The 230686-nt window shown below is 72.6% G+C and carries 195 protein-coding genes, 6 tRNA genes and 2 pseudogenes (1 of these 203 running past the window's edge); 86 read left to right on the plus strand and 117 right to left on the minus strand.

Annotated elements, in window-relative coordinates:
* On the minus strand, positions 1–471 hold the 5' portion of the coding sequence (locus tag AC0VX6_RS25890) for an NmrA/HSCARG family protein (RefSeq protein WP_475466541.1). 450 nt of this gene lie to the left of the window's left edge; 471 of the gene's 921 nt are visible here — the first part of the coding sequence; it begins with the start codon at positions 469–471; the stop codon falls past the left edge of the window.
* Between the two features lie 222 nt (positions 472–693).
* Here AC0VX6_RS25890 and AC0VX6_RS25895 point away from each other — a divergent pair, with 222 nt between their 5' ends.
* On the plus strand, positions 694–1035 hold the full coding sequence (locus AC0VX6_RS25895; RefSeq protein WP_174546164.1) for a MerR family transcriptional regulator: 342 nt from the start codon (positions 694–696) through the stop codon (positions 1033–1035).
* Positions 1036–1533: 498 nt separating this feature from the next.
* Here the strand turns inward: AC0VX6_RS25895 and AC0VX6_RS25900 are convergent, their stop codons facing one another.
* From AC0VX6_RS25900 to AC0VX6_RS25910, 3 genes are all read right to left on the minus strand, one after another.
* Entirely contained in the window at positions 1534–3444 is a 1911-nt protein-coding gene (locus AC0VX6_RS25900; protein WP_475466543.1) for a DUF6461 domain-containing protein, read from the minus strand.
* A 289-nt stretch (positions 3445–3733) separates the two neighbouring features.
* Positions 3734–4126, minus strand: coding sequence for a hypothetical protein (locus AC0VX6_RS25905; RefSeq protein WP_475483707.1), 393 nt, complete (start codon positions 4124–4126; stop codon positions 3734–3736).
* A 595-nt stretch (positions 4127–4721) separates the two neighbouring features.
* Positions 4722–4794, minus strand: a tRNA-Thr gene (locus AC0VX6_RS25910).
* Between the two features lie 264 nt (positions 4795–5058).
* On the opposite strand from AC0VX6_RS25910, the gene fdhA reads away from it, so the two are divergent.
* On the plus strand, positions 5059–6279 hold the full coding sequence (fdhA, locus tag AC0VX6_RS25915; protein WP_475466547.1) for a formaldehyde dehydrogenase, glutathione-independent: 1221 nt from the start codon (positions 5059–5061) through the stop codon (positions 6277–6279).
* Between the two features lie 92 nt (positions 6280–6371).
* Here fdhA and AC0VX6_RS25920 read toward each other — a convergent pair whose 3' ends face one another.
* Together AC0VX6_RS25920 and AC0VX6_RS25925 are read right to left on the minus strand one after the other, a co-directional pair.
* Positions 6372–7301, minus strand: coding sequence for an SAM-dependent methyltransferase (locus tag AC0VX6_RS25920; protein ID WP_475466549.1), 930 nt, complete (start codon positions 7299–7301; stop codon positions 6372–6374).
* A gap of 74 nt (positions 7302–7375) precedes the next feature.
* Positions 7376–8656, minus strand: coding sequence for an MFS transporter (locus AC0VX6_RS25925; RefSeq protein WP_475466551.1), 1281 nt, complete (start codon positions 8654–8656; stop codon positions 7376–7378).
* Positions 8657–8794: 138 nt separating this feature from the next.
* Between AC0VX6_RS25925 and AC0VX6_RS25930 the strand changes: the two genes are divergently transcribed.
* On the plus strand, positions 8795–9358 hold the full coding sequence (locus AC0VX6_RS25930; protein ID WP_475466553.1) for a TetR/AcrR family transcriptional regulator: 564 nt from the start codon (positions 8795–8797) through the stop codon (positions 9356–9358).
* A gap of 351 nt (positions 9359–9709) precedes the next feature.
* On the plus strand, positions 9710–11086 hold the full coding sequence (locus tag AC0VX6_RS25935; protein ID WP_274975074.1) for a YcaO-like family protein: 1377 nt from the start codon (positions 9710–9712) through the stop codon (positions 11084–11086).
* A gap of 240 nt (positions 11087–11326) precedes the next feature.
* Here AC0VX6_RS25935 and AC0VX6_RS25940 read toward each other — a convergent pair whose 3' ends face one another.
* Positions 11327–20965 (minus strand): amino acid adenylation domain-containing protein, encoded by a 9639-nt coding sequence (locus AC0VX6_RS25940; protein ID WP_475466555.1) that lies wholly within the window; start codon positions 20963–20965, stop codon positions 11327–11329.
* Between the two features lie 1151 nt (positions 20966–22116).
* Between AC0VX6_RS25940 and AC0VX6_RS25945 the strand changes: the two genes are divergently transcribed.
* Genes AC0VX6_RS25945 through AC0VX6_RS25955 form a run of 3 tightly spaced genes read left to right on the plus strand, consistent with a single transcriptional unit; the run spans position 22117 to position 31557 of the window.
* The gene (locus tag AC0VX6_RS25945) at positions 22117–23496 is read left to right on the plus strand and encodes a serine hydrolase domain-containing protein (RefSeq protein WP_475466557.1); all 1380 of its coding nucleotides are present in this window, start codon (positions 22117–22119) and stop codon (positions 23494–23496) included.
* A 37-nt stretch (positions 23497–23533) separates the two neighbouring features.
* Positions 23534–31297 carry an amino acid adenylation domain-containing protein gene (locus AC0VX6_RS25950; RefSeq protein WP_475466558.1) on the plus strand — a complete coding sequence of 2588 codons (7764 nt, stop codon included), beginning with the start codon at positions 23534–23536 and terminating at the stop codon, positions 31295–31297.
* A 50-nt stretch (positions 31298–31347) separates the two neighbouring features.
* Complete coding sequence (locus AC0VX6_RS25955; protein ID WP_013155306.1) at positions 31348–31557, plus strand: MbtH family protein; 210 nt, start codon at positions 31348–31350, stop codon at positions 31555–31557.
* A gap of 49 nt (positions 31558–31606) precedes the next feature.
* Here AC0VX6_RS25955 and AC0VX6_RS25960 read toward each other — a convergent pair whose 3' ends face one another.
* The 4 genes from AC0VX6_RS25960 to cysS all read right to left on the minus strand — a co-directional run bounded on the left by AC0VX6_RS25960 (position 31607) and on the right by cysS (position 35605).
* A complete protein-coding gene (locus tag AC0VX6_RS25960) occupies positions 31607–32629 on the minus strand; it encodes a DNA topoisomerase IB (RefSeq protein WP_475466560.1) in 1023 nt (340 codons plus the stop codon).
* Between the two features lie 52 nt (positions 32630–32681).
* Positions 32682–32975 (minus strand): DUF8129 domain-containing protein, encoded by a 294-nt coding sequence (locus AC0VX6_RS25965; protein ID WP_475466562.1) that lies wholly within the window; start codon positions 32973–32975, stop codon positions 32682–32684.
* Positions 32976–33105: 130 nt separating this feature from the next.
* Positions 33106–34068, minus strand: a complete 963-nt coding sequence (rlmB, locus tag AC0VX6_RS25970; RefSeq protein WP_274975080.1) for a 23S rRNA (guanosine(2251)-2'-O)-methyltransferase RlmB — start codon at positions 34066–34068, stop codon at positions 33106–33108.
* A gap of 133 nt (positions 34069–34201) precedes the next feature.
* On the minus strand, positions 34202–35605 hold the full coding sequence (gene cysS, locus AC0VX6_RS25975) for a cysteine--tRNA ligase (RefSeq protein ID WP_475466564.1): 1404 nt from the start codon (positions 35603–35605) through the stop codon (positions 34202–34204).
* 292 nt (positions 35606–35897) lie between these two features.
* On the opposite strand from cysS, the gene AC0VX6_RS25980 reads away from it, so the two are divergent.
* Together AC0VX6_RS25980 and AC0VX6_RS25985 are read left to right on the plus strand one after the other, a co-directional pair.
* Complete coding sequence (locus tag AC0VX6_RS25980; protein ID WP_475466566.1) at positions 35898–38045, plus strand: DUF2637 domain-containing protein; 2148 nt, start codon at positions 35898–35900, stop codon at positions 38043–38045.
* Between the two features lie 149 nt (positions 38046–38194).
* Positions 38195–38668 (plus strand): MmyB family transcriptional regulator, encoded by a 474-nt coding sequence (locus AC0VX6_RS25985; RefSeq protein WP_475466568.1) that lies wholly within the window; start codon positions 38195–38197, stop codon positions 38666–38668.
* 16 nt (positions 38669–38684) lie between these two features.
* Here AC0VX6_RS25985 and ispF read toward each other — a convergent pair whose 3' ends face one another.
* The 3 genes from ispF to phoU all read right to left on the minus strand — a co-directional run bounded on the left by ispF (position 38685) and on the right by phoU (position 40945).
* Positions 38685–39155, minus strand: coding sequence for a 2-C-methyl-D-erythritol 2,4-cyclodiphosphate synthase (ispF, locus tag AC0VX6_RS25990; protein WP_274978261.1), 471 nt, complete (start codon positions 39153–39155; stop codon positions 38685–38687).
* Positions 39156–39188: 33 nt separating this feature from the next.
* Positions 39189–39671 carry a CarD family transcriptional regulator gene (locus AC0VX6_RS25995; protein WP_013155315.1) on the minus strand — a complete coding sequence of 161 codons (483 nt, stop codon included), beginning with the start codon at positions 39669–39671 and terminating at the stop codon, positions 39189–39191.
* Between the two features lie 611 nt (positions 39672–40282).
* The gene (gene phoU, locus AC0VX6_RS26000) at positions 40283–40945 is read right to left on the minus strand and encodes a phosphate signaling complex protein PhoU (RefSeq protein ID WP_047868396.1); all 663 of its coding nucleotides are present in this window, start codon (positions 40943–40945) and stop codon (positions 40283–40285) included.
* Between the two features lie 124 nt (positions 40946–41069).
* Between phoU and AC0VX6_RS26005 the strand changes: the two genes are divergently transcribed.
* Entirely contained in the window at positions 41070–42269 is a 1200-nt protein-coding gene (locus AC0VX6_RS26005) for a sensor histidine kinase (RefSeq protein WP_248772330.1), read from the plus strand.
* Positions 42266–42961, plus strand: a complete 696-nt coding sequence (locus AC0VX6_RS26010) for a response regulator transcription factor (protein WP_013155318.1) — start codon at positions 42266–42268, stop codon at positions 42959–42961. Before AC0VX6_RS26005 ends, AC0VX6_RS26010 begins: the two co-directional genes overlap by 4 nt.
* 80 nt (positions 42962–43041) lie before the next feature.
* Here the strand turns inward: AC0VX6_RS26010 and dtd are convergent, their stop codons facing one another.
* Together dtd and AC0VX6_RS26020 are read right to left on the minus strand one after the other, a co-directional pair.
* Entirely contained in the window at positions 43042–43467 is a 426-nt protein-coding gene (dtd, locus tag AC0VX6_RS26015) for a D-aminoacyl-tRNA deacylase (RefSeq protein WP_274975084.1), read from the minus strand.
* Positions 43468–43496: 29 nt separating this feature from the next.
* Complete coding sequence (locus tag AC0VX6_RS26020) at positions 43497–45338, minus strand: DUF2207 domain-containing protein (protein WP_274975085.1); 1842 nt, start codon at positions 45336–45338, stop codon at positions 43497–43499.
* Positions 45339–45425: 87 nt separating this feature from the next.
* On the opposite strand from AC0VX6_RS26020, the gene AC0VX6_RS26025 reads away from it, so the two are divergent.
* Both AC0VX6_RS26025 and AC0VX6_RS26030 read left to right on the plus strand, forming a co-directional pair.
* Complete coding sequence (locus tag AC0VX6_RS26025) at positions 45426–46385, plus strand: neutral zinc metallopeptidase (RefSeq protein WP_475466571.1); 960 nt, start codon at positions 45426–45428, stop codon at positions 46383–46385.
* Positions 46386–46460: 75 nt separating this feature from the next.
* Positions 46461–47456, plus strand: coding sequence for a neutral zinc metallopeptidase (locus AC0VX6_RS26030; RefSeq protein ID WP_475466573.1), 996 nt, complete (start codon positions 46461–46463; stop codon positions 47454–47456).
* Between the two features lie 216 nt (positions 47457–47672).
* Here the strand turns inward: AC0VX6_RS26030 and AC0VX6_RS26035 are convergent, their stop codons facing one another.
* Complete coding sequence (locus tag AC0VX6_RS26035) at positions 47673–48632, minus strand: alpha/beta hydrolase family protein (RefSeq protein ID WP_274975087.1); 960 nt, start codon at positions 48630–48632, stop codon at positions 47673–47675.
* A 164-nt stretch (positions 48633–48796) separates the two neighbouring features.
* Here AC0VX6_RS26035 and AC0VX6_RS26040 point away from each other — a divergent pair, with 164 nt between their 5' ends.
* Together AC0VX6_RS26040 and AC0VX6_RS26045 are read left to right on the plus strand one after the other, a co-directional pair.
* A complete protein-coding gene (locus AC0VX6_RS26040; protein ID WP_274975088.1) occupies positions 48797–49390 on the plus strand; it encodes a TetR/AcrR family transcriptional regulator in 594 nt (197 codons plus the stop codon).
* A 225-nt stretch (positions 49391–49615) separates the two neighbouring features.
* Positions 49616–52099 carry a hypothetical protein gene (locus tag AC0VX6_RS26045; protein WP_475466575.1) on the plus strand — a complete coding sequence of 828 codons (2484 nt, stop codon included), beginning with the start codon at positions 49616–49618 and terminating at the stop codon, positions 52097–52099.
* A 12-nt stretch (positions 52100–52111) separates the two neighbouring features.
* Here the strand turns inward: AC0VX6_RS26045 and AC0VX6_RS26050 are convergent, their stop codons facing one another.
* From AC0VX6_RS26050 to AC0VX6_RS26065, 4 genes are all read right to left on the minus strand, one after another.
* Positions 52112–52411 (minus strand): DUF2516 family protein, encoded by a 300-nt coding sequence (locus AC0VX6_RS26050; protein ID WP_212642469.1) that lies wholly within the window; start codon positions 52409–52411, stop codon positions 52112–52114.
* Positions 52412–52577: 166 nt separating this feature from the next.
* A complete protein-coding gene (locus tag AC0VX6_RS26055) occupies positions 52578–53522 on the minus strand; it encodes a M56 family metallopeptidase (protein ID WP_274975090.1) in 945 nt (314 codons plus the stop codon).
* 5 nt (positions 53523–53527) lie between these two features.
* Entirely contained in the window at positions 53528–53890 is a 363-nt protein-coding gene (locus AC0VX6_RS26060; protein WP_013155328.1) for a BlaI/MecI/CopY family transcriptional regulator, read from the minus strand.
* Between the two features lie 597 nt (positions 53891–54487).
* Complete coding sequence (locus AC0VX6_RS26065) at positions 54488–55795, minus strand: cryptochrome/photolyase family protein (protein ID WP_475466577.1); 1308 nt, start codon at positions 55793–55795, stop codon at positions 54488–54490.
* Between the two features lie 93 nt (positions 55796–55888).
* Here AC0VX6_RS26065 and AC0VX6_RS26070 point away from each other — a divergent pair, with 93 nt between their 5' ends.
* The 5 genes from AC0VX6_RS26070 to AC0VX6_RS26090 all read left to right on the plus strand — a co-directional run bounded on the left by AC0VX6_RS26070 (position 55889) and on the right by AC0VX6_RS26090 (position 60751).
* Positions 55889–56872: a YbgA family protein gene (locus tag AC0VX6_RS26070; RefSeq protein WP_475466579.1), complete on the plus strand. Its 984-nt coding sequence runs from the start codon at positions 55889–55891 to the stop codon at positions 56870–56872.
* A 120-nt stretch (positions 56873–56992) separates the two neighbouring features.
* Entirely contained in the window at positions 56993–57979 is a 987-nt protein-coding gene (locus AC0VX6_RS26075) for an alpha/beta hydrolase (RefSeq protein ID WP_475466581.1), read from the plus strand.
* A gap of 109 nt (positions 57980–58088) precedes the next feature.
* Positions 58089–59387: a D-inositol-3-phosphate glycosyltransferase gene (gene mshA, locus AC0VX6_RS26080; RefSeq protein ID WP_274975094.1), complete on the plus strand. Its 1299-nt coding sequence runs from the start codon at positions 58089–58091 to the stop codon at positions 59385–59387.
* Positions 59378–59923 (plus strand): type III secretion system chaperone family protein, encoded by a 546-nt coding sequence (locus tag AC0VX6_RS26085; protein WP_475466582.1) that lies wholly within the window; start codon positions 59378–59380, stop codon positions 59921–59923. The genes mshA and AC0VX6_RS26085 overlap by 10 nt, the downstream gene beginning before the upstream one ends.
* A gap of 81 nt (positions 59924–60004) precedes the next feature.
* A complete protein-coding gene (locus tag AC0VX6_RS26090) occupies positions 60005–60751 on the plus strand; it encodes a phosphoglyceromutase (protein WP_475466583.1) in 747 nt (248 codons plus the stop codon).
* A gap of 305 nt (positions 60752–61056) precedes the next feature.
* On the opposite strand, the gene AC0VX6_RS26095 is transcribed toward AC0VX6_RS26090, so the two are convergent.
* On the minus strand, positions 61057–61419 hold the full coding sequence (locus AC0VX6_RS26095; protein ID WP_026338071.1) for a DsrE family protein: 363 nt from the start codon (positions 61417–61419) through the stop codon (positions 61057–61059).
* 14 nt (positions 61420–61433) lie between these two features.
* On the minus strand, positions 61434–62207 hold the full coding sequence (locus AC0VX6_RS26100; RefSeq protein ID WP_274975097.1) for a GIDE domain-containing protein: 774 nt from the start codon (positions 62205–62207) through the stop codon (positions 61434–61436).
* A 210-nt stretch (positions 62208–62417) separates the two neighbouring features.
* Between AC0VX6_RS26100 and AC0VX6_RS26105 the strand changes: the two genes are divergently transcribed.
* Both AC0VX6_RS26105 and ygfZ read left to right on the plus strand, forming a co-directional pair.
* On the plus strand, positions 62418–62954 hold the full coding sequence (locus tag AC0VX6_RS26105; RefSeq protein WP_047868415.1) for a nitrobindin family protein: 537 nt from the start codon (positions 62418–62420) through the stop codon (positions 62952–62954).
* A 334-nt stretch (positions 62955–63288) separates the two neighbouring features.
* Complete coding sequence (ygfZ, locus tag AC0VX6_RS26110; RefSeq protein ID WP_274975098.1) at positions 63289–64311, plus strand: CAF17-like 4Fe-4S cluster assembly/insertion protein YgfZ; 1023 nt, start codon at positions 63289–63291, stop codon at positions 64309–64311.
* Here ygfZ and AC0VX6_RS26115 read toward each other — a convergent pair.
* Positions 64308–65057: a DUF4352 domain-containing protein gene (locus AC0VX6_RS26115; RefSeq protein WP_475466586.1), complete on the minus strand. Its 750-nt coding sequence runs from the start codon at positions 65055–65057 to the stop codon at positions 64308–64310. The genes ygfZ and AC0VX6_RS26115 overlap by 4 nt on opposite strands.
* 247 nt (positions 65058–65304) lie before the next feature.
* Between AC0VX6_RS26115 and AC0VX6_RS26120 the strand changes: the two genes are divergently transcribed.
* Positions 65305–65712: a helix-turn-helix domain-containing protein gene (locus AC0VX6_RS26120; RefSeq protein WP_274975100.1), complete on the plus strand. Its 408-nt coding sequence runs from the start codon at positions 65305–65307 to the stop codon at positions 65710–65712.
* A gap of 52 nt (positions 65713–65764) precedes the next feature.
* On the opposite strand, the gene AC0VX6_RS26125 is transcribed toward AC0VX6_RS26120, so the two are convergent.
* The 4 genes from AC0VX6_RS26125 to AC0VX6_RS26140 form a co-directional block, all read right to left on the minus strand.
* The gene (locus AC0VX6_RS26125) at positions 65765–66685 is read right to left on the minus strand and encodes an NADP-dependent oxidoreductase (protein ID WP_475466587.1); all 921 of its coding nucleotides are present in this window, start codon (positions 66683–66685) and stop codon (positions 65765–65767) included.
* A 102-nt stretch (positions 66686–66787) separates the two neighbouring features.
* Complete coding sequence (locus tag AC0VX6_RS26130; RefSeq protein ID WP_013155343.1) at positions 66788–67498, minus strand: type 1 glutamine amidotransferase; 711 nt, start codon at positions 67496–67498, stop codon at positions 66788–66790.
* A gap of 10 nt (positions 67499–67508) precedes the next feature.
* Entirely contained in the window at positions 67509–68765 is a 1257-nt protein-coding gene (locus tag AC0VX6_RS26135) for a MurT ligase domain-containing protein (protein WP_248772350.1), read from the minus strand.
* 90 nt (positions 68766–68855) lie between these two features.
* Positions 68856–71000, minus strand: a complete 2145-nt coding sequence (locus tag AC0VX6_RS26140) for a hypothetical protein (protein WP_475466589.1) — start codon at positions 70998–71000, stop codon at positions 68856–68858.
* A 706-nt stretch (positions 71001–71706) separates the two neighbouring features.
* Here AC0VX6_RS26140 and AC0VX6_RS26145 point away from each other — a divergent pair.
* Together AC0VX6_RS26145 and AC0VX6_RS26150 are read left to right on the plus strand one after the other, a co-directional pair.
* A complete protein-coding gene (locus tag AC0VX6_RS26145) occupies positions 71707–71928 on the plus strand; it encodes a hypothetical protein (RefSeq protein ID WP_274975102.1) in 222 nt (73 codons plus the stop codon).
* Positions 71929–72072: 144 nt separating this feature from the next.
* Complete coding sequence (locus AC0VX6_RS26150; RefSeq protein WP_475466590.1) at positions 72073–72609, plus strand: hypothetical protein; 537 nt, start codon at positions 72073–72075, stop codon at positions 72607–72609.
* Positions 72610–72731: 122 nt separating this feature from the next.
* Here AC0VX6_RS26150 and AC0VX6_RS26155 read toward each other — a convergent pair whose 3' ends face one another.
* The 6 genes from AC0VX6_RS26155 to AC0VX6_RS26180 all read right to left on the minus strand — a co-directional run bounded on the left by AC0VX6_RS26155 (position 72732) and on the right by AC0VX6_RS26180 (position 77149).
* Positions 72732–73037, minus strand: a complete 306-nt coding sequence (locus AC0VX6_RS26155) for a DUF1416 domain-containing protein (protein ID WP_017563751.1) — start codon at positions 73035–73037, stop codon at positions 72732–72734.
* Positions 73034–73879, minus strand: a complete 846-nt coding sequence (locus tag AC0VX6_RS26160) for a sulfurtransferase (protein WP_274975104.1) — start codon at positions 73877–73879, stop codon at positions 73034–73036. The genes AC0VX6_RS26155 and AC0VX6_RS26160 overlap by 4 nt, the downstream gene beginning before the upstream one ends.
* Before the next feature lie 435 nt (positions 73880–74314).
* The gene (locus AC0VX6_RS26165) at positions 74315–74401 is read right to left on the minus strand and encodes a putative leader peptide (RefSeq protein WP_352983320.1); all 87 of its coding nucleotides are present in this window, start codon (positions 74399–74401) and stop codon (positions 74315–74317) included.
* 96 nt (positions 74402–74497) lie between these two features.
* Positions 74498–74836 carry a TlpA family protein disulfide reductase gene (locus AC0VX6_RS26170; RefSeq protein ID WP_475466592.1) on the minus strand — a complete coding sequence of 113 codons (339 nt, stop codon included), beginning with the start codon at positions 74834–74836 and terminating at the stop codon, positions 74498–74500.
* 216 nt (positions 74837–75052) lie between these two features.
* Entirely contained in the window at positions 75053–75751 is a 699-nt protein-coding gene (locus AC0VX6_RS26175) for an LmeA family phospholipid-binding protein (protein ID WP_475466593.1), read from the minus strand.
* Between the two features lie 252 nt (positions 75752–76003).
* On the minus strand, positions 76004–77149 hold the full coding sequence (locus AC0VX6_RS26180) for a putative quinol monooxygenase (protein WP_475466594.1): 1146 nt from the start codon (positions 77147–77149) through the stop codon (positions 76004–76006).
* Between the two features lie 248 nt (positions 77150–77397).
* Between AC0VX6_RS26180 and AC0VX6_RS26185 the strand changes: the two genes are divergently transcribed.
* Complete coding sequence (locus AC0VX6_RS26185; protein WP_274975108.1) at positions 77398–78186, plus strand: HAD family hydrolase; 789 nt, start codon at positions 77398–77400, stop codon at positions 78184–78186.
* Between the two features lie 340 nt (positions 78187–78526).
* Here the strand turns inward: AC0VX6_RS26185 and AC0VX6_RS26190 are convergent, their stop codons facing one another.
* The 7 genes from AC0VX6_RS26190 to AC0VX6_RS26220 all read right to left on the minus strand — a co-directional run bounded on the left by AC0VX6_RS26190 (position 78527) and on the right by AC0VX6_RS26220 (position 84460).
* A complete protein-coding gene (locus AC0VX6_RS26190; protein WP_274975109.1) occupies positions 78527–79465 on the minus strand; it encodes an NAD-dependent epimerase/dehydratase family protein in 939 nt (312 codons plus the stop codon).
* Positions 79466–79690: 225 nt separating this feature from the next.
* Complete coding sequence (locus AC0VX6_RS26195; protein ID WP_013155353.1) at positions 79691–79789, minus strand: 30S ribosomal protein bS22; 99 nt, start codon at positions 79787–79789, stop codon at positions 79691–79693.
* A 224-nt stretch (positions 79790–80013) separates the two neighbouring features.
* On the minus strand, positions 80014–80649 hold the full coding sequence (locus tag AC0VX6_RS26200; protein WP_248772357.1) for a histidine phosphatase family protein: 636 nt from the start codon (positions 80647–80649) through the stop codon (positions 80014–80016).
* A gap of 55 nt (positions 80650–80704) precedes the next feature.
* Complete coding sequence (gene hemL / locus AC0VX6_RS26205; protein ID WP_475466596.1) at positions 80705–82000, minus strand: glutamate-1-semialdehyde 2,1-aminomutase; 1296 nt, start codon at positions 81998–82000, stop codon at positions 80705–80707.
* A 93-nt stretch (positions 82001–82093) separates the two neighbouring features.
* The gene (locus AC0VX6_RS26210; protein WP_475466597.1) at positions 82094–82231 is read right to left on the minus strand and encodes a hypothetical protein; all 138 of its coding nucleotides are present in this window, start codon (positions 82229–82231) and stop codon (positions 82094–82096) included.
* Entirely contained in the window at positions 82228–83628 is a 1401-nt protein-coding gene (locus AC0VX6_RS26215) for an AAA family ATPase (RefSeq protein ID WP_475466599.1), read from the minus strand. Before AC0VX6_RS26215 ends, AC0VX6_RS26210 begins: the two co-directional genes overlap by 4 nt.
* Before the next feature lie 142 nt (positions 83629–83770).
* The gene (locus tag AC0VX6_RS26220; RefSeq protein WP_475466600.1) at positions 83771–84460 is read right to left on the minus strand and encodes a phosphatase PAP2 family protein; all 690 of its coding nucleotides are present in this window, start codon (positions 84458–84460) and stop codon (positions 83771–83773) included.
* Between the two features lie 287 nt (positions 84461–84747).
* Between AC0VX6_RS26220 and rraA the strand changes: the two genes are divergently transcribed.
* Entirely contained in the window at positions 84748–85236 is a 489-nt protein-coding gene (rraA, locus tag AC0VX6_RS26225; protein WP_248772360.1) for a ribonuclease E activity regulator RraA, read from the plus strand.
* A 177-nt stretch (positions 85237–85413) separates the two neighbouring features.
* Here rraA and AC0VX6_RS26230 read toward each other — a convergent pair whose 3' ends face one another.
* Complete coding sequence (locus tag AC0VX6_RS26230; protein ID WP_475466602.1) at positions 85414–86118, minus strand: hypothetical protein; 705 nt, start codon at positions 86116–86118, stop codon at positions 85414–85416.
* A 196-nt stretch (positions 86119–86314) separates the two neighbouring features.
* On the opposite strand from AC0VX6_RS26230, the gene AC0VX6_RS26235 reads away from it, so the two are divergent.
* The 3 genes from AC0VX6_RS26235 to map all read left to right on the plus strand — a co-directional run bounded on the left by AC0VX6_RS26235 (position 86315) and on the right by map (position 89442).
* Positions 86315–87772: a histidine kinase gene (locus AC0VX6_RS26235; protein ID WP_475466604.1), complete on the plus strand. Its 1458-nt coding sequence runs from the start codon at positions 86315–86317 to the stop codon at positions 87770–87772.
* On the plus strand, positions 87769–88446 hold the full coding sequence (locus AC0VX6_RS26240; RefSeq protein WP_274975117.1) for a response regulator: 678 nt from the start codon (positions 87769–87771) through the stop codon (positions 88444–88446). Before AC0VX6_RS26235 ends, AC0VX6_RS26240 begins: the two co-directional genes overlap by 4 nt.
* 225 nt (positions 88447–88671) lie before the next feature.
* Positions 88672–89442, plus strand: a complete 771-nt coding sequence (gene map / locus AC0VX6_RS26245; protein WP_274975118.1) for a type I methionyl aminopeptidase — start codon at positions 88672–88674, stop codon at positions 89440–89442.
* Positions 89443–89508: 66 nt separating this feature from the next.
* Here map and AC0VX6_RS26250 read toward each other — a convergent pair whose 3' ends face one another.
* The 8 genes from AC0VX6_RS26250 to AC0VX6_RS26285 all read right to left on the minus strand — a co-directional run bounded on the left by AC0VX6_RS26250 (position 89509) and on the right by AC0VX6_RS26285 (position 97408).
* Positions 89509–90162 (minus strand): bifunctional DNA primase/polymerase, encoded by a 654-nt coding sequence (locus AC0VX6_RS26250; protein WP_444961576.1) that lies wholly within the window; start codon positions 90160–90162, stop codon positions 89509–89511.
* 97 nt (positions 90163–90259) lie between these two features.
* A complete protein-coding gene (gene hemB, locus AC0VX6_RS26255) occupies positions 90260–91258 on the minus strand; it encodes a porphobilinogen synthase (protein WP_248772366.1) in 999 nt (332 codons plus the stop codon).
* Positions 91259–91305: 47 nt separating this feature from the next.
* Entirely contained in the window at positions 91306–92994 is a 1689-nt protein-coding gene (locus AC0VX6_RS26260; protein WP_475466607.1) for a bifunctional uroporphyrinogen-III C-methyltransferase/uroporphyrinogen-III synthase, read from the minus strand.
* Between the two features lie 99 nt (positions 92995–93093).
* On the minus strand, positions 93094–94101 hold the full coding sequence (gene hemC, locus AC0VX6_RS26265) for a hydroxymethylbilane synthase (protein ID WP_274975121.1): 1008 nt from the start codon (positions 94099–94101) through the stop codon (positions 93094–93096).
* On the minus strand, positions 94098–95603 hold the full coding sequence (locus tag AC0VX6_RS26270) for a glutamyl-tRNA reductase (RefSeq protein ID WP_274975122.1): 1506 nt from the start codon (positions 95601–95603) through the stop codon (positions 94098–94100). The genes hemC and AC0VX6_RS26270 overlap by 4 nt, the downstream gene beginning before the upstream one ends.
* Positions 95604–95741: 138 nt before the next feature.
* Complete coding sequence (locus AC0VX6_RS26275) at positions 95742–96437, minus strand: redox-sensing transcriptional repressor Rex (protein ID WP_274975123.1); 696 nt, start codon at positions 96435–96437, stop codon at positions 95742–95744.
* Positions 96438–96850: 413 nt separating this feature from the next.
* Positions 96851–97117, minus strand: a complete 267-nt coding sequence (locus tag AC0VX6_RS26280) for a glutaredoxin family protein (protein WP_274975124.1) — start codon at positions 97115–97117, stop codon at positions 96851–96853.
* 33 nt (positions 97118–97150) lie between these two features.
* Positions 97151–97408, minus strand: a complete 258-nt coding sequence (locus AC0VX6_RS26285) for a MoaD/ThiS family protein (protein WP_013155371.1) — start codon at positions 97406–97408, stop codon at positions 97151–97153.
* Between the two features lie 107 nt (positions 97409–97515).
* On the opposite strand from AC0VX6_RS26285, the gene AC0VX6_RS26290 reads away from it, so the two are divergent.
* The 9 genes from AC0VX6_RS26290 (at position 97516) to AC0VX6_RS26330 (ending at position 106025) form a co-directional block, all read left to right on the plus strand.
* Positions 97516–98283: a winged helix-turn-helix transcriptional regulator gene (locus tag AC0VX6_RS26290; RefSeq protein WP_274975125.1), complete on the plus strand. Its 768-nt coding sequence runs from the start codon at positions 97516–97518 to the stop codon at positions 98281–98283.
* A 321-nt stretch (positions 98284–98604) separates the two neighbouring features.
* Positions 98605–99651 (plus strand): hypothetical protein, encoded by a 1047-nt coding sequence (locus AC0VX6_RS26295; protein ID WP_475466610.1) that lies wholly within the window; start codon positions 98605–98607, stop codon positions 99649–99651.
* A 146-nt stretch (positions 99652–99797) separates the two neighbouring features.
* On the plus strand, positions 99798–100790 hold the full coding sequence (gene mshD, locus AC0VX6_RS26300; RefSeq protein WP_475466611.1) for a mycothiol synthase: 993 nt from the start codon (positions 99798–99800) through the stop codon (positions 100788–100790).
* 328 nt (positions 100791–101118) lie between these two features.
* Positions 101119–102081 (plus strand): phosphate ABC transporter permease subunit PstC, encoded by a 963-nt coding sequence (gene pstC / locus AC0VX6_RS26305; RefSeq protein ID WP_274975128.1) that lies wholly within the window; start codon positions 101119–101121, stop codon positions 102079–102081.
* The gene (pstA, locus tag AC0VX6_RS26310) at positions 102081–103160 is read left to right on the plus strand and encodes a phosphate ABC transporter permease PstA (RefSeq protein WP_274975129.1); all 1080 of its coding nucleotides are present in this window, start codon (positions 102081–102083) and stop codon (positions 103158–103160) included. The genes pstC and pstA overlap by 1 nt, the downstream gene beginning before the upstream one ends.
* Before the next feature lie 56 nt (positions 103161–103216).
* The gene (gene pstB / locus AC0VX6_RS26315; protein ID WP_017563780.1) at positions 103217–103996 is read left to right on the plus strand and encodes a phosphate ABC transporter ATP-binding protein PstB; all 780 of its coding nucleotides are present in this window, start codon (positions 103217–103219) and stop codon (positions 103994–103996) included.
* Between the two features lie 264 nt (positions 103997–104260).
* Positions 104261–105226: a nucleoside hydrolase gene (locus tag AC0VX6_RS26320; protein ID WP_274975130.1), complete on the plus strand. Its 966-nt coding sequence runs from the start codon at positions 104261–104263 to the stop codon at positions 105224–105226.
* Positions 105227–105348: 122 nt separating this feature from the next.
* The gene (locus AC0VX6_RS26325) at positions 105349–105699 is read left to right on the plus strand and encodes a type II toxin-antitoxin system RelE/ParE family toxin (protein ID WP_274975131.1); all 351 of its coding nucleotides are present in this window, start codon (positions 105349–105351) and stop codon (positions 105697–105699) included.
* Complete coding sequence (locus AC0VX6_RS26330) at positions 105699–106025, plus strand: helix-turn-helix domain-containing protein (RefSeq protein ID WP_274975132.1); 327 nt, start codon at positions 105699–105701, stop codon at positions 106023–106025. The genes AC0VX6_RS26325 and AC0VX6_RS26330 overlap by 1 nt, the downstream gene beginning before the upstream one ends.
* Before the next feature lie 212 nt (positions 106026–106237).
* Here AC0VX6_RS26330 and AC0VX6_RS26335 read toward each other — a convergent pair whose 3' ends face one another.
* Positions 106238–106855, minus strand: a complete 618-nt coding sequence (locus AC0VX6_RS26335; RefSeq protein WP_013155381.1) for a DUF47 domain-containing protein — start codon at positions 106853–106855, stop codon at positions 106238–106240.
* Positions 106856–107280: 425 nt separating this feature from the next.
* On the opposite strand from AC0VX6_RS26335, the gene AC0VX6_RS26340 reads away from it, so the two are divergent.
* The 3 genes from AC0VX6_RS26340 (at position 107281) to purM (ending at position 110430) form a co-directional block, all read left to right on the plus strand.
* A complete protein-coding gene (locus tag AC0VX6_RS26340) occupies positions 107281–107757 on the plus strand; it encodes a sterol carrier family protein (RefSeq protein ID WP_248772374.1) in 477 nt (158 codons plus the stop codon).
* 9 nt (positions 107758–107766) lie between these two features.
* Positions 107767–109263, plus strand: a complete 1497-nt coding sequence (gene purF / locus AC0VX6_RS26345) for an amidophosphoribosyltransferase (protein WP_274975133.1) — start codon at positions 107767–107769, stop codon at positions 109261–109263.
* 102 nt (positions 109264–109365) lie between these two features.
* Entirely contained in the window at positions 109366–110430 is a 1065-nt protein-coding gene (gene purM / locus AC0VX6_RS26350) for a phosphoribosylformylglycinamidine cyclo-ligase (RefSeq protein WP_475466612.1), read from the plus strand.
* Between the two features lie 210 nt (positions 110431–110640).
* Here purM and AC0VX6_RS26355 read toward each other — a convergent pair whose 3' ends face one another.
* A complete protein-coding gene (locus AC0VX6_RS26355; protein WP_013155385.1) occupies positions 110641–110868 on the minus strand; it encodes a DUF3073 domain-containing protein in 228 nt (75 codons plus the stop codon).
* Positions 110869–111101: 233 nt separating this feature from the next.
* Here AC0VX6_RS26355 and AC0VX6_RS26360 point away from each other — a divergent pair, with 233 nt between their 5' ends.
* The gene (locus AC0VX6_RS26360; RefSeq protein ID WP_475466614.1) at positions 111102–111953 is read left to right on the plus strand and encodes a DUF8083 family protein; all 852 of its coding nucleotides are present in this window, start codon (positions 111102–111104) and stop codon (positions 111951–111953) included.
* Between the two features lie 704 nt (positions 111954–112657).
* Positions 112658–112861 carry a developmental transcriptional regulator BldC gene (gene bldC / locus AC0VX6_RS26365; RefSeq protein WP_013155387.1) on the plus strand — a complete coding sequence of 68 codons (204 nt, stop codon included), beginning with the start codon at positions 112658–112660 and terminating at the stop codon, positions 112859–112861.
* 258 nt (positions 112862–113119) lie between these two features.
* Here bldC and AC0VX6_RS26370 read toward each other — a convergent pair whose 3' ends face one another.
* On the minus strand, positions 113120–114535 hold the full coding sequence (locus AC0VX6_RS26370; protein WP_475466616.1) for a hypothetical protein: 1416 nt from the start codon (positions 114533–114535) through the stop codon (positions 113120–113122).
* 411 nt (positions 114536–114946) lie between these two features.
* On the minus strand, positions 114947–116197 hold the full coding sequence (locus AC0VX6_RS26375; RefSeq protein ID WP_475466619.1) for an LPXTG cell wall anchor domain-containing protein: 1251 nt from the start codon (positions 116195–116197) through the stop codon (positions 114947–114949).
* 581 nt (positions 116198–116778) lie between these two features.
* Here AC0VX6_RS26375 and AC0VX6_RS26380 point away from each other — a divergent pair.
* The 4 genes from AC0VX6_RS26380 to AC0VX6_RS26395 all read left to right on the plus strand — a co-directional run bounded on the left by AC0VX6_RS26380 (position 116779) and on the right by AC0VX6_RS26395 (position 120073).
* Positions 116779–117660 carry an N-acetylmuramoyl-L-alanine amidase gene (locus AC0VX6_RS26380; RefSeq protein WP_475466621.1) on the plus strand — a complete coding sequence of 294 codons (882 nt, stop codon included), beginning with the start codon at positions 116779–116781 and terminating at the stop codon, positions 117658–117660.
* Positions 117661–117845: 185 nt separating this feature from the next.
* A complete protein-coding gene (locus AC0VX6_RS26385) occupies positions 117846–118172 on the plus strand; it encodes a hypothetical protein (protein WP_274975138.1) in 327 nt (108 codons plus the stop codon).
* A 29-nt stretch (positions 118173–118201) separates the two neighbouring features.
* Entirely contained in the window at positions 118202–118918 is a 717-nt protein-coding gene (locus tag AC0VX6_RS26390) for a DivIVA domain-containing protein (RefSeq protein WP_274975139.1), read from the plus strand.
* A 237-nt stretch (positions 118919–119155) separates the two neighbouring features.
* The gene (locus AC0VX6_RS26395; RefSeq protein ID WP_274975140.1) at positions 119156–120073 is read left to right on the plus strand and encodes a M48 family metallopeptidase; all 918 of its coding nucleotides are present in this window, start codon (positions 119156–119158) and stop codon (positions 120071–120073) included.
* 70 nt (positions 120074–120143) lie between these two features.
* Here the strand turns inward: AC0VX6_RS26395 and AC0VX6_RS26400 are convergent, their stop codons facing one another.
* The 15 genes from AC0VX6_RS26400 to AC0VX6_RS26470 form a co-directional block, all read right to left on the minus strand.
* The gene (locus AC0VX6_RS26400) at positions 120144–120404 is read right to left on the minus strand and encodes a DUF6504 family protein (protein ID WP_212642416.1); all 261 of its coding nucleotides are present in this window, start codon (positions 120402–120404) and stop codon (positions 120144–120146) included.
* An 80-nt stretch (positions 120405–120484) separates the two neighbouring features.
* On the minus strand, positions 120485–120811 hold the full coding sequence (locus AC0VX6_RS26405) for a DUF6221 family protein (RefSeq protein WP_274975141.1): 327 nt from the start codon (positions 120809–120811) through the stop codon (positions 120485–120487).
* A gap of 70 nt (positions 120812–120881) precedes the next feature.
* The gene (locus AC0VX6_RS26410; RefSeq protein WP_274975142.1) at positions 120882–121724 is read right to left on the minus strand and encodes a glutamate ABC transporter substrate-binding protein; all 843 of its coding nucleotides are present in this window, start codon (positions 121722–121724) and stop codon (positions 120882–120884) included.
* Positions 121725–121792: 68 nt separating this feature from the next.
* The gene (locus AC0VX6_RS26415) at positions 121793–123394 is read right to left on the minus strand and encodes a hypothetical protein (protein ID WP_475466624.1); all 1602 of its coding nucleotides are present in this window, start codon (positions 123392–123394) and stop codon (positions 121793–121795) included.
* A gap of 6 nt (positions 123395–123400) precedes the next feature.
* The gene (locus AC0VX6_RS26420; RefSeq protein WP_274975144.1) at positions 123401–124111 is read right to left on the minus strand and encodes an FHA domain-containing protein; all 711 of its coding nucleotides are present in this window, start codon (positions 124109–124111) and stop codon (positions 123401–123403) included.
* Between the two features lie 9 nt (positions 124112–124120).
* On the minus strand, positions 124121–125473 hold the full coding sequence (locus AC0VX6_RS26425) for a vWA domain-containing protein (RefSeq protein ID WP_274975145.1): 1353 nt from the start codon (positions 125471–125473) through the stop codon (positions 124121–124123).
* A complete protein-coding gene (locus tag AC0VX6_RS26430; protein WP_475466627.1) occupies positions 125457–126869 on the minus strand; it encodes a PP2C family protein-serine/threonine phosphatase in 1413 nt (470 codons plus the stop codon). Before AC0VX6_RS26430 ends, AC0VX6_RS26425 begins: the two co-directional genes overlap by 17 nt.
* A gap of 17 nt (positions 126870–126886) precedes the next feature.
* Positions 126887–129232, minus strand: coding sequence for a serine/threonine-protein kinase (locus AC0VX6_RS26435; RefSeq protein ID WP_274975147.1), 2346 nt, complete (start codon positions 129230–129232; stop codon positions 126887–126889).
* Positions 129229–130497, minus strand: coding sequence for a hypothetical protein (locus AC0VX6_RS26440; protein WP_475469449.1), 1269 nt, complete (start codon positions 130495–130497; stop codon positions 129229–129231). Before AC0VX6_RS26440 ends, AC0VX6_RS26435 begins: the two co-directional genes overlap by 4 nt.
* 275 nt (positions 130498–130772) lie before the next feature.
* A complete protein-coding gene (locus AC0VX6_RS26445; protein WP_274975148.1) occupies positions 130773–131312 on the minus strand; it encodes an AAA family ATPase in 540 nt (179 codons plus the stop codon).
* A gap of 167 nt (positions 131313–131479) precedes the next feature.
* Positions 131480–132649, minus strand: coding sequence for a macrolide family glycosyltransferase (locus AC0VX6_RS26450; RefSeq protein WP_475466629.1), 1170 nt, complete (start codon positions 132647–132649; stop codon positions 131480–131482).
* A 316-nt stretch (positions 132650–132965) separates the two neighbouring features.
* A complete protein-coding gene (locus AC0VX6_RS26455; protein WP_475466631.1) occupies positions 132966–133826 on the minus strand; it encodes an HdeD family acid-resistance protein in 861 nt (286 codons plus the stop codon).
* Positions 133827–134055: 229 nt separating this feature from the next.
* Positions 134056–135345, minus strand: coding sequence for a citrate synthase (locus AC0VX6_RS26460; protein ID WP_274975151.1), 1290 nt, complete (start codon positions 135343–135345; stop codon positions 134056–134058).
* Between the two features lie 803 nt (positions 135346–136148).
* On the minus strand, positions 136149–137774 hold the full coding sequence (locus AC0VX6_RS26465; protein WP_274975152.1) for a peptide chain release factor 3: 1626 nt from the start codon (positions 137772–137774) through the stop codon (positions 136149–136151).
* 104 nt (positions 137775–137878) lie between these two features.
* Positions 137879–138628 carry a TetR/AcrR family transcriptional regulator gene (locus tag AC0VX6_RS26470; RefSeq protein WP_475466633.1) on the minus strand — a complete coding sequence of 250 codons (750 nt, stop codon included), beginning with the start codon at positions 138626–138628 and terminating at the stop codon, positions 137879–137881.
* Positions 138629–138774: 146 nt separating this feature from the next.
* Between AC0VX6_RS26470 and AC0VX6_RS26475 the strand changes: the two genes are divergently transcribed.
* Positions 138775–139929: an acyl-CoA dehydrogenase family protein gene (locus tag AC0VX6_RS26475; protein WP_274975154.1), complete on the plus strand. Its 1155-nt coding sequence runs from the start codon at positions 138775–138777 to the stop codon at positions 139927–139929.
* Between the two features lie 242 nt (positions 139930–140171).
* Here AC0VX6_RS26475 and AC0VX6_RS26480 read toward each other — a convergent pair whose 3' ends face one another.
* The 4 genes from AC0VX6_RS26480 to AC0VX6_RS26495 all read right to left on the minus strand — a co-directional run bounded on the left by AC0VX6_RS26480 (position 140172) and on the right by AC0VX6_RS26495 (position 144663).
* Positions 140172–141638 (minus strand): hypothetical protein, encoded by a 1467-nt coding sequence (locus AC0VX6_RS26480; RefSeq protein WP_475466634.1) that lies wholly within the window; start codon positions 141636–141638, stop codon positions 140172–140174.
* Positions 141635–142984, minus strand: coding sequence for a KGGVGR-motif variant AAA ATPase (locus AC0VX6_RS26485; RefSeq protein WP_475466635.1), 1350 nt, complete (start codon positions 142982–142984; stop codon positions 141635–141637). The genes AC0VX6_RS26480 and AC0VX6_RS26485 overlap by 4 nt, the downstream gene beginning before the upstream one ends.
* 524 nt (positions 142985–143508) lie before the next feature.
* Complete coding sequence (locus AC0VX6_RS26490; protein ID WP_475466637.1) at positions 143509–144321, minus strand: NAD-dependent epimerase/dehydratase family protein; 813 nt, start codon at positions 144319–144321, stop codon at positions 143509–143511.
* 102 nt (positions 144322–144423) lie between these two features.
* Positions 144424–144663 carry a hypothetical protein gene (locus AC0VX6_RS26495; RefSeq protein WP_274975156.1) on the minus strand — a complete coding sequence of 80 codons (240 nt, stop codon included), beginning with the start codon at positions 144661–144663 and terminating at the stop codon, positions 144424–144426.
* Between the two features lie 183 nt (positions 144664–144846).
* Here AC0VX6_RS26495 and AC0VX6_RS26500 point away from each other — a divergent pair, with 183 nt between their 5' ends.
* The 3 genes from AC0VX6_RS26500 (at position 144847) to AC0VX6_RS26510 (ending at position 147753) form a co-directional block, all read left to right on the plus strand.
* Complete coding sequence (locus AC0VX6_RS26500; RefSeq protein ID WP_274975157.1) at positions 144847–145998, plus strand: sensor histidine kinase; 1152 nt, start codon at positions 144847–144849, stop codon at positions 145996–145998.
* Positions 145977–146675, plus strand: a complete 699-nt coding sequence (locus tag AC0VX6_RS26505; protein ID WP_274975158.1) for a response regulator transcription factor — start codon at positions 145977–145979, stop codon at positions 146673–146675. The genes AC0VX6_RS26500 and AC0VX6_RS26505 overlap by 22 nt, the downstream gene beginning before the upstream one ends.
* 142 nt (positions 146676–146817) lie before the next feature.
* The gene (locus AC0VX6_RS26510; protein WP_302475373.1) at positions 146818–147753 is read left to right on the plus strand and encodes a glutaminase; all 936 of its coding nucleotides are present in this window, start codon (positions 146818–146820) and stop codon (positions 147751–147753) included.
* A 31-nt stretch (positions 147754–147784) separates the two neighbouring features.
* Here the strand turns inward: AC0VX6_RS26510 and AC0VX6_RS26515 are convergent, their stop codons facing one another.
* The 12 genes from AC0VX6_RS26515 to AC0VX6_RS26570 all read right to left on the minus strand — a co-directional run bounded on the left by AC0VX6_RS26515 (position 147785) and on the right by AC0VX6_RS26570 (position 164864).
* Positions 147785–149488 (minus strand): serine/threonine-protein kinase, encoded by a 1704-nt coding sequence (locus tag AC0VX6_RS26515; protein WP_475466638.1) that lies wholly within the window; start codon positions 149486–149488, stop codon positions 147785–147787.
* 332 nt (positions 149489–149820) lie between these two features.
* Entirely contained in the window at positions 149821–150276 is a 456-nt protein-coding gene (locus AC0VX6_RS26520; protein ID WP_475466640.1) for a hypothetical protein, read from the minus strand.
* A gap of 71 nt (positions 150277–150347) precedes the next feature.
* Entirely contained in the window at positions 150348–151544 is a 1197-nt protein-coding gene (locus AC0VX6_RS26525; protein ID WP_475466641.1) for an RNA-guided endonuclease InsQ/TnpB family protein, read from the minus strand.
* Between the two features lie 276 nt (positions 151545–151820).
* On the minus strand, positions 151821–154115 hold the full coding sequence (locus tag AC0VX6_RS26530; RefSeq protein ID WP_475466642.1) for a heavy metal translocating P-type ATPase: 2295 nt from the start codon (positions 154113–154115) through the stop codon (positions 151821–151823).
* Positions 154116–154293: 178 nt separating this feature from the next.
* Complete coding sequence (locus AC0VX6_RS26535; protein WP_475466644.1) at positions 154294–154509, minus strand: heavy-metal-associated domain-containing protein; 216 nt, start codon at positions 154507–154509, stop codon at positions 154294–154296.
* 356 nt (positions 154510–154865) lie between these two features.
* A complete protein-coding gene (locus tag AC0VX6_RS26540; RefSeq protein WP_475466646.1) occupies positions 154866–155465 on the minus strand; it encodes a GNAT family N-acetyltransferase in 600 nt (199 codons plus the stop codon).
* Between the two features lie 254 nt (positions 155466–155719).
* Positions 155720–157213, minus strand: coding sequence for an alanine/glycine:cation symporter family protein (locus AC0VX6_RS26545; RefSeq protein WP_475466648.1), 1494 nt, complete (start codon positions 157211–157213; stop codon positions 155720–155722).
* 159 nt (positions 157214–157372) lie between these two features.
* The gene (locus AC0VX6_RS26550; RefSeq protein WP_017563820.1) at positions 157373–157660 is read right to left on the minus strand and encodes a GNAT family N-acetyltransferase; all 288 of its coding nucleotides are present in this window, start codon (positions 157658–157660) and stop codon (positions 157373–157375) included.
* 277 nt (positions 157661–157937) lie between these two features.
* On the minus strand, positions 157938–158690 hold the full coding sequence (narI, locus tag AC0VX6_RS26555; RefSeq protein ID WP_248772534.1) for a respiratory nitrate reductase subunit gamma: 753 nt from the start codon (positions 158688–158690) through the stop codon (positions 157938–157940).
* On the minus strand, positions 158687–159421 hold the full coding sequence (gene narJ / locus AC0VX6_RS26560) for a nitrate reductase molybdenum cofactor assembly chaperone (protein WP_274975165.1): 735 nt from the start codon (positions 159419–159421) through the stop codon (positions 158687–158689). Before narJ ends, narI begins: the two co-directional genes overlap by 4 nt.
* Positions 159418–161187: a nitrate reductase subunit beta gene (narH, locus tag AC0VX6_RS26565; RefSeq protein ID WP_475466650.1), complete on the minus strand. Its 1770-nt coding sequence runs from the start codon at positions 161185–161187 to the stop codon at positions 159418–159420. Before narH ends, narJ begins: the two co-directional genes overlap by 4 nt.
* Positions 161187–164864: a nitrate reductase subunit alpha gene (locus tag AC0VX6_RS26570; RefSeq protein WP_274975167.1), complete on the minus strand. Its 3678-nt coding sequence runs from the start codon at positions 164862–164864 to the stop codon at positions 161187–161189. The genes narH and AC0VX6_RS26570 overlap by 1 nt, the downstream gene beginning before the upstream one ends.
* Before the next feature lie 162 nt (positions 164865–165026).
* Between AC0VX6_RS26570 and AC0VX6_RS26575 the strand changes: the two genes are divergently transcribed.
* Complete coding sequence (locus AC0VX6_RS26575) at positions 165027–166223, plus strand: MFS transporter (RefSeq protein WP_475466652.1); 1197 nt, start codon at positions 165027–165029, stop codon at positions 166221–166223.
* A gap of 257 nt (positions 166224–166480) precedes the next feature.
* Here AC0VX6_RS26575 and AC0VX6_RS26580 read toward each other — a convergent pair whose 3' ends face one another.
* Both AC0VX6_RS26580 and AC0VX6_RS26585 read right to left on the minus strand, forming a co-directional pair.
* The gene (locus AC0VX6_RS26580; RefSeq protein WP_274975169.1) at positions 166481–167212 is read right to left on the minus strand and encodes an rRNA methyltransferase; all 732 of its coding nucleotides are present in this window, start codon (positions 167210–167212) and stop codon (positions 166481–166483) included.
* Between the two features lie 82 nt (positions 167213–167294).
* Positions 167295–167369, minus strand: a tRNA-Asp gene (locus tag AC0VX6_RS26585).
* Positions 167370–167465: 96 nt separating this feature from the next.
* Here AC0VX6_RS26585 and AC0VX6_RS26590 point away from each other — a divergent pair.
* Entirely contained in the window at positions 167466–167882 is a 417-nt protein-coding gene (locus AC0VX6_RS26590) for an RNA-binding S4 domain-containing protein (protein WP_274975170.1), read from the plus strand.
* Positions 167883–167961: 79 nt separating this feature from the next.
* Here AC0VX6_RS26590 and AC0VX6_RS26595 read toward each other — a convergent pair whose 3' ends face one another.
* The 5 genes from AC0VX6_RS26595 to AC0VX6_RS26615 form a co-directional block, all read right to left on the minus strand.
* Positions 167962–168759 carry an alpha/beta fold hydrolase gene (locus tag AC0VX6_RS26595; protein ID WP_274975171.1) on the minus strand — a complete coding sequence of 266 codons (798 nt, stop codon included), beginning with the start codon at positions 168757–168759 and terminating at the stop codon, positions 167962–167964.
* A gap of 232 nt (positions 168760–168991) precedes the next feature.
* A tRNA-Phe gene (locus AC0VX6_RS26600) sits at positions 168992–169065 on the minus strand.
* A gap of 25 nt (positions 169066–169090) precedes the next feature.
* Positions 169091–169165, minus strand: a tRNA-Asp gene (locus AC0VX6_RS26605).
* Between the two features lie 88 nt (positions 169166–169253).
* A tRNA-Glu gene (locus AC0VX6_RS26610) sits at positions 169254–169326 on the minus strand.
* Positions 169327–169422: 96 nt separating this feature from the next.
* Positions 169423–170967 (minus strand): metallophosphoesterase family protein, encoded by a 1545-nt coding sequence (locus AC0VX6_RS26615; protein ID WP_475469450.1) that lies wholly within the window; start codon positions 170965–170967, stop codon positions 169423–169425.
* Between the two features lie 97 nt (positions 170968–171064).
* Here AC0VX6_RS26615 and AC0VX6_RS26620 point away from each other — a divergent pair, with 97 nt between their 5' ends.
* Together AC0VX6_RS26620 and AC0VX6_RS26625 are read left to right on the plus strand one after the other, a co-directional pair.
* The gene (locus AC0VX6_RS26620; protein WP_013155455.1) at positions 171065–171415 is read left to right on the plus strand and encodes a metallopeptidase family protein; all 351 of its coding nucleotides are present in this window, start codon (positions 171065–171067) and stop codon (positions 171413–171415) included.
* A gap of 334 nt (positions 171416–171749) precedes the next feature.
* The gene (locus tag AC0VX6_RS26625; protein ID WP_274975172.1) at positions 171750–173054 is read left to right on the plus strand and encodes an MFS transporter; all 1305 of its coding nucleotides are present in this window, start codon (positions 171750–171752) and stop codon (positions 173052–173054) included.
* A 137-nt stretch (positions 173055–173191) separates the two neighbouring features.
* Here the strand turns inward: AC0VX6_RS26625 and AC0VX6_RS26630 are convergent, their stop codons facing one another.
* The 3 genes from AC0VX6_RS26630 to AC0VX6_RS26640 form a co-directional block, all read right to left on the minus strand.
* Positions 173192–173452: a PspC domain-containing protein gene (locus AC0VX6_RS26630; RefSeq protein ID WP_274975173.1), complete on the minus strand. Its 261-nt coding sequence runs from the start codon at positions 173450–173452 to the stop codon at positions 173192–173194.
* Between the two features lie 327 nt (positions 173453–173779).
* The gene (locus AC0VX6_RS26635; RefSeq protein ID WP_475466654.1) at positions 173780–174394 is read right to left on the minus strand and encodes a TetR/AcrR family transcriptional regulator; all 615 of its coding nucleotides are present in this window, start codon (positions 174392–174394) and stop codon (positions 173780–173782) included.
* Between the two features lie 284 nt (positions 174395–174678).
* The gene (locus AC0VX6_RS26640; RefSeq protein ID WP_274975175.1) at positions 174679–175065 is read right to left on the minus strand and encodes a PPOX class F420-dependent oxidoreductase; all 387 of its coding nucleotides are present in this window, start codon (positions 175063–175065) and stop codon (positions 174679–174681) included.
* A 277-nt stretch (positions 175066–175342) separates the two neighbouring features.
* On the opposite strand from AC0VX6_RS26640, the gene AC0VX6_RS26645 reads away from it, so the two are divergent.
* Both AC0VX6_RS26645 and AC0VX6_RS26650 read left to right on the plus strand, forming a co-directional pair.
* Positions 175343–175837, plus strand: coding sequence for a GbsR/MarR family transcriptional regulator (locus AC0VX6_RS26645; RefSeq protein WP_274975176.1), 495 nt, complete (start codon positions 175343–175345; stop codon positions 175835–175837).
* A complete protein-coding gene (locus AC0VX6_RS26650) occupies positions 175834–176706 on the plus strand; it encodes an alpha/beta fold hydrolase (RefSeq protein ID WP_475466656.1) in 873 nt (290 codons plus the stop codon). The genes AC0VX6_RS26645 and AC0VX6_RS26650 overlap by 4 nt, the downstream gene beginning before the upstream one ends.
* A 226-nt stretch (positions 176707–176932) precedes the next feature.
* Here AC0VX6_RS26650 and AC0VX6_RS26655 read toward each other — a convergent pair whose 3' ends face one another.
* From AC0VX6_RS26655 to AC0VX6_RS26665, 3 genes are all read right to left on the minus strand, one after another.
* Positions 176933–178204, minus strand: a complete 1272-nt coding sequence (locus AC0VX6_RS26655; protein ID WP_475466657.1) for a pyroglutamyl peptidase — start codon at positions 178202–178204, stop codon at positions 176933–176935.
* 283 nt (positions 178205–178487) lie between these two features.
* Entirely contained in the window at positions 178488–179054 is a 567-nt protein-coding gene (locus AC0VX6_RS26660; RefSeq protein WP_274975179.1) for an NADPH-dependent FMN reductase, read from the minus strand.
* A 154-nt stretch (positions 179055–179208) separates the two neighbouring features.
* Positions 179209–179697 carry a MarR family winged helix-turn-helix transcriptional regulator gene (locus AC0VX6_RS26665; protein WP_274975180.1) on the minus strand — a complete coding sequence of 163 codons (489 nt, stop codon included), beginning with the start codon at positions 179695–179697 and terminating at the stop codon, positions 179209–179211.
* A gap of 149 nt (positions 179698–179846) precedes the next feature.
* Between AC0VX6_RS26665 and AC0VX6_RS26670 the strand changes: the two genes are divergently transcribed.
* On the plus strand, positions 179847–180272 hold the full coding sequence (locus AC0VX6_RS26670) for a Rid family hydrolase (RefSeq protein WP_274975181.1): 426 nt from the start codon (positions 179847–179849) through the stop codon (positions 180270–180272).
* Between the two features lie 80 nt (positions 180273–180352).
* Here AC0VX6_RS26670 and AC0VX6_RS26675 read toward each other — a convergent pair whose 3' ends face one another.
* The gene (locus AC0VX6_RS26675) at positions 180353–180988 is read right to left on the minus strand and encodes a TetR/AcrR family transcriptional regulator (protein WP_274975182.1); all 636 of its coding nucleotides are present in this window, start codon (positions 180986–180988) and stop codon (positions 180353–180355) included.
* Positions 180989–181097: 109 nt separating this feature from the next.
* On the opposite strand from AC0VX6_RS26675, the gene AC0VX6_RS26680 reads away from it, so the two are divergent.
* The 7 genes and pseudogenes from AC0VX6_RS26680 (at position 181098) to AC0VX6_RS26710 (ending at position 189685) form a co-directional block, all read left to right on the plus strand.
* Positions 181098–181880, plus strand: coding sequence for an SDR family NAD(P)-dependent oxidoreductase (locus AC0VX6_RS26680; protein ID WP_475466659.1), 783 nt, complete (start codon positions 181098–181100; stop codon positions 181878–181880).
* Between the two features lie 173 nt (positions 181881–182053).
* Positions 182054–182280 (plus strand): annotated as a pseudogene (locus AC0VX6_RS26685) (site-specific integrase); the annotation flags it as partial.
* Between the two features lie 282 nt (positions 182281–182562).
* Positions 182563–182635: transfer RNA gene (locus AC0VX6_RS26690), tRNA-Lys, on the plus strand.
* Between the two features lie 524 nt (positions 182636–183159).
* Positions 183160–183825 (plus strand): ABC transporter ATP-binding protein, encoded by a 666-nt coding sequence (locus tag AC0VX6_RS26695; RefSeq protein ID WP_475466660.1) that lies wholly within the window; start codon positions 183160–183162, stop codon positions 183823–183825.
* A gap of 377 nt (positions 183826–184202) precedes the next feature.
* A complete protein-coding gene (locus tag AC0VX6_RS26700) occupies positions 184203–186290 on the plus strand; it encodes a hypothetical protein (protein WP_475466662.1) in 2088 nt (695 codons plus the stop codon).
* 688 nt (positions 186291–186978) lie between these two features.
* Positions 186979–187887 carry a polysaccharide lyase gene (locus tag AC0VX6_RS26705; RefSeq protein WP_274975249.1) on the plus strand — a complete coding sequence of 303 codons (909 nt, stop codon included), beginning with the start codon at positions 186979–186981 and terminating at the stop codon, positions 187885–187887.
* A 235-nt stretch (positions 187888–188122) separates the two neighbouring features.
* Positions 188123–189685 (plus strand): GMC family oxidoreductase, encoded by a 1563-nt coding sequence (locus AC0VX6_RS26710; protein WP_475466663.1) that lies wholly within the window; start codon positions 188123–188125, stop codon positions 189683–189685.
* A 120-nt stretch (positions 189686–189805) separates the two neighbouring features.
* Here AC0VX6_RS26710 and AC0VX6_RS26715 read toward each other — a convergent pair.
* From AC0VX6_RS26715 to AC0VX6_RS26725, 3 genes and pseudogenes are all read right to left on the minus strand, one after another.
* A pseudogene (locus tag AC0VX6_RS26715) lies at positions 189806–190093 on the minus strand (N-acetyltransferase family protein); the annotation flags it as partial.
* 32 nt (positions 190094–190125) lie between these two features.
* Positions 190126–191208: an ACR3 family arsenite efflux transporter gene (gene arsB / locus AC0VX6_RS26720; RefSeq protein ID WP_274975251.1), complete on the minus strand. Its 1083-nt coding sequence runs from the start codon at positions 191206–191208 to the stop codon at positions 190126–190128.
* Positions 191208–191492: an ArsR/SmtB family transcription factor gene (locus AC0VX6_RS26725; RefSeq protein ID WP_248774720.1), complete on the minus strand. Its 285-nt coding sequence runs from the start codon at positions 191490–191492 to the stop codon at positions 191208–191210. Before AC0VX6_RS26725 ends, arsB begins: the two co-directional genes overlap by 1 nt.
* Positions 191493–191724: 232 nt before the next feature.
* On the opposite strand from AC0VX6_RS26725, the gene AC0VX6_RS26730 reads away from it, so the two are divergent.
* Both AC0VX6_RS26730 and AC0VX6_RS26735 read left to right on the plus strand, forming a co-directional pair.
* The gene (locus tag AC0VX6_RS26730) at positions 191725–192144 is read left to right on the plus strand and encodes an arsenate reductase ArsC (RefSeq protein ID WP_274975252.1); all 420 of its coding nucleotides are present in this window, start codon (positions 191725–191727) and stop codon (positions 192142–192144) included.
* Positions 192145–192794: 650 nt separating this feature from the next.
* A complete protein-coding gene (locus AC0VX6_RS26735) occupies positions 192795–193961 on the plus strand; it encodes an undecaprenyl-diphosphate phosphatase (protein ID WP_475466664.1) in 1167 nt (388 codons plus the stop codon).
* Between the two features lie 137 nt (positions 193962–194098).
* Here AC0VX6_RS26735 and AC0VX6_RS26740 read toward each other — a convergent pair whose 3' ends face one another.
* Complete coding sequence (locus tag AC0VX6_RS26740; protein WP_274975254.1) at positions 194099–194353, minus strand: hypothetical protein; 255 nt, start codon at positions 194351–194353, stop codon at positions 194099–194101.
* Positions 194354–194868: 515 nt separating this feature from the next.
* On the opposite strand from AC0VX6_RS26740, the gene AC0VX6_RS26745 reads away from it, so the two are divergent.
* From AC0VX6_RS26745 to AC0VX6_RS26770, 6 genes are all read left to right on the plus strand, one after another.
* Positions 194869–195306, plus strand: a complete 438-nt coding sequence (locus tag AC0VX6_RS26745) for a hypothetical protein (RefSeq protein WP_475466666.1) — start codon at positions 194869–194871, stop codon at positions 195304–195306.
* Positions 195307–195811: 505 nt separating this feature from the next.
* A complete protein-coding gene (locus tag AC0VX6_RS26750; protein WP_274975256.1) occupies positions 195812–196615 on the plus strand; it encodes an ABC transporter ATP-binding protein in 804 nt (267 codons plus the stop codon).
* Positions 196616–196629: 14 nt separating this feature from the next.
* A complete protein-coding gene (locus AC0VX6_RS26755) occupies positions 196630–197475 on the plus strand; it encodes an ABC transporter permease (RefSeq protein WP_274975257.1) in 846 nt (281 codons plus the stop codon).
* A 9-nt stretch (positions 197476–197484) separates the two neighbouring features.
* Positions 197485–198594: an ABC transporter substrate-binding protein gene (locus AC0VX6_RS26760; protein WP_475466667.1), complete on the plus strand. Its 1110-nt coding sequence runs from the start codon at positions 197485–197487 to the stop codon at positions 198592–198594.
* A gap of 142 nt (positions 198595–198736) precedes the next feature.
* Positions 198737–199831: an LLM class flavin-dependent oxidoreductase gene (locus AC0VX6_RS26765; protein WP_274975259.1), complete on the plus strand. Its 1095-nt coding sequence runs from the start codon at positions 198737–198739 to the stop codon at positions 199829–199831.
* A 270-nt stretch (positions 199832–200101) separates the two neighbouring features.
* Entirely contained in the window at positions 200102–200437 is a 336-nt protein-coding gene (locus AC0VX6_RS26770; protein ID WP_475466668.1) for a DUF2795 domain-containing protein, read from the plus strand.
* Between the two features lie 65 nt (positions 200438–200502).
* On the opposite strand, the gene AC0VX6_RS26775 is transcribed toward AC0VX6_RS26770, so the two are convergent.
* Complete coding sequence (locus tag AC0VX6_RS26775) at positions 200503–200760, minus strand: type II toxin-antitoxin system RelE family toxin (RefSeq protein WP_475466669.1); 258 nt, start codon at positions 200758–200760, stop codon at positions 200503–200505.
* Entirely contained in the window at positions 200757–201023 is a 267-nt protein-coding gene (locus AC0VX6_RS26780) for a type II toxin-antitoxin system Phd/YefM family antitoxin (protein ID WP_274975261.1), read from the minus strand. The genes AC0VX6_RS26775 and AC0VX6_RS26780 overlap by 4 nt, the downstream gene beginning before the upstream one ends.
* Before the next feature lie 113 nt (positions 201024–201136).
* On the opposite strand from AC0VX6_RS26780, the gene AC0VX6_RS26785 reads away from it, so the two are divergent.
* From AC0VX6_RS26785 to nhaA, 3 genes are all read left to right on the plus strand, one after another.
* Complete coding sequence (locus AC0VX6_RS26785) at positions 201137–202633, plus strand: PucR family transcriptional regulator (protein ID WP_475466671.1); 1497 nt, start codon at positions 201137–201139, stop codon at positions 202631–202633.
* 343 nt (positions 202634–202976) lie between these two features.
* Positions 202977–204293 carry an MFS transporter gene (locus AC0VX6_RS26790; protein WP_475466672.1) on the plus strand — a complete coding sequence of 439 codons (1317 nt, stop codon included), beginning with the start codon at positions 202977–202979 and terminating at the stop codon, positions 204291–204293.
* Between the two features lie 220 nt (positions 204294–204513).
* Positions 204514–205782 carry a Na+/H+ antiporter NhaA gene (gene nhaA / locus AC0VX6_RS26795; RefSeq protein ID WP_475466674.1) on the plus strand — a complete coding sequence of 423 codons (1269 nt, stop codon included), beginning with the start codon at positions 204514–204516 and terminating at the stop codon, positions 205780–205782.
* 160 nt (positions 205783–205942) lie between these two features.
* Here nhaA and AC0VX6_RS26800 read toward each other — a convergent pair whose 3' ends face one another.
* The gene (locus AC0VX6_RS26800) at positions 205943–207493 is read right to left on the minus strand and encodes an SLC13 family permease (RefSeq protein ID WP_475466676.1); all 1551 of its coding nucleotides are present in this window, start codon (positions 207491–207493) and stop codon (positions 205943–205945) included.
* Positions 207494–207740: 247 nt separating this feature from the next.
* Between AC0VX6_RS26800 and AC0VX6_RS26805 the strand changes: the two genes are divergently transcribed.
* Positions 207741–208685 (plus strand): TAXI family TRAP transporter solute-binding subunit, encoded by a 945-nt coding sequence (locus AC0VX6_RS26805; protein WP_274975266.1) that lies wholly within the window; start codon positions 207741–207743, stop codon positions 208683–208685.
* 19 nt (positions 208686–208704) lie between these two features.
* Here AC0VX6_RS26805 and AC0VX6_RS26810 read toward each other — a convergent pair whose 3' ends face one another.
* Positions 208705–210090, minus strand: coding sequence for a sensor histidine kinase (locus AC0VX6_RS26810; protein WP_274975267.1), 1386 nt, complete (start codon positions 210088–210090; stop codon positions 208705–208707).
* Positions 210091–210094: 4 nt separating this feature from the next.
* Positions 210095–210772 (minus strand): response regulator transcription factor, encoded by a 678-nt coding sequence (locus tag AC0VX6_RS26815; RefSeq protein WP_274975268.1) that lies wholly within the window; start codon positions 210770–210772, stop codon positions 210095–210097.
* 812 nt (positions 210773–211584) lie between these two features.
* Between AC0VX6_RS26815 and AC0VX6_RS26820 the strand changes: the two genes are divergently transcribed.
* Positions 211585–211782 carry a DUF397 domain-containing protein gene (locus AC0VX6_RS26820; protein WP_274975269.1) on the plus strand — a complete coding sequence of 66 codons (198 nt, stop codon included), beginning with the start codon at positions 211585–211587 and terminating at the stop codon, positions 211780–211782.
* A 43-nt stretch (positions 211783–211825) separates the two neighbouring features.
* Here the strand turns inward: AC0VX6_RS26820 and fxsT are convergent, their stop codons facing one another.
* The 6 genes from fxsT to AC0VX6_RS26850 form a co-directional block, all read right to left on the minus strand.
* Positions 211826–216364 (minus strand): FxSxx-COOH system tetratricopeptide repeat protein, encoded by a 4539-nt coding sequence (fxsT, locus tag AC0VX6_RS26825; RefSeq protein WP_475466679.1) that lies wholly within the window; start codon positions 216362–216364, stop codon positions 211826–211828.
* Positions 216361–217539 carry an ATP-binding protein gene (locus AC0VX6_RS26830; protein ID WP_475466681.1) on the minus strand — a complete coding sequence of 393 codons (1179 nt, stop codon included), beginning with the start codon at positions 217537–217539 and terminating at the stop codon, positions 216361–216363. Before AC0VX6_RS26830 ends, fxsT begins: the two co-directional genes overlap by 4 nt.
* A gap of 41 nt (positions 217540–217580) precedes the next feature.
* Positions 217581–219173 carry a hypothetical protein gene (locus AC0VX6_RS26835; RefSeq protein WP_475466682.1) on the minus strand — a complete coding sequence of 531 codons (1593 nt, stop codon included), beginning with the start codon at positions 219171–219173 and terminating at the stop codon, positions 217581–217583.
* On the minus strand, positions 219170–220105 hold the full coding sequence (locus AC0VX6_RS26840) for a S1 family peptidase (RefSeq protein WP_274975273.1): 936 nt from the start codon (positions 220103–220105) through the stop codon (positions 219170–219172). The genes AC0VX6_RS26835 and AC0VX6_RS26840 overlap by 4 nt, the downstream gene beginning before the upstream one ends.
* Positions 220106–220346: 241 nt before the next feature.
* Positions 220347–220787 (minus strand): DoxX family protein, encoded by a 441-nt coding sequence (locus tag AC0VX6_RS26845; protein WP_274975274.1) that lies wholly within the window; start codon positions 220785–220787, stop codon positions 220347–220349.
* Between the two features lie 188 nt (positions 220788–220975).
* A complete protein-coding gene (locus tag AC0VX6_RS26850; RefSeq protein ID WP_274975275.1) occupies positions 220976–221482 on the minus strand; it encodes a MarR family winged helix-turn-helix transcriptional regulator in 507 nt (168 codons plus the stop codon).
* A 325-nt stretch (positions 221483–221807) separates the two neighbouring features.
* Between AC0VX6_RS26850 and AC0VX6_RS26855 the strand changes: the two genes are divergently transcribed.
* The 4 genes from AC0VX6_RS26855 (at position 221808) to AC0VX6_RS26870 (ending at position 224234) form a co-directional block, all read left to right on the plus strand.
* Positions 221808–222377, plus strand: a complete 570-nt coding sequence (locus AC0VX6_RS26855; RefSeq protein WP_475466685.1) for an NADAR family protein — start codon at positions 221808–221810, stop codon at positions 222375–222377.
* Positions 222378–222420: 43 nt separating this feature from the next.
* Positions 222421–222660 (plus strand): hypothetical protein, encoded by a 240-nt coding sequence (locus AC0VX6_RS26860; protein WP_274975277.1) that lies wholly within the window; start codon positions 222421–222423, stop codon positions 222658–222660.
* A gap of 339 nt (positions 222661–222999) precedes the next feature.
* Positions 223000–223242, plus strand: a complete 243-nt coding sequence (locus AC0VX6_RS26865; RefSeq protein WP_248772590.1) for a hypothetical protein — start codon at positions 223000–223002, stop codon at positions 223240–223242.
* Positions 223243–223583: 341 nt separating this feature from the next.
* Entirely contained in the window at positions 223584–224234 is a 651-nt protein-coding gene (locus tag AC0VX6_RS26870) for a TetR/AcrR family transcriptional regulator (RefSeq protein ID WP_274975278.1), read from the plus strand.
* A 94-nt stretch (positions 224235–224328) separates the two neighbouring features.
* On the opposite strand, the gene AC0VX6_RS26875 is transcribed toward AC0VX6_RS26870, so the two are convergent.
* Complete coding sequence (locus AC0VX6_RS26875; RefSeq protein ID WP_475466687.1) at positions 224329–225633, minus strand: L,D-transpeptidase; 1305 nt, start codon at positions 225631–225633, stop codon at positions 224329–224331.
* 310 nt (positions 225634–225943) lie between these two features.
* Here AC0VX6_RS26875 and AC0VX6_RS26880 point away from each other — a divergent pair, with 310 nt between their 5' ends.
* The gene (locus AC0VX6_RS26880; protein ID WP_013155521.1) at positions 225944–226267 is read left to right on the plus strand and encodes a DMT family transporter; all 324 of its coding nucleotides are present in this window, start codon (positions 225944–225946) and stop codon (positions 226265–226267) included.
* A 32-nt stretch (positions 226268–226299) separates the two neighbouring features.
* Positions 226300–226878, plus strand: coding sequence for a TetR/AcrR family transcriptional regulator (locus AC0VX6_RS26885; RefSeq protein ID WP_302475408.1), 579 nt, complete (start codon positions 226300–226302; stop codon positions 226876–226878).
* Here the strand turns inward: AC0VX6_RS26885 and AC0VX6_RS26890 are convergent.
* Entirely contained in the window at positions 226817–227728 is a 912-nt protein-coding gene (locus tag AC0VX6_RS26890) for a DUF6597 domain-containing transcriptional factor (protein WP_475466688.1), read from the minus strand. The genes AC0VX6_RS26885 and AC0VX6_RS26890 overlap by 62 nt on opposite strands.
* Before the next feature lie 121 nt (positions 227729–227849).
* On the opposite strand from AC0VX6_RS26890, the gene AC0VX6_RS26895 reads away from it, so the two are divergent.
* A complete protein-coding gene (locus tag AC0VX6_RS26895; RefSeq protein ID WP_475466689.1) occupies positions 227850–228401 on the plus strand; it encodes a TIGR03086 family metal-binding protein in 552 nt (183 codons plus the stop codon).
* Positions 228402–228970: 569 nt separating this feature from the next.
* Here the strand turns inward: AC0VX6_RS26895 and dacB are convergent.
* Positions 228971–230608, minus strand: coding sequence for a D-alanyl-D-alanine carboxypeptidase/D-alanyl-D-alanine endopeptidase (gene dacB / locus AC0VX6_RS26900; RefSeq protein ID WP_475466691.1), 1638 nt, complete (start codon positions 230606–230608; stop codon positions 228971–228973).
* Between the last annotated feature and the right edge of the window lie 78 nt (positions 230609–230686).

Here is a 230686-nt window from a genome sequence, read left to right on the forward strand (position 1 = left end):
CATGAAGGTGGACGGTCGAATGATGGTGCTGGCGATGTCCAGGTTCCGGACGTGGGCTTCGATACGGCTTTTGGTGTCGAGGTGGGCGACGCCCGTGGGTGTCGGTCCCGCGGCGACCGTCGAGCTGTAGACGAGGTGGGCGACGCCGCTCTGCTCGGCGGTGTCGGCGACCGCGGTGCCGAAGCGGATCTCGTCCTCGTCGGTCACGTCGGCGCCGGCCTGGCCCGAGTTCGGCTGGACGCTGAAAACGCCGTGGGCGTCGGCGAAGGCCGCGCGGAGCGACTCCGGATCGCCGAGGTCACCGCGGACGGTCTCGACTCCGGCGGCGGAGAGAGATCGGGCCCGCGGGCCGGAAGGATCGCGTACGACCGCGCGAACCGCCCAGCCGTCGGCCCGCAGCGCCGCGGCGACCGATCCTCCCTGCTGCCCCGTGGCGCCCAGGACGACGACGGTTCCGCGGGTGTCGGACATGCCGACCGCGCTGCGCTCTCGGTGATCTGCCGCTGTGGGCGCTGTTGTGCGCCGTGTGGACGATCCAGTGGCGGTCGGACACGGAGGAGTGCTGTTCACAGGCGTGCTCCAGGAATCACGAGGATGGATCGGACAGAGGGCTCCGACCGGTGTCCGCGCTACGCTAGAACCTGACGTCAACGTCAGGTGCAAACCGGACGTGGAATCGGTGCGGGAGGCCGGATGCGGATCGGAGAGGTCGCCGCGCAGGCGGGTGTCAGCGTCAGGGCGCTGCGCTACTACGAGCAGCAGGACCTGCTGCACTCCACCCGCGATGCGGGTGGTCGGCGCCAGTACGCGGCCGGTGCCGTCGAGCGGGTCGGGCTGATCCAGCAGCTCTACGCCGAGGGTCTGCCCAGCAGGGTCATCCGCGAGGTGCTGCCCTTCGCCGACTCCGGTGGGGCCTCCCCGGGACTGCTGAAGCTGCTCGCCGCCGAACGCGACCGCCTCGACCGGCAGATGGGGGAGTTGTGGGAGGCGCGCAACCGGCTGGACGAGTGCATCACCGCGGCGCGCAGGCCCTGATTCGCAGCCCCGCGGCCTGCCACCCGGCCCCCCAACCCCTCCGCGCGCAGGCCGGTGTGGCACAGCAGCTCCACTGCCGCATCCAGGCCGGTGGCATCCACACTCCGGTCACCGTGCATGCTCCGCTCGCCCCGCCAGCCTCACCAGCGCCGGGGTGGGTGAAGGTGGCCCTGCCCGCCAACCAAGCCGATGGGCACGAGTTGGGCGCCCACGACGCTCTACCCGGCAGTGCTGCTCTCTCACCCTGTTCTTCCCGGGAACCGGTGAAGGACGGTGCATTCCAAAGACCGGCCCGGCCGCGCACGAGGACGGCCGGAGATCACCGGGCGAGGAGACAGCACACGTGCGCCGTCAGCAGGAACAGCGGCGGTGAAGCGCCCAACCGGACATGGCTGGGAAGAGCCGTCGAATCCAGCGCTTCACCATCGGTCTGCCGACCGGACGACCAGAACGCCGAGCCCGGCCCCGGCGGCCGCGAAGGTGTCCGGCACCCGCCCGTCAGAGGCCGGGGATGATCACCCATCTCGATGCTCCGGTCACGTCCGCCACCGTCGGCCGCACACCGGCGGTACGGCACAGAAGCTCGAGACCGTCATCGAAAGCGGCGCCCAACGGATCATCCGTGCCCATCGCCGCCAGGGCCGCTTCCACCTCCGGCGCCGTCGGCTCCGCGCTGCCCTCCTCGGAGTGGTCGGCCACCTCCTCGCCGTCGCGGTACACCATGAAATACGTGTCCGCGTTGATACTGAGGTAGGTGGTCACGGCGAAGGTGCCCTGCGACAGCTCCGGACTGCCCGTCCCCAGGCGACCACTGCCCTCCACGAGCAGCGTGTGCGGACCGAGGGCGAAGGCGGCCACGCGCATGTCGCCCATACCGAGGTCCTCGACCTCGCTCTGCGTCAGCAGATCGTCCCAGGTGCCGGTGCGGACGCGGTCCGGGTCGGCGCCCAGCCGCAGCAGGGCCTCGTCAGGCGTCGTATCGTGCACAACGGTCGCGCAGTACGAGTCACAGCCGGTCAGCTCCTCCATCCAGGCCTCGAAATCCTCCGACGTGTCCGCCGAGGCGGCGCCGGGTTCGGCCACCTCCTCACCGTTACGCCAGCAGACGGTGCCGTCCGCGCGGCGCAAGAGGACCTCTCCGCTCTCCACGCGCAGTTCGTCGGCCGGACCGCCCAGCGGTGGCCGCTCGTCGCCGACGACACGCAGCATGCCGTCATCGTCCAGCAGCAGCCCCGGCCGCTCCGCCTCTCCCAGGTGCTCGTACCACAGCCATGCCCAGTCCGCTCCGAACAGGACCAGACGCCGTTCGTCCCAGTGCCCGAGCACCGTGCTGCCGTCAGCGGACGTCAGGGCGTGCTGTCGCAGCGCCTGCCCACGGCGCAGCACCGCGCCGCGCGGGGTTTCCTGGGCAGTGGCGTCACAGGAGGTGTGCGCGTTCACCGACCACACCGGCGCGCCGTCCCCGTCGAGCAGATCGACCCGGCCGTCGTCGCGGACCACCAGCCGTCGGGCGCCCGAACCGGCCGTGCCGGAACTCCACACCGGCGCGCCGTAGGGGTTGCGCACCACCAGTTCGCCCTCGGTCGTCAGCTCGGTCCATCCCCCGTCGACCCACTGCGTGCCCGTCGACCACACGGTGCGGTGTTCGGCGTGGCAGCGCAGTACCAGATCGCCGCTCCCCTGGTGGAGCAGGGTGTGCGAGCCGGACGGGGAGGTCAGCGACTGGTGGCGCAGGCGCCCGCCGAGCCCGAGCTCCGCCCCGCCGTAGGCGTAGGGCGCTCCCGCGGACACCGGCACGGCCGGGCTCTGCTCGCCCTCACTCCACAGGACGGCGCCGGCCGCGTCCGTCAGGCACAGCGTCCATGCCTTGGACTTCCTGCCCCCGACCGGCAGCAGGCGCCAGGTGAGCACGGTCCCCTCCTGCTCCAGCCAGCCGACCACGGGACCGGTCAGCGCGTAGCTCCCGCCACCGGTCTCCCTGTGCTCACTGATGCGGAGCGAGCCGTCCTGCTCGCGCGCCACGATCCGGCGCGTCCTCCCTTCGCGCACCAGGAAGCTGTCGACCGTGATGCCGGTCGCGGGAGCGGCGTCCCGCAGCGCCCGCGCCCGAACGGGGCCGGTACGCGCGTTGCCCAGGCGCACGTGCGCGCCGTTCAGCAGTTCCAGGTCGCCCGCGTCCGTGAGGACCAGGTAGCTCGCCTCGGGCACCGCGAAGCCCGACCGCCAGACCACCTCGGCACCCTCTCGCGTCTCGACCTGCACCTCACCCTCGCCACCGAGGAGCAACCACCCGGGTGCGCCCGCCCTCCAGGTGACCTCGACCCGCTCCGCGTCCGTGACCACGGCGGTGCCCATCGCGTCGTAATGCAGTACGTAACGCCCGGAAGGCGAACGGAGCTGCTCGTCCACGCGAAGACTTCTGAATTGCGACAGTTCGTGCATGGTGGCCTTTCCCCGCGCCGAGGGCCGTGATCACGGCGTCCGTGCCCGGCAGTCTGTCGGATGCCGCTGACGACAGGGCGCGCGGATTCCCCACCTCGTACACACGGCGCCTCCAAGGGACACTGCCCGGTGACCGAGGGCCCCATCGCTGACGTGCTGCGACCGGGGCGTGTGTCAGGACGGGCTCGGGTGACCAGAAGCATCACTGGCGCCAGATCCTGTAGTAACCCTCCTCGTCCCCGACACCCGCTCCTACTCAGGAAGAGTGCCCGTCGTATGACCATAGGACCGCTACGTCTGGCTTCATGCGTAGCCATAGTGTTGCCGCCGGAGCATCGTCCGGGAAGTCAACGCGGAGAAACTCACGGCTGCCCGTTCGTTCGACCCCGACGGTTCGCACGCCAACGACGTTCAGGTCGAGCAGCACAGCGCCGCCGCTCTCGGTACTCAGCCGCAACCGGACAACCTCGTATCCCGGCTCGATGTCCATCGCGATTTCATAGCCAGACCGAGTGGTCCTGAAGGTCACCGACGTGTACGGCCACAGTTCCCGCCAGCCGTACTCGTATCCGGTTGCCTTCTCGTCCTCTGCATACCGATAGATCGGCTCGTCCTCGAAGAGCCAGATCAAGTCGTCGTAGTCGGGCACCGGCTCCATAACCATGCCCAGATGATGGCATCCGGCCCTCTCGGCAGACCCCGTCACGGGACCACTCAGCCGCCAGTGCGGCCGCCGCGCCTTGCCCGGCGGAGCCGACAAGGCCACCGCCCCGGAAACGCAACCCATTGCAGTTTCGAGGTACCGCACAGCCAGCGCAGCGCGCCGGCGACGTGGCCGGTGGCAACCACGGCCGGCTCTCTGGTGTGTGTGGACGATCAATCGCGGCGGACCGCGAACCCAGCGGCTGGGGTCGGCCCACCGGCCCGTGACCGGCCACAGCTCCCCCAGGACCGCAAGCGCACCCGTCCCACGGGCTCCCCAGGCGCGTACGGGCGCGGAGCGCAGCATGTCAGCACTCTTGTCAGCGTCGGTGTCGAAGTGGACATAGATGCCTGTGGGCTGACCGCAGTTCAGCGGGTGGTCGGCGGTGAACCGGCGCAAGGCGCCGGTGTACGACACGGGGACGCCGTCGCGCCCGTCCTCGGACTGACGGAGGTCCGCGTATAGGCGGTTGCTCTCGGGGCGGCCCGGCCGCCCCGGCGACGCGGCTGACCAGGCGTCTCCCCAGGTCAGAACGTGTGAGAGCCAGCGAGGGGACTTGAACCCCTAACCTATCGCTTACAAGGCGATTGCTCTGCCAATTGAGCTACGCTGGCGGGCTGCCGCGACCGTGGTTCCGGCCGCGTCCCTGGGAAATGGTACCGGTTCAGATACCGCCCGGCCTACTCGGATACGCCGGTGCGTACGAATCACCGCCCCGGGCTCCGTTCCGCCCACTGACGGCCCCTCCCCCACGCTGACAGCGCGCCCCGATCCGGCAAAGAAGTCCGGGAGCGGTTCCGGTGTCGGATTACCGCCCGCCCCGACCGGAAACCACAGGGGAAAGTGCCCCCTCCTGGGGGCGGAGAGGTGGGAAGGACATGACCGGCAACAGGGGTGTGGTGTACAGGGGAACGGGCCGGGTCGAGGTCGAGGACGTCGACTACCCCGAGTTCGTCATCAAGGACGGCCCCGGGGTCAACCCGGCCAACGTCGGGCGCAAGGTGCCGCACGGGGCGATCCTGAAGGTCGTCGCCACCAACATCTGCGGCAGCGACCAGCACATGGTGCGGGGGCGCACCACCGCGCCGGAGGGACTGGTCCTGGGCCACGAGATCACCGGCGAGGTGGTCGAGACCGGACCCGGCGTGGAGTTCGTCAAGGTCGGCGACCTCGTCTCGGTCCCGTTCAACATCTCCTGCGGGCGCTGCCGCAACTGCAAGGCGCGGCGCACGGAGATCTGCCTGAACGTGAACCCGGACCGGCCGGGCTCGGCCTACGGCTACGTCGACATGGGCGGCTGGGTCGGCGGACAGGCCGAGTACGCGCTCGTGCCCTACGCGGACTGGAACCTCCTCGTGTTCCCCGACCGCGACCAGGCGATGGAGAAGATCCTGGACCTGACGATGCTCTCGGACATCTTCCCGACCGGCTACCACGGCTGCGTGACCGCGGGCGTGGGCGTGGGGTCGAGTGTCTACGTCGCGGGGGCCGGGCCCGTCGGGCTGGCCGCCGCCGCGTCGGCCCGGCTGCTCGGCGCGGGGGTGGTGATCGTCGCGGACATGAAGGAGGAGCGGCTGGCGCAGGCCCGCAGCTTCGGGTGCGAGACGGTGAACGTGGCCGAGGGGGACCTCGCCGGGCAGATCGAGCGGATCCTGGGCTTCCCCGAGGTGGACTGCGCGGTGGACGCGGTCGGCTTCGAGGCGCACGGGACGGGCGAGGGCGCCTCGAAGGAGGCACCCGCCAGCGTGCTCAACACCGCGATGGACGTGACCAGGGCCGGAGGGTCCATCGGGATTCCGGGCCTGTACGTGACCGGCGACCCGGGCGCGTCCGACGAGGCCGCCAAGGAGGGCTCCCTGTCGGTCCGGATCGGGTTGGGCTGGTCGAAGTCGCACGCCTTCTTCACCGGCCAGTGCCCGGTCATGAAGTACCACCGGGAGCTGATGGAGGCGATCCTCCACGACCGGGTGCGCATCGCCGAGGCGGTCAACGCCGTGGCGATCCCGCTGGAGGAGGCACCCGAGGGGTACCGGGCCTTCGACGAGGGCGCGGCCAGCAAGTACGTGCTCGACCCGAACGGCTACCTCGGCACGGGCTGAGGCACGGGGAGGTTCACGGCGCGCGGGCGACGAACCGTGCGCGGGCGGCGAGCAGGGCGGGGACGGGGCGGCCCCGGCTGCGGGCTCGCGGTTCAGGGCGCGCGGGCGGCGAGCAGGGTGAGGGCGGGTTCGGACGTGGCCACCCGCCGCACGTCCCGGTAGCCCGCGGCGGCCAGTTCGCGCGCCGCCTCCCGCGGCCCCCAGGGAGTGATCCGGCTGCGGGACATCCGCCAGCGCACCACCGCGTCGCGTATCCCGCCGTCCGGGGCGTCGCCGGGGTCGTCGCGCAGCACGGTCACGGTGAGCAGCCAGGCCCAGGGGCGCAGGGCCTCGCGCACGCGCGGCAGCGCCCGCGCGACGGCGTCGGGCGGGAGTGCCGCGAGGGGAAGCCAGGCCAGGTCGTAGGCCCCGGGCTCGGACAGTTCGGCCACGTCGAGCAGGCGCAGCTCGACCCGGTCGCGCAGCCCGCGTTCGGACAGGTGGTGCTCGGCCAGGCGCAGCGCCCGGGGCTGGACGTCGAGCCCGACCGCGCGGGAGCCGGGGACGCGCTCCAGGACGGCGGCCGCGATCGCGCCGATCCCGGTTCCCACGTCGAGGAAACGCAGACCGCCCCGGCCGAGGAGGTCACCGAACCCCGGGACACGCGCCTCCAGCAGGTTCAGGAAGTCCGCCATCCGCCGTCCTGAGGCGGCTCCCTCGGCCAGGAAGGCCGCGTCATCCTCCTCCGCGCGGTCCTGCTCGCCCAGGGCGGCGTCGGCGGCCTGGGTCAGCTGCCGCGCGACCCTGCGCGGGAAGGCGGACGGCCCGGCCGGGCCCGCGAGGACGTCGCGGTAGGCCGGGAGCAGTCGCCACCCGTCGCCGTCGGGCTCCGCGCACCCCGCGGCGGCCAGCAACCTGCCGTGTTCCCCCGACAGCGGTGTGCCCTCCGCGGCGGCGGCGAGCGCTGCGACCGCCCAGGCTCCGTTGAGCCAGGCGTCGACACGGGCGGCTGGGTCGGGGGATCCGGGCGGGGCGTCGGCCATGGCGTGAGTGTGCCATCCGCCGCTTCCGGACGCACCCCCGGGTCGTGACATGCTCGACCGTTCCGGCAACCGCCTCAGGCCCGGTCGGCCTCCGCACCGCCCCGATCGCTTCCCGCACTGCTCCCTTCGGCTTCCGCGCCGCCCTCTTCGGTTCCCGCACCGTCCCCTTCGTCCTGCACGCCCACCGCCCGGCGCGGGCGGGCCGCCGGGCTGAGGAACCCGGCGAACGCGACGAAGAGCAGGGGCACGACCAGGGCCGCGCGCAGCCCGTACGCCTCCCCCAGCAGGCCGAGCACGGGCGGCCCGACCAGGAACGCGACGTAGCCGAGCGTCGCCACCAGCGAGACCCGGGCCGCTGAGTCGGGCCCGGAGTCCCCGGCCGCCGACAGCGCCACGGGGAAGCCCAGCGAGGCGCCCAGTCCCCACAGGACCACGGCCGCCGCGGCCAAGGCCGGGCTGTCCGCACCGGCCACCAGCCCCATGCCCGCCACCCCGGCCAGCGCGCTCGCGCCGAGCACGCGGGCCCTGCCGAAGCGCGCCAGGAAGTAGCCCCCGGCGAAGCGCCCGACCGTCATCGATGCGGCGAAGACGGCGTAGACCATCGACCCCAGGGCCGGGTCGAAGCCGTGGCCGTCGACCATGATCAGCGGGAGCCAGTCGTTGGCGGTGCCCTCGGCCAGGGCCATCGCGAGCACGATGAGGCCGATCAGCACCAGGCGGGTGTCCTTCCACAGCGCGCGTCCGCCGCCCGTGCTCCCCTGCCCCGAGGCGCGCGGGAGCGCCCTGCCGGTGCCGGGGGGCAGGGAGCCGAAGAGTGTCGCCGCGACCGCCAGGGTCAGGACGCCCATCGCCGCCAGGTGCCACGCCACGGGGAACCCGACCGCGGTGAGCGCCATGCCGACGAGGGCGCCGATGACGGTTCCCAGGCTGAAGAAGCCGTGCATGCGCGGCAGCAGCGGCTCGGCCATGACCCGCTCGACGTCGGCTCCCTCGATGTTCATGGCGATCTCCCCGGCGCCCATGCCCAGCCCGAAGAGGAACAGGCCGAACGCGACGACGAGGGCGGCCGACAGGCCCGCACCCAGACCGACGACGGGCAGGCTCCCCAGCATCGCGGCGGTCCCGGCCACGACGACCGGTCGTGCGCCCAGGCGGGCGACGACCGCGCCCGACCCGAGGACGCCGATCATGGAGCCGATTGAGAGGCCGAACAGGACGAACCCCATCTCGGCGGTGGAGGCTCCCAGCGCGTCGCGGATGGCGGGGGTGCGCGTGACCCAGGACGAGATTCCCAGTCCGGGCAGGAGGAACAGGACGCACAGCGCGAGGCGCCGACGGCCCACGGCGGTTCGCATGGAGGGCTCCCAGTGGAGTGGCGGTCAGTAGTGTGTACAAATGTACACACTTGTGGGCACGGCCACCACGGGTACGGGAGGGGGCGGCCGCGTACCAGAATGGTCGTGGGCGGAGAGCCCTGAGGTCGGAAGGGGAACATGGCCGGAACCAGGCGGGTGGCCAACGACCCGCGACGCAAGGAGCGCATCCTCGCCGCGGCCCTGGAGGTGATCGCCGAGCGCGGTGTGCACAGGACCACGCACCGGGCGATCGCCGAGCGAGCCTCGGTGCCCCTGGGCTCGCTCACCTACCACTTCGACGGCCTGCCCGCGATCCTGGAGCAGGCGTTCACGCACCTGGCGCGGACCATGTCGGAGTACTACTCGCACCGGCTCGCGGCGGCGCGCGACCGCGCCGAGGCGTGCGAGGCCGTGGTCGACCTCATCTGCGGTCCCGAGTACGCCACGCCCCACCAGTTCGTCCTGCTCTTCGAGATGTACTCCTACGCCAGCCACGACGAGGCGGTCCACCGGGCCGCGCGCGCGTGGATGGCCACCAGCCGCGCCTCCCTGTCGGCGCACTTTCCACCCGAGGCGTGCCGCGCGCTGGACGCCCTGGTCGAGGGGTGGTCGATGCACCGCCACTTCGAGCGCGACGAGGGCGCACCGGACCGCGCGGTGGTCCTGGCGGCGGTGACCGCCGTCGCCGACCGGCTCTCCTGAGGGGCGCCGCGCCCGCCCCGGGCGAAACGGACGGGTGAGCGGACCCGAGGCGCCGCGCCTGTCCCGGACACACCGGGCTGGTGAGCGGACCCGGTACTCCGGTCGCTCGTTCCGCGGGTTTCGGGAGAACCGCACGAACTCACGGGAAAAGGGCGCTTTCGAGTGACAGACGTCACTTCACGGGGTAGGCAGGACGGGGGCGCGGACAACCCCGTGCGCGTCCCGTGTGTCTATCGCCGAGGAGCCGCACCATGGCCTGCGCAGGATACGAGTGGACCGCCCCGCTGGACAGCGCGGACGAGATCGCCCCGGCCGTCGAGGAACTGGACGAGGAGACCGCGGAGTAGCGCGGTGACGCGATCCGCGTGGATCCCCGCGTCCGGGGAGCGGACCTCCCCGCTCCCCGGGCCGGGTTCCGGAAGCTGGTCCGGAACCCGCGAGCGCGAACTCACCCTGGACGAGGCGGAGCGGCGGGTCCGCGCCGAGGTACGCGCCCTCGGCTGGAGCGCCCGCTACCGAACGCTCGACGACCGCGAACCGACCGCCGTCCAGTGCGGCCTGTGGGACGCCGACGGCTCCGAGGTCCCCTACGGACTCGGTGCGGGCAAGGGCCCCGGCCTTCCCGCGCGCGTCGGCGCCCAGTTCGAGGCCCTGGAACACGCGTTCACCGGCCCCACCGTCCTGGAGACGCTGCCGGTACGCCTGGTGGAAGCCGCGGAACTGGCCGAGGGGCCCTTCGCCGCCGACCGGGCGGTCCGCGACGTGGCCGCGCAGCGGGAAGCACGGGTGGCCTGCGTGCGCCACGAGGCGCTCGATGGCGGCCCGCCGTTCGACGTCCCCGTGTTCCTGTGGGCGCCGTGGTACCCGGTCCCGGGCGGGGAGGCGGCGCGGGTGCGCCGCGCCCTCGGCGACACCGCCGAGTACCGCTCGGCGATGTCCTACAGCGTCAACTCCGGCTGCGCGATCGGGGCCACCCGCGACGAGGCGCTCCTGCACGCCCTGAACGAGTGGGTGGAGCGCGACGCGTTCTCGCTGTTCCTGCTGCGCTCGGTCTACGACGGCGGCCCCATGCCCGCGTGCGTGGCCCGCGAGGCCTTGCCCGGCCGCCTGCGCGCCCACCTGGACCGCGCCCGCGACCTCGTCGGCGGCCCGGTGGTCCTGCTCGACCTGACCACCGACCTCGGCGTGCCCGTGGTCATGGCCTACGCCCCCGAACGCCGGGACGGCGCCCCGGACCACCGCTACGGGCTCGGCGCCTCCCTGTCGGGCGAACTCGCGGCGGAACGCGCCGTCACCGAGTTCGTCCAAGGCGAGCTGCTCGCCCGGGTCGTGGCCGAGCAGTCGGCGGCGACGGAGGCGTCGGGGCCGTTCGCGCGGCTGGTCGCCGACCACGACGTCGCGGCCGGGGTCGGCGCCAGGCTCGCCGGACACCCCCGTCTCCTGGCCTGCGCCATGCTGGACTTCGCCGACCGGATCGACGAGGCGCCGCCGGGCGCGGTGCCGCCCGAGACCGTGCCGCCCGGCACCGGCGTGCCCCTCCAGCGGGCCGCCGTCGTGGAACGGCTGACGGCGGCCGGGCACCGCGTCGCGGCGCACCCGCTGCGGGAGTTGGAGCACGGCACCGTCGTGGTGCAGGTGCAGTGCCCCGGCCTGGAGCGGTTCCACCTCGTCACCAAGGGGCACGTGGCCCTGCCCGGAACGCGGGGCCGGGCACTCCGCGCCCGCTGAGACGACCCGGGCGTCTCCTCTCCTCCCCACGTCGGAACGCCCTGCGCATACCGGGTTTGCCGTGTGCTCCAGGGCACGCGTTCCGCGACCGCTGAGGCCGCCCGGGTCCGGGGCCGTCCGCCCCCGGACCGTCCACCGCGCATCGGGGCGCCTCCCCGGCGCCAAGGTCACGGACGCCGGGGCGGCTCCGCGCGCTGAACATCCCCGGGCGCCGCCGGTCGGCGGCGCCCGGGTCCCGCGTCACATCTGTTCCAGCAGCACGTCCTCCACCGCCTCGGCGTAGGCGCGCACCGTCTGGTGGTCGAACAGCAGCCGGGTGGGCACCGTGACGTCCAGCAGGCGTTCGACCTCGCGCACCACCTGGAGGCTGCGCACCGAGTCGCCGCCGATGTCGAAGAAGTTGTCGTTGCGCCCGATGCGCTCCAGCCCCAGGGTTCGCCCCCACACCTCGGCCACGGCCTCCTCGGTGGGGGTGCTCGGCTCGACGTGGACGGGCGCGGCGGCGCGCGCCCAGGCGGGTTCGGGCAGGCGGGCGCGGTCCACCTTGCCGTTGGCGTTGAGCGGCAGCGCCTCCAGCACGGTGACGGCCGCGGGCACCATGTAGGCGGGCAGCTCGCGGGACAGGCGCTCGCGCACCGGCTCCGCGTCCACCTCCCCTCCGGTGACGTAGGCGACGAGCTGGCGTCCGCCGGTGGGTGCCTCGGCCACGAGCACCACGGCCTGAGCGACCCCGGGTCCGCGCAGCAGGGCGGCTTCCACCTCGCCCATCTCGATGCGGAACCCGCGCAGCTTCACCTGGCCGTCCGCGCGGCCCACGAAGACCAGGCGCCCCTCGGCGGACCAGCGCACCAGGTCGCCGGTGCGGTAGAGCCGCCCGCCGTCGCCGAAGGGGTCGGCCACGAAGCGCTCGGCGGTCAGGCCGGGCTGGCCGTCGTAGCCGCGCGCCGTCCCCGGCCCGGACAGGTAGAGCTCGCCCACCGCGCCGGGCGGGACCGGGCGCAGGGCGCCGTCCAGGACGTGGGCGCCGGTGGCGTCCATGGGGCGTCCGATCGGGCAGTGCCCGGCGTCGGCCTCCTCCGCGCTCAGCGGGGTGCACGTGGCGAAGGTGGTGGCCTCGGTGGGCCCGTACACGTGCACCAGCTGGGTGTCGGGGCACGTCCGGCGCACGCGGGCGAGGGAGGCCGGGTCGGCGGCCTCCCCGCCGGTCCACAGCTGGCGCAGCCCCGCGAAGCACTCCGGGTCCTGCTGGGCGAAGAGGTTGAACAGGGCGGTGGTGAGGAAGACCGCGCTGACCCCGTGCCGGGCGGTGTGCTCGCGCAGGGTGTCGGCGGAGACCGGCCCGTCCGCCACCACCGCGGTTCCGCCGTTGAGCAGCGGCACCCAGACCTCGTAGGTGGCGGCGTCGAAGGCGTGCGGGGAGTGGAACAGCACCCTGTCGTGGCCCTCGCGCCAGCGGGAGTCGGCGCTGAGGGCGACCACGGCCCGGTGGTCGACCACCACGCCCTTGGGCGTGCCCGTGGAGCCCGAGGTGAACATGACGTAGGCGGCGGTGTGCCCGTGCACCGGGCCCCGGCGGACCGAGGTCTGCGCGCCCGCACCAGCACCCGAACCCCCACCGACACCAGCGGTCGCACCCGCCCCAGACAGTGTGCCGTCGGCGGCGTAGCCCACCACCGTCTCCACGTCCGCGCAGCGTTCGGCCATGCCGGGATCGGCCACCGCCACACGCGCGCCCAGCGCGCGGGCCAGGGAGGCGACCCGCTCCGCCGGAACGGTCTCGTGCAGCGGCGCGTAGGCGGCCCCCGTGCGCAGGACGCCGAGCATGGCGGCCACCACCCGCGGCGAACGCGGCATGAGCAGCAGCACCCGGGACTCCGCGCCCACGCCCAGCGCGGCCAGGCGGTCGGCGACCCGGTCGGCCTCGGCATCCAGTTCGGCGTAGGTCCACTCGCCGTCCGCGCCGACCAGGGCGGTCGCCTCGGAGTGGCGGGCGGCCCGCTCGGCGAACAGCGCGGTGACGGTGGCGGCGGGCGGCTCCTCTCCCCCGCCGTCGGCCAGGGCCAGCGACCGGGCCGGGTCGGCTCCGGCCACCCGCCCCAGGGGGCGTTCGGGGTCCTCGGTGAGCGAGACCAGGATGCGCTCCAGGTCGCCCAGCAGGCGGTCCGCGGTCGCGGCGTCGAAGCACGCCGGATCGTGGCCGAGTACCAGGCGCAGCCCGTCGGAGGCGTAGGCGCTCAGCGCGAGCGGGTAGTTGGTGGCCTCCACCGCGTTGACGAACCGGACCCGCAGCCCGTGTTCGGCGGCGGCGGCCTCATCAATGGGGTAGTTCTCGAACACCACGACGCTGTCGAAGAGCGGGGTGTCCCCGGGCAGGCCCGCCTCGGCCTGCACGCGCGCCAGCGACAGGTGGTCCTGGGCCCGCGAGCGCGCCTGGTCCTCCTGGAGGCGGCGCAGCCACCGCGCCACGGGCTCGGCGGGGTCCACGGCCACGCGCACCGGCAGGGTGTTGATGAACAGGCCCACGGCGGCCTCCACCCCGGGCATGTCGTCGGGGCGGCCGGAGGTGGTGGCGCCGAAGACCACGTCGGCCCGCCCCGAGTACGCGGACAGGAGCAGGGCCCACGCGCCCTGGACCACGGCGTTGACGGTCAGGCCGTGGGCGCGGGCGAAGGCGTGCACGGCTCCGGCCCGCTCCGGTGCGAGGACGGCCTCGCTGCGGGCGCTGGAGCGGGCGGCGCGCAGGGCTGTGGGAGGCCGGTCGTAGGGCAGCGGCGTGGGCTCGGTGACTCCCTCCAGCACGCCCCGCCAGAAGGCGTGCCCCTCCTCCGCGTCGCGTCCGGCCAGGCGGCGCAGGTACTCCCGGTAGTCGGGGCGCGCGGCCGGGACGCCGCCCCGGTAGGCGGCCAGGACGTCCTCCATGACCAGGGGCAGGCTCCACCCGTCCAGGACGAGGTGGTGGAAGGTCCACACCAGGCGCACGGAGGCGTCGCCGGTGCGCAGCAGGGCCACGCGCAGGAGCGGGTCGCGGACGGGGTCCACGCCCCGGGCGGCGTCCTCGGCCAGGTGGTCGGCCAGGGCCCGCTCGCGCTCGTCCTCCGTCGCGCCGCGCAGGTCGAGGTGTGCCACCTCGACGGGGACGGCGCGGTGCACGAGCAGGACCGGTTCGGACAGTCCCTCCCAGGCCACGCGGGCGCGCAGGACGGGGGTGGCCGCGACCACCCGCCGCCAGGCGCGGCCCAGGGCACCGGGGTCGTCCACGCCGTCCAGGTCCACGACGACCTGCTCCAGGTAGGAGCCGGAGTCGGGTTCCAGGGCGGAGTGGAAGAACATGCCCTGCTGCATGGGGGTGAGCGGCCACACGTCCTGGACGTCGCGGCCGTCGCCGACGAGGCGGTCCACCTCGTCCTGCTCCAGGCGCACGAGCGGGAAGTCGGAGGGGGTGGCCCCGCCGTGGACGGGGTCCAGGCAGTGCTCGACCAGCGCGGCGAGTTCGGCGGCCATGGCCTCGGCGAGGCGGCGCACGGTGGCCGTGCCGTGGACGGTGGTGGCGTGGTACCAGTCGAAGACCAGGCGTTCGCCCTCGAAGCGGCCCACCACCTCGACCAGGTGGGCGCGCTCCTCGTCCGGGGAGTGCTCGCCGCCGGGGTTGAGCCGCATCGCGGTGTGCAGGGCGCCCCGGCCGGGGTCGGTGTCGAAGCGGCCCAGGTAGTTGAAGCTCACGCCGGGCGCGGGGTCGCGCTCCAGACGGGCCCGCTGTTCGGGCGTGCCCAGGTGGCGCAGGGCGCCGTAGCCCAGACCGTTGCCGGGGACCGCGCGCAGCATCTCCTTGGTGGCGCGGATCTGCTCGGTCCGGTCGGGCCGGCCGGTGAGCACGACGGGGAACACGGTGGTGAACCAGCCCACGGTGCGCGAGGTGTCCAGGTCCTCGAACAGGTCCTCGCGGCCGTGGCCCTCCAGGTCCACGGGCACGCGCGCGGAGCCGGTCCACTCGCACAGCACCCGGCCCAGGGCGGACAGCAGCAGGTCGTTGACGCGGGTGCGGAAGGCCGCGGGCGCCTCGGCCAGCAGTCGGCGGGTGTCCTCCTCGGACAGCCCGGCGGTGACCACCTCCTGGTCGCGCACCAGGCCGTTGCCCCGGCCGGGGTGGTCGCGGGGCAGTTCGGCGCGGGTGGCGGCGACCCCGGCCCAGGTGTCGAGTTCGGCGTCGAAGGCCCCCTCTGCGGTGTGCCGGGCCAGGCGGTCGGCCCACACGGAGAAGGGGGTGGTGCGCGGCCCCGGGTCCACGGGCGCGCCCTCGGCGGCCTGGCGGTAGGCGGTGGCCAGGTCCTCCAGCAGCACCCGCCAGGACACCCCGTCCACGACGAGGTGGTGGGCGGTCAGCAGCAGCCGGGAGCCCTCGGGGCCGGAGTCGAGCAGGACGGCGGCGAAGACGGGGCCGCGGGCCAGGTCGAGGCCGCTGTGGGCGGCTCGGATGCTCTCCTCGGCCAGGTCGCGGGCCCGTCCGGGTTCGTGTCCGGACAGGTCGACCACGCTCAGCGGCGGGGCGGCCGTGCCGGGTTCGGCCACGCGCGGGCCGTCGCCGTCGCGGCGCAGCCGCAGCATGTCGTGGTGGTCGGCGAGGGCGGCCAGGGCGGTGCGCAGGGCGCGCGGCTCCAGGGGCCCGGCGAGGTCGAGCAGCACGGACATGGCGAAGTGGTCGGGGGCCACCGGGTGGGTGCGGTCGAACCAGCCCATGACGGGCGTGGCGGTGAGCGGGCCGCTCACCGGACCGGTGCCGGACGCGCCGGGCCGCCGCACCCGCGCCACCTCGGCCAGGGCGGCGACGCTGGGGTGGGAGAAGACGTCGCGGCTGCTCAGCTCCACACCGGCCCGGCGGGCCCGGGAGACCATCTGGATGCTGAGGATGGAGTCGCCGCCCAGGGCGAAGAAGTCGTCGTGGACGCCCACGCGCTCCACGGCCAGGACGGAGGCGAACACCTCGGCCAGGACGTGTTCGGTGTCGGTGCGGGGGGCGGTGTGCTCCCCGCCGTGCCCGGGGTCGGGCAGGGCGCGGCGGTCGACCTTGCCGTTGGCGGTCAGGGGCAGCGCGTCCAGGGCCACGACGACGGCGGGGACCATGTAGCCGGGCAGGGTGCGGGCCAGGGCGCGGCGCCACTCCTCGGCGGTCTCCTCGTCAGCCTCCCCGTTCGAGGGCACGGCGTAGGCGAGGAGCCTGCGCCCGCCGCCGGGTGCGGCGCGTACGAGGGCGACGGCCTCGGCGACGCCGTCCAGGGCGAGCAGGGCGGCCTCGACCTCGCCGGGTTCGATCCGGAAGCCCCGGATCTTGACCTGGGAGTCGGCGCGGCCGACGTACTCCAGCTCCCCGGAGCCGTTCCACAGCACGTGGTCGCCGGTGCGGTAGAGCCGTTCGCCGTCGCCGAAGGGGTCGGCCACGAAGCGTTCGGCGGTCAGCCCCGGGCGGCCCAGGTAGCCGCGGGCCACTCCGGCCCCGCCCACGTACAGCTCCCCGACCGCGCCCGGGGGCACCGGGCGCAGGAGGGTGTCGAGCACCCGCACGCGCATGCCGTCCAGGGGCGTGCCGATCGGCACGGTGCGCACCGGTTCGCCGGTGCGCGCGGCGGGGTGGTGGGCGGCGAAGGTGGTGGTCTCGGTGGGCCCGTAGCCGTTGGCGACCGCGGTGCCGGGGCAGGCCCGCAGCACCCGGTGCACGCTCGCGGGGCTGGCGGCCTCGCCCCCCGTGATGACCTCGCGCAGCGGCGCGAAGCAGGCGGGGTCCTGGGCGGCGTAGAGGTTGAACAGGGCGGCGGTGACGAAGGTCGAGGTGATCCGGTGTCGGCGGGCCAGCGCGCCGAACTCCTCGGCGCTCATGCGCCCGGGCGGCGCGACGACCACGGACCCGCCTCGCAGCAGCGGCGTCCAGATCTCGTAGGTGGCGGCGTCGAAGGCGTGCGAGGAGTGGAACAGCACGCGCTCGTCGCGGCCCCCGCCCCATCGGGAGTCGCGAGCCAGGGCCACCACGTCGGCGTGCGTGACCGCCACGCCCTTGGGCTCGCCGGTGGAACCGGAGGTGTGCATGACGTAGGCCAGCGCGCGCGGGTCGGCCCCGGGCAGGGGGGCCTCGGTCCGCACGGTCGGGTAGGGGCCGTGCCCGTCCAGGACCAGCACGCGCGCGTCGGTGCCCTCGGGCATGCGGGAGCGCGAGGCGGTGTCGGTGACGATGACGCGCGCGCCGGTGCGGGCGAGTGTCCAGGCCACGCGTTCGGCCGGGTCGTCCGGATGGACGGGGACGTAGGCGCCTCCGGCGCGCAGCACCGCGAGCATCGCGGTTACCACGTGCGGCCCCCGCTCCAGCAGCAGCGGCACGGCGTCCTCCGTGCCCACCCCCCAGGCCCGCAGCAGGCGGGCCAGGTCGGCGGAGCGGGCGTCGAGTTCGGCGTAGGTCAGCGCAGGGAAGTCTCCGACCAGGGCCGGGGCGCGGGGGGTGCGGGCGGCCTGCTCGGCGAACGCCGCGGTCACGGAGGCGGGCTCGCCCCGGGCGGGTGCGTGCTCCCAGGAGTCCAGGAGGGCGCGTTCGGCCCCGGGCCGCAGGTCCAGGGCGGCCAGGTCCAGGCCGGGGTCGGCGACGACGGCGTCGGCCAGCCGGGACAGGGCGTCGGCCAGGGCCGCCACGCGTCCGGCGTCGTACAGGTCGGTGTTGTACTCCACCGACAGGCGCAGGGCGCCGTCGCGTTCGGCGTACTCGAAGACCAGGTCGGCCAGGGCGGCGGTGCGCGGCAGGTCGACCTCCTCGGCGCGCAGGCCCTCCAGTTCCAGCCCGCCGGTGTGGGCGTTCTGGAGGACCATCAGCGCCTGGAACAGGGGGCCTCGGGAGGGGTCGCGCTCGGTGACCAGGGCGTCGACGACCCGGTCGAAGGGCATCTCGTGGGCGAGTGCGGCGTCGGCCTCGGCGCGCACCTGTCCGACGAACTCGGCCGCGGTGGTGCCCGGGCGCAGGCGCGAGCGGAGCACGACCGGGTTGACGAAGAAGCCGACCACGTCCTCGAGCTGGGGGTGGTCGCGTCCGGCGGAGGCCGCGCCCAGGGCGACGTCGGCCGAACCCGACGCGGCCGAGAGCACGGCCTGGGTCAGGGCGGCCAGGGTCGCGAAGAGTGTGGCGCCGCTCGCCCCGCCCAACGCGCGCAGCCCCCGGAGCTGGTCGGGGGTCAGGCGGGTTCGATGGACGGCCCCGGCGGTGGTGCGCCGGGCGGGGCGAGGGCGGTCGGTGGGCACTGCCAGCGGGGGCACGTCCTCCAGGGCGCGCGCCCAGTACTCCAGGCGGCGCCGGGCCTCGGGCCCCTCCCAGCGGCCCTGCTCCCAGACGGCGAAGTCGGCGTAGTCGGTCTCCGCACGGGTGTCGGGCTCCGCGCCGCGCACGGCGGCCCGGTAGTAGGCGGCGAGGTCGCGGTGGATCAGGTCGACCGACCAGCCGTCACAGGCGATGTGGTGGGTGCTCAGGACTAGGACGTGGTCCCGTTCGTCCAGGCGCAGCAGCAGGGCGCGGGTGGGCGGCCCCGCCACGAGGTCGAAGGGGGTGTCCACCTCGCGCAGCAGGTGCCGGTGCAGCTCCCGCTCCCGGTCGGCCGGGTCGGCGGAGGGGATCTCGCGCACGGTGAGCAGGTCGGCGCGGGGTTCGCGCACGTGCTGGACGGGTTCGCCGTCGACGGTGTCGTAGGTGGTGCGCAGGGCCTCGTGGCGCCGCTGGAGCAGTTCCAGGGCGCGGCGGAGCGCGGGCACGTCGAGCGGTCCGCGCAGGCGGAAGGCGCTTCCGGTGTGGTACTCGGCGCTGTCGCCGTCGAGCTGGTGCAGGAACCACAGGCGGCGCTGGGCCGCGGACAGCGGCAGCGGCCGGCCGCGCCCGGCCGGGACGATGGGTTCCTCGCGGCGCCCGGCGTCCCCGGCCGCGGCGATGCCCTCGGGGGTGGGGTGGCGGAACAGCGCGCGCGGGTCGAGGCCGGTGCCCAGGCGCTCGCCCAGGCGCCAGGCCACGCGGGCGGCGAGGATGGAGTCGCCGCCCAGGACGAAGAAGTCGTCGCGGGCGCCGACCCGCTCCAGGCCCAGGGCCGCGGCGAACTCCTCGGCCGCGGCGCGCTCGGCTTCCCCGCGCGGCTCGACGTGGTCGGCGGCGGAGCGGACGGCGGGCGCGGGCAGGGCGCGGTGGTCGACCTTGCCGTTGGCGGTCAGGGGCAGCGCGTCCAGGGCCACGACGGCGGTGGGGACCATGTAGCCGGGCAGGCGGTCGGCCAGGCGTTCGCGCAGGACACCGGTGTCGGCGGTGCCGACGACGTAGCCGACCAGGACGCGCGCGCCGGGGGCGTCCTCGCGGACGGTGACCAGGGCCTGGGAGACGCCGTCCTGGTCGAGCAGGGCGGCCTCGATCTCGCCGGGTTCGATCCGAAAGCCCCGGATCTTGACCTGGGAGTCGGCGCGGCCGACGTACTCCAGCAGGTCGTCGGCGTTGCGGCGCACCAGGTCGCCGGTGCGGTAGAGGCGCTCGCCGCCGCCGAGGGGGTCGGCCACGAAGCGCTCGGCGGTCAGCCCCGGCCTCCCCAGGTAGCCGCGGGCCACCCCGGCCCCGCCCACGTACAGCTCGCCCACCTGGCCCGGATCGACCGGGGCCAGCCGGTCGTCGAGCACCCGGGCGAACATGGCGTCCAGGGGCGTGCCGACGGGCACCGACAGCAGCGGGGGCCGGTCGCGGTCCACGGCGAAGTGCGTGGCGAAGGTGGTGGTCTCGGTGGGCCCGTAGCCGTTGGCGACCGCCGTGCCGGGGCAGGCGTCCAGCACGGCGCGGACCGCGCCGGGCGGGACGGCCTCTCCCCCGGCGATGACCTCGCGCAGCGGGGCGAAGCAGGAGGGGTCCTGGGCGGCGAACAGGTCGAACAGGGCGGCGGTGACGAAGGTCGAGGTGATCCGGTGGCGGCGGGCCAGCGCGCCGAACTCCTGCGCCGAGAGCCGCTGCGGCGGCGCGACGACCACGGCCCCACCGCGCAGCAGCGGTACCCAGATCTCGTAGGTGGCGGCGTCGAAGGCGTGCGAGGAGTGGAACAGCACCCGCTGGTCACGGCCGCCGCCCCACCGGGAGTCGTGAGCCAACGCGACCACGTCGGCGTGCGTGACCGCCACGCACTTGGGCTCCCCGGTGGAGCCGGAGGTGTGCATGACGTAGGCCAGCGCGCGGGGGTGCGGGGCGGGCAGCTCCGGGTCGGAGGGGGTACACGCGGCCGTGCCGTTGCCGACGGCACGGCCCCCGGCCGCGCGGTCCTTGGCGGCAACGCCCCCGACAGCGTCGTCCCCGGTGGCACGGTCCCCGGCCACGCCGTTCCCGGCCGCTCCGTTTCCTGCGGAGTCGATCCCGGTGGCGCCGTCCCGTCCGCGCTCCCCGGCCTCCGGGGCGCCCTCCGCGTCCAGGTCCAGGATCCGGGCCAGGTCGCCCAGGCGCGCGGGCAGGCGGGGGCCGAGCACGCGGTCGGTGAGCACCAGGTGCGCGCCGGTGCGCTCGGCGGCGGCGAGCACCCGGTCGGCGGGCTCGTCGGGGTGGACGGGCACGTAGGCGCCTCCGGCGCGCAGCACCGCGAGCATCGCGGTGACCACGTGCGGCCCCCGCTCCAGGGCGAGCAGGACCGTGCCCTCGGGGACGAGCCCGCGGGCCAGCAGCAGGCGGGCCAGGTCGGCGGAGCGGGCGTCGAGCTCGGCGTAGGTCACCGCCGGGAAGCCGCCGAGCAGGGCCGGGGCGTCGGGGGTGCGGGCCGCCTGCCGGGCGAAGGCCTCCGGGACCGAGGAGGGCGAGGCCGTGTCCGCGGGGTCGGGGGCGAAGCGGGTGGACTCCTGGGAGGACAGCACGTGACGGCTCCTGGCGCGTGTTCGAAGGCAAGGGCGGAAGGGCGTGTGTGGGGGGCGGCGCGGGGGACAGGTGTTCCGTCGCCGCGGCGGCGCGGCCACTCGGCGGCGAGGGGCACGGAGGCGAATCGGGCCGCCATTCCCGGCGGACCGTCGCACGAGGACAGAGCTTGCCACATCTCCTTATCCAACCGGGCACTTTACCAAAAAGCCCGTCATTCAGATATTCCCTCGGGCGACAGACAACCCAAGACCGAGCACCTTGCGCCACACGGAATACTCAGGCCTCAAAGCAGACAAAATAGAGCAAAAGTGTTATTCGACAGATCACGCCAGTACAAATACATACAAAGCGAACAAAAGCCATGCACGAGCGGAAGGTTTAGATACCGTACGGAGTGGTTAAATTACTCAAAGTAAAGGATCGGACAATACCTGTCCACATGCGGCCACCAGGGAAATCTTTCCCCCGCCCGCAGGTCAGACCGTACGCACGCCCCCGACGTACGCCGCCGCCGAAACCGCACCCCCGACACGGACCCGGCGACCGCGCCCCGACGCCTCTCCGCCGGGGCGGTCCCGCCCCGGCCGAGCACATCACCGCTGCTCAGGACCACGGCAAGGCCCTTACCACACTCCGGAACCCAGTACACGGGTTACTCCGCAAAAGACCGAACCGCGTTCATCCGACGATCTCTTCGACCCCTCCGCCGCAGATAAGCCGCCGTTTCATCGACCAAAACAGCGCTTACGCGAACAGGAGAACTATTGACCGCAATCCCCCCTTCACCAGCACGAACGGGTGACAAGGAACACAATCACACGGGTAAACCCGAGCCGTTGTCGACCGACGTCCCCAACGCGTCACGACCCTTCCATCCAAGCCTTCACCGTCCCGACCGGAAGGCGAACCCCCTGCTAACGGCGGGGATACACCGGGAAAAACACGAAGGCCTCAGTACGCGGCGAATGTCTTCACACCCCGGAAATCTCCTGGAAGGCCCGGACCGTATTCCCCGTCACCTGGTTCCCGACATATCCGAAACCCTTGCCAAGATTCGAAGCGATATGTGAGTATCCGTGGCACGTGCGGTCTACCGCCCCGTCCCCGCCGAAGCGACCGGCCGCTCCCGTCCCGAGCGCCGGCCTTTCGGGTGCCCTCCGACTCCCACGAGGAGAACGTCGTGCGCGACGCCCTGTCCGACCTGCTCCGCCGGACCTGTCACCAGGCCGGCGTCCCCGGAGCCCAACTGGCGGTCTACCACCGCGGTGAGCTGCACAGCTGCGCCACCGGGGTGGAGAACGCCCAGACGGGGCGCCCCGTGGCGCCCGACTCGCTCTTCCCGATGGGCTCGGTGACCAAGACCGTCACCGCCGCCCTGGTCATGCAACTGGTGGAGGACGGCGACGTCGACCTCGACTCCCCGGTCCTGGACCACCTGGGCGGGGCCGCCCCCGACCACCCGCTGCGGGGCGCCACCCCCCGCCACCTGCTCAGCCACACCTCCGGTCTGGTCTCGGAGCGCTCCGAGACCGCGCCCGCGCCCTCCCTGCGCCGCTACGTCTCCTCGCTCACGCCCGAGGACCGCGTCGCCGAGCCGGGCACGCTGTTCTCCTACTCCAACACCGGCTACGCCGTGGCGGGCCGACTCGTGGAGGCCGTCACCGGGCAGAGCTGGTGGGAGACCGTGGAGTCGCACCTGTGCGGCTCCACCGGCATGGAGCTGGCGCCGGTCCTGGCACCGCAGCCCTTCCCCACCGCCGACCTGGTCACCGGACACGCCGTCGACGGCGCGGGCCGGGCCCACCCGGTGGGCTTCCACATCGAACCGGCACTGGCCCCGGCCGGGGGCCTGGCCGCCAGCGCCACCGCCCTGGCCGCCTTCGGCCGCGCCTTCCTCGACCCCGAACACGCCGCCCTGGACGGCGAGGTCGCCGCCCCGGACGTGCTGCGCGAGATGGGCCGCTCGGTGAGCGTGGCCGACCCCTTCGGCCTGGCCGACGGCTGGGGCGCCGGGTGGTCGCTGCACCTGGCCGGGGACCGCCTGTGGTACGGCCACGACGGCACCCTGGACGGCGCCACCTGCAACCTGCGCGTGGACCCCGAGGGCGGCTCCGTGGTCGCGCTGACCACCAACGCCACCACCGGCGTGACCGCCTGGGAGCACGTGGTCCGCGGCCTGCGCGAGCTGGGGGTGGACGTGGGCCACTACCGCCAGCCCGACGCCGCGGCCGAGGGCGGAGCCACCGGGCCCGGCCCAGACCTGGTCACCGGGCGCTACGGCAACGGCGGCCTGGCCGCCGAGGTCGTCCCCGGCAGGGACGGATACCGGCTGGTCATGTCCAACGGCTTCGAGGGCCCGTTGTCCACCGGGCCGGGCGGCGCCTTCCGCGTCGTCTCCGAACGCCACGGCGGGATCGCGCTCAGCGGTCGCTTCCTGGCCGACCCCGCCGAGCCCCGGCGCGCCACGGCGCTCCAGTACAACGGGCGCACCCTGCGCCTGAGCGGGCTCGCCGTGGGCCCCAACGCCTGATCCACTCCCTGCGCAGACGAGGACCGGCACAGCCACCATGAGCAGCGAAGCCACCGCCGACCCCACCACCGACGCCGCCCGGGCCAGGGCGCGCGAGGAGGTCCTGCGCCGCCTGCGCTCGCGCGGCGGGAGCGGCCAGGACATCCCGCGCGTGCCCCGCGACCGCCCGGCCGCGCTGTCCTTCGCCCAGCAGCGGCTGTGGGTCCTGGAGCAGATGGCTCCCGGCCGCACCGACTACAACTCCGCCCTGGTGCTGCGGCTGACCGGGGACCTGGACGCCGGGGCGCTGCGGCGCTCCCTGACCGCGCTCGTGCACCGGCACGAGTCCCTGCGCACGACCTTCACCGAGGTGGACGGCGAGGGGCGCCAGGTCATCGGCGCCCCCCGCGAGGTGGAACTGCCGGTGACCGCCGCCGGAAGCCGCGAGGAGGCCGCCGAACTGGCGGCCCGCGAGTACGCCCTGCCCTTCGACCTGGAGCGCGGCCCCCTGATGCGGTCCCGGCTGCTGGCCGAGGGGCCCGGAGTCCACGTGCTGGTGCTGTGCCTGCACCACATCGTCACCGACGGCTGGTCCCTGGACCTGCTGCGCACCGAACTGGACACCCTCTACCGCGCCGCCACCGCCGACCCCGGGCGCACGCCGGACTCCCTGGCCGGGGAGCTGGGCGCGCCGCCCCTCCAGTACGCCGACTACGCCGCGTGGCAGCGCACGCGCCTGGACGGCCCCGCCCTGGACCGCTCCCTGGAGCACTGGCGCCGCAGGCTCGCCGACCCGCCCGTGCTCGAACTGCCCACCGACCGCCCGCGCCCGGCCGTGCGCGAGGGAGCGGGCGACACCCTGCCCTTCGCGCTGTCCGCGCCGCTGACGGAGCGCCTCGAACGCCTGGCCGCCGACCACGACACCCACCTGTCCACGGTGCTGCTGGCCGCGGCCCAGGTGACCGCGGCCCGCTGGAGCCGCAACCCCGACGTGGTGCTGGGCACCGTCGCCTCCGGCCGCGAGGACCGGCGGCTGCACGCGACGGCGGGCTTCTTCGTCAACACCCTGGCCGTGCGCCAGCACGTGGACGAGGAGCTGTCCTTCGGCGCGCTGCTCGACCGGACGCGCGCCGGGTTCCTCGCCGACCTCGACCACGGTGAGGTCCCCTTCGACACGGTCGTGGACGCCGTCCTGACCGAACGCGACCCCGCCGTGCCTCCGCTGGTGCAGGCCGCCGTGGTCTTCCAGAGCGCCCAGGGACCCGAGGCGGGACTGGGCGGCCTGGAGGCCGAGCCCGTGCCGGTGCGGCGCGGCCAGTCGGTCTTCGACCTGACCCTGGAGTTCCGCCCCGGGCCCGGCGGCGTCACCGGTTCGGCCGAGTTCGACACCGCGCTGTTCGACCGCGCCACCGTGGAGCGCCTGGTCGGAGACCTGGTGCGGGTGCTGGAGAACGCCGAGGACCCCCGGCCGCTGCGCGCCGTGGCGCTGGTCGGCCCCGAGCGGGCCCGGGAGCTGGAGCGCTCCTGGACCGGCAAGCCCGGTCCCCGGCCGCGGAGCCTGCCCGAACTGTTCGCCGAGCGGGCGCGCCTGCGCCCCGACGACCCCGCCCTGGTCGGCGCGGACCGCACCGTCTCCTTCGCCGAGGCCGACGACCGGGCCGCGCGCCTGGCCCGGCGGCTGCGCGAACTCGGCGTGGCGCGGGGCGACCGCGTCGGCGTGTGCGTGGAGCGCGGCCCGGCCCAGGCCGAGGCCCTGCTGGGCGTGGTGTACGCGGGGGCGGTCTACGTCCCCCTGGACCCGGAGTACCCGAAGGAGCGCCTGGCCGCGGTCCTCGACGACGCCGAGCCGCGCGCGGTCGTCGCCGACAGCGCGTGCGCCCGCCGCCTGCCCGGGAGCGGCCCGCTAGTGGACGCGTCCGACCCCGAACTGGCCCGCGCGGAGCCGCTGCGCGAGCACGTCCTCCCCGAGGACCCCGCCTACCTCATCTACACCTCCGGTTCCACCGGAAGGCCCAAGGGCGTCCTGGTGGCGCACCGCGGCCTGGCCGCCCTGGCCGCCTTCCAGGGCGAGCGCATGGGTGTGGGCCCCGGCTCGCGGATGCTCCAGTTCGCCTCCCCCAGCTTCGACGCGGCCATCGCCGAGCTGGTGGTGGCACTGCTCAACGGCGCGGCCTCCGTGCTGCTGCCGCGCCCCTCCCTGGCGGGCGAGGGCCTGCCCCGCGCCCTGCGCGAGCACCGCGTCACCCACGTGACCCTGCCGCCCGCACTGCTGCCCGGCCTGTCCCCCGACGAACTGGGCCCGGTGGAGCACCTGCTCCTGGCCGGCGAGGCCTGCCCCGGCGAGCAGATCGCCCGCTTCCGCGCCGACCGGGCCGTGTACAACGGCTACGGCCCCACCGAGTCCACCGTGTGCACCACCCTCAGCGCGCCGCTGTCGGACGGCGGCAGTCCTCCCCTGGGCGACCCCGCGACGGGCACCCGCGTACGGGTCCTGGACCGCTGGCTGCGCCCGGTGCCCGACGGCGTCCCCGGCGAGCTCTACATCAGCGGCGACGGGCTGGCGCACGGCTACCTCAACCTGCCCGGCACCACCGCCGCGCGCTTCGTCGCCGACCCGGACGGCGGGGGCGGGCGCATGTACCGCTCCGGCGACCTGGTCCGCCGCGTCGGCGGGCGGCTGGAGTTCCTCGGCCGCACCGACGACCAGGTCAAGATCCGCGGCCACCGCGTGGAGCCGGGCGAGGTCGAGCACGCCCTCACCCGCCTGCCCGGGGTCGGGCGGGCCGTGGTCGTGGTCGACGGCACCGGCGCCTCGCGCCGCCTGGTCGCCTACGCCGTCCCCTCCCCCGGGCACGCCCCGACCCCCGCCGACCTGGAACGGGCCGCCCGCGTACTCCCCGCCTACATGGTCCCGGCGGCCTTCGTCGTACTGGACCGCGTCCCGGTCACCGCCAACGGCAAGACCGACCGGCGCGCCCTGCCCGCCGTGGACTGGGCCGCGCGCTCCGGCGCCGGGCACACGGCCCCGCGCAACCGCGCGGAGCGGGAGCTGGCCCGGGTCTGGTGCTCCCTGCTGGGCCTGGAGCGCGTCGGCGTGCACGACGACTTCTTCCGCGTGGGCGGCGACTCCGTCACCGGCGTGCGCGTGCTCGCCCGCGCCGCCGAGCCGCTCGGTTTCCGGCCCCCGCTGCGCGCGCTGTTCGAGCGGCCGACCATCGCGGCGCTGGCCGAGCTCTACGACGGCTCCGGCGACCGCCGCGACGCGCCCGCGCGGACGGAGCACGAGGGCCCGGCGCCCCTGTCCTCCGCCCAGCGCCGCATGTGGTTCCTTGACCAGTACTCGCCCGGCGGGTCCGGGTACAACTCCGGCGGCGCGCTGCGCCTGTCCGGCGAGCTGGACACCGCGGCGCTGGAGCGGGCCCTGCACGCCCTGTCCGCGCGCCACGAGGCGCTGCGCACGGTCTTCCCCTCCCGGGACGGCACGCCGCACCAGGTCGTGCTCCCCGATTCCGGCCTGCCCGTGGAGACGGTCGAGCTGGACCGCCTGCCCGTGGAGGGGGCCGGGCTGAACGGCCCGTCCGGCGCCGGACGCGAGGAGCGGCTGGACGCGCTGCTGGAGGAGTTCGCCGCGCGCCCCTTCGACTTGGCCCGGGGGCCCCTGACCCGGGTCCTGCTGGTGCGCGTAGACGAGGGCGACCACGTCCTCTCCATCACCATGCACCACATCGTCACCGACGCCTGGTCGATGTCGGTGCTCGTCGGGGAGCTGGGCGCGCTCTACGAGGCCGCCCGCGAACGGCCCGGCGCACCCGCCGACGCGCTGCCCGGCGCCGCGGACCTGGAGCCGGTGGGCCTGCGCGCCACCGACGTGGCCGTCTGGCAGGAGGAGCGGGCCCGCTCGGGCGCCTTCGAGGAGCACCTGCGGTACTGGCGCGAGCAGCTCGCCGGAGTGGAGCCCCTGGCGCTGCCGACCGACCGGCCCCGGCCCGCCCGGCGGCGCGGCCTCGGCGCCGCGCGCGCCTTCGAGGTCCCCGCGCGGGTCCGCGAGGGCGTCCGCGCGCTGGAGTCCGAGCACGGTCTCACCCTGTTCATGGTGCTGGCCGCCGCCACCGCCGTGACCCTGTCTCGCCACAGCGGCCAGCGCGACCTCGTGCTGGGCACGGTGACCTCCGGGCGCGACGACGCGGCCCTGGAGAACACGGTCGGGTTCTTCGTCGACACCGTGGCCCTGCGGCTGCGGCTGGACCCCGACGCGAGCGCGGCCTCGCTGCTCGCCGACGTGCGCGAGACCGTCCTGGCCGCGTTCGAGCACGGCGAGGTGCCCTTCGACAGCGTCGTGGACGCGACCGGGCAGGAACGCGATCCCTCCCGCCCCACCCTGGTCCAGGCGCTGGTCACCCTGCGCAACACGCCGGGCGCCCCCTGGCGGGTCAGCGGGCTCGACGCGCGCCCGCACGACGTCGCCCACCGGCACACCCAGTTCGACCTGACGGTGGAGTTCGCGGAGGAGGACGGACGGCTGCTGGGCGCGGTGGAATACGACACCGACCTGTTCGACGCCCGCACCGCCGACCGGATAGCCCACCACCTGACCGCCGTCCTCGACCTGCTCTCGCGCACGCCCGGGGCGCCCGTGCGCTCCCTGGCCCCCGCGCCCGCCCCGGAGGAGGCAGAGGCCCTGCGGTCCTGGGGCACGGGCGCGCCCGGCCACCCCCCGGCCTCAGTGCCCGGCCTGTTCGGCGAGCGGGCGCGCCAGACCCCCGACCACCCGGCCCTGGCCGGCCCCGGCGTCGCGGTGACCTACGCCGAACTGGACCGCGCCTCGGCGGCCCTGGCGGTGCGGCTGCGCTCGCTGGGGGTGGGGCCCGAGACGCCCGTGCCGCTGCTGCTGGAGCGGGGGCCGCACGTGGTCACCGCGATGCTCGCGGTGCTGCGCGCCGGGGGCGCCTACGTCCCCGTGCACGCCGACGACCCCGCTGAACGCGTCCGCCTGCTGGTCGCCGAGACGGGGGCGCCCTGCGTGCTCACCGACGCCGCCTCCGCCGACCGGGTGCCGCCGACCTGCACGGCGGTGCTGGTCGACGCCGCCGACGCCGCACCGGCCTCGGAGGCCGGGGCGCGAGGGCTGAACGACGCCCACCCCGACCAGCTCGCCTACGTCATGTACACCTCCGGTTCCAGCGGCACGCCCAAGGGCGTGGCGGTGACCCACGCCGACGTGGTGCGCCTGGCCGCGGACCACCGCTGGTCCGGCGGGCACGCCCGGCGCACGCTCTTCCACTCCTCGCACGCCTTCGACGCCGCCACCTACGAGATCTGGGCGGCGCTGCTGACCGGCGGCACCGTCGTGGTGGCCCCGCCGGGGCGGCTGGACGCGGACGGCTTCGCCGCCCTGGTGTCGGAGCACCGGGTCAGCGCCACCTTCGTCACCGCGGCGCTGTTCAACCTCTACGCCGCGCAGGACCCCTCCTGCTTCACCGGGATGGAGCAGGTCATCACCGGGGGCGAGGCGGCCAGCCCGCACGCGGTGGAGCGGGTGCGCCGCGCCTGCCCGGACACGACCGTGGCCAACGGCTACGGGCCCACCGAAACCACCACCTTCGCCGCCCACCACGCGCTTCCCCGGGAGGGCGCAACGCCCGAACCGGTGCCGATCGGCCGCCCCCTGGACGGCACCCGGCTGCACGTGCTGGACGAGCGGCTGCGGCCGGTCCCGGTGGGAGCCATCGGCGAGCTGTACGTGGGCGGCCGGGCCACCCGCGGCTACCACGGCCGCCCCGGTCTGACCGCCGAACGCTACGTGGCCGACCCCTTCGGCGACGGCGGGCGGCTCTACCGCACCGGCGACCTCGTGCGCTGGAACAACTCCGGCGAGCTGGAGTACACCGGCCGCGCCGACTCCCAGGTCAAACTGCGGGGTTTTCGCATCGAACCCGGGGAGGTGGAGGCGGCCCTGCTGCGCCTGCCCGACGTGGCGCAGGCCACCGTCCAGGTGCACCGCTCCGCCTCGGGCGCGCGCGGCCTGGTCGCCTACGCGGTCCGCGCTCCGGGAGCGGACGCGGACCTGCCGGACGTGCGCGAGCGGCTGCGCCGGACTCTGCCCGACTACATGGTTCCGGGCGCCGTGGTGTTCTTGGACGCCATCCCCCTCAACGCCAACGGCAAGGTGGACCGGGCCGCCCTGCCCGAACCGGCCGAGCCCGGGGAGCGCACCGCTCCGGACGCGGCCCCGCGCGGCGTCGTCGAGGAGGCGCTCGCGGGCATCTGGGCGGAGCTGCTGCGGGTCGCGGAGGTGGGCCGCCACGACAACTTTTTCTCGCTGGGCGGCGACTCGATCCTGAGCATCCAGATGGTCTCGCGGGTGCGCGAGGCCGGATGGAACATCACCACGCGCGACGCCTTCCTGCACCAGACGGTCGCCGACCTGGCCGCCGCGGCCGAGCGGGGCGGGGCCGCGGACGGCCCCGCCGCGCGGGTGCCGGTCACCGGGGCCGTCCCACCCACCCCGGTGGAGCGCTGGTTCCTGCGCACCCGCACGCGCCGCCCCGAGCACTTCGACATGTCGCTGCTGTTCGAGGCGGCCGAGGGCACCGACCCGCTGCTGTGGGCGCGGGCCGCCGACAGCCTGCCCGCGCACCACGACATGCTGCGGCTGCGGGTCACCGACACCGCGGACGGCCCGCGCGGGCACCTGGACGCCGACGCGGCGCCTGGCGCCCGGGTGGTGCGCGTGGACGGCGGCGACGACGAGCTGGAGCGGGCGGTGGAGCGCGAGGCCCTGCGCGAGCGCCCCGCCAAGCGGCTCGCGGAGGGGCCCCTGTTCGAGGCGGTGGTGTTCGACCGGAACGGGCGCCGGGCGCCGCGGGTGCTGCTGTCGGCGCACCACCTGGTGGTCGACGCCGTGTCCTGGCGGGTGCTGCTGGAGGACCTGGCCACCGCCTACGGGCAGCTGGAGCGCGGGGAGGCGGTGGACCCGGGTGCGCCCACCACCCCCTTCCCCGAGTGGGCTCGCCGCCTCGGCGAGCACACCGCCCGGGGGGCCTTCGACGGGGACGCCGGGTACTGGGCCGACCTCGCGTCCCGGGCCGCGGACGCCCGCCTGCCCGTGGAGCTGGGCTCGGGCCCCAACGACGTGGCCTCCCAGCGGATCGTCACGGCCGCCCTGTCGGCGGAGGAGACCGAGGCGCTGCTGCGCCGGGTGCCCGGCACGCTGCGCAGCAGCATCGACGACGTGCTGCTCGGCGCGCTGGGCCGGGTGCTGACCGACTGGAGCGGCGACCCCCGCCTGCTGGTGGCCAAGGAGGGCCACGGCCGCGAGGACCTGTTCGACGACGTGGACCTGTCCCGCACGGTGGGCTGGTTCACCGCCATCCACCCGGTGCTGCTGGAGGTCCCCCCGGGCGCCGGCACGGCCGAGGCGGTGGCCGCCGCCCGGGCCCAGCGGCGGGCCGCGCCGGAGGCGATCGGGTTCGGGGCGCTGCGCGAGCTGGGCGGCGACCGGGTTCCGGCGCCGCTGGCCGCGATGCCCGAACCCCAGGTGGCCTTCAACTACCTGGGGCGGTTCGGCGACCAGGACGTCGGGCCGGTGGGGCGCCTGCTGCCCCTGCCGCCGTGCGACCACGCCCCGCAGGAGGAGCGCACCGGCCTGTTCGACGTGACCGGCGGCGTCACCGGTGGACGGCTGGAGTTCTCCTGGACCTACTCGGCCAACCGGCACCGCCCCGAGACGGTGCGGGCCCTGGCCGACGAGTACGCCGAACGGCTGCGCGGCCTCGTGCGCGAGGCCGGGCGCGGGCGGGCCCGGAACCGCCGGGCGCGCTGACCGTGCCGCGCGAACGGCGCGCGGCACCCACGACAAGGAGACGGAACGACGTGAGCAACCCCTTCGACGACGAGGACGCCCGCTTCCTCGTGCTGGTCAACGACGAGGGCCAGCACTCCCTGTGGCCCGCCTTCGCCGAGGTGCCCCGGGGCTGGCGGGTGGCGCAGGGCGAGACCTCCCGGGCCGAGGCCCTGGAGTACGTGGAGCGCGAGTGGACCGACCTGCGCCCGGCGAGCCTGATCGCCGCGCAGGAGGGCTGAACGCGCCGGGGCGCGCGGGTCCGGCGCGCCCCGGCGCCCCCACGCGCCCTCAGGCGTCGCCGTTGTCGCGCAGCATGCGCAGCACCGCCTCCTCCGCCCCGCCCTGGGTGGCGAGTTCGCCCGCGGGGGCCTCGCCGCCCAGTTCGGGCAGGGAGGCGGCGATGGTCACGCCCCGCTCGTGCAGCCGGAAGACGCGCGGGTCGATGTAGGAGTCCCGGGCCACCGCCTCGGTGTTGCCCAGGTAGTCGGCCACCTCGCGGACCACGTGCGTCCGCAACCGGGCCAGGGCCCTGTCGTCCTCGGGCGGCACGGCCACCGCGACCCCGACCGCGGCCAGGACCGTCGCGTGCCAGGTGCGGAACTCCTTGACCGTGTGCTCCTCCCCGGCGACCTCGCGCAGGTAGGAGTTGAGGTCGTCGGTGTTCACGTCGTGCCAGCCGTCGCCGGCGCGGTAGGCGAACAGGTCCTGCCCCGGCGAGCGGACGCGCTGGAGGCCGGAGACCACCCGGCAGATCTCGGGTTCGGCGCACTCGACGCGCTGGTCCTGACCGGACTTGCCGGGGAACTCGAACACCACCGTGCCGCGGCTGCGGTGGACGTGCTCGCGCAGCAGGCTCGCGACCCCGTAGGAGTCGTTGCGGGCGGCGTAGGCGTCGCCCCCGGCCCGCAGGAAGCCGAGGTCGATCAGGCGGACGGCCGCGGCCAGGACGCGCTCGCGCCGCAGGCCCCGGCGGGACAGGTGCTCGGCCAGCGTGCCGCGGATCTTCGGGAGCAGCTCGGCGAAGTCGAGCATCCGGTCGTACTTGGCCTCCTCGCTCCGGCGCCGCCACTCGGCGTGGTAGAGGTACTGGCGGCGGCCCGCGTCGTCGGTGCCGCACGCCTGGATGTGGCCCTCGGGCGAGGGGCAGATCCACACGTCGTGCCAGCCCGGGGGCACGACGAGTTCCTTGATGCGCCGGATCCGGTCGGGGTCGGTGACCGTTTTGCCGTCCGGGCCGTGGTAGCTGTAGCCGCGACCGCGACGGCGCCTGGTGATCCCCGGCTCGGCCGGGTCGCTGCGCCGCAGGCTCATACCGGGGCCTCCTCACGGACGACCGTCCGCGTTCCCCGGACCGTTCGCCCGGTCAGGACGGGTCCCGGCCGGGCGGGCGCTCCGGGCTCTCGGGCACCGCCCGCGCGTCGGCCGCGTCGGCTGCGGCGTCCTCGCGGCCCTCGGGCCCGGGCTCCCGGTGCGCCTCGTCGCCTCCCTCGGCCGAGTGCAGGCGGTCCTTCAGCAGCTCCAGCACCCGCATCCGGCCGGAGTGGCTCTCCTCGTAGGCGATCAGCTCGCGCACCCGCTCCGCGGGGAGGGAGCGGACGCATTCGTCCAGGTCCCCGAGCGAGAGGTCCTCGTAGTCGGGTACAGGAGGAGTCGCCATGCCGCCCACCCGCTTCCTCTGCGATGGCCACGTGCAGCAGCACAGCTACCCGCGGGGCCGGAGCGGAAAACGAAGCGGACCCGTCCCGCTCCGCCTGCGCGGAGCCGGACGGGTCCGACGCGGGGCGCTGCTACCCCTTCGCAGCGGAGCGGCGGCGGGCCACCTCGTAGAGGGACACCCCGGCGGCCACGGAGGCGTTCAGCGACTCCGCGTTGCCGATCGGGATGCTCGCGACCACGTCGCAGGCCTCGCGCACCAGGCGGGACAGGCCCTTGCCCTCGGAGCCGATCACGATGACCAGCGGGCCGGTGGCCAGCTCCAGGTCCGGGATCGGGGTGTCGCCGCCGGCGTCGAGGCCGACCACGAACACGCCCTCCTTCTTGTAACCCTCCAGCGCGCGGGTCAGGTTGGTGGCCTGGGCCACGGGCAGCCGGGCGAGGGTGCCCGCGGAGGTCTTCCAGGCGGTGAGGTTGACCCCGGCCGAGCGGCGCTCGGGGATGAGCAGGCCGTGCGCGTTGAACGCGGCGGCCGAACGCGCGATGGCGCCGAGGTTGTGCGGGTCAGTCACCCCGTCCAGGGCCACGATCAGCGCCGGGGTGTCGGACTCCAGCGCCGCGTCCAGCAGGGCCTCGGGCGCGCGGTACTGGTAGGGGCGCACCTGGAGCGCGAGCCCCTGGTGGGCCGCGCCGGGCTGGCCGTTGCTCTCGCAGCGGCGGTCCAGCTCGGTCTTGGTGACCTCCAGCACGTCCAGGCCGCGCTCACCGGCGATCCGGGCCGCCTCGTTGACGCGCTCGTCCGGGTCGAGGCTGTTGGCCAGGAACAGGCGGGTGGCGGGCATACCGGCGCGCAGCGCCTCCACCACCGGGTTGCGCCCCACCAGCAGGTCGGAGGCGTCCGCACGGCGGCGCTCCCCCTGCTGCTGGCCCCGGGCCTGGCCCGCGGAATCGGGGCGGCGGGCGGCCTTGGCCCGCTGCTTGCCGTCGTACCAGTGCCGCTGCTCGGCGGGCAGGGTGCCGCTCTTGCCCTCCAGCGAGCGGCGGCCCTTGCCTCCGCTGCCCTTGGTCGGGCCCTTCTTGCTCTTCTTCGCCGGCATGGTCGCCGCCTCCCCGTCAGTGTCGCGGGCATGCCGGAGGCGCGTCGCATCCGGCTGGTGGAATGTGGCCTGCCAACGTGAACGCGGCGGCAAACTCCCAGACTAACGCCGCCGCGCCACCGCCCGGGCCGCCTCAGTCACGGCGCAGGTCCCAGCGCGGGCCCTCGGGGGTGTCCTCGACCACGACGCCCGCCCCGGCGAGCTGGTCGCGGATCGCGTCGGCCGCCGCGTAGTCCTTGCGGCCGCGCGCGGCCTGGCGCTGCTCCAGGGCGACCGCCACCAGGGCGTCCACGACCTCGCGCAGCCCCTGGTCCCCGCCGGTGGCCCACTGCTCCCCGAGCGGGTCCAGGCCCAGGACGCCGAGCATGGTGCGCAGCTCACCGGCGATCTCGGCGGCCTGCTCCTTGCCGCCCGCCGCCAGCGCCGTGTTGCCCTCGCGGACGTGGCCGTGCACGACGGCGAGCGCCTGGGAGACCCCGAGGTCGTCGTTGAGCGCGGACGCGAACTCCGCGGGGACGTCCGCGGCCGGGACGACCTCGCCCAGCACCTCGACGGCGCGGGTGAGGAAGCCCTCGATGCGCTGGTAGGCGGTGGCCGCCTCCTGGAGGGCGGCGTCGGAGTAGTCGATGACCGAGCGGTAGTGCACCTGGCCCAGGTAGTACCGCAGCTCGACCGGGCGCACCTTGCGCACCATCTGCGGGATGAGCAGGGAGTTGCCCAGCGACTTGCTCATCTTCTCGCCGCCGACGACGAGGAGCCCGTTGTGCAGCCAGTACTGGGCGAAGCCGTCCCCGGCCGCGCGGGACTGGGCGAGCTCGTTCTCGTGGTGCGGGAAGACCAGGTCCAGGCCGCCGCCGTGGATGTCGAAGCTGGGGCCCAGGTACTTGGTGGCCATGGCCGAGCACTCCAGGTGCCAGCCGGGGCGTCCGCGCCCCCACGGGGTGTGCCAGCTGGGCTCGCCCGGCTTGGCGCCCTTCCACAGGGCGAAGTCGCGGGGGTCGCGCTTGTCGCGGTCCGCGTCGCAGTCGGCCGACTCCACGACCTGGTCCAGGCGCTGGTTGGACAGGCCCCCGTAGGGCGGGTAGGAGCGCACGTCGAAGTAGACGTCGCCGGAACCGTCGGAGGCGGCGTAGGCGTGGCCCGCGTCGATGAGGCGGTGCATGAGGTCGACCATCTCGGGCACGTGCCCGGTGGCCCGCGGCTCCACGGTGGGCGGCAGGCAGCCCAGGATCTCGTACGCGTGCGTGAACGCGCGCTGGTTGCGCTCGCTGACCTGCCACCACGGCACGCCCTCGTCCGACGCGACCCGGATGATCTTGTCGTCGATGTCGGTGACGTTGCGGCAGAAGGTGACGTCGTACCCCAGGTGCGTCAGCCAGCGACGCAGGATGTCGAAGTTCACCCCGGAGCGGATGTGCCCGATGTGCGGAGGTGCCTGCACCGTGGCACCACACAGGTACAGGGAGGCGGCCCCCTCGCGCAGCGGGACGAACTCGCGGACCTGTCGGGCACTGGTGTCATAGAAGCGCAGACTCACGTTGTCAAGCGTATCCCCTTTCCCCTCGCAGCGGCGTCACAAACCAGGGACTCCCAGGTGGGAAAAGCTCTCCCGGACATCCCCAAGTGCGTATATGTGGTTGGCCGTATTCGGACACACGGGGTGTGAGATAACCCTGGCCGGAAGTCCGTTCCGCGGGTTCTCCCGAGCGCTACTCCCTGCATATTCCGACAGAACGACACAGAACGCCTGGGGGCGGCTCGTCTGGTAGCAACCATAATCAGACGGAATCTCGTGTTCGCGGCACCGCCTGGACTACGCTGCGAAGGCGATGGCCCCTTACAACAACGCCCCCGAGTCAGGGACACGGAACGGTAGGCCCGCAGCAGGTCGCGGCGCGGGAGCCGGTGCTCTCGTCGGTAGCGGCCTGTTCGTCGGCCTCATCGCGCTGTGCGCCCTCGTCATCTCCTACAACGGCATCTTCCAGTTCGCCGAGTACGGCGGCCACGAGGGCAGCCCCCTCGCCCACGTGTTCCCGGTGACCTACACCCTGCTGCTGATGATGGCGTGCTGGGTGAGCTACCTGCTGCGCGGAGCGCCTCCGCGCGAGCGGCTCTGGGTCGACCTGGTGCTGATCCCGGTGCTGGTCCTGTTCGCCGCGGCGGCGATGCTGCTGAGCAGCCTGGAACTCGTCGAGCGGGTGCACCAGGGGGTCGCCAACGTGATCGTGGCGGTGGCGCCGCTCGCGGCGCTGCTCGTGGCCTTCCTGCTGTGGATGACCCTGCGCGCGCACATGCGCAGGCGCCGCACACGGATGGCGAGGCCGCGTCCGGCGGACGACCCCACGACGGTGCTGCACGCCCGCACCACGGTCCCCCCGCGCGGGGACACCGCTCCCCTGACCGCGTCGGAGGGCGGCACCCTCCAGGCGCGGCTGCTGCGCCTGGGCGCCGATGACCGGGACGAGGACGGCCGAAACGGCGCGGACCCGAGGACCGCCGGACCCCCGGAGGCCTCGGCAGGGTCCGAGGAGTTCGCCGGGCCCAACGCGCCCGGGGAACGGCTGGAGCGCGGGCGGGACCCGGAACCCGACACCTTCCGGAACCGGGACGAGCCCGGCCGGGACGGAGACCGGGACGGCTGGGACGACGAGGAGTTCGCCGCCGAGCCGCTGCCCGTGGCCGGGACCGAAGCACCGCGTTCCGGCTCCGGGGACGACCGGGACGGCTGGGACGACGGGGACGGGATCGAGGCGTCCGTGCCGACGGTGCGCCTGCCCCGGCGTTCGCGGGACGGGCACAACCCGATCAAGCGGGCCGCCGAGGAGGCGCCGGTGGTGCCCGGTGCGGCCACGCCCACTGACGTCGAACCGGAGCCGGAGCCGGAAGTGGAACCGGAGCCGGTCTCGGCGGTCCCCGACCACCTGGCCGACGAGGGCTTCGAGCACGAGCCGCCCTTCGGCGACCCGGTGTCGGACGAGGCCGACGCTCCGCCGGTGGCCGCAGAGCCGGTTGCGGAGCCCGAGCCACACGCGGAGCCCGAGCACCACGTACAGCCGGAGCCCGAACCCGAGAGCGGGACCGTCACGGCCTTCGAGCCGGAACCCGAACCGGTGGAGGAGCCCGTGGAACCCCGGCGGGAGCCCGCTCCCGTCGTGGCGCCCGAGCCGGTCACGGACTCGCGGAGCGCGCCGTCCGAGCCGGAGCCCACGGCGAAGCCGGAGCCCGAGGTGAAGGCGGAGGACGGACGGGCCGGTTCCGTGCCGCAGTCCGCTCCCGTCCCGGCGTCGCGGAGCACGCCGGTGGAGCCGGACCCCGAGCCCGAGCCCGACGCTGAAGCCGAGCCCTCGGCGGAGCGCGCCCCGGACACCGCGCACTGGGAGCCGCCCGCGGACGACTCGGGCGCCCACGTCCTCGCGGACTACGTGCCGCCGGTGTGGACGCCGCCGGAGGACGACACCTCGCCGTTCGCGGAGGAGTCCCGGGAACCGGAGCCGACGCCCGTGCTGGACCACGACACCGGTCCCACCGTGCGGGCGGCGTTCCGGATCGGCGAGGCCTCCCCGGAGGCGGTGGCCCCCTCGAACGAACCCGTGGAGTCGGCGCCGAGGCTGGAGGAGGCCTGGGCCTGGTACGAGACCGACGAGGACCGGTTCCCGGAGGAGGACCCGCTCCAGGAGCCGGAACCGCTCGGGGAGCCCGAGCCCTCCACGGCCGACGCCGACCTCCCGCCCGAGGCGGAGGAGCTTCCGCCGACGGTCCGGGAGGAGGACGAGGACGAACCGGCCCCCTCCTCCCTGGAGCCCCCGGCCGGGCCCGCGCCCGGTGCCGGGCGCCCCGCCCAGGAGCGGCGCGGACCCCTCACACCGGTGGAGAAGCGCCCCATGGTGCTCAAGCCGCCGCGTCCGCCGCTGCCGGACTTCACGTCGGGTCCGCCCTCGCGGCGCGTGCGCAGCGAACCGCTCCGCCCGGACGAGTAGGAACGGCGGGTAAGCGCGCCGAGCGGACACCGCTGACGGGCATGCGTCGGGGCTGTGCACAGGTTGTGCACAGCCCCGAAGTCGTTCTGGTGCCCCCTGGCCGCCGCGGCCCAGCCCGAAGGCAAGGGGCCTCCGGAGAGGAGGCGACGGTGCGCCCCGTCCCGACCGAACTGCTCGCCCTCCTCGACTCCCGGCAGGAGGCCGGGGCCATCGTGCTCGACCCCGTGCTCGACGTCATCGCCGTGAACCACCGGGCGCGGGACCCGTTCCGCGGGTTCGCCGACACCGCGAACCTGCTGGAGATGGTCATGCTCGACCCCGAGGGACCGCGGTTCTTCGTGGAGTGGGAGGCGGCGGAGGCCACCGTGGCGAGCTTGCGCGCCAGCGCCGACTTCAACCGCACACCGGCGAGGCTCACCGAACTCCTGGAGACGCTCCGCAGCGGCAGCCCCGCGTTCCCCGGGCTCTGGGCCAGGCACGACGTCCAGCCGAAGACCCACGAGACCAAACTGCTCCGCCACCCGGAGCGGGGCCCGCTGACGGTGGACTTCCACGCCTTCAACGTCGCCAGCGCCCCCGGTTACCAGCTGCTCGTCTACCAGGAGCGCGGACGCGCGTCGTGACGGGGCCGCCCGGGCCTCAGCCCGCTGTCACGCACAGGGCCGTGGCCACCGCCGCGATGCCCTCTCCGCGGCCGGTCAGACCCAGGCCGTCGGTCGTGGTCGCCGAGATGCTCACGGGCGCTCCCACGACCTCCGAGAGCGTCTTCTCGGCCTCTGCGCGGCGCGGCGCGAACTTGGGGCGGTTGCTGATGATCTGGACGGCCACGTTGCCGATCTCGAAACCGGCCGCGCGAACGCGCGCCGCGGTCTCGGTGAGCAGGGCCGCTCCGGAGGCGCCTTTCCAGCGCGGTTCCGAAGTGCCGAAGTTGGATCCCAGATCGCCGAGTCCGCAGGCGGACAACAGCGCGTCGCACGCGGCGTGGGCGGCGACATCGCCGTCGGAATGGCCGCTGACGCCGTCCTCTCCCGGCCATTCCAAACCGGCCAGGAAAAGGGTGCGCCCAGGAGAAAACGGGTGGACGTCCGTTCCGACGCCCACCCGAGGCATATTCGTCATCAATTACGTGATTTCAGAACCGGTTCAGGTGGTGAGAACCTCGTCGAGGAGGGCCTCGGCCTTGTCCTCGTTGGTCTTTTCCGCGAGGGCGAGTTCGCTGACGAGGATCTGCCGCGCCTTGGCGAGCATCCGCTTCTCGCCGGCGGACAGGCCGCGCTCCTTGTCCCGGCGCCAGAGGTCCCGAACCACCTCGGCGACCTTGTTCACGTCACCCGAGGCCAGCTTCTCCAGGTTGGCCTTGTAGCGCCTGGACCAGTTGGTGGGCTCCTCGGTGTGCGGCGCGCGAAGCACCTCGAAGACCTTGTCCAGGCCCTCCTGCCCCACCACGTCGCGAACGCCGACGTCCTCGGCATTCGCGGCGGGCACGCGCACCGTCAGATCGCCCTTGTCGACCCTCAGAACGAGGTAGATTCTGTCCTCGCCCTTAATGTTGCGCGTCTCGATCGCTTCAATACGAGCAGCCCCATGATGGGGGTAGACAACAGTGTCGCCGACCTTGAAAGCCATGTGACAGGTACCCCTTCCGCTACCACAAGGATACCACGAATCTGTGACTTAACGTACCTATTAGGTTTGCGAACACGCAGGTCAAGCCCTACTTTTCAGGCCTTGACAAAGTGTACCCGAGGCCTGCTGCGCACCTGGTCAGGCCCTGTGCGGAAGGGCTTGCGGACGCCGTGTCCGCCCCTTCACCGGGACTTGGTGAAGGCGTTACGGACACGCCCGGGAAGCCTTCCGGGAGGGGCCGGAGCGACGGATCTCACCGTGCCGAGTCGCCTGGCGCACGTCGCCCGCGAGGGCTCCCGACAACCCGCCGGAACTCCCCCGCACGCCCCGCCGGACCGGCCGCCGCACGACCCGTCTCCGGCCGCCGTGCGACCCGTCCGGACCGGTCGGCCGCGCTCCGGCCCCGCGTTCCGGCGCGCCCCGGCCCCGTGCCCCCCGGCCCGGCACCGCGCGCTCCGGCGCGGCACCGGGGGGGCACCCGCGGTTCGGACGCCCTAGGGGGACGCGTCCGGGCGGCGGGGAAGCACGCCCGACCCGCGGGCGGCGCCCAACCCGGCCGGACCGGCGAGGGGACACCCGCGGTCCCCACCGCGGGGAGGCCCCGGCCGGGCTCAGCTCTCGGGGTCGTAGTCCTCGCGCTTCTCGCCCGTCACCATGTAGACGAGGTTGTCGGCGACGTGCACCGCGTGGTCACCGAAGCGTTCGTAGAACCGGCCGACCAGGGTGACGTCCATGGTGGCCTCCACCCCGTACTCCCACCCGGGGGCGAGGATGCGCTGCAGCAGCTTGCGCCGCAGCCGGTCCATCGTGTCGTCGTCCTTGTCCAGTTCCAGGGCGGTGTCGGGGTCGCGGTCCATGATGACCTCGCCCGCCTTGGTGACCAGCAGTTCCGCCTGGTGGCCCATCTCCAGCACGATCGAGCGCACCGGCTTGGGGATCGCCGAGTCGGGGTGGCGCCGCCGCGCGATCTTGGCCAGGTGGACGGCGTGGTCGCCCATCCGCTCCAGGTCGCCGCGCATGTACAGGGAGGTGATGATGGTGCGCAGGTCGGAGGCGACCGGCTGCTGCCGGGCCATCAGGCTGAACGCGGTGTCCTCGATCTCCTGGTCGAGCCGGTTGATCTGCTCGTCACCGGAGATGACCTCCTGCGCCGCGTTGATGTCACTGTCCAGCAGCGCCGTGGTCGCACGAGCGACGGCGTGCCGGGCGAGCCGTGTCATCTCGACGAGGCGTTCACTCAGGCTGTCAAGGTCGTCGTGGTAGGTATCGCGCATGGCGTCAATGCTCCCAGTGGTTGTTTGAAGAGTCGGCCAAGAATTGGTGAACGATGCAAGAACCTCGGTTGTGTCACATGCCCTGACCGGGTAAAGCCCCAGCCCGCACGTTTACGATCGAACCGTGCAAGGGGAACTTCTCGCCGCGGTGACCGGCATCATCGGACTCGTCACGGGCGTCGTCATCGGCGTCCTGGCCGGCCCTTTCTTCCGTACGGGTACCGCCGCACGGCAGCGGCAGGCTCCGGAGCCCGCGAACCGCGACGGCGGCGTGCTGCCCTCCGGCATAGCCGAGGTGCTCTCCGCGATCCCCTCCTCCGCCGTCGTGCTGGACTCCGCCGACAGGGTCCTGCGCGCCTCCTCCGCCGCACGCGCCTTCGGCATCGTGCGGGGCGAGGAACTGGTCATCGGCGAACTCCTCACCCTGGCCCGGCAGGTACGGCGGGACGGCGTCATCCGGGAGACGGACATCGAGGTGGCCGTGCGCAAGTTCGGCCCCGACGCCACGTCCTTCGCCGTGCGGGTGGCCCCCCTGGGAGGGACCGGGCTGGTGCTGGTGCTGGCCGAGGACCAGACCGAGCACCGGCGCCTGGAGGCGGTCCGCCGCGACTTCGTCGCGAACATCTCGCACGAGCTGAAGACCCCGGTGGGCGCTTTGTCCCTGTTGGCGGAAACCGTACAGGACGCCAGTGACGACCCGGAAGCGGTGCGTCGCTTCACCGAGCGCATGCAGATCGAGGCCTCGCGGCTGACCGCCGTGATCCAGGACCTCATCACGCTCTCGCGCATCCAGGGCGCCGAGCCGATGGCCGAACCCGCCCGGGTCGACCTCGGCCCCGTCGTGGAGGAGGCGCTGGACTCGGTGCGCATGCCCGCGGACGCCAAGGGGATCGAACTGGTCGGCAGCGGCGCCGAGGGCGTCGTGATCATGGGCGACGAGGGACTGCTGGGCACCGCCCTGCGCAACCTGGTCGCCAACGCCGTGTCCTACAGCCCCAAGAACACCCGGGTCGCCGTGTCCGTGGTGTTGTCCAGGTCCAGCGTGGACATCAGCGTCGCCGACCAGGGCATCGGGATCCCGCAGCAGGACCTGGAAAGGATCTTCGAGCGGTTCTACCGTGTGGACGCCGCTCGGAGCCGGGCCACCGGAGGTACCGGTCTGGGCCTGGCGATCGTCAAGCACATCATGACCCACCACCGTGGAGAAGTGACCGTGTGGAGCAAGGAGGGGTCGGGGTCGACGTTCACTCTGCGTCTGCCCCGTTCCGAGAGCCGGGGGCCCGAGGCCGCCCGGAACACCGACCGTCAGGAGGCGGCACAGTGACGCGCGTACTCGTTGTCGAGGACGAGGAATCCTACAGCGACGCCCTGTCGTACATGCTGCGCAAGGAGGGCTTCGAGGTCGCCGTGGCGCCCACCGGGACCGTGGCGCTGGAGACCTTCGACCGTACCGGGGCCGACCTGGTGCTGCTGGACCTGATGCTGCCGGGGCTGTCGGGCACCGAGGTGTGCCGGACGCTGCGGCAGAAGTCCAACGTCCCCGTGATCATGCTCACCGCCAAGGACTCCGAGATCGACAAGGTCGTCGGTCTGGAACTGGGCGCCGACGACTACGTGACCAAGCCCTTCTCCTCGCGCGAGCTCGTGGCCCGCATCCGCGCGGTGCTGCGCCGCCGGGGCGAGGACGAGGTCGTGCTGCCCGCCGCCCTGGAGGCCGGTCCCGTCCGGATGGACGTGGAGCGGCACGTGGTGACGGTGCGCGGCGACAACGTGCAGCTCCCCCTCAAGGAGTTCGAGCTGCTGGAGGTGCTCCTGCGCAACGCCGGGCGGGTGCTCACCAGGATGCAGCTCATCGACCGCGTGTGGGGCGCCGACTACGTCGGTGACACCAAGACCCTCGACGTGCACGTCAAGAGGCTGCGCGCCAAGATCGAGGAGGACCCGGGCAGCCCGCGCTACATCGTGACCGTCCGCGGTCTGGGCTACAAGTTCGAGCCGGTCACCGTCGACGTCTGAGGGGCACGGGATCTCTCCGGGGATTCCCTGCGCCGCATCCCGTGTCCCGGGCCGTGGCCGCGTCCACAGCCCGGGCCCCGTCATGCCTCCAGGACGACCGTGAACGGGCCCTCGTTGGTGAGGGAGACCGACATCTTCGCGCCGAACACCCCCGTGGCCACCACGGCGCCGAGCGAGCGCAGCTCCTCGACGACCGCGTCCACGAGGGGTTCGGCGACGGGGCCGGGCGCCGCGGCCTGCCAGGTGGGGCGGCGGCCCTTGCGCGCGTCGCCGTAGAGCGTGAACTGGCTGACCACGAGCAGCGGCGCGCCGGTGTCGGAGCACGACCGCTCGTCCTCCAGGATCCGCAGCGTCCACAGCTTCCCGGCGATCCTGACCGCCTCGGCGGCGGTGTCGGTGTGGGTGACCCCCACCAGCGCCATCAGGCCGGGTTCGGTGATCTGCCCGACCACCTCGCCGTCCACCGTCACCGACGCGTGCGACACGCGCTGCACGACCGCGCGCATGGTGCCTCCCCCTCGTGGTCTGCGGCGTCCTAGCGCCGCTGGAACTGGTTGAGCGCCCGCAGCCGCCGGGCGTTGGTGATGATGCCGGTCAGTGTCACCACGAACGTGGTGATGGAGTCCGCGAAGTCCTCGATCCGCCATTCCCTGGGCCCCGTGTACCAGGCCAGGCCGTCACCGGTCAGCTCCTCGGGGGTCAGGTCGGTGAGCGCCGCCGAGGCCAGGATGTTGGCCCAGTGGTCGACGTCGTCGAAGATCACCGCGTAGGGCAGGTAGCGCGAGTACAGCTCCACCCGCTGCCCCGGGGGCGCGGTCGCCGAGCGCGGGCTCAGCAGGTAGTCGCGGAAGCCCACCGTGTGCGCGTACACCGAGCTGCCCAGGGCGGTCTTGGCGGGCATGTACTGCGCGCCCGCCGTGACGGCGGCGCCCGCGATGATGACGGCCAGCCCGGTGAACGCCGCGCTGGTGAAGACCGCCAGGGTTCCGGTCAGGAGCACGCCCGCGGCCGTCACCGCCATGCCGACGGCGCTCCAGCGGCTGCGCACCTGGCTGGGCGAGCGGGCGAACCACTTCAGCCGCACCATGTCGCGGTACAGCTCCTCGCGGACGCGGTCGATGCGCGCCGGGAAGTCGGCGGAGGTGCGGGGCGAGCCGACCTGGGACAGGCGCACGGTCGGGCGCCCGCCGAAGAGCGCGTCCAGCAGCAGCCACTCGTAGGAGCGGAGGGTGTCCTCCGGGGGGCCGTCCAGCCGCACCAGCCGCCAGTCCACGGACGTGAAGTGCTCGTGCGGCAGCTCCTCCAGGCGCACGTAGCCGCGCACGGCCAGGTCGACCACGGCGCCGGTGAGGTCGGTGATGTCCACGGTCTCGTTGACGAGCGTGCCGATCTGGCCGGGGTGCACGTCGTCGGGCGGGGCGAACCGCAGGCGCCCGTGCTCGCCCTCGGCCACCGGGGCGTGGTCCCCGGCCGAGGCCTCGTCGCGCAGGGCGCGCTCGTCGCGGCCCCGGACGCGGATCAGCACCACGAGGCCGCCCAGGAGCACCGCCAGCAGCAGTCCGAACACGCTGGCGGTGGCCGGGGTGACCGCGAACGCCGAGGCCAGCGACCAGCGGCGGGTGAGGATGGGCTCTCCCTCGGCGGCGCCGGGCGGGTAGTTGACGACGATGTCGAGCCGGTCGCTGGGCTCCATGTCGGCCTGGAGGAAGTGGGCCACGCCCGCGTCGGCGCCCATGTCGGAGGCCGTGCAGTACATGGCGCTGCGCGGCTCCCCGGCCAGGCAGGACAGCGCCTCGGGCGGCAGGGGCGCGGTGACGGTCACGTCGGTGGCCTCCACGGTGTGGCTGTAGGCGCCGACGGCCCGCCACTCCAGCTGGACGCCCTGGGAGACCTCGCTCACGGTTCCGCTCACCCGGTAGGAGAGCACGACCCCGGAGGTGGCCTCGGTGGGGATCTCCACGGACAGGGAGCCGTCGTCCCTGCTCACCCGGGCGTCCAGGGTCTCGCCGTCCAGGTCGGTGGCCCGCACGCCGGTGACCTCGAACTTCCGGTCGTGCTCGGTGTCGTAGAGCATCGTCTCGGTCAGGGATCGGGTGAAAGTGGCCGGGGCGCCGCCGGAGAAGGAGATGGTCTCCTCGCCGTGGAGGACGCCCGCGCCGTCGAGTTCGAGGCGGACGTCGTTGGTGATGACCGGGGCGGACCGGTCGCTGGCGGGCGTCACGGAGCCCCCCGGTACTGTGGGAGCCGGTGCCGCTGGCGTCGCGGCGTGGGCCTCCCCACCCGGCCACGCGACGACAAGCGCCGTGACCAGTGAGGACAACACGAAGACGGCCGTCGCGACCGCGACGGCCGGGCGCCAGGAGCCAACCCACCACATGTCGCGAGAGCCTATCCGGTCCCCCGGTGCACCGTTCCCCCCGGGCACGGCGGCCGGCGTCGTGCCCCGGTGCCGCGGGGAGCTGCCGTGGTGAGCCGAAGACCGGTTCGGGGACCGGACTTCTGGCCCGAGGACTCCGGGCTCCTCCAGCGGATGGGCCTGGGGGTCACGCTCACGCTGGGCACCGGGGCGGCGGCGGTGGGGTTCACCGGTTTCCTGGCGATCTCGGCCGCCCTGCACCCCTCCGAGCCCGCGTGGTCGCACCCGGTGGCGTCAGCGGACCTGGCGCCGGGCGGGTCGGGCGGGGCGTCGGCGGCCGAGGAGCCGCTGACCGCCCCGGGCCGGGGCGACCCGCTCACCGACAACCCGCTGTACCGGATCGGCGAGCTGGGCGAGATCACCTGCGAGGTGCCCGAGCTGGACGAGAAGGACGCGGAGTCGGTGGAGGCGTTCGTCCACGAGATCGCCGACTGCCTGGACACGGCGTGGGGCTCCTACTTCGCCGAGGCGGGGCTGGAGTTCAGCTCCCCCAACCGCGTGTACTGGCACACCGCCGGGAACAGCCCGTGCGGCGCGTTCCCCAGCGAGGGCACGGCGGCCTTCTACTGCCAGGCCAACCAGGGCCTGTACCTGGGTGTGGAGGACATCGTGGCGGCCTCCGGCGGCAGCGACAAGCCCGAGGCGTACACGTTCCTGCTCAGCCACGAGTACGGGCACCACGTGCAGGGGCAGTCGCGCATCCTGGCGCGGTTCCACAGCGAGCGGGCGGGCGCCGACGAGGCGGAGGCGGACGAGCTGACCCGGCGCAACGAGCTCCAGGCCAACTGCCTGGGCGGGGTCTTCCTGGGCGCCTCGCGCGAGGATCTGGGCCTCGGCGGGTCCGAGCGGGAGAATATCCTCGACGACGTCGGTCTGCGCTCCGACTGGGGCGACGAGCACACCCACGGTTCGGCCGCCAACGGCCGCCTGTGGACCGCGCACGGCATGGACCGCAGGGATCCGGCCGCGTGCAACACGTGGAACGCTCCCGAGGATCTGGTGCGGTGATGCGCTCCGGGGGGCACGGTCAGGTGTCGGGCGTGTCCGGCCCGGCCACGGTGACGACAGGGCGGGCGGACAGGGGTGTACGCAGGGTTCGGTAGGTCGCCGGCGTCCGCGGCTCGCCGCGCCGACCGCCGGGTGTTCGGTCTGGTGACCGCCCTCATGGTGGTGCTGCTGGCGCTGGCGCTGTTGTCGTGGACCACCGCCGACGAGGACGGCCCCCCGCCCGGGGCCGCGCCGGACGCAGCCGTCCCGGAGGCGGGCGCCGACTCCGACGACAAGCCCGGTCAGGCCCCCTCCGGCATGGCGGGCGGGCAGGGGCTGCCGGAGCGGTTCGGCGCCCAGGAGCGCCCGTCGGGGTACCAGGCGCTGGTCGCCAACCCGCTGTACGAGACGGGGCGGCTGAGCCCGCGCCCGTGCCCGGTGCCGGAGCTGGACGTGGAGGACCCCGAGTCGATGGAGGGGTTCCTGCACACGGTCGCGGACTGCCTGGACGACGCCTGGCGGACCCAGTTCCTGCGCGCGGGCATCCCCTTCACCCCTCCGGAGCGGGTGTTCTGGGACGAGCCCGGGATCAGCCCGTGCCGCGCCTACCCCTCCCGCGCGGGTGCGTTCTACTGCCGGGCGAGCACGGGCATCTACATCGGCACCGCGGACGTGGTGGACAAGTGGAACGGCGCCACGGACAGCGTGGTGTACGCGTCCCTGCTGGCCCACGAGTACGGCCACCACGTGCAGGGGGAGTCGGGGCTGCTGGAGTACTACCACGGGCAGCGCCAACTGGAGGACGGCGTGCTGAAGCGCAACGCGTGGACGCGCCGCGGCGAGCTACAGGCGAACTGCCTGGCGGGCGTGTTCATGGGGTCGGTCCGGGTGAGCTACCCCCTGGACGAGGGGGACGTGGAGACGCTGCTGGACGACGCCGCCGCCACCGCCGACCGCGAGGACGGCGAGGAGGAGGAGCGCACGCACGGGTCGGTGGACAACAGCGTGGCGTGGACCCGGACCGGCCTGGAGGAGCAGCGGCCGGGGGCGTGCAACACCTGGGACGTGGCGGACGAGTCGCTGGTGCGCTGAGGAAGTTGCGCCCCGACGGCCGCGCGAGGACGTACGCGCCGCACGGTGGTGGGGCCGTGGACGGCGCCTCCCGGCCCGGACGGATGCGACGGCCGGGCCACCGGAGCGCCGGGACGCGTGTTCCGCGCCCGGACGGCCGACCGTGCGTGCGCGTCCGGCCTCGCCGCGGCACCCGTGGGCGCCGCGGCGGAGCCCCGGGACGCGTCCCGGCCGGGCCTACCTGGACTCGACCCGTCCGAGCGGGTCGGGGCCGCCCGTCAGCGCGTCGCACGCCGCCTGCCAGGCGGGGTCCCCGGGGTGGAACCGGTCGCGGAGGTAGGCCCAGGTGAGCCGCTGGACCGCGGACACCCGCTCGGGGCTCTCGTCCGTGGTCTCGGCGACGTCGTAACCGGAGACCCCGCCGAGCCCGTGCTCCGCGCCGAACAGCGTGAGCAGGGTCTTGGGGCCGGGGGCGAGGCGGTAGGGGTCGACGTGCCACTCCGGGCCGCGGACCGTCAGGTGGGCGGAGTCGTCCGCGTCCCCGGCGACCACGAGCGCGGGCGTCGTCATCGTGGAGAAGTCCGTGGTCGAGAGGAAGGGGTAGGCGCGGGCCGTGGACTCGTTGAGGGAGTCACCGCCCGCGCCGGGCGCGGCGAGCAGCACGCCCGCCGTGATCCGGGGCTCGGACAGGTCCACGACTTTCCCGTCGTGCGGGTCGGTGAGCCGGGCGCCGAGCAGCAGGCTCACGGTGTGCCCGCCCATCGAGTGCCCGGCCACGGCCACCCTGCTCCGGTCCAGGCGTCCGGAGAGCCCGGGTACGGCGGCCTCGATCTCGTCGAGCCGGTCCAGGACGCGCGTCATGTCCTCGGCCCGCGACCGCCAGTACAGCGGCGCCTCGGGGGTGTCGGGGTCCAGGTCCAGCGTCCTCGAACTCAGGTGGGTCGGCTGGATCACGGCGAATCCGTGGGCCGCCCAGAAGTTCGCCAGGGGCGCGTAGCCGTTCAGCGAGGACAGGTGGTGGGAGGGGCCGTGGCCGTGTGAGAGGAGGACGATCGGCAGTCCGCCCCCGGTCGCGGGCACGGAGACCCGCACCTGCAGGTCCACGGCGCGGTCGGGTGCGGGCAGCACGACCGGGCTGACCGAGAGGACGGGGGCGGCGGGGCCGACGGAGTCGGGCGTGCGCGTCGGTGCGCTCATGGTGCGTTTTCCCTTCGGTGGCCTGCGCCGAGGTCCCCTCGGACCGGCGGCGGGCAGGGCGGACGGAAGTGTCCCGTCGCAGCTAGACTGCAAGCGGAGCGCTGTTCCTCTTAATATACGGAGCAGTGTTCCGTTTTGCAACGGACGCCGGAGGGAGAACGTGTATGCCCAGCACAGGAGGGTCGGAGGAGGTGCCGGCCCGCGGCAGGCGGGCCGACGCGGTGCGCAACCAGCAGAAGCTGCTCACCGCCGCCGCCGCGGTGTTCGTCACCTCCGGCGTCGACGCGCCGATCCGGGAGATCGCGGCCCGGGCGGGCGTCGGGATGGGGACGATCTACCGCCACTTCCCCACCCGGGCGGACCTGGTCGTCGCCGTCTACCGCCACCAGGTCGAGGCCTGCGCCGAGGCCGGTCCGCGGCTGATGGCCGAGTCCGGGTCCCCGTTCGCCGCACTCCGCGCGTGGGTGGACCTGTTCGTCGACTTCCTGGTCACCAAGCACGGGCTGGCCGCTGCGATGCGGTCGGACAGCGGCGGCTTCGAGGCCCTGCACGCCTACTTCCTCGACCGACTGGTGCCCGTCTGCACGACCCTGCTCGACGCCGCGGTCGAGGCCGGGGAGATCGAACCCGGCACGCGGGCCTACGAGCTGATGCGCGGCATCGGCAACCTCTGCGTGGGCGGCGAGGACCCCCGCTACGACCCGCGCCGACTGGTCGAACTGCTCCTGCTGGGGCTGCGGCGGCCGCAACCCTCCTGACGTCGGCGGACAGCGCGTGCTGGCACCCGTGGGCGCCGCGCCCCGTACGCGGTGCCTCCCCGCGGGCGGGTCCTCCACGCACCGGGCCCCCTCCCCGGTTACCGCCTCTCTCCGTACGGGCGCTCCCCCGTACCCGGAAGGGCCGCGGGCGGAGTTCGCCCGGCGTTGTCCACAGGTTCGAAGTACCGCTGTCGCCCGGATACGGAGCGTGGCAGGATGCTTCGTATGTCGGACCTCGCCGAACCCCTCAGCCCCTACGAGCCCGAACCGACCTCCCCCGAGCCCTCCCCCGACGACGCCTCTCCGCCGCCCGTCCCGACCGGCCCCGGCTCCCCCGCGTGCGAGCGGGTCGAGCTGCGCGTACACGGCGTCAGCGGCGGCCAGGCCGAGGAACTGCTGGACGTCGAACCCGCCATGCGCGTGGGCGGCGACCGACTGGCGGGGTTCTTCCGCTGGCGCCGCGAGTCCGACACCGAGACCCTCCCGAACGTGCGCCGGGAGATCTTCGCCTGGGGCAACCTCACCTCCGGGCGCTCCTCCCGGGCGTTCTGGCTTCTGCTGCTGCCGTTCATGCTCGTCAACGTGGCGTACTGGATGCGGCCCGGACGGATGGACCGCGCCCCCACGGGGACGCGGCTGCTGGCCAACAACGCCTACGGCGGGAGCGTGCGGCTGCTGGCGCTGTCCCTGACGGTGCTCATCACCCTGGCCGCGGCGGGGATCGGCATGGACCTGGTGGCCTGGCAGTGCGCCTCCGGCCAGGGCGAGGAGTGCGTGCGGGCCCGCCCCTGGCTGGCCTTCCTCGGCTCGCCCTCCTCCGTGCTGTCCGCGCCGGGCCCGGCCCTGCTGGTGGGCACGGTCCTGCCGGTGGCGCTGATCGTGGTGCTGTGGCTGCTGTCGCGGCGCACGGCCGCCGACTACGAGGTCGTGGAGAGCCCGATACCGCCCCGCCCCAGCGCGGCCGCCCCGCTGAGCCAGGAGGGCTTCTGGCGCAACAGCGAGACCATGGCCCGGCTGCGCTCGGCGCACATCTCGGCGGCCCTGGGCACGGTGACCGCGCTGCTGGTCGTACCGGCGCTGCGGCACGACCTGGACCCGGCGGCGGCGGGGCCGCCGGACGGGGCGGGGCCGTGGATCGTCGGCGCCCTCCTGGCGGCCCTGCTGGCGGCGGTGGTCACCCTGAGCACCCTGAGCGTGCTGGTCCCGGGCACCGACCCGCGCTGGAACGCCCGGGCCGACCGGATCTGCCGCCTGCTGCGCGACGCCACCCTGGTCCTGGGGCTGGCGGTGGCCGCGTACGTGCTCTGGCCCCGCCCGGAGTGGACGGCGTCGGGGCGACTGCCCGGCAACGGGGCGATCCTCAACACGCTGTTCGCGGTCCAGGCTGCCCTGGTGCTGGTGATGCTGGCGGCGGCGCTGTTCCTGTTCGCCTCCGACCGCTCCCACGGCGGCGCGGCGATGCGCGGCCTCGCGGGTCCGGCCACGGCGGCCCTGGGCGCCCTGCTCGGCGGCGGCTTCTCGGCCGCCCTCGTCTACCAGGGGTCGCTGGCGCTGAGCGGCTGCGGCACCCTGGCCACCCCCGAGGTGGACTGTCTGCCGCTGTCGGTACCGGCCGCCTACTCCTGGCTCCAGCTGGCGTTCGCGCTGGAGGCGGCCATCGCGCTGGCCGTGGTGGGGGTGCTCGCGCTGCGGCTGCGCCGCGACACCCGGTCGCACCTGGCCGGGGTCACCGAGGACTACGCGCGCAGCGTGCGCGACCGCCGTACCTGGGACATCGCCCACGCGCGGGCGTCGGGCCGGATGACGGAGGTGCTGCCGTGGGTGCTGGCGGCCTTCCTGCTCCCGGTGGTGGCGCTGGGCGTGCTCGTGCTCTCCTCCACGCTCTCGGGGCACCTGGCGGCGGGTCCGGCCTCGGTGACGACGGCCGTGTCGGACGCGGCCGCCGTGCCCGGCGATGTGCGGGGGTTCGCCCAGGGGACGGTGTCGGGGCTGATCGGCGTCGGCTCCCTGCTGGGCGGCGCCGCCCTGGTGGCTCTGGCGTGGATCGGGCGCAGCGCCTACCGCGACCGGCCCACGCGGCAGGCGGTCGGCTCGGTGTGGGACGTGGGCACGTTCTGGCCCCGGGCGGCCCACCCCCTGGCGCCGCCCTCCTACGCGGAGCGGGCCGTGCCCCAGCTGTGCGCCCGGGTGGCCCTGCTGTGCCGGGAGGGAACGGACGTGGTGCTCTCGGGGCACTCACAGGGCTCGGTGCTGGCGGCGGCCACGGTCTGGCAGCTGCCCACCGACTGCCTGGGCCGGATCGCGCTCATCACGCACGGCTCACCGCTGGACCGCCTGTACGCCCGCTACTTCCCGGCCTACTTCGGGCCGGGCCAGTTCGCGGACCTGCGGGAGCGGGTGACGGACTGGCGCAACCTGTGGCGGGTCACCGACGCGATCGCCGGGCCGGTGCGCACGCTCGACTCCTCCGGCGGTTTCGGGACCGTACGCGTGGTGGAGCGGGCCGAGCCCCTGCCGGACCCGCGTTCCTACGACGCGCTGCCCGGCGAGGCCAGACGCCCGGAGATCCTGGGCCACTCCTACTACACGGGCGACCCCGCCTACTCCGCGGAGCTGCGGCGCGTGCTGGACGCCATGGAGGCGCAGGCACGGCGTGAGGCCTCAGCCGGAGGCACGGGGCGCGAGGCCCCGGCCGGGAAGGCGGAATGAGACCGGGCAGGCCTACCAGGGACCGTAGGGGCCGTTGTTGCTGTTGCCGCCCACGCCCTTGACGGCCGGACGCACGTCCAGCAGGAAGACGAGGGTGGCGACCAGGCCGAGGATGACGAACATCCCGCGGCCGGAGAAGACGGCCAGCAGGGAGAGCGCCGTGGCGACACCGGTGAGGATGACCCACAGCTTCTTGGTCTGCTTGTCCATGAGTTCGAAGGCCGCGGCCGGCGTGCGGATCGCCTCGATCAGCGCGTACAGACTCGCGACGAAGGTGACCAGGTAGATGGCCTGCCAGATCAGTCCGAACAAAACGCACACTCCCGACGACGTTCCGAGCGGGGAGTCCGCCCGCTCTCCACCGTAAACGGATGGGACGCGTTGATCGTGCCCGCGGAGGCGGGTGTCACACACGCGCGGGGATCGCGGTCGGCGGCGGCAGCGGTCCGCGCGCGGGCGCGACCGGCGGCCGGGAAGGTCACAGCGGGATGTGCCAGAGGCAGGTGACCGCGGCCAGCAGGAAGGCGGAACCGCCCATGATGAAGGCGCCCGCGTGGTAGGGCAGCTCGTTGTCGGGGTGCAGGAGGCGGTTGACCCGCTGCATCACCCCGGGCTCGGCGTCGGGCACGGCCGCCATCGCCCCGGCGGGCACCGGGGCCGGTCCGGCGGCGCCGAAGCGCAGCAGCGCCATGGCCAGCTCGCGTGAGGAGCTCTTGCGCCGGGCCTGGTCGTCGGCGCACATCTCGATGAGCAGCGCCACGCTCTCGTAGTAGGTGCGGACCAGGCGGAACCGGGGGAAGGCACGCTTGAGCGAGGAGAAGGGCAGCAGCACGAGGTCGTGGCGCTGGCGCAGATGGGCGTGCTCGTGGGCCAGGACGGCGGCCAGCTCGCGGTTGTCCAGGACCGCCAGGGCCCCGGCGCTGATGACCACCTGCGAGCGCAGCACGCCCGGAAGGCAGTACGCGGCGGCGGCCGGGTGGTCGAGCACGCGGGCGCCGGGCACGTCGGGGTGCTCGCTGGCGATGAGTTCGAGGAGGTCGTGGTGGCGTCGGCGGACGCGGACCACGTGCAGGAAGGAGGAGACCAGGCCGTAGAAGAGCACCAGGGTCAGCACGACGGCCAGGACCACGGCCACGATGTGGCTGATGCCCTCAAGGCCCTGGGAGAGCTCGGCGAGCAGCAGGTCGCCGGTCACGATGTCCGTGGCCAGGGCCATGGAACCCCCAGCCGCGCCGAGCCGGTAGGAGGAGAGCCCGAAGGCCAGGAGCGCGCCGATGGTGGACACGCCCCAGGCGAGCCCGAGTGCCTGCCAGGTGATCACGGCCGTGTAGGGCCCCCGCGAGGGCCACTTGGCCCGGTGGAGGCCTTCCATCGCGATGAGACAGCAGACCGCGACGATAGTGAGGAGGGCGGCACTGACCATACGGACTAGTTCCTTGGCTGCTCGGTTTCCGCGAGTGCGCGCCGAAGCGCTTCAGCCTGCTCGCCGTCCATGGACTGGACGAAGGCGGCCAGGGCGGCGTCGCGGTCCCCGGTCTGTCCGAGAGCGTCGAACATCAACTCGGAGACGTATGCCTCACGGCTGGCTGCCGGGCGGTAACGCCACGCACGACCCTCACGTGCCCGGGTGACGACCTTCTTCTTGGCGAGCCTGTCGAGCACGGTCATGACAGTCGTGTGTGCGAGGTCGCGCTCGGCCAGGGCCTTGCCGACCTCACGAACCGTCATTGGTTCGTTCCGTGACCACAGTACATCCATCACCGCGCGCTCAAGTTCGCCAAGCCGATTCATACCAGCGATTCTACTTGGGGTCGTACTACTGCTTGTCGTACCCCCAGGTTAAATCCTCATCTCCTACGGGGCAAGGGATACAGGTCCCGGAACGGGGTGGGATCGGCCTCCCCCGTACCCGCCCCCGGGCGCCTTCGGCGACGGCCTCGCAGGGCCGCTCCCGAGACCGGCGCGAGCTCGGTCACGCGCCCGCGCACCCGCCCGAACCGGGACCGGGCACCGCCCGCCGAACGGGGCGGAGGCGACGGTCACGCGCCCGCGCACCCGGGTTCCGGCGAACCGGCGGCCCATCCGGCGGGACGCGGTGGCCGGTCGAGGACGCGGCGCGCATCGCCGCCTGGGCCCTGCACTCGGCGCACCTGCGCGTGCCGGAGATCCGCCTGGTGCTGTTCGACGACGTGGCACACCAGGCCTTCCTCCGGGCCTTCGACCCCAGCTGACCCGCGGCCGCGCGGGCTGCGGCGCGTCAGCGGGACGGCCCTCCGCACGCGGGCGGCGGCACCCTGCCGGGCGGCCCCGCGGACACGCGCCCCCGCTCCGTGCCGGTCCCGCGGGCGCCGGCACGGGACGCCGGACCCGGCCGGGTCCGGCGGCGGGTCAGCCCCAGTGGCCGGGGTCGGCGATCGGCGCCGGGTAACCGGAGGGCGGGTGCTCCTCCCGCCAGGGCGTGTGCGCGCGCCTGCCCGGGAGTTCGGCCAGTTCGGGCAGGTAGCGGCGGACGTACACGCCTTCGGGGTCGAACCTGCGGGCCTGGCGCAGCGGGTTGAACGCCCTGTTGGGTCGGGTGTCGTTGCCGGTGCCCGCGACCCACTGCCAGTTGCCGTAGTTGTTGGCCACGTCCCCGTCCACGAGGTGGGCGTGGAAGTGGTCGGCGCCCTCGCGCCAGTGCACGCGCAGGGCCCGGGTGAGGAACGCCGCGGTGATCATGCGCGCCCGGTTGTGCATGAACCCCTCGCGCAGCAGTTGGCGCATCCCGGCGTCCACGACCGGGACGCCGGTCCGCCCCCGCTTCCAGGCGTCGAGGGCGTCGGGGTCCTCGCGCCATTTCCTGTCCCGGGGCCGGTAGTCGCGGACGTTCATCGCGGGGAAGGCCGCGGTGACCTGGTGGTGGAAGTCGCGCCAGGCGAGCTGGCGGACGAACGCCTCTCCTCCTGCCAGGGGCGAGGCGGCCAGGGCGGCCTCCAGCGGCGAGAGGCAGCCCAGGCGCAGGTCGGCGGACAGGTGGGAGGTGGCCGCGCCCGGCAGGTCGTCGTGCCGGTCGGGGTAGGCCTCCAGCCCGGACGACAGCCAGGTGTCCAGGCGCTCGCGGGCCGCGCGCTCCCCTCCCCTCGGCAGGTCCTCGGCGAGCGCGCCCAGACCGTCCGACCCGCGTCCGGGCAGCTCCCCTGGCCGAATCCCGTCGGGCAGGACCACACGGTCCGGCGGCGCGACCGGGTCGCGCCACGCGGCGGCCTCCCAGGCCTTCCAGTAGGGCGTGAACACCTTGTAGTGGTCGCCGCCCGCCGGGGTGACCTCCCCCGGCGGGACCACGGTGAGCCCCGGGAAGGCGCGCACGGTCAGGCCGGTCGCGCGCAGGCGTCGCGCGCGCCGCGCGGCCAGGGAGCTGACGCCGTCGGTGACGTGGACGGTGTCGGCCCCTCCGACCCGGGCCAGGGCGGCTACCTCCCGGACGGTGTCGCCCCGCAGGAGGACCAGGTCGGCGCCGCGCTCGCGCAGTGCGGCCCGCAGGTCGGCGAGGGCGTCGGCGAGCAGGGCGGCGCGGTTGCGGGCGGACCGGCCGACCACCGCGGGGTCGAGCACGAAGACCGGCAGGGTCGGGCCGGGGCGCTCGACCGCGGCGGCCAGGGCGGGGTGGTCGTGGACGCGGAGGTCCTGTGTGAACAGGACGATGGTGGCGGGCGCCAAGCGGCACTCCTTCACTGGACGTGTTCGCCTGAACACTCTAGATCCTTCGGGGAAAAGCCGGTGCTCAGGGCGCTGACCGGGTAGGAAGGTCGCATGACCACACGGCTTCCTACGCTGCCCGACACTCCGGTCCGCCCCAGGGTCGGGGTGTCCAGCTGCCTGCTCGGCGCTCCGGTCCGCTACAACGGCGGGCACTCCCGTTCGCGTTTCCTCACCGACGAGCTCGACCGGCACGTGGACTGGCTGCCGGTCTGCCCGGAGGCGGAGATCGGCCTGGGCGTCCCGCGCCCCACCCTGCGCCTGCAGCGCCGGGAGGGGCTGGACCGGGTGGTCTCCAGCGCGGACGGCGCCGACCGCACCGATGAGCTGGCCGAGGTCGCCGACCACCACCTGGCCCAGCTGCGCAACCTGGACGGGTACGTGCTCAAGAACAAGTCGCCCAGCTGCGGCCTGTTCGCCCTGCCCGTGTTCGACCAGGGCGGCGGCCGGGTGGACGGCAGGGGCCGCGGCGCCTTCGCCCAGCGGCTCACCGAGCTGCTGCCCTCCCTTCCGGTGGAGGAGCAGGGCCGTCTGATGGACCCCGTGCTGCGCGAGTTGTTCGCCCAGCGCGTCTTCGCGCACGCGCGGCTGCGCCACCTGTGGGAGTCGGACTGGCGTCCGCGCGACCTGGTGGCGTTCCACAGCCGCCAGAAGCTCCAGCTGATGTCGCACTCCCCGGAGGGCTACCGGGAGACGGGCAGGATCGTGGCCCGCGCCGGAGCCGACGCCCCCGAGGAGGTCCGGGCGGCCTACACCGACGCCTTCCACCGGGCGATGGCCGTGCGGCCGAGCCGGGGCAAGCACGTCAACGCCCTCCAGCACGCCTTCGGGATGCTGAGCTCGCTGCTGGACGACGCCCGCAGACACGACCTGCTGGGGGCGATCGAGGACTACCGGCGGGAGCAGGTGCCGCTGAGCGTCCCGGTGGCGCTGCTGCGCCACCACTGCGCGGCGGAGGACGTCGAGTGGGCCCGCGACCAGACCTACCTGCGCCCCTACCCGGACGACCTCCGACTGCGGCACGCCGTCACGGTCTGATCACGGAGAGAGGGGCGATTTCCCCCCGAGTTGCGACCCAAGACACACGACCGGTTACACTAAGTGATATTCCTCCGGTCCCCCGACAGGGTGCCGCTGACCCGACCCTGAGGTTTCGGTGTGTTCGCGTCCTTCTTCCGGCGGGTCTTCGTGCTCGTCTCCTCCTGCGTGGTGGCCACGGCAGCCGCCACGCTCGCCACGGTCCCGCCCGAGGAGCTGGCGGAGCGGCTCGAACCCGACCCCGGCCCCGAGCCCCGGTTGACCCACAGCCGGACGCTGCTCTCCCCGATCCAGGCGCCCACCGCCCTCCTGCCGCGCCCCGGACAGGTCCCGTCCTGCGCCGCACCCGGCAGGGACGAGGTGGTCACCCTGCCCGACACCGGCGCCCCCGAGGGCGGCCGCCCCCTGTGGATCCGGCGCCCCTCGGGTCCCGACAGTGCGGACCTGCCCGTGCTCTACCTGCTGCACGGATCGGCCTCCACCCACGAGACGCTCATGGACGAGGAGATCGGCGCGCTCCTGGACCGGCAGATGTGCCGCTCGGGGATCGAGTTCGTCATCGCCGCCCCCTACGGCCGGGAGAGCGGGGGCGCCACCACCGAGTGGGGCGACGCCGCCGACGGGGGGTTCGCGCTGGAGAGCTTCGTCACCGGTGCGGCCGTGGAGGCCGTCGAGGGCGAGCACACGCGCCCCCGCGCGCTGCGCGCCGTCGGCGGGTTCTCCATGGGCGGGTACGGGGCGGCGGCGCTGGCGCTGCGCAACCCCGACCTCTACACCCAGGTGGTGTCCTGGGCCGGGTACTTCCGGGTGGACGACCCCTACGGTGTCTTCGGCGGCGACACCGAGCCGCACTCCCCCGACCGGCTGCTCGATTCGCAGGAGGTGCGCGACCTCAGGTTCATGCTGGTGGAGGGCACCGAGGACCACACGCCGCTCCAGCGGGGCAGCATCCACGGGGAGGCCGAGCGCTTCGCCGACCTGCTCACCGACCGCGGTATGACGGTCGCCACGCTCCACCCGCACGGGGGCCACGACTTCACGACCTGGAAGAGCTCCTTCGCCGACGCCGTCGACTTCCTGGTCTCGGGCTGGAGCTCCTCGCCTTAGGTCACGCGGTGTGCACACCCGGCCCCCTCGGACGGACCGTCCGGGAACAGTGTGTACCTTCGTCGCTGTTGACGACAGCGGCTGCGCACACGACCTGAAGGGACCTCCGGTGTCTGGAATCGTTCCCGCGGGAGAGCAGACGGCGGTCCCGTCCCGGGTCGCGACCGTCAGTCTGCACACCTCCCCGCTCGACCAGCCCGGCACCGGAGACGCCGGAGGCATGAACGTGTACGTGGTCGAGGTGGCCCGGCGCATGGCCGAACGGGGCGTGGCCGTGGACGTGTTCACCCGCGCGACCCGGGCCGACCTCCCGCCGGTGGTGGAGCTCGCCCCGGGCGTGAACGTGCGGCACGTGCCCGCCGGGCCCTACGGCCACCTGGACAAGAACACCCTCGCCGAGCACCTGTGTCCGTTCATCTTCGGGATGCTGCGGGCCGAGGCGCAGAACGAGCCCGACCACTACGACCTCGTGCACGGGCACTACTGGCTGTCCGGCCAGGCCGGTGTGGTGGCCGCCCGACGCTGGGGCGTGCCCCTGGTGCAGTCCATGCACACCATGGCCAGGGTGAAGAACGCCTCCCTGGCCGACGGCGACGCGCCCGAGCCCGAGGCCCGGCTGCGCGGGGAGGACCAGCTGGTCCGCCAGGCCGACCGGCTCATCGCCAACACCGACGACGAGGCCCGCCAGCTCCGGGAGCACTACGGCGCCCGCGACGGCCAGATCAGCGTCATCCCCCCGGGTGTGGACCTGGAGGTGTTCAGCCCCGGTTCGCGCCGGGACGCCCTGGCGCGGATCGGGCTGCCCGCGGGCACCGAACTCCTGCTGTTCGTGGGGCGCGTGCAGCGGTTGAAGGCCCCCGACGTGCTCATCCGGGCCGCCGCCGCGCTGCTGGAGCGCGACCCCTCACTGCGTTCGCGCCTGGTGGTGGGCGTGGTCGGCGGCCTGTCGGGCGGCGGGATGCGCGAGCCCGGGCTGCTCACCGACCTGGCCCGCTCCCTGGGTGTGGCGGACGTGGTGCGGATCGAACCGCCGCAGACCCGTGAGCGGCTGGCCGACTACTACCGCGCGGCCGCGGTGACCGTGGTGCCGTCCTACTCGGAGTCGTTCGGCCTGGTGGCGGTGGAGTCGCAGGCGTGTGGCACCCCGGTCCTGGCCGCGCGCGTGGGCGGCCTGACCACGGCCGTGGCCGACGGGGTGTCCGGTGTCCTGGTGCGGGGGCACAACCCGGACGACTACGCGGCCGAGCTGCACCGGATGATCTCCGAACCGGCGTGGCGTGCCAAGCTGGCGACGGCGGCACCCGCGCACGCGGCCACCCTGGGCTGGTCGCGGACCGTCGATGAACTGCTGGACGTGTACCGGGCGAGCACCGCCCCCCGGGCGCTGCCCCTGGCGGCGTGCCGGTGACCGAGGAGGAGGCGAAGTACCAGGTGGACAGGGACGCTGCCCGCGACGCCGCGGCCAAGGCGATCTCCTCGGCCGTGGCGGAGGCCGAACTGGAGGTGGAGCGCCCCCGCGAGGGGTCGTTCCTGGTCACCCTGCCGGGGAAGGCCAAGCTCAAGACCCTGGTGTGGCTGGAGGTGGGGCCGCACAGCCTCACCCTGACGTCGTTCTTCTGCCGTCAGCCCGACGAGGACCACGCCGACTTCTACCTGTGGCTGATGCGCCGCAGCGCCGACATGTACGGGATGGCCTTCGTCGCGGACGAGGTCGGCGACGTCTACATCCGCGGCCGCCTGCCGCTGGAGGGCGTCACCTCCGACGAGGTCGACCGGCTGCTGGGGTGCGTGCTCACCTACTCGGACGAGAACTTCAACGGCGCGCTGGAGCGCGGGTTCGCGTCGGCCATCCGCAAGGAGTGGCGCTGGCGCGCCGAGCGCGGCCACGACATGCGCAACCTGCGGGCGTTCGCGCACCTGGTCGAGGCCCGGGACGAGGGGTAGGGCGCCGAGGCCGCGTCCGCTTCCCCGCAAGCGGGCGGGCGGACGCCCGAGCGCGGCACCCGGGTGGCTAGGCTTGCCCCCATGGGAACTCTGGTACTGCTGCGACACGGTGAGAGCGTCTGGAACGCGAAGGGTCTGTTCACCGGCTGGGTGGACGTGGACCTGTCCGCGACGGGCGAGGAGGAGGCCCGCAGGGGCGGCGATCTGCTCAAGGAGGCCGGCGTACGGCCGGACGTGGTCTACACCTCCCTGCTCAAGCGCGCGATCCGCACCGCGAACCTCGCCCTGGACGCCGCCGACCTGCACTGGCTGCCGGTCGAGCGCACCTGGCGCCTCAACGAGCGCCACTACGGCGCCCTGCAGGGCAAGGACAAGGCGCAGACGCGCGACGAGTACGGCGAAGAGCAGTTCATGATCTGGCGCCGCTCCTACGACACCCCGCCGCCGCCCATCGCGGACGACGACACCTACTCGCAGGCCGGTGACGCCCGCTACGGCGAGCTGCCGCCGGAGCTGCTGCCGCGCACCGAGTGCCTCAAGGACGTGCTGGAGCGCGCCCTGCCGTACTGGTACGACTCGATCGTGCCGGACCTGGCCGCGGACAAGACCGTGCTGGTCGTCGCGCACGGCAACTCGCTGCGCGCGCTGGTCAAGCACCTGGACGGCGTCAGCGACGCCGACATCGCCGGGCTGAACATCCCGACGGGCATCCCGCTGCGCTACGACCTGGACGACCAGTTCAAGCCGACCAACCCCGGCGGCACCTACCTCGACCCGGAGGCGGCCAAGTCCGCCATCGAGGCCGTCGCCAACCAGGGCAAGAAGTAACACCCGCCCGATCCGTCGCCGTGCCCGCGCCGCCCTTGGCGGTGCGGGCACTGTGCTGTCGGGGGCCGGGCGGAGCGTGGGCGGGTGCCGCGTGGGCAGCGGACGAGGGCCGTGTGGGGCGCCGTCGGGAATCGCGCGGGGCGTGGGCGAGTGCCGTGCGGGGCACGGTCGGGGCCGCGTGAGGCGTGGGCGGTGTGAGGGCATGGCTGCTCGGGCGGAGGCGCGGCCTCACCCTTTACCACGCTAAGTCCGCCGGGAGGGGGCGCGCCAGAGCCGTTCGCGGCCTGTGGACAACGCGCCCCGCCTCAGTAGACGAGGGCCTGCGCGCCGTCCTGTACGGCCTCCTCGACGAAGGACGGAGCCCCGGCGATGCGCACGCCCCGGATCAGGTCGTCCCCGGTCAGGTCGCGTCGGGCGGCGCACTGGGTGCACACCGTGACCCGGCCCGCGGCGAGCACCGCGTCGAGCAGGTCCTTGAGGGGGGCGGCGTGTGGGAGGGAGAACCGCTCGGCACGGCCGGGGACAGCGAACCACGCCGACTCACCGGTCAGCCAGAGGGAGACCCCGACGCCGCTGGCCAGGGCGGCGGCGGCCACCGTGAACGCCTGGTTGCACCGCTCGGGGTCGTCCTCACCGGCGGTGACCTTGATCACCAAGGAACGAGACATGCCCGCCAGCCTACTCAGAGCGCGGCGGCGGTCAGCACGGCGCCCGCGATCGAGCAGACCGCGAGGGCGATGGTGAGCGCCAGGGCCTCGGTACGGCGCGGGGAGACCCGCACCGGCTGATCGTCCACACCGTGCTCGATGCCGAGCGTCCCGTCCTCGGGGGCGGCCAGGACCACACGGCCCTCGCGCACCTGGACCAGGCCCGTGACGCGGATGCGGGCGCCCGGCCGGATCACCCACTCGCGGTACTCGAACTCGATGGTCTCGCCCCGGAAGACGCCCGAGATGCGGCCGCGCACGCGGGGCAGCAGGTCGTCGGCGGGCGAGGCCACACCCGGCTGCGGGCGCCCCACCACGCGTTTGAGGCACAGCTCGGCGCCGCGCGGCTCGGTGTCGCCCGGGTCGACGAAGATCCGGTCGCCGTCGCCGGGGCGGCCCTCGGCGACGATGCCGAACAGGTCCTCGGAACCGTAGTCGGCGATGGAGTCGCAGGCCCGCTCCCGGACCGCGCCCTCGGACGGTTCGCGGTTGAGCGGCCAGTAGTGGCGCAGCACCTCGTGGCCGTGCCAGACGCACTCGGCACCGGCCAGGCCGGAGGAGATGGGCCCGTCGGGACCGGGAGCGGCGGCACCGGTGAGCGTGACGCGCTGCCCCTCCCTGGCCGCCAGCACGCCCGGGCGCAGCTGGGCCAGCCCCCGCTGTCGCAGCCAGCGCCGCAGGGCGATCACGGTCAGGGGGAGGAGGACCACCGCGGCCACGAGCAGCGCCGAACCGATCACCAGTAACACAGGCCGCCCCTTTGGAGAACACGTCGGAGGTCTTGGGCGCGGTCGGCAGAACACGCCCCGTGGCCGCACCGCGCTGCTGACAATCTTTACCAGCTCTCCGGGAAAGCGGGGCCAATTGGGCATGTCCAGACCGGGGCCGGGGAGTGGCGCAGGCCACGGTGCGCCGTCAGCGGTCACCGCCGCCTCCAGCCGCCGCTACGCTCAGGGGATATGGACGCTGAGGTACACCCCGATCTGGCGAAACTGTCCTTCCTGCTCGGCCGTTGGGAGGGCGTGGGCGTCGCCGGCTACGCCGACGTGGAGGAGTTCCAGTTCGGCCAGGAGATCGAGTTCGCGCACAACGCGGGCCTGCCCTACCTGACCTTCACGAGCAGGGCCTGGCGGATGAACCCGGAGGGCACCCGAGGTGAGCTGGTCACCGAGGAGTCGGGCTACTGGCGGGTGCGGCCCGAGACGGGCGCGGAGCCCGAGGAGGGTGAGCCCGTCGTGCACCTGGAGGTGCTGATCGCGCACCCCGAGGGCTTCAACGAGGTGTACCTGGGCAACGTGTTCGCGAACCGGGTGGAGATGTCCACCGACGCGGTGGTGCACACCGAGACCGGGATCGACGCGACCGCCTCGCACCGGCTGTACGGCCTGTTCGGGGACAACCGGGAGACGCTGGGGTACGCCTGGGACCTGGCCGCGCGCGGCCACGGCCTGCGCTCGTACATGTCGGCGCAGCTCAAGAGGGTCGGCTCGAAGTAGTCGGGGCCGAGTGGCCGGGGCCGGTCCGGGCATGGACAGACCCCGGGCTGCTCCCGCCGCTGGGGCGGGGCCGGTCGGACGAGTTCCGGCAGCCCGGGGTCCGGGTGTCCGTCTGGGATTCGCTGCGAACGACGTCGCGCGAACGCGAGCGTCGTCCTAGCGGACGGCCACCTCGCCAGTCCTAAGATCAACCATCTCTTGGACCACCTCCTTTCTTGCGTGCCTCCGACACTACGTCCCGTCCCAAGGGCGGGGCAAATGTTTTTTCTGTGCGCGAAACCGCAGGTGGGGACGGCGTTTCCGCTCCCTTGGCGGGCCGACTAGTCTCGCTGGTATGACTTCGCCGCTGCTGAGCACACCGGGCGCCGTGAGCGCCGAGTCCCCCGACGCCGGAGTCGCCGCGCACTACGGCGACCCCGCGCACGAGGGGCGCGCCGTCGAACGTTCGAGCGCGTGGGTCGACCGGAGCAACCGGGGTGTGGTGCGGGTGACCGGCCCCGACCGCCTGGGCTGGCTCAACGACCTCACCAGCCAGCTGACCCGGGGCCTGGCTCCGGGCACCGCCACCGAGGCGCTGGTCCTGGACACCAAGGGGCACCTGCGGCACCACCTGTCGCTGATGGACGACGGCGAGGCCACCTGGATCCACACCGAGCCGGAGGGCGGCGCGGAGCTGGCGGGGTTCCTCGACTCGATGCGGTTCATGCTGCGCGTCGAGGTGGAGGACCTGAGCGGTTCCCGCGCGGTGCTGAGCGTGCTCGGCCCGGACCGCGCCAAGGTCGTGGAGGCCGCGTCGCTCGGTGACGTGCCCGTGCGCGCGGCCGAGGGCGAGACCGACCTGTTCGTGCCCGCCGAACGGCTCGCGGAGGCCGCGGAGGCGCTCACGGCGGCCGGGGCGCGCCCGGCGGGCATGTGGGCCTACGAGGCGAACCGGATCGCGGAGCACCGGGTGCGCGCGGGGCTGGACACCGACGACCGCACCATCCCGCACGAGGTGGACTGGGTGGGCCGCGCGGTGCACCTGGAGAAGGGCTGCTACCCGGGCCAGGAGACGGTGGCGCGGGTGCACAACCTGGGTCGTCCGCCGCGCCGCCTGGTCATGCTGCACCTGGACGGCACCGCCGAGCGCCTGCCGCAGGTGGGGGCCGCCATCGAGCTGGACGGGCGTTCCGTGGGCCGGGTGGGCACGTCGGCCCGCCACCACGAGCTGGGGCCGATCGCCCTGGGCGTGGTCAAGCGCGCGGCCCCCACCGACGCCGACCTGGTGGTGGACGGCATCGCCGCCGGCCAGGAGGTCGTGGTGGACCCGGACACGGGCGCCAACGCCAAGATCGAGCTGCGCCGCCGTCCGCGTTAATTCGGTTCGAGGAGACTACGTCCGCCGATGTGGACCTCGGCGAACTCGGTCCCGGTCGGCGCCAGGAACAGGATGTGGGTGGTGACGCTCTCCCCGGGGTTGATCTCGTCCCAGAAGTAGTCCCACGCCACGACGATCTCGGCGTCTACGTCGTTGGTGTACTCCAGGCCCTCGGTGGTCACGCCGATGGTCCCGTAGGTGTCGAAGACCGCGGGCGAGGAGCCCTGGTTGGTGACGTCGAGCCGGTAGACGTGGTACTCGGAGTCCGGGGGCGCGACTGCGGACGACCCCATCCCGTCGGTGACGCTGGTGTCGGTGTAGGCCGTCTCCACCTCCACCAGGAAGGTGTCGAAGACGGCGGAGGCCCCGTTGTAGGACTCCGGCGGCACCGGCTGCGGATCGGGCTCCGCCCCGCCCCCGGGCGGCTCCTGCTGCTCGGGGCTCGGTTCCGGCGCGGTGGGATCCGGTGGGGCCGGTTCGGGTGCGGTGGGGTCCGGTGGACCGGGGTCCGGCACGGAGGGGCCCGGTGTGGCGGGCTCCTGTGCGGTGCCGGGCTCCGGTTCCGACTGTTCCAGGACCAGCCGGGCCTCGGGGAGCGGGGCGCGCTCCAGCGAGACCACGGTGGCCACGCACCCGGCTCCGGCCAGGAGGACGGCGACGGGTGCGGCCAGGGCCCGTACGACGGCGCCGGGCCCTCTGGACGGTGGTGGGTGACGGCCTCTGTTGCCCATGCTGGTGTGACGCACGGCACCCGCGGTTCATTCCGCCCCGAGACGCCTTCTCCCTGGTCATGCTGGATCTGATTGACGGCCGGTCCCTGCCATCGGCCGATCCAGTTCCGACTCCCCGTACCGCTTGTGGTGAGTCCCGTACTCTCTGGAATGGAACACCTGATACTGGAGGTGATCGAAAGGTGACGCCTCGGATCAATCGGCAGCTCCACTCCGGTGTGATGCCGTTCGATGCCCTGCCGTGGTGAGAGGACATACGGGAATGAAAGCGCGGAGCTGGCGGGAGATCCAGGCAGAGGCTGAAAAGCTCAACCCCTGGCTTACCTCCGAGGAGGCACAGGAGATCGCCGATGCGGAAACCGCCCGGATCGAAGCCGAGCGTCAGGGTTATGCGCTCTCCTCCCTGCGCAAGGAGAGCGGGAGGACCCAGAAGGAGGTCGCCCAGATCATGGGGGTGAGCCAGGCGCGGATCTCCCAGATCGAACACGGCCGGATCGACAGCCTGGAACTCCTGCGGTCCTACATCAGCGCCATCGGCGGCGAACTGCACCTGAGGGTCGACCAGGGTCCGCTGAGCGTCACGCTCGACATCCCCGGAAGCGACGCCGCTGCCGCGACTGGGACCGGGGAGGATGTCGACACCTCCGCGGGCGAGCGAGACGCCGCGTGAGAACGACGGGCCCGGCCGGTGCGGCCGGGCCCGTCGGACGGGTCGGGTCTGGTCAGACGGTGAGGACGATCTTTCCCCGGGTGCGTCCGGCCTGGCTCAGACGCCAGGCCTCGGCCGCCTCGGCCAGCGGGAACTCTCGGTCCACGTGCACGGTGAGCTTGCCGTCGTCGGCCAGGCGCGCCAGCTCGGCGAGGTCCTCCGAGTCCGGGCGCACCCACAGCCAGTGCCCGCCCAGCTCCTGGACGTTCGGGTCCGCGATGGACACGATCCGCGTGGGGCCGCCCGTCAGCTGCACCGGCTCCTCGGCCACTCCCCCGCCGACGAAGTCGAGCACCGCGTCGACGCCGTTCGGGGCCAGTGCCCGGACGCGGTCGACGAGGCCGTCCCCGTAGACCACGGGCTCGGCGCCCAGGGAGCGCAGGAAGTCGTGGTTGCGCTCGCTGGCGGTACCGATGACGCGTGCGCCGCGGGCGGCGGCGATCTGGACGCCGAACGCTCCGACGCCGCCCGCCGCGGCGTGGATGAGCACCGTGTCACCGGAGCCGATCCCCGCCCGTTCGACGGACTGGAGGGCGGTGAGGCCCGCCAGCGGGACACCGGCGCTCTCCTGCCAGCTCAGCGACCGCGGCTTGGGCGCGAGCATGCGCACGCTGGCCGACACCAGCTCGGCGTAGGTGCCGTTCTTGGCCCAGTCCTTGCGGGCGTAGCCGTAGACCTCGTCACCGACCTGGTACTCGTGCGCGTCGGGTCCGACCGCCTCGACGACACCGGCGACGTCCCAGCCGGGGATGAGCGGGAAGTCCGTCTCGAACAGGGCGTCCAGGCCGCCCGCCGCGAGCTTCCAGTCCACGGGGTTGACCCCCGCGGCCCGTACCCGGATGAGGACCTCGCTCGGGGCGACCTTCGGGTCGGGAAGGTCCACCAGGGCGAGGTCGTCGGCCGATCCGTACTGCTGTAGTGCGATTGCCTTCATGCACACAACAGCGGTCGCGTCCCGGAGTTCATTCCGTGGGCAGGAACACGCAGGGCCCGACGGGGCGCAAGACGCGCCCGTCGGGCCCACCGGGGCGCGGTGTCAGCGCATCGCGGCGGCGAGGCGCTCGTCGTGCAGGCGCTCCCCCCAGGAGGGGGCGAGCGGGGCCACCTGGCCCACACGCCAGCGCAGCAGGAGGTCGGCCAGCTGCGGGTTGCGCGGCAGGGCAGGGCCGTGCAGGTAGGTGCCCAGCACCTGGCCCTGGTAGGCGCCCTCGGTGCGGTCGTCGTTGCCGATGCCGCGGACCGTGGTGGACAGCGGCCGGGCCGAGGGGCCGATGGCCGTGCGGCCCTGGTGGTTCTCGAAGCCGGTGATCCGGCCCACGCCCAGGGCCGGGTCCACGTCCGCGACGATCTCGCCGACCGCGCGGGTCTGGCCGCGGCCGCTGCGGATGTCGAGGATGCCCACGCCGGGGAGCGGGTTGGCCTCGTCGTCGCCGTAGGTCTCGCCAATGATCTGGTACCCGGCGCACACCGCGAAGACGCAGGCGCCGCGGGCGGCGGCGCGGGCCAGGCCTCCGTCGGCGCGCAGGCGCTCGGCGGCCAGGATCTGGGGCCGGTCCTCGCCGCCGCCGAGCAGGTAGATGTCGCCCTGCTCGGGGACGGAGTCGCTGGAGTGGACGTGCACGATCTCGGTGGGGATGCCGCGCAGTTCGGCGCGGCGCTTGAGGATCAGGACGTTGCCCTGGTCCCCGTAGGTGCTCAGCAGGTCGGGGTAGATCCACACGATCCGCAGGGCGCTGGTGTTCGTCATGGGTTTCTCCCTACTGGACGCGGCCGTACGCCGTGCGGATCTGCTGGAAGGCGGTGTAGTTGGCGATGAGGTCGACCTTGGTGATGCCCGGCTGGTCGGCCTTGATGCGGCCCAGGACCTCGTCGACCCGGTCGGCCACCTCGAACCGCACGCCGTCGGTCTCCAGGCGCAGCGCGAGGTCGGTGCGGCGCTCGCCCATGACGAACACGCGGCGCCCGCGCAGGACGGTGTAGTCCACGTCCCACAGCCAGGAGGTGTCCTTGCCGTCGGGGACCTGCGCGTTGACCGAGAGGATCACCGGGGTGTGGGGCGGGTCGAGGACCGCGAAGGACTCCAGCCACCCGGCGGGGTTCTTGGAGAGCAGCAGCCGCACCTCGACGCCCATGGTCACCACGGAGGTGTAGCGGCCCGCGACGGAGGTGATCTCGCGCAGCCGCTCCACGGTGCGCTCGGGGTGGATGCCGTACCCGGCGGCGGTGGCCGCGGCGATCGCGGCGTTGGAGCGGTTGGCGTCACCGGGCAGGTTCAGCCGCAGCCTGATGCTCTGGCCCTCGGGGGTGAGGAGGGAGTCGGTGGCGTTGTCCACCGCCCAGGTGGTCGCGGGGCGGGCCAGTCCGCACTCGGGGCAGGCCCAGTGCGGGTCCACGTCGCGCTTGAGGTGGCCGCCGCACTCGGGGCAGCACCAGGAGTCCTCCTTCCAGCGCTGTCCCGCGGACACCCAGGTGGCGTTGGGCGCGCCCAGACCCGCCCAGGCCACGAGCGGGTCGTCGGCGTTGGCGATGACGTGGGCGTTGCTCTTGCCCAGCGCGATGCGCCACTTCTTGGCGAGCAGGTTGATCTCGGAGGCGCGGTCCATCTGGTCGCGGCTGAGGTTCATCAGCACCACGAAAGCGGGCTGCGTGGCGAGCAGCACCTGCGGGAGGTACTTCTCGTCCACCTCCAGCACGCCGTTGACGGCGGACTGGTTGTTCGACAGCGCCGTGATGTGCCCGGTGGGCATGTTCGCGCCGTGCTCGTTGGTGGCCACGTCGCCGAACTCGCGCAGGGCGTGCGAGATGAGCCTGGTGGTGGTGGTCTTGCCGTTGGTGGCGCTGACCAGGGCGAGCCTGCGGCCCCGGGCGAGCTTGGCGAGCAGGTCGGGTTCGACCTTGAGCGCCACCCGGCCGCCGATGACGGAGCCGTCTCCGCGTCCGGTGGCACGGGACAGGCTGGCCGCGCTCCTTCCCAGAACCGATGCCAGTTGGGCGCGCAGGGGAAGCTCGCTCATCTACTCTCCAGTAAGTGCTGACCGCCCGCGCCGTTCGCTCCTGGGAGGCGGCGGGCGGTGTGTCGGGCCAAGCCTAGTGTCCACCCGGGGTCAGACCCGCCAGTCCAACCTCTCGGGCGGCGGCCCCAGGTTGGGCGGCACCCCGTCGTCCACGGCCCCCGTCGGCGCTGGGGAGCCGTCCGCGGCGGCGGTGCCGTCGGGTGTGTCGGTCGGGGCGTGGGGATCCGCGGTCGGACCCCGGGGTCGGCCGCCTCCGGTACCGCGCCCCCTCGCGGCCAGGGCGCCACCGCCTCCAACGCCCGGTGCGTCGCCGGTGTTCCGGGAGTCGTCCACCGTGGCGAGTGTGGCTGTGGACAGGGTGAGGATACCCGGGTTGGTGTCGGCCAGCACGGGACCGTCGGCGGTCAGGACCACGGCGGCCGTGGCGGGGAGCCCGCGCAGCGAATCGGTGTCCAGGCCGCAGGGGCGTCCGGGGGCCGCGCCGTCGTCCCCGGTGGCGGCGGTCCCGCCGGTTCCGGCCTCCTGGAGGGTGGCCCGCCCCCATGCGGTGGCGGATCTCACATGGCGGACGAGGTCCAGGGGTGCGATCGCCGCCGCGGCGTTGCGGATCACCGCGCCGGACTCGGTGTGCGGGGAGGGGAAGAACCGGTCGTCGGCCTCCACCTCGGCGTCGGGGTCCTCCGGCTCGCCCGTGGCCGCGCCGCCCACGGCCCCGCCCACCGCCTCGGTGAGGCTGTGCACCCGCAGCCCGCCGGGGTCGTGTCCGGCGACACCGGGCGCCGAGGCCACGGCGCGTTCGACGGCCTCCGCCGACTCCCCGTTCTGACGCATCACCACCGGCAGGCAGGTGGGGTCGGCGAACCGGGCGAGCGCGGCGGGGGCGGCCGTGCGGAACATCAGGACGACCTCCACCCCGCCCTCGGCCGCCGCGGCGAGGACCTGGTCGACCTCCCCCTCGGGGAGGGACTCGGCGCCGCAGACCACGACGGTGCGGGTGCGGTCCGGGCGCACGCGGGGGCGTCTGCCGTCGGCGTTCCTGGGTTCGGGGGCCTCCAGCAGCTCGCTGAGCGCGGACACGGCGTAGGTGCCGTAGACGCGCGCGGCGGTCTCACCGGAGGCCCGGTCGGTGGAGATGATCTTGACCTGCGCGTAGTCGTTGTCGTCCGCCCGGGTACCGACGGCCTCGAAGGGGCTCAGGCGGCGCTCCAGCTCCCAGGCCCGCTCCCCGATGTGCGGTCCGTCGGCGCAGCGCTCGCGCACCCGGGCCCGCTGCCCCGGCGTGAGCAGGGCGAGCGCGGGGTCGTCCTCGGCGGCGTCCTCCTCTGGGGTGAGCAGGGCGCGCAGGCCGCCGATGAGTTCGGCGATCCCCGCGTGCGGCCCCAGGACCTCCAGGAGACGGAGCAGCAGCGTCTCGTCGGCGTCGGCCTCCGCGGTGCCGCCGGAGGCGGACGCAACCGCGGAGAGGATGCGCGCGCGCTGTCCCGCGTCCAGATTGGTGCCCAGCGTCATCCGGGGCAGGTCGGCGGGGAGCACCCACCGGCGCGGGGCCACGGCGCAGCGGCGGGCCAGCCGGACGAGTTCGCGGGCCACGGAGTGCCCGGTGAGGTCGACCACGGTCAGGTCGCCGCCCTCGCGCAGGCGGGAGACCCCGACGGTGGCCAGCAGCGCCGACCATCCGGCGTCGTCCCCGCCCACCACGACCACGGCGCCCCTGTCGGCGGGGACGGTCACCCCGTACCAGAGCGGCTGCGCCTCGTAGGCCCGCGAGGCCGCCTGCCACTCGGTGTACCTGCGGGCGTGCTCGTGCTGTTGTTCGCGCAGGACCCGGTCGCGCTCGTCGCGTTCGGCGGCTAGGCGCTCCCTGGCCCTGTGCAGCCGGTCGGCGACGACCTGGCGGCTCTGCACGAGGGCGAAGGCGATGGGCGCGGCGATGGCGGCGCAGGCGAACACGCCGCCGAGGGCGAAGCTGCCGGGGAGGATGCGCAGGGTCCACAGCAGCGGCAGCAGCAGGGTGAGGAGGAGGAGTCCGGCCAGGGCCAAGTAGAGGGGCCGGTTGGTCTGGGCCTCGCTGTCGCGCTGGGCGGCGATCCACTCCTCGCTGACGGTCTCGGCGTCGGCCGGGGTCGGCCGCCGCGGGGCCGGTCCGGGAGGCGGCAGGAGCACGGCGTGCCGCCAGCCGACATAGGTACGTCCGGCCTCTCCTCGGGACGCTCCTCCCGAACGGGGGTTGGGCACCGTCCGAACACCTCCTGACCGGCCGTCGCGGGGGGCGGCCGGGGACTCGGTCACGCGGGGCTCCGGCCCGGGCCGGAGTGTGGGCGGAATGCCGTCACCCGCCCGCCGCGCTTGTCACGGCCCCGCCGGAACCGGTCACGGGCACGGGAGGGTGCCGGTGGGCGCGGGTGGAAGGCCGTCGATCTCAGTCAAGCAGCAGCGCGCACCGCTTTCCAGCCCCGCCCCGGACCTGTGGAAAACGCGTCGCGAACCCCGTGGAGGCCGAGGGGCCGCGCGCCCCGGTTCCCGCTCCCAGGGACCGCGCCCGTTTCGAAGCCGGTGGCGAGGCACCGCCGTGTCAGCGCCTCCCCCGGGGGCAGAGGAAGGGGGACAGAAGAAGAGAGGACGCCCCCTTTCCGAGGAGTGACCCCCCATTCCCGCACCGCTGCTGTCCATACTCCTGCTCGTCGCGGCCTTGGTCTTCCTGGTCTGCATGTGCGCCTGTGTGTACCTGGGGACCAGATGGAACCGCCGCCGCGGTCGCCCCCGCTGGCCCGGCTCCGTCACCGATGACGCAGAGAGCATTCGTGTGCGTGGGCTGTCACGGCAGGCCCGCCGACGGGCAGACCGCGCCATACGCCGAGGCGAGACAGTGGGTGAGCCGGAATCCGCCGCGGCTGTGTGCCTGCGGGCTCGCACCCGCCGACGGGCGGTGGAGAACCCCTGGATGGCGGCAGCCCAAACGAGCAACCTGCTGATGCTCGGGTGCCTCATGGTCGGCCAGAGCGCCCTGAACACGCTGCCCTTTGCCCCCGGGATCGCCGCCCTGTGCCTGGTGCTGGCGCTCTTCGTGCAGCTGCACCGGCTGTGGATACTGCGGCGCACCGCCGTCGCCGTCGAGCTCAACCTCCCCCTCGCGGAGAAGGACCGGGAGGAGACCTCCGGCTGAGGGTCCCGGGACCGCGCGCCGAGGGTCGCACGGACGGTGCGCGCCCGCTCCCGGCACCGGTGGCGAGGCACCGCCGTGTCAGCGCCTCCCCCCAGGGGCAGGGGAAGGGGGACAGAAGAAGAGAGGACGCCCCCTTTCCGAGGAGTGACCCCCATTCCCGAGGTCTACCTGTACGCAGCACTTCTCGCCCTCATGGTCGTCGGCCTGGCGATGTTGATCGCGTCCGCGGTCATGAGCCGCCGGTGGCGCCGCCGCAACGGACGCCCGCTCTGGCCGCCCTCCGCCTCGTCCGCGGAGGACGGAATGTGGTCCAGGGCGGACCGGGAGCAGCGGCGCAGGGTCAAAAGAGCGGTGCGGCGGGGGCACGCGGTGGACGACCCGCGCACGGCCCGGCTCGTGTGCCACCGGGCGCGCGCCGAACACCGGCGCTGGGAGAACCCGTGGGAGACGGTCACCCTGTGCTTGGTCATGGCGATCCAGTTGCCGAACATGCTCAGATGGGCGTCGGACGAAGGCGCCCCGGTGGCCATGCGCGTGCTGTTCGCCCTGTTTGTGGTGGTGCTCGTCCCCTACCTGCTGGGCGTGGTGCCCTACCGCCTCCTGCGCCTGCGGCGCACCGCCGTCGCCGTCGAGCTCAACCTCCCCCTCGCGGAGAAGGACCGGGAGGGGACCCCGGGCTGAGGGGCCCGGAGAACGGATTCCCGAGATGGACGGGGCCCGCAACGGCGCGGGGCGCCGGTGCCGAACGGTCTCCCGTCGGCACCGGCGCCCCGTGTACGCCTGAGGTCGCCCGGCCCGGCCGTCTAGGCCTGCACCTGGAGGTCGATGACCTTGCCCACCTCGGCCTGCACCGTGTACTCGCCGGTGAAGCCCTTCGAGGCGAGGACGCGCACCTTCCAGGAGCCGTCGGCGGCGAAGAAGCGGAACGTGCCCTCCTCGCCGGTGGCCACCTCTCCGACGAAGTCGTCGGAGTCGTTCAGCAGGCGGGCGTAGGCCCCGCTCAGCGGCTGTCCGTCACGGGTGACCGTGCCCTGGATGACCGCCTGGTTCCCGGCGTCGACGTCGGCGAGGGCGACCCCGCCGACCGGCGCTCCGCAGCTGTCGCTCACTTGGCCTCGGCCTCCCCCAGCTCGACCGGGACGCCCACGAGGGAGCCGTACTCGGTCCACGAGCCGTCGTAGTTCTTGACGTTCTCCAGGCCCAGGATCTCGTGCAGGGCGAACCAGGTGTGCGAGGAGCGCTCGCCGATCCGGCAGTAGGCGATGATGTCCTTGTCCAGGTCCACGCCCGCGCCGGTGTAGAGCTCGCGCAGCTCGTCGGCGGTCTTGAAGGTGCCGTCCTCGTTGGCCGTCTTGGCCCACGGGATGTTGCGCGCGGTCGGGATGTGGCCCGGGCGCTGCGAGGTCTCCTGCGGCAGGTGCGCGGGAGCCAGCAGCTTGCCGGTGAACTCGTCGGGCGAGCGGACGTCGACCAGGTCCTTGGTGCCGATGGCCTGCACGACCTCGTCGCGGAAGGCGCGGATGGAGGCGTCCTGCTCCTGGGCGGTGTACTGGGTGGCGGCCCGCTCGGGGACGTCCTTGACGAGCTCGCGGGAGTCGAGCTCCCACTTCTTGCGGCCGCCGTCCAGCAGGCGGACGTTGGCGTGGCCGTAGAGCTTGAAGTACCAGTACGCGTAGGCGGCGAACCAGTTGTTGTTGCCGCCGTACAGGATGACCTGGTCGTCGTTGCCGATGCCCTTGGCGGACAGCAGCTTCTCGAAACCGGTGCGGTCCACGAAGTCGCGGCGGACGGGGTCCTGGAGGTCCGTCTTCCAGTCGATCTTGACGGCGCCGGGGATGTGGCCCTTGTCGTACGCGGACGTGTCCTCGTCGACCTCGACCAGGACCACGTCGGCGTCGTCCAGGTGAGCCTCCACCCAGTCGGCGTCCACGAGGACGTCGGAGCGGCTCATGGGGAACCTCCTGTGTTTCTTGTGCGGTGTCGCGTGTGCGGATCGGTGCTCCCGGGGGCTGCCGTCCCGGGAGCGGGGGATGCGGAAAGTCTGCGAAGCGGTGCGCGGTTACCGGTTCCGGCGCGGGCCGGGGCCGCCGGACGCGCTCCGGGAAGTCGGGGCACGGCGGATTCCGGGCGTACGGGGAACGCGGACAGCGGGCTGCGAAGCGGGTGCCGGACCCTCCCTGCCACCGCGTCCGCGCAGGACGGAGCACGGCGGCCGGGGACGCGAAGGTCAGCGGCTGCCGGGGCTACGGCTGTTACGGAAGTGGTCAGGGCAGGCGCGAGGCACTGCCCGTGAGGGTCGACCCGCATGTGTGCTGTCCCCAGATGCGTACACGGAAAACCAGAACCAGTCGCACGGAGGGGGCGTGGGCTCCGGGGCCCGTCCGCCCTAGGGACACAGACAGAGCGCGGCGGCGACGCGGCAGAAGTCCACTGCCCGTCGCTTCGTCAGATACGCGCTCGTCAAGGAGGTCACACCGAAGACGCTACAGGCCGTGTTACACGTTTGTCACTGGTGGGCTGGATCACAAAGAGGTCGTTCTCGCGGGTGGGGCGTCCGGAGGGAAACGGTTCAGAGGACGGCCGCGCCGATCGCGGCGATCACGTCCGCCTTGCGGGGCTGGCCCCCCGCTCGGCGCACCACGCGGCCGGAGGCGTCCAGGACCAGGACGGTGGGGGTGCCCGTGACGTCCAGGCGACGGACGAGGTCGAGGCGGGACTCGGCGTCCACCTCCACGTGTGCGACGCCGTCGACCATGGCCGCGACCTCGTCGAGGACGCGCCGAGTGGCCCGGCAGGGCTGGCAGAAGGCGGTGGAGAACTGCACGAGGGTGGCCCGCTGCCCCAACGGGGCGCCGACCTCCTCCGCGGTGAGCACGTCGCCCGCCGCGTCCGTGTCCTGTCGCGCCATGGCGCTTCCCCTCCCCCTGCGTGTCCTCGTTCTTCTCCGGTTCTGCGGCTGCCGCTCCCGGTACGCGGGCCGCCCGTCGGCCCGGCTCTGTCCGCGCGCCCCGTGACGGAACGGCGCGGACCGCGCGGCCGGTGGCGGGCGCGCGTTCCGGCCCCCGCGGCCGTACCGTCCGGGAAGAACCGCGACGGCGCCGCCGCGGGGCGGCCGGAGCCGGCGTCAGACCGCGTCGGCGCCCATGAGCGGAACGTCCGATCCGGTACCGGTGACCCGCAGGCCGCTGGAGGTGGCCTCCATCTCGGTGACGGTCAGGCCGAACGGCAGCTGCGGGGCCTGGGCGCTGAAGGTGAGCATGGTCGCGGCCATGCCGCTGAGGTCGACGGGGGCGTCGCCCACCTGGACGTCGACGGGGGTGACGGTCACGGTGTCGCCCTCGACGGAGAACTCGCCGCCCGCGTTGACGGAGGTGCTGATGCCGAACTCGGGGAAGGCCAGCTCACCGCTGATACGGGGCTCGCCGCCCTCGGTCGTGATGGTGATGCCCTCGGGGAGGTAGGCGTTGAAGAAGGAGTAGGGGACGGTGAAGGAGCCGTCCAGCTGCCCCGCCACCACCGTCGGCTGGTTGAGCAGGTCGGCGGGGGGCGCGTCGACCTCGATGGCGGTGACGTCGATCTGCTCGACGGTGATGCTGTCCATGGTGGCCGAGGCGGCGGTGATGTTGACCTCGGAGTAGGTGCCGCTGACGGCCTGCGGCAGGAAGGCCCACCCCTCGATGGACACCTCCGGCTCCTCGGCCATCTGGAGCCGCTGGGCCAGCTGGCTCGCGACCATGTTCTGCGCGAAGCCGCGTGCCCCGATGTCGGCCGCAACCACTGCGACCGCCAGGAGGATCAGGAGAACGACGAGAAACTTACGCATCGGAGATCCCAGCACACTTTCTTTCGTTCCGGCGCGCTCTCGGCTGGTTCGTCCCGCCGGTCGTGGTCACACGCCATCGGCGCCCGACGGGCGCCGGTCATGGAAACCTGTCGGAAAGGCTACTTCACCACAGGTTGGACGCCCGGGGCCTTCCACCGGTTTGTCCCGGATGGACGACTAGACCGGTTCGAGACATCTCGCGGGGCGGAAACGAGGCGCTGCGGCCCCGTTGACGGGTCCTGCGGGCTCTGCTCAGCGGGGCATCAGCATGGCGGCGAGGCCGTCGCTGGCCGCCGCGCCCGCGAGGGAGAGTTCGATCACGTTGGTGGCGACCACGTGCTGGGGGCTGAGGCGGGCGAACTCCAGGACGTGCGGCTGCTGCTCGTGCTCCTCCTGCGCCAGCTCGTCGCGGTACATCGCGTAGACGATGCGCTGGAGCGGCGCGCTGGGCACCGTGTGGCAGGCGAACAGCAGGGTGTCCGGCTCGCTGTGGGAGACCTGGGCGACGAGGGCGTCGGCGATGCGGTCGAAACCCGGGCCCTGCTGGTCGGCGAGGGTGTAGATGGTGATGACGCCGCGCAGCTTGCTGGGCGGTGCCTGGCGGACCGGGGGGCCGTCGTAGTAGTCGTCGTAGGGGTCGGCTTGGCGACGCTTGCGGCGCACGGGCTCCTCCGGGAGATCGTCGTCGGGGTCCGCGCCCCCGTCGTCGTAGTCGTCGTAGTAGTCGTCATCGTCGTCGTAGGGGTCGCGGCGCGGGCGCGCGGCCATGGCGACGGCCCCCCACAGCGCGGCGACGGCGCCGAGCATCAGCAGCGGCCCCCCGAAGCCGAGGCCGAAGCGGCCGACCACGACGGACAGCAGCGCGGCCAGGCCGACCAGCCCCAGCACCGTCAGATCGGTGCGGCGGTGGTCGGAGGCGCGCCGGGCGACCGCGACGAGCGCGGAGACGAGGAAGACCGCGACGAGGACCTGCGTGAGGTTGACGAGCGAGCGCGGAATGAGGTCGTAGTGGTCGCCCATGGCGGGGTAGGAGGCGTCGAAGCGGGTGCCCACCCGGTCGACGGACAGCACCACCAGGGGGACGATGGTGAACGCGCTGAGGAACAGCCGCGAGGTGAACCGACCGCGGGGCGAGCGGACGCCGTACTCCAGCGCACCCCAGGCCATGTAGAGCGGGCCCAGGAGGCTGATGCCGATATGCAGCAGCCGGAAGGTGGCCCCGCCGAAGTCGAACATCGCGCCGATCACGCCCGCGCTGAGGCCGATCGTCGTACCCAGTGCGGCGATGAGCCATCCGACCGCGGCCACACTGGGACGGCGTTGGGCGTACGCGGCGAGCGCGGCGGTGGCGCTCCAGCCCACCAACGCGCTTATGAATGCCAGTCCTACCGTCACCATCCCGACAATGATGCTGCACGTTAGCGGGTGGATGTGCACTCGATGCAGATTCGCGGGGCCAGTGTGGGTGACGATCCTGCAGAGTGGAGGCCACAACGGGGATTTACACTGTGACCTTCATCACCAGGTTTGCCGCCGCATCCCAGCGGCCCCACCCTGCCCGCGGGTGGCCGTAGGCTCGCACTACGCGGGGAGCGCCGCCCCGACACCGGAAGGGCCGCTTCCCCCACCCAAGCCAGGAGAGAACCGTGTCACACGACGCCGTGTCCCCGAACGCGCGCGGGGCCGCCTTCTTCGACGTGGACAACACCCTGATGCGGGGTGCGTCGATCTACCACTTCGCCCGGGGCCTGGCCTCCCGGGACCTGTTCACCACCCGCGACCTGATGCGGTTCGCGTGGGGGCAGACGGTGTTCCGGGTGACCGGCAGCGAGCAGCCCGAGCACATCAACGCCGCGCGCGAGGCCGCGCTGGCGTTCGTGGCCGGACACGACGTGAGCGACCTCGTCGCGCTCTGCGAGGAGATCTACGACGACACCATGGCCGACCGGATCTGGGAGGGCACCCGGGCGCTCGTCCAGGGGCACCTGGACGCGGGTCGGCCGGTGTGGCTGGTGACCGCGACACCGGTGGAGCTGGCGCAGATCATCCGGCGGCGGCTGGGCCTGACCGGCGCGCTGGGCACCGAGGCCGAGTGCGTCGACGGCGTGTACACGGGGCGGTTGAACGGGGACCTGCTGCACGGTCCGGCCAAGGCCGTGGCCGTGCGCGCCCTCGCCCGCCGGGAGGGGTGGGACCTGGCCTCCTGCTCCGCCTACAGCGACTCCTCCAACGACCTGCCGCTGCTGTCCCTGGTGGGGCGCCCGCACGCGGTCAACCCGGACACCGACCTGCGCAGGTACGCCCGCTCGCACGGGTGGCCGGTGCACGACTTCCGGCGGCACCGGAACGCGCTGCGGGTGGCCGTCCCGGCCGCCGTGGGCGCCGTGGCCGGTGCCGTGGCGCTGCGCGCGGTCAGACAGAGACGGACCGGCTGAGCCGGGCGGACCGGAGGCCGGTGGAGCCGGGAGGCTGGAGAAGCCGGACGGACAGGGGAACCGGGTGGGCTGAGGAGCCGGGCGACCCGGTGGCCGTGGACCGGTGGAACCGGACGGGCGGGGCGCCCGCGCCGTCGGGAGGGCCGCCGCACGGGATCGGGCCCGGGACCGGAGTTGTCCACAGGTCACGCGTGGGCGTGGCGCCGACGGGTGACCGGCTGGTGCAATGGAACAAGGGGGCCCAGGGGCCCGAAACACCTCATGCTGCCCACAAAGCCCTCAGATGCACTTTCCGGGCGTTCCACACCGCGGGCCGCACCAGGGGCCGACCGGAGATCCCTCAGCGCCCCAGCGTGGCCCTGGCGAGGGCGAGCACGTGGACGGGCCGCAGACCGCCTCCGCGCGAGGACGTGCCGCGACGGCTGCCCGCGTAGGTCTCGAAGGCCTCCGCCGAGCTGTAGGCGGGCGACCACTCCAGCACCCGCTCCAGGGAGTCGGTGTGCATGCCCGAGGTGTTCAGGCCCGCGCGCACGGCGCGGGAGGTGCTGGAACTCGCGTAGTCGATCCGGCCGTGCTTGGCCAGACCGCGCAGTACCCGCAGGCCGCGCGCCGGGACGGGGAGCCGCTGGCCGCCGACGCGGCGCAGGCAGTGCGAGAGGCGGACCGAGTCCTCGCCCGCCACGTCGAAGAACCCGGTGCCGTCGCTGAGCGCCATGCGCACCAGCGCCTCGGCGCCGTCGTCCTCGTGCAGGAACTGCACGTCGGGGTCGCTGCCGAGCACGGTGGGCACGAACCGCGAGTCCAGGTAACGCGTGAGCGGGGTGCTCACCGAGGGGCCGATGAGGTTGGCGAAGCGCAGGACGGCCACCGACAGGTCGGGGCGTCGGCGCTGGAGGCCGCGGGTGTGCCGCTCGACCTCGGCCGCGTCGTCGGCGTCCAGGGTGGCGCTGGACCGCACCACCAGGCGCCGGACGGTGGTGGAGCGCTGGGCCGCGCCGAGCACCCGCATGGTGCCCAGGACGTTGTCCTCGCGGTTGGGACGGCCAGCGGTGTCCAGGCCCAGGTGCAGGACGAGGTCGGCGCCGGAGTCGGCGACGATCCTGTCCAGGCTCCCGTCGTGCAGGTCGACATGGGCGTACTCGACGCCCGGCTCGTCCGTGGGCGGTGGCGAGGAGTCGGCACCGATCACCCGGCGGACCCCGGGCTCCTCGCTCAGGGTCTGCGCGACCCTGGCGGCCAGGGGTGTGGAAACCCCGGTGACGAGTACGACACGAACCATGGCGACACGTTCCTTGGGAGGAGACGGGAGCTGTTCCGGCAGGCCCGCGGACCGTTCACCCGGGGGGTGAACCGGCGACCGCGACCCGTGAGACACAACAGCGCCTCACCCAGAAAATTCCATTGCTCCGGCAAAGGCCGGGCAAGGACGGCGGTGTCTCCGCGTCCGGGGCGTGCCTGGAGCGCGCCCGCGCCCGCGGAGAGACGACGTTCGCCGCTACCGGTCCTACTTCTTGTTGCGACGCGCGACACGCGTGCGCTTGAGCAGCTTGCGGTGCTTCTTCTTCGCCATCCGCTTGCGGCGCTTCTTGATGACGGAACCCATGGGATCACCTTCTCGCTGACGGAGGTTACGGACATGCCGCACCGCTGGGCGGTGGAAACCGGCAAGGGGCTCGGATGCGGTCACCGGAGCCGTTCGGACACCTGCGTGCCCGGGGCCCCGATCGGCCGGTGCGACCGGGGTGGCGTCCCCCGGGTCCGGCGCTGGAGAGCGCGCACCTACCGCACCCGAAGGCCCAGCTTACCGTTACGGGTGCGCGCTCCGGGTCACGCCCCGGGAAGTGCGGGCTCGTCCTTGTACAGGACGGCGGCGGGCTCCGCGTAGCTGACGCTGGTCAGCCGCTGGTCGCTGAAGGTCAGCGACGTCACGCTCGCCAGGTTGCACTCGCGCAGGTCGGGACGGTGCCAGAGGCGTTTGCCCTCGGCCGCGCGGCGGGTCATCCAGATCGGCAGCTGGTGGCTGACGCACACGGCCTCGCGGCCCCACGCCGCCCGGCGGGCGACCTTGACGGCCTCCACCATGCGCGCGACGATCTCGGAGTAGGGCTCGCCCCAGGACGGCAGGAACGGGTTGTACACCCGGCTGAACACGCGGGGATCGCGCACCGACCGCCGCGACAGGCTCATTCCCTCGAACTTGTTGGCCGCCTCGATGAGCCGGTCGTCCAGGGTGACGGGCAGGTCCGTCGCCTTCTGGAGCGGCACGGCGGTCTCCTGGGTGCGGTCCAGCGGCGAGGAGAACAGCGCCGCGATGTCGTGGCCCTCGAACCACTCCGCGGTCATCTCCGCCATCTGCTGGCCCCGGTCGCTGAGGTGGAAGCCGGGGAGCCTTCCGTAGAGCACCTTGCCGGGGTTGTACACCTCTCCGTGTCGCAGCAGGTGCACGACGGTGGTCGTCGTCATCGTGTGTGTCTTTCCTTCGGGGTCGTGGGCGTCGGGGCTGTACCGGCCCTGGGCGTCAGCCCTGGGCCTCGGCCGCGGCGCGGGCCGCTCTGGGCAGCGCCGAGACCACCCTGTCCACGGCGGCGTCGTCGTGCGCGGCGGAGAAGAACCAGGCCTCGAAGGCGGCGGGCGGCAGGTACACGCCCTGGTCGAGCATGGCGTGGAAGAACGCGGAGAAGACCGCGGTGTCGGTGGTGCGCGCGGTGTCGAAGTCCACGGCCTCCTGGTCGGTGAAGAACACCGTGAAGAGGTTGCCGCCGTTCTGGAGCCGGTGGACGACGCCGGCCTCGCCGAGCGCCTTGGAGACCTCGGCCGCCACCCGCGCGGAGACCTCGTCGATGCGGGCGTAGACCTCGGGGGTGGCCCCCCGCAGGGTGGCCAGGCCGGCGGCGGTGGCCAGCGGGTTCCCGGACAGGGTGCCCGCCTGGTAGACGGGACCGTTCGGCGCGAGGCGGTCCATGATCTCGGCGCGTCCGCCGAACGCGGCGGCGGGCAGGCCGCCGCCCATGACCTTGCCGAAGGTCATGAGGTCGGGGGCGACGCCCTCCAGGCCGAACCAGCCCGAGGCGCTGACGCGGAAGCCGGTGAGGACCTCGTCGAGGATGAGGAGGGCGCCGTTGGCGTGCGCGATCTCCTTGATCCGGGCGTTGAACCCGTTCCGGGGGGCGACGACGCCCATGTTGGCGGGGCAGGCCTCGGCGATCACGCAGGCGATCTCGTCGCCGTGCTCGGCGAAGGCGCGCTCGACGGCCTCGGGGTCGTTGTAGGGCAGCACGAGGGTGTCGGCGGCGCTGGCCCCGGTCACACCCGGGGAGTCGGGCAGGGCGAAGGTGGCCAGGCCCGAACCGGCGGAGGCCAGGAGGGCGTCGACGTGGCCGTGGTAGTTGCCCGCGAACTTGACGATCTTGCTGCGCCCGGTGAAGCCGCGCGCGAGGCGGATCGCGGACATGGTGGCCTCGGTGCCGGAGTTGACGAGGCGGACCTTCTCCACCGGGGTGCGTTCGACGATCAGCTCGGCCAGCTCGACCTCGCCGGGGGTCGGCGCGCCGTAGGAGGTCCCGGCGTCGACCGCGCCGTGGAGGGCCTCGACGACGGCGGGGGCCGCGTGGCCGAGGATCAGCGGCCCCCACGAGCACACGAGGTCGACGTACTGGCGGCCGTCGGCGTCGGTGAGGTAGGGGCCCTCGCCCTTGACGAAGAAGGGCGGGGTGCCGCCGACGGCGCCGAAGGCGCGGACGGGGGAGTTCACGCCACCGGGCACGACGGCGGAGGCACGCTGGAAAAGCTCTGCGGAAGTCTGTTGAGTACCCACCTCATCAGTGTGTCAGCTGTGTCCGGTACCGGGACCATGACCCGCCCCGCGTCGGCCGAGGTCCCGGCGCCGGTGCCCGGACCGGTGTCGGGGTCAGGGGCGGATCAGCGCCCGGAAGCGCTTCTCGGTCTCGCCCTCGCAGACGACGAGGTAGACGCGCTTGTCATCGCGGTACGGCCTGCGGCGGTCGAGGCTCGTCTCCCTCCGCTCCCTCTTGCGCCCCTTGCTCACGGGGTGACTTCCTCCGGTTCCCGTGCCTGCTCGCGCCTGCGCAGGGCGTCCCGGAACAGCTCGTCGTCCACGTCCGGAACCGCTCCGTAGCGGCCCGTGAGGTAGCGCCGGGCGCGGTTGTCGTCTCCTCGCGGCTTGAAGTCGCTGAGCGGGTAGAGCGAGGTCCGTCCCCGGTCGTCCTTGTCCACGAACCAGATGTGGTCGCGCTTGAGGACCTCCTCACCGCGTACACGCCCGAGGAGGGCGGCGTCGTGGCTGGTGAAGACCAGTTGGGCGCCCTCGGGGTTGTGTTCCTCGTCCTGGAAGAGGGAGACGACCTTGGCGGAGAGGTAGGGGTGGAGGCTGGCGTCGATCTCGTCGACGACGAGGACTCCACCTGTCTCCAGGGCGCGTTGGGCGTCGAAGCCGATCGTGGTGAACGCCCGGGTGCCCAGTGACTCCTCCTCCCACAGGAGCGGGGTCGCGGACTCCTCCCCCCGGTGGTGGAAGAGGAGCGTGGTGCGTTCGCGGATCAGGTTTGCCAGGAGCGCTGCCATGTCCGGCGACTTACCGCTTCCCGACGTGAGGTGAACGACATGGGACACACGGTCGTCACGCTGTTCCCGCGAGGTCCGCTTCAGCGACCACTGACGGAGCTGCTCACGTTCGGGCAGCGGTGGTTGGACGGTTACTGTCTCCGTCTCGGAACCGGAAGCCTGCTCATGCAGTTCCACGGCCTCGATGCCGGTGTCAGCGGACTTCAGCAGGCGACCGAGAGCAGCCATGCGCTCCTCGGAGGCCGCTCCTCCATACAGCCAGGCCGGGCGCTCCGGGCTGCGTTCCGAGGCGAAGGCGAGGCTCTCGGAGAACCAGCGGTAGACCGGTTCCACCTCCGCGTTCGAGGCGCGGGCGGCGACGGTGAGGAAGAGGACGTTCCGACCGGTGATCTCCCTGACCTGGCGCAGTTTGCCCGAGGCCTGGTCTCCGAAGGAGAACTCCTGCCCGTCGCGTTCGAACACGACGCGCTTGCGCTGCCTGGGGTAGCTGTACAGCCACTCCTCCACGACCTGCTCGTCATCGATTCCGAAGCCGTAGGTGTGGCGGACTCCGTCGATCACGAGGTCGACCACGAACGTGGAGGGCTCCTCCCGGGCGTCCGCGCTCAACTTGAAGGGGTGGCGCTGGATGCCGCTCCCCGGTTCGTTGCGGCTCATCGACCACCGGACGGTGTCCCGCATGAAGGAGAGCGCGTCCAGGAGATTGGACTCGCCCGAGGCGTTGGCTCCGAAGACCCCGGCGACCGTGGCGGCCTCCCAGTCGACCTCCTGCGGGCGGGCCTCGTCGTAGACGGGAGTGAGCAGGAGTTGCTGCTCCTCGCGGATGGACTTGTGGTTCTCGGCGCGGAAACTCAGCAGCATCGCGGCACTCTCCCCCGGAGCCGAGCGGCTTCACCGCTTTTCGCGCGGAAAAACCACACACGACAGGCATGCCATGTGTCCGTGGCCACACACGCGTGTGCCCCGCCCCCCGGGGGGAGGGGTGGGGCACGCGGGGGTCCGCTCAGTGCCGGGCGGCGTGGCCGTCCCGGGCGGGGGTGTCGGACAGGGGCGGCGCGCCCGTGTCCGGGGCGGCCGGGGTGTCCGGCCGTTCGGCGCGCACCAGCGGGCGCAGACGGTCGTTACGGGCGAGCAGCTCCACGAGGGCGGTCATCGGGCGGGAGGCGGCCAGGGAGACCAGGGCCGCGACGGTGGCGCCGACGAGGAGGCCGACGGTGACGTCGTGCGGGTAGTGGGCGCCGACGAAGACCCGGGAGAAGGCCTCCAGGACGGCGAGCAGCACGGCGAGGACGGCGATGCGGCGCCAGGCCAGGATGAGCGCCGCGGCGGCGGCGCCCGCGATCGCGGCGTGGTTGCTCGGGAAGGACCAGTCGCCGAGCGGGTCGCAGGTGGCGATCGTGGTCAGGTCGGTCATGGCCTGGCAGGGGCGCATCTGCTCGAAGAACGTCTTCACCGTGCGGCTGACCGCGTAGGCGACGACGGTGGCGACGGGGGCGAACAGGGCCAGGCCGACCAGGCGGGAGTCCACCGCGCGGGCGCGCCACCAGGCGGCGAGGAAGAGGACCGCGAACACTCCGAGGAAGAGGTCGGTGCCCACGTAGGCGACGCTCTGCACCCAGGGGTCCAGGTCCGCAGTGAACTCGATCAGGGCCCGGGACCAGGCGGCGCTGACGGCGAGGATCTCAGAGACCATCTCTCTCCATTGGGTCGCTCAGGGGGAGGATCGCGCGCAGGGGGGATGTTCTGGGCGACGTCCCGTCCGGGGATGACGGGAATCCCATGATTCGGTGACATGAAAGCCTTCATCCTGTCATCAACCGGGGCTTCCCGGACCCGCGAAACGGCCGTATCGACGAAAGAGACGGACGGCACCGACCAAGGAGGGGCCGTGCCGCACCGAGGGCCAGGCGTACCGATGAGTAGCTTGGGGGTGTCCACCCTCCCGGCGGTGCCCATCCGCCCTCCCGAGACGGAGCCCCGATGACCTCGAACTTCACCACCGCGGACCTCATCGACGACCACGGCGACACCCTGCGCAGCTGCTCCACGCAGTTCCGCCAGTTCGGGGGGCGCGCGGTGTTCTCCGGTCGCATCCGCACCGTCCGCTGCCACGAGGACAACGGCCTGGTCAAGCAGGTCCTCAACACCCCGGGCGACGGCGCGGTCCTGGTGGTGGACGGCGGCGGCTCGCTGCGGTCGGCCCTGATGGGCGACATGATCGCCGAGGCGGCCGTGGCCAACGGCTGGGCCGGAACCGTGATCTTCGGTGCGGTCCGCGACACCCGCGCCCTGGCCGGACTGGACCTGGGCGTGAAGGCGCTGGGCTCCAACCCCCGCAAGTCCCTCAAGGACGCCGCCGGCCGCCTGGACGTGCCCGTGGCCTTCGGCGACGTCACGTTCACGCCGGGCGAGTGGCTCTACAGCGACGAGGACGGCGTTGTGGTGAACGCCGAGGAGATCCGGATCTGACGCCGGACCAAGCGGAGGCGAACGGAGGAGGTCGCCGGGGTGACCTCCTCCACGCATCCCCAACGCCTTCCCGGTGCGTCCCGCCGAGCCCTCAGCGGCCCCCAGCGGACTCCGGACCTTGCTTCCGCCCGTCCCGCCCGCACCCGTCGCCCCGCCCGCACCCGCCGCCCCGCGCGCTCAGGCCCGGCCGCGCAGGAGCGGGAGCACCACGGCCGCGCACATCACGGGGAGCAGCAGGAGCGGGACGAGGAGCCACACCAGCATGTGGTCGACGAGCAGGACGACCGCCGTCTGCGCCAGACCGACCAGCACGAACCCGGTCCTCATGAGGCGGTGCGCGGCCGACCACCAGCGGAGCATGGGCCCGTCGCGGTCCGCCCCGGGCTCCGGCGCGGGCAGGACGGCGCCGACACCGACCAGAAACAGCCCGGTCGCCGCGCCCAGCACCCGGCTGATCGGGAGGTCCCATCCGGCCTGGCCCAGGACGAGCACGCCGTGCGTCACGAGCAGGAACAGGGACAGCAGGCACAGGAGGGCGTTCATGCCCCGCGCGGCGCTCCGCGCCGTCGACGCCGACGGCAGCCCCAACGCGTCCTGGAGGCCGTTCTGGAGACGGGTTCCGAAGACCACGGCGGCCGACAGCACGACCGCCAGGAACCCGGTCGTCAGGGGCAGGGCAAGCGCGAGCACCACCCGGGGGACCGTGTCGGGGGTGCCGTCCAGGTTGGTCCGTCCGCTGAGCACCGTTCCCGGCAGCTCGGGCCAGGCCGTCCAGGAGACGATGGCCATGAGGGCGACCGCGACCGCCGTGACGATAATTCCCGAAAGGGGAATGCGGGGCCTTTCCCTCTTCGCCTCCGCCGGATTCTCCGTGCCGTTCATTCCTTTTTCCTCTCCCTCGCCGTTCCCGTGGCACAACACTAGGAAAAAGGTTTTCGGGGCCGCATCGACCGCGGGGCACGGTGCCGTCACGCGTTTCGCGGGCACCGGACGTGCCGGAGGTCATGGTGCGGACATGCCCCCGACCATGACCTCCCGCGACGGTCCGCACGGGGACGTCCCGACTACGCTCGGAGGAATGCGCACCCCCGGCTCCGCGACAGACCCGTCCTCCTGGGTCACGCTGCACGAGAACCGTCCGCCCCGCGTTCTGAAACTGCTGTTCTGGGGTGCGGTGGCGCTCACCCTCGGCCTTTACGCGCTGCTGTTCCTGAGCGGGCAGATGCGTTTCCACGGCGGCGAACCGGTCGCCAACGCCGCCGTGCTCGTCAGCGTCGGAGTCCTGCTGCTCTGCTGCGCGCTGTGGCCGTTCCTGGCCTGGTCCCCGGCGTCCCCGTGGCCGCGCAGAGCGGTCAGCGCCGCCTTCCTCGCCCTCACCGTGTTCTGCATGCTCAGCAGCAACCACACGACCTTCCTGCTGCTGTGCGTGGGCACGATGAACGCGGTGGCCGTGTTCGGGCTGCCGGGCGGCATCGGCTACGGCTCCGCCGTGCTCGTGTTCAGCGTCGGTCTGACCCTGGTGGTCCCCGGCCTGCCGTTCGCGGTGGGGCTGTTCGCCGGGGTGACCCTGCTGTTCATCGTGGCGGCGTCGGGAACGGTGTTCCTCGGGCTGACCGTGGCCGCACGGCGGGCCGAGCGCACACGGGAGCTCCTGGCCGCGCTGGAGGAGGCCCACGGGGAGCTGCGCCGCCGCTCCGAGCGCATCCGCGAGCTCACCGTGGCCGAGGAGCGCGCCCGCATGTCCCGGGAGATGCACGACAGCACCGGCCACTACCTGACCGCGCTCACCATGTCGCTGACGAACGCCCTGCGCTTTCGCACCGCCCGGCCCGACGCGGCGTGGGAGGAGGTGGAGCAGGCCCGTGGGCTGGCCAGGGAGGCGCTCACCGACACCCGGCGCTGGGTGCGCGCGCTGCGGCCCCTGCGGTTGGAGGGACGCGCGGGGCTGGCCGCGATGCGGGCGCTGGCGGCCTCCTTCGACGGCGGGGGCATCCGGATCGGGTTCGCGGTCACCGGCACCGGTGTCTGGCCCGACCTGTCGGAGGAGGCCGAGCTGGTCTGCTACCGGGTGCTCCAGGAGGGCCTGACGAACGCGATGCGCCACTCGGGCGCCGACCTGGTCGAGGTGGAGGTGCTGACCCGCGCCGACGGGGTCGCGGTCACAGTGACCGACAACGGCGGCGGCGCGGCGGAGGAGGCGGTGCGCGGAGGGTTCGGGCTGCGGGGACTGTCCGAACGGGTCGCGGCCGTCGGCGGAACGATGCTCAGCGGCAACGTGTGCGCAGACGACCGGACACGGGAGGACACGACGTTGAAGGGCCGGGCCCGGAAGGACACGGCGCCGGAGGGCCGGGCCCGGGAGGACGTGGTGGACGGGGCGGACGGAAGCCCGACCTGTCGGGAGCGCACGCCGGAGGGCACGGCTCCGGGGAGCGCGCCCCCGGCGGGCCCCCTCGGCTTCCGGCTCCGCGCGGAGGTTCCCGCGGGCTCCGGTACGCGGGAGACTGTTCACGGCACGGCTGGGGGCACCACTTGAGCACTGTTTCGGTCCTGATCGTCGACGACCAGATCCTGATGCGGCAGGGCCTGCGCAAACTGCTGGAGATCGAGGAGGGCGTCGACGTCGTCGGCGACGCCGCGGACGGCGTCGAGGCCCTGGAGTTCCTGTCGGCCGCCGACCCGCTCCCGGACGTGGCTCTGGTGGACGCCCGCATGCCGCGCATGGACGGGGTGGCCCTCGTCGGGCGGATGCGCGCGGAGTACCCGGACGTGCCCGCCCTGGTCCTGACCACGTTCGACGACGACGAACTGGTCTTCGGCGGTCTGCGGGCCGGAGCGCGCGGCTACCTGCTCAAGGACGTGCCGCCGGAGGAACTGGTGGCGGCGATCCGCCGCGTCGCCCGGGGCGAGACCGTTCTCGGCGGTCCAGCGGCGGAGCTCCTGGTCGCCGCGCTGGGCGAAGGCTCCTCCTCCGCCCCCGCGGCGGACCCGCCCCGCCGCTCGGGGCACGGGGAGGCGCCCCGGCTGTCCGAGCGCGAGGAGGAGGTGGCCCGTCTCGTCGGCACGGGCGCCACCAACCGGGAGGTCGCGCGGGCCCTGTTCATCACCGAGGGCACCGCCAAGAACCACGTCACGAGCATCCTGCGCAAGCTCGGGCTGCGCGACCGCACCCGGCTCGCCCTGTGGATACGGGAGCGCCGGGGCGGCTAGGGCCCGTCCTCGAAGGCCGGACGGACCCGCTCCTCCGGAGGGTCCCCAGACACGTGCGTCGGTCGCAACCCCGGGCACTGAGCACACCCCGCGGGCGCGGCGGAGCCCCGGGGCGCCGTCCGCGTCCGCCCTCCGGTGGACCGACCGGCGATCCGGCCGTGACCCCACCTCCGGAACCGGTATAGTATGGCCGGTATAGTTATTGGTTGCGTGAGAGGCCACCGCATGATCGAGATCCTGAAACCCGCCGAACTGGCCCGAGCCAAGGACGCGGGCGCCCTGGTCGCCCGCATCCTCCAGACCGCACGGAGCCGTGCCACGGTCGGCACCAACCTCCTGGACATCGACCGGTGGGCACAGGAGATGATCGCCGAGGCCGGAGCGCAGTCCTGCTACGTCGACTACGCGCCCTCCTTCGGGCGCGGCCCGTTCGGCCACTACATCTGCACGGCCGTCAACGACGCCGTGCTCCACGGCCTGCCCCACGACTACGCGCTCGCCGACGGCGACCTGCTCACGCTCGACCTCGCCGTCTCCCTGGGCGGGGTCGCCGCGGACTCCGCCATCAGCTTCGTCGTGGGCGAGTCCAGGCCCGCGGAGAGCGTCGCGATGATCCGCGCGACCGAACGCGCGCTGGAGGCGGGGATCGCCGCCGCCCGGCCCGGCGCCCGTGTCGGCGACATCTCACACGCCATCGGCTCGGTCCTCAGCGGGGCGGGGTACCCGATCAACACCGAGTTCGGCGGTCACGGCATCGGTTCGACGATGCACCAGGACCCGCACGTGGCCAACACCGGGCAGCCCGGACGCGGCTACAAGCTGCGCCCCGGACTGCTGCTCGCCCTGGAGCCGTGGGTCATGGCGGACACCGACGAACTGGTCACCGACGCCGACGGGTGGACGCTGCGCAGCGCGACGGGCTGCCGGACGGCGCACAGCGAGCACACGATCGCCATCACCGACAAGGGAGCCGAGATCCTCACCCTGCCCGGGTGAGCCTCCGACCGCCGCTCGCGCGCCCGGCCCGGTACCGCCACCGGCGGGCCCGGCGCGCCCCGGGGGTCAGGCGGAGAACTCCTCGCTCGCGTCGGCGAGGATGTCGAGCACCACGATCGGGTCGGGCAGCACCACGGCCCCGTCCGCGGCGCGCGGCGGGCGGATCCAGGTGACCCGGCCGCCGGAGGGCAGCAGCGAGGGGGCGCCGAGCACGAAGCTGTCCCGGCAGTGCCAGCGCAGACCCGGCATCTCCTCCACGGCCTCGGGCACGCAGTCCAGGTGACAGGACCACCACTCGTCCTCGTCCACCGGCGAACGGGTGGCCACGAAGAACAGGTAGCGAGAGGACTCCACCGCCGCGACCGGACCCGCGGGGACGCCCGAGCGGCCCATGCGCGCCAGCGCCATCACACCCGCCTCACGGGGGACGTCGAACACGTCGAAGACCCGCCCCGTGGGCAGGATGATGTTCGCGTCGGGGGTGGCCGTCCACCACCGCCGGATGGTGTCGGTGTCGGTGCTGGCCTCCACGCCCCAGGCCATCGTCACCGGGTGCGCCGCCGGGTCCGGACAGCCCATCCGGTCGCAGCTGCACGCGCGGTCCTGCCCCGGCGAGGTGCCGCGCGCCACCGGCCAGCCCAGCTCGGCGTAGCCCAGAGCCGCGGCCAGCATGCTGGCCGCCGCATGGCGGCGCTTACGTCGGTACAGAACCTCGGCCATGGAGCCTCCCCGGTGTTCGCTCGTGTTCCAGGCGCGGCCTCGCCTTCGGGAGGCCCGGCGCCCGGAGACCGCGACCGGGGCGAGGGGCCTGGTCGCGCTACCGCAGCAGGCGGGCGGCCTCGGTCGCCCAGTAGGTGAGGATCTGCTCGGCCCCTGCCCTGCGGTAGGAGGTCAGTGTCTCCACGATGGCCCGCTCGCGGTCGATCCAGCCCCGCTCCGCGGCCGCCTCGATCATCGCGTACTCGCCGCTGACCTGGTAGGCCGACACGGGTACCGGGGAGGCCTCGGCCACCTTGGCCACGATGTCGAGGTAGGCCAGGCCGGGTTTGACCATCACCATGTCCGCGCCCTCGGCGACGTCCAGGGCCACCTCGCGCAGCGCCTCGCGCGCGTTGGCGGGGTCCTGCTGGTAGCCGGAGCGGTCGCCGAACTGCGGTGCGCCCTCCGCGGCCTCGCGGAAGGGGCCGTAGAACGCCGACGCGTACTTGGCGGCGTAGGCCAGGATGGGCACCTGCTGGTGCCCGGTGCGGTCCAGCCCGGCGCGGATCGCCGCGACCTGGCCGTCCATCATGCCGCTGGGCGCCACCACGGCGGCGCCCGCCTCGGCCTGGGCGGCGGCCACGGACGCGTACCGCTCCAGGGTGAGGTCGTTGTCGACGTGCCCGTCCACCTCCAGCGGGCCGCAGTGGCCGTGGTCGGTGTACTCGCACAGGCACAGGTCGGCCATCACCACGAGGTCGTCGCCGACCTCGGCGGACAGGTCGCGCAGGGCGGCCTGGACGATCCCCTCGGGGTCGTCGGCGGCCGAGCCGTGCGCGTCCTTGTGCGCGGGGATGCCGAACAGCATCAGCCCGCCGACCCCGGCGGCGGCCGCCTCGTGGGCCGCCTTGCGCAGGCTCTCACGCGTGTGCTGCACCTGGCCGGGCATCGAGGAGACGGCCACCGGCTCGGTGATGCCCTCCTTGACGAACATCGGCAGGACGAGGTTCTCGGGGCGGACCCGGGTCTCGGCGACCAGGCGGCGCAGCGCCGGACCGCGGCGCAGGCGGCGCGGCCGGACCGCGGGGAAGGCGGCGTCGTTGCTGGAGGCGTTCATCACGGGACTCCCGGGAAAGGTTCGTGCGTCGGTGGCGGTGTGGTCTCTCAGAGCTTGCGGCGGCGACCGCGCCTCTTCTGACTGGGCTTGAGGACGGGCTTGCCCGCCTCGACCGCCTCGCGCCTCTTCTCGGCACCGTACTCCGAAAGGGCCTGCGCGAGGGCGGAAACGGAGGCTTTGGGCGCCACGACGTCGACGCGCAGGCCGAACTCGATCGCGGTCTTCTCCGTCTCGGGGCCGATGACGGCGATGGCGGTGGTGTTGTGCGGCTTGCCCGCGATCCCCACCAGGTTGCGCACCGTGGAGGAGGACGTGAACAGCACCGCGTCGAAGCCGCCGCCCTTGATCGCCTCGCGGACGGGCGCGGGCGGGGGCGCGGCGCGCACGGTGCGGTAGGCGGTGACGTCGTCGACCTCCCAGCCGAGCTTGTCCAGTCCGGCGGACAGGGTCTCGGTGGCGATGTCGGCGCGCGGCAGCAGGACCCGCTCGATCGGGTCGATCTCAGCGTCGTAGGGCGGCCACACCGAAACCAGGCCCGAGCTGGACTGCTCCTCCTCGGGCGGGGCCAGGTCGGGCTGGATGCCGAACTCGCGCACGGCACGCGCGGTGGCCTCGCCGACGACGGCGACCTTGACCCCGGCGAACGCGCGCGCGTCCAGGCCGTAGGACTCCAGGCGCTCCCGGATGGCGCGGACCGCGTTGACGGAGGTGAAGGCCACCCACTGGTAGCGGCCGGTGACCAGGCCGCGGACGGCGCGCTCCATCTGCTGCGGGGTGCGCGGCGGCTCCACGGAGATGGTCGGCACCTCCTCGGGCACCGCTCCGTAGCCGCGCAGCTGGTCGGACAGGGCGGCGGCCTGCTCCTTGGTGCGGGGCACCAGGACGCGCCAGCCGAACAGCGGGCGGCTCTCGTACCAGGACAGCTCGGAGTGGCGGCCCGCGGCGGGGCCGACGATCATCAGCGCGGGCGCGGTGGCGTGGTGGCCCTTGGCGTCCTTGGCCTTGAGGTCGGCGACGAGCCGCCCCAGGGTGGAGGAGACCGTGGTCTGTCGGGTGGTGCCGCCCGCGCGCACGACCGCGACGGGGGTCGTGGCGGGCCGCCCTCCGGCGATGAGGGTCTTGCACAGCACGTCGAAGCCGGGACCCTGGTGCTCCACCGGCTCGCCGACGGGCGCGTCGCCGCCCATGACGACCAGGGTGGCGCCGCTGGCGGCGGCCTCGTGCCAGTCGACCCCTCCCCTGCCGTGCGCGCGGGCGTTGAGCACGCGCACCTCGGGGCTGTCCGCGTCCAGCAGCGGCACGCCCGCGAAGGTCGGCACGGAGGTGATCGCGGAGACGCCGGGGGCGACCTCGACCTCGACCCCGGCCTCGTGGCAGGCGGAGACCAGCTCGGCGCCGCGGCAGCCGAAGAACGGGTCGCCGGAGTAGAGGCGGACCACCCGCTGCCCGTCGCGGGCGCGCGCCACCGCCACGGCGTTGACGTCGCCGCCGCACTCGCCCGCCTCGATCACGGAGACGTCCTCGGAGCAGTGGGAGAGGAGTTCGGCGCGAAAGCCCGAGAGCTCCTCCGCGGCGGGCTCGCGCAGGGTGATGACCACGTCGGCGTGGCTCAGCAGCTCGGCGCCGCGCAGGGTGAGCAGGTCGGCGCCGCCCGGACCGGAACCGACCAGGGCGACGTGCCCGGCCCGCGCTGCGGCGCGCGGCTCCTCCGGCTGGGGGTTGGCGTTGGCGTTCACGTACTGGCTCCTCTGTGTGGGTCGCCGCGCCCCGGTGTGCGGCGCCGGGGACGGCGGTACGGCGGGCCCAGGCCGAGGAGGCCCGCCGGCTGCTCCTGCTTAGGGCGTGTCCCTCTCGGCGAAGGCCTCGGCCACGATGCGGTCGGCGCCCTCGGCGATCATCTGGCGGGCCAGGTCCCGGCCGAGCGCGGTGGCGGCGGCCAGGTCCCCGGGCGAGGCGAGATCGGCGGCGCGCTCGCGGCGCACGGCCTCGGACCCGTCGGTGGCGACCACGGCGGCGCGCAGGCGCAGGCGGCCCGCCTCGGCGTCGTACTGGGCGTAGGCGCCGACCGGGGCGGCGCAACCGGCCTCCAGCTCGGCGAGCACGGTGCGCTCGGCGACGACCTCGGCGCGGGTGGCCGGGTGGTCGACCGAGGCCAGGTAGGCGAGGTCGCCGTCGATGCGCTCGGCGGGGCACTCGACGGCGAGGGCGCCCTGGCCGGGCGCGGGCAGCATCTGCTCGGGCTCGAAGACCTCGGTGACGTCGTCGGTGCGGCCCACGCGGCCGAGTCCGGCGTAGGCCAGGACGACGGCGTCCAGCTCACCGGAGGCGACCTTGCCCAGGCGGGTCTCGGCGTTGCCGCGGATGGGGACGTAGACCAGGTCCGGGCGCAGCGCGGCGAGCTGGGCGACCCGGCGCGGGGAGCCGGTGCCGATCCTGGCCCCCGCGGGCAGGTCGGCGAACTTGAGCCCGTCGCGCGCGCACAGGGCGTCGCGCGGGTCGTCGCGCTCGGGGATGGCGGCCAGCACGAGCCCCTCGGCGGGCGTGGTGGGCAGGTCCTTGAGCGAGTGGACGGCGAAGTCCACGGTGCCCGCGTGGAGCTCGTCGCGCAGCGCGTTGACGAACACGCCGGTGCCGCCGAGCTGGGTCAGGTGCGCCTTGGTGACGTCGCCGAAGCTGGTGATCAGCTCCAGCTCGATCACCCTGCCGGTGCGCGCGGTGATGGCGTCGGCGACCATGCGCGACTGGCTGGTGGCCATGGTGCTGCGGCGGGTGCCGAGCCTGGCCGGGGCGCCGTGGTCGGGTGCTCCGTCGGCGGTCGTGCCGTGGGAGGGCGTGCCGGTCATGACTTCTCCTGTGCGGTCCGTGCCGCGGTGGCGGTGCCCTCGGGGGCGGTGAGTGCCTCGGGGCTTCCGGGGTCGAGTGCGAAGAGTTCTCTCAGGGCCGCCTCGTAGGACTCCCCGTCCGGTGCGGCGGCCAGTTCCTTGACGCGCACGGTCGGTCTGTGCAGGAGCTTGTCGGCGACGCGGCGCATGGCGCGGCTGATCTCCTCGCGCGTGCGGTCGTCGAGGTCGGCGGGCAGGCGGCCGTGCAGGCGCGACAGCTCGGCGTCCACCACGTCCCTGGCCTGGGCGCGCAGGGCGACGACGGTGGGGGTCACCTGGTGGGCGCGGCGGACCGCGCGGAACTCGGTGACCTCCTCGTCGACGATGCCGCGCACGAGGGTGAGGGCGCTGTCGCGGCCGGTGTCGGCGCCGGGCGCGGTGGCGGCGGCCTGGCGCAGGTCCTCGATGTCGACCAGGCGCACGCCGGGCAGCTCGCGCACGGCCGGGTCGATGTCGCGGGGCAGCGCGAGGTCGAGGAAGACCAGGGGCCGCGTCCGCCCGGCGGTGGCGGCGGCCACGGCCTCGGCGGTCAGGACCAGGCCCTGGGCCCCGGTGCAGGAGATGACGAGGTCCACCTCGGCCAGGGCCGCGGCGGCGTCGGCGAAGGGGACGGCGCGGGCGTCGACGGTGTCGTAGGCCTCGGTGAGGCACTCGGCCAGGCGCGCGGCCCGATCGAAGGTGCGGTTGGCCACGACGACCGCCTCGGCGCCCTGGCGGGAGACGGTGTTGGCGGACAGGGCGCTCATGGACCCGGCGCCGAGGACGAGGACGCGCACGCCCGTGAGGGGGCCGTGCGCGGGCCGGGCGAGCCCGGGCGCGTCGGCGGTGTCGCCCGGGACCGCGGACATGGGACAGCCCGCGGGGGGCAGCGAGTCCACGGTCTGCGCGGTCTGGAGGGCGGTGGTCTGGGGCGCGCCGGTCGGGCCGAGCCCGAGGCCGCCGGAGGCGACGGTGAGGCCGAAGCTGACCATGTCGGCGCCCGCGTGGTCGAGGTGGGTCTCGGTGTGGGCGCGCTTGCCCACGCGCAGGGCGCGCTGGCCGAGGTCGTTGAGGACGCGGCCGACGGAACCGGTCTCCTGGCCCTCCTTGAGGGCGTCGCGCACCTGGCCGAGGATCTGGCCCTCGCCGAGGACCATGGAGTCCAGCCCGCAGGTGACGGAGAACAGGTGCTGGACCGCGCGGTCCTCGTAGTGGACGTAGAGGTGCTCGGAGAGCTCGCCGAGGGGGACCCCGGTGTGCCAGGAGAGGAGTTCGGTGATGGCCGAGACGCCGCCGTGGAAGGCCGAGACGTCGGCGTAGACCTCGGTGCGGTTGCAGGTGGAGACCACCATGACCTCGTTGACGGGCTCGGAGCCGACCATCTCGGCGACCGCGTTGGCGCGGGTCTCCCCGTTCAGTGCGACACGTTCGAGGAGCGCCACCGGCGAACTCCGATGGCTCAGCCCCACGGCCAGGACACTCATCCGCACTACTCCTATGCAGGCACCACACAGCGTCTTCGTATGCCCCGGCGGCGGCCAGACCGCCGGAGGCGCGGCGCACGCTCGCTCATCGCCCACCGCTCATGCGGGCCTCACGGCCCGGATCGTCCATCCCTCAGGTCACGTCAGTTCCAGTCCCGCGCGTTCCGCGCCGTAGCCGTCGCCGTCGGCCCTGCGCTGCGCGTGGAAGGCGAGGATCTGGAGTTCGATGGACAAGTCGACCTTACGCACATCGACTCCGTCCGGCACATTGAGTACGACCGGAGCGAAGTTGAGGATGCTGGCCACCCCCGCCTCGACGAAGCGCGTCGCCACGCCCTGCGCGGAGACCGCCGGTGTCGTGATGACACCGATGGAAACCCTCTCTGAACGGACAACCTCCTCCAGGTTGTCAATATGCCTCACGTCCAGGGAGGCGACACTCTGCCCCACCATCGCCGGATCCGCGTCGAGCAGCGCCGCGATGCGGAACCCGCGGGTCCCGAACCCCCCGTAGTTGGCCAGTGCGCGTCCCAGGTTGCCTATCCCGGCGATGGCCACGGCCCAGTCCTGGGTGAGACCAAGCTCACGCGAGATCTGGTAGACGAGGTACTCCACCTCGTAACCCACGCCACGCGTCCCGTAGGACCCGAGGTGAGACAGGTCCTTGCGCAGCTTGGCGGAGTTCACACCGGCGGCGGAGGCGAGGTCCTCGGAGGAGACGGTGAGGGTGCCGCGGTCCTGGAGGGTCTGGAGGGCCCGCAGGTAGACGGGGAGCCGGGCCACGGTGGCCTCCGGGATGCCCCTCTCCCGGGGCCGTGGTGGACGACTGGTCACAGGCGGGCGCTCCTGGTCGGCGGGCGGGCGCGGAGGCGGTCCGGGCGGGAGGCGGGCCGCCGGGGTCGGCGTGCGGAGCGGACGGGCTGCCGCCGCCGCACTCCTCAGGCGTGTCTTGGAGTACCTAGATTACGCGCTTGTGAAAGCACGCACAAAGTGGGGCCCGCTGTGACGGCGGGCTCATAAGTTCCCACCGGTAAGGGACTCGGCGCCCCCGCGGAAACCTCCGGCGCACACGTCGGCAATTCGGGACAACCAAAGAACGTCATATGTGCATATTTGTGGGCACAGCCGTAGTTTTCGGACTTACTCAGCTCTCCGGCGGAGCCGCTCCCCGAGAGCAACCGGAAACGTTCTCTCCCGTCGCCCGGACCGTCGGCGGCGCGGCCCTCCGGAGAACCGCCCGAAACCCCTCAGCCGCCCAGGGCGGAACGCAGCCGCTCCTCCCCCACCCTCCAGAAGTCGTGGCGCCGCCCGTCCACGAACGTCACCGGGATCTTGTCCCAGTACTCCTCGCGCTCGTCCGCGCCGACCTCGTCGAGCTGCCGCACCGCCCGGCTCGCACCGAGTTCGTCCGTGACCCGCTCGATGACCCCCCAGGCCTCCTCGCACAGGTGGCATCCCGGCTTGCCGAGCATCACCACGCGCGCCCGGCCCGCCCACCGGGGTGTTTCCGCCATGTTCCCCTCCTGTTTCCGGAGCCCTACGGCCCCTCAGCCGCCCGCGAAGGGCGGTAGGACCTCGATCACAGTGCCGTCCGCGACCGGTACGTCACCGTGTGCTCTGCGCCCGACCGGGCGCTCGTCGACCAGAAGCGAGGAGGATCCGAGTACGCGCTGGAAGCGGTCGTCCGGGTGCAGCCGACACGCCGCCTCCAGGGCCTCCGCGAGCGTGGCGGCCCCGACCGTTTCCTCGGCGGTTCCGGCGGCCTCCTTGGCCGCTGCCCAGTACCTGATAGTGCACTTCGCCATCCGTTGATTATCCTTGGTGTTGCTCGGAGGCGACGAATTGGACATCTTCACCGGGGGCAATGGCGCCTTCGATCGCCCGCACAGAGCGGGGTGACGAGAAGAGACGCATGAGCCATCTGCTGCTGTTGACGAACTCGAACGAACCGTCCGACCACGTACTTCCCGCCCTCGGTCTCCTTCTGCACTCGGTGCGGGTGGCGCCGGCGGAGGCGGGGGCCCTGCTGGCGTCGAACGCGGGCGCCGGCTCCGGCGCGCCGGTCGACGCCATCCTGGTGGACGCGCGGACCGACCTCGCCGCGGCCCGCAACTTCTGCCGCCTGCTCGACACCACGGGCCTGGACTGCCCGCTGATGGTGATCCTGACCGAGGGCGGCGTCGCGGCGCTGACCCCCGACTGGCAGGTGAACGACTTCATCCTGTCCACCGCCGGCCCCGCGGAGGTCGAGGCCCGCCTGCGGCTGGCCGTGGGATCGGCCGAGGCCGGGACGGACGACCCCGACGAGATCCGCAGGGGCGATCTCGTCATCGACGAGGCCACCTACATCGCGCGGCTGCGCGGCCGCATCCTCGACCTGACCTTCAAGGAGTTCGAACTGCTCAAGTTCCTGGCGCAGCACCCCGGCCGGGTGTTCACCCGGGCGCAGCTGCTCCAGGAGGTGTGGGGCTACGACTACTTCGGCGGCACCCGCACCATCGACGTCCACGTGCGGCGCCTGCGCGCCAAGCTGGGCTCGGAGTACGAGTCGCTGATCGGCACGGTGCGCAACGTGGGCTACCGCTTCGTGCCCGACCCGGTCGCCAAGACGTCCTCGGCCGCGCCGGAGGGGGTCGACGCACCTCCCGCCGCGCGCTCCGCCGAGCCCAGCGCGACCTAGCGACAGGACCGACTCGGCACGCGGGGAGCCGCCTCCCTCCGCCCGAGGACCACCCCGGGGCGCCCGCAAGGGCGCCCCGGAGTCGTTTCCGGGCACCCCGGGACCCGGCAGTCCCGGGTTCGCCCGACCGCGCCCTTGAACCCGGCCGTCCCGCGGGCGAACGGCGTGAGAACGGGCGGCCGAACACTCGTGTTCGACGGCCCCAGGTCCTAAGATCGTGTGGGCACCCCCACGCCGGGACGTCAGGCGCGGCGAAACTCCCCGCGAGCGGGTGCGCAGAAGCTGCCTTGGCGCGCCATCCGCGAGGAGGAGAACGCCCCGATGCCCACGAACGCCGCGAGACCCCCGCTGACCCCCGGGCGCCGCCGCACGGCCGTCGCCCTGGGCGCCGTCTTCGTCGGCTCCAGCCTGGTCGCCGTGATGTCCCCGGCCCACGCCGAGCCGAGCCCCTCCGCGTCCGCCTCCCCGTCTCCCTCCACGCCGCCGTCCCCCTCCCCGGAGCCCGTACCGTCGGCCGTGGTCGCCTTCGAACGGGACTCCGACGAGGCGGAGCTGGGCAGTTCCGTCCCGGCCAACCCCCTCACCGCGACCAACACCGGCGACGTCAGCGTCTGCCTGCTCGCGATGGACGTGAACACCGCCGGGTTCGACGTCGAGGGGTTCGAGCCCCGGAAGGTCGCCCCGGGCGAGGCCGCGTCCGCCGGAGAGGTCGCCGGCTCGACCCGCGTGCCCGCCGAGGTCGTGGCCACCCTCACCTACGCGCTGGCCCGGGAGGGCGTCGCCTGCGCGGGGCTGGACGCCTCGGAGACGCACAGCGTCGCCACCGGCACGTGGACGGTCTCGATCGCCAAGCCCGAGCCCACCACTCCTCCGGAGCCCACCACGCCCCCGGAGACGGAGGAGCCCGACGAGGAGCCGAGCGAGGAGCCGGACGAGACCACGAGCCCCTCCGACAGGCCCGACCCGCCCTCGTCCGACGGTGACCGCGAGGGGAACTCCGGCGGCGGCCGGTCCGGCGGCTCCGGCGACTCGCCCCGCTCCCCCGGCCGTGTGAACGACGTGCCCACCAGCGACGTGCCCACCACCCGCGACAGCTTCCCGGACCTGCCCAGCGACGAGGCCGCCCTGCCCGGGGTCGTGCCCGGCGCGGAGAACCTCGCCGAGCTGCCGACGGTGACCCCCGGCGCGCAGGACGACGAACTCGACGAGACCGAGGTGGCCGCCGACCACAGCGACCTGGGACCGAACATGGCCCCGGCCGTGCTGCTCGCGGCGTTCCTCCTCGCGCTGCTGCTCGCAGCCCCGCTCGCACCGGTGCGGCGCGTGCGCGTCGGCGGCGGCTACCAGGGCAGGCGCCGCAGGAAGTAGGACTTCCCGGAGTCGTTCCCCGGTGGCGCGGTCACCGGGGAACGACTCCGCCGCGACGCGCGGAACGGGGCGGCTACCAGGACAAACACCCCACCGGCCGTGGCTGACAGAAGTCTTGCGCTCGCCCCGTCGTAGGCTTTCGGTCCATGGACACCCCGCTAGTCACCGATGATCTGGACCGGACCCTGGCCGAACAGGTGCTGACGCTCGCCGAGGCCGCGCGCTCGGCCGACGGCGTCGCGCCCCTGTCGGAGCACACCCTGCTCCGTGTCAGACACGGCGCCCCCTCGGGGAGCAGCCGCTTCCACCTGGCCCTGGAGGACGGGCGCGCGGTCGGCTTCGCATTCGTGGAGCGCGTCGCGGGCGAGCCCGACTCCGGAGAGGTCGTCGTCCACCCCGACCACCGCGGCCGCGGACACGGAACCGCCCTGCTGCACTCGGTGGACCGGGACGCAGGACCGGACGGGGTCCGCGTGTGGGCGCACGGGCGCACCCCGCAGGCGGTGTCGGTGGCCCGGGAGGACGGCTGGACCGCCGTCCGCGAACTCCACAAGATGCGGATGCCGCTGCGCGACATCGCCGGGGACGAGCCGGGCGGCCCCTGGGAGGCTCCCGAGCTGCCCGAGCCCGAACTGCGGCCCGAGGTGGCCGAACGGGTCCGGCTGCGCCCCTTCGTCGTGGGCCAGGACGAGCAGGCGTGGCTGGCCGCCAACGCGCGGGCGTTCGCCGACCACCCCGAGCAGGGCCAGCTCACCCTGGACGACCTGCTCCAGCGCGAGGTGGAGGACTGGTTCGACCCGCACGGCTTCTTCCTGGCCACCGCCAAGGACGGCGGGGTGGCCGCGTTCCACTGGACCAAGACCCACGCCGACGGCGCCGGGCTCACCGACGGCGAACCGGTGGGCGAGGTCTACGTGGTGGGCGTGGACCCCGAGTGGCAGGGCAGCGGACTCGGCCGGGCCCTGACCCTGGCGGGTCTGCGGCACCTGCGCGACGCCGGTCTGCCGTGGGTCCACCTGTACGTGGACGGCGACAACGAGGCGGCGGTGCGGCTGTACGAGTCGCTCGGATTCGCCATGTGGGACACCGACGTGATGTACGCGCCGCCGAGGGACGACGCCCCCCGCCCGAACGTGTGACCTGTCACATTCACCGGGCAATCCCCGGGCCGCCACGGGAGTGCGACACCGCGTTCATTTTCCGTTCATCTTGTTTGGGACAACTCGTCACCTGTTGCACCTACCTTCACATTCGGCGCAGCACGGCCACCCTCCACCACGGACCGTGGCACGGTGACCGGCGATCGCCCCAGTACGGGACGCGAGGCGGCCCCCGGCGGGGAGACATCCCCCGACCGGCGGGAGAACCACGCGTCGCAGGGAACAGACCAGGCACGCAGAAGGTGCACGGAACGCACCGCACCATCCGGGCGAACCGCCCCGAAACCTTCCGAACCGGAGCCAATCCATGACGACCACGGACGCCCCCGAGGCGGCACCGCCGCCCACGGGCAAGCGCCGGATCGGCGACGTCGCCTTCGCCGGGCTCGCCCGAGGCTCGGGCATCCTGATCCTGCTGATCCTCGCCGGTGTCGCCGCCTTCCTGCTCGTGCAGGCCTGGCCGTCCCTGACCGCGAACACGGCGAACTTCCTCACCAGCACGGAGTGGGACCCCAACGTCCGCGAGGAACCCGCCTTCGGCGTCGCCGCCCTGGCGTTCGGCACCGTCCTGGCCGCGGCCATCGCGCTGCTGCTGGCCACGCCGGTGGCGATCGGGATCGCGCTGTTCATCGTCTTCTACGCGCCGCGCAAGCTCGCCTCGGTACTCGGTTACCTGGTGGACCTGCTGGCCGCCATCCCCAGCGTCGTCTACGGCCTGTGGGGCATCGGCTTCCTCGCCCCGGAGCTGGTCCCCGTCTACCAGGCGCTGACGCGCTACCTGGGCTGGATCCCGCTGTTCCAGGGTCCCGCCTCCACCTCGGCCCGCACCATCCTCACCGCGGGCGTGGTGCTGGCCGTCATGATCCTGCCGATCATCACCGCGATGGCGCGCGACGTGTTCCGCCAGACCCCGCAGGGCCACCGTGAGGCCGCCCTGGCCATGGGCGCCACCCGCTGGGAGATGATCCGCCTGGCCGTGCTGCCCTTCGGCAAGTCCGGTGTGGTGGGCGGCGCCATGCTCGGCCTGGGCCGCGCCCTGGGCGAGACGATGGCCGTCGCGATGATCCTCTCCCCCTCCCTCATCGTCTCCTGGAACCTGTTGCAGAGCGGCAACCAGACCATCGCCGCGCACATCGCCCTCCAGTACCCCGAGGCCACCGGGTACGGCGTCTCCGCGCTGATCGCCGCCGGGCTGGTCCTGTTCGCGATCACCCTCGTCGTCAACATGGGCGCGCGCTACGTCGTGACCCGGGGGAGCAAGGAGTCTTGATGGACACGACGACCACCCAGCCTCCCGGCCCCGAGGCGGGCTCCACCGCGACCGACCTGCGCCGCGGCTCCCTGCCGCCGCACTTCCCCGCCGCCCTGCTGGCGTCCTCCGCCGCCGTGGTGGCCGGGATCCTGCTGGCCTTCTCGTCCTTCGGGTTCCTGCTGTGGGGCCTGCTCACCGCCGCCGCGTACGTGGTGATCGTCGTGACGGCCTCCGCCCGCGTCGAGGGCGGCCGCAAGGCCAAGGACCGGCTGGTCACCTCGCTGGTCTACCTGTGCTTCCTGCTGGCGATGCTGCCGCTGGTGTCGGTGCTGTGGACGGTGCTGCGCAACGGCATCGTCCGGTTCGACGCCTACTTCCTCACGGTGTCCATGAACGGCGTCCTGCCGAGCATGGACGCGGGCGGCGTCTACCACGCGATCGTGGGCACCCTGGCGATCACCGGCATGGCCACGCTCATCTCCGTGCCCATCGGCGTGATGACCGCCGTGTACCTCGTGGAGTACGCCGAGGGCCGCATGAAGCGGATCATCGTGTTCTTCGTCGACGTCATGACGGGCATCCCGTCGATCGTCGCCGGACTGTTCGTGGTGGCGCTGTGGATGATCCTGTTCGGCCCGGGCCGGACCAACGGCGCGTCGGGCGCGATCGCGCTGGCGGTGCTGATGATCCCGGTCGTGGTGCGCTCCAGCGAGGAGATGCTGCGGCTGGTGCCGCAGGACCTGCGCGAGGCCTCCTACGCCCTGGGGGTGCCCAAGTGGCGCACGATCACCAAGGTGGTGCTGCCCACCTCCGCGGCCGGTCTGACGACAGGAATCATGCTCGCCATCGCCCGCGTTATCGGGGAGACGGCGCCCCTGATCCTCACCACGGGGTCGTCCGCGGTGTCGATCAACTGGAACCTGTTCGACGGACAGATGATGAACCTCCCGGTGTTCATCTACTCGCAGGTCCGCATGGGCGGCGCCGTCAACTACGAGAGGGCCTGGGCAGCGGCGCTGACCCTGATCCTGGTGGTGATGCTGCTGTTCTTCCTGGCCCGCATGATCGGCCGCCTGTTCGCGCCGAAGGCCCGTTGACCCCTACACCCACCGCCCACGCCCCGCGCGCGGAGCAGATTCACGAGGAACTTCCAGTGGCGAAACGTATCGACGTCTCCGGTCTCCACGTCTACTACGGCGACTTCAAGGCCGTGGAGGACGTGTCGATGACCATCGAGCCGCGGTCGGTGACGGCGTTCATCGGATCGTCGGGCTGCGGTAAGTCCACCTTCCTGCGGACCCTCAACCGGATGCACGAGGTGACCCAGGGAGCCCGCGTCCAGGGCAAGGTGCTCCTGGACGACCTGGACATCTACGGGCCCGACGTGGACCCGGTCATGGTGCGCAGCGAGGTCGGGATGGTCTTCCAGAAGGCCAACCCGTTCCCGACGATGTCGATCTACGACAACGTCATCGCCGGCGCCCGCCTCAACAACCGGCGGATGAGCAAGTCCGAGGCGGACGAGCTGGTGGAGGGTTCGCTGCGCGGCGCGAACCTGTGGGAGGAGGTCAAGGACCGGCTGAACAAGCCCGGTTCGGGCCTCTCCGGCGGCCAGCAGCAGCGGCTGTGCATCGCCCGCGCCACCGCGGTCAAGCCGTCGGTGCTGCTGATGGACGAGCCGTGCTCGGCGCTGGACCCGATCTCGACCCTGGCGATCGAGGACCTCATCCACCAGCTCAAGGAGAACTACACGATCGTCATCGTGACGCACAACATGCAGCAGGCCGCTCGTGTGTCCGACCGGACGGCGTTCTTCAACCTGTCGGCTCCGGGCAAGCCGGGCAAGCTCATCGAGATGGGCGAGACGAACCAGATGTTCACCCGGCCGGAGAAGAAGGAGACCGAGAACTACATCACCGGTCGGTTCGGCTAAACCGCTCCTTGCACCCTCCCCACCAGGGACGACCGGTGATGGGGTGGTCGCTTCGGCTGATCCGTCTCCTGTCCCTTCCGACCAGGGACGACCGGTGATGGGGTGGTCGCTTCGGCTAAACCGCTTGCTGGTACCCCTTCGACCGGGGACGACCAGTGATCGGGTGGTCGCTTCGGCTAGACCGAACACAGCACTTCCTTCAGGGCGACCGGTGAGCGAGTGACCGCGGGAGACCCGCGCGGACGAGAGAACACGAGGACAGGCGTGACCACACCGCTGGTGATCGACACCGACACCGCGCAGGACGACTGCGTGGCCCTCCTCATCGGGCTGCTGGACCCCGGGGCGGACCTGCGGGCCATCACCATGGTCGCGGGGAACGTCGGCTTCGACCAGCAGGTGCGCAACGCCTTCCTGACCCTCAGCGTGGCCGGTCGCCTGGGCGAGGTGCCCGTGTACCTGGGCTGCCGCCGTCCGCTCGTGCGCCCGTGGGTGAGCGCGGAGAACGTGCACGGCGACGGGACGGGGGGCCTGTCCATGGACGTCTCCGGGCTGGAGACCGAGCGCGAGCACGCGGCGGACGCCCTCGTCCGGCTGGCCGCGGAGAGCCCCGGCGAACTGTCGATCGTGGCGATCGGGCCGCTGACCAACATCGCGATGGCGGCCGCCAAGGACCCCGACTTCGTCCGCAACGTCGGCGCCCTCTACGTCATGGGCGGGTCCAACAACGGCCGCGGCAACATCACCGCCGCCGCGGAGTTCAATTTCTACGTGGACCCGGAGTCGGCCAAGGCCGTGTTCGCGGCGGGCTTCGAGATCACCGTGGTCCCCTGGGACCCGCTGACGCTGCGCCAGGCGGTGTTCGGCCAGGAGCGGCTGGACGCCCTCGCCGCCCTCGGCACCCCGCTGTCCGACTTCTTCGGGCGCGTGTGCGCGGCAACGCTGGAGTTCGACCGCAGCGTGGGCATCGACGGCACCACCCACCCCGACTCCCTGACCGCCGCGGTGCTGCTCCACCCGGAGCTGGTGCGCCGCTCCGCGCGCTACCACGTGGACGTGGAGACCGCAGGGGAGCTGACCCGCGGCTACTCGGCCATGTCCTGGGGCGTGCACGGGCTGGAGGCGAACGCGACGGTGATCGAGGAGATCGACGCCGACGGGTTCTTCGACCACCTCGCCGGGCTGCTGTCCCGGCGCACCGTCCCGAACCGGGCCGTCACCGGCCTGTGAACCCGGCCCCGCTGCCTGGCAACTGACGGACACCTCCTCCGCGCCACGTGCCACGTGCCACGGATCCATAACATCCGCACGAACACGAAACACGGCAACGTCACACTCATAGCATCGATGCTATGAGCTGGGGTAGCATCGAACTGGAGCCGGAAGTCGAGCTATGGCTGGAGGCGCTGCCTGATGAGGAATGGGCGCAGGCCATGTTCCACCTGGACCTCCTTGAGTCCCGTGGAGTCGGCCTGGGGTTTCCCTACACGAGCCAACTGGATGGCAAGCTGCGGGAATTGCGCTTCTACTGCGGTGGGCAGCGGGTGCGCGTCACCTACTACATCGCGGGCGAGCGACGCATCATCATGCTGACCGTGTTCCGCAAGACCCGGGCTCGCGAGTCAGCCGAGGTCAGGCGGGCGGCGAGGGCCATGAACGAGTGCGTGCGCGCCGGCCACACCGTCGACGGAGAGGAGGAATGATGGGTAGCTCACCGAGAAGGACCCTGTCCGAACTGAAGTCGTCCGAGCGCTTCGACCGGCCCGGGGTCCGGGAGGCCTACGAACTCACCCGGCTGCGCTTCGAACTGGCTGAGACCGTCCGGCTGCGGCGGGAGCGGCTCGGCTGGTCCCAGGCCGAACTCGGGCGCCGGGCGGGCATGCCCCAGTCAAGCATCGCCCGTTTCGAGCACGGGGGCACGGAGCCGACACTGCCCACGCTGGAGCGCATCGCCGAAGCCCTGGGGCTGGTTCTCCGGGTGCGCATGGAAACCCCTCCGGGGCAGGAACCCGACTCCAGCGCCGCGTAGACCGTTCACACCACCCGGCGCCGTCCGGCGCACCGTCCCGAACCGGGCCGTCACCGGCCTGTGAAGCCGTCCTCCCGGCCCCGGCCGGGACGAGGGGTGCGCACGGCGGGCGAGCGGGGCGACGGGACGCTCCAGCGGCCCCTGGCGGCTCCGGCGTGCGAGGGGGCACGACCGCGCCCGCCGCCGGTCACCACGGGAGGGCCCGGAATGCCTCAGCCGTTCTTGACGACGATGGTCTCCACCGTGTTCGCGACGTGCTCGAACGCGTCCGCGGCGGTCTCCAGCTCCTCGATGACGTCCTTGAGCTTGAGCACTGTCAGGGCGTCGTACTCCCCGCTGAACAGGCGGGCCAGGAGCTTGCGGTAGATGCGGTCGGCCTGGTTCTCCAGCTGGTTGATCTCGATCCAGTACCGGGTCAGGTCCTCCAGCGTGCGCAGGCGGGGCATCGCCTCGGCGGTCAGCTCGGCGGCGCGCTCCAGCACCTCGATCTGGTCGATGATGCCCTTGGGGAGGCGCTCCAGGCCGTACAGGCCGATGAGGTCGACGGCGGCCTCCATGGAATCCATCACATCGTCCAGGTTCGAGGCCAGACGGTAGATGTCCTCCCGGTGGATGGGCGTCCCCGAGCTCTTGTTGAGGCGTCGCATGATCGCGTGGGTGGCGTCGTCACCCGCGTGCTCGCAGGCGCGCATCTTCTCGGTGATGGCCTCGCGGTCGGCTCCGTCACTCATCAGCTCCACCAGCAGGCGAGCCGCGATGACCAGGTTGTTCGCCGAGTCGGTGAACATCTCGTAGTAACTGTCATCACGCGGGCGCAAGCGCAGGCGCACGTCGTTCTCCCGATGGTGCGGTGGTGTTCCTTGGTGGATGTTAAGCGCGTCGGCCAGTTGGTCCGGCGCGGCCGGGCTGGGCGGCGCCGGTCCGGCGCCGAGGGGTTGGGCTGGCACGGACTTAGTCACCGCTTATTCATCCGGCGGTGCCGCATCATGGAACACCCTGGGGGCGCGGGGTCCATCGCAATCCTCCCAATCTCGACAACACCGGGACGGTTCGGGACGCTACCGTGTCCCGCTCCTGCTGGCCAGCGTCGCGCTGAGACAGGAATCACCCAATCGAGCGGAGACCGGTGGACAGCTCCACCGGAGTTCTTCGATGTCCACCTTCGGTCTATTTGGCCGTAATGACAAGTACCCCCTCCGTTCATCGGGCCGATCACCCGGCCGCACCGCTGGTCGGGGCCCGTAGGCTCACCTCCATGCCTTCCGCCCTGAGCGCGAGCGCCGTGCGGCGCCTCCGCGAGTCCCTGGACCAGCAGCTCTCCGAGCTGGGAGAGGCCCCTTTCGAGGGGGACGACGAGGCCGCCGTCGCCGCCTGCGCCGAGGCCGTGCTGCGCGCCGGGGAGCCCGTGCGCGCGGCCCTCAAGGCCGCGGTGCGGGGCACCCTGGCGGTGCTCGCGGACCGTGCTCCCGGTCACAGCCTGGAGGTGCGCGTACCGCCGTACGGCGCCGTGCAGGCTATCGAGGGGCCCCGGCACACCCGCGGCACCCCGCCCGGCGTCGTCGAGACCGACCCTCTCACCTGGCTGCGCGTGGCCACCGGCCGCACCCCCTGGGAACGGGCGGTGTCGGAGCACCTCGTGCGGGCCAGCGGCGTGCGCTCCGACCTGTCCGGACACCTGCCCCTGTGGCCGGTACCTCCCCCGGGTGGTGCCCGGCCGACGGCCAGGCACTAAGCTGTGGGTGTGTCGTACTCCGACGGCCGGCTCACCATGGATCTCGATCCGCTCGAACGCGGCCCGCAGGACGCCTGCGGTGTCTTCGGGGTCTGGGCGCCCGGCGAAGAAGTCAGCAAGCTCACCTACTTCGGCCTCTACGCTCTGCAACACCGCGGTCAGGAGTCCGCGGGCATAGCGTTGAGCGACGGGGAACGGATCGTCGTCTACAAGGACATGGGACTCGTCTCCCAGGTCTTCAACGAGGCGACCCTGGACTCCCTGCGCGGCCACCTCGCGATCGGCCACTGCCGCTACTCCACCACCGGGTCGCCGGTGTGGGAGAACGCGCAGCCGACCTTCTACACGGCGCGCGAGGGGGGTCTGGCGCTCGGCCACAACGGCAACCTGATCAACACCCCGGAACTGGCGGCGATGCTGCCCGACACGCGCCGGGGGGCCACCACCGACACCGAGGTCCTCACCAACCTGCTGGCCGAGCGGGCCAGGAGCGGCAGCTCCGTGGAGGACGCCGCCCTCGAACTGCTCCCGCAGGTCAGGGGCGCCTTCTCCCTGGTCTTCATGGACGAGGACACCCTGTACGCGGCGCGCGACCCCCAGGGCATCCGCCCGTTCGTGCTGGGCCGCCTGGGCGAGACCTCCGGCGCGGGCGGCTGGGTGGTCGCCAGCGAGACCGCCGCCCTGGACATCGTGGGCGCCAAGGTCGTGCGCGAGATCGAACCGGGCGAGCTCCTCACCATCGACGAGCGCGGGGTCCGCTCGCGGCGCTTCGCGCCCGCCCGCCGCAAGGGCTGCCTGTTCGAGTACGTCTACCTGGCCCGCCCCGACACCACCATCGCGGGCCGCAACGTCAACTCCACCCGCGTGGAGGTGGGCCGCCGCCTGGCCAGGGAGCACCCGGTGGAGGCCGACCTGGTCATCCCGGTGCCCGAGTCCGGCACGCCCGCCGCGGTCGGCTACGCCGAGGCCAGCGGCATCCCCTTCGCCCAGGGCCTGGTGAAGAACTCCTACGTGGGGCGCACCTTCATCCAGCCCAGCCAGACCCTGCGCCAGCTGGGCATCCGGCTCAAGCTCAACCCGCTGCGCGACGTCATCGAGGGCCGCCGCCTGGTGGTCGTGGACGACTCCATCGTGCGCGGCAACACCCAGCGGGCCCTGGTGCGGATGCTGCGCGACGCGGGCGCCGCCGAGGTGCACGTGCGCATCTCCAGCCCGCCCGTGCTGTGGCCCTGCTACTACGGCATCGACTTCGCCACGCGCGCCGAGCTCATCGCGGCCAACATGTCCGTGGACGAGATCGCCGCCTCGGTCAACGCCGACTCCCTGGCCTACGTGGACCTCGACGAGCTCATCGCCGCGTCGGAGGTGCCCAAGGACGACCTGTGCCGGGCCTGCTTCGACGGCGTGTACCCGATCGAGGTGCGCGACGACGCCCGGGGCAAGTACCTGCTGGAGAAGTCCTGCGGCACGCCCGAGGGATCGACGCTGGCCACCAGCGACAAGTAGTCCGCCGCCGGGTCCGCACGGGCCCGCGCGGCGGCTCCGCCGTGCCCTGGGAGGGGAGGCGGGGACCGCACCACCAAGCGACACAGCACGAGGAGAACTGGCGTGGCAGCCGAAAGCACGGGGACGTCGGGCGCGTACGCGGCCGCCGGGGTGGACATCGCCGCCGGCGAGCGCGCCGTCGACCTGATGAAGCGCCACGTGGCGCGCACCCGCAGGCCCGAGCAGGTGACCGACGCCAGCGGCTTCGCGGGCCTGTTCCGGCTCGACACGAACAAGTACAAGGACCCGGTCCTGGCGACCTCCACCGACGGTGTGGGCACCAAGGTGATGCTCGCCCAGCAGATGGACCGGCACGACACGATCGGCATCGACCTGGTGGCGATGGTCGTCGACGACCTCGTGGTCAGCGGCGCCGAGCCCCTGTTCATGACCGACTACGTCGCCTGCGGCGCGGTGGTGCCCGAGCGCATCGCCGAGATCGTCGGCGGCATCGCCGAGGGCTGCCACCAGGCGGGCTGCGCGCTGGTCGGCGGGGAGACCGCCGAGCACCCGGGCGCCATGGAACCGGACGAGTACGACCTGGCCGGTGCGGGCACCGGCGTGGTGGAGGGCGACGCGATCCTGGGCCAGGACCGGGTCCGCGAGGGTGACGCCGTCATCGCGATGGGCTCCTCCGGCCCGCACTCCAACGGCTACTCGCTCGTCCGCAGCATCGTGGACCGGGCGGACCTGGACCTGTTCGCGCACGTGCCGGAACTGGACGGGGTGCTGGGCGAGGTGCTGCTCACCCCTACCCGGGTGTACGCCAAGGACTGCGTGGCGCTGACCGCGACCGTGGAGGTGCACGCCTACGCGCACATCACCGGCGGCGGGCTGGCGGCCAACCTGTCGCGCTCCCTGCCCGGCCACCTGGACGCGGAGCTGGACCGCTCCACCTGGGCGCCCGCCCCCGTGTTCGGCTACCTGGCCGACAAGGGCGGCGTGGGCCGGGAGGACATGGAGGCCACGTTCAACATGGGTGTGGGCATGGCGGCGATCGTCGCGGCGGACGACGCCGAACGCGCCCTGGGCGTGCTGTCCGACCGGGGCGTTCCGGCCTGGCGGCTGGGCACGGTGACGGCCGGTTCGGGACGGGCCGTCCTGACCGGCGAGTACCGCGGCGCGTGAGGAGCGGACGCGAACATAGCCGGTGCGAACCACCGCAGTGGTTCGCACCGGCTATATCCACCTGTCCGCTACGGCTCCCTGGTGCGGGAGCCGCGACCGCCACAGGTCAGCGGTTGTTGTCCGAGCGACCTGAAGGTCTCGGTCTGCCGGGTACCAGTCCTACCGGGTACCAGTCCTGCTGGGTACCGGTGCTGCCGGGTACGCCGGGTACTACTTGTCCGAGTCCGAGTACTTGTCGGCAAGATCCGCGTAGCGGTCGACCAGGTCGTCGTGAGAATCCGCGTAGGAATCATCCGGACCCGACGGCCCGGAGGGAGACCCCTCGTCCTCAGCGACACCCAGCTCCGACCGCAGCCGCTCAAGGTCGGTCCCGCCGGAGCTGTACTTGAGCTTCCGGGCGACCTTCTGCTGCTTGGCCTTGGCTCGGCCGCGCCCCATTGGCTCGACCCCCTCAACGATTGGGTTCCGACGAACCCCAGATCACTTACAAACCCGCACTATCGGGCTGACGGCCGTCAAACGCGACTGACGACAGGCGCCAGCTTACGTACACATACAACCGTACCTGGTCGGCCCCCGTCGTGCCTACGCCACCCGGGTGTGACGGATGTGGTGAGCGCACGCGGCGGCGGCCGCACAGGCCACCCGTGGTGAGTGCCACAGACAACGATATGTGCCACGATGCGATCGTGCTGCCCTACACCGCCTATCTCCGCGTCTACCAGCCGATCAACGCCTTCGCTCCGTACGATCGCGGTTACTGGGAGGAGTACGCGGCCTCCCCCGACCGGCCCCGGCGGATCAACGCGCTGGCGGCGGAGCACGCCGAGAGCCTGAGCCGCCTGGTGGCCACGCCCCCGGTGGTGGCTCCGGCGGAGGAGAGCCGCAACGCCTACCTGCGCCGGGTGAACGAGCGGCTGTACGTCTGCCCCTGGCAGACCCGGCTGCGCTCGTGGCGGGCCTTCACCGAGTTCACCGGCACGATGCCGGTGGGGGTGAGCACGGCGTTCGTGCCCGTGGACGAGGCGGAGCGGGCGGAGGAGGAGTACCGCGAGTGGCGGGACTCGGGCGCGCTGGTGCGGCCGGGGATCCTGTCGAGCAACTGGACCGTGCCGATCCCCTGGTTCGTGCCCTTCGAGGCCCAGGAGCGGTGCCTGGTGCTGTCGGCGAACTCCACCCGGACCCTGCTGTACCTGACGCGGACCTCGCTCGCCCTGAGACGGCTGGAGCAGACCGCGGCGGTGCTGCGGGAGCACATCGGCGAGCACGCGGTGTCGGCCGCCACCGAGCAGCTGACGGACTGGCTGACGCTGACCGCGCACCCCGACTCCCTGCTGGAGCTGGACTACGGCGGGCTGCCGCACCTCCTCAGCGACGACCACCTCGGCGAGGACCACTCGGTGGCGGAGGCGGCGGGGGCGATCGAGGCCCTGGCGACGGGGGACGGCCGGCGCGTGGTGGAGCTGCGCGAGAGGCTCACGCGGCGCTGGAGGTCGGTACGCGCACTGGAGCACGCCAACTGAGGGTTACGGTGTCACCACGTTTTCGTGGACACCCGCCGCCGTCTGTCGTCATCTGAGCGGGCGGACGCCCGCGCGCCACGCCGATTACCAACCTGGTACACCAGGTTTCTCTCTCCTCATCCGCGGCTTTTTCGCACGTGACAAGGGTGCGAGCCCGGACGTCGTCCGCGCACGACATCAAGAGTCGTGAAACTGGGCATAACGCCCGATAGGGATCGACGTAGACTGTAGCCAAACGATCACAGAGCGCACCCTCAGTAATCAGGAAACCCTTGCCACGCGGGGAATCCGCGCGACCCGACCGTCAGCCGAAGCACACGGCGCCCCTTCCCCGCCGGTCCGCCTCCTCCCCCGCACGCGAACCGCCCACCGAGAGCCCGGGACTCCACCACGCTCCACGGAGCCGGGTTTCGGCCAGGCAGCCGTAGCACTTCGGGCACTCCGCATCGAGAAAAACGAGGCCGGAGAACGAAGTTTTGACCGAATACGCCACATGCCACTAAACGTGTCGCTAGAATCACTTAGCGTGACGCGGCCACGGGCGGCTTTCTTTGGCCTCCCACGTGCAAAGTTGCTTGGAGTGGTCGTACAATCACCTCGGGTGATGCCAATATAGACCTAGAGGGAATATTGGACATCCGGGCCAAGTGCCAGGATTAAGGCTCAAGGATCGGCACACAGATCCAGGAGGAGAGGCCGTACACATGTCAACTCGCACGCCCGAGGCGGAGCCCCTGTTGACCCCCGCCGAGGTTGCCACCATGTTCCGTGTGGACCCCAAGACCGTGACACGCTGGGCGAAGGCGGGCAAGCTGACCTCGATCCGCACCTTGGGCGGACACCGCCGCTACCGCGAGACCGAAGTCCGCGCCCTGCTGGCCGGAATCCCCAGCCAGCGTACGGAGTGATCTCCCCTGTCTGCGCCGATTCCGGGGGGAACGGTCGGACGGGCTCCGGCCGCTGAGAGCGGCTGACAAAGGTCGAGGGCGGGTCTTCCCACAGGAGGCCCGCCTTCCGCGTGTCCGGACACCGAGGGGCGCCGCGGCCGTGTGCTCCCCCGGACGTGACCCCCGCCCGGGGACCGTATCCGAGCCCCCGGCGAAGCCGGGCACGCGGATAACCGGACACGCGCCGCACCCGGGCGGCGGGCCCCGGAGGGCGTCCGGCTAGAAGTCCTCGATCCGGTCGTCCATGGCGGTGGTCCGGTCGCGGGCCAGGAAGGTGGCGGCCGCGCCGCCGCCGACCGCCACCACCGCGGCGGTGATCAGCGCGGCGAGCGAGCTGCCCGTGGTCGCCAGGCGGTTGTCGTCCCCGGCGACCTCCTCCGGCCGCTGCGACTCCTCCTCGGGGTCGCCCTTGTCGCCCGGCGAGGGCGGGGTGGTCGCGGCGTAGGTGGACCCGAGCGCCCACGCGTCGGCGAAGTCCACCGCGAAGCCCCTCTCCTGGCCGACCTCGCCGACCTGCACCCACACGGTCATCCAGCTCCGGCTCCCGCGTCCGTCCCAGTCCTCGTCCTGGTCCCGGAAGGTGGTCTCGTTGGCCTCGAAGCGGATGCGGACGGGCACCTCCAGGGCCACGTCACCGTCCTCGTCGAAGACCTCCAGGACCTCCTCCACCGCGGTCCCGTCGGCGTTCTTGCCCAGCGGCCCGGCGGAGACGCCGAACGCGGTCAGGTCGCCGTGGGCGAAGGTCGTCTCGGTCACGCCGTCGTACCCGGCGGTCGCCGTGGCGGTCACGTCCGCGAGGGTGAACTCCACGGCGTTGCCGTCGGCGGACACCGTCTCGGCGGCGGCCCCGTCCAGAAGGAGCACCTTCCCGGCCGCGCTCGGGGAGGGGCCGGAGGAGCCGGAGGGACTGGAAAGACCGGAGGGACTGGGGGAGGCACCGTCCTGCGGTTCGCGCCGCGGGGCGTCGGAGGGCTCCTCGCTCGCCTGGGCCGCGTCCTGGTCCCCCGTGTCCGCGGGGGTGTCCCCGCCGTCCCCGGAGCCCTCGTTCGCGGTCCCCCCGTCGGCGGGGTCCCCGCCCGAGGGGGTCCTGTCGTCCGCGCCGCCGGTGCCACCGGTGTCGCTGCCCGTGTCGCCGCCCGTGCTGTCCGCGCCGTCGCCGCCGTCCGGCGAGGGCTCGTCCCGGAAGGGGGTGCCCTCCGCGGACGGTTCGGCCTCCGGTGAGGGGGAGGGCGGCACGGAGGGCTCGGGCAGGTCCACCTCCGGCGGCACGTCGATCAGCCCCTGGGCGGCGAGGTCGGCGACCTCCATCCGGAAGGAGGCGGTCCGCACGGTGGAGGCGGCGCGCGCGCTGTCGGCGTCGACCACGGTGTGGCTCTCGCCGTCGATCTCCAGGTAGGGGGCCATCGGCCCGAAGAGGTCCTCGGCCGCGGCGCTGCCCTCGGTCTCCCCTCCGAAGCCGGTGGCGGTGGAGTAGCCGGTGACCACGTCGCCGTCGGCCACCCAGGCCTGTGCGTTGCCCCAGACGAGCTGGTCGGCGGAGGCGGGGAGCGCGGGCACGGCGCCCAGCACTCCGAGAGCGGCGAACAGGACGCCGCCGCGGACGAGGCGGCGCGTGGTCAGCTTGGCGGGAGACACCACAACACTCCTGTTGTATGCGGGGGATGTCCGACCCTGGGGTCGGCCCGTGCCCGCCGCGGACGGCGGACAGGGTTGCCCGGCCAGCCGGAGACGGCCGGTCGCGGTGTACGGGGCGGTTCGTGTCGGGGCCTTCCCGCCCCGGGAAGGTGACTCTGTGCCGGGCGGTGTGTGCGGGCGCCCTACGGCGAGCCTAACCTCTGGATCACGAAACGGAAACCGTTCGCCGTGGGCCGATCGGCCCGTGCGCGGGCGCCGACCACCGGTCAACGGAGGCCGCCGCCGCGAAGTTCCGAGCACCCCCGGGAGGGGGCGGGAGCGGTCCCGGGCGAGAGGGGCCCGGACAAGGGAACGGCCCCGGGGGACGTGTCCCCCGGGGCCGGATCGGCTTAGCCGACGTCGAGCTCGTGCTCAGCCTTCGCTGGTCTCCGCGGCGGAGTCAGCGGTGTTCTTCCTGCGGCGCGCGAAGTACGCGGCCAGACCGCCGCCGGCGGCGATCGCGGCACCGGCCGCGATCAGACCGGCGATCGGGCTGCCGGTCTGGGCCAGGGACTCGGCGTTCTCCAGCTTCTCCGGCTGCGGCTTCTTCTCGGTCTTGTCCTCGGGGTGGGTGGGCGCGGGCTTGTCGTCGCCGTCGTCACCGCCGTTGCCCTGCTCGAAGACACCGACACTGGCGAGGCTCTCGGCCAGGTTCACGTAGTGGAAGGGGGCCTCGGCGCCGTCGACGGTGAAGGACACCGCGAAGCCGGTGTAGGCGTCGTTCCAGGTGACGCCGTTCTCCTCGTCGCTGTACTCCTCGACGTGCTCGTACGACTGGATGTCGATCAGAACGGTGATCTGCTCACCGCTGTCGAGGGTGACGACCTCCGGGTAGGAGATGTCGGCGACGTCGTCGCTGTGGGAGACCTCGCCGCCCCAGCTCTGGGTGGTCGTGGTGGTCACACCGGACAGGGTGGCGTCGAGGACGATCTCGTCCGAGCCGCTGACCAGCTCGGCGCTCTCCTCGTCCAGAACCAGGGTCTCGGGCTCGGAGACGGTTGCGGGGTCGGTCTCGGGGGCCGGGCTGGTCTCCGGCACCTCCGGGACGTCGGTCTCGCCACCGGTCTCACCGCCACCGGTGCCCTCACCGCCGGTCTCGCCGCCACCGGTGTTCTCGTCACCGCCGGTCTCACCGCCGTCAGCGCCATCGCCGCCGGTGTCCTCGTCACCGCCGTCCTCGGGCTGGCCGTCGTCGACACCGGGCTCGGTCTCCTCGCCCTCGGGGGCAGGGGACTCCTCGGCCTCGGACTCCTCGGGCTCCTCCTCGACCTCGGACTCCTCGTCGAGGTTCTCCTCGACGATCTCCTCCACGTCGGAGACGGTGAGCTGGACGCGGGCGGTGTCCACGGTGGCCGTGGCGGTGACGCCGTCACCGCCGACCGTGGCGCTGCTGGTGCCGGAGAAGGTCAGCCAGCTGCCGACGGAACCGGAGTAGCTGTTGGTGGTCGTGCCGTCGTAGCTGACGGCGACGCCCTCCCAGTTGCCGACGGAGGCGTAGGCCCAGCCGTAGTACTCGGTCTGCGCCGCGGCGGGGAGAGCCGTGGCGATGCTGAGCGCGCCGAGAGCGGCAAAAGCCGCTCCGCCCTGGAGAATGCGGCGCGCGGTAACGCGAGTGTTCTTCAAGTCAATCCTTTTCGGATCGGCCGCAGTCCGCACTGGTCGGACTGCTCTGGATACGCGCGCCACCGGCCGACTGTGGGGGAGTCGTGGGAACACAGGGCGCGAACCAGGATCGGATGGGGGATGGCGGGAGCACACAGAAAGCTCACTGCCAGCGGAAACAGGAGGGCGCGGCCGCGACCGCCGGACGGAGGGGGCGCGGGAACCGGGCCGTGGAGTACTTCCGATTTCCTAACCCAGACCTTACATCCCCACAAAGGGTGAATTCTCCCGAAGCCCATCACGAAAAGATCACAGGGAAAGACTCCCTCACTCTGAGCGACACCGCAATTCTCCGTGGAAGTTTTTCTCGGAACCGGTAAACCGAACACCGCATGTCGCGTCTTACAAAGGAAGCGTGCCCCCGGCAAACGCCTTTGGCGCGCCCGTGGGCAGGCACCCCGGGTGACGGGCGGCACACCGCCGGGCGGGGCCCGCTCCCGTCAGCCGCGTTCTCCCCCGCGCCCGGACTCCTCCTCCCCCGCGCCCCGCTGCCGGACGTCCGAGGGTGACGCCCGGGTCCCCGGAGCGGCTAGGTTGTGGGCATGCCCGTCTCCGCACCGTCAGGGCCCCGGAGCCGCGCCACCCGCGCCCTGTCACTCGCCTCCGTCCTCCTCCTCACCGCCGTCGCCTGCTCGGCGTCGCCCGGTGCACCCCCCGGCAGCGACCCCACCGCCGCCCTCCCCCTCCCCGGACCGCAGGACGGCGACGACCGCGAGGCCCCCGAGAGCGGGGAGCAGGAGGGCCCGCCCCCGGGCCGGGGTCCCCTCGGCGACAGCGTCGTGGTCATCGACCCCGGCCACAACGGCGGCAACGCCGCCGCCCCCGACGAGATCAACGCGATGGTCCCCGCCGGGCCGAACGGGAAGGCCTGCGACACCGTCGGCACCGAAACCGCGAGCGGCTACGCCGAGCACGAGTTCAACTGGCAGCTGTCCGTGCTGGTCAAGGAGAGGCTGGAGGCCGACGGCGCCACGGTCGTCCTCACCCGCGAGGACAACGGCGGGGTCGGGCCGTGCATCGACGAGCGCGCGGGCATCGGCAACGAGGAGGGGGCCGACGCGGCCGTGTCCCTGCACGCGGACGGCGGCCCCGAGACCGGTCGCGGGTTCCACGTGATCATGCCGGGCGAGGTCGAGGGCTTCACCGACGACATCACCGAGTCCTCCCGGCTGCTCGGTGAGGACATCCACCGCGCGTACCTGGAGGGGAGCGGTGTCCCCACCGCCGACTACCTCGCCGACGAGGGCCTGGACGTGCGCACCGACCTGGGCGGGCTGAACATGTCCGACGTGCCCAAGGTGTTCCTGGAGACGGGCAACATGCGCAACCCCGAGGACGCGGCGCTCATGGAGGACCCCGCATGGCGGGAACGGGCCGCCGACGCCGTCGCGCAGGGCTTGGCCCTCTACCTCATGCGGGGCTGAGGGAGGGCGGACGGCGCGACCGCCCCGCGGCCCTCGTATCCGCCGGTCCCCGAACGCCCCGCGCCCACTCCCCCCGCGTCTGTCCCCGCTGTGCCCGTGCCCGACCACCGGCCCCGGGCGTCCACACCCGGCCACGGCGCCCGCCGCTGTGGCGCGCGCCGCTCCCCCGTGGGCATAATGCGTCCATGACATCCCCCGCCCCGCGCCCCCTCCCCTTCCCCGGCTTCGACATCGTCCTGCGCGGCTTCGACCGCCACCAGGTGGACGACCTCGTCCACCGCGCCACCTCCACACTGACCGCCCTCACCGGCGGCCCCGTCCTCACCGACGAGAACGGATGGGTCCTCACCCCGCCCTCCGCGCCGGCGCCCGACCCGATCACCTCCGCGGAACTGGCCGAAGCCCCGGTGGACCTGGTCCTGCGCGGGTACGACCGTTCCCAGGTGAAGGACCTCCTGTCCCGCCTCGTGGAGCTGCTGGCCGAGGCCGAAGCACACACGACCCGGGGATAAACAGCCCTGAGAACCTCGTCAACTGCACAATGGGGACCATGCCTCTGACACCGGCGGACATCCGCGAAAAGAAGTTCCACACGGTGCGTCTGCGCCCGGGGTACAACGAGGAGGACGTCGACGCGCTCCTCGACCGGATCGAGGCGACGCTCGTCGCCCTGGAGGGCGGCCCGAGCACGGGCGCGCTCATCACGGCCGACGAGGTGCGCAACTCGCGGTTCCGCACCACGAGACTCAGCCCGGGCTACCGGGAGGACGAGGTCGACGACTTCCTCGACGTCGTGGTCGCCGACCTCGCCGGACGCGGTCTCGGCCGCGCCCGGGACCAGTCGCCGCCGCTGCCGCCCCGCCCCGGTGCGGCGGGCGCCTCCGCGCGGCCACGGCACCAGCGGCCCGGCCCGGACGCGCGGCAGGGCCCGGACGCGCCGCAGCGTCATGAGGCCCCGTCCCGGCCGCCGCGGCCTTCCGGGATGACCCCGAGGGACGTCCGGGAGAAGCAGTTCGCCACCACCCGGCTGACCACCGGCTACAACGAGCAGGAGGTCGACGACTTCCTGGACCGGGCCGAGTTCACGCTGGACGTCCTCCAGCAGGGACGGCCGGACCGGGCCACGCTCACCGCCGCCGAGGTGGAGCGGATCCAGTTCAGCACCACGCGCGCGCGGCCGGGGTACGACCCGGCGCAGGTGGACCACTTCCTGGACGTGCTCGCCGAGGAGCTGCGCGGGTACGAGCAGCCGCAGTGACGGTGACTCCCGGTGAGGGACCCGGGTGGGACGGCGGGCCGCGGGCCGCGTGCGAAACGGGCCGGGACGTCGGCCCCGGACGCGTTCGCGCCCGTCGGGCCGGGGTGAGTAGGCCACTGGCCGCGGACACGCCGTAGCGCACACTCCCCATCTGCAGGACAGCGGAAAGTAATATTTGGACACAGGAAGTAGTCATCCCCCCGCTGTCCCGCAGACCGCGCCCCGAGGGGAGGCAGGATGTCCCACGCGATGCCGCCGGAGGGGCGCGCCACCGCATGTGCGGTGCACGGCGCGCCCGGCTGCCGCTCCGCCGCCGACGGCGGCCCGAGAACCCGTTCCAGGGAGGGGCTGCGGGTGCTCGGCGACGACGAGGAGGTCGTCCCGGCCTCCGCCCACCCGTGGGAGGCCCCGCTCCTGGCCGCGTGCGTGGGCGCCACCCTGCTGGCGGCGGCGGGGCTGGCCCACGTGGTGTGGTCGCTGTCGGGGTCGTGGCTGTGGGCTGCCGCCGCCCTGGCGGTGGTGCCCGCCGCGCACTGGCAGGCGCGGGGGCTGATGTACGCCCGGCGCAGGGCGGAGTCGGTGAAGATCTCGCCCACGCAGTTCCCCGAGGCCCACCGGATGGTGGTGGCGCTGGCGGCCGAGACGGGGCTGCCCCGGACGCCGGAGGCCTACGTGCGGGTGGGACAGCGCCGCTGGGGTACCGACGCCGCCGGGCACGGGCTGCGCCGGTACCTGGTGCTGTCGGACGACCTGTTCGACCCGTGCGGCCGGGTCCGCGACCCCGAGGCGCTGGCCTTCCTGGTCGCGCACCAGCTGGGGCACGTGGCGGCCGGGCACACCGGTTTCTGGCGGCGGGCGGCGGCGCTGGGCGGGGAACTGGTCCCGGGACTGGGTGCCGCGCTGTCGCGGGCCATGGAGTACACGGCCGACAACCACGCCTACGCGCACGTGCCCGAGGGCGCCCACTCGGTGCGGGTCCTCGCCGGGGGCGGCAACCTGTACACGCGGGTCAACATGGGTGAGATGGCGGACCGCGCGCGCACCGACCGGGGCTGCTCGCTACTGCTCTACCACCTGCTGACCCGCCGACCGGGCAACACCCGCCGCATGGCCGCCCTGCGCGACCGCACCCGGCGCGGCCGGGTCTTCCTCTAGACCCTGCCCTCCTGGCCCCGCTCCCGCCCGCCCGGCGGGGTCCGCTCGACGGCGCCGGGCGGGCTCGGGATCAGTTCCAGTGGCGGCGCATGGTCCAGCGGTCGGAGGCGAGGTCGCGGGTCATGTCGATGATGCTCGGCTCCCCCGTGTCGGACTCGGCCGAGACGCGGAGCAGGTGGATCTGCGTGGCCGGAACGCCGGGCGTGCCCGGGCGGGCGGGCCAGTCCCCGATGACCCTGCGCACCCGGTAGGCGCGGCCGCGCCAGGTGAACCGGGCGGGGGTCCCGCCCTCGGTGGAACGGACGTCGATCTGCTCGTTCAGAAGACTCACCCCGCCAGTTTATCGAACACCAGTTCGAACAAGTCAAGCGCTGGCGGCCCGTGTCCGGGACCGCGCCGACGACCGGCGGGTCAGCCCTCCCAGGACCGGTCGTACTCCGGGTGGGCCCGGTACACACCGGCGAGGTACTTGACCGCCAGCCGCCAGGCCAGCAGCTCCGACCAGGGGTCGCCGCCGCCGCTCCGGGCCCCGGGAAGGGCGCCCGCGGCTCCCGCGGCCACGAGGGGCTCCAGGCCGCGCATGCCCGCCCGGTGGGCCTCGACGTACCCGCGGACGATCTTGCGCTTGGCCGCGACCTCCGCCAGCGCCCGGTCACGGCCGCGGGTTCCCGCGGGGACGGCCTCCGACGCGCGCTCGTCCTCGTCCAGGCGCGCGTTGAGGAACTCGACGATGGTCAAGGGACTACTCCCATCCTGTCCACCACTGCCACGGGGCCCGGTGCCGGACCCGCACCGCCTCCCCCACGGCTCACGTGGGGTCGCAGCCCTCGAACTGGGGCACGCTCGTCACGACCTGGAGGCCGGTCTCGCCGAACCAGGTCTCCAGGTACTCCGCGGCGGTGCCGTCCTGGTACATCTCGCTGATGGCCTTGTTGACGGCCTCGCAGGCGCGCACGTCGCCGTGGGGCAGGCCGACGCCGTACTTCTCGTCGGTGAAGGGGTTGTTGACGAACCGGAAGGCGTCGGGCTCCTCGGCCAGGAACCCGGCCAGGATCAGGTTGTCGGTGGACACGGCGTCCACCCCGCCCTCGCGCAGGGCGTCGATGCAGGCGCTGTAGCTGGGCGCCTCCCTCTGCTCGATGCCGATGCCCAGACCCTCCCTGATGCGGACGGCGGAGTAGGAGCCCTCCCCCTGGCAGACGCTGCGCCCCTCCAGGTCGCGCACCCCCTGGATGCCGGTGTCCTCCGCGCGCACCAGCACGTCCTGCTTGGCGACGTAGTAGGGGCCGCCGAAGGTGACCTGGGTCTTGCGGGCGGGGGTGATGGAGTAGGTGGCCACGACCATGTCCACCTCGCCGCTGATCAGCTGCTCCTCGCGGTCGGCAGAGGTGACCCCGGTCACCTCCACGTCCTCGGCGGCGAAGCCGAGCTTGGCGGCGATGTAGAACGCCACGTCCACGTCGAAGCCCGTGATGTCGCCGCCCTCCTCCAGCCCCAGGCCGGGCTGGTCGGTCTTGACTCCGACGGTCAGCGTGTCGGCGTCCAGGAGCGACTCCTCCTCTCCCAGCACCGCCGAGCAGGCGGGCAGCGCGATCACCGCCGCGGCGGCCAGGGCGGCCGCGGCGGCGGTGCGCCGGTGTCGAAACCTCATCGGCCTGTTCCTCGTCTCTCGGGGGGTGCGGATCCGGGTGGGGGTGGACTCGGCACGGGAGGCCGGGCTCAGCGGTACTCGGCCAGTCGGGGGCGGACGCCGAGGACGAGCAGGACCAGCAGCAGGGCCGTCGCGGCGGGCAGCAGCCACGTCCAGGGGGTGAGCGCCGCGTCAGCGCGTTCGATGCCCGCGTCGAACGCCTTCTCGTGCAGGTCGGTCAGCTCCGCCAGCGCGGCCTCGTAGGCCTGGAAGGAGCCGTCCTCGGAGTGCGCGACGCCCATGCGGACGTCGACGGCCCCCGACAGGTCGCCCTCCTCGGCGGCCGAGCGCAGCGCCCGGTCCTCGGTCTGGAGGGCGTTGTAGGACTCCAGCACCTCGGCGAGCGCGTCCTCCTGGCCGGGCAGCAGCGTGTCCTGGGCCCGCTGGCCCAGGTAGCCGAGCGTGCCCGGGTCCTCGGGGTCGGAGCCGTCCGACCCCGGCAGCTCCGGGTAGGCGGCGACCACGCCCTCGACCTGCCCGTAGTACGCCTCCAGGTTGCTGGCCGGGCGGTACAGCACCTGCTGCGCCCGCTCCAGGTACGTCAGCTCGTAGTTCTCGGCCATGTCCCGGTCGAGCAGGTAGCGGCTCTGGTCCGCCTGCATGTCGGTGGAGATGGCCCCGGCCCGGGCCAGCGCCATGGCCGCGTCCAGTCCCGCCTCCTTGGCGTCGCGCTGGTGCCCGCCGCTGGCGGTGAGGACGAGGACCACCCCGCCGGTGAGCAGCACGGCGACCGCCGTGGCGGCCAGCAGGGGCGCGTTGAACCGGCGCCGGAACCGCACGCGCAGGTACAGCTGGAGGCCGATCAGCGCGGCGGCGGTGACCGTGCCGGCCGCGCCCACCCAGAACATGCCGAGCGCCACGGAGGACTGCCCCTCCTCGTGGTTGGCGCGCACGATCGCCGACGAGTCCAGCCCCAGGTTGAACGCCTTGGGCAGCAGTTCGGCGTGCATCAGCCGTGTGGCCTCGCGGTAGGTCTCCAGGGCCGCCCCGTCCACCCGGCCGGGCGGGGCCTGCGCCTCGTCGTTGAGCAGCCGCGCCTCGCCGGCGAGCTGTTCGTAGGCGCCCATCCCGTCCAGGACCGCCTCGACGTTGCGCTCCTCCACGCTGTCGCCCTCGGTCAGCGAGGCCGCCTGGAGCAGGGCCTCGTTGGCCCGCGCGCGGCTGGCCTCGTACCCCTCCAGGGCGTCCTCGCGGCCCGAGCCCAGATCGTGGTCGGTGCCCATGAGCAGCACGTCGGCCACGCGGGCGTCCATGTCCGCGAGCGCCAGGTACAGGTCGGTGGTCGCCAGGGCCCGGGGCCCGGCGTCGTCCCCGAGCACGCGCAGGCCGTCGCGGGCCTGGCCGAGGGTGACGGCCGCCGAGCCGAACAGCCCGAGGACGGCCAGCACGCACACCGAGGACAGCAGCCACACCCGGGCCGGGGTGGTCGCGGCCCAGCGGCGGAGCCCGGAGGCCCGTTCACGGGCGCCGGACCCGCCCCGCCCGCGCCGGGGCGGGCGGGAGCCCTCGCGCTCGGGTGCCGGGGTCTGCGGGGGCCGGCCGCCCGGCACCGCGGGGAGCGCGCCGTGCGGGGGCTCCGGCGGACTGGTCGCGGTCCCGCGCGGGGCCCGGTCGGGGGTGGGGGGCGTCAACGGGGTTCACCCCTTCTGGAGGATGATGACGGTCCATGCGCCGACGTAGATCCGGTCGCTGTCATTCAGGGGAACCTCCACGTTGGGGGCGATGGGGTTGGCGGTCCCGTTGACCGTGGTGCCGTTGGTCGAGCCCGGGTCGAGGATGGCCCAGGTGCCGCCGGGCTTGGCGACCAGGATCGCGTGGACGTGGGAGATGGCCGGGTCGCCGCCCGGGCCGCCCAGGTCGATCTCGGGGGTGAAGCCGCGCGTGGCGCTGCGCCGTCCGATGTGCACCCTGTCCCCGGTGAGCGGCACCCGGCGCTGCGTGCTGCCCCTGGGGAAGGAGATCTGGTCGGGGTCGAGCAGGCCCTGGTGGACCATGTACTGGTAGTAGGCGGGGTCGGCGGCGACGACCGCGCGCCAGCGCGCGCCCGTCCGCCCGTCGTCCGCGTGCGTGTGCCGTTGGTCGTCGGAGCGCGAGGCGAAGTCGTATCCGCACTCCTCGCAGAACCGGCCCGCGCGGTAGGTGCCGCACTCGGGGCAGGGGCCTCCTCTGGGCAGGGTCGCCGGGCGCGGCGGCGCGGGGGGTCGCGACGGGGCCACGGGGGGTGTGGGCGGTGTCGGATGGCGGTGCGACGGGGGCCGCGACGCCGGTGCGTAGGCCTGGAGGCGCAGTCCGCAGACGTCGCAGAAGTCGGTCGCCGTGGAGCGGTGCCCGGAAGGGCAACTCGGCATGGGTCCCTCCTACCCGGGTGTGGGGGCACCGCCGGTGTCCGGCCCGCTCTGCCGCGGCCGGGTCCGTACGGTCCGGGTCGAGTTGGTGTCCAGGGTCATCTCGTCGACCTTGCTGACACCGGGCTTGAGCCGGACGGTTCCGGTGACGGGGTCGGCCACGTCGACGACCCTGCCGAGGAGCCTCGCGGTCTCCTCGTTGCCCGACTCGTGGGCGAGTGCGACGGCGCGGCCCAGCCGCGTGGTGGCGGTGTCGTCGTCGCCGTCGCGACGGGCCGCGAGCCCGTCCTGGATGGCCCGGGCCAGTTCGACCTGGCCGGTGTAGTGGGCCACGCGGGGGTTGATCTCGGTGGCGCGGTCCTCGTCGGCGGTCCACTCCGCGAGGATGTTGCCCGAGGCCAGGATCTGCTCCTCGGCCCCGGCGGTCGCGGGGAGCACCACGCGCACCCATCCGGCGCGCAGCTGGCGGCCGGGGGCACCGGGCGGCACCTGGACGCAGACGTGGTAGTCGCGGCTCTCGGTGCCCCAGGACCCCGTGGGGTAGTCGCCCGACTGGGGCACGCGCTCCACGCCGCGGCCGGTGAGGTCGCTGACGGTGGGGGCGACCTGCTTGACGTGGCGCACGACGGCGTTCTGGGGCGTCCACAGCCGCAGCACCACGTCGGCGACGGTTTTGCCCATGGAGGCCTGCGCCATCGCCCGGAAGTCGGCCACCATGTCGGCGGGGTCGGCGATGATGCCGGGGCCTCCGCCGAGCAGGGCGGAGTCGATCCGGCGCAGCTCCTCGACCTTCCAGTCGGTGCCCACGCCCCGGCAGTCGCAGACGAAGGAGCCCGTGACGCGGTCGAGCGCCCGGGCGAAGACCGCGGCGGGCTCGTTGTTCTGGCCGTCGGTGAGCAGGATGGCGTGCTTGATGCCGCCGTCGACGGTGGCGAACAGCTCGGCGGCCCGGGTGAGCCAGGAGCCCATGCGGGTGCCGCCGTCGGCGCGCAGTCCGTCGATCGCCTCAGCGGCCTCGGCGCGGGTGACGGCGTCGGCCGGCACCATCCGCCCGCCGCCCTCGGGGAAGAGCACGGAGGCGTCGCCGTGCCCGGCGACCACCGCGAAGCGGACGCCCTCGCGCAGGGCGCCCACGGCGGCGCGGGCGGCCCGCTTGGCCGCGTCGATCTTGGCGCCGTACATCGAGCCGGAGGTGTCCACGATGATCACCTCGGCGGCGCGCACCGAGTCCCCCACCACCACGGAGGCGGTGGAGGTGACGCTGACGATCGCGTGCACCTCGCGTCCGCCCTCGGGCAGGAGGACGTTCTGGTCGACCTCGATCCGAAAGCCCGGTTCGGCGGCGCGCTCAGTCGTGTTGGGCACGGGGACCCCCAGCGGGCACGGGAACGATCACGACGGTGATGTTGTCCTTGCCGCCCGCGTCCAGGGCGAGGCCGACGTAGGCGCGCGCGGCCTCGTGCGGTCTGGCCCCCGCCCCGGGGACGGCGTCGGTCAGCCCCTGCGCCTCGGGGAAGTAGTTCCACAGGCCGTCGCTGCACAGCACGACCGCGCCGGGGCCGGTCGGGGTCACGGTGGAGATGTGGGCGTCGATCTCGCCGGAGTCGGCGCCCATCCAGGCGACGAGGGCGTGCGCGTTGGACGAGCGCATCGCCTCCTCGCGTGAGAGCGCGCCCATCTGCACCATCGCCTCGCTCCAGGAGTCGTCCCTGGTCAGCAGGGCCGAAGCGCTGGAGGTGGGGCCTCCGGAGAGCCAGTAGGCGCGGCTGTCGCCGACCCAGCCGACGGTGACGGTGCCCGCGGCGGGGTCGTACACCGCCGACACGAAGGTGCACGCGGGCGCGGAGCGGGGCGAGTCGGCGATCCCGGCGACCGCCTCGGCGGCCCGGATCATCGCCGCGCCGGTGGCCTCGCGGGGGTCGGCGCCCTGGCTGACGCGTTCGGCGAGGACGGCCACTCCGGTCTCGGCGGTGACGCGGGAGGCCTCGTCCGAGCGCGGGGAGCTGGACACCCCGTCGCAGACCACGGCGCAGACCACGCCGGGCGCCCGGGGGTGGTCGGCGTCGATCACGCGGATCGCCATGGCGTCCTCGTTGCGCCTGTGCCGCAGCCCGCGGTCGCTGACGCCGACGGCGGAACGCGTGCGCACCTCGACGTGGTCGCGCCCGGTGGGCTGGAGGAGCCCGCACCGCTCGCAGTAGCCGTCGCTGACCGCTCCGGGGCACCAGGCGCACAGGCCGGGGTTGGCGGGCCGCACCGGGTTGCTCCCGGTGGCGGGCGGCGGCCAGTCGGGGACGGCCTCCGGATCCGCGGCCCGGGGCGGGGAGGACGCGAACGAGGGCAGGCTGTCGCGGCGTATCGGCTGGGTGACCATGGAGTCGGCCGCGTGCGGGGCGGCGTCGGGCAGCGCCTGCGGCGGGGGCGCGTCCCGCCCGCCCGTGTCGAGGGAGCGCAGGCTCACCTGCGGAGCCGTGGGGGCTCCGTCGTCGGGCACCAGGCCGGGGCGCGCGTCGGCGCCGGGCGGCACTGCACCGGACCGGCCCGGGGCCTCCCCGGTCCGCGCGCCGCCGTCGGCCCGCTCCCGGGACCGTCCGCCGGGCGGCACGGCTCCGGCCAGGCTCGCCTGCGGGGCGGTGGGCATGCTGTCGGGGTGCCCCGCGTTCTCGGCCCCCTCGGGGAGGGGGCGTCCGCACCCCTCGCAGAAGGCGTCCTCCGTGGACACCCTGTCCGAGCAGGCGGGGCAGGTCCGCACCTTGGTCATCGCCGTTCCCTCGTTCCTCACAGCAGCGTCACGGGGCGTAGGGAGTTGGCCCTGTCGACGAGTTCATACCGTTCCGACGACGCGACGGCGCGCTGGGCCAGCGCGCGGTAGCGGCGCTCCAGGTTGGCCCGTACACCGTTCTCGGTGAACGGGGCGCCGAGGAGCCCCTCCCCCGCCGGTGCCCCCGCACCCGCGCCGAGCCAGCCCAGGGCCGACTCCAGGACCCGGACCGCCAGGCGGTCCGCGGACTCGCCGTCCAGGCCGATCCGCTCCAGGCGCCGTCCGGCCTGCACGAAGTCGGCGGCCGCGGTGCCCTCGTGGTGCGCCGCGAGCACGGCGATCAGCGCGGTCTGGGCGTGCACGTGCAGCCGCGACAGCTCCGGGACCGTGTCCAGGACGGCGGTGGCCGCGGCCCGGTCCCCCTGGGCCAGGCGGATGCGGGCCAGGCCGAACGCGGCGCTGACGAAGGAGTGGTCGGTGTTCCAGACCGCCCGGAACAGGCGGGCGGCGGTCTCGTGCTCGCCGGTCCGCTCGCAGGCCAGGGCCAGGGCGAGCTTGGGCGCGAGCTCCCCGGGCAGGTGGTCGTACAGCTCGTCGAAGTGGTCGCGGGCGTCGCGGAACCGGCCGGTGCTCAGCTCGGCGACGGCCAGGTACCACATGGTGCGCCAGTCGCCCGGGACCACTTCGCTGAACCGCTGGAGGACGTCCATGGCCTCGCCCTGGCGGCCGACGGTGACGAGGGCGCGGACCAGCATCAGCAGGGTCTCGGGAGTGGGCGAGGGCATGGCGCGCAGCGCGGGGACGAGTTCCTCGGGCGGCAGGGTCTGGAAGCCGCGCAGGTGCTGGGCGGCCGGGTCGGACTGGTCGATGAGGGGTGCGGGCAGCAGCGCCGCCGTGTCGGTGGGCGGGGGCGCGAGGAGCATGCGGTCGGCGTTGTGGGTGCCGGGGTCGGGTCCGGCGGCGGGGTTCTCCGCGCCGAACAGGGCCGAGGGGGCGGGGTGCGGCGTGCCCTCCAGGTCGGAGAGCACCTCGCGCAGGACACCGGTGAGCTGGTCGGCCATGTCCTCGGCGTCGTGGAAGCGCAGTTCGGGCTCACTGTGCGTGGCGCGGCGCAGCAGCCGGTCGAAGGACTCGTGGCGCTGGAGCAGCGGCACGGTCTCCCGGGGCGGGATGCTGTGCGGGTGGTCGCGCATGAAGCTGAAGCGGAAGCTGAGCACGGCCAGGGCGCGGCCGACCGAGTACAGGTCGGCGCTGACCGTGGGGCCGGGGCCGCGCAGCTCCTCCTCGGGCACCCGGTACCCGGGCGTGGTGTAGACGGGGCTGACGGTGTCGTCCATGCGCCGCACGCCGCCCAGGTCGATCAGCTTGATCTGCTCCTCGCTCTGGATGACGTTGTCGGGTTTGAAGTCGCAGTAGAGCAGGCCCCTGGAGTGCAGGTAGCCCAGGGCCCGCAGGACCTCCAGTCCGTAGGCGATGACCTGGTCCGGTGGCAGGACGGCGTCGGGGTCGTCCTCGCGGCGCTCGATGAGCAGCTCGCGCAGGGACTTGCCGCCCACGTACTCCATGACGATGTGGCCGCCGGGGATGCCGGTGCGCGGGTCGGGGTGCTGGGAGAAGTTGATGATCTTGACGATGTTGGGGTGCTCGACCTCGGAGAGGAACGCGCGCTCGGCGGCGGCCGCCTTGTGCGCCTCGGCGTCACCGGCGTTGAGCAGGCCCTTGAGGACCACCCAGCGGTCGTTGACGTTGCGGTCGCGGGCCAGGTAGATCCAGCCGAGGCCGCCGTGGGCCAGGCAGCCGAGCACCTCGTACTGGCCGCCGACCAGGTCCCCGGGGGAGAGCTTGGGCGTGAAGGAGAACTGGGTCCCGCACTTGCGGCAGAAGCCCTCGGTGCGCCCGGGCTGATCGCCCTGGGCGCGGCCGACCCGCTCCCCGCAGTTGCCGCAGAAGCGGTTCTTCTCCGAGACGACGGGGTTGTCCATGACGGCTTCGGAGGGGTCCCGGTAGGGGACGATGGGCACCTGGACCATGCCCATGCCGAGCATGCCGCGGGAGGAGCGGCGGCTGCCGCGCCCGGCGCCGCTGCCTCCGCTGCCCGAGGTCGCGGAGACGCTGCCGGGGCCGGAGCGCCCCGAGAGCCTGACGTTGCCGGAGAGGGGGTGGGAGTGGACGGGGTCACCGCTGAGGGGGTTGGCGGAGGAGTTCGTGCGGAGGGAGGGCTGCGGGCCGGAGGCCGGCGGCACGGGCCGCTGCAGGGGGGCGGGGCCGCCCGGGGGAGGGACGTCCGCGGGGGCCATGCCGCACACACCGCAGAAACCGTCCTCGACCCGGCCGGGGCAGCCGGGGACCGTGCACTTCGTCATCTGTTCGCACCACCATCGCTCTGGCCCTCTGACGCGTCCGGGCCCGGTGTGGTTCTGTTCACAGCGGAATCGTTTCCGCCGAGTTCGTGGAGCGCGCGCTGGTACACGGAGAGGGCGACCGTGGCCGCGCGCAGGTCGCAGGGAGCGGTCCACAGCGCCCAGTGCGCCGTGCTGTGCAGACTGGCCAGCCGCGGGTCCTCGGCGACGCCGAGCCGGACCGAGCGGGAGTGGTAGGCGTCCAGGCGTCCGCGCAGTTCGGCGCGGCGCTCCAGGAGGCCGGTGAGGTTGGCCTCGCGCTCCCGGGCGTCGTCGGCCGCCTCGCGGACGGCGCGCTGGACCTCGCCCAGGAGGGCGCCGAGTTCGCGCCACCCGCCCCGGGCCCGCAGTGCGTCCATGGCGTCGATGCGGGCCCGCAGCCCGGGGACGGGGTCGGGCACGCCGATCGCGGCGGGCGAGGAGACCTTGGCGACCACCTGTTCGCGCAGCGCGCGGGTGCGCTCCACGGCCCTGCCGACGTCGTCGATGGCGAAGCCGAGCCGCTCGACGCTCTCGTCGTAGGAGTCGCGCATGCGCAGGGCGTCGCGGAGCTCGCCGCGCACGCGTTCCAACCGCAGGCGCAGCCGTTCGAGGGAGGACGTGTCCACACGGCCGTCCTCGACGAGCGCGAGGGGGTCGCGTCGGACGGTGTCGCCGACCTCGGCCAGGTCCACGCGCAGGGACTCGTGCTCGTCCTCGGCGAGTTCCACCATGTCGGCGAGGGTGCCGATCTCGTGCCACATGGCGTCGAGCTCGCCCAGGCGCGGGTGGAGGGCGTCCCAGGCCGTCTCGGCGGCCGAGATGACCTCGGTGGCCTCCTCGTAGTCGGCGGACATGCGGGCGACGGCGGCGGCGAGGCTGACCGACTCGCTTCCGGTGTGGAGCAGTCCGCGCTCGCGCAGCGGGACCTCGCCGGCGGGCAGGGGCACGGAGTCGCCGTTGAGCAGGGAGGTCAGGGCGGCCTGGTCCTCGGGGCCCTGCGCGCGGTCCCGGATCCGGCCCGCCCTGTCCACGACGCCGCGGAAGGCCTCGTAGACCGCCCACAGGCTGCGGATGTGCCCGCTGGCCTGCTCCCAGCGCCGCCGGGTGCGCCCGACGAGGTCGGCCCCCTGGAGCATGCGGTGGCTGACGTGGCCGTCCAGGTCAGCGAGGTTGAGGGAGATCCGGTCGGCCTCACCGCGCACACGGTTGAGCGCGTGGTCGATGCCCTCCCAGCTCATGGGCGGCATGCTCGCCCCGGACGCCCTGGCCACCTGCCGCCTTCCTCCCCGGCGTCCACGCACGCTCCCCGCAGCCGTCGGGGGCGTGGACGGTCAATGGTCCTTTACCTAGACACGAGTCTGGCCCCCGCTTTCGCGAACTACAAGAGAAAGCCCGGTTTACGGCCATGAACGGCCACTGGCGCCCCGTTTGCCGTCCAGAGGACGCAACGCGTGACAGAGGCTTTCTTTCGTCACTCCCGTCGCTGCCGTCGCTCCGTACTCTCCCGTCACGGTTTCGGCGGTCAGGCCCCGCCCAGGGCCTCCAGGACGAAGCGGGCCCGCTCTGCGACCGGCACGCGCGGCAGCTCCACCAGCTCGTAACCGCACGCCGGGTAGGCCTCGGTCATCGCCCGGTGGGTGCGCTCGGCCTCCTCCGGGGACTGGTGGCGCTCGGCGTCGCCCGTGAAGATCTCCGGCCACGGCGGGGCCACGAAGACGCGGCGGTGGTAGCGGAACCGGCGGGCCGCCTCGATGACGTGCCCGGGGACCGGCAGGCCGCGCAGGCGGAGGTAGCCCACCAGGTCGGGGACGCCCCGGTCGCAGAAGACGGGGCCGGGCAGGGACGAGGCCTCGCGGTGCGAGCGCATCTCCCACGAGAGCATGAGTTCGGCGAACAGGGCGTCGTCGCGCCAGGCCAGGCCCCGGCCGCCGATCTCGCGCTGGTCGCGGATGACGGCGCGCCCGGCCTCCGGGGTGCGCGCGTACCCGAGCGAGGCCAGGTGGTCGATCAGGGTGGTCTTGCCCGATCCCGGGCCTCCGGTGACGACGACGAGGTGGTCCATGGTGCTCCGTTCGGGGACGGGGCCGGGCGGGGCCCGCCCGGCCCGGTGGTCGCGACGCGTCGTCGCGGTACGGGGGTGCCGGGACGCATCCGGCCCGTCGGCGGGGCGCCCGGCCCGGGTGTTGCGGGCCGGACGCCCTCCGGGGACCGGCGTCGGCAGGACCCGGCTCAGGCGGGCAGTTCCGCCTCGACCAGGTCGGCCGCGTAGGAGGTGCCGGCGGCCTGGAGCCGGGCGCTGACCTGCGCGAGGCGGCGGGCGGCCTCGGGGTCGGCGGTCAGCTCCAGCAGGGCCGAGCGCAGCCGCTCCGCGCTGGCGTCCTCGGTGTCGATCCTGCGGGCGACGCCGAGTTCCACCAGCCGGTCGGCGTTGTCGAACTGGTCGACGGCCTGCGGGACGGCGATCATCGGCGCGCCGGTGTGGAGGCCCTCGCTGGAGCCGCCCATTCCGGCGTGGGTGACGAAGGCGTCGGCCTGGCGCAGGACGGCGAGCTGCGGCACCCACGTGTGCACCTCGACGTTGTCCGGCACCTCCCCCAGCTCGGCGGGGTCCACGTGCTTGCCGATCTGTAGCACCACGTGCCAGCCGGGCAGGCCCCCGAAGGCCTCCAAGCAGGCGCGGTAGAACCCCGGCTGGTTGGTGAAGGCCGACCCGAGGGAGACCAGCAGGACGTTGTCCGCGTCCGCCGGACGGGTCCATTCGCCCTGGTCGGCGCGGTCGCCCAGGCACGGCCCCACGAAGGTCACCGTGTCGGCCACGGTGTCGGCGAAGGGCTGCATCTCACGCGGGATCAGCGCCAGCGCCCGCTCCGGCACCCCGGCGAAGGTGGAGTGGTCGAGGCCGGTGACGCCGTTGTCGGCGAGCCAGGCGTCGAGCTTGGCGTAGTGCTCCTCGGCACCGGGCTGGGCGCGCAGCCACTTCAGGACGGTGTCCTCGTAGTCGGCCCAGGCCACGTAGGTGGGCGAGAGCTGCACGGAGGGGATGCCCCAGTTGACGGAGAGGACCCGGGCGGCGAACCCCGAGATGTCGTACAGGAACAGGTCGGGGCGGTCTCCGTCGTAGGCGGCGCGCAGGGCGGGCAGCTGGTTGATCGCCTCGTCCAGGAAGACGTCCATGCCCTTGATCGGGTCGTCCGGCCAGCTGCCGTCGCCGGTGGGCAGGACGGTGGCGTAGGGGACGAGTTCGGCCCCGGCTCCGGTGATGGTGTCGGCCAGCAGGGGGTCGTTGGCGTAGGTGACGCGGTGGCCCCGGTCCACCAGCTCGCGGATGACCTCCAGGCTGGGCAGGACGTGGCTCACGGTGGGGGTGCCGACCATGGCGATGTGGGCACGGCGGTTCATGGTGTTCTCCAGAAGGGGGTGTTCGCGGGTAGGGCGAGGGGGCACCGGGCCCCGTGGCGGGGCGGGTGCGCCGCGGCGTCGGTGACGCCTGTCGCTAGCCGTAGATCTGGAGGTGCACGCGCGCCATGTTAGCCAGGCGTCGGGGGATCGCGCACCCGCTTTTCGGCGCGGCCCCGTGGGCCCGGAAAGCCGTCCGCGCCCGCACGGAGTCCGTTGCCGCCTCCGTCGGCACCGTCGGCCTCGCGGTCCCGGCGCGGGACCGCCCCGGCCGCCGGGGAGCCGTCGCCCGTCCGCGCCCGCACCGGGTCCGGGGGCCTCAGCGGGGCTCGTCGGGGCGGCCCTCGTCGCCCGGGGCCCGGTGTCTGCCGCCCGGCCGGTCGTCCCAGCCGCCGCGCCCCTCCTCGTTGTCCCATCGGCCCTGGTCGTCCCACCGGTCCCCGGAGTCCCCGGAGTCGTTCTCACCCCAGCGGTCCAGGTCGTCCTCGTGGGAGGCGCGGTCGGCCCGGTCGGCGCGGTCCTCCAGGAGGTCGCTGGGGCGGTCCCCCCGGTCGTACGGGTCCGCGGGCTCCTCGGGCTCGCCGAGACCGGCGAAGGCGGGCGAGTCCTCCGGGGGCAGGAAGGCCTCGGCCGCGCCCCGGAGACGGAACCCGGCCACGGCCATGACCACGCCGAAGATGACCGCGTACATCGCGATCACGAACATGATGGCCTGCGCGCCCTCCAGCGGCCAGAACCACAGCAGGAGCCCGAAGACGACCGAGAGCGCACCGACGAAGACCAGCAGCCACTCGGAGCTGATGTGCGCGCGCAGGCGGATGGCGGTGACGATCTCGGCCACGCCCGTGACCACGGCCCAGACGCCGACGACGAACACGAGCGCGACGATCGCCGCGACCGGCCAGAAGAGGGCGATCACCCCCATGACGGCGCTGAGGACCGACTGGACGACCAGCGAAACCCGTGCGCCGGGCGACGAGCGGTAGGCCGCGTACCCGAGGGCCGCGGAGTCGACCAGCGCGTAGACGCCGAAGACGATCGCCAGGACCACCAGGGTCTTGCCCGGCCAGACCAGCGCGACCAGACCGAAGAGGACCGCGGCGAACCCCCGTAGGACCACCAGCCACCAGTTCCGGCTCAGCTCGCCGAGCAGGTCACCGGTCCACGCGTACCTGACCATCGTCGCCCCCTCCTTCGCACGGCCCCGTCCGGTGACCGCACCCTGCCCCTTCCCCCGGTGTCGCACAAGGACGACAGCGGTCCGCAAAATGCGGGAAAAGGCAGCCCGTACCGGTCATACCCGGACGCACGGGGGGCCGAACAGCGCGAACGCGCCTGTGGACGGAGCAAGGGAGCGCCCGCCCCGTCTGACGCGGGCGGGCGCTCCTGTGTGCTCCGGGGGGGTGTGCCTACCCCTGGCCGGGCAGCCGGCGCTCGGCGGAGCCGACGTAGTGCTGGCGCGGGCGCGCGATCCGGAAGGCCGGGTCGCGCAGCTGCTCGCGGTAGTGGGCGATCCAGCCGGGCAGGCGGCCGATGGCGAACAACACGGTGAACATGTTGGTCGGGAAGCCCATGGTGCGGTAGATGACGCCGGTGTAGAAGTCGACGTTCGGGTAGAGCTTGCGCTCGGTGAAGTAGGAGTCGGCGAGCGCGGCGGCCTCGAGCTTGAGGGCGAGCGCGAACAGCTCGTCCGGGTTCTCGTCGCGGTCGAGGATCTGGCTGGCCAGAACCTTGATCTCCTTGCTGCGCGGGTCGAAGTTCTTGTAGACCCGGTGCCCGAAGCCCATGAGGCGCATCTCGCGGGCCTTGACCTTCTCCAGGAAGTCCTCGATGGAGATGCCCGAGTCGCGGATCTCCTCCAGCATCTCCAGGACGGCCTGGTTGGCGCCGCCGTGGGACGGGCCGGAGAGGGCGTTGATGCCCGAGGCCACGCTGGCGAAGATGTCGGCCTTGGAGGAGCCGACGACGCGCACGGTGGCGGTGGAGCAGTTGAGCTCGTGGTCGGCGTGCAGCACCAGCAGCATGCCGACGGCCTGGTTGAACAGGTCGCCCAGCTCGCTGTCGGCGTGGACGTCGCCGAAGGTCATCCGGATGAAGTTGTCGACGTAGTCGAGCGAGCTGTCCGGGCCGATCGGCTTCTCGCCGATCGAGTTGCGGTAGATGCGGGCCGCGATCGTCGGCAGCTTGGCCAACAGCCGGATCGTGGCGAGCTCCACCTGGTCCTCGTCGCCGGGGTCGACGCTGTCCTCGTAGTAGGCGGCGAGGGTGTTCACGGCGCTGGCCATGAGGGCCATGGGGTGGCCGTTGCGGGGCATCGCGTCGATGAGCGCGCCCATGTCGGCCGGGATGTCGGCGTTGTCGCGCAGCTTGTCGGCGAACGCCTTGAGCTGGTCCGCGTCGGGCAGCTCGCCGTAGATCACCAGGTAGGCGACCTCGATGAAGGTCGCGCCCACGGCGAGGTCCTCGATCGGGTACCCGCGATAGCGCAGGATCCCGGCGGCCCCGTCGATGTAGGTGATCTCCGAGCTACACGAAGCGGTGTTGCCGAACCCCGGGTCCAGGGTCGTCATCCCCGTCGACCCCAGCAGGGTCTTCAGCTCGATGGTGCGCTCACCCTCGGTACCGGTGAACACCGGCAGCTTCAGCACGCCGCCCTCGTAGTGGAGCTCCACCGTGCGCTCTTTGTCGTCTTCGCTCATGCCCGAGGTCAACCTTTCCAGGCGGGGGATACGTGAGGTGCGTCATACGCGGGGCGGTCCGCCGCCACGTTCCTGCTTCACTCGTTATTGTTCTGTTTTGTTAAACGACAGTTAAGCAAAAGCATATAAGTTTCACTGATTCACGAACAGGTGACATGCAACACATACCCACACGTGCACCGAATTACCGCCAGGTGAAGATTTACAAACTTTGCCAGCCGTCGATTACTTCGTGATCGCCCTGAGACGTCGCAGACGGAACCGGGAGGTCCTCCCGGCGCCCCGCTGCCTCCTGTACCGGTCCCCTGGGCGGTCCGGTATCCGCCCGGACCCTCTCCCTTCGGCCCGTCCTTCACAGAAGTGGACAGAGCCGAACGAAGCCGGGTGCGGCCGGGTGTCCGAACACGCCCTAGTGGCCTACCCTCAGGGTACCTTCGCGCTGTTCACGGGGCCTGAGGCGGGGTGCCCGCCAGCTGGTGATCTTGGCCTCTGCCTGGGCCTCGGGGATCACGGCGGCCCCGTCGGCCGCGGCGAACCGGGCCCGTCGTGGCAACGGACTGTGCGTGCGCCACGGGAGTTCACACCCCGGCGGACGCACCGCTGCGCCACACCTCCGGGACGCCCGCCGGGAGGCGTTCCGCGGAGCGCCCAATTTCCCGGGAACCGGACCCCGCTATCGACAGCGGGTAACCGCCATTCACCCCGGGTAAACGGCTCGGGCGTGCTTTGCCTAAAGGGCGGCCGCCCGGACGGAGGGCACCGGTCCGGGCCGTGGCGGGGCCGGGGGACCCGCCCCCGGAGCCTCACTCGCCCTCGTCGACGCCTCCGGCCAGCAGCGGCTCCATGAACAGCGTCGGGTGGTCGCGCTCGATCACCCGCAGACGCCACTTGTTGTGCACCAGCACCAGCAGCTCGCCGTCGCCCCGCCGCCGCAGCACCTCGGCGCCCGACAGCGTGTGCAGGGCGGGCGCCGACTCGGCGTCGGTGCGCCGCGCCACGGAGTAGTCCAGCGGCGAGGCCTCGATCGGGGCCCGGAACTCGTGCTCCATGCGGTGCCTGACCACGTCGAACTGCAGGGGACCCACCGCCGCCAGCACCGGCGCCTGCTCACCGCGCACGTCCGAGGACAGCACCTGCACCACGCCCTCGGCGTCCATCTGGGCGATGCCGCGCTGGAACTGCTTGTACTTGCTCGCGTCCTTGGCCCGCGCCACCACGAAGTGCTCGGGGGCGAAGCTGGGGATCGGCGGGTAGGCCACCTTGGGGCCGTCGTAGAGGGTGTCCCCCACCGCCAGCGCCTGGGCGTTGACCAGCGCGATCACGTCGCCGGGGTAGGCCGTCTCGATGGTGGTGCGGTCGGAGCCGAACACCGCCTGGGTGTACTTGGTGGCGAACGGACGGCCCGTGGGCGCGTGGGTGAGCACCATGCCGCGGTCGAAGCGGCCCGAGCTGATGCGCACGAAGGCCATCCGGTCCCGGTGGTTCTTGTCCATGTTGGCCTGCATCTTGAACACCTGGCCCGAGAACGGGTCGGCCACGGGGCGCGGGCGCTCGCGGTCGTCCTCCTTGGGCCCGGGGGCCGGGGCCAGGCCCACCACGGCCTCCAGCAGTTGGCCGACCCCGAAGTTGGGCAGGGCGGCGCCGAAGAGCACCGGGGAGGACTCCCCCGCCAGGAAGGACTCGGCGTCGAAGTCGGCGCCCAGCGCCTCCAGCAGCTCGATCTCCTCCTGGGCCTGGGTCCAGGCGTCGGCCTCCACCTCGGCGGCGCGTTCGGGGTCCAGGACCTCCTCGATGGCCTTGTGGGCCCCGCCCGGGGTGCGCGACATCTTGGTGTAGACGCCCTCGCGGCGGTCGATGAGGCCGCGGAAGTCCCCGGCGATGCCCACCGGCCAGTTCATCGGGGTGGGGCGCAGCCCGATGCGCTGCTCGATCTCGTCCAGCAGCTCCAGGGGCTCGCGGCCGGGACGGTCCCACTTGTTGACGAAGGTGATGACCGGCATCTTGCGGGCCCGGCACACGTCGAAGAGCTTGAGGGTCTGCGGCTCAAGGCCCTTGGCCGAGTCCAGCAGCATGATCGCGCAGTCCACCGCGGACAGCACCCGGTAGGTGTCCTCGGAGAAGTCGGCGTGGCCGGGGGTGTCCACCAGGTTGAGCACCCGGTCGTCGTAGTCGATGCGCAGCGCGGCGGAGGTGATGGAGATGCCGCGGTCCTGCTCCATCTCCATCCAGTCCGAGGTCACGCCCTTGCGGTCGCCCTTGCCGTGCACGGCTCCGGCCGAGGAGATCGCGGCCGCGTGCAGCGCCAGGGCCTCGGTCAGGGTGGACTTGCCGGCGTCGGGGTGGGAGATCACCGCGAACGTCCGCCGCCGGGAGGCCTCGCGTACTACCTCAGACTCCTGCTTGGTGGCGCCCGCCGTGTCCACGCTCATCTCCGCTGTCCGATCCGCCTCGTGTGACTACCCGTTTCCCGGCCCACCAGCCTACGCTCGTCGGAGCGCCGCCCCGACCGCGCGGGCCCGGGCCCCTCGATCCCCTACGCCCTCGCGGGCCCCTCGGCTCCCTCCGGTTCCCCGGACCCCTCGGACTGCCGGACGGCCTCGGAGACAAGGCGGAGCAGCTCCTCACGACCGGTGCCGCCGGGGTAGACCGCCACGAGCACCCGGTCGCGCCGCGGCTCCGGCGCGGTGCGCAGCATCGGCTCGGCGGCCAGGCGGACGAACTCCATGGCCTCGTCGAAGCGCGCCCACACCTCGCGGACGTCCTGCTCCGGGCCGCGCAGCCACCCGCGCAGGACGTGGTTGTGCGCCGCGATCAGCGACGCGGCCACCACCCCGGCGGCCAGCGAGCGGTCACCGCCTCCCCCGCGCCGCGCCAGGTAGCGGCTGAAGGCGGCCTGGTAGCGGGCGGTCATCGCCACCTCGCGGTCGCGCAGGCGTGCGTGGGCGCGGACCAGGCGGTAGCGGGGCACGGTGATCTCCGGATCGCCCAGGTAGCCCTGGAGCACCAGCCGGGTGGCGGAGAGGACCGACGTCAGCGGGTCGTCCGGGGAGGCCTCCAGGAAGCCCTCGACCGTGGCGAACAGCTCGTCGTGCTCGGCGAAGAGGATGTCCTCCTTCGAGCCGAAGCGGCGGAACAGACTGCGTCGGCTCACGCCCGTGGCGGCGGCGATCTGGTCCATCGTCGTGGCCTCGAAGCCGTCCTCGGTGAACAGCCGCACCGCGGCCAGCACCACGGCACGGGTGTCCGCGCGCGTCTGACCGCCCCGGCCGCCCTGGTTCTCCATGGGCCGCGCCCCCTTCGTCCGTTGTCTGGAAGGCTGTGCGCCCCCATCTGTGTACTTCATCCCTTCCGCCCCCTATCCTGGCACTGAATGCCAAGGAATGGCACGCGGTGCCATCACCCGGGACCGCCGCCAGGGGAGGAATGCAGATGAGCGACTTCGACCTGTTCAGGACCACCGAGGAGCACGAGGAGCTGCGCGAGGCCGTACGCTCCGTCGCCGAGGACAAGATCGCCCCGCACGCGGCGGAGGTCGACGAGAGGAGCGCCTTCCCCCAGGACGCCCTCGACGCGCTGGTGGCCACGGACTTCCACGCCCCGCACATCGCCGAGGAGTACGACGGCGTGGGCGCCGACGCCCTGGCCACCTGCATCGTCATCGAGGAGGTCGCCCGCGTGTGCGCCTCCTCCTCCCTCATCCCCGCCGTCAACAAGCTCGGCACCATGCCGCTGATCCTGGGCGCCTCCGAGGAGGTCAAGCGGCGCTACCTGCCCGAGGTGGCCAGCGGCGGGGCGATGTTCTCCTACGGCCTGTCCGAGCGCGAGGCCGGTTCCGACACCGCGAGCATGCGCACCCAGGCCGTCGCCGACGGGGACGGCTGGGTCCTCAACGGCCAGAAGTCCTGGATCACCAACGCCGGGGTCAGCAAGTACTACACGGTGCTGGCGGTGACCGACCCCGAGGGCGCGCGCGGCCGCAACGTCTCCGCCTTCGTGCTGCACGCCGACGACGAGGGCTTCACCCTGGGCGAGCCCGAGCGCAAGCTCGGCATCAAGGGCTCCCCGACCCGCGAGCTGTTCTTCGACAACGTGCGTGTCCCCGGCGACCGCATCGTCGGCGCCCCGGGCGAGGGCCTCAAGATCGCGCTGCGCACCCTGGACCACACGCGCGTCACCATCGGCGCGCAGGCCGTCGGCATCGCGCAGGGCGCGCTGGACCAGGCGGTGGCCTACGTCAAGGAGCGCAAGCAGTTCGGCAAGCACATCGCCGACTTCCAGGGCGTGCAGTTCATGCTCGCCGACATGGCGATGAAGCTGGAGACCGCGCGGCAGATGGTCTACGTGGCCGCCGCCAAGTCCGAGCGCGGCGACGACGACCTGCCGTTCTACGGCGCCGCCGCCAAGTGCTTCGCCTCCGACGCCGCCATGGAGATCACCACCGACGCCGTGCAACTGCTGGGCGGCGCGGGCTACGTGAAGGACTTCCCCCTGGAGCGCATGATGCGCGACGCCAAGATCACCCAGATCTACGAGGGCACGAACCAGATCCAGCGCATGGTGATGGCCCGCCAGCTCCTCAAGTAGCGGCCCGGAAGCACGAGGGGACCCTGCTCACGGCCGGTCTCCGCGGAGACGCGAGCCGTGGAGCGGGGTCTTCTCATGTGGTGCGCCGTGCCCTCGCGGAAGCCCTGCGGAGGCGGGCCGTCCCGTCCGTGTTCCGCCGGGAGCCGCGAACCCCCGTCCGGCGGGCGCCCAGCGGTGCGGGCGCCCTCCCGTCCTCAGGGGCGGGTGGTCACCATGTTCCGTCCCGGTCCTTGCGGGCCACGTCAGGAGGCCTTGACCTTCGGCACGCCGCCCTTGCGGCCGATGGCGAAGGCGATCCGGTACACGTCCGGAAGGTCCAGACGCCCGTCCTTGCGCCTGCGCATGACTCCGAGCTCGATGAGTTCACCGATCAGCTCGGGGTAGACGTCGGGGTTACGCGGTCCCGTACGGACTCCGCCCTCCCCGATGTCGCCGCGCCGGGCCTGCCGCTCCAGCTTCTCCGTCAGGCCCTCTGCCTCCCACAGCCTGATCACGTCGGACTGTTCGATGGGGACCTGTTCGCCGTCCAGCGGACTGATCGCGGTCCGCACCCAGGGAAGGTCCTCTCCGATCTCCTCCACCCGCGTCCGAGAGGCGTCCTGCACCCCCTTGCGGACGCCCTCGTAGTGGATGGCGTGGTCGTGGTGCGCGTAGTGCTCGAGGGTCTCGTCCACCGCGGTGCGCAACGCGCTGAGGAAACTGCGCGGGCTCACCTGTTCGGTACCGTCCATCAGGTGGTTCGGAAGCCAGGTGTACGTGTGCCCCTTGCGGTAGTTCGCCCCCATGTAAGGACCGGCGATCCGGGTGAACTCCTCCTTCTGCGTCTCACCGTTCGAGAGGAGCTCGACCGGAGGAAGGTAACGGTTGTCCGTGTCGTTGCGCCAACCGTCCCGCAGCCGCCTGAACTCGGCGGACGGCCCTGGTGACCCCTGGTTCCCGAGGTAGTGGAAGAACAGGCCGTACAGATTGGTCGTCGACCACGTCGGGTCGGCCGCGTTGGCACTGAGCTTGGAGGCGTCAGCGAACCGCCCTCCCCCGCTCTCGAACATGTCCGGCCGGATGAACACCTTGAAACGCAGGTTCCTGGTGCTCAGGCGCACCTCCAAGGCCAGCCGCAGCAGGCCGCTCACGAGCCGGTCCGCCTGCGCGCGCTCCCGGTGCAGGTGCTCCAGGGCGTCGAACAGCACCAGACGGGTGACCCCGTCGCTCCTGGCCTCCTGGTCCGCCCGCGCGACCGCGACATCGCGGGTGCCCGGGTTGTCGCGCGTCCACTCCACACGCTCGGTCCAGGACGACAGCGCGAGAACCTCGGGCACTTCGAGGGCGACCAGGAGCACGCTGTTCCACAGATCCGCCGGGGGCACCCCCGAGTCCAGGAGAGCGTGCATCTGCGAGGGCCCCGGATAGAGGTCCGGCCTCAGCTGAGCCCCGTATCCCGCGGTCACGGCCACCCTGGTCAGACGGGCGATCTGGTACTCCTCGGCAGCGATCCGCCGGAGCTTGTCGTCCAGCAGGGAACGGAACCAGAACGTCTTACCGACACCGCGCCCGCCTCGGACCACCGTCACCTCGGGGTCCAGGGCGAGTCGGTGGCTGGTCGGGGTGAAGAGGGTGTTCGGGCCGGGCTGCTCGGTGTCGGCATCCTGGGCACCGGGCAGCGCCTCGCTCAACAGGGTTCGCAGTTCGGCGGCGCTCATGCCCTGGGTCATGGGTTGTCCTCATTCATGACGAGTCGGCCGGCGGCCCGAAGGAAGTCCGCATAGGCCGTCTGGACGTAGGGCTGATCACACCAGTCGGGTGTTCGCGCGCTGTCGAGCCCGACCAGGTCGGTGGCGAACAGGATCCAGAGCGGCGCATGGGGCGCGGAGTCGTCCTCCAGGCTGGGATTGAACGCGTCCCTCTCATCCCCGCCCGCCGTGACGTCGTCGTAGAGCAGGGAGAAGGCCTGTGCCGCGTGGTCCCTGAAGGACTCCAGGTACTCCTCCCTCCGGTTGGCAGGGACCATCGAGGCGACGACCCGGAGTTTCTCCCGAATCTTCTCCGCCTGACCGGATTCCTGCCACTCCCGGAAGAGGTCCTCGTAGCCTCTCCAGGTCTGTGCGTTGTCAGCGCCGAAGAGCAGAGCGAGGTCGCACAAGCGTGAGATCGCCACAGCGGCGATGTCGTGGATCCCCGCCCGGCTGTCGAGCAGGACGACATCCGGCTGCCTGCTCAGGTCCGCGACCCTACGCTCGCAGGCGGACACCGCGTCCTCGAGGCGGTCAGCGAAGCTCATCGGGCCCGCTTCCGCCCTGGGAACATCCGCGTAGACCCGGTTGAGCTTGTCCACGTAGGAGTAGGGAGGATCCTCGGAGGCTCTGAGCCCGCCGCCACGGGCGGGAGCCACCCAGAGCTCCCCGTTGCCCTCCAGCGACACGTGCGAGGCCCGGACGACCAAGTCCAGGCCGTCAGCGTTGCCGACGGCGGACTCCACCAGGTGGTCCACCACCCCGTAGGCCGGAACGTGGTCATCGTTCGGCAGGAGCGACCCCGCCCCGGGGGATTCGAGGTCCAGGTCCACGATGAGAACACAGCGGCCCTGGCTGGCGAGGTGCTTGCCCAACAGGTACGTTGCCGTGGAACGCCCCACCCCGCCCTTGAAGCCGTACAGCGCCGTGCGCGCGCTGGACGCCCCGCCCCCCGTCGCGGGTGGAACGACCTTGGACCAGTCCTCACCGACGACCGTGTTGTCCAGGAGGTACACGTCTCCCCCGTTGACCGGTGATTCCGGTGCGAGGAGCCTGCGTGGGGACTCCAGAAGGGACTCCGGTGCGAAGAGATCGGACCCCAACAGCAGCGGTTCTTCGGAAGCATAGTCGCCGAGGCGTTCCCGGAGCCGTGCCCGCCAGCTTTCCACCTGTCCGGTGTCCAGCGGCGTACAGCGGTCATCGAGAAGCAGTGTGAGCCGCCCCAGGAAGTCCCCGACGACCACGACCGCGACACCGGTTTCGGCGATGGACCGGGCCACGGCGCGGGCCCGGGGGGCCGCTTCGTCGAAACGGACGATGTCGGGCATCACCGCAGTCCTCCAGCCAGGAGCGCCTGTTGGTGGAGTGAGAGCACCCGGCGGGCGGCTTCGCGACGTTGTGCGAAGGCCTCGGCGTCCACCTGCGGGCTCCCGAGGTAACGATGCGTCACGCTGTACCCGTCGAAGGGGTTGTCCGTGCCCATGGCTGAGACGAGCCTGGTCGCGGAACGCCCCTGGGCCTGCAGGCGCGCACGATCCCACACGCCGGGCAGATGGCCAGGGTCTGCGAACCGATCTGGGGCGGCTTGTTCTTCTGGCTCATGGTCGCTCCGAGGTATCTGAGCAGCAGGCTCTTGAGAGCACACTCCACGGCGAAACCGTAGTGGTAGTCGGCGTTGGGGAACCGACTGCCGGATCGGAGAAGCTCCGCGTCGTCGAAGTGACGTCGAGCGGCTCCCCCGAACTCCTGCGCATGTTCTGTCTCGGACACGCCGGAATCCTATCGACCGCCCGTCAGCGAGGACCGTCGCTCACAGGAACTCCCGAACGGGATGTCCGTGTTCGGCGACGGGTCAGAGCGTGGCCTCGCGGACGAAGCGGCCCAGCGGGATGGGGTCGCGACTGAGCGCCGCGCGCACGTCCTCGGTGACCTCGGCCGCCCTGCCCCGGACCGCGGCGGCGAAGCGCTCGTTGAGGGTGTCGATGAAGCGGTCGTTCCACCCCCGGTCCGCGGCGCGGAAGTAGAAGCCCGCCTCGTCGACGGCCTTGAACCGCCACACAGGGCTCTCGGTGCCCCGGGTCTGCTTGACCACCTCGCGGAAGGTGAGCGGCTGCGGGCCCGTGAGCGTGTACTCCCTGCCGCTGTGGTCGTCCAGCAGGGCCGCGACAGCGGCGTCGGCCACGTCGCGGGCGTCCACGAAGCTGACCTCGGTCCTCTTCTTGACCGGCAGTTCGAGGCGGCCGTTGCGCGAGCGCGCCAGACCGGCGAACATCCCCTCGGTGAAGTCCTGGAAGAGCCAGTTGGACCGCAGCACGGTCCACCGGCCGAACAGGTCCCTGGCCCGCAGCTCGGCGGCGCGCTGGTCGGAGTCCGACGGCGCGTACTCGCTGCCCATGGCGGTCAGGACCACGGCGTTGACGGCCCCGGCCGCGGCGGCCCTCTCCAGGAACCCGGCGACCCGGTTGCCCAGCGCGCTCCCGACCGGCGTCACCACGAAGACGTTCTTGACGCCGTCGAGGATCTCGTCCCAGTTGGAGGTGTCGGTCCAGTCCAGGCGGGTCTTCGAGGTGCGGGACGCGCCCGTCGCGGGCAGGCCGCGGCTCCTCAGCTGGGTGAGGACGCGGCGGCCCACCATTCCGGTGGCTCCGGTGACCAGAGTGCTCATCGGTTACAAGGTACCGACGCGCGGACCGGACACGAACCGTCCTCGCCGCGCCGGGCCCGGCGCGGCGGACCCGGCGCGGACCCGCGCGGACCTGTCCCGTCCTCAGGCGCGGCTCCGCGGCCGCAGCGCCTCCATCCCCAGGACCAGGGCGGCGCCGGCGGCGGCCACGCACAGGTTGGCGAGCAGCTCGTAGCCCTCGAAGGCCGCCACGTTGGGCACGACGAAGCGGTTGAACGAGTTGAGGACCACACCCAGGAACGGCTGGTACCAGAGGTGGTCGACGGCGCCGCTGACGCCGACGAGGACGAGCAGGACGCCGACGCCCTGGATGACCTTGCGCATGCCTCCGACGCTAGACACCGGGGCGCGCGCGGCGCATCGGCCGACCGTCCAGTCCCCGCCCGGGCGGGTCGGCCGAACGGCCGAGGGCGCGCGGGCGGGTCGGCCGAACGGCCGAGGGCGCGCGGCCCGCGCCCCGCCCGCTCCCGCCCTCCGGGTGCGGCCCCGAACGTAGACTGCACTGCGATGAACGCTGTGGACGGGCGGTGCGGCGCGCGCGACTGGATCGTGGACTCCTCCATCTTCCTGATCGCCCTCCTCTCCGTGCTGATGAACGCCGCGGAGTTCCCCCACCTGCCCGTCCGGGAACCGGTCCTGCCCGTGTGGCTCCAGGCCGCCGACGCGGCCCTCGCCCTGCTGGCCTGCCTGGCGCTGTGGTGGCGGCGGCGCTGGCCGGTCCAGATCGCCGTCGTGCTCGTCCTGTACTCCGCCGTCTCCGGGCTGGCCTCGGGCGCGATGCTCATCGCCCTGTTCTCCCTGGCCGTGCGCCGTCCGCCCCGCACCAGCCTGGCGGTGTACGGGCTGAGCGTGGGCGCCTCGCTGGTGCACGCCGCGCTGTGGCCCGACCCGCACGCCCCGTTCCTGGTGATCCTCCTGCTGGGGGCCGCCCTCCAAGGCGCCGTGACCGGCTGGGGGCTCACCGTCCAGCACCGGCGCGAGCTGGTGGAGTCGCTGCGCGACCGGGCCGTGCACGCCGAGACGGAGGCTCAGCTGCGCGCCGAGCACGCCCAGCACCAGGTCCGCGAGGCCATGGCCCGCGAGATCCACGACGTGCTCGGGCACCGGCTGTCCCTGCTGAGCGTGCACGCGGGCGCCCTGGAGTACCGGCCCGACGCCCCCGCCGAGGAGGTGGCCCGGTCGGCGAAGGTGATCCGCGAGAGCGCCCACCAGGCCCTCCAGGACCTGCGGGAGGTGATCGGCGTGCTGCGCGCGCCCGTCGGGGAGCTGCCGCAGCCGACCATGGCCGACCTGCGGCAGCTGGTGGAGGAGGCCGACGAGGCCGGGACCAGGGTGGAGTTCGTGCAGGAGTGCGCCGGGACGGTCCCCGAGCGCACCGGTCGCACCGCCTACCGGATCGTCCAGGAGGGGCTGACGAACGTGCGCAAGCACGCGCCGGGCGCCACCACGCGCGTGCTGGTCCGGGGAGCCCCGGGGGACGGCCTGCTGGTGGAGGTGGGCAACGACCCCTCCCCCCGCGCGGCCTCGGGCGGGGACGGCGACGGCCAGGGCCTGGTCGGGCTCGCCGAGCGGGTGTCCCTGGCCTCGGGGCGGCTGGAGCACGGTCCGGACGGCCGGGGTGGCTGGCGGCTGGCGGCATGGCTACCGTGGCCCACATGAGCGAGACGGAGCGGGAGATCGGGGTCGTGCTCGTCGATGACGACGCGCTGGTCCGGGTCGGCCTGGTGATGATGATGGGCGGCGCGCCCGACATCCGGGTGCTGGCCGAGGCCGAGGACGGCAGCGCGGTGGTCGACCTGGTGGCGCGCCACTCCCCCGACGTGGTCCTGATGGACATCCGGATGCCGACGGTGGACGGGCTGACCGCCACCGAGCGGCTGCGGGCCCTGGAGAACCCGCCGGAGGTGCTGGTGCTGACCACCTTCGACGCCGATGAGCACGTGCTGCGCGCGCTGCGGGCGGGCGCGGCGGGGTTCCTGCTCAAGGACACCCCTCCGGCGGAGATCGTGGAGTCGGTGCGCCAGGTGTCCCGGGGCATGTCGGTGCTCTCCCCGGCGGTGACGCGGCGGCTGGTCGAGCGGGTGGGCGCCAGCGACCGCGGCGAGCGGGCCCTGCGTGCGCGCGAGCGGCTCTCGGCGCTCAACGGCCGGGAGCTGGAGGTGGCCGTGGCGGTCGGCGGGGGCCGGTCCAACGCCGACATCGCCTCGGCCCTGTTCCTGAGCGTGCCGACCGTCAAGACGCACGTGTCGAGCATCCTCACCAAGCTCGGGCTCAACAACCGCGTCCAGGTGGCGCTGCTGGTGCACGACGCCCAGCTCCTGGACGGGAGGGGCTGACCCTCCCCGCCGCCTCCCCGGCCGTCCGGCGCCCGCTCCCCGCCCCTTCCGCCCCCTCCGGGGCCGTCCCGTGCCATGTCCGGGCCCGTCCTGGGTAGCCGGAGGTGGAGGGACACCGACACGGAAGGGGGCGGAGGCCGAGGTGAGCGACTGCGGCGACCACGGCGACTACGGAGAAGTGCTCGACGCCGTCATGGAGAGGGTGCGGTCGCACATCGGCGAGGGCCGGGTCGCCGACTACATCCCCGAACTGGCCAACGTGGACCCGGACGAGTTCGGGTTCGCCGTGGCCACGGTGGACGGCGACCTGTACAGCGTCGGCGACCACTCCCGGACGCGCTTCTCCATGCAGAGCATCACCAAGGTGTTCACCCTGGCGCTGGTGATGAGCAGGTCCGGGGACAGCGTGTGGAAACGGGTCAACCGGGAACCCTCGGGCAACTCCTTCAACTCCCTGTACCAGCTGGAGTTCGAGAGCGGCGTGCCCCGCAACCCCATGATCAATCCGGGCGCGCTCATCGTCACCGACCAGCTGCTGACCGACACCGGGGACGCCGTCGGCGCGCTGGGGGAGCTGCTGTGCGCGGAGACCGGCGACCCCGACCTGCACACGGACAACCTGGTGGCGCGCTCGGAGGACGAGCACGGCGACCGCAACCGGGCGCTGGCCTACCTCATGTCGAGCTTCGGCAACATGCACAACCCGGTGCCCGATGTGCTGGACCACTACTTCCGGCAGTGCGCGATCACCGTCAGCTGCGAGGAGCTGGCCCGGGTGGGGCTGCTGCTGGCGCGCCACGGCAGGCGTGCGGACGGCTCCCAGCTGCTCAGCCGCTCCGACGCGCGCCGCGTCATGGCGGTGATGCTCACCTGCGGCACCTACGACGCCGCGGGCGAGTTCGCCTACCGCGTCGGCCTGCCCTGCAAGAGCGGGGTGGGCGGCGGCATCCTCGCGATCGTGCCGGGGCGCTGCTCGGTGGCGGCGTGGGGGCCCGGTCTGGACGCCAAGGGCAACTCGGTGACGGCGGCGCTGGCCCTGGAGGCCTTCACCGACATCACCAACTGCTCGGTGTTCTGACCACTCTGACCGCTCTGACCGCTCTGACCGCTCAGTCGTCCCCGTCTGCCGGTTCGAAGCCGCGGGACATGTGGTCCAGCAGCGCACGGTTCTGCTCGGGGTGGTCGTTGTCGGCCACCAGGAACAGGGCGTAGCCGATGTCCTCGGTGTGGAAGCCGCGGTTGATGGCGTGCATGTCGCCGTTGCCGAAGGTGAACTCCCAGTCGGCGGCGCTGACGTAGTCCTCGGTCCAGTCGGCCTCGACGTCCTCGATGCCGATCAGTTCGTAGCCGCTGAAGTTGCCGCTGCCGACGGGCTCGAACTCGCGCCAGTCGTCCCCGGCGTCGGGGTTGGGGTTGTCGGTCTGGTCCACCAGCAGGTAGCCGCCGTCGGGGTTGCGGAAGTAGACCATGTGGCCCTCGCGCTCGACGTTCCAGCCCTCGGGGACGTCCACGGAGAAGCCGCTGGAGTCCTCGTGGCGGGTGAGGGGCCCCCAGGCCTCCTCCACGCCGTCCTCGTCCCGCTCCTCCTCCGACTCCCCGTCCGAGGGCTCCGCGGACTCCCGCGGCGTCTCCTCGGCCGCGGACGCGCTCTCCTCGGCGGGGGGCGCCGGCTCCTCCGTACCGGGGTCGGCGGCGGCCTCCTGGCCCGAGCCGTCGACCAGTCCGGTGTCGGCCCCGCCCGAACGGTTCATGCTCACCAGGAGGCTGGTGGTGGCGCCCGCGACGAGGAGCACGAACACGGCGGCGGCGACCAGCAGCGTCCGCCGGACGGAACCGGGGCGTGCCTCACGTCGGGGGGCGGCCGGGCCGGGGGCCGGGCCCGGAACCGGCGGTTCGGCGCGGACGGCCGCCTCGGCCACCTCCTCCGGCTCCGGCGTGGGCACGGTGGTGACCATCGTGGGGGCGACCGCCTCGGGTGTGTCGTCCGCGTCCCGGATCTCGCGCAGCAGGGCGCGCACCTCACCGACCGACGGCCGGTCCTCCGGGCGCTTCTCGCACAGGGCCTCCAGGACCGGGCGCAGCGGACCGGCGTTGACCGGCTCGGGCAGGTCCTGGGTGACGATGGCGGTCAGCGTCGCCATCGGGGTCGGCCGTTCGAAGGGCAGGGTGCCCTCGACCGCCTGGTAGAGGGTGACGCCCAGGGCCCACATGTCCGAGGCCGGGGTGGCCGAGTAGCCGTGCGCGACCTCCGGGGCCAGGTAGCTCGGGGAGCCGATCAGCAGCCCGGTGCTGGTCAGGTGGGTGGAGCCGTCCAGGTGGGCGATGCCGAAGTCGGTCAGGACCGCGCGGTCGTTGCCCGCGATGAGCACGTTGCCCGGCTTGATGTCGCGGTGCACGATGCCGCGGGCGTGCGCCTCGGCCAGCCCCGCCGCCATCTGCTCGCCGATCCCGGCGGCCCGCCGGACCGGCAGCGCGCCCTCGTCGCGGACGATGTCGCCCAGGGAGGGGCCGCGGACCAGCTCCATGACGATCCACGGACGGCCGTCCTCCTCGGCCACGTCGAACACCGTGATGATGGCCGGGTGGCTGAGCTGCGCGGCGCTGCGCGCCTCGCGCAGCATGCGGGTGCGCAGCACCTCGACCTCGTGCGGGGGCAGGTTCGGCGGCGTGGTCAGCTCCTTGACGGCGACCGGCCGGTCCAGGAGGGTGTCGGTGCCCTGCCAGACCCGCCCCATGCCGCCGGAGCCGATGACCTCGTCCAGACGGTACCGGTTGACCAGGAGGCGACGGGGGTCGGCTTCGGAACTGTTCATGAAGGCGCTGTTCCTCTGTGGGGAGGGGCGGTGTGGGGAGTACGGGGCACGGCGGAGGAGGAGCCCCTGGGCGTTAGCGAGTCTAGGATCCCCCGGCCACTGTTGGCGCTCCCCGCCACGGTGTCATGTGCCTTCCCCGCGCGGGGGGTGTCCGGGCGCACGCCCCTGACATGGGCGGATTCCGCCGGAGGAGCCGCGCGGCGCCGGACCGGCGGGACGGGGATCACCGGGCGTGTCCGCCCGGACCGCGCCGCACGGGCGCGCGCGGGGGGCGGCGTCGGCCGTCGCAGCCTCCCCGGGGCTCCGGCCGACACGGGTGTGCGGGGGCCGTCTCAGGACCCGCGCAGCAGCCGTGCCAGGAAGTTCGGCGGGGACGACGGGCCGCCGGACGCCCGCCTCCCCGGCCCGGGCCCGTCGGCGGGCGGGGGCGGCGCGGCCTCCTCGGGCCCGCGGGGCGGGGGCTCCCGCGGGGTGAACTCGACGGGGAGCCGGACGGGGGACCAGGACAGGGCCGACAGCCGCCAGCGCAGCTGGTCGGGCGGGACGGCCAGGCGCAGCCCGGGCAGGCGGGTGAGCAGGACGCGCACCGCGACGGCGACGACGGTGGTCGCCTCCCCGATGGCGGGACACCGGTGCGGCCCCGCACCCCAGGCCACGTGCGCCCGGTTGGCGGTCTCCTCCATCCGCTCGGCGTTCTCCAGGGCGAAGAAGTGGTTCGCGGCGGCGGGGGCCATCAGCACGGGGGTGCCGACCCCGATCACCCGGCCGTCGTCGAGGGGCACGTCCACGCGCGGTTGACATCCTCTCCCGTTTGAAAGCGGGAGAATCCAGCTAACAGAACCCGTCCGCCGCTGGTGGTCTACGCTTCACAGCCCGCCTGACGGCGAGGGCTCCACGTCCTGGCACCCACAATGTCCTGGGGCGCTTCCAGCCTGGTCAGATACTCCACATTGCACGCGGCGTTGATGTCGGCGTGCGCCGCATACCCGCACCCCGGTGCCTTGCACACGAACCGGTCCCGCGACTCGCGGCTGCCCTCGGTGATGGCCTGGCATGCCGAGCAGCGCCGCGAGGTGTACGGGGCGGGCACCCGCACCAGGTGCCCGCCCCGGTCGGCGAGCTTGTACTCCAACAACGTGACCGTACGTCCCCACGCCTGACCGGCGATGGCACGGTTCAACCCGGACTTCTGTGCCACGTTGGTGCCCGGGGCCTCCACCGTCCCCCGGGCCGCGCGAACCATCCCGGCGATGTGCAGGTCCTCGACCCCCACCACACCGAACTCCTCAGCCAGGGCGTGCGTGACCCGGTGCTGCCAGTCCAGGGCACGGCGCTTGGCTTTCGCGCGCACCCCCGCGATCTGGTCATAGGTCCGCCGCAGCCGGTTCGAAGACGACTGTCCGGGTGTGCGCTGCCGCCGTTGACGTGCGGCTGTGCACTCCAACCGGCGCAAACGTTCGGCCTCACCTGGGGACAGCCACGGCCCGTGCTCACGGAACGTCCCATCGGACAGGGCGAGCGGCTTGGCCACACCCCGATCGATCCCCACCCCCGGGCCGATATGAGGCGCGGGCTCCTTGACCTCGGTGCGCACCCGTAGCACCACGTGCCAGCCGTGGGCCTCCCACACCAACCGCGCCCCAGTGACCTTGTTCGCGGCACCGGCGCGCTTGCCCACAGGCAAGTCCTTGGTCCACCTAAACCGGACCACACCGACCTTGGGGATCTGCACGATTCCCCACTTACGGGCCACACGTTTGATGTTCAAGTCCCGGCCTTGGGGGACGTCCACGCACATCCGTGAACGCAGCCGGGCCTTGAAGACGGGCGGGCCTGCCCGGCCCGCCCAGCAGTTCTGCCATGCCCGGAAGTAGGTCTTCAGGACTTGCTGTGCTGCTTGCGCGGGAAGGGCCGCCAGCCAGGGCAGGTCCTTACGGGCCTGACGAATAGCCGCATCAGCGTCAGCCAGGGACACTCGCCGGTTTTCGGAGGACATGGTCCACCAGGAGTGGAGCAGGTTCCACAGGGCGCGGGCGGCGTGGCCCTGGGTTTCCAACCCCGAGAGTTGGTCCTTGGTGGGGTAGAGGCGGGTCTTGTGGCCGCGTTCGCGCTTGATGTGTCACCTCCTGCCTGGTCTGGGTCGACCTTAGCGCGAGGGTGTGACGTTTCGTGACGGGCCTTTCACCCACCGACTGAAGCCGGTAGCACTCTCGCGAAAGAGAGGTAGAGGACGGGGAAGTTGGTGATCGGCGGGTCCCGCCACAGCACGCGGTCGAGGACCTCGGCCAGGGAGAGGTCGGAGGGCGGGACCGTGCCGTCCCGGAGGGGCCGGTCAGGAGGCCCGGTCGGCGGCCCCGTCCCTCGCCAGCGGGCGGAACCGGCGCAGCCGCTGGCTGTTGCTCACGACGAAGACGCTGGAGAAGGCCATGGCCGCTCCGGCGATCATGGGGTTGAGCAGCCCCGCCGCCGCCAGCGGGATCGCGGCGGCGTTGTAGGCGAAGGCCCAGAACAGGTTGCCCTTGATGGTGCTGAGGGTCCTGCGGGAGAGGCGGATGGCGTCGGCGGCGGCGCGCAGGTCGCCGCGCACCAGGGTCAGGTCGCTGGCCTCGATGGCCACGTCCGTCCCCGTGCCCATCGCCAGCCCCAGGTCCGCCTGGGCCAGGGCCGCGGCGTCGTTGACCCCGTCGCCGACCATCGCCACCGTGCGCCCCTCGCCCTGCAACCGCTGCACGACCTCGACCTTGTCGCGGGGCAGGACCTCGGCGATCACCTCGTCGATGCCGACCTGGTCGGCCACCGCACGGGCCACCGCCCGGTTGTCCCCGGTGAGCAGGATCGGGGTGAGCCCCAGCTCGCGGAACCTGCGGACGGCCTCGGCGCTGGTGGGCTTGACCGTGTCGGCCACCACCAGCACGCCCCGGACGCGGCCCTCCCAGCCCACCGCGACGGCGGTGCGGCCCTGCGCCTCGGCGTCGGCGAGGGCGGCGGCCAGCCGCTCGGGCAGGACGGCGCCGTCCTCCTCCAGCAGCGCGACCCGGCCGACGGCCACGGCACGGCCCCCGACGGTCCCCCGGACACCCAGGCCCTCGGCGTTGGTGAAGTCCCCGGGGGACGGGAGCGCGCCCACGCGGTCGGCGGCCCCGGCGGCGATCGCCCGCGCGATGGGGTGCTCGGAGGCGTTCTCCAGGGCCCCGGCCAGGCGCAGGACCTCCTCCTCGTCCTCGCCCTCGGCGGTGGACACGCCGGTCAGGGTCATCCGGCCGGTGGTGACGGTGCCGGTCTTGTCCAGCACGACCGTGTCCACGCGCCGGGTGTCCTCCAGCACCTCGGGGCCCTTGATGAGGATGCCCAGCTGGGCGCCGCGCCCGGTGCCCACCATCAGGGCCATGGGCGTGGCCAGGCCCAGGGCGCACGGGCAGGCGATGATGAGCACCGCGACCGCGGCGGTGAAGGCAGTCGGGGCGGACGCCCCCAGCACGAGCCAGACGACGAGCGTGGCGAGCGCGACGAGGATGGCGATCGGGACGAAGACCCCGGAGACGCGGTCGGCCAGGCGCTGGACCTCGGCTTTGCCGTTCTGGGCCTCCTCCACCAGGCGCGCCATCTGGGCGAGCTGGGTGTCCGAGCCGACCCGGGTGGCGCGCACGACGAGGCGCCCGCCCGCGTTGACGGTCGCGCCGACCACGGAGTCCCCGGGCGCGACCTCCACCGGCACCGACTCTCCGGTGAGCATGCTCATGTCCACGGCGGAGGTGCCCTCCTCCACCACGCCGTCGGTGGCCACCTTCTCCCCCGGCCTGACGAGGAAGCGGTCGCCGACGACGAGCCGGTCCACGGGCACCGGCTCCTGGCGGGAGTCCGCGCCGCGCAGGACGGTGGCCTCCCTGACCCCGAGTTCGAGCAGGGCGCGCAGGGCGGCGCCCGCGCGCCTCTTGGAGCGGGCCTCGAAGTACTTGCCGAGGAGGATGAAGGTGGTGACCCCGGCGGCCACCTCCAGGTAGATGTTGGCCGACCCGTCGCCGCGGGCGACGGTGAACTCGAAGGGGTGGGTCATCCCCGCCATGCCCGCGGTCCCGAGGAAGAGCGCGTACAGCGACCACAGGAACGCCGCCGACACCCCGAGGGAGACCAGCGTGTCCATGGTGGCGCTGCCCAGCCTGAGGTTCTTCCAGGCGGCGACGTGGAAGGGCAGCGCGCCCCAGACGACGACGGGCGCCGCCAGGGTCAGCGAGGCCCACTGCCAGTAGGTGAACTGCAGGGCGGGGATCATCGCCATCGCGATGACCGGCACCGACAGGACCGCGCTGACGATCACCCGGTCGCGCAGCGCGCGGGCGGGGTCGGCGGGTTCCGCGGCGTCCTCGGCCGCCTCGGGTTCGGCCCTGGGGACGGTGGCGGTGTAGCCCGCCTTCTCGACCTGGGCGACGAGGTCCTCCACCGGGGTGGGCGCGCCGTCGAAGGAGACGCGGGCCCTCTCGGTGGCGAAGTTGACGGTGGCGGTGACCCCGTCGAGCTTGTTGAGCCGTTTCTCGACCCGGTTGGCGCAGGCGGCACAGGTCATGCCGCCGATGTCCAGTTCGACCGGTGCGGTGTCGGCCCGGCCCGCCGCGGCTGCGCTGCTGCTCATAGTGCTTCCTCGGTCCTCCGTGACGTCCCCGTGCTCCCGTGGACGGTCCTGCGCTCCGGTGCCGGACGACCCCGGAGCCCGGCGCGGGCGGGCGTCCCGCCCGTGCGCCGGAACTCCCCCCGCGGGCCGGGGTCGGCGGTGCGCCGTTCCCGTCCGGACCGCGGGGCCGGTGTGCGCGTCAGCCGCGCACCTCGTACCCGGCCTCGTCGATGGCGGCGCGGACCGACGCGTCGTCGACCGGGCCGTCGCTGGTGACGGTCACCTTCTTGCTGTCGAGGTCGACCTCGACGTCGGTGACCCCCGCGACCCCGCCGACCTCCTCGGTGACGGAGTCGACGCAGTGTCCGCAGCTCATGCCGTCAACGGTGTAAACAGCGGTGCTGGTGGCAGCCATTTCGCCTCCTGGGGCATGTGTGCTGTACCGGCCCTCCTGGGACCGGCCTCCGATGCACTCAACATACCCCTTGGGGGTATGGTGCTGTCAAATGTCCGCCGAGCGCGCCGCCCGGGAAACGACGAAGGCCCCCGCACGTGACGTGCGAGGACCTCGGGCGGCGGCCACGGGGACCGGGGAGGCGTTCGGCGCCCCGGCGTGCGGCCCGGATACCCTCCCCCCGTTCTCCGGGGGCGGCCCGTGTTCGGACCGGAGAGCGGGGCGGCGGGTGCACCGGACTTCGCGCGGCGGGGCGGCCGGAAGCTGGGAGGGGGACGGGGGGACGGATCAGGAAAAGGGGAAAAAGGGGGCGGGGACTACTCGGTTTTGAGTTCCAGGCGGGCGACCACGCGTTCGCTCGCGTGGTGGTTGTTCAGCGTGAACCCGGCCCGCCGGAACATCTCCACCGTTCCCGTGTAGACCTCGGCGCTGGGCGCACGCCCTCCGGCGGTGTCCACCGGATAGGCCTCCAGGACGCGGGCGCCGTTGGCCCGGGCGTACTCGATCGCCCCGTCCAGCAGGCGGCTGCCCAGGCCGCGTCTGCGCCGACGGGGCGGGAGCCAGAAGCAGACCAGCGACCACACGCCGGGCTCGCGGGGATCGGCCGGGCGCAGGGACCGCGACCGGGACAACCGGATGAAGTCCTCCCGGGGGGCCACGGACACCCACCCGCAGGGGCCGTCCCCGTCGTAGGCGAGCAGGCCGGGCACCCGCCCGTCCAGGGTCAGGCGCCGCAGCTCCTCCTTGTTGTCCACACCGCGCTGGGAGCGGTCGCAGGAGGTGCTCGCCGTGTGGTCCTTGGCCCGCCTCCGGAAGAAGGTGCACCAGCAGTGCCCGTAGGCTCCGGTCGGTCCGAACAGGTTCTCCAGGTCTTCCCACCGCTCGGCGGTGGCGGGCTCGATTGAGACGATGGACATCGGACTCCCTCGACGAGACACACGGGCCGCCACAACTGTGATCCAGCACACTAGCGATTATTCGCCGTGACCGAAAGAACACAGATGCACTGAAAAGCCTTACCTGGTGGGTTCTGTCATCGAATGACCCCTTGAAGACGCCGGTGGGGCGGGGGATGCGTACTCCCCCGCCCCACCCGCGGACGGATCAGGACCCGGCCGGAGCGCGGGACGGCCCGGGGCCCCGGTGCGGCGCGGGCCCCGTCCCGCGGCCGTCAGACCCGGTCGGACTCGGCCGCCGCCTCCCTCTCCCTGGGCTCCCAGCACTCCACGCCGCGCAGGTCGGGCAGCCGGTCCCGCGTGAACACGGGGTCGATGCCCTGGCGCCGCTGGTCGTTGTAGTCCTTGAGCACCCGTGCCGCGATCGCGGCCAGCGGTGTGATGGCCACGAGGTTGATCAGCGCCATCATGCCCATGGTCGTGTCCGCCAGCGTCCAGACCAGGTCGATCGAGCCCAGCGAGCCGAGGAAGCTGGCCACGAGGAAGACGATCTTGTAGCCGAGCATGACGCGCCGGTCGGCGGTCAGGTACTCCAGGTTCGACTCGCCGTAGTAGTAGTTGCCCAGCACCGACGTGAACGCGACCAGGAGGATGATCAGCGTCATCAGGTGCAGCGCCCAGGGCCCCAGCGCCTCGGTGACCGCGATCTGGGTGAGGTCGCCCTCCAGCTCGCGCTCGGAGCCGCCCTCGTAGCCGATGAGGATGATGAAGGCCGTGATGGAGCAGACCACGAGGGTGTCGAAGTAGACGCCGAGGGTCTGCACCAGGCCCTGCTTGGCGGGGTGGCTGACGGCGGCGCTGGCCGCGGCGTTGGGGGCGGAGCCCAGGCCCGCCTCGTTGGAGAACATGCCCCGGCGCACGCCCTGGATGATCACCGTGCCCAGACCGGCGGCGGCGAACTCGCGGATGCCGAAGGCGTGCTCGAAGATGAGCGTGAACATCCCGGGGATGCGCTCGAAGTTCATCCCCACGATGATGATGCCCATGATCAGGTAGATCAGCGCGAAGGCCGGGATCAGCGCCTGGGCGGTCTGCGCGATCCTGCGCACGCCGCCGAAGATCACCATCGCGGTGACCGCGACGAGCACGACCCCGACCGCTGCCGACAGCCCCAGGCCCGCGTCCACGTTCATGTTCTGGGCGGAGTTGGTGACGGCCCCGGCGATGGTGTTGCTCTGCACGGCGTTGAAGACCATCGGGAAGGTCAGGATGAGGACGATGGCGAAGAGCACACCCATCCAGCGCTGGCCCAGGCCCTTCTCCATGTAGTAGGCCGGTCCGCCCCGGTAGCCGGTGGAGTCCCTGACCTTGTAGAGCTGGGCCAGGGTGGACTCGACGAAGCTGGCCGCGCACACCACGAGCGCCATCGCCCACATCCAGAAGACGGCGCCCGGGCCGCCCAGGGAGATGGCGACGGCCACGCCGACGATGTTGCCCGTGCCGATGCGGGCCGCGGCCGAGATCATGAACGCCTGGAGCGAGGAGACGGCCATGCCCCCGTCGGGAGCGGTCTCGGGCTTGCTCTTGAGCACCCGGAACATCTCCGGGAGCATCCGGAACTGGACGGCTCCCGTCCGGATGGTGAGGTAGACGCTCACCACCACGAGCAGCGGGATCAGGATCCAGGCCCAGAAGAAGTCGTTGTTGAACGTCGCGATGGCGTCGGTGAGGCGCGCGTCGAGGGTGGGTGCCGCGTCTGCGACTAACACGGGCGGGGCTCCTTTGCTCCGGAGAAGGACAACCGCTCCCACATACCCGTGAAGTACGCGTAATCACCATCCGGAACACGCCGTGCCCGGATGGTGATGTCCCCGTTATCCGACCCCGGTCGGCGGAGCCGCCCGGAGGCCCCGCGCGCAGCCGCCGGCTCAGCCCTCGTGGACCAGGTCCGCGTAGGACGGGTTCTTCTTGAGGTAGGCCTGCGCGAACGGGCAGATCGGCACGATCTTGAGCCCCCGGGACCGGATGTGGTCCAGGGAGTCGCGCATGAGGCGGCTCGCCACACCCTTGCCCTCGAAGGAGGGGTCGACCTCCACGTGCGGCAGGGCGTACACGCCCTTGTCGATCAGGTGGTAGGCGGAGAACCCCACCACCGCCCCGTCCGCGCTCACCTCGTAGCGCGAGCGTTCCGGAACGTCGACGACCGTCAGGTCCATGGCACTCTCTCCCACTCCCCGTGTTCGCGCACGCGGTGTGCGCGGGCCAATGACCACGTTCCCACACATAACCGTCGCGCACACCCCGGTCGAGCGGTCACCGTCCGTGACCGGGGCGGGCCGCGGACCTCCCGAGCCGCCGGCCGCCCGGACCTCCCGGACCGCCCCGGCCGCACAGACGGGCCGGACGGGAGGCCCGGGAGGCCGGACCGCACGGAAAACCGGACCGCGCGGAGGACCGGACCGCGCGGAGGACCGGACCGCGCGGGCGGCCGGGTCACCAGCCCCGGCGGGCGGGCCGCTCCGCCTGTCCCGCCGCGGTCGGGTACCGGTCCCGCGTGCGGTAGACGACGTAGGGACGGAAGAGGTAGCCGATCGGCGCGCTGAACGCGTGCACCAGGCGGGTGAAGGGCAGCAGCGCGAACAGCCCCAGGCCGACGAGGGCGTGCAGCTTGTACGGGGCCTCGGCGGCGGACATCGCCGCGACGTCGGGCTGGAGCACCCAGATGGAGCGGAACCACGGCGACACCGTCCGCCGGTAGTCCTGGGTGTGCCCGCCCGCCACCTCCACCCCGGCGAAGTAGGCGGTCATGCCCAGCCCGGTGACGATGGCCAGGACCAGCACCAGGTACATGAGCTTGTCGTTGCGCGTGGTGGCGCTGAACACCGGCCCCGTCGTGCGGCGGCGCCAGATCAGCAGGGCGATCCCGCCGAGCGTGCACACCCCCGCCACGAGCCCGAGCGACAGCGCGGTGACGTGGTAGACGGTGTCGGACACCCCGACCGCCCGGGTCCAGCCCTCGGGCACGAGCAGCCCGACCGCGTGGCCGCCGATCACCAGGAGCAGACCGATGTGGAACAGCGGGCTGCCGATGCGCAGCAGCCTGGACTCGTACAGCTCCGACGAGCGGGTCGTCCAGCCGAACCGGTCGTACCGGTACCGCCAGACGAGGCCGCCCACCACGAGGACGAGGACCGCGTAGGGCAGGACGCCCCACAGCAGCAGGTCGAGCGCGCCGTACCCGTTCACCGCTCCTCCCGGTCGTACCCGGGGGCCTCGGTCCGCGGCAGCGGCGCCCGCACCCCGTACGGTTCCAGGCCCACGTCCTCGGCGGGCGGCCCCTGGGCCGCGAGCCTGCGCACGGCCTCCAGGTCCCCGCGCTCCTGGGCGGGCAGGGTCATGCGGACCGCGTCCACGATCCGCGCGTAGGGCGTGCCGTGGTCGTGCAGGGTCCGGGCCATCAGGTCCAGGCCCGGCCGGAAGCGCAGCAGCAGGGCCTCGCCCGCGCGCGCGTCCCCCCGGGCCGCGAACTCCAGGACCACCGCCAGGTGGTCGGGCAGCTCGCGGTTCTCCACCCGCCACCCGGCCCCGGCGTAGACGCGCTTGACCTCGGCCAGGGCGTGCCCCCTGCGGCGGGTGTCGCCGTCGGTGTAGTAGGTCATGTGCAGGGTCCGGCGCCTGCGCAGGTCGAACACGTCCACGTAGTGCTCGCACAGCTCCAGCTCGGAGACGGTGGAGGCGTGGTCGCAGAACTCCTGGAGCGCCGCGCGCACCCCTCCCCTCGGCAGCTCCGCGACCGCGCGGGCCACCAGCGGCAGGCGTTCGAAGAAGGCCTGGTCGGGATAGCCGAGCAGGACCGAGGCGGCCTGGTGGGTGACCGCCACGCGGTGCGCCCTGCGAATGGCGCGCGCCTCCCCCAGCCACCCGGTGCCGCTCCGTACCGTCCCGCCCGCTCCCTCGGCGTCAGCGGTGGTGCTCATCCTCTCCCCCTCCTCGGCGGCGCGGCCTCACCGCCGCCGCCGTCGTCGTCACCACCCCGTCGGGGTGGGAAGAGCCCTGCGGGGCGGCCGTTACCGTCCCAGTTGAGGAGGTTGACCCGGCCGCTCGTGTCCGCCTGGGAGTCGCTGGTCTGGCGGGTGCGCAGGGCATGGAAGTTCTCCACGGTCGCCGACTGGGGCTGCCCGGAGGCCTCGCCGAAGGGCACGCCCCCGCCCATGCCGCCCATGCCCGGCCCGCCCTCGAAGTCGAGGCTGCACCCGATCTCGTCGATGACCCCGCGGTCGGCCTCGTCCACCCCGTAGGCGGTGGGGATGACGTAGCGCTCGTCGTACTTGGCCAGGGCCAGGAGCCGGTACATGTCCTCGATCTCGGTGCCGGTCATCCCGACGGAGGCGGCGATGGAGTCGTCGCGCTCCCGGCCCAGGTTGATCCGGCGCATGTGGGAGCGCATGGCCGCGAGCCGCCGCAGGACCAGGTCCACGGGGCCGGTGTCGCCCGCGGTGAACAGCTCGGCCAGGTACTCCACCGGGATGCGCAGGGTGTCGATGGCGGCGAAGAGGTTGTCGGAATCCTCGCCGTCGTGCCCGGTGGAGGAGAGCGCGTCCACCACCGGCGACAGCGGCGGGATGTACCAGACCATCGGCATCGTGCGGTACTCCGGGTGCAGCGGCAGCGCCACCCGGAAGCGCTTGGCCAGCGCGTAGACCGGGGAGCGGACGGCCGACTCCACCCAGCGGTCGGGGATGCCGTCGCGCCGGGCCGCGGCGCGCACGGCCGGGTCGGAGGGGTCGAGGAACACGTCGAGCTGGGCGCGGTACAGGTCCCTCTCGTCCGCCACCGACGCCGCCTCGCGGACCCGGTCGGCGTCGTAGAGGACCACTCCCAGGTAGCGCAGCCGCCCCACGCACGTCTCGGAGCAGACGGTGGGCATGCCCACCTCGACCCGCGGGTAGCAGAACGTGCACTTCTCGGCCTTGCCCGTCTTGTGGTTGAAGTAGACCTTCTTGTACGGGCAGCCGGTGACGCACATGCGCCAGCCCCGGCAGCGGTCCTGGTCCACCAGGACGATGCCGTCCTCGACCCGCTTGTACAGGGCTCCGCTGGGGCAGGCGGCCACGCACGACGGGTTGAGGCAGTGCTCGCAGATGCGCGGCAGGTAGAACATGAAGGTCTCCTCGAAGGAGAACCGCACCTTGTCGCCGAGCCTGCGCACGATCGGGTCCCGCCGGGTCAGCTCGGGCCCGCCGCCGAGGTCGTCGTCCCAGTTGGCGCTCCAGCTGACCTTCATGGGTTCGCCGGTGAGCGCCGACCGGGGCTCGGCCACCGGGAAGTCGTCGCCCAGGGGCGCGTTGGTCAAAGTCTCGTAGTCGTAGGTCCAGGGCTCGTAGTAGTCTTGGAGGGAGGGCATGACCGGGTTGGCGAAGATGGTGGCCAGCCGCTTGAGCCGCCCGCCCGCGCGTGGCTTGAGCCTCCCCCTGGCGTCGAGGACCCAGCCCCCCTTCCAGCGCTCCTGGTCCTGGTAGGTGCGCGGGTAGCCCTGACCGGGCCGCGTCTCGACGTTGTTGAACCACACGTACTCGACGCCGCTGCGGTTGGTCCAGGCCTGCTTGCAGGTGACCGAGCACGTGTGGCAGCCGATGCACTTGTCCAGGTTCATCACCATGGCGACCTGCGCCATGACCCTGCCGACCGGCCGCTCCCCTCCGGAGCCGCCGGTCCCGCCCCCGCCGCCGTGGGCCTGTGCCATCAGTAACGCACCTCCGTGGTCCGCTTGCGCACGACGGTGACCTCGTCGCGCTGGTTGCCGGTCGGGCCGAGGTAGTTGAAGGCGTAGGAGAGCTGCGCGTAGCCGCCGATGAGGTGGGTGGGCTTGACCAGCAGGCGCGTGAGCGAGTTGTGGATGCCGCCGCGCCTGCCGGTGGTCTCGGACTTGGGCACGTCGATGGTGCGCTCCTGGACGTGGTACATGTACACGGTTCCGGCGGGCATCCGGTGCGAGACCACCAGCCGCGCCACCACCACGCCGTTGCGGTTGACCGCCTCCACCCAGTCGTTGTCGGCGGCGCCGATCGCCTCGGCGTCGGCGGGGCTCATCCAGATCGTGGGACCGCCCCGGGAGAGGGTCTGGAGCAGCAGGTTGTCCTGGTACTCGGAGTGGATCGACCACTTGGAGTGCGGGGTCAGGTAGCGCACGACCACCTCGCGCTGGCCGGTCGGGCCGAGCCGGGGCTCGCCGAACAGGCGGCTGATGTCGAGCGGCGGCCGGTAGACGGGCAGGGCCTCGCCGAACTCGTGCATCCAGTCGTGGTCGAGGTAGAAGTGCTGGCGGCCGGTGAGGGTGTGCCAGGGCTTGTCGTGCTCGACGTTGATGGTGAACGGCGAGTACCGGCGGTCGGGGGCCTCCTTGCCCGACCACTCCGGGCTGGAGCCCACCGTCGTGGGACCCCGGCTCGCGTCGGAGAAGACCACCCGGCGCTCGGCGGCCTGGTGGATCAGCTCGTCCATGTCGGTGCCGGTGCGCTCGGACAGGAGGCGGAAGCCCTGCGCGGCCAGGCGGCCGTTGCTGGTGCCGGACAGCGCCAGGATCATCTCGCAGGCCTTGACGTCGGTGTCCAGGGACGGGCGGCCGTCGGCTACCCCGCCCCGGACGGCGCCGTTGCGCTGGCGCAGCCACTCCACCTCCTGGTCCGGGGTGAAGGACACGCCCTTGACCGGCAGCCCGCGGGACTCGGCCAGCGGCCCCAGGGCGGCCAGCTTCTGCGCGACCTCGGAGTAGTTGCGGCGCACGGCCACGACGGCGGGCATGGTCCGGCCGGGGACGGGCCGCGCGCCGTCCGCCTTCCAGTCCGGCGGGACGCCGTGCGGCTGGGCCAGCTCGCCGGGGGTGTCGTGCTGGTGGGGTACGGCCACCAGGTCGGTGACCTCGTCCAGGTGGTCGGCGGCCAGCGCGCTGAACGCCTTCGCCAGGGCGTGGAAGGCGTCGAAGTCGGTGCGGGTCTCCCAGGGCGGGTCGATGGCCGGGTTGAACGAGTGCACGTAGGGGTGCATGTCCGTGGTGGACAGGTCGTGCTTCTCGTACCAGGTCGCGGCGGGCAGCACGATGTCGGACAGCAGGGTCGTGCTCGTCATCCGGAAGTCGATGGACAGCAGCAGGTCGAGCTTGCCCTCGGGGAGCTCCTCGCGCCAGGTGACGTCGGCGGGCCGGTCCGCGGGCCCGGCGGGCTCGGCCATCAGGTTGGAGCGGGTGCCGAGCAGGTGCTTGAGGAAGTACTCGTTGCCCTTGGCCGAGGAGCCGAACAGGTTGGACCGCCACACGGTGAGGACCCGGGGCCAGTTGGCGGGGGCGTCGGGGTCCTCGGCGGCGAAGCGCAGGTCACCGCTGTGGAGCTGGTCGGCGACGTACTCCGCGGGGTCCTGCCCGCGCTCGCGCGCCTCGCGTCCCAGGTCGATCGGGTTGCGGTCGAAGGTCGGGTAGGAGGGCATCCACCCCATGCGGGCCGAGGCGGCGACCAGGTCGGCGGTGTGCTGGCCGCGCACCCGTCCCGGGCCGAGCGGCGAGGCGAGGGCGTCGGCGCGGTAGGTGTCGTAGCGCCACTGGTCGGTGTGCAGGTACCAGTAGGAGGTCCCGGCCATGAAGCGCTGCGGCCGGGTCCAGTCCGCGGCGGAGGCGAACGCGGCCCACCCGGAGGAGGTGCGGCACTTCTCCTGGCCGACGTAGTGGGCCCAGCCGCCGCCGTTGACGCCCTGGCAGCCGGTGAGCAGTAGCAGGGACAGGAAGGCGCGGTAGGCGTTCTCACCGTGGAACCACTGGTTGGTGCCCGCGCCGAGGATGATCATGGCCCGGCCGCCGGACTCCTCCGCGGTGGCGGCGAACTCGCGGGCGATGCGGGCGGCCCGGTCGGCGGGGACCCCGGTGAGTTCGGCCTGCCAGGCGGGCGTGCAGGGCTCGGCGGGGTCGTCGTAGCCGGTGGGCCAGGTGCCGGGCAGGTCGTGCCGGTGCACCCCGTAGTGGGCCAGGACCAGGTCGAAGACGGTGGTGACGAGGCGTCCGCCGACCCTGCGGACCGGAACGCCGCGGGTGAGGACCCCGGCCGTGCCGCCGGGAGTGTCGAAGCGGTTCAGGGCGACCTCGGCGGCCTCCCCGCCCTCCGCGTAGAGGGTGAGGGCGGGGACGCGTCCCTCCAGGTCCAGGTTCCACCGCCCGGCCCCGGCCTCGCCCCAGCGGTGGCCGACGGTGCCGTTGGGCGCGACGGGGGCGTCCTCGCCCTCCGGCCAGAACACCGGCTTCCACTCGGCGTTCTCCCCCGTGTCCCCCAGGTCGGCGGCGGTGAGGAACTTGCCGGGGACGAGGCGGCCGTCGCGGCTGTCCAGGGCCACCAGGAACGGCAGGTCGGTGTAGCGGCGCACGTAGTCGTCGAAGCGCGGCGTGGTGCGGTCGACGAACCGCTCCTTGAGGATCACGTGCCCCATGGCCATCGCCAGGGCCCCGTCCGTGCCCGGGTGGGGCGCCAGCCACTCGTCGGCGAACTTGGTGGCGTCGCTGTAGTCCGGGGAGACGACCACCACCTTCTGGCCCCGGTAGCGGGCCTCGGCCATCCAGTGGGCGTCGGGGGTGCGGGTGACGGGGACGTTGGAGCCCCACAGCACCAGGTAGGCGGCGTCCCACCAGTCGCCGGACTCGGGGACGTCGGTCTGGTCGCCGAACACCTGCGGCGAGGCCACGGGCAGGTCGGCGTACCAGTCGTAGAAGGACAGCATGGAGCCGCCGAGCAGGTTCACGAAGCGCGCGCCCACGCCGTGGGAGACCATCGACATCGCGGGGATCGGCGAGAACCCGGCGACGCGGTCCGGTCCGTACCTTCGGATGGTGAGCACGTGCGCGGCGGCGGCGATCTCCAGGGCCTCGTCCCAGGTGATCCGGACCAGCCCGCCCTTGCCCCGGGCCCGCTGGTAGCGGGCGCGCCTGTCGGGGTCGGCGGTGATCTCCTCCCAGGCCGCCACCGGGTCGCCCAGACGGGCGCGCGCCTCGCGGTACATCCGCACGAGGACGCCGCGCGCGTAGGGATAACGGACGCGGGTGGGCGAATAGGTGTACCAGGAGAAGGCGGCGCCGCGCGGACATCCGCGCGGTTCGTATTCGGGGCGGTCCGGGCCGACCGAGGGGTAGTCGGTGGCCTGCGTTTCCCAGGTGATGATTCCGTCCTTGACGTAGACGTCCCAGGAACACGAACCCGTGCAGTTCACGCCGTGCGTGGAACGGACCACGCGGTCGTGGCTCCACCGGTCGCGGTAGAAGGAGTCGCCCTGGCGTCCGCCCTTCCTGACCTGGGCGCGGTCGCCGTCCAGCGGCTCGGATCGGGTGAGGTGGTTGCCCAGTGCAAGAAGGGCGTTCCCCGCGCCGCCTTTTTTGCTTTCCGCCGCCATACGGACAACACCCCGTTTACCGTTCCTTGGCCCCCAGCGGGGACGCCGGGCCATAACCCACTGCATTCCGCCAACAAATATGCCTTCTCCGGCGTGAAAAAGGCGCATCCCACACCGGATCGGGTGACAATCGCCTGGAGCGGTGGAGGAAGGAATGCGCATATGCGTACGGAATCGGGAAGAAGGGTGTCGCACCGCGGCACGGCGGGCGGCAACCTCGCGCTGGCCACGGCGGCGTTCACACTCACCTTCTGGGCGTGGAACCTCATCGGGCCCCTGTCGCGCACCTACACCGAGAACCTGGGGCTGACACCCACGCAGACCTCGATCCTGGTGGCCTTCCCGGTTCTGGTGGGGGCGCTGGGGCGCATCCCCGTGGGCGCGCTGACCGACCGCTACGGCGGGCGGCTGATGTTCACGGTCCTGTGCTTCGCGAGCATCGTGCCGACGTTCCTGGTGGGCGTGTCGGGCGACTCCTACGGGATGCTGCTGCTGTGGGGCTTCGTCCTCGGCGTCGCGGGCACGTCGTTCGCGGTCGGCATCCCGTTCGTGAACGCCTGGTACCCGGCGAACCGGCGCGGGTTCGCGACGGGCGTGTTCGGCGCGGGGATGGGCGGCACCGCCCTGTCGTCCTTCCTCACCCCCTGGCTGGTGGACACGGTGGGACTGTTCACCACCCACCTGCTGCTGTGCGCGGCGCTGGCGGCCATGGGCGTGGTGATGTGGCTGATGTGCCGGGACTCGCCGGAGTGGCGGCCTCGCACGGAGCCCGCGCTGCCGCGCATGGGAGAGGCCGTGCGGCTGCGGGCGACCTGGCAGGCGTCGCTGCTGTACGCGGTCGCCTTCGGCGGTTTCGTGGCCTTCTCGACCTACCTGCCGACGCTGCTGACGCTGGCCTACGACTACGCGCAGACCGCCGCGGGTCTGCGCACCGCCGGGTTCGCGGTGGCGGCCGTGGCCGCCCGGCCGGTCGGCGGCGTCCTGTCGGACCGGATCGGCCCGGTGCGGGTGTGCCTGATCTCGTTCCTCGGCACCTGCGTGTTCGCGGTCGTGCTGGCCCTGCACCCGCCCGCGGAGTTCCCCGCCGGTGCGGCGTTCGTGCTGATCGCGCTGTCGCTGGGACTGGGCACCGGGGCCGTGTTCGCCCTGGTGGCCAAGCTGGTGGAACCGTCGAGGGTGGGCACGGTCACGGGCCTGGTGGGCGCGGCCGGCGGGCTGGGCGGCTACTTCCCGCCGCTGCTCATGGGGGCGGTGTACCAGGCGACCGGGGCCTACACGCTGGGTTTCGTGCTGCTGGCGGCGGTCGCCCTGGCGGTGGCCCTGTACACCTGGCGGGCCTTCGCCCACGTGCGGGGTTGAGGCGGCCGGGAGCGGGGCCGCACGGCCGTCCACAGCCTGTGGACGACCCTGGGCCCGTGGACGGCGCCGGGGCCGGGAACCGTGGGGCAGGCGTCTGGGTCGTGTTCCTCGGACCATTCCGGGCTCGCGACCACCGGGCTGCCTCTCGCTGCGCCGGTTTCGCTTGGAAAGCCAACCAGGCTGACCTACGCGAACCGTCTCGCGAGAGATTGCCCGGACGGCCGCTCGCTGATCCGAAAGCCTCCGCGGAACACTCCCTAGGGCGCGATGTCGCGGGCGCGCACCAGCACCGCGGCCCGGTTGCCCACCTTCACCCGCTCCAGCGCGCGCACGCCCTCGGGCAGGGCGACCCGCCGGGTGCGGGCGGTCACCACCGCGACGGCGTGCTCGGGCAGCACCCGGCCCAGGGAGGCCAGCAGTCCCCGCATCGGCTCCCCGGCGCCGCCGGGGACGTCCCCCTCCCACCGGGTCATCTCGCCGTAGGGCACGTCCGTCACCACCAGGTCGGCCTCCACGCCCTCCTCCAGGGAGAACACGTCGGCCACGGCCGCCTCGTGGGGCAGGTCGCCGCCCTGCGCGGCCAGCCCCGCCGCCAGGTCGCGGGCGGCCTCGGCACGCTCCACGAAGGCCACGCGGCCGAAGTCGCGGGCGGAGCGGCGCAGCTCCTCCTCGCGTTCGGCGAGCCCCTCGGCGGTCAGCAGCCTCAGGTTGCGCGCGGCCAGGGCGACCGCGTCGGCGTCCACGTCGGTGGCGCGGACGCCGGTGAGCAGGTCGCGGTGGAGCAGGCCCAGCACCGTCGCCAGGTACCCGCTGCCGCAGCACGGGTCCCACAGGCGGACGGGCTCCCCTCCGGTGTGCACCATCGCGCGCTGGAACAGCTCACTGGCCAGCCGCACCGGAAAGCCCGGAAAGCCCGGCGCGGACCGCAGCACGTGCCCGCTCGCCAGGGCCGAGTGGTCGGTCCGCTCGACGGCGTACCGGTAACCCAAGGTCCCTCATGCCCTTCTGTGTCCGTGTCGGCCGCAGAACGCCGAAGGCCCGGTGTCTGTTCGACACCGGGCCTCCATCATGCGGTCCTGACGGGATTTGAACCCGCGGCCTCCACCTTGACAGGGTGGCGAGCACTCCTAACTGCTCCACAGGACCTCGCTGCATGAACAACTCTAGCGCGACTTCGGAGTACTTCGTACCGGCGGCCGCCTAGAGTGGCGGGAAACGCCCAGGAGAGTGGAAGGAACCGGCGTGAACGAGTTCTCGGCGCCCCTGCCGTCGGGCCCGGAGAGCACCCGGGTCGACCGCTGGCTGTGGGCCGTACGCCTCACCAAAACGCGCTCCGACGCGGCCCAGGCCTGCCGGGGCGGGCACGTGCGCGTCAACGACCGTCCGGCCAAGCCCGCCACCACGGTCAAGGTCGGTGACGAGGTGCGCGTCCGGCTGCACGGGACCACGCGCACGGTCGATGTGGGCCATGTCATCGAGAAGCGCGTGAGCGCGCCGCTCGCCGCGCGCTGCTACACCGACAGGACGCCGACGCCTCCGCCGCAGGCGACCACTCCCGTCATCCGGCGCGACCGGGGAGCCGGAAGGCCGACCAAGCGCGACCGCCGCATGCTGGACAGGCTGCGCAGCGACTTCCCGCCGGGCCCGCCCGCTCCGTAGCGTGCGGTCGGCGGAAACGGGCGCGGTCGGCGGAAACGGCCGCGCCCGGGGCTCCGGTACCGCCGACCGGTACCGCCCGTCAGTCCAGCGCGGGGAGCGGGTGCTCGGCCAGGAAGTCCAACACCTCGCACGTGGCCTTGGCCGCGTCCTCGTGCAGGTAGCCGTGGCGCATGCCGGGCAGGACCAGCAGCCGGGCGTCGGGGACGCGTTCCGCCAGCAGGGCGGCGTTGCCGACCGGGGTGAGGACGTCGTCCTCACCGTGCACGACCAGGGTCGGCGCCTGGACGGAGGGCAGCAGGTCCCACCCGTCGTAGCCCGAGCTGGCGCCGAAGTGCAGGCGCTGGGCGCGCAGCGGCCCGCGCGGCAGGACGCGGGTGACCGTGTCGGGGTGGGCGGCGGCCCACTCGGGGCCGTAGAAGAGTTCGGCGATCAGGTCGCGCCCCTCGGCCGTACCGGCCCGGCGCAGCGCGAGGGTGGCCGACCTCGGGCGTTCGACCTCGTTGCTCCCGCCCGGCGCCGTGGAGCCCAGCACGAGCGCGCCGACGCGCCCGGGCCGGGCGGCCGCGAAGGTCTGGGCGACCTTCCCGCCCATGGAGAACCCGTAGACGTGCGTACGGGAGATGTCCAGGGCGTCCAGGACGGTGAGGGCGTCGTCCACGAACAGGCCGAAGGTGTAGGGCTCGTCCAGGGGCGCGTCGCTGCCGCCGGTCCCCCGGAAGTCCATCCGCACGACCCGGTGGCGCCGGGCCAGGTCCGCGTGCACCCCGTCCCACATCTCGTGGTCGAGGGACTGCCCGTTGAGGAGCAGGAGCGGGTCGCCCTGCCCGAGGACGTCGTACCAGATCCGGGTTCCGTCAGCTGCGGTCACGTGGCTCACGGGTCCGGACACTACCCGAGGAGCCCCGCCCGCGCCGTGGTCGGCGTCACCCCGCCGCCCGGAGCGGCCCGGAAACACGAAAGCCCCCTACTCCGGAACTCCCAGGACACGGCGCTTCGTGGGAGGGCAGGAGCATCCAGCGGGCAGCCGCCGGAGGCGCCCACCGGCCAAGGCAAAGGCCCCGCCGCCTGCTTCCGCAGGTGGCGGGGCCTTTTTGCATGTCTGCTGGTTGTGGCTAGGGGCGGGGTCGAACCGCCGACCTTCCGCTTTTCAGGCGGACGCTCGTACCAACTGAGCTACCTAGCCGCACTCGCCGATCTCTCGGCGACGGCGGTCCTGACGGGATTTGAACCCGCGGCCTCCACCTTGACAGGGTGGCGAGCACTCCTAACTGCTCCACAGGACCTTGTTCAGTTGTCGCACCGGGCCTCGGCCCCGTGCTCTCGCTGCGGTTCTCATTCTGCCAGATGTCCGGTAGTGCTCGAACCGCCTCGTACCCCCAACGGGATTCGAACCCGCGCTACCGCCTTGAAAGGGCGGCGTCCTAGGCCGCTAGACGATGGGGGCCCGTGTGACACGTCAAGCATAGGGGAGATTCGCAACCAACACCAAAGTGATAAGCGCGGCCAGTCGCCGCCTCCTCCACCGGCGGTGACGCGCGGGTCAGGGAGTCCGCTGCCCGTCGCCTGCCTCCTCCTCGGGTTCCTCCTCCGGCTCCTCGGAGGGCTCGCCCACCGGGCGCTGCGGGTCCGTCTCGATGTGCCGCTCGACCTGTGCCGAGGTCAGCCCGATGCCGCCCAGGTCGATGTCGTCGCGGGCCTGGAGGCGCCCGGTCTCGGCGTCGAAGTACAGCACCGAGGCCTGGTAGGGGGTCGGGCGGCCGGGCCCGTGGTCCAGCCCGCGCAGACCGGCCCCTCCGGTGGACCCCTGCACGAGGAACCTGGTGCCCAGGTCGGTCAGTTCGGTGGACCTGAGGTGGTCGTCGCCCGTCAGCACCAGCGGTACCACCCCGTCGAAGGCCTCCGCCTGCGTGCGCGTGTGCATGACGACCACGTCCACGTCCTCACGGGAGTCCACCACCTTCTCGGCCTCCTCCTCGCCGCGGGCGGCCACCTCGGAGGCGTCGGGGTTGAGCCGGGTCGCGTCCGGGTCGAAGCGGGGGTCCCCCGACCCGTAGAAGGTCAGGCCGCCCACCTCCTGGACCTCACCGTCCAGCACGACGGCGTTCTCCTGCGCCGCGACCGCGCGCTGCGTCCCCGTGGAGTCGTGTCGGCCGCGCACCCACACGTACGGCACGTCCAGCCCGCCGATCTCGTCGGCGAACGCGTCCTCGGCCGCGCTCCCCCGGTCGGTGAGGTCACCCGAGTCCACGACCATGTCCGCCCCGTACTGCTCCCGGAGCGTGCGGATGATGCTCCACGAGGCCGGGTTCAGCTGGATGTCGGACACGTGCAGCACGGTGATGACCGATTCGTCCTTCTCGTACACGGGAAGGGTGGAGGTCGCCTCGTAGATCATCGCGACGTTGCCGACCAGCCCCGCCAGCTGCTCCTGGTACTGGCTGAACCGGCCCACCACCTCCTCCGCGCTGCCCACCACCTGCGGGGCGCCCGCGATCAGCCCGGTGTAGCGCGGCTCGGCGATGGCGCTGGGGTTGAAGGTGTTGGCGGCCACGGCCCCGGAGGCCACGAGCACGCCCAGCGACACCAGGGCGCTGGCCAGGGCCCGCCACACGTCGCGGAAGAGCAGCAGCCCCACCAGGGCCGCTCCCAGGGCGGCGGCGACCACCGAGCGCACCAGCAGGCCGATCACACCGGCGCGCAGGTCGGCCCCGATCCCCGCGGCCATGCGGTTGATCGCCTCGGGGTCGGCGAACACCTCCTCGGCCGCGGACAGCCGGATGTTGGAGATCCTCGCCTCCAGCTTGATCGGGGCGCTGTGGGTGTCGAAGGCCAACTGCCCCAGCGGGGCCACGTCGACGACCGTCTCACCCCGCCACTGGGGGCTCAGGCTCATCGTGACGTCCGCGGGGCCGATGGGGGTGACCACCTGGCCGCCCAGGGCCAGGCCCAGCCAGCCGCCGACCAGGCCCGCGACGACGACGCACCCCCACCGCCACGCGCGGCCGGAGCGCAGCCGGTCGAAGGTGCCGCGGAGCCGTCGGAGGGCTCCGCGAAGGTCGTATCCGCGGATCGCTTCCCAAGACAACACACCCCCATCATGCCCCTCCGGGGAAGGCGTTCCCGTGTTTCCTCCCCTTCGAGAGCGTTATGTCTCTTCCGGCGCGTCGCGGGGAGGCAGCACAATGGCAGGTGTGGTGGAACTGACGCGCAGGGACTTCGAGGAACTGGTCGCCGACGCCCTCGACCAGATACCGCCCGAACTGGCACAGCTCATGGACAACGTGGTGATCACCGTCGAGGACGAGTCGCCGGAGGGGCTGCTCGGCCTGTACGAGGGCATCCCGCTGACCGAGCGGGGCGACTCCTACTTCGGCGTGCTCCCGGACCAGATCTTCATCTACCGGCGCAACATCTGCGCCTTCTGCGAGACCCCCGAGCAGGTGGTGGAGGAGGTGCTCGTGACAGTGGTCCATGAGATCGCCCACCACTTCGGGATCGACGACTCCCGTCTGACCGAGCTCGGCTGGGGCTGAGCCCGGGACTCCCCCGGCCCCTCGACCCCGGGCCGCGGTCTCCTTCGAATCACGCTTTTCGTCACTCTTCGCACATGTGAATCCACATCATGCTCATCGACAACATTCCGGCACAGCGGCACGACTCCGCGCGCACGCGCCGCGAGCAGTGGAAACAATCCGTCCAAGGCGACCTGACAACACGGACGAATCCACCCGGCATTCCTTACCCACAGCAACGAATCAGACACGAATTTCCCCAAACGGCTTGCGACGAAGCTCACCATCCGGAACTGTTGGTTATTGGGACACGACACAGCGTGATTACAACCCTGTAACAGTAAGGGAGTGCCGGGTGGCCAATCCGCGCCTCGACAACACACCTGACAACGGGGACCACGAGTCTTCGAGCGCCCCCGACAACGACGACTGGCGGAGCAGCTACCGCGACGTCATGGCGATCGCCGAGTTCCGGTCCGTCTGGCTCGCCCACGCGCTCTCGGTGATCGGCACGAACCTGCTGAACATCGCCACCAGCGTGCTCGTCTTCCAGATCACCGGCTCCGCGCTGGCCGCGGGCGTCACCCTGGCCCTGACCTTCCTGCCCCCGGTCATCAGCCCGCTCATCTCCGGACTCGCCGACCTCCTGCCGCGCCGCCGCGTCATGATCGCCTGCGACCTCGCGCGCGCGGCCGTGATCGTGCTCATCGGCATCCCCGGCATGCCGATCTGGGCCGTCTGGATACTGCTCTTCTGCTCGGTGGTGCCGTCGGTCCCCTTCGCCGCGGCCCGCGCCGCGATGATGGCCGAGATCGTCCAGGGCGAACGCTACGTCGCCAGCACGGCCATCATCCAGCTCACCTCACAGCTGGGCATGCTCGCCGGACTGGTCGCCGGCGGCCTGATCGTCGCCGCCATCGGCCCCAACATCGCCGTGATGTCGACCGGCGTCCTCTTCGTGCTGTCCGCACTCGTCGTGCTGCTGGGTGTGGCCGCGCGTCCGGCTCCCCGCGGGGAGCGGTCGGACCGCCCGGGGTTCGTCGCGATGACCCGCGACGGGGCCAAGCTGGTCTTCGCCGACCGCAGGCTGCGCACCCTGGCCCTGCTCGCCTGGCTCGCCGGCCTGTACGGCATCCCCTACGGGCTCGCCAACCCGATGGCCGAGGAGATCGGCGCCGGAGCGGCGGCGGCCGGGTTCATCATGGCGGGCTCGGCGATCGGCGGGTTCGTCGGCGGGTTCGTCCTGACCCGGTTCGTCCCGCCGCCCGTCCGCATGCGCCTGCTCGGCCCACTGGCCGTACTGGCCTCGGCGCCGCTGCTGCTGTGGCTGACCGAACCGCCGCTGTGGCTGATGGTGTCCGCCCTCGCGCTCTGCGGCGTCGCGGGCTCCTACCAGTTCGTGGCCAACGCGGCGTTCGTGCTGTGCGTGCCCAAGGAGGGCCGCGGTCTGGCCTTCGGGCTGGTCGCGGCCGGGCTCCAGGCCGCGCAGGGCGTGGGCATCCTGGTCGCCGGGTTCTTCGCCGAGCAGTTCGGCACCGGTGTCGTCATCGCCGCGGCCGGTGCCCTCGGCGTGGTCTGCGCGCTGCTCCTGGCCCTGCCGTGGTCGCGGATGGCCGGTGAGACCATCGACCGGATGAACGCGACCGGGGAAGGCGCCTAGGACTCCCGGCGCACCGTGTCCCTAGCGCTCCTCGCCGCGCTCCGCGGGGGCTTCGCGGGTCTGCTCGACCTCGCGCTCCTCCCGCGGGGTGCGCAGCTCGCGTCGTTTCCAGCCGGGTTGTGCTCTGAGGGTCCACATCAGCTCTGGCTCGGCTTTCCCTGGAAGTTGCGGATGATCTGCTCCAGCAAGGAGCGCTTCTCGTTCTCGGCCGGCATGATCAGCCAGGCCAGGATGTAGACGAAGACGCCGCTGAACCCGAGGAGCGTCAGGACCACGAAGATCAGGCGGACCAGCGTGGAGTCGACGTTGAGGAACTCGGCGATCCCCCCGCAGACGCCGGCGAGGTAGCGGTCGCTCCCACTGCGTCGGAAGCGCTTGCTCTGGAAGTTCTGGTTCATGTCTCCACCCTGCCCGCTCCTGACGACGATTCCCATCCGGGACAGCCCTGGGCGGCCCCTGACATCCCCCCGAGCCCCCGGAGGGGCCGGGCACGGGGTGCCGACGCGCCCCGCAGGGGTTGGACGCGGGCCGGAGCGCACGGCGTTCCGTCAGTGCCCTGAGGCGTGGAGCACACCGGCACGCGCGGACTGTGCCGCCGGAGGCGACGGGCCCGGCGGCCGGGTCGGGGTCCGGCCCCGGGATTCGGTCGCGGGGTCCGGTCGCGGGGTCCGGACACGGGACCCGGCGACACAGGGCCCGCGCGAGGGTTCGGACGGAGGCCTCGGTCAGTCGGCGGTCCCGGGCCTCCCGTAGACCTCGCCCAGGAAGCGGAAGTCGGTGCGCAGGCTGGCGCGGACGTCCGACGCCTCCTCGTTCTCCGAGAAGCGCAGACGCCTCATGGTGTGGCGCATCACCGCCATGGCCGCCGCCGCGACCACGACCGAGCGGTCGTCCTCGGCGGGGACGCCGGTCCGCTCGGCGATGGTGGCGGCGAGTTCCATCTCCACGGTGTGGAAGCGGGCGAGCATCCTGGGGACGAGCTGGGGCTCGCGGTCCATGAGCTGTTTGCGCAGGCGCATGTCGTCGCGCTGGGTGTCGAGGTCGTCGGTGCTGACCAGGAACGCGATCAGCATGGTGATGAGGTCCTCGACGAAGTCACCGGTGGGGCCGCCCTCCGCGAACTGCCTGCGCATGTCCTCGTCGGGGCACCGCGGGACCTCGCCCAGGAGGGCGTCCTCCTTGGTGGCGAAGTAGTTGAAGAACGTCCGGGTGGAGACGTCGGCCTTGGCCGCGATCTCCTCGACGGTCACGTTCTCCAGGCCGCGCTCCAGCGTGAGGCGGACGGCCGCGTCCTGGAGGGCACGGCGCGTGGCCTGCTTCTTGCGTTCGCGAAGCCCCAATGGTCCTCTCCCGTACAAGGTCGATCCTTGCAGTCCATGCAAAGTTTCCCACAAGTATCCCCCGGAACGGCGACCACGCGCGCCGGAGGGCACGGCCCCGCCCGTGCCCTGGGTTCTGTTTTTTGAGCCGGCCTCGGCTTGTGGGGGGTTGGTTCGGGCGCCCACGGGGTTCTGGAGGGGCCGGAGGCGGGTTCCCATGGGGGAACTGCGCCGTAGGCGTCGGTTGAGGGTGGTGGTGGGCGACGGGTGGGACGAAGCGGAGCGGAGGCCCAAAAAAACACTGCCTAGCGTCCGACGAAGCGCTCCGGCCGGACGCAGACGATGACACGCTCCTCGTCGGGGTTGTCCCACGGGTAGGGGGTCCCGAGGTACTTCTGCGCCATCTGGTTGATGAAGGCCTTGTCCCGGTCCTCGTCCACCCGGTCGACCACGCCGCGGACCTCCACGTACATGTAGGGGTCGTCGGGGTCGGTGGCCGAGACCGAGATCCGGCCGTCGCGCCTGAGGTTCTGGAGCTTCTGCCGCGTCGTGGTCTGGCTGAACCTGAGGAACTCCCCGTCCCAGTCGATCCACACGGGACTGGACTGGGGGGAGCCGTCCGGGCCGAGTGTGGCCACGTGTCCGAAGGCCGGTTTGCGCAGGACCGCCTGCTGCTTCTCCGAGAACGCCATGTCACTCCTTGTCGTCGGTTGACGCCGATGGCCTTGAGTACACCAACACGTCCCGCGGCGGACGCGGCGACGCGCCCGAGACGGACGGACCGTATCGGAGAACGGCCGGGAAGCCGAGGACCGACCTGTGCCCCGACGGCCCGAGACCCCTGGGGAGCCCCCCGGCCCCGGCCGCTCCCGCGCTTCCCCGCGAGGATCGCGGGCTGCCGCGGTCATGTGCCTCCCCCGTGGAATCCTGTCATTGCAGTAATTACTGCAATGACTGTAATCTCGTCGCATGAGCGAATCCCCGAGCGAACCCCCCGAGGAAGAACTGGCCTTCGTCGACGAGATCGCCGTGTTCTTCGAGCGCGAGGGCCTCCCCCTGATCGCCGGGAGGGTCGTCGGCTGGCTGCTGATCTGCGATCCACCGGAACAGAGCGCGGCCCAGCTCGCGCGGACCCTCCAGGTCAGCCGCAGCTCCATCAGCAGCGCCACGCGCCTGCTCACTCCCAGCGGCCTGGTCGAGGGGGTGCGCAAGCGCGGACAGCGCCAGGAGTACTTCCGGGTCGCCTCGGACGGCTGGAGCCGGATGCTGGAGCGCCGGTACGCCCGGACGGCCGCTTTCCGCGAGGTCACCGAGCGCGGGCTCGGCATGCTCCGGGATGCCCCGGAGGAGCGCCGCGAACGCCTGGCCAGCGTCCACGAGCTCTACGGGTTCCTGGAGACCGAACTGCCCTCGCTCTTCTCGCGGTGGCGGAGCGAACGCGACGGGAGCGGTCGGCGCCCATGAGCTCTCCGCCGTCGGACCCCTTCCCCCGCGTCCGCGTCGAGCGGCCCGAGGGCACCCTCAGCGTCATCACGGCGGGGCGGGGCACGAGCACGGTCCTGCTGCTGAGCGGGGCGGGCCTGGACAACGCCCTGCTGAGCTGGCGCCACATGATCCCGGCCCTGGCCGCCGGCCACAGGGTCCTCGCCCTGGACTGGCCCAAGCAGGGGCACAGCAGGCCCTGGAACGGCACGGCCGACCACACCCGGATGCTGGAGTGCGTCACCGCCGTCCTGGACCGCTTCGAGGTCGAACGGGCCTCACTGGTGGGCCTGTCGCAGGGCGGGGCGATCGCCCTGGCCTACGCCATCGACCACCCCGACCGGATGGACCGGCTCGTCGCCCTGGCTCCGGCCGGGATCATCTCGTTCCCTCCCCTGGTGCACCAGCTGCTGTGGCTGACGGCCAGGAGCCGCCTGCTCAACCACACGCTGCCCACGTGGCTGTTCCGCAGCCGCGAGGGGGTGGCCCGGTTCGCGCGCACCAGCCTGTTCGCGGGCCCGGTCGACGACTTCGACGACATCGTGGAGGAGATCATGCCCGAGGTACGGGCCAACGGCGCGGGCTCCTCCGACTGGCAGAACGCATCCATCGGCCCGTGGCGGATGAACGTGGACCTGCGACCCCGCCTGGGCGAGATCCGTTGCCCGACCCTGTTCGTCCAGGGGGGAGAGGACGTCGGCGTGCGCCCCCGGCACACCGTGGCCGCCGCTCAGCGGGTTCCCCGGTCCCGCCTGGAGGTGCTGGAGGGCCACGGCCACTGGGTCAACCGGCAGTCCCCCGAGCGGGTCAACGCGCTGGTGCGCGACTTCCTCACCGGGGCGGGGGCCTGACCGGACCGGCTGCGTCAAGGCGCGTTCCGCGCGGGACGCCCGCTGGCCCGCGTGCTCCCGGCCCCGGAGCGGCGGCGCGGACGCCCGGAGCGCCCGCGCCGCCACCGGGCCCCGCCGGGGCCTCAGGGGTCCCGGCGGAACGCCGTGTCCGGCTACGGGACCTCCGGGGCCTCGACGGACGACGCGGTGGCGGGGGCGGGCCCGGCCGGGCCCGCCCCCGGGGACGTCAACCGCGGAGGGCGGCCGCGACGATGTCCTTCACCTGGCCGACGATCGCCGCGCGGTCGCGCTCGAACTCGGGGTCGCTGACGCCGTCGCCGGGACCGAAGTCCAGGATTGGGGTGTGCACGTGACCGGCGGGGATGTCCAGACCGGTCGCGTCGCGCAGCAGGGTGTTGCGGTAGGCGATCTCGTTGGAGAGGTAGTCGCCCCCGCCTCCGGCCCGCGCCTCGGAGCCCGTGGTGGGCCCGTCCTCGCTCACCACCGGCTCGGTCCCGCCCTCGGGGATCTCGGTCACCGTGGTGTTGTCGACCACGGGGAACGGCGCGCCGGTGGTCTCCTCGACGATCGCGGGGTGGTCCAGGGAGGAGTCCGACCACTGCGGCTGCGGTGTGACGGTGGGGACGCCGTCCGGGACGGGCGCCATCTCCGCCGTGCCGACCGACTCGTTGTCCGCGGCGCCGCCGCGCCAGGCGCCGTTGTGGGCCTCCAGGTCGAACTGGCCCGGTCGGCCCTGGCTGACGGTGATGACCGCGTCAGCCGGGCGGTCGCCGGTGTAGTGCGGCAGGAGGGCCTCCTCGACCATGCCGTCGGTGAAGTCGCGCCAGCGCACCGGGAAGAGCATGGTCTCGACGACCGCGACGCCGGCGTCGGTCTCGATCACCGCCCCGTCCAGGGCGAAGGCGGCCGCGCCGGAGGGGTTGGCCTGGCGGATGTCGTTGTCGAGGCGGAACGGGTCGAACCCGGTCACGACGACGTGGAGGGCCTCGGGTTCCCCGGGGACCTCGGCGAAACCGGTGTCGTCGTGGCCGCGGGAGCGGCGGTCCATGTCGGCCACGAGCCCGGCGCGGTCGGCGTCGCTCAGCTCGAAGTCCGGCTGCCAGCGGTTGAGGGCCGAGGTCATGGCGAGCCGGGCCCAGTAGACCGGCCGGTCGTCCCCGGCGCTCAGGCTCCCCCCGACCTTCCCGTTCCCCTGGACCCGGTCCACCGCCTCGCGCCAGAGCGCGTCGCCGTGGCGTTCGACGACCGCGCTCGCCTCGTCCGTTCCGGACGCCGCGCACAGCTCCCGCGTGAAGCGGTCCACGTTCATGACGAACCCGGATCTGCGCAGGATCTCCTGCGGAACCTCCTCGGTGACCCGCGCCTCCTCGACGGTGGCGCCGTCCCGGCCGAGGCAGCCGGTCGCCTGCTCGGCCTGGGCCGGGGCGCCCAGGGCGAGGACGGGGGCGGCGATGAGCGCCGACGCCGCGATGCGGGGGATGGCCTGGTGGATGCGCACGCTAACTTCACTCCGTTGTTCGATGTGTTCGACAAAGAGGGGGGGAAGTAGGAGGTTCCCCGTTTGCCAGAAGTCACACCTTTCCCATGAGCCACGCCATCCCCGTGCCTCGAACAGGAGCGGTCGGTCTCGCCCGCTGCGTTCGTGTCCGGGTCGGGGCACGTGCGGGGCGCCGGCCCGGGCGACCGGGACAGCCCCGTGTCCACGCCTCCGGTCGGCGGGGCGGGCCCGGCGGGGAGCGTGTCGGCGGTCCGATGCCCACCGCGCCCGCGAAGGAGCCGGGCTACTCCAGGAGCAGGTCCGTCGCCTTCTTCCGACGTGAGTAGGACAGCGCGGTGGCCATCTCGTCCATGGCCAGCCGGACCCGCTCCAGCACCGCCGGATCGCGGAACTCGCCACGGGAGTCCACCCGTGCGGGAGCCCCGGAGACCGTGACCGAGTCGACCAGGACGCTCCCCATCAGGGTCAGCGTGGGAATCAGCGCGAGGTGGCCGCGCATACCGCCCGCCTGCCCCGGTGACGCGCTCATGAGGAGGGTCGGCTTGCCGGTGAGCCCTCCGGAGCCGATCAGCCAGTCCATGGCGTTCTTGGTGGCTCCGGAGGGGCCGTGCGCGTATTCGGGGGTGGCGATGATCACGCCTTCGGCCCGGTCGGCGCAGGCCCGGAACCTCGTGACGACCTCCGGCAGGTCCTCGTCGTTGTCGAGGTCGGGGTTGAACAGGGGGAGGCGTCCGGCCAGGTCACCGCCGACCACGGAGACGCCGGGGTTGCTGCGGCCCGCCAGGCGCAGCAGTGCGGCGTTGTGGGAGTTCCTGCGCAGACTGCCGCAGATACCCAGTACCGCCCACATGGCCGCTCCCCCGTTCCGAAGTCGTCAGCACAGTACCTCCCGAGGCTCCGGCGTGTTCGTGGAAGCCGCCGGAAACGGCGGATCGGGGCCCCGGCCCTACCCCGCCCGGGCCCGACTGTCCCGGTTCGTGGCACGGGACGGGACGGAACCGCTGTCAGCCGAGGCCGTCGGGGACGATGCCGAGTTTTTCCGCGATGCGGGCGAGGGCCTTCAGGTCGGTCGTGCTGAGCGGGTCGAGGACGGTGCGGCGCACGGAGCGCAGATGCGTGGGAGCCGCCGAGCGCACGAGGTCGAAACCGACGTCGGTGAGTTCGGCGAGGGTGTAGCGGCCGTCGTCCGGGTCGGGCGTCCGCACGGCCCAGCCGCGCTGTTCACAGCGTTTGACGACGTTGGACAGCCGGGAGAGCGAACCGCTGGCGAGGAAGGCCAGCTCCCCCATCCGCAGCCTGCGCCCCGGGGCCTCGGAGAGGTGGCTGAGCACGAGGTACTCGAACAGGCTGAGGCCGTTCTCCTGCCGCAGCGGTGACTCCAGCTTGCCAGGCAGCAGCAGGACGAGGGAGACCAGGCCCGTCCACGCCGCCTTCTCCTGCTCGTCGAGCCATCGCGGCTCCTCGTCGTCCCCGTGCCCTTCCGTGCCGCTCATGGGCCCTTCCGTGCCGCTCATGGAGCATCCCGCCCTTCCGGCGAATCCCGCCATCACTTGACGCTTGAAGTCATTGCTTGCTACTTTCACTTTACGCTTGAAGTCATCAAGGGGGTAATCCACCCCTCCGAAACGGAAGAGGGAGCATCATGAGCACCGTCACCTTCGGCATCGCTCCGGGCTACGGCGAGAAGCTGCACGCGGCCCTCGGCTACAGCGGGGCCGTCCGCGTCGGCGACCGGGTCGAGATCTCCGGTCAGGCCGGAGTGGACGACGACCTGGCCGTCCCCGACTCACTGGAGGAGGAGATCGTCCGGGCCTTCGACAACGTGGAGCGCACCCTCGCCACGGTCGGCGCGACCTGGAAGGACGTCATCCACGTCAACTCGTACCACAAGGTCGCGCCGGGAGACGACGTCATCGGCGACGACCACAACAGGGTCATGGCCGAGCAGTTCCGCAGCCGCCTCGGCGGCCGTGCGCCGATCTGGACCGAGACCGGCGTCACCGTCCTGGGCCTCGCCGCGATGCGCGTGGAGATCCGCGTCACCGCCATCGTCGGCTCCGGGAACTGAACCGCCGCCGCGCACAGCGGCCATGCCCTCGGGAGGACGGGGGTCGTCGGTCAGGACCCCGGCCCCGGCGACAGCCCTTTTCAGTCGGCGGTGTTCGCCGCGCCGTATCTGGCCTCCATCATCAGTACGGCCTCATCCACGACGCGTGCCGTCGACGCGTCGTCGGGGGACCAGTCGACGAGCAGCATCCGGGGCCAGAGGACGTAGTTGGAGATCATGCCGAGGAACTGGGTCGCCGCCAGTTCCGTGTCGTCCAGCCTGGCCGTTCCCAGGGCGTTCTCGGCGTCGAGATAGCGGCGCACCGAGTCGAAGTAGGGCATCTTGCCGCGTTGGAAGTGGGCCTCGCCCAACTCGGGGAAGCGCGGCAGTTCGGCGATGACGATGCGGAAGAGGGCCGCCATTCCGGGCCGGGTGAGGAGGGTGACGTACCGGCGGCCGAGCGCCGTCAGGCCCGCCCGCAGGTCGCCCGTCGGCGGGCGGAGGTCGCCGTCGTCCCCAACCGCCCAGGACTCCGCCACCATCGCGTCGAACAGCGCCGCCTTGGTCGGGAACTGCTTGAACAGAGTCGCCTTCGACACCCCGGCCGCCTCGGCGACCTTGGCCAGCGAGGTGCCGGCGTACCCGGCGTCGAGGAACAGGCGGGTGGCGGCCTTGATGATGGCCGCCCGCTTCTGCTCGGCGACGCGCCGGTGGTAGGGCGAGGTCTCCGTCGTCATGGGCACCACTCTACGCGAGGCGAGTCACTTGACTCACTACCTACCATGCGCGTAGCTTTGGCGAGGCGAGTCACTCGACTCACCATCATTGCGCAGGAAGGACCGCGTCATGGGACGCTTCGACAAGCAGACCGTTCTCGTCACCGGTGGTACCGGCGGGCAGGGGGCCAGCCACGTTCGCGCCTACCACCGGGAGGGGGCGAACGTCGTCATCGCCGCGCTCTCCGAAGGGCCTGGCAAGGAGCTCGCCGCCGAACTCGGCGAGCGGGCACTGTTCGTCCGCCTGGACGTCACCGACGAGGACGCCTGGTCGGCTGCGGTCACCGAGACCGAACGCCGGTTCGGTCCGATCGCGGTTCTGGTCAACAACGCCGGCGTCCAGAACCCCGCGGCGCCGATCGAGGCAACCGAACGGCGGGTCTGGGACCGCGTACTCGACGTCAACCTCACCGGCACGTTCCTCGGCATCAAGACCGTGGCCCCGTCACTGCGCCGCAACGGCGGCGGAGTGATCGTCAACATCGCCTCCACGATGGCCCACGCCGGGACCTCGCTCTACGCGCCGTACGTCGCCAGCAAGTGGGCGTTGCGCGGGCTCACCAGGACCGCCGCGCTGGAGCTGGGTCGTGACGGCATCCGGGTCAACTCCATCCACCCCGGCGTCATCTCCACCCCGTTGATCAACGAACCGATCGCCGGGCAGCCGCCCATCGCCGACTTCTACTCGCCCGAGCCGTACGCCGTCCCCCGAACGGGGACCCCGGCCGACATCACCGCTCTCCTCCTCCACCTCACCTCGGCCGACGCCTCGTTCGTCACGGGCTCGGAGTTCGTCGCGGACGGCGGGCTCCTGCTCGGCCCCGCCCTGCAACCCGATACGACGGCAGCCTGACCGGGTCGCCAGCCGCCCTGCACGTCCCCGCCGCCTCACCGTCACCACTCGGCTGTCCGACACCCGCGGAGTTCCGGAAGAGACAGCCGAGCACCGGGGCCCGAGAACCCGGGAACACGGCTCCGCAAGACCCTGTACATGCCAGAGCCTCCATCACACTCGGTACGAGACACATCGCGCGAGCGGCGGGCTTGCCGCCGATCAGCCTGCACGGGCTGCGCCACGGGCCGCGTCGATGAGCCTGGCCGTTGGGGCGGACGTCAAGGTGGTCTCGGCTGAGTTCGGCCACGCCACCACGAACTTCACCCAGGACACCCACCCGACTGTGTTCCCCGACGTAGCCAAGGCCGCCACAGAGGCCACCGCAGCCATGCTCAAACCCGCCACCAGCAGGGCATAGCCATCAGCACACCACCGGCCCCCGCTCGGACCAGCGGCACCATCGCCCGAGCGGGGGCCTCGCTGTGCGCCGAATCGAAGAGGTGCCGTCGAAGCGAGGTGTTGTTGGTGTGCTCGGTGGTGGCTCCACTGCCGCTACTACGCCTCCCCAGGCAGGGTGCGGGTACGTGCAAGCGGTGGGCAGCCTCGGGTCCTGGTGGGGTGTACCAGCCACCGAGAGCCCGTATGGCTACGGTAGAGTTGGCTCCGGCGACGGCCAGGACCATGCTCCGAGCCGTGTCGCGGGCCTCTAGCTCAATTGGCAGAGCAACGGACTTTTAATCCGTGGGTTCAGGGTTCGAGCCCCTGGGGGCCTACCCTCACTACCTTCGGACAACCGAAGACCCATTTAAGCCGTGTTCCACTCTGAGGCATAGCTGATCGGCATGGTTTCTGCCAACCGCAGAACCATCGCAACAACGTCCCCCTAGGAGACCCACTCAACACCGGGGTGTTCTTTCCACGTCTCAACGCTCTACGGTTACGCGTTCTCCCCTCCACCCCAACGCTGTGGACGTACCAGAACCGTCTCATGCGTGGTTGGACATTCCTGGCAGCTCATCGGTCGATCATCACTATCGAACTCCTTCCATCCTTGGCTTTCACCGGATGGGCTGCGGTCCGCCCACTGGAAACTTTGGCTGCGATCAGAGATCTCATGAGTGCCCCTTCGATGAACACGACTACTGAGGCCGTCTCCGCCGAACCGGCGATCGTGGCATCGACCTCTGCCCTGGGGTTCGCCCTGGTAGTCTCAGCGCTGGTTTTCTTTCACCGAAGGATCGTTCGAGAGGGCGCTTCGGAGCCCTGAGCAGTGATAACAAGAGGAGGGCATTAATACATGATTTACGTTGAAAGGCTCAGTAAATATTTCGGCAGGCGGACCCTGTGGTCAGATTTGGACCTCACGATCCCTTCTGGGCAGATGACAGCTTTCGTGGGACCCAGCGGCGCAGGAAAATCTACACTCCTTAACTGCATAGGACTGCTCGAGACAGTCGACACAGGCCGCATCGTATTCAAAGAAAAAGACCTTACTAGACTGAGCGCCTCCGGAAGGCGTCGGTTCCGGCGCGACACCCTCGGATATCTTTTCCAGAATTATGCTCTGGTCGAGAATGCAACGGTGGCAGCAAATCTCGACATAGCCAAAAATGCAGGATCTCGGTTGGCCCTGCGCCGACGCATCGACTACCGAGAAGTATTGGAGCACGTAGGCCTGGCCGGGCGCTCCAAAGAGAAAGTTCACCACCTCAGCGGAGGTGAACAGCAGCGAGTGGCACTAGCTCGTCTCATGGTCAAGCGACCGGCCATCGTGCTTGCTGACGAGCCGACCGGAGCTTTGGATGAAGCCAACACCCGTATGGTGATCAACGTGCTTCGAGAAATGAGCGACCAAGGGTGCGCGGTAGTGGTTGCCACACACGATGACTGGGTCAGAGACAGCTGTGACGAAACTTTCTCGGTGGATACTCGGGAAATGAGCTCCGCGCCCGCCTTTGACTAATAAGCCCAATCGGTCCGCAGCATTCGGTGTTCAATGAAGAAACCTCCGGAGGTTTGCAGAGGAGGACGTCTCGTTCGCTCCCACTGTCATTATTTCCGATCCAGCGTTATGTTTCCGCTGGGTCGGGGATACCTGGCACCGCAGTCAACGGATCATGGCGCCAATCAGCCCTGAGGGTAACCAGCACAGATTCAGAAGCGATCTTGCAGGCGAGCATCAGGCACCTTCCGGTTGGGCTACGATGATCCCCTCGACCCGGGCGGCCATGAGAACAATTGTCCACCCGTTCCCACCGAGAATCCGATCATTATCGGATGAACTCATCGGCCTGACTCATCCCGCTCACACCATCACCCTCCTCCCCCTAGAAGAAACCCATGCCGATCCGCGGTATCGCTTTCGCACACACGGCCTTTCTCCTGCTCTCCGCACTCCTGTCGTTCCTGGTCGCCAGAGAGCTTTTGGAAGCCACGCCGGACCCCGAGGCGACGCTCGTGCAGGTGCAGGGCGGCAACACGGCCGCCGAGCAGAACGGTGTCTCGGAGGCGATCGTGTCCTTCGCCGAGGAACACAGGGTGAATATCGCCCTGGAAACCGCCGATGTGCGCGATCCAGGAGGTCTACGCCATCTCCACATAGCCGTGGGGAACCCCGAACAGCCCGGCGCTTCCTGGCTCGACGAAGGCTATCCCGGCCTCTCCTTGGACCATCGGACCGAGGTCCACCCGTGGAACGAGGCAGCTGAACTGGATCCGCGCGGCACCTACCACCTCTTCGGCGAGGAAGGCAGCGCGACGGCCTTCCTCGACGCCATGTCCGTGTACGGGCTGGACGGTTACGTCGCTCCGGAGTACCAGACGGTCGAGTGGTTCGAGATCGTCCGGGACGCCGCCCTGTTCGACGCCTTCACCGTCGCCCTCCTGTGCGGAGTGATCGGTATCGCCACCAGCGTGCTGCTCAACGCCCGCTCCTACGCCGTCCTGCGCTTGCACGGCATGTCGCCGTCCCGAATCCTTCTGCGTGACCTGAGGCAGCTGGCACCGTACTGGTCGGCTGTCGCTGTGATCACCGCGATGCTCATGACGGCGCTCCTCTACGTCCACGGAGCGCTGCCGCGTTGGGGGCTGCTCCTGGAAGTGGCCCTGTTCTACCTCTCGGCGTTCAGCGCCGCAGGGGTCGTCGCACACGTCGCCGCGCTGGCTCTGGTGCACGCCACCGACGTCCTTCCTGCCCTCAAGGGCCGGCTGGCCGTGCGGCTGGCCACTGTCTCCACCTACGCCGTCCGCGTTCCAGCCCTGGTCCTCGTCCTCGGTCTGATGGCGAGCCTGGCCCTTAGCCTTCAGGTTCTCCAAGGCCAGCGCCAAGCCCACGAAGCCTTCACCGAGGCCGGTGACATCTCCCGGTTCCACTTCTCCCAGTCGGCGGACGAATTGCAGGGGCAGGAGACGACACAGGCGTTCGGTGAGTCGCTCCGTGCTCTGGACGAGCAGGGGCGGCTTCTCCTCGCGGCTCCCGGTGGGAGCGGTTCCATCCTGCGTACAACGGCCGTGCCCGAGGACCTGGCCCTGATCGTCGTCAACGACACGTACCTGCGACGGCATCCCGTCCTGGATCCCGAGGGGAGACCGTACGGCCCCTCCACCGGCAGCGATGAGGTGCGTGTACTGGTCCCCGAGACCCACGCCGACCTGACGGCCGTTCTCCAGGAGGAGGTCGGACTGTGGCTGCGTGAGTCCTGGGAGACGAACGACGGCGTGCCCCCGCGTACCCGGGTGGATACGGCACCCAGCCAGGCCGGGCAACAGTTGTTCACCTACGGCGCCACACCCCTGGGAACCCAGAACGACGTGCCCTTCGCCCGGGATCCCGTGATCGTCGCCGTACCCAACGGCTCCGCGGCCCTGCACCCCTTCGTCCACTACCACTCCTACGCCACCGTGGGCGCGGCCCTCCCCCTCGACCGGAAGGGTGCCCTCGAGGTCGTGGAGGAACAGGAACTGTCCGCCTACGTCGACAGCGTCCAACCGGTGGTGCTGGCCGCCGCCGATGAATACCGGGAGGTCTCCGCCCAGGTCCGCATGGAAGCAGCGACCCTCATCGCCGCGCTCTGCGTCCTCCTCGTCACCGGAATCACCGTGTGCGTCGTGCACGCCCGGGCACACGGCCAACTGGTCCTGGCCCGACACCTCCACGGTTGGCGTTTCCTGACCACGCACCGGTCGCTGGTGACTTTGGAAGTAGTACTCGCTGTCTTCTTCGTCGGGTGGGCTGTGTGGAACACGATGGGGAATCTGGCGTTCTTCGATGCCTCGTCGGCGGCGGTTCCGAGTGACACCGCCATGCGAGCCGTGGTCGTGGAGCCCTTCATGGCGTCGGGGATCTCCGTGACGAGCTTGGGGCTGATGGTGGCGGTGCTGGCGCTCTTCCACCGCCGTATCGTTCGTGAGTCCTCGGCTGCCGCATAGAGGTGGAGGCACGGGCGAGGCTGAAGAGCGCACATGGAGCGAAACCCAGGTGGAATGGGCGCCCGATTTGTGAAGTGCACCCGTCCTGACCTGCGGGTTTGTCGCGGGCAAGCGGTGTGATCACGCTTATTAAAAGTCCGTTGCTCTGCCAATTGAGCTAGAGGCCCGCGACACGGCTCGGAGCACGGTCCCAGCCATCGCCGGAGCCAACTCCACCGCAGCCACAGGGGCTCTGGATGGCTGGTACGTCCCGGTGGAACCGAGGTCGCTCATCGCGCGCGCCTCCGCGCCCGTGCCCGCGGAGGCGCGTGGCGGCAGCGGAGCCGCCACCGAACAGGTCGTCCACACCGCACCCGCCGCGACGGCGCCCTGCAGGGTTCAGTGCACACCGTTGAACCCCGCCCGTGCGACGGTGCTGCCAGCCCGGACAGGAACTGAAGGTGTGCCTGTGGTTACGCTCTTCGGGTGGCGGTGTGGGTGCATCGCCGACGGCCTCGACTCGACCGAGGAAACTGTTGCAGGTCATCGGCCTCTGCCCCCATCCGACCCGACCGGCCGTGGACGGCCGCCACGCATCGCGTCCCCCCGGGCTCGAACTGACCGACCGGCCGTGGACGGCCGCGGTGCCGAAGTGGCTTCACGCACCGTCGAACACCACCCCCACCGGCAAGGAGCGAAGAAAACCCCCATGAGAACGAAGAAGTCACTGCTGAGCACAGCCGCCACCATCGCGCTGCTGGCACCCGCCGCGTTGTACCCCCAGGCCGCCTACGCGGCTCCCGTGGAAGTGGCTCCGGCCGCTTCCTACAAGGAGAACGGCTTCGAGGGTCCCACCGCAGGGAGCGGCTACACGCTCGACGAGTGGGCCCGGGACGGGTGGGACGCGCCCTGGTCGCTCGGCATGGGCGACCGGACCGTGATCGACGACACCGCACCGGCGCACAGCGGCGACCAGTCGCTGCGGGTGCTCTATCCCGAAGGGAAGATCGGCCCCGAGGAGTCCGGCGCCCAGGCGCCCTTCGAACTGGACAGCGCGCCCGAGTACTACCTGTCAATGTGGCTCAGGTTCGACGAGGACTTCAGCTGGGGCGACACCCTGTACTCGGGCAAGGTCGGCATCGGACTCGCCGGCGGAGGGTCCTGCTCCGGCGGGATGACCTGCGACGGGACGAACGGGTTCAGCTCCCGCTTCATCTGGCACCGCGCGACCGGCGACGCCGCGCTGTACTACTACCACATGGACAAGGAGGACACCTACGGCGACTACGTCGAGCTGGAGCAGAACGGCTCGGTCCTCAGGTGGCCCAGAGGCGAGTGGGTGAACGTTGTCCAGCGGGTCAAGGTCAACTCCGTGAACAACGGCCGGGCGAACCACGACGGAGAGATCGAGGTCTTCTTCAACGGGGAGCCCGCGGGTGAGGTGACCGGATTGCGCTTCGTCACCAACGGCGACCAGGTCGACAGGGCCTACTTCAACAGCTTCGCTGGCGGCGCCACCACAGAGTTCGCGCCACGTCACGACAGCTACATCTGGTACGACGACATCAAGGTGTCCACCGACCCCTCGGACATCTGCGAACTCGACGGCTGTCTCTGACCGGCCCGTGGTGCGTACGGGAAAACAAACGGACCCCTTTCGGCACGGGCCGCACCCCACAACCGCGCGCACCGGGCCTCGGGGCCGCCGTCTTCGGCTGTCGGAGACACACGAGCCCCCGGTGTTCCTTTCCACATGAAAGTTCAGCCTTGACTTAATTTGGGAAGAATGCCCGCCCGAAGCGGCTGCGGCGGTACACGCCTGCGGCAGGTCACACTACGGCGGAAGGCGAGACATGACGGGCGACGGCTGGGACGTCATCGTGGTGGGTGCGGGATCGGCGGGCGCGGCGCTCGCGGTCCGCACCGCCGAGAAGGGCGGGCGGGTCCTCCTGTTAGAGGCCGGACCGGACTACCGTTCGGCGCAGATGCACGAGGCGTGGCGCTCACCGAGCCCGGCCGTCGCCCTGATGGACCCCGCGGCCCTGGAGGGGATGCTCTGGACGGGCCTGGACTCCTCGCGCACCGACAGCCAGGAGCGGGCGCCGTACTGGCGGGGCCGGGGCGTCGGCGGCAGTTCCTCGGTCAACGGCCAGATCGCGATCCGGCCCCCGATGGCGGACTTCGAGGACTGGGCCGCCCTCGGCTGCCCGGGCTGGTCTCCGGAGGACGTCCTGCCCTACTTCGCCCGGCTGGAGGACGACGAGGAGTTCGGCGACGAGCCCCACCACGGGCGCGGCGGCCCGACTCCGATCCACCGGACTCCGCGGGAGCGGTGGGGGGCGGTCGACGCCGCGCTGTGCGACTCCGCTCTGGCCGCCGGGTTCGCGTGGGCCCCCGACGTCAACGCCCCGGGCGCGACGGGGGTCTCGCCCTATCCGATCAACTCGCGCGACGGGCGCCGGGTGTCGGTCAACGACGCCTACCTGGAGGGGGCCCGGAAGCTGGACAACCTCACCGTCCGCGGGGACGCGCTGGTGGACCGGGTCGTCTTCGACGGTGACCGGGCCGTGGGGGTCCGTTACGTCACCGGGGGCGGCGCGGTGACCGAGCACGCCGACACGGTGGTGCTCAGCGCGGGCGTCATCCACTCCCCCGCGATCCTGATGCGCTCGGGTGTGGGCCCGGCCGACCACCTGCGCTCCCTCGGCGTCGACGTGCTCCAAGACCTTCCCGTGGGGCTGGGCATGCAGGACCACCCGATGGCGATGCTGGCGCTCCCGCTGACCGGGGAGGCGTCCGTGAAGTCCCCGCACGACCGGCACACCAACGTCTGCGTCCGCTGGACCAGCGGCGCCGACGCCCCGGTCAACGACATGATGTTCATCGCCATGAACCAGAACGTGCTGGCCATGGCGTCCGCCTCCACCGACGCCGTCGCGGGCGCCTACGGCGTGTGGCTCAACCGGAACCACTCCCGCGGGGTGCTGACGCTGGCCTCGGCCGACCCCTCGGAGCAGCCGCTGGTGCGGCAGCGGATGCTGTCCGACGAGCGCGACCTCTCCCGGCTGCGCCGGGGCGTACGGGAGCTGGTGGACCTGGCCAGCTGTCCCGAGACAGCCGCCGTCACGAAGGGGTCGCTGGAGGAGGCGAACCGGGAGCTGTTCGCGGCGCTCGACGACGACCGCGCGCTCGACGCCCACCTTCTGGCGACCGTGGGCGACGCGCAGCACGGCACCAGTACGTGCCGCATGGGCTCTCCCGGGGACGCCAGCACCGTGGTCGACTCCGCGTGCCGCGTGCTGGGAGTGGAGGGCCTGCGCGTGGTCGACGCGTCGGTCTTCCCCTCCGTGCCCCGTGCCAACACCAACCTCGCCGCGATCATGGTCGGCGAACTCATGGCCGACCGCCTCGGCTGAGGGGTCGCACGGCCGCCCGGCCGCCCGGCCGCCCGCGCCGCCCGCGCCGCCGCGTCCGAAGCACCTCGCGCGGGTCGCGGTGACGCCGTCTCCCCGGCGGGCCTCTCCGCGCCGCCGGGGTCAGGCGGGCGGGCGGCCCGGAGCGTCGGCACGGGGAGCATCGCCGGACCCGGTTCCCTCCTCCGGGCGCCGCCGCTCCAGCAGGACGGTGTCGCGCCAGACCCCGTGGTGGCGGGCGACGCGCTCGCGCACGCCCACGGTGCGGTAGCCCGCCTGGTGGTGCAGGGCCAGGCTGGCGCGGCTCTCGGGGAAGACCGAGGTCTGGAGCGTCCACAGTCCGGCGGCGCGGGCCTGTTCGACGAACCGGAGGCCGCGGCCGACGGCGGCTGCTGCGGGTCCGCGCCCGAGGCCGAGCGGGGGCCCGCGGCGCGGTAGACCCCCTACCTCCGCTCCGGGGCGAACCGCCTGCGCCAGGCCAGGGACACGTACACCAGGCCCACCAGCACCGGCACCTCGATCAGCGGGCCCACCACCCCGGCCAGGGCCTGCCCCGAGGTCACCCCGAACGTGGCGATGGCCACCGCGATGGCCAGCTCGAAGTTGTTGCCCGCCGCCGTGAAGGCCAGCGTCGCGGTGCGGTCGTAGTCCATCCCGACCGCCTTGCCGAAGGCGAAGGTACCGAACCACATGAGGGCGAAGTAGACCAGCAGCGGCACCGCGATACGGGCCACGTCCAGCGGTTGGCTGGTGATCCGGTCCCCCTGGAGGGCGAACAGCAGCACGATGGTGAACAGCAGGCCGTACAGCGCCCACGGGCCGATCCGGGGCAGGAAGGCCGACTCGTAGCGCTCGCGGCCCATCCGCCGCTCGCCGATCCGACGGGTGAGGAACCCCGCCGCCAGCGGGATGCCGAGGAAGATCACCACGTTGAGCGCGATGAGCCAGGGGGAGGCGTCCAGGCCGCCGGTGTCCAGGCCCAGCCACCCGGGCAGCAGGTCCAGGTAGAACCAGCCCAGCAGGCCGAAGACCAGTACCTGGAAAACCGAGTTCAGCGCGACCAGCACGGCGGCGGCCTCGCGGTTACCGCAGGCCAGGTCGTTCCAGATGATGACCATCGCGATGCAGCGCGCCAGGCCGACGATGATCAGGCCGGTGCGGTACTCGGGCAGGTCGGCCAGGAAGACCCAGGCCAGCGCGAACATCACCGCGGGGCCGATGAGCCAGTTGATCACCAGGGAGGAGACCAGCAGCCGGGTGTCGCGGGTGACGGTGTCCAGCCGGTCGTAGCGGACCTTCGCCAGCACCGGGTACATCATGACCAGCAGGCCGAGCGCGATGGGCAGGGAGATCCCGCCGACCTCCATGGCGGCCAGAAGTTCGTTCAGCCCCGGGACCAGGCGCCCCAGACCCAGGCCGACGGCCATGGCGAGCAGGATCCACACCGCGAGGAACCGGTCGAGGAACGACAGTCTCGCGACGACGGATCCGTCCGTACCACTGGTGGTCCTGTCGGTCGAAGCCATCAGCAGGGCCTCCTGTTCGCGGCGGCGCCGCTGGCGCGGGCGGTGGCGGCGAGCCCGGACAGGGCCCCGGAGAGGTCCTCGATCCGGTCCGGGCACAGCCGGTAGTAGGTGAACCGGCCGCAGGGCTCGGTCTCCACCACCCCCGCCTCGCGCAGGATCCGCAGGTGGTTGGACAGGTTGGTCTGGCGCGCCCCGGTCTCCTCGACCAGGTGCGTCGTGCACAGGGTCTCCCGGGCGAGCAGGGTCACGATCCGCAGCCGGAGCGGGTCTCCCAGCGCCCTCATGAGGTCAGTGTCGACTGATATCAGCATGCGCTGATATTATCCCCGCAGTCGTCGCCGACGATCCGTCGGACGCCCTGCCCTTTTCCCGGGAATTCGGTTCTTTCGGGAAACCCGATCCGCGTCCGGTCCGGCGCCTTCCCGTCCCGTCCGGACCGGGACCGCCCACGGCCGCACGCGGTCCGCGCCCCGGCGGCGGCCGCCCACCACCGAGACGAAGCGGAGACGAGTGACCGTGACCAGTCCCGACAAGCCGTCCGTCCTGTTCGTGTGCGTCCACAACGCGGGCCGCTCCCAGATGGCCGCCGCCTGGCTGTCCCACCTGGCCGGGGACCGCGTGGAGGTCCGCTCCGCCGGATCCGCGCCCGCCGACGCGCTCAACCCCGCCGTGGTCGAGGCCATGGCCGAGGTCGGCGTGGACATCACCGGCCAGCGGCCCAAGATCCTCACCACCGAGGCCGTCGAGGCCTCCGACGTGTGCGTGACCATGGGCTGCGGCGACACCTGCCCGGTCTTCCCCGGCAAGCGCTACCTGGACTGGACCCTGCCCGACCCCGCCGGTCGGGGCGTGGCCTCCGTCCGCCCCATCCGCGACGAGATCAGGGAGCGCGTCGAGGAACTGGTCGGCGAGCTCCTTCCGGGTGCGCGGCCTTAGGTCGTGTTCCTTGGAACATTGCGGTCCCGCCCGTCGCCCTCCACCACCCTCGAAAGCCTCCGCGGAACACTCCCCAGGGGCCTTCCGGCACTCCTCGGCCGCCGCGGTCCGCAACCCTCTCCCCCGGGTGCGCCGCCATAGGACGTGCTCACTCCGGGCGGCCCCGACGCCCTCCCCGGCATCCCCTCCGGGTGGTCCGCGGCACGCCGGCATCGCGCGACAAGGCGCGCACGTGAACGGCACCCAACGGTGATCCGTCCGGGAGGCAAAGGATTGACCGTTTCCCGGCCCCGTCCGGAGAGGTCCCCGCCTGCGCCACCCGTGGTCTCCCGCGGAGGGAGCGGGTCTCACCGAACACCCGCCCGGACCGTCCGCGGGCCGGACAACCTCGTGCGCGGTCCCCCCTCCGGTGCGCACGGCGGCCGCCGACCGGACGGCCCCGCGCCCCCTCCGCACGCGTGTTCGCACCCGCCCGGAAGTGGAGGCGCAACGGCGTCGTTTCCGCACCCGGTGATGCCACGCCGACCCGAAGACCTCAGTAAGCTTCGTGGGCCACCCCCTTTTCCCCGAGCGCGCCCCCGCCGTGCCCTGTCCACCGTCGCCGCGTCCCGCCGAGGAAGGCGACCGAAGCAGCTGGAGCAGACTCTGCCGTGTCCCTCTTCGAAGCAGTCGTCCTTGGCCTGGTCCAGGGACTGACCGAGTTCCTCCCGATCTCCTCCAGCGGACACCTGCGCGTGGTGTCGGCTCTCTTCGGCTGGCCCGACCCCGGCGCCGCCTTCACCGCCGTCAGCCAGATCGGCACCGAGCTGGCCGTGGTGATCTACTTCCGCCAGAGGGTCTGGGCGATCCTGTCCACGTGGACCAGGTCGCTGGTCAACCGCGAACTGCGCAGCGACATCAACGCGCGCATGGGCTGGTACGTCATCCTCGGCTCCATCCCCATCGGGGTCCTGGGCCTGCTCCTGGAAGACCAGATCGACAGCGTCTTCCGCGACCTGCGCCTGATCGCGCTGAACCTCATCATCTTCGGCGTCATCCTCGGCATCGTCGACCGGTACTCGCGCAAGCACCGCACCCTGGAGGACCTCAACGTCTCCCGGGGCGTGACCTTCGGCCTGTTCCAGGCGCTCGCCCTCGTCCCGGGCGTCTCCCGGTCGGGCGGCACCGTCACCGGCGGGATGCTGCTCGGCTTCAAGCGCGCGGACGCGGCCGAGTACGCCTTCCTGCTGGCGCTGCCCGCCGTCTTCGCTTCGGGCCTGTACAAGCTGACCGACATCGGTGACAACGAGTACGCCGGGTGGGGCGCCACCATCGTGGGCACGCTCATCGCGGGCGTCGTCGGCTTCGTGGTCATCGCCTGGCTGATGCGCTTCATCTCCACGCACAGCTTCATGCCCTTCGTCTACTACCGCGTCGGCCTGGGCATCCTCGTCCTGGCGCTGGTGAGCTGGGGCGTACTCGACCCGCAGGGTGGCGCGGGCGCGCAGCCCGCCCAGAGCGAGATCGTCAGCGAGCAGGAGACGCCGAGGGAGGAGTCCGAGCCCGAACCGGAGACCGGCACCGAGGCCGGCGCCGGGACCGGCCCGTCCTCCGAGACGTCCGCGGAGCCGTCCGAGGCGCCCTCCGAGGCGGCCGTGCCGACCGTCGACCCGGTCACCGGCTGGGAGATCGACCCCGAGGTGGGCCTGCCCCGCAACCCCGAGACCGGGCTCTACCACGACTCGGACCTGGGCATGGACGTGGACTACGACCCGGTCACCGGCCTGGCCACCAACCCGGTGACCGGTGAGGCCTACGACCCCAAGGCGGCCGGTTAGGGGGCTTCGCCCCACCGGACACGGGCACACGACCGAAGCAGGGCTCCGCGACGGGGCCCCTCGCCCGGGGGCGCGGCGGTCCCCCGCCCGGGGGCACAGCACAGCAGGGGACCGGCGATGTCCGCCGGTCCCCTTCGTCAGCCTCCGAGGCCCCGCACCGCGGTGTCCAGCCGCCGTGCGAGGGCCTCGGTCTCCTCCGGACCCGGCCGCGCGCCGCCGCGCTCCGACAGCAGGTCGGCGCGGCCGATCACGCGCAGCGCCCCCGCATAGCGCGGTTCGTCGAGGTCGGTCTCCTCTGCGACGTCGGCCCGGCCCTCGTGGACGACCAGCACCGGGTCGCCGTCCTCCGTACTCAGCAGCCGAGCCACGTGCTCGGCACGGACGGTCTCCACCGCCGCCTCCTCGTGCTCCTCGTACGACTCCTGTCGTCCCCGCCTGCCCCGGGACGGCCGCGGTGAACACGGCGGTCGCACGCAGCCCCCGGGCGGCCCCAGGGCCGGTCCGGAACTCGGCGCACCGCGCGAATCACGGTCCCGCGCATATCATCTTCGGGTGAACAACGGCTGACATCGGTCCACTGTGCGGACCCGCGCACTGCGAACTGGAGTTGTCGAACCGCGTTCTCCCGCGCAATTACCGGGACATTTCTCTCCGGAACCCGCTTCGACCAGGGGATACGTTCAGGTCCGCACTGCCCGGGGACGGCGCGCGGACGCCGGGCTCACCGGTAGGGCCTACCGAAACAGGACTTCGGTCACGAGTTCGATCCGGGAAAGACCGGTGTGAAGCACGACACGGGAGCTTCCCACAAAACCGCAGGTCACAGAGTCGATACTCACTCCGACCTGGGGCCCACCGAGGCAGGCGCGATGCCAATGGGGCCCATGTGCACTAAAGTTTCCTTGCTATGGGGCATTCAGCGAGAAGTCCGTCATCGGGGGACATAATCCGATCGACCCGGGAGGGTAATCCCGACCTCACCAGGGCGCTCTCCGCGTACCTGGGGGTCGAGCTCGCCCCCCGGGAGTTCACCCTCGCGGACGGGACCCGGGTCGGGGTCGACTGTGCCGACGGCGGTCAGCCGACCGTCCTCGCCCAGTTCTCCCCCCTGCACGGGCCGATGAAGTCGGCCCAGCGCAACAAGGTCATCGCCGACGCATTCAAGCTGGCCTGGCTGCGGGACCAGCACTTCCCGGACGCACGTCCGCTCGTGGTGCTGGGCGAGCCCCTCGCCAAGCTCTTCGGGCGCGGCGCGTGGCTGCCCGTGGCCTTCGCCTCGCACCGGATCGCGGTCGCCCTCGTTGACGACCGTCTCAGGATTCGGGCACTCGATATCAGTATGTGATCAACACTTCATAACGCGTTAATCAGCAATCCCTAACGTTTGACACGTCAAGACTCCCGCGGGCCGTCGCCATGCTTGCTTCCACCCGCTCTCCATCGAAGGTCCTCGGGCACGCATGCCCGAAGCCAGCCATCTGGAGGGTGTCCCATGGGCCTTCCCCATGCGGTCGTCATCACAAGCACTGCCGTCACAGCAAGCACTGCAGGCCCGCACACCGCCGCCTCCCCCAGCGGCTCCACCACGCGCTCCGCGGCGCTCCCGCCGCGCTTCGCACCCCGCTCCGGCTCCGTGCCGCCCGGCCCCCTCCTCGGTCGATGACGCCACACCCCCGTGACCTGCGCGCCCGTTTTCACCCCTCCAGCACCCATTCACCGCCAGGACACGTTGTGCAATCATCCGATCACACAATCCGAGGAGAAGGTATGGCACGTCCAGCACGGCCGGAGACGGGCCACGGGCCCGCGGTCCGGCGCACCGAACACGCGTACCGAGGGCGGGACGCCGCGTGAGCGACGACCGTATCGAAGTACGCGGACTCAGCAAGACCTACGAGGGCGGTGACCCGCGCCGGCCCGCACTCGACCGCATCGACCTGGACATCCCCCGCGGCGAGTTCGTCAGCCTCATCGGCCCCAGCGGCTGCGGCAAGTCCACCCTGCTGCGGGTGATCGCCGGGCTGGAGGGCCACGACAGCGGCGACGTCACCGTCTTCGGCTCCACGCCCAAGCGCATGTGCGAGGCCAAGGCCGTGGGCCTGGTCCCGCAGACCCCCGCCCTGCTGCCGTGGTTGAACGTGCGGCGCAACATCTCCCTGCCCTCGCGGGTCAACCGCCGGGCGGGCAGGGGCAGCGAGGACCCGGACCAGCTGCTGCGCATGGTCGGCCTGGACGACTCCGCCCGCAAGTACCCCCACGAGCTGTCCGGCGGCATGCAGCAGCGCGTGGCGATCGCCCGCGCCTTCGGTCTGCGGCCCGACCTGCTCCTGATGGACGAGCCGTTCTCCGCCCTGGACGAGTTCACCCGCGAGGCGCTCCAGCTCCAGCTCCTGAACCTGTGGGAGCGCATGTCCACGACGGTCGTGTTCGTCACCCACTCGGTGCGCGAGGCCGTCACGCTCTCCGACCGCATCGTCGTGATGTCGGCCCGGCCCGGCCGGGTGCACGAGGTGCTGCCCGTCGACCTGCCCCGCCCCCGCGACAGGGCCGTGGTGACCGGACCGCACATGCACGCCCTGGAGGACCGGGTCCGCGCGTCCCTCCAGTCCGCCTGGGAGGCCGGAGCCGCCCCCGACGACCTCGTTCCGCTGTGAGAGGAGGAGAGACCATGGCCACCAGCACACCCGTCCGGCCCCGCCCCGAGGGCGAGGCCTCCCCGAAGCGCGGTGCCGCGCGTCGGCGCCGCCTCAACCTCAGGCTCAGCGTGTGGCTGCCCACCGCCGTGGCGGTGGTGATCGTCGGCTTCGCCTGGTCGGCGACCGCCGAGGACCAGCCCTACCTCCTACCTCCGCTGGCGGAGGTCGGGGGGATCCTGGTCGAGGACCCGCTGCTGTTCCTGAACAACGCCTGGGCCACCCTCAGCATCGCCCTGACCGGCGTGGCCTTCGGCGCGGGCACCGCGTTCGTCCTGGCCCTGCTGATGTCGGAGATCCCGCTGCTGCGGCGCGCGGTCATGCCGCTCGCCGTCGTCCTGAACGTGACCCCGGTCATCGCGATCGCCCCCGCCCTGGTGGTGGCGTTCGGCTTCGGCATGACCCCCAAGGTCATCGTCACCGCGATCATCACGTTCTTCCCGGTCCTCATCAACGTGACCACGGGACTGCGGTCGGTCTCCCGGCCCGTCCTGCACGTCTTCTCCACCCTGCACGCCTCCCGCCTGGAGGTGCTGCTCCGGCTGCGTATCCCCAGCAGCCTCCCCTACACCCTCGCCGCTCTGCGGGTGGTGTTCCCCCTGTCCATCGTGGGCGCCGTGGTCGCGGAGTTCGTCGCCGCCGGGTCCTCAAGCGGGCTCGGCACGATGATCCGCAACTCGGCCGCGACCGCCCGGTTGGAGTACGTCTACGCGGCCGTCGCCTGTCTGGCCGTCATGGGCGTGCTGATGCTCGCACTCATCACCGTCCTCGAACGCAGACTGCTGTTCTGGCACGAGTCCCAGCAGCGCACCACCTCATAAGGAACCCCCATGACCAATCCGCCCCACCGCCCCAGCCCCCGGCGCCGACGCTCCCTCGCGGCGGCCGCCGCGGCATCGGTCCTCCTCCTCACCGCCGCGTGCAGCGGAGGGGATGCGGCCGAGGAGGACCAGCAGGTAGCCACCGTCATCGACGAGGAGCGCTGCCAGACCAACCGCGACGCCGGCACGGTCACCTACATCACCGGTTACCAGTACCAGGCCTCGGTGAGCATCCTGGAGGCCATCGCCGCGGACGCCCTCGGCTACTTCGAGGCCGTCTGCCTGGACGTGGAGATCCAGCCCGGCAGCGGTGACACCATCGGCAACTCCCAGCTCGTGTCGGCCGGCACCGCCCACTTCACCTCCCTGGGCAACGAGGCCGAGGTCCTGCAGGCCAACGCCGCCGGCCACGAGGTCATCGGCGTCTCCACCTACGGGCACGTCCCGATCGCCAGCCTGCTCACCGGCACCGGCATCGAGGAGCTCAAGGACCTGGAGGGGCAGACCATCGGCCACAAGGGCCTGCTCCCCGCGCCGCTGGAGGCGATGCTCGTCGCCGACGGGGTGGACATGGACTCCGTCGAGATCGTCGAGGTCGGCTACGACCCCAGCGTGCTGCCGCGCGACCAGGTGCAGGGCCTCACCGCCTTCCGCTCCAACGAGCCCTTCCTCCTGTCCGACATGGGCGAGGAGTACAACGAGTGGCTCCCCGAGAACTACGGGGTCGTGGGCTCGTTCGGCGTGATGGCCACCAACCCCACGTGGGCCGAGGAGAACCCGACGGTCGTCGAGGACTACCTGCGCGCGATCGCGAAGGCCTTCGACTACTGCCAGGAGAACGGCGAGGAGTGCGTCGGCTACGCCGCCGAGCTGGCCGAGGCCGGATACGACACCGAGCACAACCTGCGGATCTGGAACTCCGAGCAGGAGCTGGTGACCGCCTCCACGCCCGACGACTCCACCCCGGGCTACATCGACCTGAGCCTGACCGAGGCCGAGGGCCAGACCCTCATCGACAACGGCCAGCTGGACGAGCTGCCCGACGTGGAGCCCCTGTTCGACCCCCGCTACCTGGAGGCCGTGCACGTGGCGACCGAGGTGTCCTGGCCGTCCGAGTAGGACCGGGCACAGCCCACACAGCAGGACAGCGCGGACCGGCGCCGCGCACCGAGCGCCCAGAGCGCCTGGGCGCGGCGCACAGGCCGTGCTGCGCACGGGCGACCGCAGTGAGCGGCGCCCGAGAGTGAATGAGGAGCCAAGGATGGCAGCAGAAGGCGGGCCGCAGGCCGCCGAAACCGAGTACGGCATCTTCCTGCCCATCGGCAACGGGGGGTGGATCGTCTCGGAGACCGCACCGCACCCCGAGGCGACGTACGAGTACAACAAGAAGGCCGCGGTCCTCGCCGACGCCTACGGACTCGACTTCGTCATGTCCATGGGCAAGTGGCGCGGCTACGACGGCGCGACCGACCACTGGGGGCGCACCCTGGAGTCGATCACGATGATGTCGGGGCTCGCGGAGGCCACCGAGCACGTCAAGGTGTGGGCGACCGTCCACACGAACCTGTTCCACCCGGCCCTCGCCGCCAAGATGTACACCACCCTCCAGGACATCAGCGGCGGACGCGCCGGGATGAACATCGTGGTGGGCTCCTACGTGGACGAGTTCGCCCAGATGGGCCTGTGGCGCGAGGACATCGGCCACGGTGACCGCTACCGGTACACCGAGGAGTGGACCAGCGTCCTCAAGCGGCTGTGGACCGAGGACTCGGTCACCCACGACGGCGAGTTCTTCAAGCTCGACGACTGCCGCTCGCGGCCGCACCCCACCCCGGCGCCGACCCTGATCAGCGCGGGCCGCTCCGACACCGGCCTGAACTTCCAGGCGCGCAACTGCGACGGCTCGTTCCTGACCGCGGAGGACCTGCCCGGCCTGCGCGACGCCAGCCGCGACGTCAAGGAGCGCGCCCAGAAGGAGGGGCGCAGCATCAAGACGTACTCGATGCTGACCGTCGTCATGGACGACACCGACGCCGCGGCCGAGGAGCGGCGGCTGGAGTACGGGCGCGGCGCGGACATCGACGCGCTGGTCAACATGAAGCGGTCCTGGGGCCTGCCCCTGGACAAGGCCCTGTCGCTGACCTCCGAGCGGCCCGAGGACGAGGCGTTCCAGACGCCGTTCGTGACCGGGTCCCCGGAGACGGTGGCCGGACGCATCCGCGAGATCGTCGAGTACGCCGAGCTCGACGGCCTGATGCTGATCTTCCCGGACTACCACGCCGACCTCGCGGCGTTCGGTGAGAAGGTCATGCCGCTGCTGCGCCCCGCCGGGGGAACGGCCGCGGAGCAGGGCTGAGGCCCTCCGCCGCGGACGCCCCCGGCCGCCCGCGGCGGTCGACGCGCGGTCGCTGCGGTGCGAGACGCCCCCGCTCGGAGTTTCGCACCGTGGTGACCTGGGGCCGCGGCGCCCCGCCGGACGCCGTGCGGGGCCCGGCCGCGCCGCCCCGAGACGATTGGGCCCCCTCCGACCGGGTAGGCGCCTCCAGTGTCCTCGCAGGTCGGGCGGCACGCCCCCGGTGACCGGGGCGGAGACGCCCGGCCCTCGCACGAGTCGGAGGGACTGACGATGAGCGTCAAGCGCGGCATCGAGGGGCTACAGGACGTCCTGGGGGAAGTGGACTTCCCCGCGGACAAGGACCGGATCGTGACGCACGCCCTGGACGCGGGCGCCGACGAGGAGCTGCTCAGCGCCCTGCGGGCGATGCCGCCCGCCCAGTACAACGAACCCAACGAGGTGCTGCGCTCGGTGCCCCTGCCCCGCTCCGAGACGGACTCGCACACCGAGTCCGCCCGCGCGCAGCTGCGCAGGGAGCACACGAAGCCCGGCATGGCCGAGTCGATGAAGGACAGCCGCCCGGTCAACCCCATCGAGGAGGAGCTGGGCGAGAACCGCAAGGCCTGAAGGCCTTGAGCCGTGGTCCCGGCGCCCTGACGGGCCCCGGGGCCTTTTCGTGCGCGGGCGGAGCCTCAGTCGTACACGCCGGACCGGTGCCCGATATGAACGACCCAGACGACCAGGCGGCTCTCCTCCACCGTGTAGATCACCCGGTAGTCGCCCACCCGGAGGCGCCGTACCTCCGGATCACCCACCAGGGCCGTGGTACCGAACCCCAAGGGGTCCGTCTCCAGTTCGGTGAGCTTGCGGAACACGTTCATCGCCACGTTGCGGGGAAGCTTGCGCAGTTCCGCTCCGGCCTCCGGCCGAAAGACCGTACGGTAACTCACTCCGGCCCTTCCATGATCTCGGCCATCACCTGTTCCATGGGTATGCCGGGCTCGGGGTTGTCCATGCGCTCGCGGACCATGCGCAGGATCTCCTGCTCCTCGAACCGCTGGTAACGCCGCAGCAGGTCGATGGGGACCACCGCCGCGACCTCTTTCCCCCGTCTGGTGATGACCGTGGGCGAGTCCTCCCGGTCCGCGCGGTCGACGACGTCGGCGATGTGGTCGCGGACCTGGCGAATGGACTCCACCTGCATCTCACTCATGGAACCAATGGTACACATGGCTCCGTTCGTACGCCCGGGTCCGCGGCGTCCGGCACTCCGGAGGAAGGCGCACAATGGTCCTACCCGTGCGAGAAGACCCCCGGAGTGCGACCGTGAGCGAGACCGGCCTGACCGTCAAGGCCCTGCTGAAGGCACTGGACAAGGCCGTCCACGGACTCGCCGCCGCGCCCCGGGGGCTCGGGGGCGTGGTCCGCTCGGTGGTCGTGGCCGGGAACGGCGCGCCCGTGCCCGCCGGTGCGCTGGTCGTCGTCCCGCCGGGGGAGGCCGCCGCCCTGGCCGCGCGCCCCGGGCAGTTGGCCGCCAGCGCCGTGGCGGCCGTGGACGGGGACGCAGACGGGCTGCGCGGTCTGGGCCTGCCCGTGCTCTCCGTGGACCCCGCCGTGGGCACCGACGAGTTCGCCGCCCTGGCCCGGTCGGTCCTGGAGGCGGCCGCCGCCGAAACCGGCCACGGCGACCTGTTCTCCCTGGCCCAGACCGTGGCGACCCTGACCGGCGGCATCGTCAGCATCGAGGACGCCGCAGGGCAGGTCCTGGCCTACTCCGCCTCCAGTGAGGGCGCCGACGAGCTGCGCAGGCAGACCATCCTCGGGCGCGGCTGCCCGGAGTCGTTCCTGGCGCACCTGCGCGAGTGGGGCGTCAACGAGCGGATACGGGACGGCGAGGTGGTCGAGGTCGCCGAACGCCCCGACCTGGGCGCCGCACGCCGCCTGGTGGTGGGGATACAGGCGGGCGAGCGCGCGCTCGGCACCATCTGGGTGCAGGTGGGCGGCAGGCCCCTCGCGGAGACCAGTCCACAGGTGCTGCGCGGCGCCGCGCGCCTGGCCGCGCTGCACGTCATGCGCGCCCACAGCGAGGCACGCAGCACCGGGCGCGACACCGAGGGGCTGGCCGTGGGCCTGCTCACCGGCGCCTTCGACACCGACGCCCTCGCCCGCCACCTGGGCGCCGACCCCGCGACGCCGGTGGCGGTGGTCGCGCTCGCCCTGAGGGAGGGTGGGGTCGACCCGCCCTGGCGGCTGGACCAGGCCGCGGAGATCACGTCGGTGTACGCGGCGGCCTACCGCCGCGAGGCCCTGGTCATCCCGGCCTGCGGCCTGCTGTACGTGCTGGTCCCCGCACCCTCCGGGCAGGCGCCCACCGCGTGGACGCGGGAGCTGGTGTCGGTGCTGCGCGAGAACCTGGGCACACCCGTCCAGGCGGCGGTGGCGGGCGTGGCGCCCGGGATGCGCGCGGTGCCGTCGCTGAAGAAGGTCGCCAGCCGCGCCCTGGAGGTGGTCGCGGACCGTCCCGAGCGGCTGGTGACCGCGTTCGAGGAGGTCCGTTCGTCGGTGGTGCTGCGCGAGCTGTTCGACGCCCTGGCCGACCGTCCCGGGCTGCGCGACGACCGGCTCGACGCCCTCGACGACGAGCAGCGCCGCTCCCTGTCCGCCTACCTGGACGCCTTCGGCGACGTGTCCGGGGCGGCGGAGCGGCTGCACGTGCACCCCAACACGCTGCGGCACCGGATCAGGAGGATCCGCGAGCTCACCGGACTCGACCTGGACGACGCCGACCAGAGGCTCCTGGCCACGCTCACGCTGCGGGCGTGAGCCGCGGGCCGCGTGCGCCGCGGCGGCGTCCCCCCGGCGGCGGCGCTCCGCCCCGGCCCGGTCTCCGTGCGCCTCCCGTCGGCGCCGCGCCGGCCCCTCCCGGGACACCGGCCGTTCCCCCCATGGTCGCGGTACGGCTCCCGCCGGGTCTCCGGCCGGTCACGGCCACCCGGCCGACGCGCCCCGGCGGGGCCGGATTGTCCGAAGCGACACCGCGCCGCCGCCCATGTCGTCCGTTCGCACAACGGTGGCGCACGCCACCCGCGTCTAGGCTCCCGGCAATGTCCGCAGGCCACGCCCCTCGGCCCGCGCGATCCCCGACACCCCACCAGGAGCCCTGCACATGAGTGTGGACACCCCACAGGCCCGGCCGCCGAGGGCCAAGGTCCTCATCGCCAGCCTGACCGGAAGCACGATCGAGTGGTTCGACTTCTTCCTCTACGGCACCGCCGCCGCCCTCGTCTTCGACGAGCTGTTCTTCCCCTCGGACGACCCGTTCGTCTCGCTGATGCTGTCGTACCTGACGTTCTCGCTGACGTTCTTCATCCGTCCGCTGGGCGGCGTGGTCTTCTCCCACATCGGTGACCGGATCGGCCGCAAGAAGACCCTGATCATCACGCTGACCCTCATGGGCGGCGCGACCATGCTCATCGGCCTGCTGCCGACCTACGACAGCGTCGGGATCCTCGCCCCGATCCTGCTCATCGTGCTGCGGATCATCCAGGGCCTGGGCATCGGCGGCGAGTGGGGCGGCGCCCTGCTGCTCGCCTACGAGTACGCGCCCGAGAGCCGGCGCGGCCTCTTCGGCAGCGTGCCGCAGATGGGCATCACCTCGGGCATGCTGCTGGCCAGCCTGGTGCTGACCCTGATGTCGCTGCTGCCCGACGACCAGTTCGCGACGTGGGGCTGGCGCGTGCCGTTCGTCGGCAGCGTCCTGCTGGTGCTGCTGGGGCTGTGGATCCGCTCGGGGATCGACGAGACCCCCTCGTTCAAGAAGGCCAAGGAGGAGGGCGAGGTCGCCGAACTGCCGGTGGTGGAGACCTTCCGGTTCCACTGGCGGGCCGTGCTGGTCGCCGTCGGCGCCAAGGTCGTGGAGACCGCCCCCTTCTACATCTTCGGCACCTTCGTGGTGAGCTACGCGACGGGCACGCTGTCCTTCGACAACACCTCAGCGCTCAACGCGGTGACCGTCGGGGCGATCGTGGCCACCGTGTGCATCCCGATCGCCGGACGCCTGTCGGACACCTTCGGCAGGCAGCGGGTGTACCTGGTCGGCGCGGTGCTGCTGGCCCTGTTCATCGCGCCCTACTTCCTCATGCTGGGCACCGGCAGCACGCTGATGCTGGTCCTGGCGACGGTGATCGGGCTGGGCGTCCTGTGGGCGCCGGTCACCGCCACCATCGGCACCCTGTGCTCGGAGATCTTCTCCACCCGGGTGCGCTACACGGGCGTCACCCTGGGCTACCAGATCGGCGCGGCGGCCGCGGGCGGCACCGCCCCGCTGATCGCCACCTGGCTGCTGTCGCGGTTCGACGACTCGTGGGTCCCGATCGCGGTCTACCTGGTCCTCACCGCGGTGGTGTCCATCGTCGCCGTGGCACTGGCCGGGCGGGCCTCCAACGCCGAGGAGAGGCACCTGGCCGCCGCCGAGAAGGGCTGACGCGCGCCCCTCCGGGCTTACGGCCCGAGGGGGCGGCGTCGTCCGCCCCCTCACCGGTCACCCCTCAGCGGCCTCCTCCGTCCCGGAACGGACACATGGCCCCTGGGCTGGACATTCATCCCATCTTCCGCGAGCATGGGCGAGGCGCGCCCCCGCGCCTAGGTGTGCCGGGAAGACTGGTCGGCGAGTCCCTGTCAGCCATACGCCCGGAAAGTTGCACATGAGCATCGACCCGATTCTGCGCTCCGAGCGCCACGGCCCGCTCTCACGGCTGGCCGACACCCTGCGCAGCGACAGCGTCGGCGGTTTCCTGCTGATCGGAGCCGCGGTCCTCGCTCTCGTCTGGATCAACTCGCCCTTCGGCGAGGTCTACGAGAACCTGCGGGCGATCACCTTCGGGCCCGAGTCGCTGCACCTGAACCTGTCCCTGGAGACCTGGGCCGCCGACGGCCTCCTCGCGGTCTTCTTCTTCGTCGTCGGCAACGAGCTCAAGCAGGAGTTCGTCCACGGGGAGCTGCGCGACCCCCGGCGGGCCATGCTGCCGATCGTCGCGGCGGTCTGCGGCATGATCGTGCCCGCCGCCATCTACGCCGCGATCAACTTCACCTCGCCCGAGACCCTCCACGGGTGGGGCATCCCGATGGCGACCGACATCGCGTTCGCCCTGGCGATCCTCGCGGTGATCGGCCGCGGCCTGCCGCCCGCGCTGCGGACCTTCCTGCTGACGCTCGCGATCGTGGACGACCTCGGCGCGATCATCGTCATCGCGGTCTTCTACACGTCCGGCATCAACTTCGTGGCCCTGCTGGCCGCCGCCGCGGGCCTGGTGGTCTTCTGGTACCTCCAGCGCGGCAGGGGCCTGGCCGCCAAACTCAACGCGTCGGTGGTGCCCAACTGGCTGGTCTACGTGCCCCTGGCCCTGGTCATCTGGGTCCTGGTCCACGAGAGCGGCGTGCACGCGACCATCGCGGGTGTGGCCATGGGCCTGCTGATGCGCACCAACAAGCTTCCCGGCGAGCACCACGACCCGAGCCACGGCGTGGAGCAGCTGCTGCGCCCCTGGTCCGCGGGGCTGGCCCTGCCGATCTTCGCCTTCTTCTCCGCTGGCGTGGTCTTCGACGGGTTCGGCGAGGTCCTCACCGACACGGCGGCGCTGGGCATCATGGCCGGGCTCATCGTCGGCAAGGTGATCGGCATCGCGGGCGGCGCGTGGGTGACCACCAAGGTGACCAGGGCCGAGCTCAACCCCAGCCTGAAGTGGATCGACATCGTCGGCATGTCGCAGCTGGCCGGTATCGGTTTCACCGTGTCACTGCTGATCAGCGAGCTGACGTTCGCCGACGCCCCGGAGCACCTGGCCCACGCCAAGACGGGCGTGCTGGTGGCGTCCCTGATCGCGACCCTGCTGGCCGCGGTGATCCTGGGCGCGAGGTCGAGGCACTACCGGAAGCTGGAACGCCAGAGCACCGCGGGCGCGGACTCCGAGTAGAGACGACGGCGGCGGCCCGCCTCCCCCGAGCGGGGAGGCGGGCCGCCGCCGTGCGGCACGGGTGCGGGCTCCGCGGCGGGCCCTCCTCCCGGGCCGCCGGGCAACGTAGAAGCGGGCGGCCCCCGGAACCACAGGGGGCCGCCCGCGACGCGTGGTACTCCTACACGCTGACTCCCAGGAACCAGGTCACCACGGTGTACATCGCGGCCAGGATCAGGAACAGCGCGATGAGGTTGAGCCACACGCCGCCGCGCATCATCTGGCCGATCCGCACGTGGCCGGAGCCGAAGACGATCGCGTTCGGCGGTGTGGCCACCGGGAGCATGAAGGCCATCGTCGCGGCCAGGGCCACCGGGATCACCAGGGACAGGATGTCGATCTGCATGCCCACCGCGACGCCGCCGAGGATGGGCAGGAAGGTGGCGGCGGTGGCGGTGTTGCTGGTGAGCTCGGTCAGGAAGAGGACCAGTCCGGCCGCGACCAGGATCAGCACCCAGGTGGGCACACCCTCCAGGACGGCGACCTGGCCGCCGATCCACGTGCTGAGGCCGGAGGCGGTGAACTGCCCCGAGATGGCCAGGCCGCCGCCGAAGAGGAGCAGGACACCCCACGGCAGCTGCACGGCGGTCTCCCAGTCCAGCAGGCGGTTGCCGCGCCCGACCGGGATCAGGAACAGCAGGACCGCCACGGTCATCGCGATCCCGGCGTCGCTGACGCTGGACAGCCACGGCAGGAAGTTGTCGGCCAGGACCGGGACGAAGATCCACGAGAGCGCCGCGAAGGCGAAGACCGCGAGCACGAGCTTCTCGCCGCGCGCCATCGGGCCCATCTCGGCGAGCTCGGAGCGGATGAGGCCCTGGGCGCCCTCCACCTTCTTGACCTGCGGCGGGAAGATCTTGATCAGCACGAACCAGGCGATGAGCAGGAAGACGGCGGCCAGCGGCAGTCCGACCATCATCCACTCGCCGAAGCCGATGTGGATGTCGTGGGCGTCGGCGAGGTAGCCGACCATCAAGACGTTGGGCGGCGTGCCGATGATGGTGGCCACCGAGCCGATGGAGGACGAGTAGGCGATACCGAGCATGAGCGCGGTGGCGAAGTTCGCGTCGGTCCTGCCGTCCCGGAACTGGGTGATCAGCGCGACCACCGACAGGCCCACCGGCAGCATCATCACGGCGGTGGCGGTGTTGGACACCCACATCGTGATGAACCCGGTGGCGATCATGAAGCCGCCGATCAGCCCCGCGGTGTTGGAGCCGACCTTGGAGACGATGACCAGGGCGATCCGCTTGTGCAGGTTCCACTTCTGCATCGCCAGGGCGAGCATGAAGCCGCCCATGAACAGGAAGATGGTGTCCGAACCGTAGGAGGAGGCGACGTCCCCGATGGGGGTGCCCTCCAGCAGGAGGGGGAAGAGCACCAGCGGCAGCAGCGAGGCGACCGGGATCGGGATCGCCTCGGTGGCCCACCAGATGGCGATGAAGGCGGTGATCGCGGCCACCGCGCGGCCGTTGGCCGACAGGACCGTCTCGCCGTCCTCGCCGTCCGCGAGGGGCATCGGCATGTCCGGCATGAGGAAGTAGACCAGGAGACCGACGAGCGGGCCCGCGATCAGGCCGATCACGCGCGAGGGCGAGCTGCCCCTGGCGGCTCTGCCGTCCTGCGTGGGGGATGCGGTGTCGGGCGCGTCGACACCCTTCTCGGACGCCATGGAATCCTCCTGTTGTGGGTCACCGGGAAGTGACACTGGGCTTACCGTCGGGTTTCTCCCCGATTACCCCGAATTGATACAGCGATGGTGTGGGTCTCTTTCTCGCGTGTTCAAGGTCTCAACGAAGATTTGAGATTCCTCTGACATTGCGGAACCGTGGGTCGACATCGTGGTACACACGGTGATCATGGGCAAGGTGTGAACCGGGGGGCCTGAACCGCCGTCTTCCCTCGTCTAAGCTGCGGGTATGCATCGACCGAACCGGCGCGCCGCCCTGAGGGGGACCGCCGGCGTGTTCGCCGCGGTCGCGCTGGGCGGCTGCGCGTGGCGCGAACCCTCCCCCGCCCCGGCGCCGCTCGTCGTGGCCACGGGCCCGGCCGGGGCCGTCTACCGGGAGATCGGCTCGGAGATCGCGGGTCTGCTGGACGCCCGGCTCCCCGACATCCGGGTGGAGACCGTCGAGACCGGCGCCTCGCACGACAACCTGCTGCTCATCGACTCGGGTGAGGCCCACCTGGGTCTGACCAGCCTCGACGCGGTCCTGGCCGACGAGGTGGCCGACGCCGGTCCCTTCCGCGCGATCGGGCGCCTCTACGACAGCTTCCTGCACCTCATGGTCCTGGACGCCTCCCCCGTGCGCTCCCTGTCCGACCTGGAGGGCCGCCGCGTCTCGGTGGGCGCGGTCAACTCCGGCACCGAGTTCACCGTGGCGCAGGCCGTCGAGGAGACCGGACTGGACATGGAGGCGGTGCGCCTGGACCAGGCGGCCTCCGCCGACGCCCTGTCCCGGGGGGAGATCGACGCGATGTTCTCCCTGACCGGGCTGCCCACGCCCGCGGTCGCCGACCTGGCCCGCGAGCACGTGACGCGCCTGGTCGACCTCGGGGACGTCGCGTCCGCCATGGCCGAGGCCCACCCCGAGAGGTACTTCCCGGCCACCATCCCGGCGACCACCTACGAGGGCGTGCCCGCCTGCCCCACCATGTCCATCCCCAACCTGCTGCTGTGCGCGGCCGACCTGCCGGACGACCTGGCCTACGCCGTCGCCGACACCGTCTACACCGGCGCCGCGCGGATCGCTGAATCCCGCCCCGAGGCGGCGCAGATCAACGTGCGCACCGGCATCTCGACCGGCGTGGTCCCCCTCCACCCCGGGGCCGCGCGCTGGTACCGGGACAACAAGCCCTCCTGAGGTCCGCCCCGCCGAGGGCTCAGTCCGCGGACGGCAGCGTGATGGTCACGCCGAAGCCCGGCCGCTCGCCGGGCAGGCCCTCGCCCAGCGCCAGTTCCCCTCCGGCCTCGCGGACCAGGTCGGAGACGATCGCCAGCCCCATACCGGTCCCCTCTGTGTTCTGGTGGCGGGGAGAGCGCCAGAAGCGGTCCAGGGCCGCGCCGCGCTCCTCCTCCGGGAGCCCCTCCCCGTCGTCGAGCACGCTGATCCGCGCGGGGTCGCCCGCCGAGCCCCGCACCTGCACCCGGGTACCCCCGGACAGGCGCAGGGCGTTGCTCACCAGTTCGTCGAGGATGCTGCCCAGCCCCCCGGCCGGGGCGCAGACCCGCAGCCCGGCGGGGACGTGCACGGTCACGGTGATCCCCCGGGCCCGGCCCAGGGCGCGCCAGCGCTCCACCCGGGTCTCCAGCAGTTCGGGGACGTCCACGGCCTCGGTGCCGGTGACGCTCTCCAGACGCGTCGCGGCCAGGAGGGAGTTGAGCATCCGGTGCATGACCGTGGTCTCGTCCACGGCCACCGCGTGCGCCTCCCGGGCATCCTCGGAGCCGAGGTAGGGCGCGAGGTTCTCCACCGCCAGGCGCAGGCTCGCCAGGGGGTTGCGCAGCTGGTGGGAGGCGTCGGAGACGAAGGAGCGCTGACGCTCCAGGGCCCTGCGCACCACGTCGACCATCGTGTTGAAGGACTCGGTGAGGCGGCGCAGCTCCGGAGGCCCCTGCTCGGCGTCCACCCGCACGTCCAGGTCACCCGAGGCGACGGCGGTGGTCGCGGCGTCGAGTCGGCCGATGGGGCGCAGCACCCAGCGCGACAGCGGCAGCGAGGCCGCCACCAGGAGCGTCAGGGGCACCAGGCTGAGCAGGGCGAGCCACCCCCAGGAGCCGAGGATGTCGGCGCCGAGCCGGTCGGTGGGGGCGGCGACGATGACCGCCCCGGTCACCTCGCTGTCGCGGCCGATGGGCTCGGCGACCACGAGGGGGTCGGACTCCCAGGGCCAGACGGTGGTCGGAGGGGCCGGGCGCTCCCCGGCCAGGGCGACGGTGAGCGCCTCCGGCGCGCCCAGTTCCGCGAGCACGTCGCGCTGGTGCGCCGTGCTGCCGGACCCGGCGATGATCTCCCCGTCGGGGGCGACCACGACCACCGGGATGCCGTAGAGCGCCTCGTAACGGGCCATCTCCTGGAGGAGCGCCTCGGGTCGGTCGGCCTCCAGCGCGGTGCGGGCCAGGGCGGCGAAGCGGCCCGCGTCCCCGAGGCGGTCGACGTAGACCTGCTGGGTCAGCTGCTGGGCGATGACCGTCCCCAGGGGGATGACCGCCGAGGCGACCAGGACGAACGCCGCGGGGAGCAGGATGGTGAGCAGTCTGCGGAGCACGGGCTCAGGCCCGGTCGAGGAGGTAGCCGACACCGCGCACGGTGCGGATCCGCACGGCCCGGCCGAGCTTGGCGCGCAGCGAGCCGATGTGGGTGTCCAGGGTCCGGGAGGAGGTCTCCCAGGCCGTGCCCCACACCTGGTCGAGGATCTGGTCCCGGGCGACCACCGACGGGGAGCGGGAGACCAGGAGGGCGAGCAGGTCGAACTCCTTGCGGGTCAGCTGGAGTTCGGCGCCGCCGACGCTGGCCGCGCGGGAGCCCGGGTCCACGGTGAGCTCGCCGACCCTGACCTCGGGCTCCTCCTCAGCCGCCTCCGCCCGCGCGGCGCGGGTGCGGCGCAGGACCGCGTCGATGCGGGCGAGGAGTTCGGCGACGCCGAAGGGCTTGACCACGTAGTCGTCGGCTCCGGCCCGCAGGCCGCGCACGCGGTCGCGCTCCTCGCTGCGGGCCGTGACGGCGATGATGGCGGTCTGCGGACGGTCGCGGAGCTTTCGGAGCAGGTCGATGCCGTCGGCGTCGGGAAGGCCGAGGTCGAGGAGGACGACGTCGGCGGGCGGGGCGGTCAGGGCCCGTTCGGCGGTGGCGACCCTCTGGACGTCGAAGGACGCCGCCCGCAGGGCGGTCACCAGTCCGCGGGCGACCCGGTCGTCGTCCTCGACCACGAGAATGCGCATGTCCAGCATGTTAGGCAGTGTTCGCGCCGGTGACGGCACACCGCCGGGGCGCTCCCCGCCTCGCGGACGCCGCTCCCGGTCCCGCGGGGCGGGTCCGCCGCCCGCCGGCGGCGCGGCACGGGGTTCCACGCGGGCGGGTCCCGGCGCCATTTCCGCGGCCATAACACGGGGGGCGGAATTGCGTCCGCACCGAGGCACCCGCTTCCCCCGAAGCGCACGGGACGACCTCGAAGCGGGCCGCCCCGGGCGCAACATCCTGACCCCGAGACGCAATGGAAACGAAAAGGGATCAGAGCCGCGGACCGCCGAAACCCACCCTTTTCCCGCACGTGCTTTTCCGTGTACCGGGGAGCACGGTAATCGCCTCTTCGCCCCGCGGCCACTCTCCGACCGCTGTCCCCGGCCCCTTCCCGGGATGCGGCCGCTCCGGCCCTCCGAACGGAGCGGAGCCCGCAAAGCCCACGGGCACGGGCTTTTGCGCGCACCAGCATGAGAGGGGCCCACAGCGGCGGCGCCCCGGCGGGCGCCGCGCGGGCACGGCACCCGCGAAACCGAAGCGGAACCGCTTACCGGCATATCATCCGCGTCTTTTTCCGGACTATCCGGAGAACGGCCTGGCCCGGACAACATGAACACCACTCCAGTGGGCATGTACAAGTCGGCCCCTGTCACCAACCGAATACATAACTGAACCGGAGCCGGACCCGATCGCACTTTCAGAACTGCTCGGGAAACAGGAGCGACCAATGGTGGAACTGAGAGAATCGAGGCCGCCGAGTGCGTAGCGACAACCAGCGGGGACAGAGCGGACAGGAGTGCCCGTGAGAGGGCTGGGACACGAACCCGGTCGGTGGCGGAAGTCGAGCTACAGCGGTGGCGGCAACGGCGACTGCGTCGAGGCGGCCCTGGGCACGCCGGGGACGGTCGGCCTGCGCGACTCCACGCACCCCGACCGCGCGGCGCTCGCCCTGCCCGCGCACCAGTGGGTCGCACTGCTCCGGCTCGCCGGGCAACGCTGAGGGGACCGAACGGCCCGGGGGGCGCGCCCCGGACCGCGACCGGTCACATCTGGGCGAGGTAGATGTCGGCGTCCCCACGCACGGTCCTGCGGAGGCTGAGCGTGGCGGGGTGGTCCGACCCCATCACCCGGCGGTAGCCGTCCTCCACGGCGACGAACTCGGCCTCGACGTCCTCGCCCTGGGCCCGGCGGTCCACGAGCAGGTTGCGGCGGGCCAGCAGGGCCAGCGGGTGCGAGGCGCCCAGCGCCTCCTCGCAGCCGCGCAGCGCCTCCTCGTCCCGTTCCCGGGCACCGGCCGCGTCGCCCATGAGGAAGTGATCGTTGGCCAGGTTCACCAGGCAGGCCAGGGTGCTGGGGTGGTGGGCGCCGAGCCGGTCCAGGAACAGCTCCAGGGAGCGCTCGTCCAGCTGGCGGGCCTCGGCCGCCCTGCCCAGGCGGCGCAGGATGATCGCCCGGTTGACGTCGGCCGCGCCCACGTAGGGGTGGCGCTCGCCCAAGAGCTTGACGTAGCGCTCCCCCGTGGTCTGGGCCAGCTCCAGGGCCTCGTCGTGCTGGTTGACCGCGCTCAGGGACATGGAGTGCACCAGGGCGGCGTACATGGTCTCGTTGTCGTCCACGCCGTGCTTGACCCGGAAGCGCTGCCAGGCGCGCTCCGACAGGGTGAGCGCCTCCCGGTGGTGGCCGACGCGCCGGCGCATGACGGCCAGCGTCCGCTGGTTGCGCAGGACGCGGTTGTCGTCCTCCCCGATCAGGCCGATGGCCCGCTCGACCTGGTGGGCCTGGATCTCCTCGGCCTCCCGGTAGCGGCCCTTCTCCATCAGGGCCTCGGCGTAGCCGTTGTTGGTGCCCAGGGTGCGCGGGTGGTCCGGACCGAAGACGGCCTCCAGCCGGGCCAGCGTGTCGCGGTACTGGTCGGCGGCCGCCTCCGGGTCACCGCTGAGCAGGAGGTTGAAGGCGCGGAAGTGGGCGGTGACCAGGGTGTGCGGGTCGTCCTCCCCGAAGAGGCGCACCCGGCGGTGGTAGGCGTCGGCCGCCGCCGTCAGGGAGTCGCGGAACCGGCCCAGGAAGCGCAGGGTGCGGATGTACTCGATCTCCGCCTCCAGGGTCTCGGGGTCCCCGGGATTCTGCGTCTCGCGCAGGGTGCCCAGGGTGGCCTCGCACAGCGCGAGGGCCTGCTCCAGGTACCCCTGCCCGCGCATCGCCGTGGAGATCTGGATCGCCATGCCCAGGGTGGAGGGGTGGTTCTCGCCCAGTTGCAGGCGCCACCACTCGTGGGCGGTCTCGCCCAGGCTGCGGGCCTCGTCGAACTCCTGGCGCAGCGCGGCGACACGGCACATCTGCACCACCAGGTTGCGCGCCCAGGGGTCGGTGCAGTTCCACAGTTCGGAGGCCCACACGTGCGGCAGCAGCTCGGTGTAGCGCTCGGAGGCGTCCACGGCCACCACCTGGAGGTCGTTGCGGCCCAGCAGCTGGTGGGCGCAGTGGCGCATCTCCTCGCGCTCCCGGTCGCTCATCGGCGCCTGGACGGCGCGCTGCACCAGCCGGTGCAGGGAGACCGTGTTGCGCTGATGGTCGATGTGGGCGAGGCTGTTGCGCCCGATGTCGCGGATCGCCATGCCGAGCCTGGCCGGGTCCTCCAGGGCGCCGCGCAGCTCCGCGGGGCCCTCGATGCCCCGGGCGAAGTTGAACAGCGTCCGGGGGATGGGCGCCGTCGACATGAAGGAGCACAGCTGGAGCAGCTGGAGCGCCGCCGGGTTGGTGGTGGCCAGCCGGTCCAGGGACACGTTCCAGGCGGCGGCGACGGCCACCGGGTAGGCGCTGTCCACCGGGCGCAGGAGGTCGAGCATCTCCTGGCTCTTCTCGGAGAACTGGCGCAGGTACTCCTCGGTGGCCATCCCGCTCTCGTGCAGCCACACGGCGGCCTGGTTGAGGGCCAGCGGCAGGTCGCCCAGCTCGTGCGCCAGCTGGTCGGCCTCCTCGGTGGTCAGCGACGCGGGTCCGCGCCGTTTCAGCAGCTCGATGCTCTCGGCCCGGTCGAACTCGCGGACGGAGAGGTAGGCGTCGCCGCCCCGCACCGTCCAGCTGGAGTCCCGAGAAGTGATGATCACGTGGCCCTCGCCCCCGACAGGAAGATACTGATCCAGTTCGGACCGGGCCTGCGCGTTGTCGAAGACGAGGAGCCAGCGCGGGTAGTCCAAACCCTGGCGCAGTGCCTCCAGGACGTTCTCCAGGACGTGTCCGCTGCCCGCGCCCGCGCTGTCCAGCCTGAGCCTGGACGCGAGGACGGAGAAGCTCTCCCGCAGCTGGTTGCTGTGGGCCGCGGGGATCCAGCAGATGAGGTCGTAGTCGGACGCGTACCGGTACAGGTACTCCTTGGCGAGCTCGGTCTTGCCGACCCCCGACATCCCGTTGAGGGCGGTGATGACCTGTCGCCGCCCCTTCAGGAGCTGCCCCCTCAGCGCGGAGAGGAGTTCCTCCCGGCCGGTGAAGGCGCTGTTGCGGCGCGGAACCTGGACCCAGACCGCGTTGAGCGGTCGGCCACTCATGGACGATCGGGACGTACGACCGCTGGACTGGTCGCCAGATTCTTGCATCATATCCTCATTTGACAGTTTTGTGGCCATATGAGTTTCTTTCCCCGACCGTTCAGAAAAGGGTGCTCTGTTCCGCGCCTTCCAGCCGTTGTTCCCGTCCACACGCGCAGATCCGGAAACCTTCGGCAATACTAGACCAGCGGGCGACGGCGTACCCGCCTCATGCGTTTCCCGCGTACCGCGGGTCGCACCCGTCCCGGAGATATCGGCGTATTCCCTGATGGGCACGGCATAACGCCGGGTGAGGGAGGCGCTCTCCACCGCGGGAAGCATGGAATTCGCCCAGTGGTGGGACACCCGCGTCCTTTTCGGGAAATCCTCGTGCACGCCCCGCAGCATCAGGCGCAGGGCGTCGAACCAGGGGTCCACCCAGCGCAGGCGCTCCGCCGCCAGGCCCAGCACCCGGCGGATGTCGGAGACCCGGCCGCCCAATGACAGCAGGGCCCGCCGGACCCCCGGGCGGAAGTCCCACCCGACCGGCCCGTCCTCCTCCCCCCACCCACCGCCCCCGCGCACCAGCCCGCTGAAGAAGACCTCCGTCAGCTCCGAGGGTGTGGCGCGGCCGAGCACGTCCTCGCAGACCGCCTCCACCAGGCGCGGGTCCAGCGGCACGGCCGCCAGGGCCACCGCCAGGTCGAACGCCTCGGGACTGGCCAGCTGCCGGAAGCGCCGCGCCTCCCGTTCGGCGTCGAAGGCGGGTTCCCGGGCGTCCGGCGCCTCGGCGGGGGCCGGGCCCCCTCCCGCGGGGAAGCGGGCGGTGTGCGCCCACAGGCGCCCGGGGCCCCTCCCCATCGCGAAGACGGCCCACTCGCGGATCGTCCCGGGGTCCAGCGTCAGCACGGGCACGAGCGCGCCCGGCTCGCGCTTCTCCTCCTCCGGGTCGGTGAGCGTACGCTCCCGCGCGTACCCGGTGTTCGCGGCGCAGGGACCGGCTGCCCGGGGCGCGGCCAGCTCCATCGGGGCGGTGGCTATGGCGCCGCGCCGCCACAGGAGGGGCTGGAGCAGGTGGAGGATCGCGACCGCGCCGCGGTCCGCGGCCTCGGCGACCCAGTCCTGGAAGCCGCGGTCGCGCCAGGCGCCGCCGAGCCCGTCGGTGAGGAACAGGACCACGTGCGCGCGGCCGCCGCCGAGGCGGCCGGGGCGTCCGTGGACGTCGCGCAGCCTGGGGCTGCCGGTGCGTCCGGAGTCGAAGTACAGGGAGACGACCTCACGGAAGATCCCGCCGGAGCGCGCGAGCCGGACGAACTCGGCGGCCAGGCCGCGCTGGAAGGCCATGGTGACGCCGTCGTCGACGAGGAGGGTCAGGCTCACCACCCGTTCCCGGCGCGCGCAAGGCCGCGGCACCACCGGGACTCCGGCGCTCTCGCGCTCGTCCTCGGTCCAGTGGAGGCTGTCCAGGAGCGAGCGCGCGTAGTTGCGCGCGGTGCCCTCCGGGTCGATACCGTCCGGCCGTCCCCGGGGCTCGGTGAGGTGGAAGGGCCCCAGCGCGGCGACCAGTTCCTGACGCTGCTCCAGGACCGGCTGGACGAACCCGTGGGGCTCCGTCGGCGGACCTTCGTCCCCCGGAGCGCGGCGCGGCCACGGGGGCGTCCCCCCGTGGTCGGGCGGCGGGGCCGGGGCCGGCCCGCGGGGCGCGGCGGAAGCGTCCCCGCCGGTCGCCGTACCGTCGCCGGGGAGCCCCGGGGACCGGGCGGTCCCGGTGTCCGTGCCGGGCGGCGGGGCGGGCCGCGCGGTCCCGGGCGCGTCCGTGCCGGTACCGGCCTCCCGCGGTGGTGGACCGGAGCCGGCGGCCTCCCCCGGCGGCGGCCCGTCGGCGGGCGGCGCCGGGAAGACCGGGCGGTCGCGGCGCGCGGCCTCGGCACGCGCCTGGAGGGCCGCCAGGTGGAGCGCGTCCGCCCACTCCGTGGGGGTGAGGCCGCCCGGGGGGCCGCCCGACCGGTCGCCGGAACCCCGGGGGCGGTCGTCCCCCGGCTGGTGCGCGGGGCTCATCCCGGGGTTTCCGTGAGGCGGTGCCAGAGCAGGTCGGAGAGGTGGCGGACCTGCTCGGGCCCCGGCTCGCCCTGCCCCATGGCACCGACCAGGTGCACGGCGTTGAGCAGCTGGTCCACGGCCAGTGCGTGGCCGTCGGCGCTCCTGCGCAGGAACTCGGTGACCAGGGTCCGCGTGCCGGTGGGCGGGTCGCCGTCGAAGTGCCCTGCCACGGCGGCCACCAGCTCGTCCTCGTCCGGCAGCCCCATCCGGACCGGGATGCAGCGGCGCAGGAAGGCGGGCGGCAGGTCCCGGTCGTCGTTGCAGGTCACCACCGTGACGGGGAAGGCCGAGCACAGGACCTCGCCCCGTTCGACCACCGCCGTGCGGCCGGGGTCGTCGGTGGCCACCCGGACCCTCACGGCGACGTTGGCCAGTCGGCCCAGCTCGGGGACGGTGTAGCCGCCGTTCTCGAAGAGGTCGAGCAGGTCGCCGGGCAGGTCGAAGTCGCCCAGGTCGAAGTCGTCGACCAGGAGCACGCGGGGCAGCCGGGTGGGCAGGAAGGCGGTGCCCAGGGGCCCCAGGGTGAGGTAGCGGCCGATCGACTCGGCGCTGCTGCGCAGGTGTGCGTCGGCCTCCGTTCCGTCGGCGCTCGCGTAGCGGCGGTCCCGGGCGCCCCGGGCACGGTTGCGGGCGTTCTCCAGGTTGAGGTCGTGGATCTGGGTGAGGGGGTCGTAGGCGTACAGGCCGTCGCGCACGGTGCTGCGGCTGGTGACGGCCCAGCGCAGGACGCGGCCCAGGCCCAGCTCGCGGGAGACCTGGTGGGCGAGGCTGGACTTGCCGATGCCGGGCGGGCCCACCAGCAGCAGGGGGCGGCGCAGGCAGATGGCCGCGTTGACCTTGTCCAGCAGCTGGCGCCGGTGCGGCCCCAGGGGAACGGGGAAGCTCCGGGGCCGGGCGGGGCCCAGGTGGCGCTCGCTCTCGGCGGCGGGGCCCTCGGTCCTCGGCCCCGGGTCGTAGAACGGGGGGTCCGCGCCGGTCTCGGCGGGGTCCGGCCCGCCGCCGTAGGTGCGCCACCGGGGAGGCGGGGGGAGCTGGGCGGCGAGGTCCAGGTGCGGGCGGGGCTGACCTGTGCCGTGGAAGATCCACCACCCCGGCGCGGAGCTGGTCGATCCGGGTTCGGCTGATGTGGTCATGGCAGGCCCTTCGAGCCGCGCCCAAGGGGGGCTGTCGGATGCTATGGGGGTGTCATCGGTCTGGGGGCGGGCAGAACCGGAAGGGTGTCGTGGTAGAAGACGGCGACCTCGAAGCTTTCTTCGATGTACCCGGTATCGTCCGGGGAAACGCATCCGGAACGCGATTGGTGGAGCGCCTTGGGAAGCGCTCGTATTCTTTCGGGCGGCACCATTACCTCCCGTCCCACCTTCCCCAGATTGAGCCACGGACTTGCCCCCGGCCCATTGTCGGCGGAACGCCAGATCACGACCGGAACCCCGATCATGAGCGCCGACCAGACCGGCATGTGGCACTCGTCCAGATGGGAGGGAACGGAGAGGGCGACGATCCTGTCGTCCTGGAGTCTTTCGACCAGGGGTTCGCGGTAGGTCCGCCCGCCCCTGCGCCTCCTCCGCCCGGCCTCGTGCGCGGTGTCCAGGTGCAGGACCTCGCGCGCGCTCGCGAGCCCCTCCCACCGGAGGGCGCAGGTACGCCGGGCCTGCGCGGTGTCGCCGCGCGCGGGGTCCACCAGCTCCTCCGCCCGGTAGACCACCTGGGCCCGCGAGCCGAGCCTGCGGTCCCCCTCACCGGCCTCCTGCCAGCGCTCGGCCTCCAGGCGGCGGAGCAGGTCCAGCCGTGCGACCAGCTCGACCCGTACGCCCTCGTGGTACCCGGTGCGGTGGTCCACCTCCAGCAGGGTGAGCAGGCCGCCGACGTGGGCGCCGATGCGCTCGGCCTCCATGTGCGGGGTGTGGCCGTGGCCGCAGAAGTCCGGGGGCCTGCCCCGCCTCTCGCTGAGCACCGTCCAGTACTCGACGTCGTACCGGTCCCTGCTCCGGCCCTGGGTGACGTGCACGACGAGCCGGGCGGGCGCGCGCGGGCCGGGCGGCGCGGCCGTGCCCTCGCGCCGCCCGCCGCCCCAGAGCAGGAGCAGGTCGGCGCAGTCGCGCAGCGGGACGGCGCAGGGCAGCAGGGAGCAGAAGATCCGCAGCGGGAGTTCGGCGCCCTCGGGCACGGCCATCTCGGTCAGGTCCACGAGCCGGTCCCAGGCCGTGTGCGGCGGTGCCTCGGCCGGGGCGAGCCGGTCGGTCCGGGCGGTCTCGAAGGCCTCCGCCACCAGGTCCGGGGAGTGCTCCGCCAGCTCCCGGCGGACGAGGTCGACGTCGGCGTCGGTGGTCCCCTCGGGCAGGAGGCGGTACAGCTGCTCCCACTCCTCGGCGTGGACCAGCGGCTCCGCGGCCCGGGCCGCCGCCAGCGAGCTGCGGCCGCGCTCCTCCAGGTAGAGGATCCAGCGCAGGAGGCATCCCAGGCGCACCTGCTCCCGGCACAGGCGCACCAGGTGGCGGGCGAACTCGACCGGAGAGCCCTCCAGGCGCAGGTTGCGGCGGACCCGCGTCGGCAGTTGGTAGGCCAGCTGCTCGCGCGCGTCCGGGAGGAGGACGCACCGGAGCGCGCACAGGGCGTCGACCAGGTCCTCGAACCCGCCGTCGGCCGGGAGCGGCCGTCCCGCGCCCTCCGGGAGGAGCCGCCCGCCGGGAGGGGGCCCCGCGCCCTCCGACGGCGGCCGCCCTCCGATCGGGGCCTGGTCCCCCGCCGTGGCCGTCGTCTCGCTCACCCGGACGGACTCCCCAGGAGGGGGGCCGCGGCCTCGCGGACCCGGAGCATCCCCGAGCTCCCGTCCTCCCTCGCGTCGAGGAGGGCGAGCACCTCGTCGAGGAGCCCGTACTCACCGTGGGCGAGGGCGACCAGCTGCGCGGCGAAGGAGAGCAGGTCCTGGTCGGCGCGGAGCCTGCGGCGCAGCCGGGGGTCGAGCGCGACGTACAGGTCCAGGCGCAGGTCGGGCAGGAGCAGCGTGCGCAGGTCGGTCATCGCCCTGGCGGTACGCGTGAGCGCCTCCCGTTCGCCGTTCGCCGCCGCGCCCGCGGCGGTCCGCTCGGTCGGCCACACCCGGGGGATCGCCTCCATAGGAACCATCCAGCCCGCCCTGCCGCTGCCGGTCGCCTCGCAGAGCAGACCGAGGAGGGCGTTCCCCTTCTCCTCTCGGACACCGCTGCCGCTGAAGCCGGGCAGGACGGTGAAACCCGCGTGGGAGTCGACGTCGATCTGGACGTAGCCGAAACGGCTGCCCCCGGTGCCGGTGGCCAGGCCGGTGACCCAGAGGCCGGTTTCGGCGCGGGGGAAGCCGAGGACGCGGACCCGGTCGCCGACGCGGTAGCGGCCGGGGGCGGCGGGAGGGATCGGGGCGGGCCGGTCCAGGCGCAGCACCGCCGCGTCCCAGGGCGCGGCCTCCTCCCACCACCAGCCGTCGGCGACGACCGTGGCGGCGGCCTCCCAGTCCGGGAGGCCGCGCGGGGCGTCCAGGCGTACGGTGACGCCGGGTCCGGCGGGGGCGCCGGACCCGGCGACGGCCTCGCGGACGACGTGCGCGCAGGTGATCGCGTATCCGGATGCGACCAGCACCGCGGCTCCGTGCAGGGCCGTGCCGCCGCGGTCGGTGACGCGCAACTGCCAGTCGGGGGCGAGGGGGCGGGGGGCCAGGTGGGACACGGTGCTCCCGTTCGGCGGGCGGGGCACACGGGACGGGCCCGAACGCGCGGTCCCGCTCAGTGTTTCGGGTGCACCGAATTCTACCTGTCGTTCATGAAAATGTGTTGTCGTGAAGGAGAGCGAAAGATCTGGGTGTTTTTCGTGAGGGATAGGTGAATTTGGATAAACAAGTTAAGAAAAGGGGGTTATGTGCGGCACCCGGGCCGTCCGCCTCCGGCGACGGACGGCCCGGACGCGCTGGTCAGGAGGCCGGTACCGGTTCAGGGGTCCGACGGCGGGGGCGGCCCCACGGCATGAGGCGGTCCACGCAGAGGCGACCGCCCGCGAACCCGAGGGCCAGGGCGGCGACGCCGAGGACCAGCACGAGTTCGAAGCCGCCGACCAGCGGGTCGCCGACGTGGGCGAAGAAGTAGGCGCCGGCCATCATGAAGGCCAGGAGAAGCCCGGCCAGGGGCAGGGCGAACCCGATGATGAGGGCCAGTCCGGCTCCCACCTCGATGCTCGCTCCCAGGAGCGCGGCGAACTGCGGGAAGGGGATCCCCATGGACGCGAAGCCCTGGGCGGTGCCTTCGAGACTGGACATCTTCGGCCAGCCGTGCGCGATGAAGACGACGCCGACCACGACTCTGGCGAGCAGCGCGGCGACGTCCCCCACGCGGGACATGAGCGGATTCTCGGTCATAGCGGTTCCTGTTCCTGTGAGCGGGTAACCCAGGAGGAGGTCGTGGCCTCGCACCGTTGCTTGAGACTACAACCTTTTCCTGGGAAAGCAGATGATAGTACGCATCCACCCGGACACATAGAGTGCCAATGAGGGATATTTCTCCCCCTCGGCGTCCGCCCTGGTGAGAGCCGACAACAGAACGCGACTCAGTCCCGGCGCACCGTACCGGTCGGCCCCGTGTACCGCGGCTCCTCGCCCCCGGGGTCGAGTACGCCGAGCATGGACTCCGCAATCCCCCGCAACTGCTTGACCTGGTCCTCGGTGAGCGCGTCGAAGAGCACGCGCCGGACCTCGTGCACGTGGCCCGGCGCCGCCCCGCGCAGCACGGCCGCCCCCTCGGGGGTGAGTTCGGCCAGGGTGGTGCGCCGGTCGCCCGGACGCTTGAACCTGCGGACCAGGCCGTCCCCCTCCAGGCGGGCGACCGCGTGCGAGAGGCGGCTGGGCGAGGAGCGCAGTCTCCTGGCCAGGTCGGTCATCGTCATCACGCGCTCGGGCGCCTCGGACAGCTTCACCAGGATCTGGTAGTAGGCGTGGGACATGCCGGAGTCCTGCCTGAGCTGCCGGTCCAGCGCCCCGTCCAGCAGGTGGACGGCGGCCAGGAAGGCCCGCCACGTCTGCTGTTCGCCCTCGTCGAGCCACCGCGTCTCGGCCATCGGGCCCGTGCCCCCAGGGATAACTTGAGAGTTCAACTGTGTTCTGGTCAAATACCTATCTTCCAGGCATCGGAGAGCGGCCGCGGCACGGCGGCCCCACCCGCCCGAGCGCGGTCCGCCGACGTCGGCGCACTGGAAGGACGCCCCGTCCACCGTCGGCGCCACGGCGGACGGAATCCCTCTGACCTACGGACTTCCGGGGTTTCCCGCAACGCTACTACGGAGTCACATACGCCGCCCCGGGTGCGCAGCGCCCCCGTTCGCGGCCCCGCGGTACGCCCTCCCGGCACCGTGCGTGTCGTTACCGCTTGGGACACTCTCCCCCATGACGGACACACGCGATCCCGCGGACGCGCGCACGGTCGAGGAACTGGTGGCCTCGACGGGCAGGGCCAGGTACCTGTGTTTCTGGGGCCACCGGCCGCCCGCCTCCGGAGGCGTGTCGGCGAGCTGCCTGTCGCAGTGGTGGCCCGCCGACTTCGCGGTGGAGGGGGTCGGCTACCGCACCGCGGAGCACTACATGATGGCCGCCAAGGCCCGCCTGTTCGGTGACGCCGAGGCGGAGGAGCGGATCCTCGCGGCGGGCCACCCCCGGGACGCCAAGGTGATCGGTCGACAGGTGCGCGGCTTCGACGAGCGCGAGTGGGAGGCGGCCCGCTTCGGGATCGTGGTCGAGGGCGGCATCGCCAAGTTCGGCCAGAACCCAAAGCTGCGCGCGTTCCTGCTCGGCACCGGCAGGCGGGTGCTGGTGGAGGCCAGCCCCCGCGACCGGGTGTGGGGCATCGGGCTGGGCGCCAAGAACGACGACGCGCAGGTCCCCGAGCGCTGGCGGGGGCTCAACCTGCTGGGGTTCGCCCTGATGGAGACCCGGGCCCGCCTGGCCGCGGCTCCTTGACGCCGGGCCCGTCCTCCGCCGGGCCGACGCGGGCGGAGTCGGCATGATCGAGGCCATGGGGCGCAAGGCGCTGGCCGTACGCGCGGACGCCGGGGCGGTGGTCGGTGCCGTCACCCACCTGGGCGGTCCGGGCGGCCGGTTCGTCCCTGACGCGGTGGCGGGCGTGTACGTGGGGATCGGCGCCTGCACCCGGGTCGGGGCGCGCCGGAGCCGCGCTCCCCGACCCGTGGCTCCCGTGCCCCCGTTGGCACGTCAAAAAAGACGTATCGTGCGTGGTGTGTAGTTATCAGGCGCTTTTTCCGAATCGCATCCCGCGATCACCGTCGGATCACCCGGATTTCATCCGCCGTATCTGTGGTTACGGCTCCGGCGTGCCCACGACAGGAGTAGAGTCCAGACCGCGGACAGCATGGTGCTTCCGGCACCGCACCCGTTCCCCGGAGCACTCCGGGTCTCGGCGTTCCCGCCGCCACCCGTCAGACGCTCGCGCGGCCCGACCACGTACGCCCGCCGCACGCTCCGGGAGACCGGTTCACCCACGCGCACCCGCCGGTGCCGCACGCGGTCCGGGAACGCACCGTCCTTCTTCCATCCAGGACGAACCACACTCCAGGGACTTCCCATGGCCTATTACCGCATCCAGTTGCGCGACGGCTCCAACCACACGCTCCAGGCGGTGCGCATGCGCACCGACGCACGCAGCCTCTACCTGGAGGAGCGCACCGCCGGGGCGTGGACCGAGGTGTTCTCGAACCCGATCACGGAGGTGGAGCGCGTCCAGCGCCGCTTCACCGAGAACGACGGCACGTGGACCTGGCTGAGCGAGAGCCTGCCCGCCCCCGTCGGCGGCGTCCGCGCCTGGTGAGGCCACGGCCGGGCGGAGGGGATCCGCCCGGCCTCCGCAGGCGTCCCGGCTCTCCGCTTCCCGTTCTCCGGCGGGTCTTCCGTTGACGTGCTCGGGGCAGGTGCCCGCGCTCGGCACGGCGCGCACGGTGGCGGCGCTGAATCCACAGGCGCGGCGGGCGTGAAGGTCCGGAGTCACGGACCCCCGGCCCTGTGTCCTACTCCTCCTGGACCGGACCCCCTCTTACTTAACATTCATTGAGCAAGGGGGGCGGGGAAAGCTGGATACCGTGGACGGCGGGTCCGCGACCCCCCGCACGGGCCCGGGGTACCCGACGGGGTACAGGAAGTGGAGAGACCAGGATGAGCGAGACGACCCCGGCGCCGGACACCCGCGCCCCCTCCGGCTCCGAGGCGCCGACACCGCGGAGGCGGGTGAACCGGCGCGAGCAGATCCTGCGCACGGCTGCCGACGTGTTCGCCTCGCGGGGCTTCCACAACACCTCGCTGGCCGACATCGCGGCGACGCTCAGCATCACCCCGGCGGGGGTGCTGCACCACTTCGGCTCCAAGACCGACCTGCTCACCGCCGTCCTGGAGCTGCGCGACGACACCGACCCGGCGCCGGAGGGCAGCCGGATGCTGGACCACCTGGTGGCGACCGCCGAGCGCAACGCCGAGCGGCCGGGGACCACGCAGCTCTACGCGGTGCTGTCGGCGGAGAGCGCCACCGACGAGCACCCGGCGCAGGACTGGTTCCGGGACCGCTACACGGTGCTGCGCAGGGAGATCGCGGACGCCGTGCTGGACCGGCTGGAGCCGGGGCACCGGGAGGCCGCGGACACGCCGGGGCCGGACGGGCACACCCCGGCGGAGGCCGCGGCGTCGGCGGTGATCGCCGCGATGGACGGGCTCCAGGTGCAGTGGCTGCTGGACCCGGGCGCCGTGGACATGGCCGCCGTCACCGAGCTGGTGATCGACTCCGTGGTGGCCCGGTTGTCCCGACGGGACTGACCGGGCGGTCGCGTCCCGTGGAGACCGCTGAACGCCGGAGGGGGCGCCGGGAACCGTGCGGTTCCCGGCGCCCCCTCCGGCGTTGGGCGGGCGGTTACTGCTCGCCGTGGACGGAGCCGGGGGTGCCCGAACCGTCGGTCACCTGCGGCTCGCCGGTCGCGCTCTCGGCCAGCCACTCGTCCCAGGACATCTGCCAGAATCCCCAGCCGTTGTTCCACTCCAGCTCGCGGTCGGTGCCGGTGGTCTCCATGACGTCGCCCATGAGGGTGTTCTCGAAGATCCAGCGGGCGTCGTCCATGCGCAGGTTGGTGCAGCCGTTGGAGGTGTTGGCGCTGCCGATGTTGCCGTTGTAGGAGGCCTCGTGCAGGAACTCGCCGCTGTCGCTGGTGCGGACCGCGTACTGCACGTCCACGTTGTACGCGCCGGGGGTGCCCTCGGGGATGCCCACGGTGGAGGAGTCCATGGTCATCTGCTCGTAGCGCTGCATGAGCACGTGCGTGCCGGAGGTCGTGGTGTCGAAGCGGCGGCTGGCCTTGCCGTTGCTCACCTCGATGGTGCGGTCGTGCTCACCGTCGATGTTGACGACCAGCTCGTGGTCGGGCACATGCATGGTCATGATCAGCTCGCGGCCGATCTCGAAGTCGATGCGGTGGTTCTCCACGCCGTAGACGCCCTCGGAGGCCTCGACGCCCGCGAGGTGCAGATCGACGCTCACGGACTGGTGGGGCTCCCAGTACTCCTCCGGCCGGAACACGGCCATCGTGTCGGTCTCCCAGTTCCAGGCGCCCTGGACGCCCTGCTCGGAGATGACCTCCATGGAGTTCTCGACCTGCGCCTTGTTGGTCACCGGCAGGTCGAAGTTGATGACGATCGGCATGCCCACGCCGACGGTGTCACCGGAGACGGGCCAGTTGGAGGCCAGTTCCAGGCGCTGCCCGGCGACCGCCTCCAGGGTGGTGAACTCCTGGACGACCTCGGTCTCCTCACCGGCGTCGTTCTCGGCGGTCGCGGTGACCACGACCTCCGCGCCGGGGCGCAGGTTCCAGTCGCTGACCCACTCGGTCGCGTCGCCGTTGAGGGTGCCGGTCATGGCGTAGAGGTCGGGGTCCTGCGACTCGCCCTCGCCCTCCGCCGCGGCCTCGGTGGCGACGACCTGCTCCACTTGGACGTCCGTGATGACACCGCTCTCGGCGGTGACCTTGACGGGGGAGTCGGGCGCGACCTCCTCGGCGCCGCTCTCGGGAGTGATCACCAGTTCCGCGGGGTCGGCGCTGGCCGCGTCGGTACCGCCGCCCTGGGTCTCGGCCTCACCCGACGTGCAGGCCGTCGCGGCCAGCGCCAGCACTGCCAGTCCGATACCGAAACGACGCGCCACCGCCGGAGCTGTCTTGCCCGTCACGTCTGGTTACCTCCATGTCATGCCTGAAACGCCGTCCACGCAAGTAAGACGCACACCCACCGAAAAGGTTCTGAAATCTCATGCATCGGTATAGAGCGGTTATCTGGGGCGTGGGACGTGGGGGACGCCGGAACCGAAGACGATACACCCCGGGGGTACACCTCGATTCCCTACGGGTATGAGGTTACGGCCATCCATAACCGGCCTTGGACACCGGGTCGACCCTCCGCCTAGAATCTTGTCCGAACGCTCAGGTTTCTCCTCCGGAGGAACCTGGTCAAACGCCCGGTTCTCCGTCGGAAGGAACGCCGTGCCCTGGCTCTGGCTGGCCGGAGCGATCATCGCCGAGGTGATCGCCACCACCTCACTCAAGCTCTCCGAGGGCTTCAGCCGCCCGCTGCCCTCGGTCGTCGTCGTGGTCGGTTACGTCGGGGCCTTCCTCATGCTCAGCCAGTCCCTCACCCGGGGCATCAACCTCGGCGTGGCCTACGGCGTGTGGGCGGCCGTGGGCATCGCGCTGGTCGCGGTGATCGGCACGCTGCTCTTCGGCGAGTCGCTCACCTGGGTCCAGATCGGCGGGATCGCGCTGATCATCGCGGGGGTCATGGCCCTGGAACTGGGCGGGCGGCACTGAACGTCCACGACACGGCGTCCGTCGGCGGAGACATCGCCGACGGGCGCAGACGCAAGGGCGAGCGGCGCCGCCGACAGCTCCTGGACGCCACCATGCGCGTCATCGAACGCGACGGCGTGGCGGCGGTCAGCCAGCGGCGAGTGGCCGCCGAGGCCGGGGTGCCGCCCAGCACCGTCACCTACTACCACGCGACCGTCGACGACCTGCTCGTGGACACCCTGACCCGGGTCAACGACACCTACGTGGCCGCGCTGGCCGCCGTGCCCGAGGACGCGGACGCGGCCCTGCGCGCCCTGGCCGGGATGATCGCGGTGGGTTCGGGCCCCGAACGGGCCCAGGTGATGGCCGAGTGCGAACTGTTCCTGCTCGCCGCGCGCCGCCCGGCCCTGCGCCCGCAGATCGAGCGCTGGAACCGGGCCGTGGACGCCTTCCTCGCGCCCTACCTCCCCGGCCCGGAGGACCGCGCGGGAGTGGGCGCCGCCGTCGACGGCCTGTTCATGCGGTGCTGCGCCGACCCGGACCTGACGGCCGAGGACGTGTACCGCACGCTCAGCCGCCTGGTGTCGCGCGCGCCGCGTAGCGCGCGGGAGGGGTTCCCAGAACAGCGGTGAACTCCCTGGTCAGGTGGGACTGGTCGCTGAACCCGAGTTCGGCGGCCAGGCTCCCCCAGTCGGGCGGCGCTCCCTTCCCGGCCCGCTCGGCGGCCTCGTAGAGCCGGTACCTGCGGATGACCGCCTTGGGTCCGAGGCCGACGTGGTCGGCGAAGCGGCGCTGGAGCAGGCGTACGCCCATCCCCTCGCGCCGGGCGAGCCCGGACACGTTGACCACCGAGGGGTCGGCGGCCACCCGCTCCACGACGTCGCGGGTGTCCTCGGCCGGGTGACGTTCCACGGGGAGCAGTTCGGCCACGGCGCGGTCGACCCGGGCCATGAGGGCGAGGGGACCGGACGTCACCGCGCCATCGAGGGCCCCGCCCCCGCCGAGGACCGCTCCCGCACCGCCGCCCCCGCCCCGATCGGAGCGCCCGTGGGCACCGAGGACCCCGCCCCCGCCCAGGGTCTCACTCGCGCAGAGGGCGCCGAAGGCCTCCGACGCGGGGAGAGCGGCGTCCACGATCGTGTTCATGGGCCTGCCGAGGAACGGGCGGAACCCCGCGGGCCGGAACATCACCCCGAGCGCCCAGCCCTCGCCCTCCAAGCGGCGCTCGGTCACCTCGGTGGTCGGGCCGTGCACCGTCGCGGTCCCACCGGTGAACACCAGGTTCACGACGGGGTGGGCCAGGACCCGCTGGGTGTACGGCTCGCGGCCGGTCAGGTTCCAGGAGGCGAGCCAGTAGCGGTCCACGAAGCGTGCCACCCGCTCCGAGGGCGCGTGCCGGTCCAGGCGGAACCGGGTCAGCCCGGCGGCCGGGTCGAGGATGCCGCGCGCGTCCCCCTCCACCCCCACGAAGTACGGTCTCACGCTTCCAGGGTAGCCCTCCGTATCCGAACACACGTGCGGTTCGTCGTGTTTGTTCAAGACGGGGGCCGGTCGAGGGGGCGAGGATGGCGGGCACCGAGACGGACCCGAGGGGAACACGATCATGAGCGACACCTCCGAGCGCTACGCCCGCCTGTCCGAGGACTTCGCCGGGACGGTGGCGGCCGTCCCCGCCGACCGCTGGTCGTCGGCGTCCCCCTGCAAGGGGTGGGACGCCCGCGACGTGGTCCGCCACGTCGTGGACACCCAGGGCATGTTCCTCGGCCTGGTCGGCCGCGAACTGGGCGGCATCCCCTCCGTGGACGAGGACCCCCGCGCCGCCTGGGACGCCGCCCGCGCGGTGGTACAGGCCGACCTGGACGACCCGCGGCGCGCGGGCACCGGGTTCGACGGGTTCTTCGGCCGCACCACCTTCGCCGAGGCGGTGGACCGGTTCCTCTGCTTCGACCTCGTGGTGCACCGCTGGGACCTGGCCCGGGCCACCGGCCAGGACGAGCGCCTGGACCCCGGCGACGTCCGGTGGGCGCACGAGGCCACCGCCCCCTTCGGGGAGCACCTGCGCGGGAACAACGTCTGCGGTCCCGAGCTCACCCCGCCCGAGGGCGCCGACGCCCAGACCCGGTTCCTGGCCTTCGTCGGCCGCCGCGCCTGGTAGCGGCCCCGCGCTCCCCCGCCCCGGGAACCGGTGCGGCCCCGTCCGGGGAGGGCGCCCGGGCCGCGCCGCTCCGAGCGCCCCGCCCCGGGGGCGGCGCACGAGCGGGGACAGGAGGCGGGCGATTCTCCCGCCGAGGCGGGACACGACGCTGAGGTAGGACGCGACGCCGGGGCCGGACACGGCACTGAGGTGGGACACGATCGGAACGCTCTCTTCCCGGGACTCCGCGCGGGCGGAGGAGGCGGACAGGTGGTGCGACGCGGATCGTGTGACGCGAGGAGGCGGCGCCGTCCACTCCGAGAATGCCACCTTCGGAGCCGAAGCGGCGGAGCCCGTCCACACCTGTGGAAAACCCGGAGGACCACGGGGAGACTCCCCGTGGCCCTCCGGCCGAGTCGCCGCACCTCAGGCGCGGACACCCTCGATCGCGGCCGCGCCGCCCGCCTGTCCCGCGCCTGCCGCGCCTCACACGCAGGCGGCGCGCGGACCGGGCGGCGCGCGGACCGGGCGGCGCGCGGACCGGGCGGCGCGGCCGCCGCCCGGTCCTGTGCCCTCAGCGGGTCAGCGGATCAGCAGGTCAGCTCCCAGGAGCACTCCAGCTCACCGCCGGGCCGGGTCGGCGCGCTCTGGGACCGGACGCTCACGGGCGTCTGGTGGCCCAGGTACTCGGCCAGCCGGACGGCGATCGCGTCCTGCACCGGCGTGGGTGCTGGGCCGCTGTAGCCGTTGTTGACGACGCTGAACGCCAGCCCGTCACCGCCTTCCTGCCCGGCCGCGTATCCGGACAGCGCGCTGATGCCCGTCATGGTGCCGGTCTTGGCGGAGACGACGCCCGCGGCGGCGGTGCCGCCCATGCGGAACCGCAGGGTCCCCCCGGTGAACGGGTCGCTCTCGCCCGCCACCGGCAGCGAGTCCGCCCAGATCCCGTGCCAGGACGCGTCGCGCGTGCTCACGAGCAGGTCCACGACCGCGTCGGAGGTGACCAGGTTGCCCCGGGACAGGCCCGAGCCGTCGTTGAGGACGAGGTCGGAGGTGTCCACCCCCAGCCCGGACAGGGACCGCTCGACACCGGCCAGCCCGGCGTCCCAGCTCCCCTCGCCCGCGACCTCCCGGCCGATGCTCTTGACGAGCATCTCGGCGTGGCCGTTGTTGCTGAACTTCATGAAGGGGACGAGGATCTCCGCCAGCTCGGGGGACTCGTGGTCGGCCACCAGCCGGGCCCCGTGGCGTCCCCTCCCGGGCGCCTCGCCGAACTCCACACCGCCCTCGACGGTGACGCCGTGCCGCTCCAGCGCCCGCGCGAAGAGGTGCCCGGCCAGGCCCGCGGGCTCGTCCACCGTGCGCAGGGCGGTCACGGGGGCGGCGTCGGCCGGGATCGTGCCGGTCACCGTGATGGTGTTGGTCCCCACGGGGCGGTCGACGACCACGCTGCTGGTGCCGCCCGCGGGAGCGGTCACGGCCCGGTTGTCGAGTTCGGCGTAGCCCTCGGCGGCGCCCAGGTCCACGGTGGCGGGCGCGCCCGCCGCGCCGGGGGTGACCACGACCTCGGTCACGCCGGTGTCGTAGCGCTCCCCGTGGGCGACGGTGAGGGCCGAGATCTGCGCGGAGTAGGCGTAGGGCTCGTCCTCGGGCCACCAGTCGTCCACGAGGCGCTGGGAGTCGAACCGGGTGTCGTCGGCGAGGACGTCGCCCCGCACGGTCCTGACCCCGGAGGCGGCCACGTCGGCGGCCAGCGCGTCCAGGTCCCGCTCGGACAGGGTGGGGTCTCCGCCGCCCACCAGGTACAGGTCCTCCACGGAGCGCCGCTGCCGGTGGCCGTCGGTCACGACCTCGGTGGAGAAGGTGTGGTCGGCGCCCAGGACGTCCAGGGCGGCCGCCGCGGTGAACAGCTTCATGTTGGAAGCGGGCACCAGCTGCTCCCCGCTGTCGCGCGAGTACAGCACCGCGCCGGTGGCGGGGTCGGTGACGGTCACCCCGGACACCCCGCCCTCGAGGGACGGGTCCGCCAGGAGGGCGTCGATGTCCGTGCGGAGGTCGGTCAGGCGCTCCTCGGCGGCCGCCGGGTCGGCGTGGGCCGGGAGCGCGCCCAGGGGCGCCGCGACGAGCACGGGGACGGCCGCGAGGGCCGCGGTCCAGGCGGCGCGTCGCCGGACCGGGGCACGGCGCTCCCCGACCGGGGGTCCACTGGAAGCGTTGGGGGTTGTCAACGGTGTGTCTCCTAGCGGTCACGGACACCAAGGGGCACCGCACCCTAACCCGCTGCGGTTCCCCGGCACCAGCACCCC

The organism is Nocardiopsis sp. iso_25, from assembly GCF_056173305.1.

Coding starts and splice junctions, on each gene's coding strand:
- AC0VX6_RS26505 (WP_274975158.1), top strand. CDS start 145,977: ATGGCTACCGTGGCCCACATGAGCGAGACGGAGCGGGAGATCGGGGTC.
- AC0VX6_RS26325 (WP_274975131.1), top strand. CDS start 105,349: ATGAGCTGGGGTAGCATCGAACTGGAGCCGGAAGTCGAGCTATGGCTG.
- AC0VX6_RS26695 (WP_475466660.1), top strand. CDS start 183,160: ATGATTTACGTTGAAAGGCTCAGTAAATATTTCGGCAGGCGGACCCTG.
- AC0VX6_RS26395 (WP_274975140.1), top strand. CDS start 119,156: ATGTCCCACGCGATGCCGCCGGAGGGGCGCGCCACCGCATGTGCGGTG.
- AC0VX6_RS25930 (WP_475466553.1), top strand. CDS start 8,795: ATGGCCGGAACCAGGCGGGTGGCCAACGACCCGCGACGCAAGGAGCGC.
- AC0VX6_RS26200 (WP_248772357.1), bottom strand. CDS start 80,649: ATGACGACGACCACCGTCGTGCACCTGCTGCGACACGGAGAGGTGTAC.
- narH (WP_475466650.1), bottom strand. CDS start 161,187: ATGGCACAGGCCCACGGCGGCGGGGGCGGGACCGGCGGCTCCGGAGGG.
- AC0VX6_RS26780 (WP_274975261.1), bottom strand. CDS start 201,023: ATGAGTGAGATGCAGGTGGAGTCCATTCGCCAGGTCCGCGACCACATC.
- AC0VX6_RS26515 (WP_475466638.1), bottom strand. CDS start 149,488: ATGAACAGTTCCGAAGCCGACCCCCGTCGCCTCCTGGTCAACCGGTAC.
- fxsT (WP_475466679.1), bottom strand. CDS start 216,364: ATGAGCCCCGCGCACCAGCCGGGGGACGACCGCCCCCGGGGTTCCGGC.
- AC0VX6_RS26055 (WP_274975090.1), bottom strand. CDS start 53,522: ATGGTCAGTGCCGCCCTCCTCACTATCGTCGCGGTCTGCTGTCTCATC.
- AC0VX6_RS26620 (WP_013155455.1), top strand. CDS start 171,065: ATGGCAGGTGTGGTGGAACTGACGCGCAGGGACTTCGAGGAACTGGTC.
- AC0VX6_RS26710 (WP_475466663.1), top strand. CDS start 188,123: ATGACGGGCGACGGCTGGGACGTCATCGTGGTGGGTGCGGGATCGGCG.
- AC0VX6_RS26095 (WP_026338071.1), bottom strand. CDS start 61,419: ATGTCTCGTTCCTTGGTGATCAAGGTCACCGCCGGTGAGGACGACCCC.
- AC0VX6_RS26090 (WP_475466583.1), top strand. CDS start 60,005: ATGGGAACTCTGGTACTGCTGCGACACGGTGAGAGCGTCTGGAACGCG.
- AC0VX6_RS26850 (WP_274975275.1), bottom strand. CDS start 221,482: ATGGCCGAGACGCGGTGGCTCGACGAGGGCGAACAGCAGACGTGGCGG.
- AC0VX6_RS26410 (WP_274975142.1), bottom strand. CDS start 121,724: ATGAGGTTTCGACACCGGCGCACCGCCGCCGCGGCCGCCCTGGCCGCC.
- AC0VX6_RS26665 (WP_274975180.1), bottom strand. CDS start 179,697: ATGAGCGGCACGGAAGGGCACGGGGACGACGAGGAGCCGCGATGGCTC.
- AC0VX6_RS26120 (WP_274975100.1), top strand. CDS start 65,305: ATGAAAGCGCGGAGCTGGCGGGAGATCCAGGCAGAGGCTGAAAAGCTC.
- AC0VX6_RS26670 (WP_274975181.1), top strand. CDS start 179,847: ATGAGCACCGTCACCTTCGGCATCGCTCCGGGCTACGGCGAGAAGCTG.
- AC0VX6_RS26805 (WP_274975266.1), top strand. CDS start 207,741: ATGCATCGACCGAACCGGCGCGCCGCCCTGAGGGGGACCGCCGGCGTG.
- AC0VX6_RS26170 (WP_475466592.1), bottom strand. CDS start 74,836: ATGGCGCGACAGGACACGGACGCGGCGGGCGACGTGCTCACCGCGGAG.
- AC0VX6_RS25965 (WP_475466562.1), bottom strand. CDS start 32,975: ATGGCGACTCCTCCTGTACCCGACTACGAGGACCTCTCGCTCGGGGAC.
- AC0VX6_RS26450 (WP_475466629.1), bottom strand. CDS start 132,649: ATGAACCGCCGTGCCCACATCGCCATGGTCGGCACCCCCACCGTGAGC.
- rlmB (WP_274975080.1), bottom strand. CDS start 34,068: ATGCCGGCGAAGAAGAGCAAGAAGGGCCCGACCAAGGGCAGCGGAGGC.
- AC0VX6_RS25950 (WP_475466558.1), top strand. CDS start 23,534: ATGAGCAGCGAAGCCACCGCCGACCCCACCACCGACGCCGCCCGGGCC.
- pstA (WP_274975129.1), top strand. CDS start 102,081: ATGGACACGACGACCACCCAGCCTCCCGGCCCCGAGGCGGGCTCCACC.
- AC0VX6_RS26035 (WP_274975087.1), bottom strand. CDS start 48,632: ATGAGCGCACCGACGCGCACGCCCGACTCCGTCGGCCCCGCCGCCCCC.
- AC0VX6_RS26705 (WP_274975249.1), top strand. CDS start 186,979: ATGAGAACGAAGAAGTCACTGCTGAGCACAGCCGCCACCATCGCGCTG.
- AC0VX6_RS26045 (WP_475466575.1), top strand. CDS start 49,616: ATGTCGGACCTCGCCGAACCCCTCAGCCCCTACGAGCCCGAACCGACC.
- AC0VX6_RS26430 (WP_475466627.1), bottom strand. CDS start 126,869: ATGACCAAGGTGCGGACCTGCCCCGCCTGCTCGGACAGGGTGTCCACG.
- AC0VX6_RS26650 (WP_475466656.1), top strand. CDS start 175,834: ATGAGCTCTCCGCCGTCGGACCCCTTCCCCCGCGTCCGCGTCGAGCGG.
- AC0VX6_RS26495 (WP_274975156.1), bottom strand. CDS start 144,663: ATGCGCAAGGTCATCCAGGGCGTCGGCGTCCTGCTCGTCCTCGTCGGC.
- AC0VX6_RS26190 (WP_274975109.1), bottom strand. CDS start 79,465: ATGGTTCGTGTCGTACTCGTCACCGGGGTTTCCACACCCCTGGCCGCC.
- AC0VX6_RS26125 (WP_475466587.1), bottom strand. CDS start 66,685: ATGAAGGCAATCGCACTACAGCAGTACGGATCGGCCGACGACCTCGCC.
- AC0VX6_RS26280 (WP_274975124.1), bottom strand. CDS start 97,117: ATGGCGGAAACACCCCGGTGGGCGGGCCGGGCGCGCGTGGTGATGCTC.
- AC0VX6_RS26070 (WP_475466579.1), top strand. CDS start 55,889: ATGACCACACGGCTTCCTACGCTGCCCGACACTCCGGTCCGCCCCAGG.
- AC0VX6_RS25980 (WP_475466566.1), top strand. CDS start 35,898: ATGGCCCCTTACAACAACGCCCCCGAGTCAGGGACACGGAACGGTAGG.
- AC0VX6_RS26215 (WP_475466599.1), bottom strand. CDS start 83,628: ATGCTGCTGAGTTTCCGCGCCGAGAACCACAAGTCCATCCGCGAGGAG.
- AC0VX6_RS26340 (WP_248772374.1), top strand. CDS start 107,281: ATGCCTTCCGCCCTGAGCGCGAGCGCCGTGCGGCGCCTCCGCGAGTCC.
- AC0VX6_RS26530 (WP_475466642.1), bottom strand. CDS start 154,115: ATGAGCAGCAGCGCAGCCGCGGCGGGCCGGGCCGACACCGCACCGGTC.
- AC0VX6_RS26755 (WP_274975257.1), top strand. CDS start 196,630: ATGGCCACCAGCACACCCGTCCGGCCCCGCCCCGAGGGCGAGGCCTCC.
- AC0VX6_RS26770 (WP_475466668.1), top strand. CDS start 200,102: ATGAGCGTCAAGCGCGGCATCGAGGGGCTACAGGACGTCCTGGGGGAA.
- AC0VX6_RS26285 (WP_013155371.1), bottom strand. CDS start 97,408: ATGGCGAAGTGCACTATCAGGTACTGGGCAGCGGCCAAGGAGGCCGCC.
- AC0VX6_RS26465 (WP_274975152.1), bottom strand. CDS start 137,774: ATGAGCGTGGACACGGCGGGCGCCACCAAGCAGGAGTCTGAGGTAGTA.
- AC0VX6_RS25920 (WP_475466549.1), bottom strand. CDS start 7,301: ATGGCCGACGCCCCGCCCGGATCCCCCGACCCAGCCGCCCGTGTCGAC.
- AC0VX6_RS26420 (WP_274975144.1), bottom strand. CDS start 124,111: ATGCCGAGTTGCCCTTCCGGGCACCGCTCCACGGCGACCGACTTCTGC.
- AC0VX6_RS25995 (WP_013155315.1), bottom strand. CDS start 39,671: ATGGCTTTCAAGGTCGGCGACACTGTTGTCTACCCCCATCATGGGGCT.
- AC0VX6_RS26440 (WP_475469449.1), bottom strand. CDS start 130,497: ATGCCGCCCATGAGCTGGGAGGGCATCGACCACGCGCTCAACCGTGTG.
- AC0VX6_RS26235 (WP_475466604.1), top strand. CDS start 86,315: ATGCGCACCCCCGGCTCCGCGACAGACCCGTCCTCCTGGGTCACGCTG.
- AC0VX6_RS26895 (WP_475466689.1), top strand. CDS start 227,850: ATGAGCGACACCTCCGAGCGCTACGCCCGCCTGTCCGAGGACTTCGCC.
- AC0VX6_RS26180 (WP_475466594.1), bottom strand. CDS start 77,149: ATGGTGACGGTAGGACTGGCATTCATAAGCGCGTTGGTGGGCTGGAGC.
- AC0VX6_RS26145 (WP_274975102.1), top strand. CDS start 71,707: ATGGCGGCAGCCCAAACGAGCAACCTGCTGATGCTCGGGTGCCTCATG.
- AC0VX6_RS26230 (WP_475466602.1), bottom strand. CDS start 86,118: ATGAACGGCACGGAGAATCCGGCGGAGGCGAAGAGGGAAAGGCCCCGC.
- AC0VX6_RS26470 (WP_475466633.1), bottom strand. CDS start 138,628: ATGGAGAACCAGGGCGGCCGGGGCGGTCAGACGCGCGCGGACACCCGT.
- AC0VX6_RS26385 (WP_274975138.1), top strand. CDS start 117,846: ATGACATCCCCCGCCCCGCGCCCCCTCCCCTTCCCCGGCTTCGACATC.
- AC0VX6_RS26475 (WP_274975154.1), top strand. CDS start 138,775: ATGAGCGACTTCGACCTGTTCAGGACCACCGAGGAGCACGAGGAGCTG.
- AC0VX6_RS26480 (WP_475466634.1), bottom strand. CDS start 141,638: ATGACCCAGGGCATGAGCGCCGCCGAACTGCGAACCCTGTTGAGCGAG.
- AC0VX6_RS26760 (WP_475466667.1), top strand. CDS start 197,485: ATGACCAATCCGCCCCACCGCCCCAGCCCCCGGCGCCGACGCTCCCTC.
- AC0VX6_RS26745 (WP_475466666.1), top strand. CDS start 194,869: ATGGGGCATTCAGCGAGAAGTCCGTCATCGGGGGACATAATCCGATCG.
- AC0VX6_RS26640 (WP_274975175.1), bottom strand. CDS start 175,065: ATGGCGTTCTCGGAGAAGCAGCAGGCGGTCCTGCGCAAACCGGCCTTC.
- AC0VX6_RS26135 (WP_248772350.1), bottom strand. CDS start 68,765: ATGAGCGAGCTTCCCCTGCGCGCCCAACTGGCATCGGTTCTGGGAAGG.
- AC0VX6_RS26290 (WP_274975125.1), top strand. CDS start 97,516: ATGAGCCATCTGCTGCTGTTGACGAACTCGAACGAACCGTCCGACCAC.
- AC0VX6_RS25960 (WP_475466560.1), bottom strand. CDS start 32,629: ATGAGCCTGCGGCGCAGCGACCCGGCCGAGCCGGGGATCACCAGGCGC.
- bldC (WP_013155387.1), top strand. CDS start 112,658: ATGTCAACTCGCACGCCCGAGGCGGAGCCCCTGTTGACCCCCGCCGAG.
- AC0VX6_RS26270 (WP_274975122.1), bottom strand. CDS start 95,603: ATGAGTGTCCTGGCCGTGGGGCTGAGCCATCGGAGTTCGCCGGTGGCG.
- AC0VX6_RS26355 (WP_013155385.1), bottom strand. CDS start 110,868: ATGGGGCGCGGCCGAGCCAAGGCCAAGCAGCAGAAGGTCGCCCGGAAG.
- fdhA (WP_475466547.1), top strand. CDS start 5,059: ATGACCGGCAACAGGGGTGTGGTGTACAGGGGAACGGGCCGGGTCGAG.
- AC0VX6_RS26380 (WP_475466621.1), top strand. CDS start 116,779: ATGCCCGTCTCCGCACCGTCAGGGCCCCGGAGCCGCGCCACCCGCGCC.
- AC0VX6_RS26445 (WP_274975148.1), bottom strand. CDS start 131,312: ATGGACCACCTCGTCGTCGTCACCGGAGGCCCGGGATCGGGCAAGACC.
- AC0VX6_RS26455 (WP_475466631.1), bottom strand. CDS start 133,826: ATGGTCAGGTACGCGTGGACCGGTGACCTGCTCGGCGAGCTGAGCCGG.
- AC0VX6_RS25895 (WP_174546164.1), top strand. CDS start 694: ATGCGGATCGGAGAGGTCGCCGCGCAGGCGGGTGTCAGCGTCAGGGCG.
- ispF (WP_274978261.1), bottom strand. CDS start 39,155: ATGCCTCGGGTGGGCGTCGGAACGGACGTCCACCCGTTTTCTCCTGGG.
- AC0VX6_RS26535 (WP_475466644.1), bottom strand. CDS start 154,509: ATGGCTGCCACCAGCACCGCTGTTTACACCGTTGACGGCATGAGCTGC.
- AC0VX6_RS26575 (WP_475466652.1), top strand. CDS start 165,027: ATGCGTACGGAATCGGGAAGAAGGGTGTCGCACCGCGGCACGGCGGGC.
- AC0VX6_RS26485 (WP_475466635.1), bottom strand. CDS start 142,984: ATGCCCGACATCGTCCGTTTCGACGAAGCGGCCCCCCGGGCCCGCGCC.
- AC0VX6_RS26680 (WP_475466659.1), top strand. CDS start 181,098: ATGGGACGCTTCGACAAGCAGACCGTTCTCGTCACCGGTGGTACCGGC.
- dtd (WP_274975084.1), bottom strand. CDS start 43,467: ATGCGCGCGGTCGTGCAGCGCGTGTCGCACGCGTCGGTGACGGTGGAC.
- AC0VX6_RS26570 (WP_274975167.1), bottom strand. CDS start 164,864: ATGGCGGCGGAAAGCAAAAAAGGCGGCGCGGGGAACGCCCTTCTTGCA.
- AC0VX6_RS26855 (WP_475466685.1), top strand. CDS start 221,808: ATGACGGACACACGCGATCCCGCGGACGCGCGCACGGTCGAGGAACTG.
- AC0VX6_RS26360 (WP_475466614.1), top strand. CDS start 111,102: ATGTGCCACGATGCGATCGTGCTGCCCTACACCGCCTATCTCCGCGTC.
- ygfZ (WP_274975098.1), top strand. CDS start 63,289: ATGACTTCGCCGCTGCTGAGCACACCGGGCGCCGTGAGCGCCGAGTCC.
- AC0VX6_RS26860 (WP_274975277.1), top strand. CDS start 222,421: ATGATCGAGGCCATGGGGCGCAAGGCGCTGGCCGTACGCGCGGACGCC.
- AC0VX6_RS26675 (WP_274975182.1), bottom strand. CDS start 180,988: ATGACGACGGAGACCTCGCCCTACCACCGGCGCGTCGCCGAGCAGAAG.
- AC0VX6_RS26160 (WP_274975104.1), bottom strand. CDS start 73,879: ATGAGCCGCTCCGACGTCCTCGTGGACGCCGACTGGGTGGAGGCTCAC.
- AC0VX6_RS26660 (WP_274975179.1), bottom strand. CDS start 179,054: ATGTGGGCGGTACTGGGTATCTGCGGCAGTCTGCGCAGGAACTCCCAC.
- AC0VX6_RS26815 (WP_274975268.1), bottom strand. CDS start 210,772: ATGCTGGACATGCGCATTCTCGTGGTCGAGGACGACGACCGGGTCGCC.
- rraA (WP_248772360.1), top strand. CDS start 84,748: ATGACCTCGAACTTCACCACCGCGGACCTCATCGACGACCACGGCGAC.
- AC0VX6_RS26540 (WP_475466646.1), bottom strand. CDS start 155,465: ATGTCCATCGTCTCAATCGAGCCCGCCACCGCCGAGCGGTGGGAAGAC.
- AC0VX6_RS26040 (WP_274975088.1), top strand. CDS start 48,797: ATGCCCAGCACAGGAGGGTCGGAGGAGGTGCCGGCCCGCGGCAGGCGG.
- AC0VX6_RS26550 (WP_017563820.1), bottom strand. CDS start 157,660: ATGGACCTGACGGTCGTCGACGTTCCGGAACGCTCGCGCTACGAGGTG.
- AC0VX6_RS26175 (WP_475466593.1), bottom strand. CDS start 75,751: ATGCGTAAGTTTCTCGTCGTTCTCCTGATCCTCCTGGCGGTCGCAGTG.
- pstC (WP_274975128.1), top strand. CDS start 101,119: ATGACGACCACGGACGCCCCCGAGGCGGCACCGCCGCCCACGGGCAAG.
- AC0VX6_RS26645 (WP_274975176.1), top strand. CDS start 175,343: ATGAGCGAATCCCCGAGCGAACCCCCCGAGGAAGAACTGGCCTTCGTC.
- narJ (WP_274975165.1), bottom strand. CDS start 159,421: ATGAGCACCACCGCTGACGCCGAGGGAGCGGGCGGGACGGTACGGAGC.
- AC0VX6_RS26330 (WP_274975132.1), top strand. CDS start 105,699: ATGGGTAGCTCACCGAGAAGGACCCTGTCCGAACTGAAGTCGTCCGAG.
- mshD (WP_475466611.1), top strand. CDS start 99,798: ATGGACACCCCGCTAGTCACCGATGATCTGGACCGGACCCTGGCCGAA.
- AC0VX6_RS26790 (WP_475466672.1), top strand. CDS start 202,977: ATGAGTGTGGACACCCCACAGGCCCGGCCGCCGAGGGCCAAGGTCCTC.
- AC0VX6_RS26725 (WP_248774720.1), bottom strand. CDS start 191,492: ATGAGGGCGCTGGGAGACCCGCTCCGGCTGCGGATCGTGACCCTGCTC.
- AC0VX6_RS26435 (WP_274975147.1), bottom strand. CDS start 129,232: ATGACGAAGTGCACGGTCCCCGGCTGCCCCGGCCGGGTCGAGGACGGT.
- AC0VX6_RS26870 (WP_274975278.1), top strand. CDS start 223,584: ATGAGCGAGACGACCCCGGCGCCGGACACCCGCGCCCCCTCCGGCTCC.
- AC0VX6_RS26390 (WP_274975139.1), top strand. CDS start 118,202: ATGGGGACCATGCCTCTGACACCGGCGGACATCCGCGAAAAGAAGTTC.
- AC0VX6_RS26700 (WP_475466662.1), top strand. CDS start 184,203: ATGCCGATCCGCGGTATCGCTTTCGCACACACGGCCTTTCTCCTGCTC.
- AC0VX6_RS26105 (WP_047868415.1), top strand. CDS start 62,418: ATGGACGCTGAGGTACACCCCGATCTGGCGAAACTGTCCTTCCTGCTC.
- AC0VX6_RS26220 (WP_475466600.1), bottom strand. CDS start 84,460: ATGGTCTCTGAGATCCTCGCCGTCAGCGCCGCCTGGTCCCGGGCCCTG.
- AC0VX6_RS26195 (WP_013155353.1), bottom strand. CDS start 79,789: ATGGGTTCCGTCATCAAGAAGCGCCGCAAGCGGATGGCGAAGAAGAAG.
- AC0VX6_RS26130 (WP_013155343.1), bottom strand. CDS start 67,498: ATGACGAACACCAGCGCCCTGCGGATCGTGTGGATCTACCCCGACCTG.
- nhaA (WP_475466674.1), top strand. CDS start 204,514: ATGAGCATCGACCCGATTCTGCGCTCCGAGCGCCACGGCCCGCTCTCA.
- AC0VX6_RS26845 (WP_274975274.1), bottom strand. CDS start 220,787: ATGACCGAGAATCCGCTCATGTCCCGCGTGGGGGACGTCGCCGCGCTG.
- phoU (WP_047868396.1), bottom strand. CDS start 40,945: ATGCGCGATACCTACCACGACGACCTTGACAGCCTGAGTGAACGCCTC.
- AC0VX6_RS26295 (WP_475466610.1), top strand. CDS start 98,605: ATGCCCACGAACGCCGCGAGACCCCCGCTGACCCCCGGGCGCCGCCGC.
- AC0VX6_RS26800 (WP_475466676.1), bottom strand. CDS start 207,493: ATGGCGTCCGAGAAGGGTGTCGACGCGCCCGACACCGCATCCCCCACG.
- AC0VX6_RS26250 (WP_444961576.1), bottom strand. CDS start 90,162: ATGGCCGAGGTTCTGTACCGACGTAAGCGCCGCCATGCGGCGGCCAGC.
- hemC (WP_274975121.1), bottom strand. CDS start 94,101: ATGACCGGCACGCCCTCCCACGGCACGACCGCCGACGGAGCACCCGAC.
- AC0VX6_RS26500 (WP_274975157.1), top strand. CDS start 144,847: ATGAACGCTGTGGACGGGCGGTGCGGCGCGCGCGACTGGATCGTGGAC.
- arsB (WP_274975251.1), bottom strand. CDS start 191,208: ATGGCTTCGACCGACAGGACCACCAGTGGTACGGACGGATCCGTCGTC.
- AC0VX6_RS26865 (WP_248772590.1), top strand. CDS start 223,000: ATGGCCTATTACCGCATCCAGTTGCGCGACGGCTCCAACCACACGCTC.
- AC0VX6_RS26020 (WP_274975085.1), bottom strand. CDS start 45,338: ATGTGGTGGGTTGGCTCCTGGCGCCCGGCCGTCGCGGTCGCGACGGCC.
- AC0VX6_RS26630 (WP_274975173.1), bottom strand. CDS start 173,452: ATGAACCAGAACTTCCAGAGCAAGCGCTTCCGACGCAGTGGGAGCGAC.
- AC0VX6_RS26765 (WP_274975259.1), top strand. CDS start 198,737: ATGGCAGCAGAAGGCGGGCCGCAGGCCGCCGAAACCGAGTACGGCATC.
- AC0VX6_RS26490 (WP_475466637.1), bottom strand. CDS start 144,321: ATGAGCACTCTGGTCACCGGAGCCACCGGAATGGTGGGCCGCCGCGTC.
- map (WP_274975118.1), top strand. CDS start 88,672: ATGATCGAGATCCTGAAACCCGCCGAACTGGCCCGAGCCAAGGACGCG.
- AC0VX6_RS25925 (WP_475466551.1), bottom strand. CDS start 8,656: ATGCGAACCGCCGTGGGCCGTCGGCGCCTCGCGCTGTGCGTCCTGTTC.
- AC0VX6_RS26060 (WP_013155328.1), bottom strand. CDS start 53,890: ATGAATCGGCTTGGCGAACTTGAGCGCGCGGTGATGGATGTACTGTGG.
- AC0VX6_RS26830 (WP_475466681.1), bottom strand. CDS start 217,539: ATGACCACATCAGCCGAACCCGGATCGACCAGCTCCGCGCCGGGGTGG.
- AC0VX6_RS26460 (WP_274975151.1), bottom strand. CDS start 135,345: ATGAGCGAAGACGACAAAGAGCGCACGGTGGAGCTCCACTACGAGGGC.
- hemB (WP_248772366.1), bottom strand. CDS start 91,258: ATGAACGCCTCCAGCAACGACGCCGCCTTCCCCGCGGTCCGGCCGCGC.